The following is a 222075-nucleotide window of genomic DNA, read 5'->3' as shown; positions in this document are numbered from 1 at the left end:
CGGGAAAACGAAAAAACCCGGCTCGAAAGCCGGGTTTCTCTCTTCTGACCGAGGTCAGATGATCTTAGAAGTCGCGCTGCAGGCGGACGAAACCGAATACCTGATCTTCTTCGCCGTCAGCATCTTCGTACTGAACCGAAACGCGGGTCGCCAGACCTTCGGTGATCTTGTAGTCCAGCGTTACGCCAGCGCGCCATGCGTCGTCGTTGCTGAAGTCATCGAGCGAGCCGTGGCTCAGACCGTCGAAGTACTGAACGCCGGGGGTGATAGCGAGCTTGTCGGTAGCGTTGAAGCGGTACGACGCAGCAACGGTCCACTCAGACTTTTCCCAGTAAGCGTTCGGGTTGGAAGCCCAGATACCAGCGAGCTGGAAGACGCCCGGGCCGAGGTCAGCCGAGAGCAAGCCGCGGATCGCGCCTTCTTCGAGTTCGGAGTCATAGCCGCCGAGCAGGTCGAAGGAAACGCCGCCGACCGAAGCCGAAATGATACCGGAAACGCCGATGCCGTTCGGATGAGTGGTGGCGCCTTCGAGTTCGTCAACCGAGAGACCGGCCTGGAACGAACCGCCGTCATAGAGGTAAGCGATCGAGTTGAATTCGGTGACGTTGCCGAGCGTGTCGGTTTCGCCGTTCAGGCCCTTATCCCACCAGTTGTAGAAGAAACCAGCCTTCAGGCCGCCGAGCTGGATGTATGCTTCATCGACGTCGATGAGGCTGTCGCCGACGTCGGAGTCGTTGTCGGCGTTGAATTCAGCGGCAAAGAAGCCGGTGAGCGTGCCGTACTCGGTGTCGCTCTTGGCATCGAACGAGATGTAAGCGCGCGAGAAGGCATCCCAGTCGGACGTGCCGGCGTCGCCCCAGCCCTGACGACCGTTGACAGCGTCACGACCAAACGAGGTCTGGAAGCGGATGAAGCCACCGATCTTGAGGCAGGTTTCGGTGCCCGGGATGTAGAAGTAGCCGGTGCCGAAAGCGTCGCAAACGCGAACGTATTCCATGGGCTCCGGCTCGGCTGCGACGATTGCGTCGGCTGCCTGGGCGCCGGAGACTGCTGCGAGAGCAGCAGCGGAGCCGAGAAGAAGGCTCTTGATGTTCATTTCTGACCTCCAGTCAAAAGTTTCAAACGGGTCTGGGTATTTTGCTGAAGGACAGCTTTCCCTGCCCCATCCCCAACGTTCAAGAAGTCGGACGATCAACCGCCCTTGCTTCCGGAGTTGAAAATACAAGACCGGATCATCGGCGCAACGTCCAACTAGCGAGATCACGTGCTTTGCATCGCCCTTCGCCAAACGCTGTTGCTGAAACGACACAAAATCGCCGCAGACCCCTTAAGAAAATTAACAAAGCATTAAGAAAACCCTTTGCTGGCAGGGGTTTAGCATGCGGGGAACATGTACGGCCTGTTTCAGAAAGAGGCAGAAAGCTGCCCAAAATAGGGGAAAGCGCGGCCACAAACGCCGACTCCACCTCGGCGGCAAACAGCTAAAACAGCATTCTCTCCAGGAAACGAGAACAGGATGGACGGTTCGAGACCGAAAGAATCATCAGAATCAATGCCGAGATTCGCCAACGAAACGCATCCTTGATTCTGATCCAGCGTGAAACGCGGCCGCCACCGGCACGAAGAAGACGTCAACCGATGAACAAACCCACAGAGATCTCGACGGCAGTTGATGCAAGAGAGAGAGAGAGAGAGGGAGAGAGGGAGAGAGCGCGGGTCGATGATCAACGACCGACTTGCGGGCGACCGGCGAAAGCAAGAGCGATGTCTGCCGGAAGTCCCGTATCTTTTGCGAAACGATCCGCCGACACCCCGTTTGCGCGAAGCTGTTACGCAAGCGCTAGGCTCAGGCGGCCATTCATGTTTCTGGATCGCAGGAAAGGGATGGCGGAGAAGAAGGGATTCGAACCCTCGATACCGTTTCCGGTATACTCCCTTAGCAGGGGAGCGCCTTCGACCACTCGGCCACCTCTCCGTTAGCGCCTGACTAGTGTCAGTCAGCGGCCAATGCAAGATTTTTTTGTCGTTTTCCGGCAATTCCCCTCATTTTCCGCGCGGGCCTGCCCTGTAAGAAGCGAGCGTGTGGGTTTAGCGACAGGCCACCTCTCGAGCCAAGCAGGAAGCGCCGGAACGTTTCGGCGCCTGCCGGCGTCTGATTCTCGCTCGCGATGAGAATGAAACTCGAAGAGCCGCGCCTTTATCTCTTATGTCTCAAGACTTGCTTGCGAGGCGCTCGATCGCCTGTTGCGTGGCGGCACCGAAGTCGCCGTCAATCGGTCCGCCATAATAACCGCGATCCCGAAGCAGCACCTGCATTTCCTTGCGGAAGTCCGGCGTGAAATTGTTGGGCTGCGTCCGCAACTCCTCAAGCTTGGCCGGATCGCCGCCCTCGATGCTCGCCGCCGCCCAGCGAACCGCCTCCTTGGCATCCGCTTTGGTGCCGAGGCCGTAATCATAAAGCCGGCTCAGATTGCCCATGGCGTAGGCGCTGCCGGCATTCGCTGCCATCTCATACCAGGTGCGTGCCTGCACATAGTCCTGCGAGACACCGTTGCCGATATCGTAGAACCAGCCGAGCAATGCCATGGAATAGGAATCGCCCATATTGGCGGCCTTCTCATACCAGACCTTGGCTTCGCTGTAGTTCTGCTCGGTTCCCAACCCGTTCTGATAGGCCCAGCCGAGCGAGGACATCGCATTGGTGTCGCCGCTTTCGGCCGCCTTTTTGTACCAGGAGAGCGATTGCGCCAGGTCCTTCGGGAGGCCAAGTCCTTCGCGATAGAACCACCCCATCGTCGCCATGGCGTTGGCATAACCCTGGTTGGCCGCCAGTTCATACCATCTGGCTGCTTCGGCATAGTCCTGCGTGATGCCGCCATAGCCCTCACGGTAGAGCCAGCCGAGGGACGCCTGGCCGTAGGCGTTGCCGCCCCTGGCCGCCTGCTCGAACATCCGCTTGCCTTGGTCGACATCCACCGGACCATCGGTCCCATAGACTGAAAACCAAGCGAGATTCGTCAGCGCGTACAGGTTGCCGCCGTCGGCGGCCTTCCGGTAGTTGCGCCGCGCGTCGACATAGTTGCGGCCGGCATCCTGCGCCCGACCCAGCATGTTGACGAGCATCATATCGTCCGGATTCTCGTTGACGGCCTGGGCGCAGGCGGTCAAAGCCCGCTCGGAATCGAGCTTCAGGAAATTGACCCCCAGGAAGCCCGGCATCGATTGCGGTTCGCCCGCGAGCAGATAGCAATCGCGCGAGGCCTGCGTGTCCTTGCCGGTCGGCGAGACGTTGAGACCCTTTTGCGGTTCCAGCGCCGCGATCTGCTGCTCGGCCTCGGCCTTGTGCCTGCTATCCGGATAGCGCTCGATAAAGCGCGTCAATGCCGCAGCATCGGTCGACTGCTTCAATGCCTCCCAGGCAATCTCGTCGGGCGCCACACTCGACGTCTGCTCGGCCTCGGTCAGACGTTTCAGCTTCTTTTCGGCGAGCATCCTGTAGACGGGATCCGACCCATGCTTCGCCAGGAACGCCGCGATCAGATCCTTGTCGGCGAGGTCGCGAATGTTCTGCCAGTCGGCAGCGGCCTCCGATTGGCTGTTTGGCGAGAGTTGGCCGCCATTGTTGGTGATATTGATGTTCACCTCTTTGATATTGAGGAAGATCTGCGCCCCGCCGAGCGACCCGTAGACGAACGGCTCCTGGCCGCGATTGGTCACAGACACCACCTCGTCCCGCACCTTGCCAAGCGCAATGCGAACGTCGACGCCCGGCTCGGTCAGGTATTTGGCGAGTGCCGTGGCGAAGGGGCTGTTCTTGCCCTCCCCGTCGAGCGCGACCGTACCGGCCTTGGAGGCAAAGGCGACAAGCAGGTCGGCTGATTCCGGCTCGACACGCGCAAGCCCCCTGGAAACCGCTCTGGTCGAGATCGAACGCGTCATGCTTTGTTCAAAGGGATTGTTGCGGCACGCGTCGAGGATGACGAGCTTGAGCTTGGTCGCACCTTCGAGCGAACGCTGAACCCGGTCGAGCCCGATCGCCTCGTCTTCGACGTCCTTGTCCGTTTTCAGTTGCACGTCGACGGGAAGCAGAAAATTCTCGCCGTTCATCTCCATTCCGTGACCGGAATAATAGACGATCGCCACTTCGGCGCCGGTCGCGAGATCCTCGAAGTCTCGCAGCGCCTTGACCATGTCCTGGCGGCCGACGTCGTGCACCGTCGTGACCGAATCGAAGCCGGCGTCCTCGAAGGAGGCCTTCATCAGTTCCACGTCATTGGCGGGGTTGTTGAGCGGCGACGTCGCTTCATATTTCTCATTGCCGATCAACAGCGCGACGCGCTTGGCAGCCCATGCATCCGCAATCGGCACAAACAACGCGATACAAAGAATAGAAAGCGGCAGCCAGTGCCGCGAATGCCCCGTGAACATGCCATTCCCTCCGGCACCGACCATCGTCCTTCGCCTTGCCCGGCTTGAACGACCGACGATGCCCTCGCCCATCTGCCCGCGGAATCACCACAGCGGGCGCTCCGGTCATGCCTGACGGAAGTATTACGTATGAGATGGGGGCTTTCAATGTACGCAAGCGTCATAATTTGCTCGGTGAGGCGCGTGCGCACGGCGCAAGGTCGAAGCAAGCCGATGTGCTTAGCTGAGACACGAAAGCGGCACAGCCGTCGATTCCACAGACGGCGAAGCTGCGAGGGTTACGAAGGGCGGTCGGTCTCGGAGCTTGTCATGTCCATGAAGATGCATGTCGCAGAAGGAAAGCCCGGCCAGCTTGCAACGACGCATCAGCACTATTTCATCGAGCGGCCCTGCCGTATCCTCGTCATTGGCCAACACCTGAAAGCGAAGACCAAATTTCAATGCCTGCTGCGCCATATCTCGATTGCCGGCGCGATGCTCGACTTCAATGCTGCGATCCCGCTGCCGAAGCACTTCTTTCTGGAGATCGAAGGTTTCAAGGAGGAAATCGGTTGCTCGCAGGTTCATCGAGAAGGCACCGAACTCGGCGTGCGCTTCAACATGCTGCTGTCACCGGATTTCCTGAGACGCCTCATTCGAATCCAATTCTCCAGCGGCGCGCTCTGATTCTCAAGCGCAAACGCGCGACATTAGATTTTTAGTGATCGATTTCAGGGGATTGCAAGTTTCTCCTGCGAAAGTGATTCTATCATTGGCGGAGTTGGGCCACTGCGATGTGGGGCAAATGAATTGTCCTGGGTTGCCGAATGCGTTCGGGAAACGATCGCATGCGCAATCCGGCTCTGGCGGAGAATAGCGCATGTCGCACCAGACAATGTATTCCTGCGTCCCTTCGCCATTCTACGAGCGACGCTACGAACGTTTCTCCGTCGCCCACGCGGGTACGGTGACGTCGGTCCGGCCGGGACTCGGCGGCGTCTCGGTCAGGCCATGCCGAATGATCGACATATCGCGTGGCGGAGCCAGCTTTGCGGTCGATACCACCATCGGGCTGTCTCAACATTATTATCTGCACATTATCGGCACGCCGCTCAGGATCGGCTGCGCCGAGGTCTATCGCAACGGCGAGCGCATCGGTGTCCAATTCATTAAGCCGATCGAACAAACCTTGCTGCGCGAAATCATCCGGCAGGATTTCTTTACCGGACAGAACGGCAAGGCGGCCAAATCGCGCTGATTGCCGGGCTGCGACGGCGTACCGCAATGAACAGCGGAATTCCGGCAGCTTTTCTCGGCAAGGCGATTCCGAATTGCGGCAGCTTGCGCTAAGTTCCCCGGACTTTCTTCGAACGGGGCCCATTCTCCAGCATGTCCGCTTTCTCTCGCTTCACGCCGCTCATCCAATCCCTTCCGTCTACAATTCCGTTCGTCGGCCCGGAGGCAATCGAACGGCAACGTGGGAGAGCCATCGCAGCGCGCATCGGCGCCAACGAAAGCGGGTTCGGTCCGGCCCCAAGTGTCCTGGCGGCAATCAATGAAGCGGCCGGCGGAACGTGGAAATATGCCGACCCGGAAAACCACGACCTGAAACAGGCAATCTCTGCGCATCTCGGCACCACACCGGCCAATATCGCCATCGGTGAAGGCATCGACGGATTGCTCGGGCAGATCGTCCGCATGGTGATCGAACCGGGCATGCCCGTCGTCACATCGCTCGGCGCCTATCCCACCTTCAACTATCATGTCGCCGGCCATGGCGGTCGGCTGGTTACGGTACCCTATGCCGAAGACCGAGAAGACCTCGACGCTTTGCTTGCAGCGATGAAGCGGGAAAATGCGCCGCTCGTCTATTTCGCCAATCCCGACAATCCGATGGGAAGCTGGTGGCCGGCCGAGCGCATCGTCGAATTCGCCCGGGCTTTGCCGGAAACAACGCTCCTTATTTTGGATGAAGCCTATTGCGAGACGGCGCCGGCCGAATCCCTGCCGGCCATCGATGCCTTGATCGATTGCCCGAACGTCGTGCGCACGCGCACCTTCTCGAAAGCCTATGGGCTTGCAGGGTCGCGCGTCGGCTATGTCATCAGTACGCCGGGCACGGCGCAGGCCTTCGACAAGATCCGCAACCACTTCGGCATGAACCGGATCGGTGTCGCGGCAGCAATCGCCGCGCTTGCGGACCAGAACTATCTAAAGGAAGTAATTGCGAACATCGCAGCGTCACGCCAGCGCATTGCGGCCATTGCCGCCGACAACGGCCTCACGCCGCTTGCCTCCGCCACCAATTTCGTCGCGATCGACTGCGGCCGGGATGCCGTCCATGCCCGCGCGATCGTCGAAACAATGATGAATGATCATGGCATCTTCATCCGGATGCCGGGCGTGGCGCCCCTCAACCGCTGCATCCGTGTCAGCACCGGACCGGAAGCGGAGATGGGCCTTTTTGCGGCCGCCCTGCCCGAGGTTCTGAAAAAGCTGGCCTGATCCGGCTTTCAGATCCTGCTGTTGGGCGGCGCTCACGCTGAGTGCCGCCTTATCGGTTCAATGAACCGTCATCCATTCGCGAGCGGCGCGAAGGGCTGCGGCGAGATCTACCTTGCTCATCGTCATCGCTAGGTCGGCGCGCAGGTCGACGGCGCGGTCGCAGCCCTTGATCGCCGCGATGTTCAACCACTTGTGGGCGGCGACGAGATCGACCGGGCGTCCGTGGCCGGTCGCATAGGCCAAACCCATTTCACAGAAGATTTCCGCCTGGTTGTCACCACCCATCGCGGCATCCGAAGCAACCTGCATATCAAAGCGTGCCATTGTCTTGTCCCTGTCTTGCCTGGTTGGTTTTTCCGAAGCGGCCCGCCCGTTGGGGCGGGCCATGCTCCAGATCAGCACTTGTTTTGGTCCCTGTTCGACCTTGCCTCTTATTGGGCCTTTCCGGAGCGCACCGTCTTTTTGCGGCGTCGTCTTCGGTGGTTTGTCGGAGCGTTTTTGTCCGCTCGTCTTATGGCTCCAATATGCAGCAGGGCTTTCAATGCGCGCTTAAAATGCATGCTTAATTTGCGACAAACAAAGTTCAAACGCTTGGTAAACTTGAGTTTTTGTTAAACATCGGAAGGCCGGGAATCCCGCGCATTCGCCGCAAAATTTACGAAAAATTCAACTGCCGATTTCAACCAAACGCTAACCACGAAATGATCGACGGTGGCGGAGCCGACAGGAATTCCTCGTTTCGACCTGCGTGAAACGGCCAGGAAAAAGCGCCGAAAGCCGTCGCTGGGCTTGTTTACCTTTACGTGCGCGTAAGCTATCGTGCGCGCGGCGGTGAGGAGCCTGCCTTTGCACACGAGGACATCTCAAGAGCTGCCGGCGGAGCGGACCACGCCGGCAGCCTCGATCTGGAGGACTGGAATGTTACGAACCTTGCTCATGACCGCGACGCTCGCGCTTGGCATTACCGGGACGGCTGCGGCAGCAGAACCGATCGTCGGCAACTGGAAGACCGCGAGCGGAGCAACCGCGGAGATCGCCCCCTGCGGCGGCGCATTCTGCGTGACACTGAAGACCGGCAAGCATGCCGGCAAGCGCATCGGCAACCTCTCCGGCACCGACGGCAGCTATTCCGGCGAAATCACCGATCCGGATACCGACAAGACCTATAGCGGTTCGGGCTCCGTCAACGGCAATTCGCTGAAGATGAAAGGCTGCGTCCTGAAGGTGCTCTGCAAGTCACAGATCTGGACGCGCCTCTAGAGCGGTTCCGGCTTTGACTGAATCGGAGGGGATTCCGTTTCGGTCCATTTTGTGATTCAAGATGCTGGCTGGAGGGGAGGCCAGCATCTGATGACGCGACCTCTTTCGAATGATCTTCGTGAACGTGTTGTGTGCGCCATTGAGGCCGGCGAAAGCTGCCGATCGGTTGCGGCTCGTTTCGGCATTGCCGTATCGTCGGCGGTGAAGTGGTCTCAGCGCTACCGTTCGAGTGGGTCTGTGGCGCCCGGCAAGATGGGCGGCCACCGCAAGCATCTGCTGGAGCCGCACCGTGCGTTTATCGCGGAGAGGATCAACCAGATGCCGCATTTGTCGCTGCATAGGCTGCAGGAAGAGCTGGCGGCGCGTGGGGTGAAGGTGTCGCACGATACGGTCTGGCGGTTCCTGCGCCGCGAGGGGCTGCGGTTCAAAAAAAACGCTGTTCGCGCTTGAGCAGGCCCGTGCCGATATTGCCCGCCGGCGGCAACGCTGGCGCTCCTGGCAGTCCGGTCTCGATCCGAGACGGCTGGTGTTCATTGACGAAACCTGGATCAAGACCAACATGGCGCCGCTGCGGGGGTGGGGGCCGCGAGGCAAGCGCCTGCGCGGCTTTGCCCCGTACGGCCACTGGCGCACGCTGACCTTTCTCGGCGCTTTGCGCCACGACCGGCTAACCGCGCCTTGCGTCTTCGACGGACCGATCAACGGTCAGTGTTTCCGCGCTTATGTTGAGCAACTGCTCGTGCCCGTGCTCGAACCCGGCGACATCGTCATCATGGACAATCTCGGCTCCCACAAGTCGGCCGCCATCCGGCAGATGATCCAAGCCGCTGGCGCAAGGCTCTGGTATCTACCCCCATACTCGCCCGATCTTAATCCGATCGAGCAAGCCTTCGCCAAAATCAAACACTGGATGCGGGCGGCGCAGAAGCGAACCATCGAGGAGACATGGCAACACCTCGGCAGCCTCGTCTCCTCAGTTCAACCCGACGAATGCAGCAACTACTTCGCCAATGCCGGATATGCTTCCGTCAAAACCTGAAACGCTCTAAGCAACTTCGTTGCGCGACCCACGACCATCGAAGAATTGAAAGGGCGGCCACCGGCCGCCCTTTTTGCATATGCTTTCCATCGGCTTGGCCGCTCTGTTCCGCCAGGCTCGGCATTTCCCGGCTCGCGCGACAGCGGCCCAAATGCAACCGAAGATGAACGCCAGATGAACGGACATCTCAGCATCAATTCAGTTTGGGTGTGCGAAAACACACTCAATCGATTTGAACCTGCCTCCAAACAACGGACAGAACCATGGATATCCTTGCTCGGCGCCTCACCATCATCAGCCTTCTGATGGTCGTTTTCGCTGTAACTCTCGCCGCTGCCGTCAGCGCGGACACCGAACGCCGCCGCAGCAACACCTACCTCGGTTCGCTGACGGATTGCACCGCACACACGGCGCAATACTGCCAGGCCAAACTCTAACCCGGACGAGACGGGCTGCGCCCGGCTCCGTCGCCAAGTGAAACCGATCACCTCGTGATCTGATGGAGTGACGAACATGCTGGCCGCTCTTTCGACATCCGCGTTTCTCTCGCTGCGCGTGCTTGCGCTGGCCGGCCTGTTGATGGCACCGGTCGGGGCGCTTGCCTACTCCAAGGCCAACGGTGCCGGCATCGGCAAGCAGGGCGCCGGCCTCGTCCTCTTCGTAACCCTGCAGCGCCAGTCCATGACCTGAGGCGGGGTACCCCGGAACGGAACCGCATGAAAAGGGGCCTCGCGCCCCTTTATTCTTTCCGGCTTGCGTTTGGCGTCTCTTTCCTGTCCTCTCGCTCCGACTGAGCCGCGCATCTTGTGCGCCCTAGTCGCCGTAGCACTTTGAGTAGCTGCGTGTTTCCTTTGATCGGATACGACTGAAGGAAACAGGCAGCGGGATTTGCCACAACGAGCCGTTGTCAGCCTGATGCCCGCCTATCTTGTCTATACGCTTGCCGCCCTTGCCGAAATCGCCGGCTGTTTCGCCTTCTGGGCGTGGCTGAAGCTCGACAAGTCCATCTTCTGGCTCATACCCGGCATGGCGTCCCTGGCGCTTTTCGCCTGGCTTCTCACCCTAGTCGACAGTCCGGCGGCCGGGCGGGCCTTTGCCGCCTATGGCGGCGTCTATATCGCCGCCTCGCTGCTCTGGCTGTGGCTGGCGGAGGGCGTCAAACCGGACCGCTGGGATCTGACGGGCATGACGGTCGCGCTGCTCGGCAGCGCCATCATCCTTGCCAGCCCGCGTTGAGCCCATCGATACGCCAATCGCGACACAGTTGTGCGCGCCAATATCTTGTCGTTTGCTTGTCAGAAGCCGCAGCCTATAATGCGACATGAACAAGCGAATCTCTTCACACTCCGTCCTTTCCGTCGCAACGCCTCAGCCTTTCGAGCCGCAGTACTTCGACGATCCCGCCGCTGCCGTCGATTGCCTCGAGGCGCTTTACGAGCGTAATACCCGGTTCCTCTGCGAAGCTTTCGAGGGTCTGGGGAAAACCGATAAGCCCCTGACGCGCTATCGTGCCTGCTACCCTCAGGTCAGCATCGAGACGAGCAGCTTCGGCCACGTCGATTCCCGTCTGTCCTTTGGCTATGTCAGCGCCCCCGGCGTCTACACGACCACGATCACCCGGCCAAAGCTCTTCCGGCACTATCTGAAGGAACAGCTCGGTCACCTGATCCGGAACCACGGCCTCGGCATCACTGTTTCGGAATCGGCGACCCCGATCCCGCTGCACTTCGCCTTTGGCGAGGGCGCCTATGTGGAGGCATCGGCCGCAAACACCATCGACATTCCGCTGCGCGATCTGTTCGATGCACCTGACCTAACGACCACCGACGATGAGATCGCCAACGGCTCCTATGAGCCGGGTCCCGGAGAACCCTCTCCGCTCGCGCCCTTCACCGCCCAGCGCATCGACTATTCGCTGGCGCGCCTTAGCCATTACACCGCGACAAGCGCCACGCACTTCCAGAACTTCGTTCTCTTTACGAACTACCAGTTCTATGTCGACGAGTTCTGCGCCTGGGCCCGCCAGCAGATGGCCGAAGGCGGCAACGGCTACACGGCCTTCGTCGAACCCGGCAACATCATCACGCCGGCCGGCTCCGACAAGCCGGAGACCGATTACCCGCTCGCCCGGCTGCCGCAGATGCCTGCCTATCACCTGAAGAAGAAGGGGCACGGCGGCATCACCATGGTCAATATCGGCGTTGGCCCCTCCAATGCCAAGACGATCACCGACCACATCGCGGTGCTGCGGCCGCATGTCTGGCTGATGCTCGGCCATTGCGCCGGCCTTCGCAACAGCCAGCGCCTTGGCGACTATGTGCTTGCGCACGCCTATATGCGCGAGGACCACGTGCTCGACGACGACCTGCCGGTCTGGATCCCCCTGCCGGCACTCGCCGAAGTCCAGGTGGCGCTGCAGGATGCCGTTGCCGAGGTCACCGGCTACCGCGACTACGATCTCAAACAGATCATGCGCACCGGAACGGTCGCGACCATCGACAACCGCAACTGGGAACTTCGCGACCAGCGCGGCCCGGTCAAGCGTCTGTCGCAGGCACGCGCCATCGCGCTTGACATGGAATCGGCGACGATCGCCGCCAACGGCTTCCGCTTCCGCGTGCCCTATGGAACGCTGCTTTGCGTGTCGGACAAGCCGCTGCATGGCGAATTGAAGCTGCCGGGCATGGCGACCGCCTTCTACAAGACGCAGGTCAGCCAACACCTGAAGATCGGCATCCTCGCTCTACAGAAGCTTGCGTCCATGCCGCCGGAGAAACTGCATTCCCGCAAGCTCAGAAGCTTCTACGAAACCTCGTTCCAGTAATCATTGGGACTCCCGCAGCCACGGCGGGGGCCCAATTCACACTGTCACGGGATTGCTCAGCGTTTTCTCCCCAACGCCATCGACAGCATCGTGCCCGCCACTGCGGACACGATGATCAAAAGATGCGCGTTGACTCCGGCGGCCGCCAGCTGCTCCAGCCCGGCGCGATCGGCGCCAGCGCCGAAGGATACCGCGCCGGCCGCGATCGCCGCTGGATAGGTCCCGACGCCCGCGGGCGCATGCATCGGCAGCACCGAAGAGAGTTCGCCGCCGAGGGCACCGCCGAAACAGGCGGCCAACGGCGCGACGCCCATAAAGGCCAGCACCCAGGCAAGAACGATAACCTTGACCGCCCAGTTGAGAATGGTCATGCCCCAGGCGCGCAGAAACGCGACGATGTTGGCGGGAACACCCGCCTCCAATTCGTCGACGACGACATCGAGCTTTGTCGGCAGCAACCGGCGCGCCAGCGCAATCACTTGGTCCTTCAGAAGAAAGAAGAAAAGCGGCGAGACGAACGCAGCCAACCACAGGATCCACAGGACGGCTGACCCACGGTCGATGACGAGGCCAACGGCGGCAACGACGAGAAGGGCGTGCAGGTCGAGCAGGCGCATCACCAGGAGCGCCGAAGTGCCGCGTGCAAGTGGCACGGAAAACTCCGAGCGCATCAGGAGCGGAAAGCTCGTCTCGCCGGCGCGAAACGGCAGCATGATGTTCAGGAGGTTGTGAACCTGGGTGACGCGAAACAGCGGCAGGAAGCGCCCCGCCGTTTCGTTCGGGAAGTAATCGTGGATGCGATAGCAGCGAATAAAGTAGGTCGCGACGAGCAACACCAAAGCCGAGATTGCCGGGCCGAAACCGATCTCGGACCATTGCTTCAGCAGCACGCCCCATCCCCAGAACCATTCGACGAAGGCCGCGTAGGCCGCTATGGCACCTGCCGACAGCAATGTCATCCGGTTGCGGGCGAGCCAGGATCGCCCGTCGGACTGGCAATCCGAAGTCATCAGATCTCGATTTCCCGTGTTGAAACGCAAGAATGAACGTTGGTTATCACTGATAACTGTGCAAGAAAACGATTATGTAAGCGCAATCCCAATCTTGCGGCAATTACAAGCGCCGCATGCACGAGCTGTTCCTATGTACTCCATCGAACTATCCGTCGTCATTCCCGTGTTCAACGAGGAGGACAGCATCCAGCCGCTGATTACACGGGTCCGCGATGCGCTGGCGACGTTTCCATCTCCTTGGGAACTGATCCTCGTTGACGACGGCAGCACCGACCGAACGCTTGCAAATGCAAGAAAGGCCCTTTCCGATCCTGACCTCGATCTCAAGATCGTCGAATTGCAGAAGAACTTCGGGCAGACGGCGGCTATGCAGGCCGGGATCGATACTGCTGCCGGACGGTTGATCGCCACGCTCGACGGCGACCTGCAAAACGATCCGGCCGATATCCCTGAAATGGTCAAGGCAATCGAGGAGCGCGAGCTCGACCTGCTCGTCGGTTGGCGAAAGAACCGGCAGGATGGTCTCTTACTCCGGAAGATCCCCTCCTGGTGCGCCAACCGCCTGATCGGCAAGATCACCGGCGTCAGGTTGCATGATTATGGCTGCAGCCTGAAGGTATACCGGACCTCCGTCATCAAGCAGGTGAAGCTGATGGGGGAAATGCACCGCTTCATTCCCGCCTGGGTCGCCGGCGTGGTTCCGAGCAGCCGTATCGGCGAGATGCCTGTAACCCACCACGCACGGCAGCATGGCCAGTCGAAGTATGGGCTTTCCAGAACCTTCCGGGTGATCCTCGATCTGCTGTCGGTGCTCTTCTTCATGCGATACAAGGCGCGCCCGGGGCACTTCTTCGGCTCGATCGGGCTGGCCACAGGGGCGCTCAGTGCGCTGATCCTGGTCTATCTCGGTTTCGACAAGTTCATCCTTGGCAATGATATCGGAACGCGACCGATGCTGATCGTCGGCGTCATGCTGTTCCTCTCGTCCGTTCAGCTCATCACCACAGGCATTCTCGCTGAAATGATGGCGCGAACCTATTTCCGCGACGACGGCACCACCAACTACATCGTGCGGCAGGTTTTTGTCCGGGATCCGGCCGATGCTTGACGTCGTCAACCGTCGGCCAAACTTCGTCGTTGCGCTGATCGCCGGCTATTTCCTGTTCTGTATCGGTTTGCGCCTCGCCATATCCACATCACTCGAAATCGACGAGTCGGAACAAGCCTTCGTCTCACAGTTCCTGATGCTCGGCTATGGTTCGCAGCCCCCCTTCTACAATTGGCTGCAATACGGGCTCACCTCGGTTTTCGGGCCATCGCTTGCGACGATGACGGTACTCAAGAACGGGCTCCTGTTTCTCTGCTGTCTCTTCTACGGCCTTGCGGCGCGCGAGGTCCTCAACGAGCGGCGCCTGACCGCCATCGCCACGGTCGGCGTCCTGACCTTTCCGCCGATTTTCCTGCTCGCACAGCGCGACCTTTCGCATACGGTCGCAGCGCTGTTTGCCGTATCGCTGTTCCTCTACGGCTTTATCCGGACGATGACGCGGCCAAGTCTCTTCGCCTACGTCCTGACCGGCGCTGCTGTCGGCATCGGCGTCATCTCGAAGTACAACTTCGCGCTCGTCCCAGCCGCCGCGGTTCTTGCTATCCTGCCGGAGCCAAAGCTTCGCGCCCGGCTCTTCGACTGGCGCATCCTGGTTGCGGCCGCCGTCTGCGCGCTGATTGCGCTGCCGCACGGCTACTGGATCCTGGAAAATCTCGGCGCCGCCTCGCGAAATACCCTCAATGAGATGGGAACAGCCCAGCAAACGAGCCACCTGGCCAAGGCGCTCAAGGGGATTGTTGCCCTGGTTGCCGCAACACTTCGCGGCGCCGCCATTCCCTTGGTCGTCTTCGCCCTGGTGTTCCGCAAGGACCTGCCGGCAATCTGGCGAGCCGAGAGCCTGTGGACACGCGTCACCGGGCGCATGTTACTGCTCTGTCTCGGCGCGGTGCTGTTGATCATGCTGGCCGTCGGCGCCACCCACATGCGCGAGAAGTGGCTGGTTCTCTTTCTCGTCCTGCTGCCGCTTTACCTTGCTCTCAAGGTGGAGGCTTCCGGCGTCGACACCGCACGCAGCGTCCGCCCGTTCCTGGCGCTCGTCGCCTTCATCATTGTCACGACATTGGTGGTCGTCTCGGCGCGCGTGGTTGTTCGCCCCTGGTTCGGCAAATTGTCGAGGTTGAGCATTCCCTATAGTACCCTTGTCGAAACCGTGGCCCAGCAGGAGGGAGACGAGCCGGCGATGGTAATCGCCGCCGACAAGCTGCTTGGCGGCAATGTGCGCACGCGGCTGCATGGCGCCAAGGTTTTCGTCCCCGGCAACACCAGCAGCCCTCCGATCGAGCATCTGGCCGGGCCGCTTCTCGTGGTCTGGAGCGATAACGGCAAGCTCGATGCTCCACCACCTCAAGGACTCCTCGATTTCCTGAGGTCGTTCGGCGTACCGGAGGCGGCGATGAAGCCGCAGCAACTCGCCCTGCCCTATCTCAATGGCAACCTGCCGGATCGCTACGGCTTCGGCTACTTCTGGATCGCCGATCCGTCGCGGTCGGCGCCAACGAGCAGCTTGAGTTCACCGGGATGAATGCGAAGCGCGACGTCACGGCCCATCGGCAGGAGTTCTCCGTCGATGACGCAGTTGATCTTGCGCTCCACCCTCGGAAAATGCAGGTCGAGCGCATGACCGCTCATGGCGGTGATCAGCGGGCTATCGCGAAATTTGCCGCGCATGACATCGAAGGCGAGCTTGGCTACGCCCGGCGGACTCAAGGGCGGCGCCGTATAGAAGCCGAGGTGGCCGGCTGTGATGTCGTCGGCATACATCAGCGTATCGCGGCCGAACGGGTTGTTCGAGACTGAGACCGCCGAAACATGACGGCTCTCCTTGTGGCCGTCGACATCGAACTCGATCTCGAAATCAGGGGGATTGAGAATAACGCCGAACGCCGCGCGGGTGCTTGCGGCAATCTTGCCTGCCCTCGAACGAAAGCTGAAGGACTCGCGATAGCGCACCATGCGGGCATGGAGGCCCATGGAAAACTGGTGCACGAAGGCCCGACCATTCGCACTGCCGATGTCGCCGTCGATGATCACGCCGTTTGCCAGCACCTCCGGCACCTTCCAGATGTCGAGCGGCAGTTTCAGCGTACGGGCAAAAAGGTTCATCGTCCCGGCGGGAACGACACCAAGCGGCATGCTGTTCTTCCAGGCGACCCCGGCGGCCGCGGAAATCGTGCCGTCGCCACCACCGGCGAGGATCGCATCGAGATCGTCGCGGCGGCACGTGCGCTCCAGGGTCTCGCGCATCTCGCTTCCGGAAACCGCTGCGATCTCGACCTGATGCCCCGCATCGTGAAAAACTTCCTCGACCTTCCGGCCATAGGCCGTCATATCCGTCGTGCGGAAGGTTCCGCCATCACGATTGAAGATCGCCTTGATTTTCATGAATGGGTCACTGGCTCCGTTGCCGCGGCAATGCTGCTCATCGCGATCAGATAATCGCGTTCGCGGCCAATTCCAGAACCTTAGCGAAACTTAACGGGAATCGAGCGCGTGCCGATCCGCCCCGGAGATCCGCAACGGATCGCCGTTCAACGGGGCTCAGGTAACTTGAGCGGCCCACCCGTCTTGATCGACCGGATCGCGAAGTTCGAGCGTATGTCGGTCACGCCCGGCAAGGCCAGCAAAGTCTCGGTCAGGAGCTTCTCGTAAGCCGGGAGATCCTCGACGACGACCTCGGCGAGGAAGTCGGCATTGCCCGAGATCAGGAAGCAGGAAACCACCTCGGGAATGGCAAGCAGCGCCTCCTGCTGCAATTGAGCGTTTTCGCGGCTGTGGCGCCCGACCTTGATCTCCACGAAGACCGTGAGCCCGAGGCCGGCCTCCTTGCGGTCAATATCGGCCCGATAGCCACGCAGAATGCCGGATTTTTCCAGATTGCGGATGCGCCGCAGGCAAGGCGACGGCGAAAGATTGACCTTGTCGGCGATCTCGACGTTCGTCGCACGCGCATCCTCCTGAAGGATCTTGAGGATGGCGAGATCGAACTTATCAAGATTTGGCATGATCGAAAACTTCTGAGGTTATTATTGGCATATTGTTACCGACAGTAATCTATTTCGGGCATAAATCGCAAGGACATGCCCTGCCTCCAGGGCGTAATCTTCCTTCCAGATCCAAAAGCCCCTCAGATATCCAAATCGGGAAGGAAATTCAAATGGTTGCGCTCGCACTCGATCGCGGCAATACGACGCCTGTCGCCGCCGGCTATGCCGGTGCCCTGGTAACCGTCCTCATCTGGGCGAGCTGGATTCTCGCGACACGCCATTCGGCCGGGACCGCGCTTGGCACGATCGACCTCGGCCTGATCCGCTACGGCATCCCCGCACTTCTCCTCGCACCGGTCTGGCTGAAGACCGGACTCTTGCCGCGCAAGCTGCCGATCCTGCTTCTGGCAATGATGGTCGCGGGCTCCGGCGCCGTCTTCTTCCAGGTCTGCGCCTTCGCGATCCATTCGGTTCCCGCCTCCTCAGTCGGCATTCTTCTCGGCGGCTCGATGCCGCTTGCCACCGCCCTGATCGGCATCACGATCTTTGGTGAGCGGCCGGACCGGATGCGGATGGTCGGCTTCGCCGCGATCGTCGCCGGCGTCGCCATCCTGTTGACGCGCAGCCTTGCCGTCTCGGCCCCCACAAGCTGGATCGGCTACGCCCTGCTTCCGGCGGCGGCGACGCTCTGGGCGATTTACACCCACGCCTTCCGACGTTCGGGGCTCAGCCCACTGCAGGGAAGCGCCTTGATTGCCGTCTGGTCCTTCCTGATCCACCTGGGGCTTGCCGCCTGTTTCGGAAGCACGCTTGCCGACGTTCCGGTCAAGGAGATCGCCTTGCAGATCACCAGCCAGGGCATTCTGTCCGGCCTCGTCGCCATGGTCGCCTATGGTTTTGCGGTGAAGAGCCTCGGCGGCACGCAGGCTGCCGCCTTTACCGCGCTGACCCCGGTGCTCGCGATGATCGGCGGCGCCGTCCTGCTCGGCGAACAGATCGGTCCGTTCGAGATTCTGGCTGCGATCGCTACGGCTGCCGGCGTGGCGCTTTCAACCGGCATTCTTTCGGCCCGCAGTTGAGCCGGAAAGCCTCCCTGTACAACAAAGGCCTCGGCGCTTTTCCGCGCCGAGGCCTTCTCTTTTGTTGATATCGCTCGGGCTCAGCCGTGGATGATCTCCCGATGCTTCTGCAGGCGATGGCCATAGGCCTGGCTGACACGATCGAAGATGATGGCGATGCCGACGATGGCGAGGCCGTTGAAGATGCCGAGCGTGAAATACTGGTTGGCAATCGCCTTCAGCACCGGCTGGCCAAGCCCCTGAACGCCAATCATCGAGGCAATGACCACCATGGCGAGCGCCATCATGATCGTCTGGTTGATGCCCGCCATGATCGTCGGCAAGGCCAGCGGCATCTGCACGTTCTTGAGCTTCTGCCAACCGGAGGAGCCGAAGGCATCGGCTGCCTCCAGCACGTCCTTGTCGACCAAGCGAATACCGAGATTCGTCAGGCGGATCATCGGCGGGATGGCATAGATCACCACGGCAATCAGTCCCGGAACCTTGCCTATGCCGAGCAGCATGACGACGGGGATCAGATATACGAAACTCGGCATGGTCTGCATCACGTCGAGGATCGGGTTGACGATGTTCTGGAACCGGTCCGAACGGGACATGACAATGCCGATCGGAATGCCGATCGCGATCGACAGCACGGTACAGACGAAGATCATCGAGATCGTCTTCATCGTGTCGTCCCACATGTCGAAGTAGCCAATCAGCAGGAGCGTGCCGGCGCAGCCGGCGACGATCTTCCAATTGCGGCTCGCCACCCAGGCGACCAGCGCGATCAGCACCAGGATGATCGGCCAGGGCGTCTTCGTCATGAAGCGCTCCGATTGGATGAGGAAAAACTGCAGCGGCTCGAAGAAGCCTTCGATGGCATCGCCATAGGTGCGCGTGAAGGTCCGGAATCCCCCGTCGATAGCCTTCTTCAACGCCCGCAGGCTTTCGTCGTCCATATGCGGAAACTGGGTAAACCAGTCCATTCCAATTCCCCTTCACGTCTCGCCGGCCGCGATTGTTGTTTTGCTGTTGCCGGGGGTCAAACAAAGAGGCGGCGCAAGGATCGCGCCGCCCATGGCTTCAATCGCTCCAATCAGAGCGAGGCTTTGATCTTTTCGGCAACCTCCGGCGAGACCCACTGGGTCCAGATGTCCGGGCTTTCCTGGAGGAAGTGCTTGGCGCCTTCTTCGCCGCTGGCCTGATTGTCGGTCATCCAGGCCATCAGCTTGTTGACCGTATCGTTGGTCCAGGCACGCTTGTTGAGGTAGTCCATGGCCGGGCCGGCGCGATCGGCGAAAGCCTTGGTCACCAGCGTCTGGACCTTGTCCTTCGGCCAGTCGTTCTTCTTCGGATCCGGGCAGTCGGCAACGGTGTTGCAACGCTTCCATTCGGCCGCATCGCCCGGAACGCCATGCGCGAGCTTCACCATCTCGTATTTGCCGAGAAGTGCCGTCGGCGCCCAATAGTAGCCGACCCAGCCCTGCTTGCGCTCATAGGCCTTGGCGATCGAGCCATCGAGGCCGGCGGCCGATCCGGTGTCGACAAGCGTGAAGCCTGCGGCTTCAGCGCCATAGGCCTTATAGAGCTGCGTCGTCACCACCGTTCCGCCCCAGCCCTGCGGACCGTTGAAGATAGCGCCCTTGCTGGCGTCTTCCGGATCCGGGAACAGGTCCTTGTGCTTCAGCACGTCGTCGATCGTCTTGATATCGGGGTTGGCGTCAACAATGTATTTCGGGACCCACCAGCCCTGAACGGCGCCATCGGAAAGCGCGACGGCGGCACCAACGAGCTTGCCTTCCTTGAGGCCGCGATTGACGACATCCGGCAGCAGGTCGACCCAGCCTTCAGGCGCGACGTCGGGCTCACCCTTTTCGATCATCGAGGTAATCGTCGGCACCGTGTCGCCAACAACCAGGTCGGCGTTGCAGCCGTAGCCTTCCGTCAGGATGATCTTGTCGACGTTCGCCAGAACCTCGGCGCTCTGCCAGTTCATGTTGGCGATCGTCACGTCGCCGCACTCGGCGGCAGAGGCCGTACCAGCGAGGCCAAGGAGGCCCGCAGCCAGGCAGGTCGTTGCAAGAAGCTTCTTCATTTCCGTTCCCTTGTTTTGGCGGCGCATCCCATCGCACTGCCGATCTCACCGCGGGGATCGACAGCGTCACAAGGCTCGGTCCAACTCGAAACAACAGGGACCGAAAGCCTGCAGATTCGTCGGCGTCGAGCCGATGACACCATGAAAGCTAACGGGGTTTTCCGGCAAGGACTTTTCCATTTGCGTCAACGAGTGCCTTTCCCAATCCTTGAACAACTCTGAGGCGCGAGTCAGGACGATTAGCTGCGCTGGACGAAGGCATGAAATGAAAAAGCGCCGTGGCCATTGCCATCGGCGCCTTTTCCGAACGTCGGCTCGGTCGCAAATTGCGACCTTCTCTCGAACGTTACATGTTCGGATAGACCGGGCCTTCGCCGCCCTGCGGCGGCACCCAGTTGATGTTCTGGTTCGGATCCTTGATGTCGCAGGTCTTGCAGTGCACGCAGTTCTGCGCGTTGATGACGAAGGTCGGCTTGCCGTCCTTCTCCACCCATTCGTAAACCCCGGCCGGACAGTAGCGCGTCGACGGGCCGGCATAGATGTCGTACTCGGAGCGCTTCTGCAGCTCCATGTCCTTGACCTGCAGGTGGATCGGCTGATCTTCCTCGTGATTGGTGTTCGACAGGAACACCGAGGACAGCCGGTCGAAGGTCAGAACCCCATCGGGCTTCGGATAGTCGATCTTCTGGTGCTGCGACGCCGGCTCGAGCGACTGCGCATCGGTCTTGCCGTGCTTCAGCGTGCCGAACAGGGAAAGGCCGAAGAACTGGTTGGTCCACATGTCCAAGCCGCCGAGTGCCACGCCGATCGCCGTGCCGAACTTCGACCACAGCGGCTTGACGTTCCGGACCCGCTTCAGGTCCTGGCCGATGGCGCTGTCGCGCCAGCCGCGCTCAATCTCGATCGGCTCGTCATTGGCGCGACCGTTGGCGATGGCCGCCGCCAGCTTCTCGGCCGCGAGGATGCCCGACAGGACGGCATTGTGGCTGCCCTTGATGCGCGGCACATTGACGAAGCCGGCCGAACAGCCGATCAGCGCGCCGCCCGGGAAGGACAGCTTCGGCACCGATTGGTAGCCGCCCTCGGTGATCGCACGGGCGCCATAGGAGAGCCGCTTGCCGCCCTCGAAGGTGCCGCGGATCGCCGGATGGGTCTTGAAGCGCTGGAACTCCTCGAACGGGAAGAGATAGGGGTTCTTGTAGTTGAGGTGCACGACGAAGCCGACGGCCACCAGATTGTCTTCGAGATGATAGAGGAACGAACCGCCGCCGGTCTTCATGCCAAGCGGCCAGCCGAAGGAGTGCTGCACCAGTCCGGGCCGGTGGTTCTCCGGCTTGACCTGCCAGAGCTCCTTCAGCCCGATGCCGAATTTTTGGACGTCGCGACCTTCATCGAGCTTGAACTTGGCGATCAGCTGCTTGGCGAGCGAACCGCGCACGCCCTCGCCGATCAGCGTGTATTTGCCCAAGAGCGCCATGCCGCGGGCGAAGTTCGGTCCCGGCTCGCCGTTGCGCTCGATGCCCATGTCGCCGGTGGCGACACCAATGACCGCGCCTTCGTCGTTGTAGAGCACTTCGGTCGCGGCAAAGCCCGGATAGATCTCGACGCCGAGTTCCTCCGCCTTGGTGGCCAGCCAACGACAGACGAGCCCAAGCGATACGATGTAGTTGCCGTGATTGTTCATCAGCGGCGGCATCAGGAAATTCGGCAGGCGGACCGAGCCCGCCGGGCCCAGGAACAGGAAGTGGTCGTCCTTGACTTCGGTCTTGAACGGATGATCGGCGTCCTCGCGCCAATCCGGCAGCAGCCGGTCGATGCCGATCGGATCGACGACCGCACCCGACAGAATGTGCGCGCCGACCTCGGCGCCCTTCTCGAGCACGACGACCGAAAGCTCCGGATTGACCTGCTTCAGCCGGATCGCCGCCGCAAGACCGGCCGGCCCCGCGCCGACGATCACGACGTCGAACTCCATGCTCTCGCGCTCGGGCAGATCTTGCTCGGTCATACGGTCTCTCCAGTCTCACCGGTCTTCTGCCGGTTCAGTTCCCAGGATATATCATGTCGTCATGGCAAATGCAGTTTGGCTTGTCGAGCCGAGATGCGACAGACGATGCCCGCTTTTGCGCATGAGGTCATGAGTTTAGGGCAAATGTCTATATGACGTGCACGTAAACGTAAATACATCATTTTGTCGCGTGCCGACGCTATGAGCCATTCGGCCTTGCTTTTGCCGAAGAGCCATGCCACGAGGCCGCCACATCCTTCCGGCGGTTCGCGCCGGCCTATCCCATTCGCAAACGGCACTCGAGAAGGCGCCCCCCTGGCGCCCGGACGGCGTGCCTTTTGTTGCCTTCGGTGCCGGCCGCCTGACATGCGGAAATGGCCCGACAAAATTTCATGTTGCGTTGCGCGCCACCGGCTTGCTCCGGGCGGCGCAGCGACGCCAGACGCAAGGAGACCACCATATGGCCAAGGCACTGGGCTTCGACTTCGGCACCACCAATTCCGTGCTTGCGGTTGCCGCCGGCGACACCACCCACTCGATGCGGTTCGACAGTCTTGCCGGCACGACCGACGCCATGCGCACCGCACTTTCCTTCATGAAGGATACCAATCTTGGCGCCCAGGCGCTGAAGGTCGAGGCCGGCCAGGCGGCGATCCGCGCCTTCATCGACAATCCGGGCGACTGTCGTTTCCTGCAGTCGATCAAGACCTTTGCCGCAAGCCCCCTCTTCCAGGGCACGCAGGTCTTTGCCAAGCGTCACAGCTTCGAGGACCTGATGCGGGTGTTCCTGACCAAGCTGCGCGACTATGCCGGCGACGGCTGGACGGATCGGTATAGCCGCATCGTCGTCGGCCGCCCGGTGCACTTCGCCGGCTCCAGCCCCGATCCGGCGCTCGCCCTGGAACGTTACGGCGCGGCACTTTCCGCCTTCGGGTTTCCGGAGGTGCACTATGTCTACGAACCGGTGGCGGCCGCTTTCTACTTCGCCCAGAACCTGAAGCAGGATGCCACGGTCCTCGTCGCCGATTTCGGCGGCGGTACGACCGACTATTCGCTGATCCGATTCGAGACCAGGGCCGGCCGCCTGACGGCGACGCCCATCGGCCATTCGGGCGTGGGTGTCGCCGGAGACCATTTCGACTTCCGCATCATCGACAACGTCGTCTCGCCGCTCATCGGAAAGGGGAGTCTCTTCAAGAGCTTCGACAAGCTGCTTGAAGTGCCGTCGAATTATTATGCGAATTTCGGTCGCTGGAATCAGCTTTCGATCTTCAAGACATTGAAAGATTTCACCGATCTGAAGCAGCTGGTGCGCCAGAGCCTGGAGCCGGAAAAGCTCGAAGCCTTCGTCGATCTGATCGAGCATGACGAAGGCTACCCGCTCTATCAGGCGATCTCGGCGACGAAGATGCGGCTGTCGCAGGAAGACGAGACCGAGTTCTATTTCGCCCCGCTCGGCGAAATGTCGCGCCGAACGGTCCGCCGCAGCGATTTCGAGGGCTGGATTGCGCCGGAACTCGCCCGCATCGAAGGCGCACTCGACGACGTGCTGCAGTCGACCGCGACGGCGCCCGAGTCGATCGACAAGGTGTTTTTGACCGGCGGCACGTCTTTCGTTCCGGCCGTGCGCGGCATCTTCGAGCGGCGTTTCGACGCCGACCGCATCGAAAGCGGTGGCGAACTGCTGTCGATCGCCCACGGCCTTGCGCTGATCGGCGAGCACGAGGACATCGCCCACTGGACGGCGAATGCGGCTTGAGCCGGACGTCATCGATGACCTTGGATAGGGATGGCGAGAGCCGGAAAAGCGGTTCCGGTCCGGCGGCTTATGGGTTAGGTTGGCGGCCATGATTTCCGCCCACGACCTCTCTTCGGCTGAGCTTGCCGCCCTCCTCGCCTTCCATGCGGATGCGGGCGTCGAATGGCTGCTGGAAGAGGAGCCGATCGACCGCTTCGCCGAGTTCGAGGCCATGAAGGCGGCGCGCGGCAACGCGCGAGCCCCGGCAGCCAGCAGCCGTGCGGAGACACCCGCCGCGCAACCCGCGGCGCGCCAGACAGCCGCGGCTGCCCCGGCGCAACCTCGAGAAAGCCGCGCACCGGCTCCGGCCGCCAGCGCCCCTGCCGTTGCCATTCCCGATGCGCAGGCGATCGAAGAGGCGCGCTTTGCCGCCGAATCGGCGCGATCGCTCGCCGAGCTCAAGGTTGCGATGGATGGCTTTGCCGGCTGCAATCTCAGGAACAGCGCCCGCAATCTCGTCTTTGCCGAGGGCGACCCGGCAAGCGGCATCATGGTCGTCGGTCCGATGCCCTATGCCGACGACGATCGCGACGGCCAGCCCTTCGCCGGGCGCCTCGGCGAGATGCTGACCCGCATGCTCGCCGGCATCGGCCTCGCTCGCGAAAGCGTGCTGCTGAGCAATGTCGTGCCCTGGCGCCCGCCGGGCAACCGCGTGCCGACGGCGCGCGAAGCCGATATCTGCCGCCCCTTCATCGAACGGCAGATCGCCCTTGCCGAGCCCAGGCATCTGCTCCTGCTCGGCAATTTCACCGCCCGCTTCTTCTTCGGCGGCAACGATACGATCCATCAGCTTCGCGGCGAATGGCGAGAGCTTCCGATCGGCGGCATCACGGTGCCGACCCTTGCGACCCTGCACCCGCAGGATCTGGTGACCGCGCCGGTCAACAAGCGCTTCGCCTGGCAGGACCTGCTTGCCTTCAAGGCCCGGATTCACGGTTGATTCGCACCGAAACACCTTGCCGCATACGGCGCCAAGCCGCTGGCCGGCTTTATGAACAAAGAATGAAGAAAGCCATGCGGTTTGCGCATATCAGCGGCGCAGTATGACGCATTGCAAAACGCGATGTTGCGGTGCAATATGATGATACGGGAGGAATGGAATTAAGGAATTGAACCATGACTGCCCGCTTTCGTCCGATCCACAGCAGCTTTGAGACGCTCCGTCACACCGGTGCCGCTCAACGGACGCCGTTTAACCGTTTCGGCACGGCAGCCAACGAGCAGATGACCGCGATCGGCCTTGCCCGGACCACTCGTCCGGCGCAGATTTTCGCCGATTTCATCCAGCGCTGATCCCCACGCGATACGCTTGACCGCGTATCGCGTGCACAAGTCGGCATAACTGGCCGGCGACGATGAAAGGAACGAAACCATGACCAAGCCCATCGCGAGCCTCAAGGTCCTGTTCGATTCGATCTCCGACATTGGCACTGCCGTGCGCGCCTCGCGCGAATACACCCTTCTCAGCACCAAGAAGGATGCACGCCGCGCCCATCGCGTGGCCGTAAGCCCGTTGCTGCCGAACTAGAGCGCCGTGCGTTCAGACGAACGCGCCAAGGTCGCTCTAGCACTTTGTTTCTAGAGTATCTTTCCGCTTCAAGCGATTCCACATGAAATGCAGTATGCTCTCGTTGCTGCCGGCAAAGAGGCGTACCGCCTTTTTGCCATCGCCTGTCGCAATCGACGGCGCTTGAAAAACTGGATAGAGCCACACTCGTCCCGACCTACTGCATGCTCGTCCTTAAACCGACCTCGATTTAAGGACGAGCATGCAGCAAATCAAAGTGCTACAGCGACCTTTGCGCGTTTGATAATACGCGCGGCGCTGTAGGAGTGTCAGGCTCATCCGGCCCCTGCCAGACCGTTCCTCGCTCCACCTGCGCTTTGCTCGTCATCGGTTTCGATGGCGAAGTGCCACATTTTCAGGAGCGCCGATGCTGGCCAGCCTCGCTTCCGTCTTCAGCCTGATGATATCGACCATGCTCATGATGGTCGCCTTCGGCCTCCAGAGCTATGTCATCCCGGTGCGCTCCGTCGCTGAGAACTGGTCGACGCTGACGGTCTCGGTGATCGCCACCGGCTATACGGTCGGCTTTACGCTCTCCTGCGTCGTCACCCCGAAATTCGTGCTGCGGGTCGGTCACGTACGCGTTTTCACCGCGCTGATCACGCTGCTGTCGATCGCAATCCTGCTCTGCGGCCTCGTCGTCGACTGGCACGCCTGGATCCTGTTTCGGGCGATCGCCGGCTTCGCGATCTCGGGCAGCTATCTCGTGATCGAGAGCTGGCTCAATGAACGCGTCACCAACGAAAACCGCGGTCTGCTGTTTTCGCTCTACCTGATCACCACGATGGTCGGCACCATTGGCGGCCAATACATGGTGCCACTCGGCGACCCGACCAATACGTCGCTCTTCATGCTCTGCAGCGTGCTGTTCTCCCTGGCGCTGCTGCCGACGGCACTCTCCTCCTCGCCCATGCCGGCACCACCGGCGCAGGCGAAGTTCGATATCCCTGCGCTTTTCCGCCGTTCTCCGGTCGCTGTCGTCGGCGGTTTTCTTGCCGGCGCACTATCCGGCGCGTGGCTCAATCTCGGCGGCGTCTTCACGCAGAAGATCGGTCTTTCCACCGCCGAGGGTGCGACGCTGCTCGCCTCGCTCCTGACCGGCAGCGCGATCTCGCAGATCCCGATCGGCCGCCTCTCCGACAAGGTCGACCGGCGTATCGTCATGGTCGGCTGCGGCGTGGTCGGCGTCGCTTCCTGTCTGCTGATGTCGGCTGCGATCGGCAGCCAGCCGGCGGTCCTCTACGTCATCGCCGCGCTCGTCGGCTCGGTGCTGTTTCCGATCTACGCGCTGAATGTCGCGCATGCGAACGACCTCGCCAAGCCGAACGAATATGTCGAGACGTCTTCCGGCCTGATGATCACCTACGGCCTCGGCACGATCTCCGGCCCGCTGATGGTCGGCCCGGTCATGGACCGCTTTGGCCCGGCGGCGCTGTTCCTCGTTCTCGCCGTCTATTTCGCCCTTTATGGTGGCTATGCCGCCTGGCGTATCCTCCAGCGCGAACAGCACCAGGGCCTCGTTGCCAAGACCGATTTCCAGGCAACGAGCGTGATGCCCACGCCCGGACCCGACGTGACGAGCCCTGTCGCCCAGCAGATGGCGCAGGAACCGCTGATCGACGACGACACGGTTCCGGCCTGGGAGAAGCCGCGCTCGTAAGGGCCACCGACATGAACGCGCGCTTCGTCCTCAGCCTTGCGGCGTCATGTGCTTGCGGGCGCCCCGGCGCTCAAGGCCGAGCCGATGTTCGCGGAAGATGATGAAGATGCCGGCCCCGACGACGATGGCGGTGCCGATCAGCATGGTGGCCGTCGGAACATCGTCGAACAGGAAATAGCCGATGATCAGGCCGAGCACGATCGAGGTATATTCGAACGGCGCGATCGTCGACATGTCGGCATGGCGATAGCTCTCGGTCAGAAGGATCTGCGCCACACCGCCGCAGAAGCCGGCGACCATCAAGAGCAGAAAGGCTTCGCGCGAGATCGATGGCCAGCCGAAGGGCAGCGTCGCCAGTGAGAAGACCGAGGCCGACAGCGAAAAATAGAGCACGATCGTATGGGTGCGCTCGTTCTTGACGAGTTTGCGCACCAGCACCATCGCCACCGCGCCGAGGGCTGCCGAAATCAACACCGATGCGGCACCCAGCGCCTCCAGCGAACCGAAGCCGCCTTCACGGAAAAGGGTCAGCCGCGGCCAGGTGATGATCATCACGCCGACCAGCCCGATGACCACCGCCGACCAGCGGTAAAGTCGCACGGTCTCACCGAGAAAAAGCGCAGCGAAGGCAACGGCGATCAGCGGCATGGCGTAGCCGATGGCGATGGCTTCGGGCAGCGGCAGGTGCACGAGTCCATAGAAGCCGAAGCTCATCGCGAGAATGCCGACGAAGCCGCGCGCGATATGGCCGGTGAAATCCGCAGTCTTGAAGGCATCGCGCAACTGTCCGCGGAAGGCGAGATAACCGAGGATCGGCACCATGGCGAAGGCCGAGCGGTAAAAGGTGATCTGGCCGGTGGCGATCTCGCTTCCGGCCGCCTTGATCAGCGTCGACATGCAAACGAAAATGACGACGGAAAGGACCTTCAACAGGATCCCCTTCATCGGGCTTTCGGCTTCCGCATCCATTGAGGGCACTTTTCGAACAGCCTCCGCCGGCCAGAGCAGACACGAGGGCTGGTTTGGAGATTTTTCAGCGGAGAACCCCGCCGCAGGACTCCTGCACCTTAGCGACGCTCGGCAAGAAAGTCGGATCAAACTTCGTGATGAATGGCGTTTTTTCTTGATCGATTGACGTTTGGCAAAACGACGTCAGACCTTTTTTAGCCGCGGCGAAAAAAACCTTTCCAATTCATGTCTTGTTAGTCCCACTTCGATACACGTCAATCTGATAAGGGAGCGGGAAGACCATCGGAAACCATGCCTTTTCTGTCGAAAGTGCGGTCGCCGGCATCACAATCGTGTGGCATTATCCGACTTTTCGCCCCTTGGCCTTTTCACCATCACAGGCGCCCACTACAAATTCTCCAGTAGAACGGCGCAAGCGGGACTGACCATGCGGACAAATACTGGCCAGATCATTCATCTGGAAGACTATCGGCCGACCGACTTCGTTCTGGAGAGAGTGGATCTGACCTTCGAGCTCGACCCGAAGGAAACCAAGGTCGAAGCCCGATTGATCTTCCATCGTCGCGAAGGCGTCGACGCGTCGGCGCCTCTGCTGCTCGATGGCGACGAACTGAAGATGACCGGCCTGCTGCTGGACCAGGAAGAGCTCGCGACCTCCCTCTACGACGTTACCGACGATACGCTGACCATCCGCGGCCTGCCGGAAGCCGCCCCCTTCGAAATCACCATCACCACGCTGCTTTCGCCTGAGACGAACACGCAACTGATGGGGCTTTACCGCACCAACGGCGTCTACAGCACCCAGTGCGAGGCCGAAGGCTTCCGCCGCATCACCTATTTTCCCGATCGTCCCGACGTGCTTGCCGTCTACACGGTCAACATCATCGCCGACAAGGCGTCCGCTCCCCTCCTGCTGTCGAATGGCAATTATCTCGGCGGCGCCGACATGGGCGATGGCCGTCATTTCGCCGCCTGGTTCGATCCGCATCCGAAGCCGAGCTACCTCTTCGCCCTCGTCGCCGGTGATCTCGGCGTCGTCGAAGACAGGTTCACGACGATGTCCGGCCGCGAAGTCGCGCTGAAGATCTACGTCGAACACGGCAAGGAACCGCGCGCCTCCTACGCCATGGACGCGCTCAAGCGCTCGATGAAGTGGGATGAAGACGCCTTCGGCCGTGAATATGACCTCGACATCTTCATGATCGTCGCCGTCTCCGACTTCAACATGGGGGCGATGGAGAACAAGGGTCTCAACATCTTCAACGATAAATACGTGCTCGCCGACCCGGAAACGGCGACCGATGCGGACTATGCCAATATCGAGGCGATCATCGCGCACGAATACTTCCACAACTGGACCGGCAATCGCATCACCTGCCGTGACTGGTTCCAGCTCTGCCTGAAAGAAGGTCTGACGGTCTACCGCGACCACGAATTCTCTGCCGACATGCGCTCGCGCGCAGTCAAGAGAATTGCGGAAGTGCGGCACCTGAAGTCGGAGCAGTTCCCGGAGGATGCCGGCCCTCTCGCCCATCCGGTGCGACCGACGAAATACCGCGAAATCAACAACTTCTATACGACGACCGTCTACGAAAAGGGATCGGAAGTCACCCGCATGATCGCGACGATCCTCGGCCGCGATCTGTTCAAGAAGGGCATGGACCTCTATTTCGACCGGCATGACGGCCAGGCCGTGACGATCGAGGATTTCGTCGCCTGCTTCGAAGCGGCAAGTGGTCGCGACCTTCGCCAGTTCGCGCTCTGGTACCATCAGGCGGGAACACCGCTGGTCACCGCTTCGGGTGCCTATGACGCGGCCAAGCAGACTTTCACCCTGTCGCTCGAGCAGATCGTTCCGGCGACACCCGGACAGGGCGCCAAGGAAGCGATGCACATTCCGCTCAAGATGGGCCTGCTGCTCGAAGGCGGCAGCGAAGCCGACCTTTCCGCGGTCTCCGGCGCCGACATGACCGGCGACGTCCTGCATCTCACGGAGCGCAAGCAGACGGTCGTCTTCTCCGGCATTCCGTCACGCCCGGTGCCATCGTTCAACCGCGGTTTTTCTGCGCCGATCAACCTGCACATCGAGCAGAGCGCCGAGGATCTTGCGCTGATCGCGCATCACGAGAGCGACCTCTTCGCCCGCTGGCAGGCGCTCAACGCCATCGCACTCAGCAATCTGGTCGAGGCGACGGCGAATGTTCGCGCCGGAAAGCCGGCCACCTGCGACAAGGCGCTCATCGACGGCCTGATCCGCGCTGCCGCGGATGAAACGCTGGAGCCCGCTTTCCGCTCCCAGGCCCTGGCACTGCCGAGCGAATCCGACATCGCGCGCGAGATCGGCACCAACAACGATCCGGACGCAATCCACGCCGCACGTCAGCAAATCCTGACGGCCGTTGCCGCTGCCGGGCGCGAGACGTTCCTCAAGCTCGCCGACGACCTCGTCTCCACGGCCGCTTTCAGTCCGGACGCCGCAAGCGCCGGGCGCCGGGCGCTGCGCAACAGCGCCCTCACCTACCTCGTCCAGGGCGACGAAGGGCCGGAGCGCGCCGCCGAGGCCTTTTCCACCGCCAACAACATGACCGATCTCAGCCATGCGCTGGCGCTGCTTGCGCACCGCTTTCCGGATGCAGCCGAGACCGCGGAAGCGCTTGCGACCTTCCGCGAGCGTTTTGCCGACAACGCGCTGGTCATCGACAAGTGGTTCGCCGTTCAGGCGACGATCCCCGGTGCCGGAACACTCGATCGCGTCAAGGCGCTGATGGCTGAGCCGCTGTTCAATGGCAACAACCCGAACCGCGTGCGCTCGCTGGTGGGCACCTATGCCTTCGCCAACCCGACCGGCTTCAACCGCGCCGACGGCGAGGGCTACCGCTTTCTCGCGCACCAGATCCTCGACATCGACCCGCGCAACCCGCAGCTTGCGGCGCGTATCCTGACCTCGATGCGCTCCTGGCGCTCGCTCGAGGACAAGCGCGCTGGTCATGCCCGCAAGGCGCTGAAGGAGATTGCCGGAGCGCCGAAGCTTTCGGCCGATGTCGGCGATATCGTGGAGCGCATGCTCAAGGCCTGAAGCCTACTGCATGTTTCCTTAAATCGTCGCCGATTAAAGGACAAAAACATGCAGTACTTCCAAAGTGCTACAGCAACCTTTGCGCGTCTCATAAGACGCGCGGTGCTGTAGAACCCATTGATTTTTTCAGGGCCGGGCCGCGCAAGCGGCCCGGCCTATTATTTCCCAACGATAAGAAATGGTTAAGAAATCTTTACCAGCGCCTCTGGACAAGGCGAATCGCCCTGTGATTCATTGAGTCAGATTCGGGCGAGCGGCGCGCCGAATCATCAGAGGGTTTTGAGAATTGGGAAAGATGGCGGACGCGCGACAGGCGAGCGCAGCCGACGGGCGGTTGCGACTCAAGTTTCCGGGGCTTGCCGGCCGCCTGGAGCAAGAGTTTATCTCGCATGCGAAGATCTTTGCCGGACCGACCTCGCGGCGACTGGCAAGCGCAGAGCCGATTCTCAAGCGTTCCATCCCGATCCTGATCATCGCATTCCTGATCATCGTGGCGGTCTCGCGCATGTCCAGCATCATGGACGAGCATGCCCGCATGGAAGAAAGTTCGCGCCAGACGGTCGGCCTTGCGGCGGCAACCGCCATTGCGGCCTTCCAGACGGACGGCGCTGTCCTTTTTGACGAGAGTCGCCGCTCGGACGTGGAGCAGCGCTTCAGCCATTATCTGCCTACCGGCATGCTCGATCCCGGCACGTTCATCCTTGCGGTCCGCAAGGATGGCCGGATCTTCGCCGGCACCCAGGAGGGCGAGCCGCTCATCGGTCGGACGCTCGCGGCCGTCGCGCCCGACATCGCGACACTGCAGTATTTCGGCGAGCACTCCAGTGTCATGAAGACGCCGATCGTCGGCGTCGATCATATCGTGGCACTGGCGCAATTGCCTGACGCGGCCGGAGTGGTTCTGGCCGCAACGCCGGTGACGCAACTCGAAACCACCTGGCGCGATGAAGTCTCGCTCAACGTGACGCTCTTTGCCGGCATCTCCGCCATCCTGCTGATGGTGCTCTATGCCTATTACATCCAGGCCAAGCGGGCTCGCGACGCGGACTCGGTCTTTGCCGAATCCAACCTGCGCGTCGAGACGGCGCTGTCGCGCGGCCGCTGCGGCCTTTGGGATTTCGACCTCGCCAACCGTCGGCTGTTCTGGTCGCGCTCGATGTACGAAATGCTCGGCATGCCCGGAGAAAACAGCGTGCTCTCCTTCGGTGATGCCGCGCGGCTGATGCATCCTGATGATCGCGGCATCTATGGCGTGGCGCGGACGATAGCGCGTGGCGACGCGCGCCAGATCGACCAGGTTTTCCGCATGCGACATGCGGACGGCCACTATGTGTGGTTGCGCGCCCGCGCGGAAATCATCCGTACCGTTTCCGGGCGGGCGCATCTGATCGGCATCGCCATGGACGTGACCGAGCAGCACCGGCTTGCCCAACGTTACGCCGAGGCAGACCAACGGCTCGCCGACGCGATCGAATGTACGTCGGAGGCCTTCGTCCTCTGGGACAAGCATGACCGCCTCGTCATGTGCAACACCCACTTCCAGGAGGCCTACAAGCTTCCCGACCACGTGCTCGTTCCGGGCACCGAGCGCGTCGCCGTCCAGATGGCCGCGGCACGGCCGGTGGTCGAACGGCGCATCGCCGACCCCGATCGCAGCAACCAGTCGCAGACGAGCGAGGTCCAGCTTGCCGACGAACGCTGGCTGCAGATCAACGAGCGACGCACGCGCGACGGAGGCCTCGTCTCGGTCGGCACCGACATCACCCTCTTGAAGCGGCATCAGGTGCGCCTGCGCGAATCCGAACGGCGGCTGATGGCGACGATCGGCGATCTTTCGGCGTCGCGCATGACGCTGGAGCGGCAGAAGACCGAACTGTCGATCGCCAACGCCAACTACCAGGCGGAAAAGGAACGCGCCGAGGCGGCCAACCGAGCCAAGTCGGAATTCCTGGCGAACATGTCGCACGAACTGCGCACGCCGCTCAACGCCATCCTCGGCTTCTCGGAAATCCTGCAGAACCAGATGTTCGGGCCGCTCGGCTCGGAGAAATACAACGAATATTCGCGCGACATTCACGAGAGCGGCAAGCATCTCCTCAACGTCATCAACGACATTCTCGATATGTCGAAGATCGAGGCCGGGCACATGCGCATCAGCCGCGAGACGATCGATCTGGCGCCGCTGATCGAAGAGACGCTGCGCTTCACCACCATGCCGGCCGAACAGAAGAACATCCATGTGGTGCAGCAGATCTCTTCGGGTCTCACTATGATTGCCGACCGCCGCGCCATGAAGCAGATATTGCTCAACCTGCTTTCGAATGCGGTGAAGTTCACTAATGAGGGCGGGCGCATTTCGCTTCGTGCCCGCAAGGTGACCGGCGCCGTGACGCTGACGATCGCCGATTCCGGTATCGGCATACCGCGCGACGCGCTTCAGAAGATCGGCCAGCCCTTTGAGCAGGTGCAGAGCCAATATGCCAAGAGCAAGGGCGGCTCGGGCCTCGGGCTGGCGATTTCGCGCTCGCTCACCCGCTTGCACGGCGGCAGCATGAAGATTCACTCGACGGAAAACGTCGGTACGATCATCTCGGTCAGAATCCCTGACCGGGCCTGAGGCACTCCATCACGCCGAAACGACCGATTGGAAGACGCGCCGCGCGGACTTCGACAGCCGGCGGATATCTCCCTCCAGTGTCTTCAGGTCGGGATAGTCCCCTGCCCGGCAGACGAGATCGATCAGCCCGGCCGGCGCTTCCTTCGGGTCGAACTCCCCCTCGATGCACAGCCGCACGATCTGCGACAACTCGGTAAAGAGGTGCAGCGCCTCCAGGGCAACATCGAGATCGTTGGAGTTCATCAAGGAGTCGCCGAGCAGCTTCAGCGCATCGGCCGTATTCGTGCCTGATGTCAGCGGCTGAATGCCCTTCGCGGGCGCGACGAGCGCCAGGTACTGGCTGATGAACTCGATATCGACCAGACCGCCCGGGATCAGCTTGAAATCCCAGATGTCGCTCGGCGGCTTCTCGCTGTCGATCATCTCGCGCATGGAGATCACGTCGGCGCTGACCTTGGCGACGTCTCGCTTGCGGCCCAGAATTTCGGCGAAGATCGCATTGGCCTCGGCGATCAGCTTCTCGTCGCCACAGATGCAGCGCGCCCGGGTCAGGGCCAGATGCTCCCAGGTCCAGGCCTCTTCGCGCTGATACTTGGCGAAGGCGTTGATCCTCGTCGCAACCGGCCCCTTGTTGCCGGACGGACGAAGCCGCATGTCGACTTCGTAGAGAATGCCTTCGGCCGTCGGCGCGGAAAGTGCGGCGATCAGGCGCTGCGTTACCCGCGTGAAATAGCGGGTCGGATCAAGCGGCTTGGTGCCATCGGATTCGGTTGCCGCCTCGTCGTAATCATAGAGCAGGATCAGGTCGACGTCCGAGCCCGCAGTCAACTCGTGACTTCCGAGTTTACCCATGCCGACAACAGCTATGCGGCCGCCGGGGAAATCGCCGTGCACCGAGCGAACTTCGTCCTGCACCGCCTTTACCGCCGCGGCGATGATCAAATCGGCGAGATCGGTAAAGGCGCGGCCGGCCTGGGCGCCGGAGATGGCGCCGGTCAGGAGCCGGATCCCGATCAGGAAGCGCTGTTCGGCGGCGATGATGCGCAGACGATCGAGCACTTCCTCATAGTGTCGCGCACCGCCGACGAAATTGGCAATGCGCGGCGCGAGGTAGTCCCTGGTCGGCAGTTCGGCGAGCAGGCCCGGATCGAGCATACCGTCAAAGACATGCGGGCGCGCGGCAATGATTTCGGCAAGCCGCGGCGCCGACGACATGACGTTGACGATCAACGAGAGCAGGCCCGGATTGTTGCCGAGCAACGAAAAGAGCTGGATGCCCGCCGGCAGGCCGGAAATGAAATTGTCGAAGCGCAACAACGCTTCGTCGGCCCGGCGGCTCTCGCCGAAGACGCGCAGAAGCTCCGGCGTCAGCTCTGTCAGGCGCTCGCGCGCTTCGACTGATTGCGTCGCACGGTAACGGCCGTAGTGCCAGGTGCGGATCGTATGGGAAATGTCCGACGGCCGCTGGAAGCCGAGCTTCCTCAGCGTCTCCAGCGTATCCGGGTCGTCGCGCTGGCCGGTGAAGACGAGATTGCCGGTCTCGGTCGAGAGCTTCGCCTCCTGCTCGAAGAGCTGGGCGTAGCGGCGCTCGACCGTCTTCAACACGCGTGACAGCGCCTTCGAGAAGGCGGCCGTATCTTCGAAGCCAAGCATATAGGCGATGCGCTTCAGCTCCGCTTCGGTCTCGGGCAGGAGATGGGTCTGTTCGTCGCGTACCATCTGGATCCGGTGCTCGACATCGCGCAGGAACCAATAGGCCTCGACGAGTTCATCGGCCGTCTCCTCGTCGATCCAACCGGCCTTGACCAATGCGCGCAGCATCGGCTCCGTTGCGCGCTGGCGCAACTCTGGCATGCGGCCGCCGGCGATCAACTGCTGCGTCTGCACGAAGAATTCGATCTCGCGGATGCCGCCGCGGCCGAGCTTGATGTTGTGTCCCTTGACCGCGATTTCGCCATGCCCCTTGTGCGCATGGATCTGGCGCTTGATCGAATGAATGTCGGCGATCGCCGCGTAGTCGAGATATTTGCGGAAGACGAAGGGCACCAATTCCCGAAGGAACCGCTCGCCGGCTTCGATATCGCCGGCGACCGGCCGCGCCTTGATGAAGGCGGCCCGTTCCCAGTTCTGCCCCCTGCCCTCGTAATAGAGCATCGCCGCCTCGACCGGAATCGCGAGCGGCGTCGAGCCCGGGTCGGGGCGTAGCCGCAGGTCGGTGCGGAAGACATAGCCGTCGCCGCTGCGCTCCTGCAGGATGCGGATCAGGCGGCGCAGCAGCCGGCCGAAGGTCTCCGAGGCATCGTCGCGGTCGACGATGATGCCGGATTGCGGATCGTAAAAGACGACGAGATCGATATCCGAGGAATAGTTGAGCTCGAAGGCGCCGAGCTTGCCCATCCCAAGCACGACGACGCCGGAACCGATGCTGGGGTTGGCGACGTCCTTGACGACGAGCTTGCCGCCCTCGTGCGCACTCAGCAGCAAGTGATCGATCGTTGCGGAGACGGCAGCGCCAGCAAAATCGCTAAGCCAGCGCGTGGTCTCGCGGCCGTCGAAATGCCGGGAGAGATCGGCGAGCGCCACGGCGAAGGCGAGCTCGCGCTTGGCCCGCCTCAGCCGCGCCATGATCTCCGTGTCCGGCAGGGCCGCGCCGCCTTCGTTGGGCTTCCAGGCATCGCGGGCGCGGCGCACCCGTTCGGTCAGGAAGGCCGTCAGATCGGTGGAAAGGAGTTCTTCGAGAATGGCCGGGCGGCTGTCGCCCGTGTCGCGCAGGAAGGGTGACAGCGCGAAGGCTGCGACCACGAAGGTCTTGAACGGGCCGTCGGAAGCAAGCAGGCTTGCGATCCTGTCATGGCCCTTCGCCATGTCCTTCAGCACGGAGAGCGCCGCCTTGGCATCGGCCTGGCTCGCCGGACGGATCGGCGCTGTCTCGATCTCCCAGCACTGCTGCACCTGTTCCTGCATGCCCTCTCCCCTTGCCTACAGCCTGCACATCCCACGCAGCGGCAAGCCGTGCTCGTCTCCTGTTCTCAAGGAACCGGTCTATCAGTTTGTCGCCGCGGGGAAAACCATCTGCACCGTCAGGCCCTTGCCACCATCCCCCACCGCCGGATCGGTATCGGCGAGACGCAGCGAGCCGTGATGCATCTCCATGACCGCCTCGACCAAAGACAGTCCGAGACCCGTGCCCGGCTTGGACCGGCTCTCGTCCAGGCGAACGAAGCGCTTCACCACCTCGTCATGCATTGCAGTAGGTATGCCGGGGCCGTGATCGGCGACGGACAAGAGCACATGCCCTTCGCGCCTTGCCAGCGAGACCCTGATAAGCGGATTGTCGGCTCCATCGGCATATTTGATCGCGTTGTCGATAAGGTTGCCGAGCGCCTGGCTGACCAGTTCCCGGTTGCCGGTGATCGCGATGTTCTTGATGACCTCGGCTTCGAGCTTCAAGCCGACATCCTCCGCCACGGGCTCGTAGAGCTCGACGCAATCGGAAACGATCTCGGAAAGGTCGATCTCGCTCATCTCGGCGGCGGACGAGCCGGCCTCGACTCGCGAGATCATCAGGAGCGCATTGAAGGTCCGGATCAACTGGTCGGACTCACCGATAATCTCCTCGAGCGCGCCGCGCTGGCTCGTTCCCTTGCGGGCGAGCGCTGCTTCGGCCTTGTTGCGCAGCCGCGTCAGCGGCGTCTTCAGATCGTGGGCGATGTTGTCGGAGACCTGGCGCAGACCTTCGTTCAGCTTCTCGATACGACCGAGCATCGCGTTCAGCGATTCCGACAGCCGGTCGAACTCATCGCCGGAACCGCTCATCGGCAAGCGCTGCGAGAGATCGCCGGCCATGATCTTGGTGCTCGCCTCCGACATGCGGTCGATGCGCTTCAGGGCGTTGCGGCCAATGCCGAACCAGATGACGAGTGCGCCAAGCCCCATGACGCCGAGCGCCACCATCAGTGCCTGACGCACCAGGGCGCGAAACTTCTGCGGCTCCTGAAGGTCACGGCCGACGAGAATGCGCAGGCCATTGTCGAGCACCAGCACATGGGCGAGCGCCACATGGCTGTCCTTCTTCGTCTCGTCCGTATAGCGCTGATAGGCAAAGGGGCGTTCGGTCCAGCCCTCGCTGTCGAGCAGCCCGGGCTCGAGGCTCGCGACGTTACCCGCGAGAATTTCGCCGCTCGGCCCAGCGATCACATAGAGATTGGCGCCCGGCTGACGCGCGCGCCGTTCGAGCGAGCGCAATAGGCCATTCATGCCGGCACGCGTGTAGACCTGCTCGATCTGCGTCACCTCAGCGGTGATGGCGTCACGGGTCTGCTGCTGCAGCAACCGCTCCGACATGCCGGTGACATAGAAGACCAGAAAGGCTGCACAGAGCGAAAAGAGAATGAGATAAAGGGCGGAAAGCCGAACCGCGGTCGTTCTGAAGAGAACGCGAAGCTTGCTCATGCGGAGGCCCGGTCATCCTTGATCATGTAGCCGGCGCCGCGCACGGTGCGCAGCAGCGGCACGTCAAAGTCCTTCTCGATCTTCGAACGCAGCCGCGACACATGCACGTCGATGACGTTGGTCTGCGGGTCGAAGTGATAGTCCCAGACGTTTTCAAGCAACATGGTACGGGTGACGACCTGGCCGGCATTCTTCATGAGATATTCGAGCAAGCGGAACTCGCGCGGCTGCAGCGGGATCTCCTTGCCCTGTCGGCGCACCGAATGCGACAGGCGGTCGAGTTCGAGATCGCCGACGCGGTAGACCATATCCTGTTCCGGCGTGCCCTTGCGGCGGCCGAGCACCTCGACACGCGCCAGCAGTTCGTTGAAGGCATAGGGTTTCGGCAAATAGTCGTCGCCGCCGGCACGAAGGCCCGTGACACGGTCGTCGACCTGCCCGAGCGCGGAGAGGATCAAGACCGGCGTGTGGATGTCCTTGCGCCTGAGTTCAGTGATGACGGACAGGCCGTCGCGGCGCGGCAGCATGCGATCGACCACCAGAACGTCGTAGCTGTTCTCGCTGGCCATGAAGAGACCGCTCTCGCCGTCGCTGGCGTGGTCGGAAACGATACCCGCCTCACGGAAGGCCTTCGCCAGATAGGCTGCCGCCTCGAGATCGTCTTCAATGATAAGAATCTTCATACGCGCGACCATAGTCCCGGACCCCTGTCTGTCTCAACCGGTTTCGGCTTTCCGACAACCGGATTGGCGAGTGCCCTCGATCACGATGATATTGGCCGGATCGACCCAAACTCATGGTGATCGATTCTCGTCGGTGAAAGCGGGATGCGAGCGGAATACCGCACACACATTTGTACTTCCCGCTCGAAACGGCGAGCGCCGCGAAATCACTTGGAAATCGCGGCGCTCCGGTCATTCATTTGACTGCCGCGATCAGCCCTGATCGATCGGGAGGGCCACGAAGCGGCTGCCGTTTTCGGCCTCGATCTGGAAGAGCGCCTTGCTACGGCCGTCCTTCTTGGCAGCGTTGATGACCTTCAGGATATCGTCCGCGGACTTCACTTCCTGATTGTTGACGGAGACAATCTTCTCGCCCGTCTTCAGGCCACGATCGCTGGCATCGGAGTCCTCATCGACCGAAGCGATGGTGACGCCCTTGCCGTCGTCGGACGGGACGACGGTGACGCCAAGGTTAGCCAGCGCCTGCTCGCTCGAAGGCTGCGTTTCTTCGGACTGGCTGTCCTGGCTCTTGGCGGCCTCCTTGTCATCCTTCGGCAGCGTGCCGATCTCCAGCTTGACGCTTTCGGACTTGCCGTTGCGCCAGAGGCTCAGGTCAACGGTCGTGCCCGGGCGGATGGCAGCAACCTTGCGAGCGAGGTCGCGCGGATCCTTGATCGTGTCGCCGTTCAGCGCGGTCACCACGTCGCCCTTCTTGATGCCGGCCTTTTCACCCGGCGAACCGGCCTGCGGTTCGACGACCAGCGCGCCGCTTGCTTCCGCGAGGCCGAGCGATTCAGCGATGTCCTTGGTGACGGGCTGGATCTGTACGCCCAGCCAGCCGCGGGAAACCGAACCGTCCTTGATCAGGTCGGTAACCACATCCCTGGCAACGGCCGCGGGGATCGCAAAAGCGATGCCGACATTGCCGCCCGACGGCGAGAAGATCGCGGTGTTGATGCCGACCACTTCGCCGGAGAGGTTGAAGGTCGGACCACCCGAGTTGCCGCGGTTCACGGCAGCGTCGACCTGCAGGTAATCGTCATAGGGGCCGGAGCCGATATCACGGCCACGGGCGGAGATGATGCCCGAGGTCACGGTTCCGCCGAGACCGAACGGGTTACCGACAGCAACCACCCAGTCACCGACGCGGACCTTGCTGTCGTCGGCCCAGCCGACATAGGTGAACTTGCGCTTGTCATCGACCTTGAGCACGGCGAGATCGGTGCGGCTGTCCTTGCCGATCAGCTTAGCATCGAGTTCGGTGCCGTCGTTGAGGATGACGGTGAAGGCCGCGCCGTCGGAAACGACGTGGTTGTTGGTGACGAGGTAGCCGTCTTCGGAGATGAAGAAGCCCGAGCCCTGGGACGTCGGACGCAGGCGACCTTCGCCATGCGGGCCACGGCGACCCGGGCCGCCGCGCTCGCTATGGTCATCGCCGCGCGGGCCGAATTCCTTGAAGAAGCGCTTCAGCGGGTGATCGTCCGGCAGTTCGTCGAAGCCACGGCCGCCGAAGCCAAAGGTGAAGTCGCTGCCATCTTCGGTAACCGGATTGACGCGCGACTGGACGCGAACCGAAACGACGGCGGGCGAGACCGCGTCGACGACATTGGCGAAGCTCGGCACCGACGGCGCTTCCACCTTGACCGCTTCCGCAAAGGACTGGGAAACGCGCGCCGGCAGACCGGAGGTCAACATGACGGCGGCAAGGCCGGCAACCGTCGAGGCCTTCAGAACGGTCTTGAGGGAGGGACGCAGGGATTTGGTCGTATTCATCCGTTTTGCCTTTTCTCTTCCTTGATGCCGTCAAAGACGGCACCGAAACCTGGTTGCGATGCCCGCCCCGAGGAGGGGCAGATCCCGTTTGGCTGACTGCAGCGCCACGCGTCTTTGACGCGTAAAGTTCGCTGCAGCGTCCTGATGCCAGAGCATCTTGTCCGCTTTCCGTGAACCACCCGAAAGCAGGATGCCCTGGAGGAACAGCCGATGACGAAAGATGTAACGGATGGGACCTTACTGAGTTCTGTCCAGAAGATGAATTTTTGGTAATGTTGCGGGAAGCGATGATAAGGGCATGGATTGCCGACCGACGAGCGACAACACGCGCCGTCACCTTTGGTCCCCGTCGCGGACAATCTTCAGCGATTTCAAAACATTATGGTGCCAGGGCGGCAATTGTCATCGACCCGGCCGGAGCGAGCGTCAGGGGTGAAGCAGCTTCTTCAGCTTTTCCTTTTCATCCTCGGAGAGCGGCGTTCCCTTTGCTTGGGCGCCGCGACGGCGGGCCGCGACGACGAGGGTGATCGCCCCGACGAGAAGCAGGGTTGCAGGCATGCCCCACAGGACCAGCGTCTTCGTTTCGAAGCGCGGCTTCAGCAGCACGAATTCGCCGTAACGGGACACGACATAGTCGATCACCGCCTCGTCGCTGTCGCCATTGGCCAGGCGCTCGCGCACCAGAACCCTGAGGTCCTTGGCAAGTTCGGCATTGGAATCATCGATCGACTGGTTCTGGCAGACCATGCAGCGAAGCTCGGCCGAGATCGCCCGCGCCCGCGCTTCCAGCGCGGGGTCTGCCAACACCTCATCCGGATTGACCGCGAAGGCCGAGCCTATCGGCAGGATGACCAGCAGGAGTGCCAGCAGCAGACGCATCATTCGGCGGCTCCCACGGGCACCGCCTTCGGCCGTTTGGCCCGCGCCGGCGCCCCGACCCGCAGGCGGCGATCGCTCAAGGATACGAAACCGCCCGCCATCATGAACAGCGTTCCGCCCCAGATGCAGAGGATCATCGGCTTCCACCAGATGCGCACGACAATGCCGCCTTCGCCGATCTGGTCGCCGAGTGAAACGTAGAGCTGGCTGAGGCCGAAGGTGCGGATGCCGGCTTCCGTCGTCGGCATGCGGCGCACCTGGTAGAGGCGCTTCGACGACCAGACCTCGGAGACGGCAACGCCGCCGCGACTGATGGTGAAATGGCCGGATTCTTCCGTGTAGTTCGGGCCGCTGCCGTTGCGCATGCCGTCGAAGCGCAGGGTGTAGCCACCGGCTTCGACCGTCATGCCTGGCTTCATCTCGACGACGGTCTCGGTTTCGAAGGCCGTAACGGCGACGATACCGATCAGGGTGACGCCGAGACCGATATGGGCGAGCGCCGTGCCGAAGGCCGAGCGCGGCAGGCCGGTGAAGCGCCGCCAGGCGATATTACCCGCAACCTTGCCGAGGCCGGAACGCAAGGCGATATCCGTCACGGAACCGATGATCAGGTAGACCCCGAGAGCGATGCCGAAGAGCGCCAGCACCGGGCCGCCATTCATCGCGTAATAGTAGCCTGTGCCGAAGACGAGACCGATCGCGACCGCAGCGAAGAGCCGCTGGGAGACACCGACGATGTCACCGCGCTTCCAGGCAAGCAATGGACCGAACGGCACCGCGAAGAGCAGTGGCAGCATCAGGAGACCGAAGGTCATGTTGAAGAACGGCGGACCGACGGAGATCTTGTCGCCGGTGAGCGCCTCCAGCACCAGCGGATAGAGCGTGCCGGTCAGGACTGTCGCCGCCGCCGTCGTCAGGATGAGGTTGTTGAAGACCAAAGACCCCTCGCGTGAAATCGGCGCGAATATGCCGCCGGCTTTCAGGTGCGAGGCACGCAAGGCGAAGAGTGCGAAGGCGCCACCGATGAAGAAGACGAGGATGGCGAGAATGAAGATGCCGCGGGTCGGATCCGTGGCAAAGGCATGAACCGAGGTCAGCACGCCCGAACGGACGAGGAAGGTGCCGAGCAGCGACAGCGAGAAGGTCATGATCGCGAGCAGCACGGTCCAGATCTTCAGCGCCTCGCGCTTCTCCATGACCAGAGCCGAATGCAGAAGGGCGGTGCCCGCGAGCCAGGGCATGAAGGAGGCATTTTCCACCGGATCCCAGAACCACCAGCCGCCCCAACCGAGCTCGTAATAGGCCCAGTAGGATCCCATGGAAATGCCGGCCGTAAGGAAGGTCCAGGCGGCAAGCGTCCACGGGCGGACCCAACGCGCCCAGGCGGCATCGATCCGGCCCTCGATCAGTGCGGCGATCGCAAAGGAGAAGCAGACGGAGAAGCCGACATAACCGAGATAGAGCAACGGCGGATGAATGGCGAGACCGACGTCCTGCAGGATCGGGTTCAGGTCCTTGCCTTCACCTGGCGCCGGGACCAGCCGCGCGAACGGGTTGGACGTCAAGAGGATGAAGAGGGCAAAGGCCATGGCGATCCAGGCCTGCACGGCGAGCACGTTCGCCTTCAACGTTTCCGGCAGGTTGCGCCCGAAGGCTGCCACAAGCGCCGAGAAGAATGTCAGGATCAGCAGCCACAGCAGCATCGAGCCTTCGTGGTTCCCCCAGACGCCCGAGATCTTGTAGATCAGCGGCTTCAGCGAATGGGAGTTCTCCCAGACGTTGCGGACCGAAAAGTCCGAGGTCACATAGGCGAAGGTGAGCACCGTGAACGCGAAGGCGACCAGCAGAAAGCAGGCGACCGCCGCGCTCGACGCAAGCTCCATCAAGCCGCGATCATTCAGCCGCGCACCGAGGATCGGCAAAGCGGCCTGGATGACCGCCGTCGCCAATGCCAGGACCAGCGCGTAATGTCCGAGCTCGATGATCATTTAATGGTTTCCTTCCCGCTGAGCTCAACGCCCTGGGCTTTCAAGCGGTCGGCGACATCCTTGGGCATATAGGTCTCGTCATGCTTGGCGAGCACCGTATCCGCCACGAAGACGGAGCTCCCTTGAACGAAGGCTCCCTCCGTTACCACGCCCTGCCCCTCGCGGAACAGGTCGGGCAGGATGCCCGTGTAGGTTACCGGCACCCCGGCAAGCGTGTCGGTGACGGTGAAGGTGACGGTCTTGCCGTCGCCGCGCTTTACCGATCCCCCTTCGACCACGCCGCCGAGGCGGATGCGCGTACCCGGCGACAAGTTTGCCTTGGCGAGATCGCTCGGTACGTAGAAATAGGCGATCGTCTGGCTGAAGGCGAACATCACCAGAAAGGCTGCGAGAACCAGGAAGCCGACACCGCCGCCGATGATCGCCAGTCTTTTTTGTTTGCGCGTCATTGCGTCACTCCATCGGTCGCAATACCGAGTTCACGAGCAAGCGCCAGGAGCTGCTTGCCCCCGTCGCCATCGGCCGGGAAGGTCTTCAGGCCCTCCTTTAGCGCTGCCGCCGCCTTGTCTCGTTGATCAAGGACAACGTGGGAGCGGATCAGCCGCGCCCAGCCTTCGAGGTTGTCAGGGTTTTGCTTGAGGCGGCTTTCGAGGCTTTCGACCATGCCGCGGATCATTTCCTGCCGATCACCGCTGCTCATGTTCTCCGCGGCTGCGACATCCTCGGCGCTGGGATTGCCGGGTGCTGCAGCGCTGGCGGTGGCGGCGCCCGTCAACTCGGCCACATGTTGCTTGACCAGCGGCAGCCAGGGCGCATCGGCAGGCGATGTCGCGACCAGCCTGTTGAAGGCGGTCAGCGCCTCGTCTTTCTTGCCTTCCTGCTTGAGGCCGAGGGCAAGGTAGAATTCCGAGCGCGGGTCATTGGGATCGAGTGCCAGCGCCTGCTGGAGTGCCTCCTGGGCCTTCGTTGTCACGAGACCATCGGACTGCACGACGAGCGCCTCCGCGTATCCGCCGAGGCGCGCCGGCGTCGGCCCGAGCAAGCGGATCGCCCGGTCATAGGCGTCCACCGCTTCCTCGATACGGCCGTTGCGCATGTAGATCGGTGCGAGTAGGTCCCAGCCGGCGCCGTCGTTCGGGTTCACCGCCAGGTGGTTTTCAGCCTTGGCGATCAGGACATTGATGTCGCCATTGGGATCGGCAAGACGAGCGGCAAGCGGCTGCGCCGGCACGCCGGGGCTACCCGTGAGCAAGTAAAGGCAGAGGCCAACTGCGGGGAGACAGAGCAGCACAAAGGCCTGGGCCAGCCGATTGGCCCCGCGGCGCGGCGAAACGGCCGGCGTCACAACTCGGTCGCTCTCGCCGGCTGCCAGCAATCGGCGCGCTATCTCGGCCCGCGCAAGCTCGGCGTCATCGCTTGCGATCAGGCCGCTGTCCTGATCGCGCTTCAATTCGTCGAGCTGGTCGCGATAGACCTCGATGTCATGGCTGTGGGGAGACGAAGGCGCTTCCCCTGTCCGCATCAGCGGCAGGATCAGCACGACGGCAACGGCCGCCGTCAAAATGGCGACGAGGATCCAGAACAACATGCACGCTCAATACTATGAGGCCCATGCCATTCCAACTCGAAAACCCGCCATGACGGAGATTTGAGGCGTTTCGCCGCAACGGCCGATCAAGCCGCCTGGTAACGCTCGGACGCCTGAGAAGGCCCGCGCTCAGGTGAGCGGCGTCCAGCTGCCGTCGGGATTGCGGCAGGCTGCGCCGCGTGCCGTCTTCGTCTGGCTCTTGATCGTCACGGTATGGCTGTACTGGCGGCAGTTCTGCGATCCGACCTGATAGGGAGCGGCCGCAACGACGGAGCCGCTGACGCCGCGTCCGTCCCAGGTCACCGGCTGGCCGCCCGGCGCTGCCTCGAGCGCGCGATACTCCGCCTCGAGCGCGCGCTGGCGGTCGGACGAACCGATATCGAGATCGGAAAGGCGACCGATCACTCCGCCCTGAAGCGCGGCGATGTAGGTCGTCGAGGACATCCGAGTGGCGGTCGAACCAAGGCCGGCGACAGCACCCTTGCCGCCCGCGGTCGTGCCGCAACCGGCAAGAGCCACGGCCGACGCGATCACCGCGATCCTACCGCCAACGACAAAAGTCCGTGTCATTTCTGCCTGGTTCCTCATGATCCGCGACACTCAACCATTCCTATCCAAAGCCGTATTCGTGAACCCCGTGCATTCGGGTGAAATGACGACTTGTCCTTGATTTTCTTTTGGCATTCCCCGCTTGCCGAGGCAACGGCGCGCCCTGCCGGTGTGACATTTTCGAGCACGGGTGTGACACCTTGATCACGAAAGCCCGCACACTTTTCATCCCGCCCTAAGCCGCGGCCGGCAACAGGAGCTGCGCACGCAGTCCCCCTTCGTCCCGCCGCGACAGAGTGATACTGCCCTGGTATTCCCGCACGATCTCGCTGACGATCGAGAGCCCGAGCCCGGTCCCAGGCTTGCTTTCGTCAAGCCGCTTGCCGCGCTTCATCGCCAGCGCGATCTGGTCGGGATTGAGCCCCGGACCATCGTCATCGATGTCGAGCACGATCCACTGTCTCCCGGGCTCCTTCGCATGAAGCTCGCTCGGCGCCGGCCGCACGTTGAGCCACACTTCACCACGGGCGTGGCGGGCAGCGTTTTCAAGCAGGTTGCCGACGGTTTCCTCGACATCCTGCAATTCCATCGCGAGCACCAATGCCGGCGGATTGATCGACAGGTGAACCTGCTTTTCCGGGTTGAGCTTGCGCATCACCCGAACGAGACGTTCGAGCGCCGGCTGTGCCTCGGTCCGCGCCAGCACGGACTCCCGCTGCGCCGCGATCCGCGCGCGGCTGAGATAGGATTGTACCTGCGTCTGCATCGCATCCACCTGGTTCCGCACCAGTTCACCATGCGGCGCATCGAGCACGCGGGCTTCGTTGAGCAGAACGGCGATCGGCGTCTTCAGCGAATGCGCAAGGTTGCCGACCTGCATGCGGGCGCGCTCGACGATGCGGCGGTTGCTGTCGATGAGGGCGTTCACCTCGTTGGCCAACGGCTGGACCTCGCGCGGGAAGGCCCCGTCAAGCCTCTCGCTCTCACCGGTGCGGATCTTCTCCAACGAGCGGCGGACCTGATCGAGTGGGCGCAGGCCGAAGAGAATGGTGAGCGCGTTCACGCCAAGTCCGCCGAGACCGAAGATGGAGAGCGCGATGGTCAGGTTACGGGTGAAGCGATCGATGTCAGCCTCGAGCACATCACGGTTGCCGGCAACGCGAAAGCGCGCGGTGTGGCCCTGGATGTCGAGCACGACCTCGGTCTCGGAGACCTCGACCTCGTTACCGAACGGATCCTTGGTGGTATAGAAGCGGACGTAGCCGGTGTCGAACGGGACCTCATCGACGCTGGCGATCGGCAGCTTGCCGTTGCCGAGAGACGTCGAGATCAGGGGTGGCGTGTCGAATTCGCCGATCGGATCGACGATCCAGTACCAGCCGGTCTGCGGCTGCGAAAAGCGGAGATCGCCAAGCTGCGGACTGCCTGAAAGCACGGTCTTCTCGTTGACGGAAATCGAGTTGACGACGTTGAAAAGCTGCGCGCGCAGCAGGTCCTTGAAGCCGCGCTCGGAGCCCTGGCGGTAGAGTTCGGAAATGACCACACCGATCACGACCAGGGCGACGACCGCCCAGACGGTGGAAACCGCCAATACGCGGGCTGTGAGCGATCTAATTGCCATTGCCCGGAGCTTGCATTCGGTATCCGAGACCGCGCACCGTTTCGATCAGGTCGTTGCCGATCTTCTTGCGCAGCCGGCCGATGAACACTTCGATCGTATTGGAATCGCGATCGAAGTCCTGATCGTACATATGTTCGACCAGTTCCGTGCGCGAAACGACCTGACCCATGTGGTGCATGAGATAGGAGAGCAGCCGGAACTCGTGCGACGTCAGCTTGAGTGCCACGCCGTCCACGGTTGCCTTGGAACCCTTGGTATCGAGGCGCACCGGGCCGCAGACGATCTCCGAGCTTGCATGCCCGGCAGCACGGCGGATCAGGGCGCGGATGCGGGCGAGAACCTCTTCGACATGGAAGGGCTTCGCGACATAGTCGTCGGCGCCGGCATCGATGCCCGCGACCTTATCGCTCCAGCGATCGCGCGCCGTCAGGATCAGGACCGGCATGGTCTTGCCGTCGCCGCGCCACTTCTCCAGCACCGTGATGCCATCCATTTCCGGCAGGCCGATATCGAGGATCACGGCATCGTAGGGCTCGGCATCGCCGAGATAATGCCCCTCCTCGCCGTCATAGGCCTGGTCGACGACGTAGCCGGCCTCCTTCAGCACCTCGGCGAGCTGCCGGTTCAGGTTGGCGTCGTCCTCGACAATCAAAATGCGCATTCGTCTCTACTTCCTCTCGCGGCCATCCCGCTGCGTGCTTCGGTTCAATCCTAGCCGATTTAACGATAGAAACATGCAGGCTTTCAAAGCGCCACAGCGACCTTTTGCGCCTGACAAGACGCACGGCGCCACAGGGATGGCTTACATCGGCACCTTGACGGTCACCTTTTTCGGCCGCCCGCCATTACCGGGGACGAGCACCGTGATCACACACTGGCCATCGGACGTCGGCTGCGCCGACAGCAACTCGCCGCCGGTGTCGGCAACCACCTGTGCAGCGGCCGCACTGCAATCGCCGGACACGCGGACGACATTATCCGACGGCACGTTGATCGCAGGCAGGCTGAAGCCCGCGAGGCCTGCAGCAAGCGCGGCTATGATCACTGGTGAAGACATGAACGCACTTTCAACTTGGGAAGCATCATGGCAGAAGCAATAACCGAATGAGGCTGAATGGCAAATGAATGTCGGGTTTCCGACCCGCCGGGCGGCCATCGCGGAAGCCATCGACCTCACCGGAAATCCGACCCTAGATTGCAGCGATTCCGTTCCCGACGGAACCCGTTCAAGGCTGCAATTGCCCCTTCATGCGGCAGTTTCGCCTTGAGGGGCGCCGTGAGGAATGGTCTCATGCTCCCCGGCATTGCGCGCAGCAGGCGGAAATCAGCCTTTTGTTAAGCATGCTCCGCTAGGATCGAGAGGTCGGCAAGGCTCTCGCGTCGCGGCGCAAGGTATCCGCCATATCCTGGACGCTGAGATATCACATCCAGCAGGAAGCGATTCGCGATTCCTTTGAATCCCTTGGCGGAGACCGTTCAAAGGTTGAGTCACCATCCTGCAAGGTTGATTCAAGATGATCGCGTTTCGATTCCGGCAGCCGGACTAAACCACTGACACGCTTCGATTTCGTCGCCACGGCTTCCCCACCGAGGGCGTGAGCGTCCCTCGCGCTCAGCACCTGCACTGGCTGCTGAACGGCGCCGAAATTGGCGTGCGCGCGGAAGAAGAGATGTCCGCAAATTTACTTCAAAAGAACGCCTAATTTTGACGTATCGGCACCTGTGTGCATGCGCACCGACGAACGGCTGTGGATCAACCAAAAATTAATCGATTTAAATATTCTTTAATCGTTTAAATGATTTAAGCCACTGATTTACAAAGCCTTTACGATATGAAATTGTCCGCGCCGTCAAACGTCATGAAACCGTCATAGGCCCGGAGGATCGGATGCAGACGCTAGCGAACAACCAGCCCGCATCTCAGCAGTCCAAAGTACCGCAATCGCTGCTCGACCGTTTCGAAAACGAATGGCGCGCCATGCGCGCCGCCGGCGAAAGCGCCCCGAAGCCGATCCAACCGGCCGAGTAAGCCCGTCGGTGACGAGCTGGTTCTCGCCACCACCATCCCGAGCTATGCCAAACGCAACATGAAGTTGAGCCATGGGTGTCAGGATGGGCCGCTTCCTGCAACCCTTATGTTGCGTCGTTGCACAAACGGACAGGGCCGTGGCAGAAGCTGCGGCCCTTGAATATTTGTGGCGATTTTCAGCCTTTTGGCCATTCGGAAAAACCATGTTACTCTTTCCGTATGCTGACCGAAGAGATTGAAAAACTCGCGCTAAGCTTGCCGGGAACGGAGGAGAACGCGCATTTCGGCACACGGGATTTCCGCGTGGGCAAGCGCATTTTCATGACCTTGCCGGAAGCCGGTCGCGCGGTCTTCAAACTCACGCCCGACCAGCAACGCATGCTCCTGGAAATGGAGCCTGGGGTTTGTGCCGCCGTGCCCGGCGGCTGGGGAGATCGTGGCTGGACCTCATTCTACTTCGTCGAAGCGGACGAAGGCCTCGTCCGTCAGTCGATGGAAACGGCCTGGCGCAACGTAGCGCCGAAAACCCTCGTCAAGAAGAACGGCGGCAGCCACTAAGGCGCGTCGCGATCTTTCAGGTTCGCTCCTTGCGCTTCAAGTCTTTGATATTTCGCATATCGTTATCGCAAAACCGCTGGGCAGTTTTGCGATATGCTTTAGGCTAACTCCAGAGGAGTGCATTTCCGGCTCGTGCGGCACCGGCGCAAATCGATCCCGAACGCCGGCCAATCCCCTCTTATTCCACGCTTTCCTGCCCCACTTCCAACGGCCAGGTGACGAGATAATCTTCATAGTCTTCGATATCGACGTCGTCCTCGGCGACGGTGCGGCCGCGCACCGAAATGCCTGCAGCATGAACCGTTTCCGGATCGCCCGAAATCAGCGGGTGCCACCAATAGAGATCGCGCCCCTCGGCTACGAGGCGATAACCGCAGGTCGGCGGCAGCCAGGTGATCTCGCGCACGGCCTTGGGCGTCAGCTGGATGCAGTCAGGCACCGTCGCCTGCCGGTTTTCATAGTCCCTGCAACGACAGCTCTCGCCATCGAGAAGCGTGCAACGGATCGAGGTCCAGGCGATCTCGCCGGTATCCCAATCCTCCAGCTTGTTCAGACAACAGAGCCCGCAGCCGTCGCAGAGGCTTTCCCACTCCGTATTGGTCATGTCCTCAAGGCTCTTCGCCTTCCAGAAAGGCATTTCGCCCATCGTCATCACACTTTCGTCAAATAGCCCGCGATACAAAAATTTCGCAGAAAATTGCCGGTTTTTTAAGGCCGCCGGCGCGATATGCAAGTAGATTGGAATTTGACGCCGTGCAAATATTATGCGGCGCCGGCATGATGCCGCAGAGCCTTCAGGACGTTGAGACGTGCGGGAACCGAGGAAAGACGATAACCGGCCGAAAAAACGGCACATCTTTCTCAGGATCGACTCCTGGATCAATTCCACGGTCTGGAATGCCGGCTTCAAACTGGCGCAATGGTGGGAAGACACCACCATCTTCTTCCGCCGGTTCCGCGTCACGGGCTGGAAAAGGGTCGTCTTCGAGGTGCTCGGCGAAGGCATGACCTGGGGTACCGTCGGCTCGGTGCTGATGCTGGCCTTGGCGCTTCCGGCCTTCGAGGAGACCAAGGGCAACTGGCGCGCCCAGAGCGACTTCGCCGTCACCTTCCTCGACCGCTACGGCAATGAAATCGGCCACCGCGGCATCATCCACGAAGATTCCGTGCCGATCGACGAACTGCCCGATCATCTGATCAAGGCGGTGCTCGCGACCGAAGACCGTCGCTTCTTCGACCATTGGGGCATCGATTTCCTCGGCCTTACCCGAGCGATGACCGAGAATGCCCGCGCCGGCGGCGTCGTTCAGGGCGGCTCGACGCTGACGCAGCAGCTTGCCAAGAATCTCTTCCTGTCGAACGAGCGCACGATCGAGCGCAAGATCAAGGAAGCCTTCCTGGCGGTCTGGCTCGAATGCAACCTGTCGAAGAAGGAAATCCTCCGGCTCTACCTCGATCGCGCCTATATGGGCGGCGGCACCTTCGGGGCGGCTGCGGCCGCGCAGTTCTATTTCGGCAAGTCGATCACCGATGTGAGCCTTGCGGAGTCGGCGATGCTCGCCGGGCTCTTCAAGGCGCCGGCCCGCTACGCGCCGCACGTCAACCTGCCGGCCGCGCGCGGGCGCGCCAACGAGGTTCTGACCAACCTCGTCCAGGGCGGGCTGATGACCGAGGGCCAGGTGATCGCCGCACGCCTCAATCCCGCCAGCGTTATCGACCGCGCCCAGGTAAAGGCGCCCGACTTCTTCCTCGATTGGGCCTTTGACGAGGTCCAGCGTATCGCTCGGCCCTTCGCGCAGCATTCGCTGATCGTGCGCACCACGATCGACATGGGCCTGCAGAACGCCGCCGAGGACTCGGTGGAATCGAGCCTGCGCCAATATGGCGAGAGCTTCAATGTGAAGCAGGGCGCCATCGTCATGATCGAGAATGGCGGTGCGGTGCGGGCCATGGTCGGCGGCCGGGACTATGGCGAGAGCCAGTTCAACCGCGCGACCCGCGCTCTGCGGCAGCCAGGCTCCTCCTTCAAGGTCTACACCTACGCTGCGGCGATGGAGAAGGGCATGACGCCGGAAACGGTGGTCGTCGATGCGCCGATCACCTGGCGTGGCTGGTCGCCTCAGAATTACGGCCGGAGCTATGCCGGGCGCATCACGATCCTGACGGCGATCGCCAAGTCGATCAACACCATCCCCGTGCGCCTCGCCAAGGACAAGCTCGGCACCGATCTGATCGCTCAGACCGCCAAGGCGATGGGTATCGAGACGCCGATCCGCACCGACAAGACCATGCCGCTCGGAACATCGGAAGTCACCGTGCTCGATCAGGCGACGGCTTACGCGGTGTTTCCGGCGGGCGGTGTACAGTCGCGCCGTCACGGCATCAGCCAGATCCTCAACTATGACGGCGATATCCTCTACGACTTCGGTCGCGACGAACCGCCGGCGCGGCGCGTGCTTTCGGAAGCCGCGAATGCGTCGATGAATTCGATGCTGACGCAGATTCCGATCATCGGTACCGCGCGCAAGGCCGCCCTCGACAACGGTATCGTCGTCGGCGGCAAAACCGGCACGACGCAGGCGTATCGCGACGCCTGGTTCGTCGGCTTCACCGGCGACTACACGACCGCCGTCTGGTTCGGTAACGACGACTACACGTCGACCAACAACATGACCGGCGGCTCGCTGCCGGCGATGACGTTCAAACGGCTGATGGACTATGCCGAGCAAGGCATCGAGCACCGGGCGATCCCCGGTGTAGTCGCGCCGACGGCGCCAGCGAAGCAGCCGCAGGTCGCGACGGCGAAACCGGATGAGAACGCCCTGCCGCCACTCGTCCGTCCTCGCTCGCTGTCGGCCGAGGTTACCCGCCTGCTGCGCACGATCGGCGAGACCTTTGAAAAGGCACCGGCCCTGAAAGCGCCGGAGAGCGGCGGCAAGCTCGCCGCCCTCGGTACTGCCGAAGAAAAACGCTCCGGACAGACGGATCCCAATGCCGCCAGCAACTGAAATCTCCCGCTCAGACCTGCGGCAGCGATTTCGACAGGGAGCCGCACGCGCTGCGTCGGCGGCCGTTGCACCGGTCGCCGATTTCGGCGAGATATGGGGGCAGACCCATGTTGCCCCGCCGCAGAACGATTTCCGATAGAGCCGCCCTTGTTCCGAATCCCCTTCCTCGTCGCCCTCGCTCTTGCCATCGCCTTCGGCGGCGGCATTGCCTCGGCCGTATGGGCGCTGAAGGCGACCGTCGGCTTCGGTTCGATCGCGATCGGCCCGTGGGTCGCTTTCCCGGAGGCGCAGACGATCAATGCCGATCCCTATGCCAAGGCGCACCGGGCACGCGCCGGGGAACTTCTTTACGGCGGCGCCGAAGGACTGATGTTCAGCGCGCAGACCGACGACAAGGGCCAGAAGCTCCAGGCGTCCTGCTCCTATGACGTCACGGGGCTGACGCCACAGGCTCGCTTCTGGACGCTCTATGCGGCCAATGCCGACGGCCTGCCGTTGCGTCCCGGCTCCGACCTGCCCTCGGCCGTCAATTCCTGGACGGTGCTGCGCAGCGAAAACAGCAATTTCACCATCCATGTGTCGCCGAACGCCCAGCCGGACAATTGGCTGGCCTTGCGCCACTCAGGCACCTTCCGACTGGTTCTGACGCTGCTCGACACGCCGACGGCAGGTTCGTCGGGGCTGCTAGACCTTGCCATGCCGATCATCACCAAGACCGGGTGCGGCGATGCGTAAGGTTCTCTTCGCCACGGCCCTCGGCCTCGTCGGCGCCGCGCTGCTGCACATCATCATCATTCTGGCGCTGCCGCAGTTTACCGGCCGTGACGCCTATACCCGCGTGCTGGGACTGCTGGAGATGGACAGCTTCTTCGCGCTGACGAGCACGCCGGGGCCAACGGGCCTTGCCAATGACGACCCCTATCTCAGGACGGCCGTTTGCAGCTTCTCGATCTCGGACGGACCGGCGCGCTTCCTCGCCAGTGGCAATGTGCCATTCTGGTCGCTTGCGGTCTTCGACAGCAATTCGAACGAAGTCTTCAGCATGAACGACCACACGGCAGTGAACGGCAAGCTCGATCTTGTCGTCGCGACGCCGATTCAACTGGTGGAACTGCGCAAGTCGCCGCCGGAGGCGCTGGCACAATCGATCATGGTGGAGATGAAGGAACAGGACGGCTATGCCGTTCTGAGAGCGATGGCGCCGGTCGACAGTTTCGAGGAGCAAGTCCGCAACTTCCTTGCGGAATCAAGCTGCGAGCCATTTCGGCGCTAAGTGCGGCGAACGCGAGGCGGCCTACCGCTCAGTCGCAGATAGCGAAGAGCAAAGACTGCGTTCAGGCAAGAATTATGGTGAAGGGGCCTTGATGTTTCGGGCCAAGGACACGCGCCCGGCCAGCGCCGGTCGTCGGCGCACGAAATCGAACGCTACTGCTTCTTGATCCGGCGTCCATCCGGTGCCGTCGGCTGCGGGTCGCGGTCGAGGCGCTCATAGCGGATGCCGGTGAACAGGAGCACTTTGGCTCCGCTCGATATGGCCGGTGGTCTACGCGGCGGTACGCGAACCTTTCGGTCCTGAATTCTGATCACGTCTGCCATGCTCGTCTCCACAAAGTCTTGAGACGGATGAACTACCGTACAGATTTCACCCTGCCCTCTCGGGCCAGCGCATTTCTCCAGGCTTGCCTGGACAGGCGCGCTTTTCTCGTCTGCTCCTTCTTCCGGTCGCCCGGATGTTGCTCTTCTGGTTCATACGACGCAGCCCGATGATAACGGGTCCGCCCCGATTGAGCCATAGGCTGGTTAACAGAATGCTAATACACCGCTCCGGCACCAACCTAGATTCATTATCGCGCCGGATGAACCCTCGAGATGTATCCAAGGTAACAGTCCGGAGCGGCATCAAACCGCAGTCAGCGTCGCGATATCAGACCAAGCAGGAACGACACACCGGCAACTGCCACCAGCGTCGCCAAGGGCTCCTCGCGTACCCGCTCGCGAACGCGTTCCGCCATCAATTCCGCCTCCCCCTGAACAACCGCCCTCGTACCGCTACCGATGGCCGAGACAGCTTCGGTCAGTCGAGCGATTTCCGCCCGCAGTTCGGCGATCTGAACATCAACCTCGGCACGCGCTTGCACCTGCGAAACGTTTTCGCCGACTTTCTGCACGGCCTCCAGTTTCTTTTCCACCATTACAACGCTCCCTTGTCTGCGCGGTCTCAACGCTCCGGATGGCGTTTGGTTCCGCCTGAGACCACAGAAACCGAGCTGCCAAAAGCAAACGGGCGGCCCGCGCCGCCCGTTTTCCTATTCAACGGAATAGCGCCGAAGCACGGCGCTTCCCGTCAGTTCTCGCAGTCTGGGTCGTCGAACTGGCACCGAACCAACGGCGCCGGGCGGGCGCGTTCGTAGATACCGTCATCGTCCTGGCGAATGCGGACGCTGCGACGTTCCCATTCTCGGCGATCTTCACGTTCCGAACGCCACCACTCCTCTTCACGCTGACCGCTTTCCCAGTCGCGCTGCGCGCGGCGCCGATCGCGTTCCCAGTCATTGCGGTCGCGCTCGCGCTGCCGTTCCCAGTCGCGGCGATGCCGGCTGTCATCGACCCAATCCGGTCCCCGGCGCCACCGAGCGCGCTCACGATAGAAATCGCGGCCACGGTAGTTGCGGTCCCAATAGCTGTCGAACTGGAAGACAACCGTCGGAATGCCGAGCGGGCGATAATAGCGGGGCTCGACATACACGCGATTGCGGCGATAGTCAGCCTGGACGTAACGCCCGGCAACCCAGCCGCGCCCGCCATAGAACGAGACGTCGCACCACGGCAGATCCGCAAGGCATCCGTGAATTTCGACGGATTCGCCGACCGGGATCAGCGATACCGCCGGATAGCGGGTGCTCGGACCGGAGCGCATGTTGACATTGGCAGTGGCAAAGCCTTCCGCGGCTTCGGCGATCGCCGGGGCCGCCAGCAGCGCGCAGACCGCCGCTGCGCGCAGGATAAATTTCTTCACAGTTCCATATCTCCCATGGAGAGGCCCCTCTTCACTCGGCCTCCAGGCGTCGGCGGGCGTCCGGAGCCCTTGACCGTCGCCGCGATAACTCGTGACCGCATGTGGATTTTTTATGGCTAATGCCCCGAATGTCCCCGGAAAAGCGGGGTAATCGGGCAATCTGTCGGCCTTGCCGGGCGCCACGCAGGTGCCGCAAGCCTGAATAAAGCTCCAACATCCATAGTTAACAGTACGCTAACGCTTTTCTTCTAATTTTTGCGACGTGTGCCTTTCCGGATCACCGGAAACGGCGATCATGTTTTGCGTGCAGGGAATTACCGTGACGGATCGCTTTCGTGAGTTGGAAAGGCCACAGACCGGCCGCTTGAAGGACGTCGTCCTGATGGCGACGGTCACCGGTTTCGAAAGCCTGCGCATCCCCGGCAAGTCCGACATGAAGCAATTTGCCGAACTGTTCGAGCCGCTTTTCCTCGGTTCCAGCAACGAAGCCCGCCGTCAGGCGGCGGCAGCCCTTTCCCAGTGTCCACAGGTCCCGGAGCCGGTCGCCGCGCTGATCGGCGGCATGCCGATTTCCATTGCCGCGATTTTTCTGACGCGCTCGAAGGCGATTACCGACCGCACCCTCATCGCGGTCATCCGCGACCGCGGGCCGGAACACGCCGCAGCGATCGCGCGCCGCCCGAACCTCTCTCCCCTTGTCGTCGATGCCCTGGTCGAGCACCACAATCCGCCCGGGCTCGCCGCGCGCAGCAATGCAGCAAGGCAGGCGGTGGCCGAGCGAAGGAACCCGGAGGCCGAGGCTGGTTCGGTGCGCGCGGCCCGCGAAGAAGCGCTGCGACACGAGATCAAGACGCTGGCGCGAGCGGGGTCACGCAACACCGCCCCGACGACCTCAACCGATGCGATCAACGACGCACCTGCGGCGCTGCTCGTGCGCTTTGCCCGTAGCGGCGAGATCATCCTGTTCTCACGCGTCCTCGGCCAGGCACTCGGCACCAAGGACGCGCAGGTCGAACGCGTCCTGCTCGATATCTCCGGGCAGCGGCTGGCGACGAGCCTCGTCGCGCTCGATGTCGAGACGTCCGATGCCGGTTTTGTGCTCGAGACGCTATATCCGCATCTTCGCGAGCCCTTCGGCGAGACGACCCATGCCGAAGCGTTGATCGGCGCCATGAACCGCGCCGCCTGTCGCGAACAGCTCGATGCCTGGCTCGAGGCGGAGGCCGAAGAATCAACCGCAGCTGCAAGGCACGAAGCATACTTCGCTGAAACTCCCGCCAACAGTGCGCGCCAGATCGGCCCTCGTCGGATTGCGGCAGCGGCCGGCGGCAATGTGCAGCCACTGCGACTTTTCGGCCGGCGACGCGGCTAGGCCCAGAAATCTCTTATCTTGCGCGCTACCTTGATGCGGCATCCTCCGGCAAGTCCGCGCCGCATGCGGTAGCCGCTCTCAGTCCACTCAAACGGCGGCAACAACCCTTGTCCGAGTAAAACCGAAGCCGCCTGATCGGGCTGCCGCTCAGCTTCGAGAGTTCGCCTATCGAGTCGATTCGATCGTCCATGAGCGCGTTCCACGGCCTCACCAAGTGGAGAGGCAAGCATGTTCGCCTGATCGGCAAGACAGCGTCAGGGGCCGCTTGCGCCATCCTGCGGAACGACCTCGAACAGATCGCCATGGTCGTCCAGCTCGATTTCCACGATCCAGCAATCCGGATCGAACCGGATCTCGCTCGCAAGGGCCGCATCGACCCTTTCCGCGTCGCTGTCGCGCAACCTCACTTCAAACTTACGGCCAATATCGACTTCGTCGGCGAAGAAATTCTGCGGCGCCGGGGCAAAGAGCGTTTCGGTGCCGAGCCGCGTCCGCTGGCGGATGAAGATTGCGCCGGCCTCCTCCGCTCCCTTGCGCAGCACGGCCGCATAGCCGCCGAGCAAAAATGCGCGGCGCAAGAGGGACGAGACGAAGATGTGAGACTTCAAGCGCATGGAAGGCTGATACACGCGCCGGCTGGCAGAGGCAAATCGGCGGCGTGGTCAAACCCGATCATCGATCAGAGCGCGCCGATTTCCTTGAGCTTCTTCAAGACCTGCGCATTCGGCTCGCCGGTCTGCGGCAGGCGGTAGTGTTTTTCGAAGTGGCGGATCGCTGCCCGCGTCTGCTCTCCGGCGACGCCATCGACCGCAACATCCGCATAGGCGAGGTTGCTGAGCCCCTTCTGGATGTTCAGCACCAGTTCGCTCGAAACCGGGATTTCGGCACGCGGAATGAAATTACCTTCCTTCTCGGAGGAACGAATGGCGGCAGCGACCGGATCGATCTCCACGCCGTTGCCCTTTGCCTCGGCGAGAGGTCTTCCCGCCGGCGTGACCTGAGCAGCCTTGTCGCTCGGCGCGGCCCGTAGCGCCTGCAACAACCCGGTGCTGGCCAAGCCCGTCTCGGCGCGGCCCGCCTGCGCTTCGAAGCGCAGGATCGCAGCCGCCGTCCGCGGGCCGGTGCGCCCGTCCGGTACGCCGTCATAAAGGCCGATCCGGTTCAATTCCGTCTGGATGTCGGCGACGAGCTTCGAGGTCGCGCCCGCGGGCACGCTTGCCACGCGCTCGGGCGACGGCTTGTCCGCCGGAAGATCTGCGGAAGCAGCGGCAATCACGTCCTCGACATTGTCCGCCTTGGCCTCGCCCTCGCGCTCGATGACGAAGGTGGTCACGTTACGCTGCTCGACCTCCTCACCTTTGGCGATGGCGATCCGCTGCGCGGTTTCGGCACTGACGAGCGGCACGCGGGTACGCAGGAGCGGCGACGGGTGCACGCCGTGCTGATACCACATGGCATTGGCGGCAACGAAGGAAAACACGACCAGGAAGGCGGCCGAGCCGCCAGAGACAAGCGGATGACGCGCCATCAGGCGGCCGGCAAGTCCAACACCCTGTCCGGCAAGAGCCAGCCCGCGCACGGCCAGGCCGGGCGCACGCCGCGCGGCCTTCTTCCGTTCAGGCTGTTTTCGCTTGCGCGGCGCCATATCCCCGTTCCTCGTTCAAACCAACGTCTTCGGACCGCCCCCCTTCGGCAGCCGGTTTCGTTTCTCCATCGCGCAGGCGCGGCGGAAACTCCACCGTTACCGACGAACGCCGCTCCTGGTGCTCGGCAACGGCGATGCCGGAGCCGTCGCACGGTAGCGTCACGACGATGACAGTCCCCTCGCCCTCGCGGCTGCGAATCGTCAGATCGCCACCATGAAGCGCAACGAGGCCCTTGACCAGCGAAAGGCCGAGGCCGGTGCCCTCGTAGCGGCGCGTATAGTCGTTCTGGATCTGGACAAAAGGTTGACCGAGCAGCTCCAGCTTGTCGGCGGCGATACCGATGCCGGTGTCGCTGACCGAGAGCTTCAGTATCGCACCATCCACCTCGGCGTCGATCGTCACGACACCTCCATGGTCCGTGAACTTCACGGCGTTGCCGATCAGGTTGATGAGAACCTGCTGGAAGGCGCGCTGATCGGCATTGATTTCGCCGATGCCGCGGGTAACGCGGCTGACCAGCTTGACGCCCTTTTCGGCGGCCTGGTGCGATAGCATCGCCTCGCAGGCGGCAACCGCCTCGGCGACGCGGAAAGGCTCGGGCAGGAGTTCGTAGCGCCCCGCCTCGATCTTGCTCATGTCGAGCATGGTGTTGACGACGGAGAGCAGATGTTCGCCCGACTTATGGATGAGGCCTACGTATTCGCGCTGGCGATCGTTCTCGAGTTTGCCGAAATATTCGCCGGCCAACACGTCGGAAAAACCGAGGATGGCGTTGAGCGGCGTGCGCAGTTCGTGGCTGACAGCGGCGAGGAAACGGGTTTTGGCGTCGTTCGCAGATTCCGCTTCGGCCGTCCGGGCAGCGGCCTCGGCGCGCAGACCGGCCTCCTCGGAGACATCGCGCGACTGGGCAAGGATCCCCGTCAAGTTGCCATCGCGATCACGTAGCGGCGCCAGTTCACAGGACATGTAGACGAACTGTTCGCCTTCAATCGGCAATGTCCGCCGTTCGATACGGATATCGACCGTCGCCCGGTCGCCACCCTGGCGAAGGATGTCGATCGCGCTCAGGAAGGTGATGCGGTCGGAGACGTGAATCTGCTCGATGAAGCCGCGGCCTGCGGGGTCGCGCATCAACGTCAGGTGCTCGGCTGCATCGCGCCCATGCACGGAGAGAACATTGCCGCGCAGGTCATGTACGGTCACGATACCCGCAAAAAGGTCATAGGCGGCCGAGAGGTCCGGGAGCGCGGGATCGGACGGAGCCGGCGCTCCAGCGTCCGGCGCCCGGCCGCGGGCGATGGCAACGGCCGCCGCCAGCAGCGAGGCGGAAGCCCAAAGGGCGGTGCCGAGCGGCAGGGCCGAGGACACCGGCATGGCGAACGACAGGGCGAGCGGCACCACCGGCAGCGTCGTCAGCGAGACGGCCGCAACGGCACGCAGGCGTTTCGTATCGCGGCGTCCGGCGAGCGAGGAAGCTTCACGACGGGGCAGCCACAGGGCCGCGACCTCGTCCACGCGGGACGCCCATCTGCCAGCCATGTTACGCAATACGTTCACGCTTTACCCTGCTACATTTGTTGTTCTTGCGAGGCTGGCGCGACCGATTTCCCCTACCTGGGAACCGCGATTCAGACTGCCTCGTGACATGTCGGAATCTCGCATCCCCGGCTTAATGAAAGAATAAACGCGCCCGTGCCGGAACGGTGCGAAACGGCTGAAAAATCCCGTTTTGAAGCAAATCGAGCGACCTTCATTTCTTGTGGTTAACGGGGCGTAAGCAACGGATTTCTGTGCATTTTCTGGACACTGTTAACGATTGTGGCGCGCCTACCGGCACGCCATTCCCGACGCTTCCGGGCTTCGCGCCAAGGGGGCCGCCACGAACCTTAACGGCGAAAGCTAAAATGCGACACAAATGCGCGGCAAAGCACTCGAGGGCGGCATTTCATTAAAATTTGAAGCAAATGCCGCTCGATTTTGAAAAGCCGTCTTGTGATTCCCGTCCTAGTGTCGATCTCAACAAAGGGCCGACGCTGCATCGAAGGCAGCAGGTTCCCCGAGGAAACGACGGCAGCGCGAACGGGTATCAGGGGATACTCCAGCGCTGCGGGATGCCGAAGGCGCAAAAGCCGGCTAGAAGACTGGCGAGCTCAGGCAACTGAACGAAGGATGGGCAGAACATGTGGTTTCTCATCAAGGCGACATTCTGGTTTTCGCTGGTGCTGGTGCTGCTGCCATTCCTCGATCCGTCGAGTTCGCAGAAGCTGGAGCATGCCCCCAAGGTCGAGCTTGGCGACACCTTCGCCGCCGCCAATGAGGCTTTCCAATACATCAGCGCCATCTGCACCCAGAAGCCTGAGATCTGCGAGAAGGGTGCCGAGACCTTCGTCGCCCTCGGCCATCGGGCTCGCGAAGGTGCACGCATCGCCTATGAATTCCTGGATACCCAGTTTGCCGAAACCGATGCCCAGCCCGATGCCAAGGTGACGACCGGTACGGTCGCACCGGCGATGACCGGCACGGCCAAGCCGCAGACCGATCTGGCGGCTCCGGCCACCGAGGTCAGCACCATCGATGCAGAGCCTGTCTTCAAGCGCACGCCGGTTCCGGAAAAGCGCCTCGATCCCAAGGCCGCGGTCATCCAGTAATCACGCCAAGCCCTCGGTCGGGCCGGCGAGCCGCCCATCCACCCATTCGCAACTTAACTGCCTGACTTGCCGCCCTGTCGTGGCCGCCGCGAGGATCCATCCCCTCGCGGCGTTTTCTTTTTCGCTGGCGCAACCTTGGATCGCGCCCGAGCCAGCCACGCACAAGCCGTGGCTGCTTAGGTCCGCCGCACGGCAAGCGGAGGCACCCGATGCAGATCCATGGGCTTTTTTCGAATGCAGGCGTGAGGCGGCCGGCGACGCCCGGCACTTCGACCGCCGGCGAAGGCAAGAGCCCGGCATCGGCCGTATTGCTTCTCGGCACCGACGAAGGCGCGGACGACCGCGCCGCCGCAGCCAAGAAGAAGATCGACGAGATCAAGGAGCAGCTTCGCATGCTCCGCTTCTTTGCATCGGATCCCGAAACGCTTGCAAGGCTCGCCAAGCAACTCGGCGCGGCCGTCCAGCAGTTGGCCGGCGCAGGCGGTATCGAAGCGGCAGATGGCGTTGCATCCGCCGCAGCCGCGACTGCCCTGGCAGAGGCCGGCAATGCGCAGACGGAACGTGCTGCGACAGACGATGATGCAGTCGCGCCCTCCGGGCCGGCAAACTTCGCCGAGCGCGCCTATCGCGAATTCAGCGACGAAAATCGCGAGTCCGGCTCCACCATGAAAGTGGTCGCCGAACTCAAATCGGTTGCCGAACAGGTAAAGCAACTGTTGCGGAAAGCCGAGCAGGAATTGCGCAACGATAGATCTGTCCGTGACGCTGACGATGCGCGGGCGGCCGGCCATGTCTCGTCTGCCGCCATCGGCAAACTCGGCGGGATCGACGCAAGCGCCGGAAATACCTTCACCTTTCCGTCAAGCGTTTCGATCTGACGCGCCCGCGAAATGCCGCCGATGCCCAAGGCAACCGTTATTGACGGTTCTCAATGGCCATTCGATCCCCTATATGAGGGCTGAAAGCCTGCGCGCCCGACAGCAAAGGGCATGGCAGGGACGAACCTCGTTCGCGGCAAGGGCCGGCGGGGGTATACTATTCCGACAACTGGACCTGGATCATGACGACGCTTGAGCAGATCATCGACGATTTCGCCTTCCTCGACGAGTGGGAGGATCGCTATCGCTATGTGATCGAACTCGGCAAGGCGCTGCCGGAGATGCCTGAGGCCAAGCGGACCCAGGAAAACAAGGTTCAGGGCTGCGCCAGCCAGGTCTGGCTCGTCACCCAGACGACGGGCGATCCGGAGGACCCCGTGCTGACCTTCGAAGGTGAATCGGATGCGCATATCGTGCGCGGCCTTGTCGCGATCGCGCTCGCCATCTATTCCGGCAAACATGCCTCGGAGATCGCCGAGATCGATGCCATCGATACCTTCGGCAAGATCGGCCTGATCGAGCATCTCTCGACGCAGCGCGCCAACGGCCTGCGCTCGATGATCCGCCGCATCAAGAACGAAGCGGAGCTTCGGCTGGCGGCCTGACACCGTCAGGACCCGACAGCACAAAGCACAAGAGCCGGACGCTCAGGCCCGGCCCTTTGTGATCAAACCAAATGCCGTCAGGTACTCGCAGCAAACAGCCGCAACGCATCACCAGACGGTTGAAGCCTTACTTGCCGCGGCGCTTGCGGCGCTGGCCGAGGCCCATTTCCTTGGCGAGGCGCGAGCGTGCTTCCGCATAGGCGGGCGCAACCATCGGGTAGTCGGTCGGCAGGTCCCACTTCTCGCGGTATTCTTCCGGTGACAGATTGTGGTGGGTCATCAGGTGACGCTTCAGCGACTTGAAGGTGCCGCCGCATTCAAGGCAGGTGATCTGGTCGTCCTGGACGGACTTGCGAACCGACACGGCCGGCTTCGGCTTTTCAACCGGGATGACGACCGGTGCCGGCGCCGCGGTGTTGTTGAGGGCCGAGTGCACGTCTGCGATCAGCGTGGGAAGCTCGGCGACGGGAACCACATGATTGCTGACATAGGCGGCAACGATTTCCGCCGTCAGTTCAACCAGAAGTTCATGGCTCGCGCCAAGCGCTGTTTCAGTCATTTCTTTCTCCTATCGGACTTCAGCACAACCCGAAACGACGTCTCGGGGGAGGAACGCTTGCAAGAGCCGTCAGGAAGCCTTCGCTGCCTTGGGATGGACCATCAAACGCGGCAAAGACAAACGCCGGCCACGATATCAAGAGTTGGAATTTTGATTACGAAACCTGCTGCCGAGTCACCGGGACGACCGAACTCTCAAAGCAACAACCAAACATACACAACTCAAGCTGGAATTTCAGATCAAAGTATTTTCCGCGACGACACTTTACATTTACCCGATTAACATCGATGCGTGAAATGTCCAAACATAAATTTGCCGACACTTAGCAACTTTATCTCCAAATTGCTAAAATGGCCACACTGCATCGCAAAGTTCTGAAATACAAATTCAGAAATGTCATCGATCAGCGACGACGTGGCTCTTCCTTTTGCGGAAGCTGATCTACGACTGACAGTTTCGTAAGTTTGTAACCAGCCTGATGTGCGGCTTTTGCCAAGAGATGAGCCGAAATTGGTGCAGTCAGCACGAAGAAGAAGAAGCCTGCAAGCGCCCGAATCAGTATTGCCGCATCCAGAGAATGAACGCCTGCAGCCAGCAGCAACAGGCCGGAACCTATGGTGCCGGCCTTCGACGCTGCGTGCATACGGGTGTAAAGATCGGGAAAACGCAAGATGCCAATTGCCGCAAGCAGCGAAAAGATCGCGCCGACGATCAACAGAGCGGCAACCAACACGGCGATGGCCATCTCCAGCACCGGGTTCATCGGCGGCCTCCTTTGTGCCTGCGACGGACCGCGTTGGATCGCGGTGTGGAGACGCGCGTTGCTTCCGGCGCGCTTTCCGGCGAAAGCCCGCGAGCGAGGACGAAACGCGCAAAGGCGATCGTCGCCAGGAAGCCGACCAGGCCCAGGGCGATGGCAATGTCGATGTAAAGGTTAAAACCGGTGCGGATCGCGACGACGGCAATCAGGCCGATGGCGATCGCCACCAGCATGTCGAGACCGAGCACGCGGTCCGGCAGGGTCGGGCCGCGGACGATGCGCCAGACGGTAACCAGAAGGGCGGTAGACAGCGCGATGAGCGCGAAGCCCGTGGCGAAGGCTTCGATCTGGTCTGGCAGGCTCATTCGAACGCCTCCTTTATCCGCCGTTCGAAGCCGTTGGCGATGTCGCGCCGCAAGCCGCCCGGGTCGGCGCAATCGAGCGCATGGACGTAGAGCGTCCGGCGGTCGTCGGAGACGTCGACCGAAAGGGTTCCTGGCGTCAGGGTGATGAGATTGGCAAGCAGCGCGATCTCGAAATCGCTCTTGACCGTCAGCGGAAAGGCAAAGATGCCGGGCTTCAGCACCATCTTCGGCTGGATCACCATGAGGGCGACCTTGGTTGCCGAGATTGCCAACTCCTTGAAGAACAGAGCCGTCAGCAGAAACAGTTTGAGCGGCCGCACCGGATAGGTGACGGGCTGGAGCTCGCGCCGGATCAGCGACAGGGAAAGAGCTCCGACGGCGAAACCGAGGATCAGATTGGCCAGCGAGAAACTGGCGCTGATCGCCCCCCAGATCGCCGTGAACACCAGGTTGATGGTGAGGAACTTGGTCACGGGGCACCTCCCGGGAAAACCGAGTTCAGATAGGCCGAGGGTTCGGAGAGCCCCGCCGCCGCGCTTTGAATGGTCGCAAGCAGCGGCTCCGGATAGAGGCCGATCGCCAGGGCGAGGACAGTCAATGCAGTAAGCGGCAGGAGTGCCGCGGGCGAGATCGTCGCGGACGCCGTCGCTCCCTCCCCGGCGCCGGCATCGCGCCAATAGGCCAATAGGAAGAACCTCCCGGTGACAACGGTCGTCAGGAAACCGGTGAGAAGCAGGGCCCCTGCCAGCCACCAGGCGCCGATATCGAGCGCCGCTTTGACCAGCATCACCTTCGGCCAGAAGCCGGAGAACGGCGGCAGCCCGGAAACGGCGAAGGCCAGCATCAGCGTCAACGCCGCGAAACCGGCATGGCGACGATAAAGGCCTGCAAGCGACGAAAGCGAGAAGCTGCCGCCGAGCCTGGCCGCGATGCCGGATGCGAAATAAAGCGCAGTCATCACCAGCATCGAATGCAGCGCGTAGAAGATCGCCCCGCCGATACCGCCCGGCCCGCCGACGGCAATACCAGCGAGGATCGAGCCGATGCCGGCGACCACGAGATAGCCGAGCATGCGGCGGAAATCCGATTGCGCCAGCGCCCCGAAGGCGCCGACGAGCATGGTCAGCGCGCCGGCAAGCGCGACGACGAAACTCAGTTCCTCGCGCTGGATCGGCAGCAGCATGACGGTGACGCGGATCAGGGCGTAGATCCCGACCTTGGTCAGCAGGCCGGCGAAGAGCGCCGATACCACGACGCGCGGCGTGTGATAGGAAGCCGGCAGCCAGAAATTGACCGGAAAGGCTGCCGCCTTCATGCCGAAAGCGAGCACGAAGAGCGCCGTCAGCGTCATCAGCGGCGCAGTACCGGCAAGACCTTCGGCCTTGCGGGCGATATCGGCCATGTTGAGCGTGCCGAAGCTCGCATAGAGATAGCCTGTGGTGATCAGGAACAGCGTGGTCGCGATCAGATTGAGGAAGCCGTACTTCACTGCGCCGTCGATCTGCTCCCGCTCGGAGCCGAGCACGATCAGGCCGAAGGAGGAGATCAGCAGCACCTCGAACCAGACGTAGAGGTTGAAGATGTCGCCCGTCAGGAAGGCGCCGGAGACACCCGCCATCAGGAGCATCAGGAACGGATAGAAGCCGTAGCGCCGGCCGCTGTCATTGATATCGGCCAGCGAATAGACCCCGCCGGCAAGGGCCACCACCGAGGCCGCCAGCGCAAAGAGCGCGCCGGTGAGATCGACGGTGAAGGCGATGCCGAAGGGCGGCAGCCAGCGCCCCATGACCATCGTCAACGGACCGCTTGCGAGTACATGCCGAAGCAGGAGAACGTCGATGAGAACGAGGCCGGCAAGGCCGAGGACCGCAATATAGGGATGCCAGTCGATCTTTCGGCGCAGCATCACCAGCAGTGCGCCAATCGCCAGGCACCAGGCGACAGGCAGGATCACCAGCCATTCGGCAGAGGCGACCGGATCGAGAACGAGCGCGGCGGCGAGATCTGCGGGGGGAGAAGTCGAAGCGGCCATGGGTCGGTCAATATCCAAGCGGCGGAGCCGGCTCGTCCTTCGGCTCGGCGACGCGCATCTCGTCGGTATTGTCGGTTTGCAGCTCCTCGTAGGCGCGCCACGCCAGGACCAGCAGGAAAGCGAAGAAGGAGAAGGAGATGACGATTGCCGTCAGGATCAGCGCCTGCGGCAGAGCGTTTGCGGCCGGTCCCGTGAGCGTATCCTGGTGGCCGGGAATGACCGGCGGCACGCCGCGCGTCAGCCGCCCGCCGGTGAAGATCAGCAGGTTGACCGCGTTGCCGAGGATGGCGACACCAAGCAAGACGCGGATGATGGACTTCGACAGCAGCAGATAGACCGCCACCGTGAAGAAGATGCCGACGAGCAACGCGAACCAGGCTTCCATCACTCGCCTCCCCGCTCTTCGAGCGAAAGCGCAACCGAGCTGATCGCGCCAACGACGACGAGATAGACACCGCAGTCGAAGAGCATCACGGTCGACAGCGGGATCTCCACGCCGAGAACCGAGGGATAGATCCAGAGACCGGTCATGAACGGGACGCGTGCGGCAATCGAGATCAGGCCGGCGACCGCCGATGCGAAGAGCCCCGCGCCGGCGATTGCCATCGGGTGGAAATAGATCGCGCGGCGCACAGTCTCGACGCCGCAGGCGATGCCGTAGATCGCCAGCGCCGAAACCGCGATCAACCCGCCGATGAAACCGCCACCGGGTTCGTTATGGCCGCGCAGCAGCACGAAGATCGAAAACAGCACCATCAGGCTGGCAAGAAACGGCGCGACGGCCCGGAAGATCACCGACTTCATGCGCGCTCCTCCGCATCCGGATCGTTGTCGGCGATACGGCGAAGCGAACCGGCCCTCAAGCGGACCAGCGACAGGATGGCAAGACCGGTGACCATCAGCACCGCGATCTCACCCAGCGTGTCCGTGCCGCGGAAATCGACGATGATGACGTTCACCACATTGGCGCCGTGCGCGATCGACTTCGAATAGAGATTGAAGAAATCGGTCAGCGTGGCGTCGAAGGGAACACCCGTCGCCTTCAGCAACATCAGGCTGAATCCGACGCCGCAGGCGAGCGCGATGGCGAAATCCGGAACCTTCTGTGCGAGCGGCCGATGGTCGGACGGCGAGAGCCTGAGCCTTGTCATCACCAGCGCCAGCACGACGACTGACAGCGTCTCGATCATGAACTGCGTGAAGGCAAGGTCCGGCGCACCATAGAGCAGGAAGATGACGGCCACGGCAAAACCCTGGATGCCGAGCGAGACGATCGCCGTCAGCCGATCGGGTGCGAGCACGACGGCAACGAGACCGATGACCGCGATTGCCATGATCGCAAGCTCATGTAGCGGCACATCGGGTGCGAAGAACGGCGCGCGCGGCAGTTCGCCATAGATGAGCGGAACGAGCAGCAGCACGAAGGCAACCAGGATGAAGGTCACCGTCATGTAAACATCGAGTCGGCCGGATTGCAGCCGGCGCGTCAGGGCGCCGGAAAAACGAACGAGCCCGCGAATGAACTGGTCGAAACCACGGTCCGGTCCCCAGCCGATATCGGCAAGGATCGTGGCGATGAAGCCACGCAGGCGATCGAGCTTCAGGTAGAAGACGATTCCGATCAACGCAGTCGCGATCGACATGGCCAACGGCACCCCGACGTGCGGAACGACCGATATCGTGACCGTACGCGGTTCGCCTGATATCGCTGATGCCATCGGCGCCGATACGAGTTCGTGGGTCAGCCCCGAGAGCAACGCCGCCGAAAGCCCCTTGGCGGCGAGCAGCGCCGGTCCGAGCCAGAGCAGCAACGGCGCCTCGTGCGCGGCCGCCTTCGGCGTCTCGACCTTCGCACCGACGAATGGCTTGAGGGCTACGGCGAAGGCGGCCGCAAACATCAGCGCATTGCCGAAGATCGCGAGCGCAGCAAAGACCATCGAGCGGCGGTCGAAGCCGGAGAGTGCATAGTAGATTTCCTCCTTGGCGATGAAGCCAAAGAAGGGGAACAGCCCGCCCATCGAGAATGCCGCGGCAAGCGCAATGACGAAGGTGAGCGGCATGGCCGAGCGCAAGCCCCCGAGCCTCGTCACGTCGCGCGTGCCGGTCTCATGGTCGATGATGCCGGCAACCATGAAAAGCGCGCCCTTGAACAGGGAGTGTGCGACGAGATAGAGCGCCGCCGCCTCGATCGCATGCGGGGCGCCGAGACCGGTCAGCATGACGAGCAGGCCGAGCGACGCCATCGTCGTATAGGCGAGCATCAGCTTCAGGTCGGTCTGGCGGCAGGCCAGGGCTGCACCGATGACGAGCGTAGCGACGCCAAAGAGCGGCAGCAGGATCTGCCATTCAGGCGTGCCGCCGAAAACGGGATTGAGCCGCATCAACAGATAGACGCCAGCCTTCACCATGGTCGCCGAATGCAGATAGGCCGAGACGGGCGTCGGTGCTTCCATCGCGTTCGGCAGCCAGAAATGGAAGGGGAACTGCGCCGACTTCGTAAAGGCGCCGCCGAGAACGAGAAGGAGCGCCGCCAGATAGAACGGGCTTTCGCGCATCTCCGTGCCAAAGGCCATGAGCAGCGAAAGCTGGGTGACGCCGCTGACATTCCAGGTGATCAGAAGTCCTGCGAGCAGGAACAGCCCGCCTCCTCCGGTCACGACCAGCGCCTGAAGCGCCGCACGCCGGGCCGCTTCGCGCGAATGGTCGAAGCCGATCAGCAGGAACGACGTGATCGAGGTCAGTTCCCAGAAAACGAAGAGCATCAGGAAGCTGTCGGACACGACGAGCCCGAGCATCGATCCCATGAACATCAAGATGAACGAGAAGAACCGCCCTTGCTGCGGATGGCCTTTCAGGTAACCGCCGGAATAGAGCACGATCAGCATGCCGATGCCGGCGATCAACAGGGCGAACGTCAGCGACAGACCGTCGATCAGCCAGGAAAAGCTGACATTGAACGACGGGATCCAGGCATAGCCGCCGGTGACCACCTCGCCCTTGGCCACTTCCGGCCAGAAGCGGGTGAAATGCAGGACTATGGCCGCGGGGAAGAGTGCCAGGACCCAGGCCGCCTTGTGCCCGAGCAGGCGCGTGAGCAGCGGCGCGACCAAGGCCCCCACGAATGGGAGTGCGAGGGCCAGAAATGTCAGGGCCGCAACATCCATCGTCCTGGCCTGCTCCTTTATATTTTCACCAAACAATCAATCGAAGACCCGACATAAAAGAAGGGTTATGGCGCCTCAAGCCTTATCCAGATAAAATCGACGTTATGTGCCCTAAAGTCGCTTCGGAGATCGGAGACAGCAGTCCAAGCACTATCAGATTCGTTCGTTTCATGCGGCGGCCACCGACTACAATTAAAATGCTGTTAGCATAATATTCAGTTGTCGTCGCAGCAGGATCGAACGTCCTGGAATCGGGACAATAAGACGTGGTAGTTGTACGTAAAGGCTTCTTCAATTCAAAATAATACGAAGCCTCGATCGCCGGACCGGCGGAAACCAACGGCTGCTCGCAACGTCTGCCTTCGACGACATCCGCGAACTGCCAGGCTCCGCTTATCGAAGCGTCTTTCTGCGGCAAGCAGCATGAACTGAAGAACCAACGATCACGGGCGAGGCCTGCTTGGAACGATCTCGCATAGTCGTCATCGCCAGTATCCTGGCTGCACTCGGCGCGATCCTGCCGATGCTGGCGGCCTATTATCTGTCCTGGTCGATCGCGGTGCGCAGCGAGCAGACGCGGCTTTCGCGCCTTGCCAACTACGCCATCATGCGCGCCGATGCGGCGCTCGAGGAAGCCTTCCGGGCGCTGAAGGTCGCCGACCGGTTCGACATGCCGCCATGCATGTCGACGCACATCGCAGCGCTGCGCTCGCTCGTCGTCAACACGACCTCCATCGAAGATATCGGCTACTTCGAGAACGGGCTGCTGAGGTGCACGTCGTGGGGCTACCCTCCGCGCCGTCTCACCCGCTCCCCGTCCGCCGATTTTTTCGCCAGCAACGGCGTCGAAGTCATCCCGCGGATGTATCCGACGATCAGTACCGGCGCCCCCATGACGGCCTTCCGATATCGCTCCTATACCGCGCTGACCAATCCGGCTCGATTCGTCGACGTGATTGCGGAGCCCGGCACCCGGCTTGCGGTGGCCACGAAAAATGGTGTCCTGATCGGCACTCTGAATAATCCGGATGCGTCGCTTACGGCGCGGCTCGCCGAACTTCCCGGAACCGGCAGCGACGGCGACGACCTGTTCGCAACCTCACGGGGCGCAAACTGGATTGCCGTTGCGAGTGCCCCCGGTATCGCCATTCTAAACGACATGGACCGGGAGCGGCTGCTGCTCCTGCCAGTCGGGGCCCTGGTCGCAGCACTGATGGTCGGTCTCGTCGTCTGGCTGTCGCGGCGCCGCCTTTCGCCGCTCGGAGAACTCTCGATCGCGGTGCAGCGGCGCGAGTTCATCGTCCACTATCAGCCGCTGATCGAACTGAAGACCGGCATCTGCGTCGGCGCGGAAGCGCTCGTGCGCTGGCGGCGGCCCGATGGGCAAATGGTCCGCCCCGATCTCTTCATACCGTTGGCGGAGGAGAATGGCCTGATCGAAGAAATCACCGACCAAGTCATCCATGCCATGATCGCCGAACTGAGAACGATACTCCTTGCGGATCGCTCGCTGCATATTGCCGTCAACCTCGCCGCCGATGACATCAAATCAGGGCGCATCCTGCCGGTGATAGAGGCAGCACTGGAAAACACCGGCATCTTGACCCAGCAGATCTGGCTGGAAGCGACCGAGCGCGGCTTCATGGATGTGAAATCGGCTCGCGCGACGATCGAGGAAGCCCGCCGGCGCGGCCACTCGGTGGCGATCGACGACTTCGGCACCGGCTACTCGAGCCTGCAATATCTGCAGGAGCTGCCGCTCGATGCACTGAAGATCGACAAGTCCTTCATCGACACGATCGGGACGGATTCCGCCACCAGTTCGATCACGCCGCATATCATCGACATCGCCAAGTCGCTCGACCTCTACATCGTCGCCGAGGGCATCGAGCGGCAGGAGCAGGCCGATTATCTCATCGAGCGCGGCGTGCAATACGGCCAGGGCTGGCTGTTCTCCAAGGCATTGCCGGCAGCGGAATTCATCGCCTTCTACAACAACAGCAAACGTCGGCGTGGGGCCGGCCCGACGGTGATCCGCCGCGAGATCGCCTGACCTACGCCGCGTCGGCCGCAAGGCGAGACACGTCGATTGCGCGCTTCCGGCAGCATTCCTATATAGTCGCCGCAACGACAGGAGATCTTCCATGACGACTGTAAAGATGCCCAAGGTGGTGAAGACCGATGCGGAATGGCGGGCCATGCTCTCGCCGGAACAATACCGCATCACCCGGCAGCAGGGTACCGAGCGTCCGTTCACCGGCCCTTTTCTCAACAACAAGCGGACCGGCACCTATGAATGCGTCTGTTGCGGCCGGGCTCTCTTCCGCTCGGACACCAAGTTCGATTCCGGCTGCGGCTGGCCGAGCTATTTCGCAGCGATCGACGATCAGGCGATCCGGGAAATCGAGGACCGTTCGCACTTCATGGTGCGCACGGAGATCCGCTGCGCCGATTGTGACGCCCATCTTGGTCACGTATTCCCGGATGGCCCGCCGCCGACGGGACTTCGCTATTGCCTCAACGGCCATGCGATGACGTTTACCGAGGATTGACACCGGCGCGCGGAAGGAGTGGCATGGGGTCTGGTGTTCCATTAGGAACAGGCCCTGCGCCGGGGCCGCGCTATCTAGACTATCTGTCGAGCAAGCGAGAGGAGGTCCGCATGCTGCGCATACTGACAGCACTCACTCTCCTGCTCTCGTCGGCCGTGGCAGCGGCGGCCGCCGACGACTGGGTACCTTATGCCAATGCGCGTTTCGGCTACGTGCTCGACATACCGCCTGGCTTCGAGTTGCAGAGCCAGGGCGACAATGGCGACGGCGCCAGCTTCCATGCCAACGACAATGGCGCGACCCTTTCGGTCTTTGGCAGCACATTGCTTGATGGCGACTTCGAAACCGACGTCAACGACCGCATCGGCTACGAGCGCGAGAGCGACTGGCGGATCGCCTATTCGCGCGTGACGACCGCCTGGGCAAGCTTTTCGGGTGTCCGTGGCGAAGAGGTGTTTTATACGCGTGCCATCGCGCTCTGCGACGGCAGCGCCGCCTATTTCCGCCTGCAGTACCGCAAGAGCCGGCTCACCAGCTTCGACGGCGTGATCTCACGCATGGCGGAAGCGCTGAGGCCATCGGAAGGCTGTCAGCATCCGCCTGTCGCTGCCGCTGCGGGCGAAGCGCCAAACTGACCACGGTTCAGGATGCGGCGCTATAGCAGGTCAGCACGGCCGAATAATGCACGGCTGCACCGGTCACGACGAAGCCGTGCCAGATCGCGTTCTGGAAGCGCAGCTTTTCCCAGACATGGAAAATGACGCCGGCGGAATAGATGATTCCGCCGATCAGGATCAGCACCAGCGTCGTTGCCGTCAGCGCCGACAGGAGCGGCTCGGCGGCGAGCACGCCGCTCCAGCCCATGGCGAGATAAAGCAGGATCGCCAGCCGGTCGAACCGGCCGGGGAACAGACACTTGATCGCAACGCCGAGGGCGGCGATCGCCCAAATACCGATCAGCATCACGAACAGGAACGGGTCGTCCAGGCCGCGCTGCAGGAACGGCGTATAGGTCGCCGCGATCAAGATGAAGATCGAGGAATGGTCGAAGCGGCGCAGGAACCATTTGGTGCGCGAGATCGGGTAGAGATTGTAGAGAAACGAGATCGACAGCGTCGCAAGCAGCCCCGCCCCGTAGACGGCGGCGGCGGCAAGCTGGCCGCTGGTGCTCCAGAGCGTCGCGTAGAAGATCAGCGCGGTGACACCGACCAGCGCGGCGGCAAGGCCGATGCCGTGCACGATGCCGTCGGCAATCAGTTCCGAGCGATCATAGTTCCATTTGACGCCAGCAAATTCCACGCAATCCCTCTCCCCGGGGTCTCTGTCCTTCTTTCCGTCACGCGCCCGTTCTGTCGCGCCGCCATCGTCATCCTGCCACAGCCCCGAGCTGCCGCAAAGATAGGGTAGCGTGCCGAAAGCATCAACTTTTGCAACGCATTACAACAATCGCATGACATGTCTGCGAAGTGCATGGGACCTTGTTTGCGGGCCCGGTCACGACCACATGGGGCGCACAGGATGACGTGCCGATCAGGAGGAGAACCATGTCAGTCTTACGCACCCCGGAGCCGCAACTGGCGGCCGCGCTCAGCGACCTCTGCCTGCGGTCGAAGGCGGTGTGGGGATACGACGCCGCCTTTCTGGAGGCGTGCCGTCCGGCGTTGACGCTGACGGCCGAGGACTGGAAGGATTCCGATCTGCAAATCGCCGTCGATGGTGAACGGATCCTCGGTCTGGCGCAGGTTCGCTCCCATGGCCAGATCGCCGAACTCGACAAGCTCTTCATCGAGCCCGACGTCCGCGCCGCCGGCATTGGCCGGAGCCTCTTCGACTGGTGTGTCGAGGCGGCGATCAACCGTGGCGCCAAGGCGATGACGATCGACGCCGACCCGGGTGCTGCCGATTTCTATCGCCGCATGGGCGCAGTCGATGACGGCGTCATCGCGTCGACCGTCATCCCGGGACGCTTTCTGCCGAGACTGAAGCTGGAACTAAGATGACAATCGAAGGATCGCCGCTGGCGCGGCGATCGCTCGATGGATCATCTTGCACCGCGGGTAACTTCCGCCGCACATTCCTGACAGAGCGGCGCATGCGGAACGGCCTGCAGGCGCGCCGACGATATGGGCAGCCCGCAGCGGACGCAGGTGCCGAAGGTGCCGGCGGCGATCCGGTCGAGTGCCGCGTCGATGGCGCGGATCTCTTCCTGACCGGCAAGACCGAGGCCTTCGAGAACCTCGTCGCCTTCCCGCTCGGTCACGCGGTCCGGCACATCGGCGTTCATCGGCTCATCGAGATCGTGCTCGATCTTGACCAGCCGCCCCTGTAGCTCCTCCTTGCGGTGAGCGAGGCGGCTGCGAAAATCGTCAAGCGCAAACTTGTCCATCTGAAGACTCCTCGGCGATGGCGGCGCAAGATCGCGCCGCAGCCGCTCTTATTGTTGGCAGATTACCGGTCGACGAGTACGGCGCAGGGGCAATGGCTGACCACGCGGCTCGCGGTCGAGCCGATGAAGTAATCAATCAGCCCCGGCCGGTGGGAGGCGATGATCACCAGATCGGCATTCTCTTCGCTCGCGAAGGCATTGATGGTACCGGCAGCGCCGCCGGTGCGAATTTCGACACGCCCGTTGATCCCGTGCTTGGTCTTCATGGCCTCGAGTGTCTTCTTCGCCTGCTTACGGGATTCCTCGACCATCTCCAGCGGGAAATCGACGATCATGTAGCCCTGCGCATAGGCATTCAGATCCTCGACTACATTGAGCAGGACAATCTCGCCCCCTTCGTCGATCAGCTTCTCGGCGATGCCCAGCACAAATTCACCGTGCTCGAGCTGGTCCATGGCAATCGGGACGACGATCTTCTTGTACATGCTGTACTCCTTCTGTTGCCCTCACGGATCGCCGCGCCAGATGTGGCGGGCGAATCCCTCGTCTGGAGATTGCGCCTCGACCGCTTTCCCGGCTTTGATTGAAATCAAATCGAAAGCGCCGCGCTCGCGTGACCCTACACAAGTGGAGGTAGGGCGACGGCAACCACTGTCAACGCTCATCGAACACAACATCAAGCGACTGACGGGCTTCCGTGAACGGACGCGCCGGCCCATATTCCCAACAACAGTTTCAACGAAACTGGGCCGGCAGACCGGCTGCAGTTTCGACGCCCAAGGAGGCAGACTTGACGGATATCCCGAAGGACCACGCCATTGCCATGCCGGCGCATGTCGACCACGCACACCTGGTCGTCCAGGATCTGCCCGTCGTTTCGGCCTGGTACCAGAAGATCATCGGTTTGAAGCCGATCGAAACCGGCAAAAACGGCGAGACACTCGGCGTCGCCGGCCGTCCGCTTCTCAGCCTGACGACCGAAGGCAACGCCGCCAGGGCACCCCGCAATGCGCCGGGCCTCTTCCACAACGCCTTTCTGGTGCCGAGCCGGGAAGAACTCGCTCGCTGGCTGGCCCACGCCGCGCACAACAACATCCGGCTGCAAGGCGCCTCCGATCATCTGGTCAGCGAGGCCATCTATCTCGCCGATCCCGAAGGCAATGGCATCGAGGTTTATCGTGACCGGCCCCGCTCCGAATGGAGCTTCAAGCCCGACGGCACCGTCGGCATGGACACACTGCCGCTCAATCTCCAGGCGCTCTATGACGAAGCGCCCAAGGATGACTGGGACGGGATGGCCGATGGAACCGCGATCGGCCATATCCATCTGCAGGTCTCCGATATTCCTCAGGCCGATGCCTTCTTCCGCGACGTATTGGGTCTCGGGCTGATGGCCCGCTATCCGGGCGCCAGTTTCTTCGGCTCGGGCAAATATCACCACCACGTCGCCGCCAATATCTGGAATTCGCGTGGCGCGCCCAAGCGCGAAGGCCACATGACCGGGCTTTCGGACTACACGATCCAGTACAAGGACCCGGCGGAACTCGCGGCGGCGCTGGCCAAGCTCGATGCGCTGGAAATTCCGGTCAGCCGCGCCGGCGATGGCTACAGCCTCATCGACCCCTGGGGCATCGGCCTCAAGCTGGTCGCCTGACCCCTCTCTCCCGGGCCGCAGACGAATGGAGTTTGCGGTAACTCGTCGGCCGCAGCCGGCTCGGGCACTGCGGCCGTATTTTTTGCTGGGCCTGCAGCACCGCCTCGATGTCGTCGCAGATCCAGCGTGTCGGGGCCGCGACCTCCGACGTCAGCCATGTGTATTGTTCACGATCCCCTGCTCCGACGAAAACAAAGCAACGTCGCGCTTCATACAGGAGCAACTGAGCGGGATATCTTGTTTGCCAGCCACGCTCGCGATTTATCGCTCTTCCGCTTCATCCGATCGCGATACACGGAACTGCCCGTCCCGGCTTTCCGGGACGGTGCTTCGCTCAGCCGGGTAGACGGCAGACGACGCCGACCAGCCTGGCAACCAACGGTCGCACGAGCAGCACGCAGATGAAGGCGACGGGCATCGCCAGCCCGTAGGAACTGAGCACGCGGGCCGGATAGCCGGCATCAATTCCTGTATTTGCGCCAACGATGACGCAGCACATCAGAAACGCCATGATCGCCGACATGAAGAAGGCAAAGGCGACGGGCACCGCTCGTGGCGGCAGCTTGCGGCGACGCGCGATCCGCGGAGCCGATAGGGTATCTTCCATCAGAAGCTCTCCTGAGATGACCGAGAGGACCATCCCCTCGCTTCAGAGCGCACTATACGGATAGCGGCCCAGCGAAGTAGGCCATTGCAGGCTCCTTCAGAAATAGGCAAAACTATCGAATAGGTGCAAGCATTCGATGGGTAGACTTATGGACACGCTGCGCGGAGTGGAGAGTTTCGTCAGAAGCGTCGAGGAAGGCAGCATTGCCGCGGCCGCGCGAAAGCTCGGGATCACCCCCGCCTCGGCAAGCCAGAACATCGCGCGCCTGGAGCGAACGCTCGGCAGCCGGCTTTTGAGCCGCACCACACGCCAGCTCGGCCTGACCGAGAGCGGCCGGATCTATAGAGCGGCCGGATCTATTACGAGCGGGTGCGCGGCGTCGTTCATGAACTGGAGCTCGCCGCAGCCGCCGTCTCCGCGCTCAACGCCGAGCCGCGTGGCTCCCTCAAGATCGCCTCCTCCGTCGCCTTCGGTCGCCACGTGGTGGCGCCATTGGTGCCGTCCTTCGCCGCAAAGTATCCCGATGTTTCGATCGAACTCGTCGTCACCGACCGCGAGATCGACCATATCGGCGAAGGTATCGACATCAGCGTGCGTTTCGGCCTGCAATTGGAACCGGGCCTGATCGCGCGCAAGCTTGCGTCAGTGCCGATGATGATCTGCGCGGCGCCGTCCTATCTGGAGCGACGTGGCCTTCCGCAACGGCCGGAAGACCTCATCCACCACGATTGCCTCGTCTATCGCTATGCCGGGCATGGGCGTATCTTTCGCTGGGCATTCACCCGCGACGGCCTGCGCTTCGAGCCGGAACTGAAGGCGACGATCGTCAGCAACGACATCGATACGCTGGCGGAAATGGCGATCGCCGGCGCCGGCATTACCCGCCTCGGCGCCTTCATCGCCGCGCCGCTGATCGAGCGTGGCCTGGTCGTGCCGCTGTTCGGCGGCCTGCCACGCGAGGGGGTGGCCAACACCGACCACGAGCCCTTCGACTTCTACGCCTGCTTTGCCGACCGCCAGGCGGAAACCCCGAAGGTCCGGGCGTTCATCGAGCACGCCGCGCAATCGCTGAAAGGGCGTTGGTAGGTTTCACGCGCCGGCGGCAGCAGCGGGCGCGGCAGTCGGCGCCGCGGCTTCGGCAGGCAACTGCTCGGCCGCACGCCGCTGCTTCAGCCGGTAACCGACCTCGACGATGGCATGGATTGCCGGAATGAACTCCTGGCCGAGATCGCTGAGGCTATATTCCACGGAGGGCGGCGAGGTCGGGACAATCCGCCGGTCGATCGCCCCCTTCTCCTCAAGTTCCTTCAAGCGTGTGCTCAACACTTTTGCCGAAATGCCGGGAACGTCGATCCTGAGCTCGCTGAAGCGGCGCGGGCCTGCACTCAAGGACCAGAGGATGTTCGGCGTCCAGGCACCACCGAGCAGCACCATGCACTCGCCCACCGGGCAATTGGGCGGCAAGGCCGGGGCCCGATTTTTCCGAATTTTCAAGCTCATCGACAAAATTTACCAGTTACCGACGGGAAACCGGAAAAGGAGGTAACATAAGGTTATCTGATATACAAAGGTTATCGCTTCCGCTTAGGTTCCGCCGTCCCGACAAGGGGCAGTCATTTCAGGAAGGAACTTGCTCATGAAGCTCTATTACGCCCCCGGCGCCTGCTCGCTTTCCCCCCATATTAGCCTGCGCGAAGCCGGCGCCGACTTCGAGATCGTCAAGGTCGATACGAAGACGCATCTCACCGAAGCCGGAGCCGATTTCAAGGCAATCAACCCCAAGGGCTATGTACCGGCCCTGGTGCTGGAGAGCGGCGATGTCGTCACCGAGGGTGCAGCCGTGGTGCAATACATCGCCGATCGCTTTCCGGAGGCAAAGCTCGCGCCGGCTAACGGCACGCTGGAACGCACCCGCCTGCAGGAACAGTTGAACTTCATCTCGTCCGAACTGCACAAGGCCTTCGCGCCGCTGTTCAACGGTGCGGCAAGCCCTGAGGCAAAGGAGGCAGCAAAGGCGCAAGTGGCCAAACGCTTCGGCAATGTCGAAAGCCTGCTCGCCGACGGGCGCCGCTATCTGCTCGGCGCGGACTTTTCGGTCGCCGATGCCTATCTCTTCACCGTCGTCAACTGGAGCGGCGCGACCGGCATCTCACTCTCTCCCTGGCCGCATCTTGAAGCCTATGTGCAACGGATCGGCGAACGGCCGGCAGTGCGCGCGGCCATGCAGAGCGAGGGGCTGATCGCGGCATGAGCGGCCTGTCGACCGATCGAGAATTCGCCACCGTCGTCGAGGTGCTGCAACATTATTTCGACGGGCTCTACCGGAGCGATACCCGTATTCTCCGACAGGTCTTCCATCCGAAGGCGCTCTACGCCACGGCAACGGACGGCACCCTGCTCGAGCTTGACATGGACAGGTACTTTCCGATCGTCGACGGACGCCCGTCACCGGCCAGCCGTGGCGAGGAGCGCGCCGACCGTATCCTTTCGATCGAATTCGCAGGGCCGGTGACGGCGCTCGCGAAAGTGCAATGCGCCATCGGCGAAAAGGCTTTTACCGACCTGCTGTCTCTCGTCTACGTAGACGGGCGCTGGCAGATCATCGCCAAGGTCTTCCACTACGACATCAAACCCGCGCAATAAGGAGAAGGGCGCCCTGGTCAGGGCGTGTCCGACCTGCTTGCCGCTCAACAGGATCCCGCCCCCTTTGTCGTCAACGACGACAGGGGCTCGAAGAGGGGGTATCGGCGGGCAGCAGGTCAGAAATATCGGCGGCAGGTAAAGACGAAAACGTAAGCCTTCCCCCCGATCGCAAGGGGGAAGGCAGCCCCAGACAACGGCGAACACTCGGCTGCTGCTGCCTTTGCGCTTGATCGCTATCGCCAGGCTCTCTATCTCAATGTCTCCCGCCGCATCGATCCCGGAGACGCATCTTGTCCGTATTCAGCAACCTCCCCAAAGCTCCCGTCGCCGCGAAGAAGCCGGTGAGCGATACGCGCCACGGCATTACCCGCACGGACAATTACGCCTGGCTGCGCGCGGACAATTGGCAGGCGATGTTCCGGGATCCCTCGATCCTCGACCCGGAAATCCGCAAGCATCTCGAAGCCGAAAATGCCTACATGAACGCGGCCATGAACGACACGAAGCCGCTGCAAAAGACGCTGTTTGCCGAGATGCGCGGCCGGATCAAGGAAGACGACAGTTCGATACCGGTCAAGGACGGTCCGTATGCCTATGGCCACGCCTATGTCACCGGCGGCGAGCAGCCACGCTACTTCCGCATTCCCCGCGACGGCGACCACAAAGATGAGGCGATCCGCCAGCTCCTGCTCGACGGCGACAAGGAGGCGGAAGGCAAGGCCTATTTCCGCCTCGCCGGCCTCGACCATTCGACCGATCACAGCCTCGGCATCTGGGGCTACGACGACAAGGGCTCGGAATACTTCACGCTCAGGGTTCGCGATCTCGCCACCAGCCAGGATCTGGCCGACGTGATCGAGAATACCGGCGGCGGCGGCGTCTGGGCGCCCGATGGCAAGAGCTTCTTCTATACCGTGCTCGACGACAACCATCGCCCGTCGAAGATCTTCCACCACGTGCTCGGCACCAGCCAAGCGGACGACCGGCTGGTCTACGAAGAGGATGATCCCGGCTTCTTCATGTCGGTCGGCGGTTCGCTGCTCGACGATTTCATCTATATCGACATCCACGATCACGAGACCAGCGAATACCGGCTGCTCTCTACCAGTGACCTGACGGCAGAACCGAGGCTCGTTGCCGAACGCGTGACCGGGCTCGAATATTCGATGACCGAAGGCGGCGACGTCTTCTACATCCTGACCAATGCCGACGGTGCCAAGGACTTCAAGATCGTCGAGGCGCCGGTCAACGCGCCCGGCAAGGAAAACTGGCGCGAGGTCGTGCCGCACAAGCCGGGCACGCTCATCCTCAGTCACATGGCCTATGCCCGCCATCTCGTCTGGCTGCAGCGGCGCGAAGGCCTGCCGGAGATCGTCATCCGCGACCGGCAGACCGGTGAAGAGCATGCGATCGCCTTTGCGGAAGAGGCCTATTCGCTCGGCCTTTCCGGTGCCGCCGAATACGACACCAACGTCATCCGCTTCTCCTATTCGTCGATGACGACGCCGTCGCAGCTCTTCGACTACGACATGGCGACGCGCGAGCGCACGTTGCTGAAGACCCAGGAAGTGCCTTCCGGCCACAACCCGGACGACTATGTCACCCGGCGCGTCTTCGCTCCCTCCTGGGACGGTACCGAAGTGCCGGTGACGCTGCTCTACCGCAAGGACACGCCGCTCGACGGCTCGGCTCCATGCCTGCTCTATGGCTACGGCGCCTACGGCATCACCATTCCGGCCGGTTTCAACACCAATTGCCTGTCGCTTGCCGACCGCGGCTTCGTCTATGCCGTCGCCCATATCCGCGGCGGCAAGGATCGCGGCTTTGCCTGGTACGAAGACGGCAAGATGGCCAAGAAGACCAACACGTTCAAGGATTTCATCGCCGCCGCTGACTATCTGAATCAACAGAAGTTCACGTCCTACGCGAAGATCGTCGCCGAGGGCGGCTCGGCCGGCGGCATGCTGATGGGCGCGATCGCCAACATGACGCCGGAAAAGTTCGCCGGCATCATCGCCGCCGTGCCCTTCGTCGACGTGCTCAACACCATGCTCGACGACACCCTGCCGCTCACGCCGCCGGAGTGGCCGGAATGGGGCAATCCGATCGAAAGCCGTGAATTCTACGACATCATCGCCGGCTATTCGCCCTATGACAATGTCGACGCCAAGTCCTACCCGGCGATCCTCGCTCTCGGCGGCCTGACCGATCCGCGCGTCACCTATTGGGAGCCGGCGAAATGGGTTGCGCGGCTGCGCGAAAAGACCACCGGCAGCGAGCCGATTCTGCTGAAGACCAATATGGATGCAGGCCATGGCGGTGCCTCAGGGCGCTTCCAGCGGCTCGAAGAGATCGCCTTCGAATATGCCTTCGCCATCAAGGTCGCCGGCAAGATGTAAGCAGAGCGGGATGAGGAAAAGTGTTCCCGGCTTTCCGCCCGCATCCCGCTCTAACCCATCACGATCGATCACGTTTATGATTTTGGCTCGATCCGGTCCAAAATCGTCGTGATCCAGGAGGTCCCGCATGCCCGTTCATGTCGCCCTGCTCCGTGCCGTCAATGTCGGCGGCACGACATCGCTGGCGATGGCCGACCTCAAGGCGATCTGCGAGGGGCTCGGCTTTGCCGACGTCAAGACCTACATCCAGAGCGGCAACGTGCTGTTCCGCTCGGATCTGCCGGCAGCGAAAGCAGCAGCGATGCTGGACGACGCCCTTAAGCAAAAACTCGGGAAGGCGCCGGGCGTGATGATCCGGACCGGCGCACAATTGCAGGCGATCGCCGATCGCGCGCCGTTCCCGGACGCTCAACCCAACCTGCTGCACGTCGTCTTCCTTTCTGAGCCCGCACCGGCGGACGCACTCGACAAGCTCGTTGCCCCGGATGGCGAGGAAGCGCGGTTGGCTGGAAGCGAAATCTACATCCATTTTCCGAACGGTTCCGGCCGTTCGAAACTCAAGCTGCCGGCGGCGAAATCCGGCACCGCCCGCAACCTCAACACGGTGCGCAAGCTCGCTGCTCTGGCGCTCGAAATGGAAGATTAATCCGTTTTCTCTAGCCGAACTGAGGCGCATTTTCTGTTGTCGCAAGACCGCTTGGCCCTTTCGCGCGGCATGCCTCAGGCGGTCACCGGCTGGAAGAGCAGCCGGACAAAGGATCTGAGCACGAGCAACTGCTGCGGCAGGCTCTCCGGCTGCTTCAACGCCTTGGACAAAATGATGCCGCCTTCGAGCACCGTCGAAACCATGTCGGCGAGTTGATCGACATCCAGCGGTTCGCGCGGCCGATAAACCCGCATGATCTCCTCGAACATCGCGCCGAAGCGCCGGCGCCACATCAGCGCCGCCTGCCGATTGATCTCCTGGATCTCGCGATCGAAGGCGCGTTCCTGGGTACACATCACCGCGACCAGACAACCGGGGTGGCCGTTCGGCAGGTCGGACAGCGTCTCGGACAGCAGTTTCAAGCCGAGCAGGAGAGCCTGGAGCGGGTCGTCGGCCAATTGATGGGCCCGACCAAAGATCTCGTCGTAGATGCGCTCGTCGTTCTCGATGTAGCGTTCAAGCAGCGCCCGTGCGAGCTCGTTCTTGTCGCGGAAATGGTAGAAGAAACCGCTCTTGGTAATGCCGATCTCGGCGATCAGTTCGTCGATCGAGGTCGCGCCGAAACCCTTCGCCAACACCGCCGCCTCCGCGATGTCGAGGATCCTCGCACGCGTTTCCTCACCCTTTCGCATTAGCCGGTGCCCTACCATTGGTGCGGTTTCCGACAACGAAGGGGCCACCAGCCGGCGACGCCGTGACGGAACCAACGCAGTAAGTTACTGATTTCGCTACAATATGCAGGTATATTAGCAATAGTATACCTTAAGTCGTCTAGTTTAGAAGACGATAAAAAGGCAGTAATTTACTTGGTTCCGCGGGAAAGGAGGCGTCCCCGAGCCCATCAGCAAGACTGAACCGGTGGAGACCGACATGGCCAAATACCGACGGAGCCTGCCACTCTTGAAGGGTGGGCTGTTCCTGAGCGACGGCGGCATGGAGACGACGCTGATTTTCCACGAAGGCGTCCCGCTTCCGCATTTCGCAGCCTTCGTGTTGCTTTCAACCGCCGATGGGCGGCGGCGGCTGCTGAACTACTACGCACGTTACCTCGCTATCGCCCAGCAACATGGCACCGGCTTCGTGCTCGATACGCCCACCTGGCGCGCAAGCTCGGACTGGGGCGTCAAGCTCGGCTATAATGACGAGGCGCTGGCCGTCACAAACCAGAACGCCATCTACATCCTCTCGGAACTGCGCTCCGAATACGAGCGCCCACAGGCACCGATCGTGCTCAGCGGAGCGATCGGTCCGCGTGGCGACGGCTACCGCCTGGGCCGTATGAGTCCTGACGAGGCCGAAGACTATCATTCGCCGCAAATCTCGGCCTTTGCGGCCAGCGAGGCGGATATGGTCAGCGCCTATACGCTGACCAGCATCGACGAAGCGATCGGCATCGCCCGGGCCGCTCAAAGCCACGGCATGCCCTCAGCCATCTCCTTCACGGTGGAGACAAATGGTCGTCTGCCGGACGGCCGCACGCTTCAGGCTGCGGTCGAGACCGTCGACGCTGCGACCGGCGGCTATCCGCATTACTACATGATCAACTGCGCCCATCCGAGCCATTTCGAAACGGTTCTCGACGCTCAAGCCACCTGGACGCAACGCGTTGCCGGAATCCGGGCCAATGCCTCGATGATGAGCCACACCGAGCTCGACGACAGCGAAACGCTCGATGCCGGTGATCCCGTCGACCTCGGGCGGCGGTACAGAACACTGACGGCGCATTTGCCACGATTGCGCATCCTCGGTGGCTGCTGCGGCACCGATCATCGCCATATCGCGGCAATCTGCGAGGCCTGCCTTCCACCGACGGCGCTTAGCGCCTGAGGCACGGGGCCTCGCCCTCCCGGCCCTCTCGCGACTGATCGCGGGAGGGCGCCGCCGCTCTCGCGAAAGCCACGGTGCCGGAGCGATTTCCGCCCGCATCGCGCTCCAGCTTCCAAGAATCGATCACGATGATTTTTGCTCGAGTCGGCGCAAAATCATCGTGATCTCGTGTAGACTTGGGCGGAAAGGACGGCCCCGGGCAATCCCGGCAGACGCCGTTGACCGCTTGATCATGAACTATGCTCCCCCCTCACCGACCGGAAATGCCGAAGCCTTTGCCTTCGACAATAGCTATGCGCGGCTGCCGCAACAGTTCTTTGCACGCGTCGAGCCGACGCCCGTTGCGGAGCCGTGGCTGATCAAGCTCAACAAGCCGCTCGCCGAGGAGCTCGGGCTCGACGTCGCCGTGCTCGAGCGCGAAGGTGCCCAGATCTTCTCCGGAAACCGTGTGCCCGCTGGCGCCGAGCCGCTCGCCATGGCCTATGCCGGGCATCAGTTCGGCACCTTCGTGCCGCAGCTTGGCGACGGCCGGGCGATCCTGCTCGGCGAGGTGATCGACCGCAACGGAACGCGGCGCGACATCCAGTTGAAGGGACCGGGCCAAACGCCCTTTTCGCGGCGTGGCGACGGGCGCGCGGCGCTCGGGCCGGTGCTGCGCGAATACATCGTCAGCGAGGCGATGTTTGCCTTGGGTATCCCAACGACACGGGCGCTTGCGGCCGTGGTCACAGGCCAGCCCGTCTATCGCGAGCAGATCCTGCCTGGGGCCATCGTCACGCGCGTTGCAGCGAGCCACCTGCGCGTCGGCACTTTCCAGTTCTTCGCCGCGCGCGGCGACATGGCTTCCGTGAAAATCCTCGCCGATTACGCGATCGACCGGCACTATCCCGAGATCAAGAACCATGAGCGGCCCTATCTCGCCTTCTTCAAGGCGGTGGCGGCGCGCCAGGCGGAACTGATTGCCCGCTGGCTGCATGTCGGCTTCATCCATGGCGTGATGAACACCGACAACATGACGATATCCGGCGAGACGATCGATTTCGGCCCCTGTGCCTTCATGGATGCCTACGACCCCAAGAAGGTATTCTCCTCGATCGACCAGATCGGCCGTTATGCCTATGCGAGCCAGCCCGGCATCGGCCAATGGAACCTTGCGCGCCTCGCCGAGACGCTGGTGCCACTCTTCGACGATAATGCGGACAAGGCGGTGGAACTGGCCAATGATGCGCTCGGCGAATACGGCGCAATCTTCCAGCGGCATTGGTTGGATGGCATGCGGGCCAAGATCGGGCTGGTCACGAGCGAAGAAGGCGACCTTGATCTCGTGCAGGCACTGCTGACGGCCATGCACAAGGGCGAGGCCGATTTCACCCTGACCTTCCGACGGCTTTCCGACAGTGCCCGCGATCCGGCAGGCGATGCAACGCTTAGCGCTACTTTCGCCTCGGCCGAGACGATCCAGCCATGGCTTCAGAACTGGCGCCAGCGGCTTTCCCGCGAAATGGCGACGCCCGAAGCGCGCTCGAGCGCGATGAAGGCCGCAAATCCCGCCTACATCCCCCGCAATCACCGCATCGAACAGGCGATTGCAGCGGCAACCGATGACGGCGATTTCTCGCTGTTCGAGGCGCTCGTCGAGGTCACCGCAAAGCCCTACGAGGACCAGCCGCGCTTTGCTGCCTACCAGGAGCCGCCGAAGCCCGAAGAAGAAGTCCTACGAACCTTCTGCGGCACGTGACAGTCGTCTGACGCTGCGCCAGCTCGAAGCGATCCGGCCGGCTGCTTCTGGTCCTGATTCACCGAAACGTTCTATCTTCTTGTTTTTTCACGGCGCGATGACACGGCTCGCCAGCGGGTGGGGCCATGCCGGCATCGGCCTCGTGTTCAATCATCGCTTAAGCTTGAGCGCAACCCCATTGCACACCGCTAAATTTCCGCGTTGCGGAATTGTGGCTATTGAAAGGCATGTGCGGCGCGTTAGGTGCTAGCGGTAAGGGTGCCAGGCGCGCCTTTCCACACCCGGCTGCCGCGACTTCGCTTGCGACCGCCAACTCCGAAACAGACCTGTCTCACGCGGCCCCGAACGGGACCGGCGTTATGGAAAAAACCGTGCCGCGGCACCTTTCTTCAATGCGGGAGTTTCCATCATGCTCATCCTGACGGCCATCGTCTTCGCTCTCATTGGCCTCGTGCTCGGCGGTGGCGGAGCCAAGCTGCTGATGCTCGGCGGCAGCCCCTACTATCTCGTCGTCGGGATCGGTTTCCTGCTGACGGCCGTGCTCATGTTCATGCGCAAATCGGCGGCGATCTGGCTCTACGCGTTCATCGTCCTCGGATCGCTCGGGTGGGCGGTCTCCGAGGTCGGCTTCGACTGGTGGCAGCTCGGCCCGCGCGGCGGTGTCATCGTGCTTCTGGGGCTCTGGCTGCTGCTGCCGGCCGTCCGCCGGCCGCTTGGCTTCGAGAGCCCAACGGGCGAGCGCTACGCGGTGAGCGGCTGGCCGCTGGCGATCGCTGTGCTCATCGCGATCGGCGTGGCCGGGTATGCGCTGACGCAGGACCCGCACGACATTCGCGGAGATCTGCCAAGCGATGTCGTTGCCGCCAGTCCGCCGCTTGGAGGCTCGGTGCCTCCGGGCGAATGGCACCAGTACGGGCGTACGCCGTTCGGTCAAAGGTACTCGCCCCTCAACCAGATAACGCCGGACAACGTCGGCGCCCTCAGGGTGGCCTGGCAGTACCAGACCGGCGATGTCAAACGGCCCGACGACGTCGGGGAGACGACCTATCAGGTCACGCCGCTCAAGGTGAAAGACACGCTCTATGCCTGTACGCCGCACAATTGGGCGATCGCGCTCGATGCAGCGACCGGTGCGGAGAAATGGAAATATGATTCCAACTCGGGTATGAACCCCGACCGCCAGCATCAGACCTGCCGCGGTGTCACCTATTGGGCCGACCCGGCCGCAGCACCCGGCAGCCCCTGCGCCGAGCGGGTCTACCTGCCGACCTCCGATGCGCGCCTGATCGCGCTCGACGCGGCAACCGGCTCCGTCTGCACCAGCTTTGCCGACAACGGCGTGCTGCGTCTCGAAATGGGCATGAAGTACAATCCGGCCGGCTACTACTATTCGACCTCACCGCCGGTGGCAGTTGCCGGCAAGCTCATCATCGGCGGCGCCGTCAACGACAACTATTCGACCCAGGAACAATCCGGCGTGATCCGTGCCTTCGACATCAACACGGGCGCGCTGATCTGGAACTGGGACAGCGGCAATCCGGATGTGACGACGCCGCTTCCCGAGGGCCAGACCTACACGACCAACTCTCCGAATAGCTGGTCGGTGTTCAGCTATGACGAAGCGCTTGGCCTGGTCTTCATTCCCATGGGCAACCAGGTGCCGGACCAGCTCGGCATGGGGCGCAGCGAACACGTCGAGAAATATTCGTCCTCGATCGTTGCGCTCGACATCAACTCGGGCGCGGTGCGCTGGGTCCGCCAGACCGTGCATCACGACCTCTGGGACATGGACGTGCCGGCGCAGCCGGCTCTGCTCGACATCACCAAGGACGACGGCACCGTGGTGCCGGCGCTGGTCGGGCCGACGAAACAGGGCGATATCTACGTGCTCGACCGCAGGAGCGGCGAGCCGATCATCCCGGTCGAAGAGGTTCAGGCGCCGGGCGGAGCGATCCCCGAGGATTTCAGCGCAGCGACGCAGCCGGTCTCGGGCCTCACCTTCATGCCTGCGCCGCTGCAGGAGAAGGACATGTGGGGCATCACGCTGTTCGACCAGCTTGCCTGCCGCATCGCCTTCCGGTCGCTGAAATACGAGGGGCGCTACACGCCGCCGTCGATCGAAGGGACGCTCGTCTACCCCGGCAATTTCGGCACCTTCAATTGGGGCTCCGTCGCCGTCGATCCGGAGCGGCAGGTGATGTTCGGCATGCCGACCTACCTCGCCTTCACCTCGCGTCTCGTGCCTCGTGATCAGATTCCGCCAAGGGGGCAGGACGAGAAGGGGTCGGAACAAGGCCTCAACCGCAACGAAGGCGCACCCTATGGCGTCTTCATGGGTCCCTTCCTCGGCCCGCTCGGCATTCCCTGCCAGGCGCCGCCATGGGGCTATGTCGCCGGAGCGGACCTCAGAACCGGCAAGATCGCCTACAAGCACAAGAACGGCACCGTCGAAGACATGACGCCGCTGCCGTTGCCGTTCAAGGTGGGCGTGCCGGGCATCGGCGGACCGATGATCACCAAGGGAGGCGTCGCCTTCCTGGGTGCTGCGGTCGACGATTATCTGCGCGCCTATGACCTGACGACCGGCCGCCAGCTCTGGGAGGCACGCCTGCCCGCCGGCGGGCAATCGACACCGATGAGCTATGCGGTCGGCGACAAGCAATATGTGCTGATCGTCGCCGGAGGCCACGGTTCGGTCGGCACTAGGCCGGGCGATTACATCATCGCCTACACCCTGCCCTGACGCGCGAAAAGCATCCCTAATTCTCGCTAGAAGGTTGCAGGAGCAAGCTCCACGCAAGCCCGCAAAAGCAGCTTCCCCCGGACGACAGAATCCGGGGGATTCCCATGAAGATCGACAACAGCATCTCAAGCTATTACTTCTCCCAGCGCCGCCAGCAGATGGGTACGGTTTCGCCGATCGAAGAGACCGGCGCCGATGCGCGCCCGCGGCTTCCCCCGACAATCGCACCGCCGTCGACGTCGAACGCGCTCTCCAACGCCTTGTGGGCGACCGCAACCCGCGGCGAACCCGGCACGGCCTCGATCACGGACAAGGAAGGGGCCGCTCCCTCGGGCAATTCGGTCAGCGACGAGTTCCTGAAGCGGGCGAAGATGAGCCTGGAGGAGCAGATCCGCGCGCAAATCCTCGAATCGCTCGGTCTCAGCGAAGAAGACCTGAAGGCCATGGACGCCGACCAGCGCAAGGCGGTCGAGGACGAAATCCGCCAGGCCATCGAACGCGCGATGGGCGTCGAGAAGCAGCGTGACAACGCGGCCACCGACATCGCCGACAGCGGCAGTGACAACGCCTGACCGACTGCCGCAAGGTCTCGGACAGCAGCCTTCGCGCCGGTCCCTTCGCCCTTGGCTATACGATCGAGGGCAGCGGCATGCCGCTGCTCGTCATCGGCAGCGCCATCTACTATCCACGCACCTTCTCCGGGACGCTTCGCGAAAAGCTGCGGTTGATCTTCGTCGACCATCGCGGCTTTGCGCCGGTCCGCACCGAATACTCCGCTGGCGACATCGGCTTCGAGACGGTGCTCGCCGACATCGACCGGCTGCGCGCCCATCTCGGTCTCGAGCGTTTTGCGATCCTCGGCCACTCCGGTCACGGCTACATGGCGCTCGAATATGCCAAGCGGCAGGCGGAGCGCATCAGCCATCTCGTCATGGTCGGGACCGGACCGAGCCATTCGGCCCGCCACATGGCGCTCGCCGACCAGGTCTGGGAAGAGACCGCGTCGCTGGAGCGCAAGGCAATCTTCGAACGGGAAATGGCTAAGCTCGGTGCCGACATCGCCGCACGGCCGGAGGAGCGGTTCAAATCGTTGCTGATCCGGCTTGGCGCGAAGAGCTGGCACCAGGCCGACTTCGACGCCGAACCCCTCTGGCGCGACGTCACCGTCAACAACGCGGTCTTCGATCATCTGTGGGGCGAGGTCTTTCGCAACATCGATATCCGCAAGGGGTTGAACGCACTGATAGCGCCTGTGCTGCTTGCGCTTGGCCGATCGGACTATCTCGTCGCCCCCGCCTCTACCTGGGACGAGTACCGGGAAAGCTTCGCGGACCTGACGGTGCGAACCTTCGAGAAGAGCGGGCATACGCCGCAACTGGAGGAAAGCGATCTTTTCGACGAGGTCCTGCTCTCTTTCCTCGGAAACAAACCCGACTGCGGCTAAGCCAGGCCGGAATTGATGCAGAGCACAGTCTCCGCATTCGGAAGGGCCCAGGCGGGCCCTTCCCTCACTCCCGCCATTGACACGAGGCTGCACGCAATTATCTATTGCTCCAGAAGCTATAGGTTTGAGGCGAACATGTATTCCATCGGCGATCTCTCGCGGCGCACCGGCGTGAAAATTCCGACCATTCGCTATTACGAGCAGATGGGGCTGATCGCGGCGCCCGAGCGGTCCGAAGGCAACCAGCGGCGCTACGAGAAAAGCGAACTCGAGCGACTGGCCTTCATCCGCCATGCACGCGATCTAGGTCTGTCGATTGACTCGATCCGGGATCTGCTCGCCCTCAGCCAGCATCCGGAACGCCCGTGCGGCGAAGCCGACCGGATTGCCAGCGAACATCTGGCGACCGTTCGCGAGAAGATCGCCCGGCTGAAGAAGCTGGAGCACGAGCTGGAACGCATCGTCGCCTGCGACGGCAATCACACGGTAGGTGACTGCTATGTGATCCGGGCCTTGGCCGACCACTCGATGTGCGAGAGCGAGCACTGAGATGGCAGCGGATAATCGACTGCGCGAAAAATCCCCGTTGACAAAATCGCGAAAACGAACAATCTAGCGCCCATGATCAAGAACGCACCCATTTGCCGCGTGTATTTTTGGCTGTTCCGATAGGAGCGGCCTGCTGATCATATTCAACAAGGCCGCCATCAGGCGGCTTTTGTTTTTCCGGCTCCTGATGGCGAGAGAACCCGAGGAGCCGACATGCTACAGACCGCCATCCCCACCCTTCATCCTGTCCCGTCGACGCGGCCGCCGATGGTCACCATCCGCTGCGCCAAGCAGCGCGACCTGCCGGAACTGCGCGAGATGATCGCCGAACTGGCCGCCCACCATGGCGACGCCGCGCCGATCACGCCGGAACAGCTCGAGCGCGACCTCTTCGGCCGCACGCCCTGGATCACCGCGCTCGTTGCCGAGGCTGGCAACCGGCTGATCGGCTACGCGATTCTGGTGCCGATCTACCGGGCCGCTGAGGGCGCACGCGGCATGGAACTTCACCACCTCTTCGTTCGCCCTGAAAGCCGCGGCACCGGCATCGGCCGTCACCTCGTTGCCAAGGCGCGCGAGCAGGCGAAGATGGCCGGCTGCGACTTCCTTTCGGTCAGCGCCGCCACCGGCAATTTCCAGGCGCATCATTTCTACGAATCCGAACGCTTCGTGCCTCGTCCGGTGACCGGCATGCGCTATATGCAGAAGCTTGGATGAGGACGGAACGATGCGCCTTGCAATCGTGCTCTGTGAAGGCTTCGCCGATTGGGAATGTGCGCTGTTGATGGCGGCGGCGCGCACCCATCTCGGCATAGACATCGACGTTGCCACTGCCGACGGTGCCCGCGTGACGTCGATGGGTGGCCTCGACGTCTCGGCGCATCTGTCGATCGACTCGCTCGATCCTGCGGGTTTCGACGGGTTGGTGATCTGCGGCGGCTCGATCTGGGAGACCGGTGAGGCCCCTGATCTCTCAGCGACGATCCGCGCTTTCGATCGCGACAAGCGCGTGGTCGCGGCCATTTGCGGCGGCGTCAACGCGCTCGCCGCAAGCGGTCTTCTCAATGGCATCAACCACACCGGCAACAGCGCCGAAAGCCTGGCGGCGCTGCCCGGCTATCGCGGCGGGCCGCATTATCGCGATCAGTCGCAGGCGCTGCGCAGCGGCCATGTCGTCACCGCTGCAGGAACCGCACCGATCAGTTTTGCCGCCGAGATCCTGCGCGGCCTTGGTCTTGGCTCACCGGAACTCGACGGCTTTCTGGCCCTCTACGGACATGAGCATCGAGTAAACGAAAGTGCCAGCGTCGGCTGAGAAGCGTGACTGAGGACACGGGGTCGGAGCGGATGGACTGACGCTAGAGCCAGCTCGCGATCTGGTCGAGCGGCTTCTTCACCTTGCCGGCGACCGGAACGGTCGCATCCGGGGCGGGATAACCGACAACCAGGATCAGGAACGGCTTTTCACTTTCCGGCCGGCCGCAGATCTCGTTGAGGAAATTCATCGGCGCTGGCGTGTGGGTGAGGGTCGCGAGCCCGGAATGGTGCAGCGCCGTGATCAGGATGCCCGTGGCGATGCCGACGCTCTCATTGATGTAGTAGTTCTTTTTCAGGTCCCCCGGATTGGGGCCGCCGCGCTTTTGCGAGAAGATGACGATCAGGTAGCGAGCGGTTTCAAGGAAAGGCTTGTCCTCGTCCGTGCCCAGCGGCGCCAGGGCGTCGAGCCATTCCTGCGGCGCTTTATCCCGATAGAAGATGCGCTCCTCCTCTTCCGCCGCGCGGCGCACCTCGGCCTTGATTGCGGCACTCTCGATGACGGTGAAATGCCAGGGCTGATGATTGGCGCCACTCGGCGCCGTGCCCGGCGCCTTCAGGCAGGTCTCGATCACCTCCCGCGGCACCGCGCGATCGCTGAAATAGCGTGTGGTGCGCCGACGGTTGATCTCCTCATAGAAGTCGGCGGCGCGTGTCGCCATCTCCTCGGGGCTGCGTTCGATCCATTGGTCATAGGGCACGGTTTCGTGTGGGCGCATTCAATCTCCTCCTCGACGGTTCACGGAGTTGAGCGCGCCTTGCAGCCAAGATCAAGCGTCAGAGCGCCGGGACCGCCTTGAGATAGGCGGCAATCGCCTCCCGGTCGGCCGGCGTCAGTTTCGCCATGTTCTTCTGCACCTCGACCATCGAGCCTCCGACGGAATCGAATTCCGGGGTGAAACCGGTTTCCAGATAGGAGGCGATGTCCGAGGCACTCCAGCTACCAATGCTCTTGGAGCCGGGCGTGATGTCGGGGATTCGGCCCTTACCTTCCGGGTTCGGCGCACCCGCAAGCCACTGGTCAGGCTCGAAGCCGCCAAGCGCATTTCGGGGCGTGTGACATTCGCCGCAATGGCCCGGCCCCTCGACGAGATATTGGCCGCGCGTGAGCTTCGGATCGTTGCCGGCAACGCTGACACGCGGCTTGTCGGTGAGGAACAGCAGCTTCCAGGCACCGAGCGCCATCCGCATGTTGTAGGGGAACGGCAGTTCATGCGGCGGCGCCACGTCGGCGCTCTTCGGCAGGCTCTTCATGTAGCCCCAGAGATCGTTGACGTCCTTCGCCGTCATGCGCGCATAGGAGCCGTAGGGGAAGGCGGGATAGAGATGCTCGCCATCGCGTCCCACCCCGCGGGTCATCGCGTTGCCGAAATCGGCAAGCGTCCACCCGCCGATCCCGGCGGTCTCGTCAGGCGAGATGTTCGGTGCATGGAAGGTACCAAACGGGCTCTTCAGCGGTGCGCCGCCGGAGAGCACGAGGCGGGCGTCACCTTCGGCGCCCGGCTTGGCATGACAGCTCACGCAGCCGCCGGCCCAGAAGACCTGTTCGCCATTGGCGAGATCAGGCTCGCCGAGCCCCTCCCAATGAGAGGCACTCCACGGCGCCGGCTTCGTCAGCCACCAGAAGGCTGCCCCGCCGACAACACCCAGCACCACAAGACCCGAAATCAGCTTTCTCGTGCGACGACCCATTGTCACCCCTCGTGCAGCAAATCAAAGTTCTACAGCGACCTTTGCGCGTCTGATGAGACGCGCGGCGCTGTAGCCGCAAGCGGACTGGCCCCAAATACAGATCGAGGCACGCGGCTCGAAGTCGCGTGCCTCTCTTGTCAACATGATGCGGCGTCGCCGCCCATCAATTCTTCTTCAGGCGATAGGTCTCATGACAGCTGCCACAATCCTTGCCGATGCCGCCGAGGGCAGTACCGACGGCCGCCTGGTCAGCGGGAAGCTGTGCCAGAACCGTCGCAGCATCGGTGCCGAGCTTGGCGGCCTTGGCTTTGAAGTCGTCCATGTTTTCCCAGATCTTCGGGCTCGCCTCGGTCTCGTGGCCCGTCTCGGAACCGGCCGGGAAATGCTCGGGGAAGGTCTTCATCGTTTCGCTGATCGTCGTCAGCGACGCCTTGACGACCTCCGCGTCATAGGGCTTCTCGCCCTTGGCGATCCCGGCAAGTGCACCGGTTGCTGCACCCACCTTCTTCATCGCCTGCTGGCGAACCACCTGCGGCTCGTCGGCTGCCGTCACGGCAGTAACACCCAGGCCCGCAAGAGCGGCTGCCAACATCAGTGCGCGTATTTTCATCAGGATCTCCCGGTCAAATCAAATCGGTTTGGCAAATCTGCCTGGCTGGCCTTCATGTCCAATGCCGCGGCATGATGTCATCTTGAGTATTCTGCGGAAGTAACATTTTTTTGATGTGCTTGTTACGACAACAGAATTTCGAATGGCGGCCTTGTTTTCCGGGCTTTCGACCGATCAATCGAATAAACATGAATTTTGTATTCATATTTATACTTCGGCCGTTCCGCATGATGAACGTCAATTCGCCCAGCCCCGCCAGATGGTGAAGACCGCGACCAGAATGAGCATGGCGCCGGCGGCGCGACCGATCCACACCGTTGCGCCGGGGCTGCCGACCAGGAAATCGCGGCCGCGGCCGGCGGCGAGCGCCAAGCCGCCATATATCGCGAGTTGCGTCGTCGCGATCATTGCGGCCATGACCAGTGCCTGCGACCAGATCGGCCCAAACTGGGGTTTGAGGAACTGCGGATAGACCGCCAGCATGAAGAGATAGGCCTTCGGGTTCATCAGGCTCGTCAGCGCACCCTGCCGGAAGCTCGCCCAGCGGGAGAGCCTCCCCGAGCCTTCTATTCCGCCGATGGTGATCGAACTCCTGACGAGCGAAAAGCCGATCCAGGCGATGTAGGCCGCCCCCACGACGAGCAGCATGTTGAAGAGTCCGGGCACGAGGTGGAGGATGACGCTGACACCGAGCGCCGCATAGAGCGTGTGCAGCACGCCGCCGGCCATGATGCCGGCCGTCGCCGACAGGCCGGAGGCCCGCCCACCCGTCAGCGAGTTGGCCAGAACGAAGACCATATCCATGCCCGGCACGATGATGATGCCGAAAAGCAAGGTGAAGAAGAGCCAGAGATTTTCCGTGTAAGTCATGTCAGTTGTCCATCGCCCGATTTTTCATTTCTCTAGACGAATTGCTGTTTTTTCAACTCGTTGGCTGATGATATAAATCCGGGCAACTGACAAGGTATTGTCAGGAGCGTTGATGACGGGAGCGGTTTTCGATGCGCAAGGCGGCACGGCTTTTCGAGATCATCCAGATCCTGCGGCTTGCGCGAAAACCGGTGACCGGAGCGGCGATGGCCGAGACGCTGGAGGTGACGGTGCGCTCGATCTACCGTGATATCGCAGCACTCCAGGCGATGCGGGTGCCGATCGAGGGCGGGCGCGGCATCGGCTATATCCTCAGACCCGGCTTCGACCTGCCGCCGCTGATGTTCTCGATCGAGGAAACGGAAGCGATTGCCGTGGCGCTGGCGCTGCTGTCGCGGACCGGCGACGAGGAACTGAAGGCGGCGGCCGTCAGCGTCAACCAGAAGATCACCGCCGCAGTGCCCGAACCGCTGCGGCTCGCCTTCCGCTCGCAGGCGCTGCACGCCTGGGGAACGATTGCCCCCTCGCCCGCCGGCATCGATCTTGCCCTGGTGCGCCGGGCAATCCGCGACGAACAGAAGCTCGAACTCAACTATCGCGATGAACTCGGTCGAGCGACGGAGAGAACGATCCAGCCGGTGGCGCTGATCTACTATTCCGAAACCGCCAACATCGTTGCCTGGTGTGAGTTGCGGAAGGCGATCCGCAATTTCCGGGCGGACCGCGTCGAACATTGCGAAGCGGCGGGCGCCTATTTCCCGGGCGAGGGAAACCGCCTTCGGGAACTGTGGATCAGCGGCTGGCGTACGCCGCCGGCAGCCTGACGCCGCACGCGACAGCAGGGCTCAGCAAACGAAAAGACCCGGCGCAAGCGCCGGGTCCAAACGTCATCCACTGAAGACGGGCGGCTTACTTGGCAGCCGCTTCGTACATTTCGAGCACGTAGTCCCAGTTGATCAGGCTGTCGACGAAGGCTTCGAGGTACTTCGGACGGGCATTGCGGTAGTCGATGTAATAGGAGTGTTCCCAGACATCGACGCCGAGAATCGGCGAAGCACCGTGAACGAGCGGGTTTTCGCCGTTCGGGGTCTTGGAGATTTCAAGTTTGCCGTTCTTGACCGAGAGCCAGGCCCAGCCCGAGCCGAACTGGCCGGTGCCGGCGGCGATGAAATCGGCGCGGAACTTGTCGTAGCCGCCGAGATCGGACTTGATGGCCGCCTCGAGCTTGGCCGGCAGGCTGGTGCCGCCGCCGCCCTTCTTCATCCATTTCCAGAAGTGGATGTGGTTGTAGTGCTGGCCGGCATTGTTGAACAGCGGCTGGTTGGTGCCGTAGGACTTCTTGACGATTTCCTCGAGCGACAGGTCGGAGAGGCCGGCTTCTTCAGCGAGCTTGTTGCCGTTGGTCACGTAGGCAAGGTGGTGCTTGTCATGGTGATATTCGAGCGTCTCGCGCGACATGTAAGGCGCCAGCGCATCGTAGTCATAGGGAAGGTTCGGCAATTCGAAAGCCATGTGGGCATCTCCTCTTGGCATGGGATTTCGTAAGGGAAATCTGTGAGCGGGAACATAGGCACCAGCCCCCATGGAGGCAACCGATGCAATGCCATTTTTTCCTCAACCCACGGAATATACTTTCAACATCATTTTGAAAGCATGGCACTTTCGAGCACAATCGCGCCACGGTTTGCGTGCAGCTTTGTGTCTGATGCCGCGTCCTTTTCTTGGCGCGGAACGATCGGTTTTACGTACCTGCGCATGAGCGCGCTGTCGGATGACTGGATCGCGGCGGAATATTCGAACCTGAACGCGCCCGGAAGCTTCTACACGATCGGTGCAGAAATTTCGGCGTGAGCGAGGCCCTCCCATGCAACTTGCTGAATTGAAGCGCTTCGCGCCGGCCGCGAAGGATCTGCGTCTGCCGATACCCATCGGATAGTTCCTTGACACCGCCAACGTCGGCATTCCCCCGCTTATAGTTGGGGCAATGCGAGCAAACCGATCAGGTAAGTGATGGCGATAACGATTGCTGAAACCGCAAAGGCGAAGGGATTGAATGATCCGGTCGCGAAACGCCTTACAATGTGGGCCAAGATCAACGTGTTCTGGAAGGCGGCGACAGGAGTCGCCAGCATCGCCAAGCCCGTGCGGAAGTCAAACGGCAGATAGGAGAGCACCGCGTTGATCTGAGCCAAAACCGCGATCAACGCCAAGCGGGGTTCCAGGAAGGCTAGAACGATCGCCGTCGTCTCGAAGGCGTAAAAATACCTGTCGTGCATCTTCGGCAGTATCCATGGCATGAGTTGCAGCGTCACCGCGGCGGCGAGAACGACGAACTTGGGGGACCACTCGCGTTGCCGTGCCGCAAAGATCGAGAAAACAAGCCCAGCCGCCGCACCGAGCGCCAGACCGACAGCAACGCCCGGCCCATAGAATTGGTTCGGGACGAATAGCCATAGATTTGCCGCCGACATGGAAAGCGCACGGAAGAACTCCGCTTGGCGCAAATAGATCGCGACGACATCGAGCAAAGGCCGACCGAGTGCGAGCGTCGGCAGGGCTACGATCAGGTAGACGGCAGGTAGCGCAGCCAACCACGCCCAATGCAATCGCCGTTGCAGCACGAGGCTGAAGACCAGCGGGCCCATAAAGACCGCCTGGAGCTTTACGCTCACCGCCATTGCAAAGGCCAGCATGGCCCAGCGGAAGGATTGCCCGCAGATCAAGTAGACCGACAGGAGGACGAAGAACGTCCAGATCGCATCCGCCTGACCCCACATGGCGCCGTTGTATAGCGCATTGGGTGCGAGCCAGATGGCCGCGAAGGCCAATGCCGGGCGAAGAGGGGTGTGCGAGCACGCAGTGCCTACAAGGCGATAGCCGAGGATCGCGCAGCCTAACTCAAAAACGAAGGAGACCGCTTTGATGAGGACCAGGGGTGGCAGGATCCCGTCGAACCTGGTCGCGAGCAGAAGCAGATAGCTATAAAACGGAGCGTAATTGGTGAGCCCTTGACGCAGGCTATCGGCGCCGCCTGATCTAAGCAGAGATTCTCTGGATGGCCAACGGATGGAAGCGGGCTTCGTGGTTGAGGGCGGTTACGGCTCTGATGATGGCTTGTTCGAGGGCGTGTTCGGTGGCGAAGGTCTGATGAGCGAGATGATGGGCTTTGAGGTTTTTCCAGACGATCTCGATGTCATTGAGTTCGGGGGCGTATTTGGGCAACCACTCGATGGTGAGCCAATGGGCACGGGTCTCAAGCGCGGCGCGCGACGCTTTGCTGGTGTGGATTGGCCCGTTGTCGAGCACCAGGACGACCGGCCTGCCGGCCACGCCGGGCTTGGGGCCATAGCCTGCGTCGAGCGTCTCCAGGAGGGCGATGAAATCGGCGCTGCGCTTGGTTTTCGAGGTTTCGACGACGAGCCTGCGCGCGGCCCAGTCGAAAGCACCCATCATGGCGATCTTGCGCGCCTGGCCGGGCGCGGGAACCCGCAGATCGGCGCCGCGTCTGGCCCAGCAACGCGCCAGATAGGGATGGGTGAGCGCCTCGCTCTCGTCGCCGAAGAGGAGGACGATATCGCCCGCCTCGGCCTGTCGCTTGCGCAGTTGCAGTCGCAGGCCGGCGCACTCGACGGCCTGCGGGTCCTGGCGGTTCTTCAGCGAGTGCCGGGGCCGCCGGAAGCGAAAGCCCCTTTTTTGCGCAGCGTTTTCGAAAGCTGCGATCGGGAGATGCTGAGCCCTTCGCGCGCCTCGATCTCGGCGGCAAGGCGCGCCAGCGTCCAATTGTTGCGGTCGGCGACCGGCGCCGACAAGAGCGGCCCGGCAACCCGAAGCGCGGCCTCCGACTTCACCGGCGCCGGGCCGGCCGCGACGCGCTTCCTGAGGGCCGTCACCGACCCGGCCATGAAATCGCTGCGCCACAGCCGCACCGTATCCTCACGAACGCCGAAGGCTTGGGCGATCCGCGCGCTCGTCCAGCCGTCAAGTGTCAGCAGGATCGCCCGCGCCCGGTCCGCCTCGCCGCGATCCCGGCTCGCCGCCAGATGCTCCAACGCTGCACATTCCTCCTCCGTCGCCTTCACCAGAGATTTCCCCGCCATGCCACCGCTCCCGAATCAATCCCGGAAACGGAATCACAACGCCAATCTGTTGGCCAGATCACGCAAAGCTGCTTAGCCAATTCGTACCACGGCAAAAGGTAATTGAATGTGTCCGGGGTGGTGTGCTCCCGCACTTGCCACCGGATCCAAAGACCGACGATGGTCGCGGAGATGATGATGATTGTCTGCAGCAGCGCCTCGCGGGCGTGCACGCCGTCTGCTCGGGAAACTACTTCTGACAAATGTGGCCCCCACCGCGCCCACTTAATGCTTTCGATTGAACCATCGCTCGCGGTTCGCGGCAAGATCGTCCTTTCTGGTTAGTTAACGCGGTTCCTCCCATGCAGCTTGCTGAATTGAAGCGCTTCGCGCCGGCCGCGAAGGATCTGCGTCTGGCCTGATGCAGGCCTGGCCCTATGCCGAAGCCGCCGGGATCGTCACGCCGGCGTGGATCTGTCATTTCCTTGCGCAGTGCTTCGTCGAGAGCTCCGGCTTCACCGATGCCGAGGAGGATCTCTCCTATTCGGCAAAGCGCCTGACGCAGGTCTGGCCTAAACGGTTCCCGACGATTGAGAGCGCCCAGCCTTACGCGCACAATCCGGAGGCGCTGGCGAACAAGGTCTATGGCGGCCGGATGGGCAACACTGAATCCGGCGACGGCTGGAAGTACCGCGGGGCCTCAAGCAGCTCACCGGCAAGGACAACTATCGCGCCTGCGGCCGCGCGATTGGCATAGCACCAGAGGTAACGTCATGGGGAATGTGTTGAGCGTGGTGTTGTGTGCGCCTTGCGGCGACGTCGGGATGAACTTGTACTCCATGCGGAATGGTCCTCGTTTGAGACCGGCCGCATTCGGTCTTAGCGTTTCAATATGGTCCGCCCACCTCGGACACGGGGGATTTGGGGGCGCAGGGCCAGAGAGTCAAGCGCCCGCTGTATGAACAAAATTCTGCTGCCAACTGATCTTGCGCGCCGCGCCATTCGATTTTGCGCGCTACACTTTGCAATGTCCACAACCATGCATAAGGACTATCCCATGCCATCGCGCCTGATCCACGTCCTCGCCCTTTCCGCTGCCGCGGCGCTGCTGGCGTCGAATGCCGCAGCCTCCTCCGGCGACGCATGGGAGACCTTCCGGGCCGAAGTTTCGCAAAAATGCCTCGCCGCTGCCTCGTCGCTCGAAAAGGCAAGCGCGGTCGTCGATCCCTTCGGCTCGGAAAGCTTCGGCCTAGCGCTGGTGATCGGCACGCCCAAGGGATCCGACACGGCCGTGACCCGGATCTGCGTCTTCGACAAGCAAAAGAAGACGGTGGAAGTCGGTGGCGAACTGGCACCCGATACGGTGACCATCAAGGCACCGGAAAAGGCCAAGTGAGTAACGGGCGGCTGACACGCGACGATCACATCACGCTCTTCGCAGCCTGCCGCCCCTATGCTCGGGCACCCCTTATAGCTTGAGTTCCAACCGACCAGTTGGTAGAGCTTTCGCCATGGTGAGCGAGACCTACGAAAAGATCCTGGATGTCGCGGAACGCCTGATGGTGTCGAGGGGCTACAACGCATTCAGCTATGCCGACATTGCGCCCGAAGTGGGGGTCGGCAAAGCAACGATCCATCATCACTTCGCGACCAAGGCGGATCTGGCGGCGGCGGTGCTTGCACGGTATCGCAAGAACAATCGCCGCCACGTCGAAGGGCTGCTGGCGGCTGTCGCCGATCCGGTGGCGCGGCTCGACGCCTATATCGGCTTTTGGGAGGACTGCATTCGCCGGCAGGACATGCCGTTCTGCATCGGCGCATTGCTCGCCTCCGAGATCCCATCACTGCCGGAAATCGTCGTTCAGCAGGTGCGTGGCCATTTCGCCGATCTCACCGGCTGGCTCCGCGCGGTGATCGACGACGGCGTCGCCAAAGGCTTGCTTAGGGCTGAACATGGGTCGGCAGTGGCGGCCAATTCCTTGATTGCCTCCGTCCACGGCGCCATGCTGGCCGCGCGCGTCGCCGGTTCCGATCCAAGTGTATTTTCCGTTATCGCCCGTCGCGCAATGGATGAGCTTCTGACCACCAAGCCACGCTGATGACAGCTTCGCCGGCGTTGTTGCGACGTCACAAAGCCGCAACAATGCCTACGCAAACTCAGCAAGGACTGTTCCCACGGTAACGGCAGACAGTCTGTAGCGGCCATAAAGTTCAGCACGAACGAACCCGATGCGCCGGCGTAAAGCAAGCGCATCTCTTTTTTGCAGCGGAGCCGACCAACTAGTCGGTCGATAACATAGGAAGAAGTAAGATCATGGCAAATCCCCTATCCACCCTCGGCATCATACATACGGCAATCAGCCTGGCGCCCGTCGTCGCCGGGCTTTACGGCTTCGCCCGCTATGGCGCGATCGATCCTGCGACGCGCTCCGGCAAGATCTATCTCGCCACTCTCGTTCTCGCCGTGCTGACAACGGCGGGGCTGTCGAGCACCGGCGGCTTCAATGCAGGGCACGCGCTTGGCATCGTCACGCTCCTCGTGATCGCCGGAAGCCTTGCCGTTGCGCGCGTCGACGTCTTCGGCCGCCTCAAGCCCTATCTCACGACGCTCGGCCTCTCCTTCACTTACTTCCTGCTGATTGTGCCGGCGGTCGCAGAAACGCTGAAACGTCTGCCGGCCTCGCAGCCGCTCGCAAGTGGGCCCGAATCGCCGATCGTGCAAACGACGTTGCTCGTCTGGCTGCTGATCTTCCTGTCGGGTATTTCAGTCCAGGCCTATCTGATCCATAAGCGCGCCGCAGTCAGGGCGCGCGCTTCCCTCTCCCGCTGATGACGGAAAGCAAGCGACCGGCGTGCGGCCGCACCTCAAGGCACAGTATCCGAGCGCAGGAACCTCGCGCTCGGTGTCGGTGCCTTCGGATTGTTTCAGACGTCGCGGGCCGCGTGTGCCCAATCCATGTAGAGATCGCGCGCCTTGGCGGCGACCGGGCCGGCCTGCAGGTCGCGGCTCTCGAGGCGCGTCACCGGCAACACCTTGGAATAGTTGCCGGACGTGAAGATCTCGTCGGCCGCCTCGAAATCGGCCATGGTCAACGTCGCCTCGATCACGTCGAAACCGGCTTCCCGCAGCAGCGTCATGACGCGGAAGCGGGTGATGCCGGCGAGGAAGGTGCGGTTGGCGGCCGGCGTGAAGACGATGCCGTCCTTGACCAGGAAGACGTTGGAAGAGCCGGTCTCGGCGATGTTGCCGAGCATGTCGCGCACGAGCGCATTGTCGAAGCCGCGCGAACGGGCCTCGGTCAGGATGCGCGCATTGTTCGGGTAGAGGCAGCCGGCCTTGGCGTCGGTCGGCATCGATTCCAGCGTCGGCCGGCGGAAGGGCGAGAGCGTCAGCGACGAGCCGCCATGACCGTTGCCCATCGGCGCCTCGAACAGGCAAAGCGCGAAACGGGTCGATTCCGGATCGATGGCAACGACGCCGGCGGCGCCGTGTTCGGCCCAGTACATCGGCTTGACGTAAAGCGCGGTCTTGCCGTCGAATTTCTTGGCACCTTCCCAGGTCAGCGCCTCGATCTCTTCGGCTGCCATGGTCGGCTTCAGGCCAAGTGCGGTCGCCGAGCGATTGACGCGCTGGCAATGCAGGTCAAGGTCGGGCGCGACGCCGTCGAAGACGCGGGCGCCGTCGAAGACCGTCGAACCCAGCCACATCGCGTGCGAGGTCGGGCCGATCAGCGGCGGGTTGCCCGAGAGCCATTCACCATCGACATAGGTCCAGGTCACTGAGCGGGGGGATGTATCGACGGCCATCGGCGTCTCCTTCACTTTCCTTGTTCCGTTCGTTCGGCATAGATAGCCCAAAAAAGCAGCATCGGGGTGAATGGGTATATCAAAAAATGTCATGGCGGCCATTCTGGCACCGGGACGGCGTCTCGCTTAGTCTCTTGCGCAAAGGAAGGGAAAGCCATGCGCATCAAGCATCTTGAAGAGGAAGACGTGGACATCTTCCGCCGCATCAGGCTGGAGGCGCTCAACCGCGAGCCGCAGGCGTTCGCCTCGACAGCGGCCGACTGGGAGCGGCTTTCGGCTGAGGAATGGCGAGCGCGGCTGACCGCCAACGCCGTATTCGTGGCCTTCGACGGCGATGAGCCGGTCGGCATCATGGGGCTGATGCGCGAGCGCGCGAGCCGGCTGGCGCATCGAGGCACGATCATCATGGTCTATGTGTGCGACGAGGCCCGCGGGTCCGGCGTGGCGCGGCAGCTGCTTGCGCAACTGACCGACCATGCGCGCTCGGCAGGCATCCGGCTTCTAGAGCTCGTCGTGCGTGCCGACAATCCGACGGCAATCCGCTTCTATGAACGCGCGGGTTTCTACAAGATCGGGCACGTCCCCGGCGGCATGCTCGACGGCGACCGGGAGGTCGACGAATTTCTGATGGTGCGCCACATCGATGGTCGCGTCCCACCCATTGAGACATTGCAAGGAGTGCCCCGATGAAAGCCATGTATTACGACGCATTCGAGAAGACGCCGGAAATCCGGACGCTTCCCGATCCGACTCCGACGGAAAACGGCGTGGTCATCAAGGTCGAGGCGACAGGGCTTTGTCGGTCCGACTGGCACGGCTGGATGGGCCATGACGCCGATATCCGGCTGCCGCACGTGCCGGGCCACGAGCTGGCGGGCGTGGTCACCGCTGCCGGCCGCGGCGTGATGCGCTACAAGGTCGGCGACCGGGTCACCGTGCCCTTCGTTTCCGGCTGCGGCCGCTGCGGCGAGTGCCGCTCGGGCAATCAACAGGTCTGCGAGGCGCAATTCCAGCCGGGCTTCACCCATTGGGGTTCCTTCGCCGAATATGTCGCGCTCGACTTTGCCGACCAGAACCTCGTGCACCTGCCCGAAAGCATGGACTTCACCACGGCCGCGAGCCTCGGCTGCCGCTTCGCCACCTCGTTTCGTGCCGTCGCCGACCAGGCCAAGGTCAAGGGCGGCGAATGGGTGGCGGTGCATGGCTGCGGCGGTGTCGGTCTTTCGGCGATCATGATCGCGGCCGCCCTCGGCGCCCAGCCGATCGCGATCGACATCGCCGAGGACAAGCTCGCCTTCGCCAGAAAAATCGGCGCGGTCGCGACGATCAACGGCCGCGAGGTCGAGGACGTCGCGGCGGCCGTCAAGGACATCACCGGCGGCGGCGCGCACGTCTCCATCGACGCCCTCGGCAATCCCGTGACCTGCTTCAACTCGATCAAGAACCTGCGCCGACGCGGGCGCCACGTCCAGGTCGGCCTGATGCTCGGCGACCAGGCGACGCCGCAGATCCCGATGGCCCAGGTGATCGGCCACGAGCTGAAGATCTACGGCAGCCATGGCATGCAGGCCTGGCGCTACGACGCCATGCTGGCGATGATCGCCGACGGCAAGCTTAAGCCGCAACAACTGATCGGCCGGGAGATCTCGCTCGCCGAGGCGATCCCTGCGCTGACCGCCATGGATCGTGCAACCGACCTCGGCATCAGCGTCATCACGCGGTTTTGAGCCGGACATGGACAGCCGGATCGGAGCGGTCGACGGAAGAACGCCGAACGCACCCATTTCGACTCACCTGTTGCCTGGGCTAAACCTCGTTCCCGACAGGGGGCGAGGCAGATGACCATCGCGAGACGGCGAAGATTGATCAAGCGGCAGCGCACCGGCACGGCGCTGGCCATTGCAGCGACGATCTCGTTCCTCGCCGGCATGACCGACGCGATCGGTCTTCTGAGCATCGGCGATTTCGTCTCCTTCATGAGCGGCAACACGACCCGGGCGGCGATCGCGCTCGGTGAAGGCAATTTCACCGGTGCGCTGCTGCTCGTCGGCGCGCTCGGAGCGTTCATCATCGGTAACGCGTTTGGCGTGATCGTGGCCGCGCGCCTCGGCGTCGTCGGCGTTCTCTCGACGGTCAGTCTCGTGCTGATGCTCTGCGCCGGATTCGGACCCCTTATGCCGCGACCCTTCTACTTCTACGGTGTCGTGCTCTCCATGGGCCTGGTCAACGCGGCGGTCGAACATATCGAGGGCCTGCCGATCGGGCTTACCTATGTCACCGGGGCCCTTTCCCGCTTCGGGCGGGGTCTCGGACGCTGGCTGCTCGGCAACAAGAACCGTCAATGGTTCGTGCAGATCGTCCCTTGGCTGGGCATGTTCTCGGGCGCGGTTGCAGGCGCTCTGCTGGAGCATCACTTCAGCGCGGCCGCGCTCTGGGCGTCCTTTGCGCTCAGCACCGGGCTCGCGCTTGCCACCGTTCTCGTGCCGTCCCACTGGTCGCGGCGCTATTTCCATTCGGGCTGACGCCCTGCCCTCCGGCAGCTTTTCGCCTATCCCATGATTTTGCCCTTAAGCCTCGACCGATTTCAGGGCAAAATCCGCACGAAAGAATCACGAGCGAGGTCCTGTCATGGCGCTTGCGGCAGCCGTTACCGGGGATGAACTCTACCATCCCGTTCTCAACGCCAATCCGGCGCATCCGTCCGGCTGGCCGGTGCGGGCGATCGTCAGCTCGCAAACAGAAGCGCGGCACAACCGGGCGCTCTGGGCGCCGACGCACCTGATCTCGATCCGCGCCCCCGGCAGCCGCTTGCTCTCGATGATCGAGCTGCCGCCGGAGCGGCACCTGGAACTCTTTTTTGGCGACAGCACCGATCCGGACGAACCGGATGCGGCCCGTCCGGAGGCGATCGAGGCCGCCTTCGCCTTTGTTGATCGCCTGCCCGAAGACGCACATTTGCTCGTCCACTGCCTGAGGGGGATCGGCCGCGCGACCGCGCTCACCCTCGGCATCCTGGCGCGCTATATGCCGCCGGAAGACGCCGCCGCCGCGCTCCATGCGCTGCGGCCGGAGGCCAAGCCAAACCGGCACGTGGTCAACCTCTGCGACACGGCGCTCGGCCTCAAGGGCAAGCTCGCCAAGCAGGCGCTGCGCTTCCCGGCGAAAGTTTGGAAACCAGGCAAAAGCTGACGCCAGAATTTTGCAGCCGTCCCGCCAGCCGTTGTGCATTGCACAAAGATTTGACATGATCTCACGAAAGAACGGTGACAGTTGGCTGCCTGATCAGGCATGATGCTGTAAGCCTTTGTTTTCGGATGAGCTTTGACGCGGCGATTCGACCTTGTCCCGCCAGTACCGAAGACAAATGACGGGAGGAAAAGATGTCCCACGCGGCCTATGTGTTTGACGCCTACGGCACGCTCTTTGACGTGCATGCGGCTGTCAGGCGCCACGCTGAGGAAATCGGGCCGGACGGGCAAGCTTTTTCCGAACTCTGGCGCGCCAAACAGCTCGAATATTCCTGGGTGCGCTCGCTGATGGGCAGCTATCAGGATTTCTGGCAACTGACCGAACAGTCGCTCGACTACGCCTTCGCCCGGTTTCCGTCCGCCGACCCGAAACTTCGCAAACGGCTGCTCGACGCCTATTGGGCGCTGGACTGCTATCCGGAAGTGCCGGCGGTTCTGAAAGGGCTCAAGGAGCGCGGCGCGCGCATCGCCATCCTCTCCAACGGCTCGCCGGCCATGCTTGCATCCGCGGTCCGCAATGCGGCGCTCGACATCATCATCGACGATGTTTTTTCCGTCGACGCGGTGAAAGCCTTCAAGACCGCGCCTGCCGTCTACGACATCGTCACAACCGGGTACCGGCTTTACCCGCATGCCGTCTCCTTTCAGTCGTCGAACCGCTGGGACATTGCCGGGGCGACGAAATTCGGCTTCCGCACTGTGTGGATCAACCGCGCGGACATGCCGGACGAATATCGTGATCACGGGCCTGCGCTGATCCTGCCCTCGCTCGAAAGCCTGCAATTCGGTATCTGAAGGATCTCCCGATGGTCTGGTCGCCTGCGCAATATCTCAAGTTCGAAGATGAACGCACTCGGCCAGCCAGAAACCTTCTTGCCCAAGTGCCAGAGCTGCCAAAGGGCGTCGCCTTCGACCTCGGCTGCGGCCCGGGCAACTCCACCGAGCTTATCCGCGACCGGTTTCCCGAGGCCACCCTTTCGGGCCTCGATAGCGACGAGAACATGCTCGTTGCGGCGGCGAAGCGGCTGCCCGGCGTCACCTTCGAGAAGGCGGATCTCGCAAACTGGGTTCCGCCTGCCGGCGCTGCCCTGTTTTACGGCAACGCTGTCTTCCAATGGCTTCCGAACCACCTGACGATCTTCGAAAGACTGATGGCGGCGCTCGCATCGGGCGGCACGCTTGCGGTCCAGATGCCGGACAATCTTGGAGAGCCGAGCCATTTGCTGATGGAGGAGGCGGCTCGCAGTCCGGCGTTCTCAGACGTCTTTACCGGCAAGACCATCCGCCGCAATCCCATGCCGAGCCCGGCAACCTATGTCGAATGCCTGGCGCCACAGGCGGCCAGCATCGAGGTCTGGCACACGATCTACTACCACCGGCTCGCCAATGCCGAGGCGATCGTCGAATGGGTGAAAGGTACGGGCCTGCGCCCCTATCTCGACGCCGTGCCGGAAGACAAGCGTGACGCCTTCGTTGCCGACTACACGGACCGGATCCGCGCTGCCTATCCGGCGATGAGCGACGGCAAGGTCCTTCTGCGCTTCCCGAGACTTTTCATCGTCGCAGTGAAGGCGTAGCGCCGACCGGCGCTACATACGTTCGACCAGAAAATCGATGAAGGCGCGGATACGGGCGGCGAGATGCTCATGGCCGGCATAGACGGCGTAGACCGTCTCGATCTCGCCCGATTGATAATCTTCGAGCAACGGTACGAGCGTTCCGGCTTCGAAGTCCGGCTCGACGTGGAAGCGGCCGATACGGCCAATGCCGATGCCGGCGAGGCAAAGCTGGCGGACGATCGAACCGCTCGATACCTGCATGTTGCCGAAGACCGAACGCAGTTCCGCGGCCGGCTGCCCGGGCATGCGGAATGCCCATTCGTCGACGCTGCGACGGAAATTGAAGCGGATGCAATTGTGGCCGTCGAGTTCATCCGGCGTTTGCGGTGTCCCGTGCCTTTCCAGATAGGCGGGCGATGCGATCACCACCGGGCGACTTTCCATCAGCTTGCGTGCCTTCAGCGATGAATCACGCAAGGGACCGGTGCGGATCGCCACGTCTGCCCTCTCGCCGACCACGTCGATCATGCTGTCGGTCAAGGTCAGATCCAGCCGAACCTCCGGATAGCGGGCGAGGAACTCCGGCGCGAGCGGCATGATGTAGCGCTCGCCGAAGCCGACGGCCGCATTCACACGCAAAAGCCCCCGCGGCGTCATGCGGCCGCCGGCGGCGACGAGCTGTTCGGTTTCGACGATCTCGGTCAGAATTCGCTGCGCCCGCTGAAGATAGACCTCCCCCTCCGGCGTCAGTTGCAGGGTCCTGGTCGAGCGCACGAGAAGCCGTGTGCCGAGCCGGTCCTCGATCCGCGTCACCAGTTTGCTGACTGCAGATGGCGACAGCTTCAGGCGTCGCGCGGCGGCCGAGAAGCTGCGGGTCTCCGAAACGGCAACGAAGACCTCCATCTCACCCGCCCGATTGTCCATGGATCGTTGCCTTTGAAATCAATTCACAGTCCTTTGTACGATTATGCTTATTATCTTGCGGAGTGCAAAGGCTCATATTCCGCTTCGATTTCATCAACAATCAACGCGCCCGGCCGCTCCCAGCCGGGTGGGAAAGGTCTCGTCGTGCCCATTGCTATCCTTGCGCTGACGATCGCGGCCTATGCGATCGGAACAACGGAATTCGTGATCGTCGGCCTGCTGCCGACAGTCGCCACCGACCTCAATGTCACCCTGCCGCTCGCCGGCCTGATCGTCAGCGTCTATGCGCTTGGCGTCACCTTCGGCGCGCCGGTGCTGACGGCGCTCACTGGCCGGATCGAGCGCAAGCCGCTCCTGATCGGGCTGATGGCGCTGTTCATCGTCGGCAACGCCGCCGCCGCACTGTCGCCGAGCTATGAACCGTTGCTCGTCGCTCGCGTCATTTCCGCCTTTGCCCATGGCGTGTTCTTTTCGGTCGGCTCGACCATCGCCGCCGACCTCGTCCCGGAGGATCGCCGCGCTTCCGCAATTGCCATGATGTTCATGGGCCTCACGGTCGCGATCGTCACCGGCGTGCCGCTCGGTACCTGGATCGGCCAGACCTTCGGCTGGCGCGCCACCTTCTGGGCCGTGACCGGTCTCGGCGTCATCGCGCTCACCGCGATCGTTGCCCTGCTGCCGAACACGCTCTCCAAGGCGGCGCCGGCCAAGCTCATCGATCAGGTGCGTGTGCTCGGCTCCGGCCGCCTGCTGATCGTCTTTGCCATGACCGCGCTCGGCTACGGCGGCACATTCGTCGCCTTCACTTTCCTCGCGCCGATCCTGCAGGACATCACCGGCTTCTCCGAAGGCGCCGTCAGCCTGATCCTCGTGCTCTATGGAGTTGCCATCGCCATCGGCAACATTGCCGGCGGCAAGATCGCCAACCGCGATCCGGTGAAGGCGCTTGTCGGCCTGTTCCTGGCCCAGGCGGCCGTGCTGGTGTTCTTTACTTTCACCGCTCCCACGCCGGTGCTGACGCTGGTGACGCTTGCCGCGCTCGGCTTCCTGTCCTTCGCCAACGTGCCGGGCCTGCAGCTCTATGTGGTGCAGCTTGCCAAGCAGTACCGCCCGGGTGCCGTCGATGTCGCCTCGGCGCTCAACATCGCAGCCTTCAATCTCGGGATTGCCGTCGGCGCCTGGCTCGGTGGCGTGGTCGTCGCCTCGCCGCTTGGTCTCGGCATGACGCCGATCGTCGGTGCCGTGCTTGTTGCGGCCGCCCTGCTGCTCACGCTCTTGAGCGGCGCTCTTGATCGGCGGGCCGGCGCCGCCTACCAACCGGCTTGATCCGCCGCCGTCGAGGACCACCTATAGATCGTTCCTTTCTCGCCCGGCCATCCGGCCGGGCGCTCGCCAGGTACGGCAGGTCAAGTACAAGGAGTTACCCACCATGCATTCCGTCAATTCGAACGGCGCCAACATTCCAGCGCTCGGCTTCGGCACCTTCCGCATGCCTGGCGCCGACGTGCTGCGGGTGCTGCCGGAAGCGCTCAAGCTCGGCTTCCACCATGTCGACACGGCGCAGATCTACGGCAACGAGGCCGAGGTCGGCGAAGCCATCCATAACTCCGGCGTCTCGCGCGCCGACATCTTCCTCACCACCAAGGTTTGGGTCGACAAATATCCGTATCGCGACTTCCTCGCCTCGGTCGACGAGAGCCTGAAGAAGCTGAGGACCGACCATGTCGACCTCCTGCTCTTGCACTGGCCGGGCGGCAGCGACGTGCCGATGGCCGAGCGCATCGGCGCCCTCAACGACGTGCAGAGGGCCGGCAAGGTCCGCCACATCGGCGTCAGCAACTTCAACACGGCGCAGATGGAAGAGGCCGTGAAGCTCAGCGATGCGCCGATCGCCACCAACCAGGTCGAGTACCATCCCTATCTCGACCAGACCAAGGTGCTTCAGACCGCCCGAAAGCACGGCATGTCGATCACCGCCTATTACGCGATGGCCAACGGCAAGGTGCCGAGCGATCCGCTGCTCAACGAAATCGGCGCGCGCCACGGCAAGACGGCCGCGCAAGTTGCCCTGCGCTGGCTGGTGCAGCAGAAGGACGTGATCACGCTTTCGAAGACCGCGACGATCGATCGCCTGAAGGAAAACTTCGCGATCTTCGACTTCGCGCTCGGTGACGGCGAGATGGCGGAGATCCACGCCCTGGCCCGCCCGGATGGCCGCATCGTCAATCCGGACGGTCTCGCACCGGTCTGGGACAAGGCCGCCTGATCGACTCTCCTAGATTGGAGCGGGATGCGAGCGGAAAACCGCGCACACTTTTCCTATCCCGCTCTCTTGGATTGGAGCGGGATGCGAGCGGAAAACCGCGCACACTTTTCCTCATCCCGCTTCGACCATTTCGCCGCCGGCCAATTCCCAGCCGGTGGCGGATACGATATGGAGATCGCCCGCAGACACCGATCAGAGGGAGGGGGCGATGTCTTTGCAGGGCGTGCAGACGAGCGACTTCGCTCCGGATTGGCCGGCGATCGTCGCCGTCGTTCTGGGGGTTACCGCCTTCTCGGTGGCACAGGGGCTCACCTATCCGCTGATCTCGCTTTCGCTTGAAAGCCGCGGCGTTTCCGCCGGCATGATCGGCCTCAATGCCATGGGCTTTGCTGCCGGCCTCGGCGTGGCGACCCTGCTTCTCGGTCGGCTGACCCGGCTTGCCTCCGCCGACAGGCTGATCATTGCCAGCCTCTGCGGCTGCTCCATCTGCCTCGCAGCGCTTGCCTCAACCTCAGAACTCGCCATCTGGTTCGTCGCCCGCTTCGCGCTCGGCTTCTTCGTCAGCATGGTGTTCATGCTCGGCGAAGCCTGGTTGAACACGGCCTGTCCCGATCGGCTGCGCGGTCGCGTTTCCGGCCTCTACGGCGCCGGTATGTGCGGCGGCTTTGCCGCCGGTCCGCTGGCGATCCCTCTACTCGGCACCAGCGGCGGTCTCGGCTTTGCCCTGCTTGCGATCTATATCGCCCTCGTCGCCTTCGTCACCGGGCTTTTGACCATGGGCGCCCGCTCGCGGCCCGAGCCTTCCTCGACACGCGACCTCTTCGCCTTCTTCAAGAAGGCACCGATGCTGATCCTCATGGTTCTGATGTTCGGCTTTGCCGATATTGCGGCGATCTCAGCCATGCCGGTCTATTTCGTCAAGACCGGCCACAGCCAGGCCTTTGCCGCGCTCAGCGTGACGGCGCTTGCGATCCCAACCGCATTGGCACAGCCCTTCATCGGCGTGCTGCTCGACCGGCTGCCGCGCCGCCGGGTGGCGATTTCGGCCGCCGCCGTCGCTGCCACCGGCTACCTTCTCGTGCCGTTGCTCTCTTCCGACATCGCGCTGCTGTTGATTTTTGCCTTCATCGGCGCCGCCAGCTTTGCGCTCTACACGGCCGCGCTCACCATGCTTGGCGAGGAATATCGCGGCAGCATGCTGGTCGCTGGCAGTGCCGCCTTTTCGCTCGCCTATGCGGCAGGCTGCGCCGCAGGATCCGGCGCTACCGGCGCGTTGATGAATTTCATCCATCCTGTCGCGGGCCCCACCGGCGTCGGCACCGTGCTCGTGATCTTCGCCCTTGCCTTTTCGCTCGCTGGTCGCCGCTAGATGAGGAAAGGCGTATTCCGCTCCCACTGATGGGAATCAATCACGATGAATTGGCGTCGCCCGGACTCAAAATCATCGTGATCCAGGGGCGGCGCTCAGCCGTGCAAGCGCCTCTCCGAAAACGCGTGCGGCGGGCCCGAGCGGCTCGTCGATCCGATGGGTGAGATAGCACTCGGCGCCGACCTGGCTGTTGCGGCCGAGGGCCGTCGTCGGCATGCGCACGAGGCGGCCTTCCTCAAGATCCCGCTGAACCTGCCAGAGCGGCAGCCGGCCCCAGCCGAGACCGGCCCGGATCATCGCATATTTGGTATCCTGGCTGCTGACGCGGCAGGTCTGCGGCGACAGCACGCCAAAATCCCGCCCCGCCGTGCGCTGCGACGCATCGGACTGCACGATCTGCAGATGGTCGGCGAGTTCGGCGTTTTCGAGTGCGCCATCGTCGGCACTGAGCCCAAGAGGATGATGCGCAGCCACGACCGCAACGATTTGAACCGTCGAGAGCGCCCGACGGGCGATCGCCGGATCGCGGAAATCCTCGCCAACCATGATACCGAGGGTGAAGCGGCGTTCGACGAGACCATCCAGCGGCCCGCCCAGCGGCGAAACCGCGAGCCTGATGGAAACATTGGGGTAGATCGTCCGCATCTCGTTCAGCGCCAATCCGACCGTCTCGATGGGGAAGAGCGTGTCGACGATCAGCGAAAGCTCGAGCTCGATTCCCTCGCCAAGCCCGCGCGCGCGGGCCCGCATGGCGTCCACTCGCAGCAGGATGTCGCGGGCGTTGGCAAGCAGCGCCTGCCCTTCCGGTGTCAGCGCCGGCCGATGGCCCGAGCGGTCAAACAGGACGACACCGAGTTCCGTCTCGAGATTGGCGATGGCGTGGCTGACCGCCGACTGCACGCGCGAAAGCCTGGCGGCACCGGCACGGAAACTTCCGCTTTCGGCGACGGTAACGAAGGTCCGCATTTGATCGAGGGTCAGCGCATCCAGCATGATCGATTCCATAGATCAAGTTGATGAATTTTATCTCACCTCATCAGATCAAATAAAGCCACCATCTTTATCCGAACAGCAGCACTCCGTGGAAGGAAAGCCGGATGGCTAGGATACTCGTACTCTACCACTCGTCTTACGGTCACATCGAGACCATGGCGAAGGCCGTCGCCGAGGGCGCGCGGGCGGCCGGCGCCTCCGTTGCATTAAAGCGCGTGCCCGAAATCGTGCCGGAAGCCGTTGCCACCAAGGCGGGTTACAAGCGCAATCAGGACGCGCCGATCGCCACGGTCACGGAACTGCCGGACTATGACGCGATCATCATCGGCACGCCGACGCGCTTCGGCAACATGGCAGCGCAGATGAAGAACTTTCTCGATCAGGCGGGCGGCATCTGGGCGCGGGATGCCTTGGTCGGTCGCATCGGCAGCGTCTTCACCTCAACCGGCAGCCAGCATGGCGGCCAGGAATCGACGATCCTCGCCACCCATACCGTGCTTCTCCATCTCGGCATGGTGATTGCGGGCCTGCCCTACAGCTTCAAGGGTCAGATGCGCATGGACGAAATCACCGGCGGATCGCCCTATGGCGCCTCTACGCTTGCCGACGACGGCAACGGCGGCGACCGTCGGCCGAGCGCCAACGAGCTGGAAGGCGCACGTTTCCAGGGACGCCACGTCGCAGAACTGGCGGCAGCGCTGGTCGCCGGGCGTGCGCGCGTGGCGGAGCTCGCCTGATGACCACGGCCGCAATCTTCGTTCGGGAGAGAACCGATTGGGCGGGCGTGTTGACCGTCGTTGCGGCGGGCGTGGTCGCAGCAATGCAGGTCGGCAAGGGGCTGATTGCCGGCCCGCTGCTTCAGTCCGATCTCGGGCTCGACCTCTCCGCGCTCGGCTGGATCACCTCCGTCTTCGCTATCGTCGGTGTCGTCGGCGGCATGATTGCCGGCGCGATCGTCGCGACGGCGGGGGATCGGCGCCTGCTCGGCGTCGGGATGGCGATGTTGGCGCTCGGGTCCTTCGCCGGCGCGGCCAGCCACGCCTTCACGCTGCTCCTTCTGTCGCGCATCCTCGAAGGTTTCGGGTTCCTGCTCGTCGTCGTCGCCGGGCCTGCCATCCTCATGCGCCTTGTGAGCACCGATCGCCGTGATCTCGTCTTTTCGCTGTGGAGCTGCTTCATGCCCGCGGGGATGGCGACCGCCATGCTGATCGGACCGTTCTTTGCCGATTGGCGGTCGATCTGGTGGAGCAATGGCTTGATCACGCTCGCAAGCCTGTTTTCCGTCTTCCTGGCCGTTTCGCCGCCGCGAGAAACAGCCGGCACCGCCGCCAGCTTCCGGAATGATGCGGCCGAAACGCTGGCAAGCCGCGGCCCGGTGCTGCTCTTCGTGCTGTTTTCCCTCTTCAGCCTGATGAGCTTCACGCTTTCCAGTTTCCTGCCGATCCTGCTCGTCGAGCGCTTGAACGCCTCGCTTGCAACCGTCGGCGTCATCAGCGCCGTCATCACCCTGGTGAATGTCATCGGCAATCTCACTGCCGGTCACCTGCTTTCGCGCGGCTTTGCCCGTGGACGGCTGATCGCCACCGCTGCGGTGCTGATGGGCGCATCCGGACTGTGGATCTTTCTAGGTCAGTCCGGCGACGTTCTGACCGTTGGCCTCTGCCTTCTGTTTTCGGCGATCGGCGGCGTGATTCCCGCCACGCTGATTTCATCGGTGCCGATCCTTTCGCCTCGCCCGGCGCTTGCGCCGATGGCGATGGGGCTGCTGATGCAGGGCAGCAATCTCGGACAACTTGTCGGCCCCGTCGCGGTCGGAACGGCGATTGAATTTTACGGCTGGGCCTCAGGTGCAGCCTTCATCGGTGTCGGTGCCTTTTTCTGCATTCTTCTCTCCTCCACGCTCGAACGAACTCTGCAGAGCAAGGCACAGCGGAAATGATGACCGTCACCCGTTGAGACATCATCACACAGAAAACCCACCGGCCGGGACCGGTGGGGTGGCATTTCAGACGGATTGTCCGCGGCTCAGACGAACTGGCTGAGGCCCGGAACCGAGGCGACAACTTCGTCGACCACTTCGTCGCCGGCCTTTTCCTTGGCGAAAGCAATGGTTTCCTTGGCGAGCGAGGTGATTTCGCCCATGCCGAGGCCCTGGCTCATCAACTGCTGGCCGAGCGCCATGACGCCGCCGCCGCCGATGGCAGACATCAGCCCGCCAAGCAGGCCGCCGCCACCCGAACCTTCGCCATTGTATTGAGCGATCAGCTCGGATGCGCCCGGGATCTTCTCGATCATCCTGGCAACCGGGCCGTCGGCGGCTTCGCGCTGCAGAAAACCGAGGATCATGCCGACGGCCTTTTCGGCCGTTGCCGGCTCAATGCCAACGTTTTCCGCGACGCGCGTGACCAGTTCATTCATGGACTTAACTCCCTCATTGGATTTTTGACGTTGACGTCAAGGTAAATGATCGCTTCCAAAATGACAAGCGGCGACGGCTGCCGGCGCCGGACAAAGCCACGGTTTTCGGCCGGCATCTGCAGGCCTCTTTCAATGGCGCCCGGCCCACGAAAGGCCGATGGTTTCACGGCGCCGCAGGCTTGGCAAGGCGTCGAGCCGAGCGCCGTTCACGCATCCGCTTTCCCGCTCCTTGGGCAGGAACAGTCTTGTTGCCGGGCGTGGCTGCACCCCCTATAACAGGAGCAAGACACATAGCGATGACGGGCACCGGCAAAAACCGCGAACCGCCCGCTTTCATTGACGAAACGGAGATGAAGCCCACATGTTGGAAGAAGGCAAGCTCTTTATCGGCACCAGCCGCAAGCCTGATGATTCGATCAACAAGGGCGAGTATCTGGAACTCAAATTCGGCAACCGCCACGGCCTGATTACCGGCGCCACCGGCACCGGCAAGACAATCACCCTGCAGATCCTCGCCGAAGGCTTTTCCAACGCCGGCGTCCCGGTCTTCTGCGCCGACGTCAAGGGCGATCTCTCCGGCATCGGCGCCATCGGCGAGCCCAAGGACTTCATCCTGAAACGCGCCGAACAGATCGGGCTGCCGACGAACCCCTACGAGTTCCAGGAATTCCCCGTCATCTTCTGGGACCTTTACGGCGAGAAGGGCCATCGCGTCCGCACCACCATGTCGGAGATGGGACCGCTGCTGCTGTCGCGGCTGATGAATGCGACCGACGCGCAGGAAGGCGTGCTCAACATCGCCTTCAAGATCGCCGACGAGGGCGGCCTGCCGCTGCTCGACCTCAAGGACCTGCAGGCGCTGCTCAACTACATGGGCGACAATGCCAGCGCGCTTTCCAACCAGTTCGGCTTCATCTCCAAGGCCTCGGTCGGCTCGATCCAGCGCGAGCTACTGATCCTCGAGCAGCAGGGCGCAGAGCATTTCTTCGGCGAGCCGGCGCTGAAGATCACCGACATCATGCGCACGACCAATGACGGGCGTGGCGCGATCTCGGTGCTGGCGGCCGACAAGCTGATGATGAACCCGCGGCTTTACGCGACTTTCCTGCTTTGGCTGCTTTCGGAACTCTTCGAGGAACTGCCGGAAGTGGGCGACCCGGACAAGCCGAAGCTGGTCTTCTTCTTCGACGAGGCACATCTGCTCTTCAACGACGCGCCGAAGGCGCTGATCGAACGCGTCGAACAGGTCGTGCGCCTGATCCGCTCCAAGGGCGTCGGCGTCTACTTCGTCACCCAGAACCCGCTCGACGTGCCCGATACCGTTCTCGGCCAGCTCGGCAACCGCGTCCAGCATGCGTTGCGCGCCTATACGCCGCGCGACCAGAAGGCGGTGAAGACCGCCGCCGACACCTTCCGTCCGAACCCGGACTTCGATTGCGCCACCGTCATCACCAATCTCGGCACCGGCGAGGCGCTGGTGTCGACACTCGAAGGCAAGGGCGCACCGTCGATGGTCGAGCGCACGCTCGTGCGTCCGCCGCAGTCGCGCGTCGGTCCGCTGACCGAGGCCGAGCGGCAGAAGGTGATGGACGTCAGCCCCGTCCGTGGCCTCTACGACGAAGACTTCGACCGCGAGTCGGCCTACGAGATCCTGGCGGCACGCGCCAAGAAGGCAGCCGACGCGCAGGCAGAGGCGCAGGAACAGGCCGGGCAGCAGACGACGCAAGCCAATACCGGCGGCAGCCGCTGGACGCTGCCGGGCTTCGGCGACGACGAGCCTGAAGCGGCCGGCAAGCAGGCGCGTCCGCGCAGCTCCGGCTACCAGCGCGAGACGGTCGTCGAAGCCGCAATGAAATCGGTCGCCCGCACCGTCGCCACCCAGGTCGGCCGCGCCCTGGTGCGCGGCATCCTCGGCAGCCTCAGCCGGCGCTGACCATGACCGTGAGGGCAACGGCCCTCGACGACGCTGAGACGCGGCGGCCGCCGCCTCGTGCAGCGGCCGGACGGAGCATCATGCCCTGGGAACACAAAAGCCCGGCGGAAGAACCCGCCGGGCTTTTGGATTCCGATTGGAATTGAAAAATCAGGCAACCGTCAGCTTGACGTCGATATTGCCCTTGGTCGCGTGGCTATAGGGGCAAACGATATGCGCCTTCTGGACGAGGTCTTCGAGAACCGCCTTGTCGACGCCAGGCGACGAGATCTCAAGCGCGGCATCGATGCCGAAGCCTGTGCCATCATCGCGCGGGCCGATCCCGACGGTTCCCGTCACCTTCGTGTCTTCCGGAAGCTTTACCTTTTCCTTGCCGGCAACGAACTTCAGCGCGCCGAGGAAGCAGGCCGAGTATCCGGCGGCGAAAAGCTGTTCCGGGTTGGTGCCGCGGGCGCCGTCGCCGCCGAGTTCCTTCGGCACGGTGAGGGTGACATCCAGAACGCCATCGGCGCTCTTGGCCTGGCCAGCACGGCCACCGGTTGCGGATGCAGTGGTGCGATAGAGAATGGGCATTGGCGGGTCTCCTTTGCGTTTCCGAGTGGATGCGAATTAGATATCGCAAAATTCAATTGTGCGCAAATTAATTTTGCAAATTGCATTTTTGGCATGTTTTTGCGAAAATGCGATGATGACTGACAAGGCGACACATAACGACACCATCCCCGAGGAAGCGCTGGCGCTCGGCCAGCAACTCTGCTTCGCCGTCTATTCGGCGGCGCATGCCTTCAACCGCGCCTACAAGCCGCTGCTCGATCGTTTCGGCCTTACCTATCCACAATATCTCGTGCTGCTCGCGCTGTGGCAACAGGACGAGATGACCGTGAAGCGCATCGGCGAGGAGATCGGGCTCGATTCCGGAACGCTGTCCCCGCTTCTCAAACGCCTGGAGGTGGCCGGATATGTCGCGCGCCAGCGCGATCCGGGTGACGAGCGACAGGTGATCGTCCGCCTCACGGAAAAAGGCCGCGACCTCAAGAGCGAGGCCTTCGGCATTCTCATGGATATCGGCAAGGCTTCAGGCTGCAGCCTGGAGGAAGCGGGCGAAATCCGGGAAACGTTGCATCAGTTGACGCGGCAGCTCAATTCCGGTCACGACGCGGACTGACAGCAGCGGGAATAGCGGACGTCACCCACCGCATGAGCGATGGGACGCAGTGAGCGACGATGCCCGCGGTCTCAGATGACGAGGATCGGCGCCTTGCCGCGCACGCGATCGTAAAGGTCCATGACATCCTGGTTGAGCATGCGTACGCAGCCGGACGAAACGGCCTTGCCGATCGACTTCCATTCCGGCGTTCCGTGAACGCGATAAAGCGTGTCCTGACCATTCTGGAAGATGTAGAGCGCGCGCGCACCCAAGGGGTTGTTGAGACCCGGCGCCATGCCGCCGTTCTTGGCCGAATAGGGTTTCAGATGCGGCTGGCGGGCGACCATGCTGTCCGGCGGGGTCCAGCGCGGCCACTTCTGCTTCCACTGGATGACCCCGCGGCCCGACCAGGCGAACCCTTCGCGACCGAGGCCGACGCCATAACGCAGCGCCCTGCCGCCCGGCTGGATCAGATAGAGATAGCGGTCGCCGGTATCGACGACGATCGTTCCCGGCTGCTCGCCGAAGGGATCGCTGACCTCCTGGCGATAGAAACGCGCGTCGATTTGGCGGAAGGGAATGGCCGGCACCTGATAACCGCCGTCATTCACGGAGGCATAGATGTCGTCGACGTAGAGGTCCTGCGGCGGAAGGCCGGTCGGCAGCGGCCCTGGGCCATCCTGCCTCTCATAGATGCCTTCGGCGCGCGGATCGGTAAAGCGTCCCTCGATCGCGGGATTGCGGAACACCGGCGCCGTCTCATAGCGGAAGACATCCGTGTTCATCGAGGAGGTGCAGCCTGCAAGACCGGCGGAGGCAAGCGCCATTCCAGACGAGCGGAGAAACTGACGACGGGAGAAGAGGACTGAAGAGGACATCGAACTCTGGAGGGCTTGAGTGCGGCCTGAGGAGTGCTGCATGAAATTGCTTAACGAAACACTACGCACAGCCCCTCGAAATGGGGCGATGCTTGCATTTGCGGCTGGACCGAAGCTTGCGTCGCGGCGTGAAACGGAGAGAGCTCAAACGCTGTGAGCGCTGAAACGCGGCTGGCGCATCAGCATTTCAAAATCAGGCGCGGCGAGCGGCCGGCTGAAGAAATAGCCTTGGATCTCGTCGCAACCGCTCTGGCGCAGAAACTCGACCTGGGCCTGATTTTCCACACCTTCGGCGATGACGCGCAGGCCGAGGTTTTGGGCAAGCGAGATGATCGCCGCGGTGATTGCGTTGTCGTCGAGATCGACAGGAATGTCGGCGACGAAGGACCGATCGATCTTCAGACGACGCACCGGAAAGCGCTTCAAGGCGCTGAGGCTCGAATAGCCGGTACCGAAATCGTCGATTGCCAGGTGCACGCCGATCGCCTGCAGTTCGTGCATGGTGGCGATCGCGCCTGGCACGTCCTGCATGATCAGGCTTTCCGTAAGTTCAAGTTCGAGACAGCAGGGCTCAAGCCCGGTTTCGGCAAGAATCGCCGCCACGTGTCCGGCCCAGTTGCGCTCGCGGAACTGGCGCGCCGAAACGTTGACGCTGACGATTAGCGGTGGCAGCCCGGCGTCCTGCCAGCCCTTGGCCTGGCGGCAGGCGGCACGCAGCACCCAGTCGCCGATCGGCACGATCAGCCCGGTTTCTTCGGCGAGCGGAATGAACTCGGCCGGCGAGACCGTGCCCCGCTCGGGGTGACGCCAACGCAGCAGCGCTTCGGCTGCGAAAACGCGGCCATTCGCAAGGTTCATCTGCGGCTGGAACTGCAGGAAGAACTCGTCACGCGCCAGTGCCCTGCGCAGTTCCTCCTGCTGGCGCAGCTTTTCGTGCGCCTTGGCAGCCATTTCCTCCGTGAAGACCTGCAGATTGTTGCGGCCGAGTTCCTTGGCCCGATACATCGCCATGTCGGCATTGGCGAGCAGCTCGCCAACCGTCTTGCCCTGATTGGGAAAGCAGGCGACCCCCATGCTACAGGTGACCTGCAAGCTCCGGCCCTCGATCTCCATCGGGGCGGCGATGGCGCGGCGAATATCCTCAAGCCTCGCCAGTACGACGTCACGCTCGCAGGGAAGACCGTTCAAGAGCAGGATGAACTCGTCGCCGCCGACACGCACGACCATGTCGGACTTGCGCACCGACGAACGCATGCGCGATGCCGTGACCTTCAACAGTTCATCGCCGGCCGCATGGCCGAGCGTGTCGTTGACCAGTTTGAAATTGTCGAGGTCGAGGAAGGCGAGCACCGCCCACTGACGGGTGCCACGCAGGGCCTCCAGCGCCTCGGCGACCTGCTCCTCGAACAGCGCCCGGTTCGGCAGGCCCGTCAGCGCATCATGATGCGCCATGAAACTGATACGGTCCTCCGCCTGCTTGCGCTCGATGGCTATCCCCGCCAGATGCGCCGCCATCGCGATCAGTTCCCTCTGCCCATCGTCGGGAACGCCGACGGAGCCGGAATAGAGCGCGAAGGTACCAAGCACCTTGCGGTCGCGCGAATGGACCGGCGTCGACCAGCAGGAGCGGAAACCGTAGGGACGAACGAACTCGCGATAGTCGACCCAGAGAGGATCGGCGAATATATCCGAGACGATCACCTGCTCGCCGCGCCAGGCGGCGGTACCGCAGGAGCCCATGCGAGGACCGATCTCGATACCATGGATGGTCGCACAATAGGCCTCGTCGAGGCTTGGTGCTGCGCCGTGGGAGAGATAGCGGCCATCGGCAGACAACAACAACACCGACCCTTTGATCCCGGGCATCAGCGCCTCGATCAGCAGGATCATGTCCCGGAAGAACTCGTCGAGCGGCCGGCTGTTGGCGATCATCTCCAGGAGGCGGGCTTGCCCTTCGAGCAGGCGCTCGGCGGCCTTGCGGTCGGAGATGTCGCGCGACACGCCGACCACGCCGACGATCTTGCCGCGCTTGTTGCGCAGCGGCACCTTGGAGGTCATCAGCCAGCGGTCGCGGCCCTTGCTGACGATCGCCCGTTCCTCGATGCCGAATATCGGCTCGCCGGTCTCGATGACGCGGCGCTCGATGTCGGCGATCGCCTTGGCCATATGCGGCGGATGGAGGTCGAAGTCGGTCTTGCCGACGATGTCATTCAGCGCCTCCAGCCCGTTGTCGGCAATGGTGACCTGGTTGGCGATGAGGAAGCGCCCTTCGACATCCTTGGCATAGATGTAGTCCGGCACATGGTTGATCATCGTTTCCAACCAGTAGTGGCGGTCGGCGATGTCGGGTTCGGCGGGAAAGATGCGCGCAACTTCTTCGGCCAACCGGTGGCTGGCATCGATCAGGCGACGTGTATCCTCATTGCCGCCGCCGTTTAAGGCGGCGTATCGCGGATTGCGGGACGTGTTTTTCGCCAAGCAGCCCTCCCGACGCGTTTCGTCACGTCGCTGGTCGATCTTTCCCCACTTCACGTTAGACGAGCAAGAGTTAGCCCTTCCTAAATAACTTGTAGAAAAATCGTGTAGAGGTTGCAATCTCGAAGTCGCGCCAAGGGAAAGCGACCGCTGGACGTGCCATCGGCTGCTGGACCTGGCCGAGTTGACGAGAACGAGCGCGCAGGGCAAGCGCGCCGCCACATTCGTCAACCGGCCTCCCACAAGCCGTCCGCCAAGAGTGCCCCAAAATCGACCGCGACAGCCGGAGACCAACGGCGCGAAGATACGTCGACGATGGACCGCTTGGCCTATCAAAAGATTTCATGCGTGATATCAGCGGCATCGGCTTCCGCCCTCCGGTGCGCTTGCCTAAGACAGGAGCACGGCAACGACGGGAGGAGTTCGACATGCTGACGATCTACGGGGTCTATCGCTCGCGCGCATCGCGCAACTATTGGATGGCGCGGGAGCTCGGCATCGCCTTCAAGTCCGTGCCGGTCATCCAGGCGCGCCGGGTCGCCGATCCGCTTGCCGCCGACGCGCCCATCAACACCAAGTCGCCGGCCTTCCTCGCCGTCAACCCGATGGGGCTGATCCCGGCGATCGACGATGACGGCGTCGTGCTGACGGAATCGCTTGCCAACAATCTCTATCTCGCGCGCAAATATGGCGGCCCGCTGGCGCCGGCCGATATCCGTGAAGAAGGACTGATGGGCAACTGGACGATGTGGGCGGCGACCGAGGTGGAACCGCATGCCGTGCAAATCGTCCTGACCTACGACTACGGCAAGGAGGAAACTGACGAAGGCAAGGCAACGATCGCGAGATGCGCCAAGGCGCTCGACAAGGTGTTTGCCCGCATGGAGACCCACCTCGATGGACGCGACTACGTGGTCGGCGATCGCTTCACCGTGGCCGATCTTAATCTCGCAGAGGTCTTCCGCTACACCATGAGCCAGAAGCAGCTTTTCGCGAGATATCCGCGCGTGGCCGCCTGGCTTGCCCGTTGCCATGACCGGCCTGCATTCAAGGCGATGATGGACGTGCGCCTGGCGGAAGCGGAATAAGCCGCCGGGAACGGCTCGACGGCTCTCCGGGTATCGTCAAGTCATGGTCGCCGCGTCAAAGCGAACACGCGGCGCCCTGAGATCGAGCAGGCGCATGCCCTCTTCCACCTCGTCACGAACCCAGCGCTTGAAGGCGGCCGCGGCTTTGCTTTCCCGCCGCGATGGCGAGCTGACGAAATAGTGGCCGTAGCCCGTCTCGACACGAATGCCGAAGGGCACGACCAGACTGCCCTGGCTGATCGCGAAACCGGCCAGCGTCTGCCAGGCGAGCATGACCCCCTGCCCCGAGATCGCCGCGTCGAGCACCAGCGACGCCTCGTTGAACGTGTGGCGCACGCTCATTTCGGCGCCGGAGAGACCGACTTCGCGAAGCCACACCTCCCAGCTGAACATCGAGTGACCGTCGATCACGGCAGGGAGCTTTAGAATATCTGCAGGTATGCGCAGGTTCTCCGCCATGGACGGCGAACAGACGGGAAAGACCTCCTGCTGCAACAGCAGTTCGGATTTCACGCCGGGCCATTCGCCCGAGCCGACACGGATGCCGACATCCACATCGGACGTGTCGAGATTGACGAGCTTCGTCGTGGCATCGATGCGCAGGCGAATGTCGGGGTGGCGCTCGGCGAAACGGTTGAGCCGATAAACCAGCCAGCGGGCGGCAAAGACCGGCGCCACCGAGATCGTCAACACCGACTCGTCGCGCCGCCGCGCCGAAGCCACGGCCTCCGCCAGCTCCTGAAAGGCGTTGCTGAGGCGTGCGAGGAACCGCTGGCCAAAGTCGGTCGGGACGAGGCCCCGCGACGTTCGCTCGAACAGGACGCGGCCGAGCTGGGCCTCCGCCTTGGCGATCTGCTGGCTGACGGCGCCGGAGGTCACGCCGAGTTCCTCTGCCGCTGCGGCGAGCGAGCCCAGACGACCGGCAGCTTCGACGGCGCGCAGTCCGTTCAGATGGACGGTATTCAGATCTCTCATATAGTTTTTCTAAACTCGTTCGGTACCATTCTCAATTGAAAAGAGAGCGGGACAGGCAGATCATCCAACGATCGAAAGGATGGTCCGCCATGTTGAAGCTTCTCTCGATGTTGACCGCATTCGCCTCTTCGGAAAATCGGAAGCAGGATACGCCACTGGCCTGGACGCGGGACCCGCTGCAGCACCCGGATCTCGAGCGCATGGACGAACGCGAACTCGGTGATCTGCCCTTCCCCGGCTGGCCCTGGCCGCGCGCGGCCGAATGCGCCGGCGACTGCCTGCAGGCCGGGGCCCGGTGACGAACAAGAAGGGCCTTGTGATAGGCTGACGGGATGACCGAGGACCTCGACCGCAATTTCGCGCGCATCGTCAAGCTGGCGGAAGCCGCCGGCCTGCCGGAGGTTTCGGTCGGCACCTCCTACGGCACGCCGGCACTGCTGGTGAAGGACAAGAGCTTCGCGCGCATGAAGGATGGCGACACGCTCGTCGTCATGTGCGCGCTTGAGGAAAAGGAAATGCTGCTGGAACTCGATCCGCGGCTCTATTTCGAGACGAACCACTACAGGGGCTGGCCCGCCATGCTCGTCCGACTGTCGGAGATCGACGATGAGAGCCTGACCGGGCGGCTGCTTTCCGCCTGGCGGGAAAAGGCGCCGAAGAAGCTTTCTGCAAGCTTCGGCGGCTGAAATCGGCGCTTCTCCATGTGAGCAGACACCGGATGGCACCCTTCGGTGTCGAGCCTGCCAGCCGACCTTGTCGATCAGGCAGGCTTTGCCGTCGACATCCGAGGGAAAATCTCGATGCTGCAGGCGGCGCGATCGGATGATGCGGCCTTCCATTTCAGAGCCAGCGCCTATACCGGTGGAAACGATAGCCGCACAGGTGCTCTTCCATGATCGTTCGCGACCGCCCCAACCTTCTGAAACTGTTCTTCATCCTCAGGGGATCGGTCATTCAGCGGATATTTCCGCAGGTGTTGTTCGTCTTCGGACTTTCCGCCTTCGTCGTCTGGGCACACCGCTTCGATCCGCAAATCGTGCCGAGCGTCAACAGCGGCCCGTTCGCACTGCTCGGTATCGCGCTCTCCGTGTTCCTCGGCTTTCGCAACAATGCCTGCTACGACCGCTGGTGGGAGGCGCGAAAGGATTGGGGGCAACTGATCTTCACGTCACGCGATCTTGCCCGCCAGACGCTGATCCTGGACGGGGCGGACGAGACGTCGGGGAAAGCGGCGCGGCGGCGCCTGCTCAATCTGACGATCGCGTTTGCCCACGCCCTGGTCTGCCACCTGCGGCCGGGCCACCATGCCACTAGGACGCTCGCGCGGATGCCCGACGATCTGGTTCCCGGTTACACAGCGAGCCGCAATCCGCCGGACTTCCTCTTGCGCGAGATGGGCCGCGAGCTTGCCGGTCTGCGTGCTTCGGGCACGGTCAGCGACTTTCAGTGGGCGCTTATGGACGGTACGGTCGGCAAGATGTCGGCGACGCTCGCTGCGTGCGAAAGAATCCGCAACACGCCGGTGCCCTTCGGCTACACGCTGCTTCTGCACCGCACCGCCTATCTCTTCTGCTTCCTGCTGCCCTTCGGCTTTGCCGATGCGCTCGGCTGGGCGACGCCCTTCGTCACCGCGCTGGTTGCCTATACGTTCTTCGGCCTCGACGCGCTTGGCGACGAGCTGGAGGAGCCGTTCGGCGTCCTGCCGAACGACTTGCCGATCGTGGCACTCGCCGAAACGATCGAGATCAACCTGCGCGAGGCGCTCGGCGAAGCCGACCTTCCGCCCCTGCCGCAACCGAAGAACTACATGCTGATGTAACCAGAACCGCCCGTGGCCTAGAGTGCGTCGCAAAGCGGCCGCGCACCTTTGTGCGACCTGTCAGAGCTTGACCGCCGCCAAAACCCGGGCAACGGCCGGACGCGCCGTCATGCGATTGCGGTGATCCAGCACTTTCGGAAAAAGGGCGGGGTCGACGCCATCCGCTTCCAGCCAGCCAGCAATGGTGAAAAGGTAGGGATCGGCGATGGAGTAGGCCTCGCCCATGACAAAGGGCCCTTCGAACATTCTGTTCTCGATCAGTTCGAAGCAGGCCGTCATGTTGGATGCGACCTTGGCCTTCATCGCCTCGTGCGCGGCGGGATCGTCCGCCCAGCGCGCACCACGGCGACCATGGGCATGGGCCACATGCACCGTCGAGCACAGATAGTTCATGAACGACTGCAGCTGGGCAAAAGCAAACGCATCACCCCTTGGCGCCAGGTTCGCCACCGGATGCGTCTCAGCGATATAGGTGAGGATCGCCGGCGTTTCGGTGACGACGCCGCGGCCGGTCAAGAGCGCCGGCACCCGGCCCTTCGGGTTTACCGCGAGATAATCGGGCTTGGTCTGCTCGGCGGTCGAGAAATCGACGCGGCGCGCCGCGTAGTCAGCACCGGCCTCCTCCAGCGCGATATGCGAGGCCAACGAGCAGGTCCCCGGTGCGTAGAACAATTTCAACACTTTAACTCTCCTCTGCGGTCAGGTGGATCGGATGACTTAGGGTCGATCGAGCCGAGCAAACAGTATCAATACTCGCGAATTGAAGCGAATTCGGGCGAAGTCCAACGGGTTTTCTCCGCTCCTATCCCCGCGTGCGGCCCGCAGAAGAACGGATGTCGCCCGGATTGACAAGCGGGAACGGATTTCAATAGAACGTCACTGTTACGTTATAACATTATTCGGAGTTACTTATGAAGACGCTTTTTTCCACCTTCATCGCCGCCAGCCTGTTTGCCGCCGCTGCGACACCCGCCTTTTCCCATGGCGCGTGGATCGGCGAACGTTGGGGAACGCTCGCCGTCATCTACGGCCACGGCCCGGCGGACGAAGCCTATGATCCGGCCAAAGTGAAATCGGTCTTGGCGCTTGGCGAGGACGGCAAGGCGCTGCCGGTGACGATCGTGCCCGCCGACAACCACGCCTCGCTGAAATTCGACGGCGAACCCGCAATTGTCGCTCTTGAGTTCGACAACGGCTATTGGAGTGAAGGCGCTGACGGCAAATGGGTGAACAAGCCGAAGAACGAGGTTCCCGGCGCCAAGCAGGCGAGCCATTCCGTCAAATACAGCATCGCGCTGGTGCATGCGCGTGGCAATCTGCCGAACTTCCCGGCACAGCCGCTGCAGATTGTTCCTCTCGACAACCCCATCGGCCTGAAGCCCGGTGAAAGATTTCGCGTCCGCCTCCTGCTCGACGGCAGGCCGCTCGAAGGCAAGGAAATCACGCTGGACTACGCCGGACTGCCCGAGCTCGTCTCCGAAAAGACGGACGCGAATGGTGAGGCAGAAGTGACGCTGCGCAATGCCGGCGTCAACATCCTCGCCGTCAGCCACGCGATTCCGCTCGAAGGTGACGCCGCAGCCGACAAGAAGGGGCTGACGGCGACGCTGACCTTCGTCGCCGAGCCGCACGTCCACGAGTAGACCCGCCTCCCCGGTCATGCCGCGGCCCAACCAGAACATCCACCCTCTGCTTAAGGGCGGCGTGAAGGATTGAGCCGCGCATCGGTCCCGAGGCTGAGGCGCGGAGGCGTTCAGAAGCCACATACTCGGCCCGGCAGGTTATTCCCGCCGGGCCGTTTTCGGTCAGGCAACGAACGCCTCGCCGCAGCCGGGCACATCTTCCAGGCGATGGTAGACGGGTATGCCGCGCTCGCGGGCAATGCGCACATCGTTGTCGGCTCCCTTGCTGTCACCCGGCAAGCGCAACACGGCATCGCAAAGCGCCAGCAGGCGTCCGGCCACCGGGTGGAAGATTTCCTCGTAGAGCTCATCCCCGACCCGCTCGCCGCCCGCCGCATTCCACACCGGCAGCGCCACCCATTCACCGATCATCGGCACGTGCCCGGCTTTAAACAGCGCATAGGACGGCTCTTCCAGCCGCCTCAGGTTGGCGGCCATCTTGTCCGGATCGTCTCCCGTTCCCGAGCGATAGGGGCCCGCGATCAAAATCAGCATGATTTTCTCCACATTTTTGCACGAAATATCCAGATCATTCTGGATATTTCACGATATTTCGTGCAATATCGTGAAGAGTCAAGGAGGCATTCATGCTGACAACACAGAGACGGGCTTTGATTTCGGCACGCCTGACGCGCGACGGCGAGATCGTCGCCAAGCGTCTGGCGGACGAGTTGAACCTCTCCGAGGACACGATCCGGCGCGATCTCCGCGAGATGGCCGCGGAAGGTTTGTTGAAGCGCGTACATGGCGGCGCGCTGCCGCTGGCGCCGGCGCTACCGAACTTTGCGGCACGGCAGGAGATCGCCGGCGATGTCAAACGTCGGCTTGGGCGCAAGGCCGCGGCGATGATCGAGGCGGGCCAGACGATCTTTCTCGACGGCGGTACGAGCAATGCGGAAATCGCGCGGGCACTGCCACGGGAGATGCGGCTGACCGTGGTCACCCACGCCCCGACAATCGCCGCCGAGCTCGAACGCCACGAAGCCGAAGTGATCCTCGTCGGCGGTCGTCTCTACAAGCATTCGATGGTTGCTACGGGAGCGGCCGCCTTGGCCGCCATCGCCGACATTCGGGTCGACCTGTTCTTTCTCGGCGTCACCGCCATTCATCCCGTCCATGGCGTCTCGACCGGCGACTTTGAAGAGGCGGCCGTCAAGCGCGCGGTCCTAAAGCAGGCCGCAGATACCTATGTGCTCGCGACGGCTGAGAAATTCGGCGCGGTCTCGCCACACCGCGTGGCCGGGATCGCCGATCTGGCCGGCTTCATCGTGGCTGAGGAAATCGAGAAAGAGGTGTTCGCGCCCTATGACGACGCGAACATCGCGGTGATCAGAGCCTGATGTCGCCGACGGATTGACCCGACCGGGACGCTCGCAGACGCAGGAACCGAGGTCCTCGGCTCCACCATCTCAGGCGGCGAAAGCCTCAGTCACCCTGACATCGCCGACATGGATGCCGTTCCAGTTCCGCATCGAGTGATTGGCCTGCGCCATCAGGGCCTCATGCAGCTCCGGCTCATCGCGGAAGAAGCGGGCAAGCGTTGCCGCAACCATGGCCTCTGCCGCCCGCGTCGTGCCGTCCTCGCATTTCAAGGCAATCGCAATGCCCTTCTCCGGAATGGCGGCGCAGAAGACACCCTCGGCGCCGGTCTTGGCGAAGATGCGGCCGGGCGCCGTTTTCATGAGCCGCGTGCAAGCACGCTTGGTGCCTGCAACGAAAAAGGGCTCGGCCATGCAGGCGTCGATCAGCCGCTTGGAGGCGCGCGCACGCTCCGGCGCGAGACCGGCGCCGGTCGCCATTTTCGCGAAGCCGTGCGCCAAGCCCTTGAGCGGCACGGCATAGGTCGGGATCGAGCAGCCATCGACGCCGCAATTGTCCTTGGCGAGGATCGCACCCGTCAGGCTTTCCATCGTGCCGCGGATTTCCCGCTGCAGCGGGTGGTCGTAGCCGACATAGCCCTTTACTTCGGTGCCCGAATGGCAGCAGGCGCAGATGAAGCCCGCGTGTTTGCCGGAGCAATTGTTGTGAAGCGCGGTCGGCGCATCGAGGCTGCGGGCCTGGGCGATCAGCGTCTTCTGGTCGGACGACCAATGGGCACCGCATTCGAGCGCCGAGACATCACGGCCGGCGGCCGCGAGCATCTTGGCGGCAAGCTCCACATGCTCCGGCTCACCGGAATGCGACGAACAGGCAAGCGCCAGTTCCCTGTTGCCGAAGCCGTAGGTGTCAGCGGCGCCGCTTTCCATCAATGGCAGCGCCTGCATCGCCTTGCAGGCCGAGCGCGGGAAGACGGCGGTGTCGGTATCGCCGAGCGAAAAGACGGTACGGCCGTCGCCATCGACGGCGATCACGAGGCCGCGATGGCGGCTTTCGACGAGGCTTCCACGGGTGACTTCGACGAGAACGGGATTCGACATGCCTTGCCCTCAAATATCCGAAATTGCTGCGTGCATTTAACAGGATTCCAGCGACAGGAAACGGAGTTTTCATGAAATTCGCCCGCAGGCTCGCCGTCGTCTTTCTGGTCATCTACCTGTTGCCGGCGCTGGCCTCGGCCGGCTGGTGGTACATGCAGGATCGGCCGCAAAGCTGGCGCGATGCCGATTGGTCTTCGGCCGGAATCCTGCCAAAGGCCGTGGAAAGCGCCGATGCGGCCGTCTACGTCTTCTCGGCAACGACCGGCGGCATGAAGGGTGCTGTCGCCAGCCACGCGTGGATCGTGACCAAGGAACAGGGCGCCGCCTCCTACAATCGCTACGACAAGGTCGGTTGGGGCAAGCCGATCCGCCAGAACGCCTATCCGGCCGACGCCCGCTGGTATTCCAACGAACCGCGGCTGGTCGTCTCCGTGACCGGCACCGAAGCCAGCCGACTGATCCCGAAGATCGAGGCGGCCATCGCCGGCTATCCCTATGCCTCGCCCGGCGGCTACCGAATCTGGCCAGGCCCGAACTCCAACACCTTCGTCGCCCATGTGTTGCGTTCTGTGCCGGAACTCGGCGCGGTGCTGCCGCCCGACGCCGTCGGCAGGGATTATCTGCCCGAGGGCAAGCTGTTCCAGATCGATGCCGATGGCCGCGACATGCACGCAACGTTTTATGGTGTGGCCGGCATTTCGGCCGGGGCGCGCAGCGGCCTCGAGCTGCATTTCTTCGGCCTCGTCGCCGGCTTCGATTTTGCCAGGCCCGGCATCAAGATCCCGGCGCTTGGGCGTTTCGGGGTCTGATCTGCAAGCTTCGCCATACCTGGAGGCCCGGAAGCGGAATGCCGGAAATGGAAAAGGGCCGCCCGAGGCGACCCTTCCATGAGTTCTGGCCAAGTGAGTGGCCCGGGCCTTAGGCCCGAAGGAAGGCGGGGATCAGGCCGAGGGCTGCCTCGACGTGTTCACCTCTCCCATGCCCTTCACCAAGACCGAAATCTCATTAGACATTGGACCACCTTCCTTTCTGTTCGTTGCTGATCACTCGAAGGTAAGCGATCCGTCTCCAATTACAAGACCGACGATAGTCGGAGATCGTCGCAATCCTCGCGATCACAAGAACCTGATGATCGGCGCGATCACAGGGACCTGATGAACGTTCCGATCACAGGGGCCTGATGATCGTTCCGATCACAGGGACATGATGATCTTGCCGATATGGTCGCCGCCCTCCATCTGGCGGTGGCCGTCGGAAACCGCGCTGAAGGGCAGGACCGAATGGATGACCGGCGCAACCTTGCCCGCCTCCAGCAGCGGCCAGACCTTCTCCCTAAGGCCGTCGCGGATCGCCTGCTTCTCCGCCGCCGTGCGCGGGCGAAGGGCCGAGCCCATGACATGGAGCCGTTTCGTCAGGATCGGCGCGATGTTCGCCCCTTCGACCTTGGCGCCGCCGAGGAAGGCGATGATCGACAGGCGTCCGTCTTTCGCAAGCGATGCAATGTTACGATCGAAGTAGCGCCCGCCAACCATATCAAGAATGACGTCGACGCCGCGTCCGCCTGTTTCCTCGAGCGCGACGACCCTGAAGTCCTCGTCGCGATAGTTGATCGCGCGCTTGGCACCCAGCGCCTCGCAGGCCCGGCATTTCTCGGCGCTGCCGGCGGTGACGAGAACCTCGGCACCAAAGGCCTTGGCGAGTTGGATCGCCGTCGTGCCGATGCCGCTCGAGCCACCATGGACGAGGATTGTCTCGCCCGCCTTAAGGCCGGCCATGTCGAAGACATTGGCCCAGACGGTGAAGAATGTTTCCGGCAGGGCGGCCGCCTTCACCGCGTCATAGCCCCTCGGCCAGGCGAGCGCCTGGGTCGCGGGCACTGCCGCATATTCCGCATAGCCGCCGCCATTGGCGAGCGCGCAGACCTTGTCGCCGATCCGAAAGCCCTCGGCCCCCTCGCCCAACGCCACGATCTCGCCCGCCACTTCGAGCCCGAGGATCGGGCTTGCGCCCGGCGGCGGCGGATAGTCGCCCTTGCGTTGCAACACATCGGGACGGTTGATGCCGGCCGCTTCCACCCGAACGAGGATGTCGCCCCGCTTGACCTCAGGCAACGGCCCCTTCTTCAGGACCATGTTTTCCGGTCCGCCCGGGGCCGGAAGATCGACGAAATTCATTTCTGACGGAAGGGACATGGCATCACCTCATGCTCGCTGATGTGCCACATCTAGCGCCGGCAATGCGTCGCGGAAAGAACTTCCTTCGAATCGATAGAGCTGCCTTCAGCCGACAAAGGCGAGTATGTGTTCGGCCACAAGGACGGGGCTCTCCCAATGCGGGTTGTGGCCGTGTCCGTCCAGCGTGATCGAGCGGGCCGAGCCGAGGGTGGCGGCAAGCTGCTGGCGATGCCCGGCATCGAAAAGCGGATCCTCGCTGCCGGCGATCGCAAGCACCGGCATCCGCAGTTGGCGCGCACTGGTGCGCAGGTCCGTGGCTGCAAGGCCGTCTAGGATGGTGCGCCACATTCGGGTCGGTATGTCCGCGGCCTCATCGCGCATGTAACCCAGAAATTCGCCATCGACCGGACGGCTGCAGGCGTGCCAGCTGTCGAAGAACGCATGGTCCCGATGAAGCGGATCCTTCAGCGCGCGGATCGCCTGCGCGGTCGGATTGGTCGCGTCGAGCCCGGATTGCAGGGTGCCGGACAGCAGGACGAGCGCGCGGACCAGATCCGGCCGCAGGGCGGCAAAGGCGATTGCTGTCATCGCGCCCATGGAATGGCCGACGACAACGACGTCTCTCAGCGCCAGCCGGCCTGCCAGGCAATCGAGGTCCCGAGCGAAATCGGCAACAGTCGCCCCCTGCCCCGCGTGCGAGGCGCCGTGTCCGGCAAGATCGGGAATGATGAGGCGACGGCCGGGCAGATGAGGCACAATCAGCGAGAAACTGCGACTGCTGTCAGAATAGCCGTGCAGAAGCAACAGCACCGGACCTTCGCCCTGATCGACATAGGCGAACTGACGCCCGCCGGGCAGTTCGAGCCGCTTCTTCAGCGAAGCCCAGTGCTGTTGGTCGATGCCGGTCACAGCCCGAGCGCGGCCTTGACCGCGGCAGAACCCGGCTGCCCATCGAATGTCGTCACGCCGGCGAGCCAGGTGTCGAGCCGCTGCGGTTCCTCCTTGATCGCCTTTTGCCCGGCCTCATCCGGCGCCAGCCCATCGTTCATCAGGTAACCCATGTCGCGGTTCTCGAAATCGATGTCGAACACCAGATTGTTGAGGAGTTTCGCGACGTTCGGGCACTCCTGCAGGTAGCCTTTGCGCACCTGGGTCGAGACGGTCGCCGCGCCAAAATCCGGCCCGTAGAACTTGTCGCCGCCGGTCAGATACTTGATCGAGAGCGCCGTGTTCATCGGATGTGGCGCCCAGCCCTGAAACACGATGAAAGCTCTGTCGCGCACCCGGCGCGTAACCTCGGCCAGCATCCCTTGTTCGCTCAATTCGACCACTTCCCAGCCATCGAGACCGAGGCTCGGGTCCTTGATCGCATCGAGCATCAGCTGATTGGAGCCCGGCTCGATGCCGTACATCTTCTTCTCGAACCTGTCGGCGAAGGTCTTCAGGTCGGCGAAATCCTTGACGCCGGCCTCCCAGACATAATCGGGCACGGCGAAGGTATATTTCGCGCCCTTGAGGTTGGTGCGCACGGTCTCGACCGAACCGTCGTCCTTGTAGGGCTTGTAATAGCTCACCATCGCCGGATCCCAATAGCCGAGAAAGACGTCGAGATCGCCGCTACGCAAGCTGGTGTAGATGACATCGATGCCGAGCAGCTTGCTCTCCGGCTCATAACCAAGCGCCTTCAGCACCGTCAGCCCCACGCCCGTGGTGAAGGCCAGGTCGTTCCACCCGGGCTCTGCGAGCCGCACGCGCCGACAGGCTTCGGGGTCGCCGGCAAGGACGGGGCTGGCGGCGGCAATGAGCGCAACGGTGGACATCAAAAGTTTCATGCCTGGCATCGCACCCTCCGTTTTGTCCTTGAGGACTAAAAATTGACCCATGGGTCAACAATTGATCTTTCCGGAAAGTTTGTCAATGTGGGAATCGTTTGGAGAGGCCTATGCGACTGACAAAGATAAGCGAGATCAGGCGGCGCGAGCTGCGCCGGGCTGCCTTCGAGGTGCTGCAAAAAGAGGGCATGGCCGGCGCGACGCTGGAGAAGGTGGCAATGCATGCCGGCGCCTCCAAAGGCATCGTGCTGCATTATTTCGCCAACAAGCAGGAGCTCTTCGAACATGCGATGCGCGAGGCGAATGCCGCGCTGAAGGAAGCGGTAGTCGAACGGCTGAACCGGGCGCGCACGCCCCGCGAGCGGCTAGAGGCAATCATCGAGGCGAATTTCGAAGACCGCTTCTTCCAGCCCTCGGTCTGCCACGCCTGGCTTTCGCTCTGCGCGGAGGTGCCACGCGAGCCGCAGCTCGCCCGCATCCAGAAGGTCATTCACGCCCGTATGCGCTCGAACCTTCTCTCCGCCCTGGCGCATCTCCTGCCGCCAGACGAATGCGAGGCCGCGGCGCTCGGCATCACCTCGCTGATCGATGGGCTATGGCTGCGGCTCGGTTTGCAATCAGGCGGGCTGACGCGCGACGTAGCGCTCGCGCAGATGCGTGACTATCTCGCCCACCGCCTGCCCGCGTAGGCGACCTGAACGGTTCTTGGTTTGAGCTTCAACCGCCGATCGCGTCCATGACGAGCCCGGCGTCGCTGGTCTTGGCGCGGGACTTGATTTCGGCGATGCGGGCGCTGACGGCCTGGGCGTCGGAAAAGACGAAGCCTTCCGGCAGCCCGAGGACCGCGATCGAACAGCGCATCAGCGGAAATTCCTTCGGCGAGCCGTCGCGGCCATAGCCGCTGATGCGGCCTTCCGCCTGATGCTCCGGCGAATAGAGCTGGCGCACGTCGGAACGGAAGTCATCGAGCAGGCGGTTCAGCACCGCCTCCAGTTCCTCGACCGTACAGCCGCTGACGCCGACGAAGAAATCATCACCGCCGACATGGCCGAGGAATTTTTCCTCACCGATGAAGTGCCGGCGCAAGAGCGCGGCGAAGAGCGTGATCGCGAGATCACCTTTCTGGAACCCGTAGGTGTCGTTGAAGGGTTTGAAGTCGTCGAAGTCGCAATAGCAAAAGTAACGCGCCTGATCGCCGTCGAGGATCGCGTCCTGGACGTAGTCACGGATGGCGCGGTTGCCGGGAAGCCCCGTCAGCGGATTCTGCTCCTGCGCCATCTTCAACTGCTTTTCGTTGATGATCTTCAGAAGCGACGAAGCCGAGAGCGTGCCGGCATAGCGCATGTTCTCCGTCAGAATCAGGCAATCGCTGCCGTCCATGCCGGCAAAGATCTTCAGCATCTCGTCCGCGGGCGTATCGAGATCGGCGATCGGCGCCGGGCTGACGAAATGCGAGATCCGCCGCTGGTAGATCCTGTTCTTCAGGAGATCGCGGCCGAAGGGGTGATAGATCAGCTCCTTGACGTGATATTCGTGCAGGATGCCGCGCGGTTCGCCATTGGCGTTGAGCACCGGGAAGAAACCCTGGCGCGGGTTCCGCCGGAAGAGATCGAAGACGGAATCGAGCTCGTCGCTTTCGCGCACCGTCGGGAGCTGCTCGATCTGCTTGCGGATCAGGATGCCGTCCAGCGACGACGAGGACCGTCGGCCGCTCACGCTCTGATCGAGATGCGGATAGGCCGGCAGAAGCTCGCTGAGATGTGTCGTCGGCCGGGCGACGTAATAGCCCTGCACGAGATCGCAGCCGAGATCGCGGCAGGTGAGGAACTCCGCCTCCGTCTCGACGCCCTCGGCGATGACCCGCGTGCCGAGCACGTGGGCTGTGTTGACGGTATGGCGGACGAGATGGCGTTTGCGGGCATCCGCTTCGATGCCGGAGATGAAATGCCGGTCGATCTTTACATAGTCGACGGGCTGGTCGCAGAGCAGTTTCAACCCGTTGAAACCCGCGCCGAAATCGTCAATGGCGAGCTTGAAGCCGGCAAGCCTGAGGTCGCGCACGAGTGCGGAAAAATCCGGCATCTTGCCGCCGTCGAAACGCTCGGAAAGCTCGAAGCAGAGCGACGATGGGGCAATGTTGGCGCGCTTCAAGTGGTTGACGAGCCGCTCGACGATATCGCCCTCGCCGCCGACGAGGCGCGAGTCGAAATTCAGAAACAGGGTACGGGCGGAATGATCGGGCAGCGTCGCGAAGCCGGCGACGGCGCGGCTGTTGATCATGTGCTCCAATGCCAGAAGCTGCCCCGCCTCTTCCGCCTTGTCGAGCAGCTCCAATGGCGAGGCAAAGCCCAGCTTGTGGAAGCCGCGCATCAGGGATTCGTAACCGAAGACGGTGCCGGTCGCGGCTTCTGCGATCGGCTGGAAGGCGCTCTCGATCACCAGCTTGGCGAGCGTGACGATCTGGTCGTCGCCGAACCGGCGCAGCGAGAGGATTTCGGCGGGGGCGGCGGACATGCCGGGCTCCAGAGGCTTAAGAACGGACGATCGGACACCGGCAGCATGGCTCCAAAGAGTCAACGAAGTCTTTCCCCATTATGAAGCTTTGATGAAAGCTATGTGACAGCCGCAATCGCCCAAAACAAATCAAAGCACTCTAATGAAATCAGTAGTTTCATGAGTGATTTCTGCCATGGGTCAAAGTCCGTCCGGATATCGATCCTCGACCGGGATCGGGTCAGGCGAGAGCAAGCAGCGCCAGGTATCCGGTACCGATAACCAGGCAGAGGGGACCGTAAATACGACGGTCGAGCGTCGCGAAGGGTTCGGTGCCGTGGCGTCGGTGAAAGGCCGTCGTGAAAGCCAACACCCCGCGGACGACAAAAATGGCCGCAAGCACGGCTAGGCCGCTATAGGGCAACATCGGCGGCAACGCCCCCTTCAAAATGGGTGTGACGAACAACGGCACAAGCGCTGCGGCGAAAATGAGCGCGGCGACGACGAGCGTCAGCCAGACCGGCGGCATCACCGAGCGATGTTCTGTCCCGACCACTGTGCGCACCAGCGATGCCTCGTCGTGACAGGGCCAAAGCCCGCCCAGTGCCCAATAGGCGTGCAGCCCGGCGATACCGGCAAGAACGAGGAAAAGCAGGATCGCGATCGCCGTCAACATGGCTGGTACCTCGTTCGCCTGTTTGTGGAAGCCGCCTCAGGCGGCCATGCTCGATGGAGGCCTTCTGCCCGACCGCGCGCCGATCGCCGCGAGTGCGGCCATGGCGGCGAAGGCCACCCATTGCGGCGTGGTCCAGAGAGAGCCGAGATAAGCCAAACCATAGCCGATGAAGAGGGCCGCGTAGGCGAGATACTGCGCGATCACCGCACCTGCCAGGGATACGCGATAACGCCCGTTCGCGGCGGCAAACAGTAGCGCCAGACTGTTGATCAGGAGGATGGCGCTCGTCGTGTGCCAGAGAAGCGAGACATAGGTCTGCAGTAGCGGCGATGGGCTGCTTGCAAGCAAGGGCACATGCACCTCGGGCCCGCCGGCGAAGAGATGGATACCCGTAGTCACCAGGGACAGAACGCCCGCCACCAGAAGCCATCCGTTCATGAGTTCATCTCCACTCGTCACCATACGGCAGCGTATGTACGCCGCCAGGTTGCGTTGGTCAATACGGCGGCGTATGGAAAGCCATGGCGACAAAAGACACCCTCACGAGCGATGACTGGATCAAGGCCGCGTTCCGCGCGCTGACGGCGGGCGGCGTGCAGGCGATCCGCGCCGAGGCGATTGCCCGTGACCTGAAGGTCAGCAAGGGTTCTTTCTATTGGCATTTCAAGGACGTGGCGGACTTGAAGGCAAAGATGCTTGCCCATTGGGCGCGCGAAGCGACCGACGCCATCATCGCCGAGGTCGAAGCCTCCCAACTGCCGGCGTTAGACCGTTTGCGGCTCCTGGTGCTCGCCGCGACGGATGACCGCACCCTCCCCTATGGCGGGCTGCTTGCCGACAGCGCCGTGCGCGAATGGGCGCGCTTCGACGCCGTCGCCGCAATGACCCTCAAGTCAGTCGACGAACGCCGCCTTGGCTACATCGCCGACCTGCTCGGCCTTTCTGGATTTTCAGCAAAGGCCGGCCGCAGTGGCGCGAGCGCGCTCTACGGCGCGCTGATCGGCCTTGAGGCGCTCGCCGCAAACGGCCTGGCCGATCTGCGCGCCGATCTGCTCCGGCTGATCGAGGCGCTGCTCGACAACCGCGCCACGCCCTAGACTCAGCCCTTCGCCAGCACGCCGAAAGCGATCAGCGACAGACCCTGCATGACGAGGTCGACGGCCAGGAACAGGCCGAGGATCCAGAGGCTGTTGACCGGCCAGCCGGCAGCGATGATCAGGCCGGCCGCAAGTGTGACCAGACCGCCGAGTGCCACCCAGCCCCAGCCCTGCACCGGCCGGAGCTTGAGACCGACCCAAACGCGGAAGCAGCCGGCGACGATCAGCGCGATTGCCATCACGAAGGTCAGGAAGGACGAGGCGAGCAGGGGATTGATGAAGGCGAAGAGGCCGGCGATCGTATAGCAGGCGCCGCTGAGGCTCCAGTAGAGCACGCTGTCCCAGCCCTTGACCTGGAAGGCATGGGCGAGATTGAAAAGCCCGCCGACCAGCATGATGATCCCGACATAGTAGACCGAAGCGACAGTGGCCATCAGCAGATTGCCGAAGGCGAGACCACCGCACATGATCAACAGCACGCCGAGTGCTACGAACCATCCCCATTTGCCGGCAATCGCTGTCTTGTCGGCCTGATCGAATGCATGGGACATTTCAACCTCCAGTTCTTATGAGCGCAGGATCGCTACCGGGAGGATTGAGCCGGATTTCTTCGGAAAAGGAAAGCAAAAACACCGAAGATTTTTATTGATTGATGAGTCAATCAAAAATAAACTGACGGACGTCAAGGAGAGAAGGATGCCGAAGGTCGGAATGGAGCCGGTGCGCCGCAAGGCGCTGGTGGACGCAGCACTTCGCGTGATCGGCGACCAGGGCACGCTGACGGTGACCATGTCCGAGATCGCCCGCCATGCCGGCGTCTCCCCTGCCCTCGCCCACCACTATTTCGGCAGCAAGGAACAATTGCTGATCGAGACGATCCGAAGCCTCCTAAGGCAGTTGCGCGACGACACGGTGACGGCGCTTCGCACGGTGGCGGGCCCGCGCGAAAGGCTGAGCGCCCTCATCCGCGTCTCCTTCCAGGCAAGCCAGTTCGCCCCCGACACCATCGCCGCATGGCTCGCCTTCTATTCGGAGGCGCAAAGGTCGGAGGAGGTGCGGCGACTGCTCGTCGTCTATGCCCGGCGCCTGCGCTCCAATCTGATGGCGAGCCTCAAGGCGCTTTGTGCCGATGATGACGCGGAACGCATCGCCGAGGGCGCTGCTGCGATGATCGACGGACTTTATATCCGCCAGAGTCTGCGCTCTGCGCCGATCAGCATCGAAGCCTCGATCGCGCTTACCGAAGACTACGTCACCTCGCACATCGATCGGCTCAATCGCCGGGGGCTCGCTCAACAAGGACCCAATCACCAGGGAACGGCCGCATGACCGCAAGACCGAACATCCTGATCATCATGGCCGACCAGTTGAACGGAAAATTCTTTCCGGATGGACCGGCCGCGTTCCTGCATGCGCCGAACCTGAAGGCGCTCGCCGCCCGATCGGCCCGCTTCCGCAACAACTACACCTCGTCGCCGCTTTGTGCGCCTGCCCGCGCTTCCTTCATGGCCGGGCAATTGCCGAGCCGCACCCGCGTCTATGACAATGCCGCCGAGTACCAGTCCTCGATCCCGACCTATGCGCATCACCTGCGCCGCGCCGGCTACTACACGGCGCTTTCCGGCAAGATGCACTTCGTCGGCCCGGACCAGTTGCACGGCTTCGAGGAACGGCTGACGACCGACATCTACCCGGCCGATTTCGGCTGGACGCCGGACTATCGCAAGCCGGGCGAGCGCATTGACTGGTGGTACCACAATCTCGGCTCGGTCACCGGCGCCGGCGTAGCCGAGATCACCAATCAGATGGAGTATGACGACGAGGTCGCCTTCCTCGCCAACCAGAAGCTCTACCAGCTCTCGCGCGAGAACGACGATGCGGACCGCCGCCCCTGGTGCCTGACCGTCTCCTTCACCCACCCGCACGATCCGTATGTCGCGCGGAAGAAGTTCTGGGACCTCTACGAGGACTGCGAACATCTGCTGCCCGAGGTCGGCATGCTGCCGGAGCACCAGCAGGATCCGCATTCCAGGCGCATCATGCATTCCTGCGACTACGGCAATTTCGACCTGACGGAAGACGATATCCGCCGTTCGCGCAGGGCCTACTTCGCCAACATCTCCTATCTCGACGAGAAGGTCGGCGAACTCTTGGACACGCTGACGCGCACCCGCATGCTTGACGACACGCTGATCCTTTTCTGCTCGGATCACGGCGACATGCTCGGCGAGCGCGGCCTGTGGTTCAAGATGAACTTCTTCGAGGGCTCGGCCCGCGTGCCGCTGATGGTCGCCGGTCCGGGCGTCGCCCCGGGCCTGCACCTGGCGCCTACCTCAAATCTCGACGTAACGCCGACGCTTGCCGATCTCGCCGGCATTTCGCTGGATGAGGTCAAGCCCTGGACCGACGGCATCAGCCTCGTGCCCATGATCAACGGCGAGGAACGCTCGGAACCGGTGTTGATGGAATATGCAGCGGAAGCGTCCTATGCGCCGCTCGTCGCCATCCGCGAAGGCAAGTGGAAATACGTCCACTGCGCGCTCGATACCGATCAGCTCTACGATCTCGATGCGGATCCGCTGGAACTCAAGAATCTCGCCGCCAATCCGGAAACGCCGGTGCAGGCGGCGACGCTGCAGGCGTTCCGAGACATGTGCGCCGCCCATTGGGACATGGACGCCTTCGATGCGGCCGTGCGCGAAAGCCAGGCACGACGCTGGGTCGTCTACGAGGCGCTCCGCAACGGCGCCTATTACCCCTGGGATCACCAGCCGCTGCAGAAGGCATCCGAGCGCTATATGCGCAACCATATGAACCTCGACAATCTCGAGGAATCCAAACGCTATCCGCGAGGAGAATGAGATGAAAGCCCAACCGCAAGCCTCGCATTTCATCGACGGCGAATATGTCGAGGACATCGCCGGCACCGTCATCGAGAGCATCTATCCGGCGACCGGCGAAGTGATCGCGCGCCTCCATGCGGCAACGCCCGCGATCGTCGAGAAGGCGATCGCCGCGGCCAAGCGCGCCCAGCCGGAATGGGCGGCGATGAGCCCGACGGCCCGCGGCCGGATCCTCAAGCGCGCGGCCGAGATCATGCGCGAGCGCAACCGCGAGCTCTCCGAGCTTGAGACGTTAGACACCGGCAAGCCGATCCAGGAGACGATCGTCGCCGATCCGACATCGGGCGCCGACAGCTTCGAATTCTTCGGCGGTGTCATCGCCACCGCGCTCAACGGTGATTATATCCCGCTCGGCGGCGACTTTGCCTATACCAAGCGCGTGCCGCTCGGCGTCTGCGTCGGCATCGGCGCCTGGAACTATCCGCAGCAGATCGCCTGCTGGAAGGGCGCACCGGCGCTTGCCGCCGGCAATGCCATGGTCTTCAAGCCTTCGGAGAACACCCCGCTCGGCGCCCTGAAGATCGCTGAAATCCTGATCGAAGCGGGCCTGCCGAAGGGCCTCTACAACGTCATCCAGGGCGACCGCACGACCGGTCCGCTGCTCGTCAACCATCCTGACGTCGCCAAGGTGTCGCTGACTGGGTCGGTGCCGACGGGCAAGAAAGTGGCGGGTGCGGCCGCCGCCGAACTCAAACACGTCACCATGGAACTCGGCGGCAAGTCGCCGCTGATCGTCTTCGACGATGCCGATCTCGAAAGTGCCATCGGCGGCGCCATGCTCGGCAATTTCTATTCGACCGGACAGGTCTGCTCCAACGGCACCCGCGTCTTCGTCCAGAAGGGCATCAAGGAGCAGTTCCTGACGCGGCTCAAAGCCCGCACCGAGGCGATCGTCATCGGCGACCCGATGGATGAGGCGACGCAGCTCGGGCCGATGGTTTCCATGCCGCAGCGCGACAAGGTCTTTTCCTATATCGAGAAGGGCAAGGCCGAAGGCGCGCGGCTCGTGACTGGCGGCGGCATTCCGAATGCCGTCAACGCAGACGGCACCTATATCCAGCCGACGGTCTTTGCCGATGTCACCGACGACATGACGATCGCCCGCGAGGAGATCTTCGGGCCCGTGATGTGCGTGCTCGACTTCGACGACGAGGCCGAGGTGATCGCGCGAGCCAATGCGACCGAATTCGGCCTTTCGGCAGGCGTCTTCACCGCCGATATCACCCGCGCGCACCGCGTCGTCGATCAGCTCGAGGCCGGCACGCTGTGGATCAACACCTACAATCTCTGCCCGGTGGAGATCCCCTTCGGCGGTTCGAAGCAGTCCGGCTTCGGCCGTGAGAATTCGGTCGCCGCGCTCAACCACTACAGCGAGCTGAAGACCGTCTATGTCGGCATGGGGCCGGTGCAGTCGCCGTATTGAGATTGGGGTTTGCCCTCACCCTAGCCTTCTCCCCGCAGGCGGGGAGAAGGTGCCGGCAGGCAGATGAGGGGCACATCCCATCACCCGCGCGGATGATGGGCATGCCGAGGGGCATTCAGCTAGAAGAAAGACCACGCTTATGCAGGCAGATTACATAATCATCGGCTCCGGCTCCGCCGGCTCCGCGCTCGCCTATCGCCTTTCCGAAGACGGCAAGAATACCGTCATGGTGCTGGAATATGGCGGCTCGGACGTCGGTCCCTTCATCCAGATGCCGGCGGCGCTTGCCTGGCCGATGAGCATGAAGCGCTACAATTGGGGCTATCTCTCCGAGCCCGAGCCGAACCTCAACAACCGGCGCATCACTGCGCCGCGCGGCAAGGTGATCGGCGGCTCGTCCTCGATCAACGGTCTCGTCTATGTGCGCGGCCACGCGGAAGACTTCAACCGCTGGGAGGAGCTCGGCGCGCGCGGCTGGGCCTATGCGGACGTGCTGCCCTACTTCAAGCGCATGGAGCATTCACATGGTGGCGAAGCCGGCTGGCGCGGCACCGACGGGCCGCTGCACGTCAAGCGCGGGCCGGTTCACAACCCGCTGTTCCACGCCTTCATCAAGGCCGGAGAGCAGGCGGGCTTCGAGCTCACCGACGATTATAACGGCTCGAAGCAGGAAGGTTTCGGGCTGATGGAGCAGACCGTCTGGCAGGGCCGGCGCTGGTCGGCGGCAAACGCCTATCTGAAGCCGGCGATGAAGCGGCAGAACGTCTCGCTGGTGCGCTGCTTCGCTCGCCGGATCATCCTTGAGAACGGCCGGGCGACCGGCGTCGAGATCGAACGCGGCGGCAAGATCGAGGTCGTGAAGGCGAACCGCGAAGTCGTCGTCTCGGCGTCCTCGTTCAACTCGCCGAAACTGCTGATGCTCTCGGGCATCGGCCCGGCCGAGCACCTCAAGGACATGGGCATCGAGGTGAAGGTCGACCGGCCGGGCGTCGGGCAGAACCTGCAGGACCATATGGAATTCTATTTCCAGCAGGTCTCGACCAAGCCGGTGTCGCTCTATTCCTGGCTGCCCTGGTTCTGGCAGGGCGTCGCCGGTGCGCAGTGGCTGTTCTTCAAGAAGGGCCTTGGCATTTCCAACCAGTTCGAGGCCTGCGCCTTCCTGCGCTCCGCCCCCGGGGTCAAGCAGCCAGACATTCAGTACCACTTCCTGCCGGTGGCGATCAGCTATGATGGCAAGGCCGCCGCCAATACGCACGGCTTCCAGGTGCATGTGGGCTACAACCTCTCGAAGTCGCGCGGCAACGTCTCGCTGCGCTCCTCCGACCCGATGGCCGATCCGGTCATCCGCTTCAACTATATGAGCCACCCGGAGGACTGGGAGAAGTTCCGCCACTGCGTGCGCCTGACCCGCGAGATCTTCAGCCAGAAGGCCTTCGACCACTATCGCGGTCCGGAGATCCAGCCGGGCGAGAACGTGCAGTCGGACGAAGAGATCGACGCGTTCCTGCGCGAGCACCTGGAAAGCGCCTATCACCCCTGCGGCACTTGCCGGATGGGTGCGAAGGACGATCCGATGGCAGTCGTCGATCCGGAAACCCGCGTCATCGGCGTCGATGGCCTGCGCGTCGCCGACAGCTCGATCTTCCCGCACGTGACCTATGGCAATCTCAACAGCCCTTCGATCATGACCGGCGAAAAGGCGGCCGACCACATTCTCGGAAAGCAGCCGCTCGCCCGCTCCAACCAGGAGCCGTGGATCAACCCGCGTTGGCAGGTGAGCGATCGCTAGGTCACTTCGCCGGCTCGCCGAGTTGAGGTGATCCAGCTTATCGAGGAGGCGCAATTCCGGACGCCTTGTCACTGGAATTGCTTCGGACGGCTATCCGACGAAGCCGATCCAGCGGCCGGCGAGCAACGCACCGAGCCATAGGGTGAAGGAGGCCTGCGCCCGCACACGCAGGCGCAGCGCGATTATTCCGCCTGCATGGCGGCAGACCGGCCAAGGCTTATGCGAACCGAAAGCGCGTTTAACGCACCGAGCGCCAGCGCCTATCGCGGCACTGGGCAGCCGCAGCAGGACGGCTGGGCCGAATTCTGACGGTCGGTGCAGAGAAGGCACGAACCGCCTGGGGCGCGCCTTCTCTCGTTACACGACTCCATGGCCGCAATTAAAGTATAAAATCTAGTAATTTACTAGTCTATATTCGGTTTTTCGCTGCCTTTCGTTCTGAGAGGCAGATTTGCTCCAAACAAAGAGCATTAGAAACCGCTATTTCTGTCCATTGCCGCATTGGGCTGCGATATTCCGACCAAGTTGGAACAGGACGCAGCCATGACCACGTCATCCCTCGAAACCACCGCCAAGGCACTGAACGAGACGCTCGAAGGCCTGGATCTCGCCGGGCGGCTGGCGCTTGTCGCAAGCCTTGACGGGCGTGCGGTCTTCACGACTTCGCTCGGCATTGAGGATCAGGTGATCACCGCGGTCATCGGCAACGAAAAGCTTTCCGTCGATGTCGCAACGCTGGAGACCGGTCGCCTGTTTAACGAGACGGTCGCCCTCATCGACAAGACCGAAGAAACTTACGGCATCCTGATCAAGCGCTATCATCCGGAGCAGGCCGACATCGACGCCTATGCGGCGCGGTACGGCCTCAACGGCTTCTATGAGAGCGTCGAAGCCCGGCATGCCTGTTGTGACGTGCGCAAGCTGAAGCCGCTTGCGCGCGCGCTCGAAGGGGCAACCTTCTGGATCACCGGCCTGCGCCGCGGACAGTCCGGCAATCGCGCCTCGACCCCGTTTGCCGAGGCCGATCTCGACCGTGGCCTCATCAAGGTCAACCCGCTGGCAGACTGGGACATCGAGACCATTCGCGCATACGTCGCCGCCAATGCCGTTCCGGTGAACCCGTTGCACGCGCGCGGCTATCCGTCGATCGGCTGCGAGCCCTGCACCCGCGCCATCAAACCCGGCGAGCCGGAGCGCGCTGGTCGCTGGTGGTGGGAGAACGACGAGAAGCGCGAATGTGGTCTGCACGTTCCGGAAGCCGCCGCAAGTTCCATCATCCCGAATTCGAGCAGCGCCGCCTGAGGCTGGCGCGCTCTTCTGAAGACAAATCCTCCCGGAGACTGAAATGCCCCATATCCATCCGGAAACGGAACTGCATAACCCGCAGAGCACCAAGCCGCCGCTCGACCCGCATCTGAAGGCGCTGGAAAACGAGGCGATCCACATCTTCCGCGAAGTGGCGGCCGAGTTCGAGCGCCCGGTGATGCTCTATTCGATCGGCAAGGATTCCTCGGTGCTCTTGCATCTGGCGCGCAAGGCCTTTTACCCCGGCCGCGTGCCCTTCCCGCTGTTGCACGTCAACACCGGCTGGAAGTTCGCCGAGATGATCGCGTTCCGCGATGAGATCGTCGAGCGCTACGATCTCGACCTGATCGAGCATATCAACCCACGGGGTGCTGCCGAGAACGTCACGCCGTTCAGCCACGGTTCGGCGCTCTATACCGACATAATGAAGACCGAAGCGCTGCGCCAGGCGCTCGACGCCGGCCAGTTCGATGCGGCCTTCGGCGGCGCGCGGCGCGACGAGGAGGCGAGCCGCGCCAAGGAGCGCATCTATTCGTTCCGCACGCCTGACCATCGCTGGGATCCACGCAACCAGCGCCCGGAACTCTGGAACGTCTACAACGGCATGATCCGCAAGGGTGAAAGCGTGCGCGCCTTCCCGCTGTCCAACTGGACGGAAGTCGACATCTGGCGCTACATCCATGCCGAGGACATTCCGATCGTACCGCTTTATTTCGCCGAGAAGCGCCCCATCGTCGAACGCGACGGCATGATGATCCTTGCCGAGGATCCGCGCCTCGAACTGCTGCCGGGCGAGACCAAGCGCGAAGAAGTGATCCGCTTCCGCACGCTCGGTTGCTTCCCGCTGACCGGCGCAATCCGCTCGAACGCCACGACGCTCGACGACATCATCTCCGAACTCGAAACCGCGACCGTTTCCGAACGCCAGGGCCGCGCCATCGACCGCGACCAGTCCGGCTCGATGGAAAAGAAGAAACGCGAAGGATATTTCTGATGACTGCACCCGCAACCGCGAATGCCGTTCAGGACGTTGCTGCCGGCGAAGTCCTCGCCTTCCCGGCGCAGGAATTGGCGCGCGCCACCCGTGACAGCCGCCCGCTTCGCCTGATCACCTGCGGCTCGGTCGACGACGGCAAGTCGACCCTGATCGGCCGCCTGCTCTGGGACACCAAGGCGGTCAAGGAAGACCAGGCGGCGACGCTGCAGCGCGATTCCAACGGCAAGCAGAACGATCTCGGCCTGCCCGACTTCGCGCTGCTGCTCGACGGCCTGCAGGCCGAGCGCGAACAGGGCATCACCATTGATGTCGCCTATCGCTATTTCTCGACCGACAAGCGCTCCTTCATCGTCGCCGACACGCCCGGCCACGAGCAATATACCCGCAACATGGCAACCGGCGCCTCGACCGCCGACCTCGCCGTTCTGCTCGTAGACGCCCGTGTCGGCCTGCTCGAGCAGACCCGCCGGCATGCGACGATCGCGACGCTGATGGGCATCAAGCAGTTCGTACTGGCGGTCAACAAGATCGACCTGACCGACTACGACCGCGCCCGCTTCGAGCAGATCAGCCACGAATTCAAGGAATTGGCGCTGTCGCTCGGCGTGCGCCAGGTCACGGCCATTCCGGTCTCGGCACTGAAGGGCGAAAACGTCGTCTATGACGGCAGCGCCTCCATGCCGTGGTACGAAGGCCCGACGCTGATCGAGGTGCTGGAACTGGCAACGACACGCTCGGCCCAGACCGTCGGTTTCCGCCTGCCGGTACAGCGCGTTTCACGCCCAGGCGAAAGCTTCCGCGGCTATCAGGGCACGGTTGCCGGCGGTTCGGTGAAGCCCGGCGACAGCGTCGTCATCCTGCCCTCCGGGATGGTCGCCAACGTGACCAAGATCGTCACCTTCGACCTCGTGCGTAACGCCGCCGTTGCCGGTGACGCGATCACGCTCGTGCTCGACCGGCAGGTCGACGTGTCGCGCGGCGACATGATCGTGGCGATCGACAGCCAGCCGCTGACCGGCCTTGCCTTCGACGCACAGCTCGTTGCCCTGCAGCCGGAAGGCATCCAGCCGGGCAAGCGCTACTGGCTGAAGAGCGGCAGCCGCCGCCAGCGCGTCCAGGTCCAGCCCATCAGCCAGCTCGACCTCAAGACCGGCAAGTGGAACCATGCGGAGCAACTGCCGATGAACGCCATCGGCAAGGTGCATCTCGCCTTCGACGAGCAGGCGATCTTCGACACCTACGAGCAGAACCGCACCACCGGCGCCTTCATCCTGATCGACCCGGACACCAACAACACGGTGGCCGGTGGCATGATCACGGCTAAGCGTTCGGCGCTCGGCGGCATTCACACGGAAGACGCCCGCGTCATCCTCTCGCTGCCGGCCGACCTCGCCGATCAGTTGATGGCGACCGAACTGTTCTCAGGCCGCCGTGAGGAGGCCGAAGTCCGACGCGTAAGCGCCGGCAAGGCAATCGAGATCATCGACAACATCGACGGCTGACCGACAGCCGCAACAGATAGAAAAAGGGGCCCGGTCGAGGCCCTTTTTTTGTTGCAGGAACGGCGACCGCTCCCGGACGCCTTGGCCTTTGCAACCTGATCTTCCGCCCTATCTCCATGCTGCATGGGAGAAGCACCATGAAGACGGAACATCAAGGCGAAGATGCGCGGCTGAAAGGCTTTCGCGGGCGCATGATATCGATCCAGGCATTTGCGCGGAAATATCGGCTCGATGCGGAGGAGGCCGACCGACTGGAGGACCAGTTCGGTCCGGCCGCTGGCGAAATCGACCTATTGCAGGCGGCCCGGCGCAACGGCATGCCGGAGGAGTGATGCCCTGCCGGCATTCATCATCAAAGCTGCTGCTCGATCGCCGGAAGGACCATCGTCAACGGCGCAGGCTCGACGTGCTGCCAAAGTTGATAGCCGACGACGCTGCCAAGGATGGCAGTCCATATGGCGATCTCGCGAAAGGTGAAGATCGGTTCCTTCAACATCTGAGCCTCTCGGGCAAGAACAAGTGTTGAGGGGAATATCGCCCTGATTGTTCACGTTGATAAGACGCCATTCCGTGAACAGGTCGTTTCAAAGTGAACAATAAAACGGCGCGCATCGCTCGCGTAAGAGGGAATCGCCCGGGTGGAGGGCCGGCTGACACGGGCCCCCGACCCGCTTGTCTGCAGCAGGCTGCCGTGACGCCCTGGAGCCCACACCGTCCCAAAACGGGACAGGGCAGGCAATCGCTTCACCCTGACCCGAAATCGCACAGATCGCACCTTTTCATCCGTCTGCGCATTCGTAAGTTGGCGCGTCGATCATGAGGATCGATAGGACTGTTTCACCGTTTCTGGACGTCGTGGGACAGTCCGCCTGACCGTGAGCCGGCAGCGGGGATGCGCCCGGCACGCACAGTTTCCCGGGCCTCCCTCCGCACAGCGGTCCATGTATCTGACACGGCGGTACCGATGGACAGAACCGACCTCTCCGGCGTATCTGGACGACTCTCGCGCAACGATGCGCCGAATCAGGGAGACGAGAAGGTGAGCACGGACAAGCAACCGGAAACCACCGTGAAGGTCGAGAAACGTATCGACGGCAAATGGTGCTTCGTCATCACGTATCGCGGCGTCACCTATCCCGCCCAGGGCAATTTCACGTCGATGCTGCAAGCGCAGGCCGCTGCGCAATCTGCGCTAAAGGCGATCGAGAGGTAGCTCTGACACGCGGACGTAGCGGTTCCCATATCGATGATGGAAACGCTCTCCTGCCCCTACCTGTGCGCCGCGCCCGCCTGGTCCTTACTCGACTGCGGCGCGGATGATGTTGCAGAGCCCCTCCTGCACCACCTGTTTGGTGGCCACCTGCCCCACCTGAATATCGAACATCGCATCAACCCTCGTGCCTGAACCACGCTTGCGGGCAACGACGCGCAGCGTCTGCAGCCGTCCGGAGCCGGCGGTATCCTGATAGGCCTCGATGGTGCCCAGCGACTTGTTGACCTCGATCCCCGAAAACCCTTCCGCGGCGACCCCCCGTGCCATCCGCTGCAACGCGGTCTCGGGCTTCAGCTTCGGAAACTCCTGCCAGGTCTTGTAATAGACCGGCGTCACCAGCGGCACGCCCGAGGCCTTGAAATTCTTCTCGCAACTCTGCGCAACTGCCACCGAATGGCCGGCCATAAGCAAAATCGCCGCAATGGATAGGTGCTTGATCGACATTCCCGTTCCTCGTCATTGATCGAATGACGGGAACCTAGAACCTTCGCTTGCGTGCAGACAGGTCGACCCAGGCGCCAATACACGGCTATTCGACAAACGGCTTGGAAGAAGCGACGAACGGCCGAGGCTGGCGGGTGAGAGGGTAAGGATCGACGCCGAACGAGGGGCAAAGATCAAGCGCAATCGGTCCGCCGCCAGGGGCGGAGTACATCAAAGCAAATGTCTAAGGGATTGATTTGGCTGGTCGGAGTGGCAAGATTCGAACTTGCGACCCCCACGTCCCGAACGTGGTGCGCTACCAGACTGCGCTACACTCCGTGACCAGCGGCGCCTCTATAGAACAGGCATTTTGATTTCACAAGCGCCTATCTCGAAAAACCTTGCACCTTTTTCAAAAAATTTGTGACGGTGGAAAACTCGTGCGGAAATTGCCGTTTACCGAGGGCCAGCGGTGCCTGAAGACCTGCCCGATAGGGACTTTGTGCAACGCTTCATATTTTCCTGAAATGCAAGGCGCGGCACGGATTTCCTTTCGCCTGGTTTGGCGCTAGAGGCACAACGGAAAGCGTGGAAACCCAGGGGATACGGGCTTCCGCGCCATGCCTATTTCAGAACGAGAGCCAAAGGGACAGAAACATGAACTTCCGCATGATGACGGTGGCGGGCCTTGCGCTCGTGCTTGCCGGCTGCACGACGACAACGACTGGGATCAGCAAGAACGCGGTCGAGGCCCGTTGGCTGGGTCAACCTGCCGGCGGCTTCTTCGCTCAATATGGTCCGCCGATCTCCGACGTCGAAAGCGGCAGCTCCACCGTCTACAGCTGGAAGGGCGGCTACAAGACCCGCAAGGTTCCGGCGCAGTACGAGACCACCAAGGACGGCAAGCGCGGCAAGCGCATCGCCTCGGCCCGCACGGAGTATCTGAGCTGCTCGGTCCAGCTCACCGTCTCGTCCGACTATGTCATCCGCTCGATCCGCATTGCCGGCGACCACAAGCGTGCCGATGGCCCGAGCTGGTGCGAAGAGTTCCTGGGCGCCCCGGCCCAGACCAAGCCGGCGGCAACCGCAGGCTAAGCTCCAGGAAACAAAAAACCCGCCGGTGAAAATCGGCGGGTTTCTTCTAGAAGAGTCTGGTCGAACTCAGCTGGTGCTGTTGTCCTCGACGGGCGCGTCGGGACCGTTCTTCTTGATTGAGTCGATGGCGTTCTGCGCGCTGGCCTTGGTCTTGTAGCCTTCGGTCGAGAACATCACTTCGCTGTTGTACTTGAAGCGAACCCGGTATTCACCAGCCTTGTCTTTGTAGATTTCGAATTTGTGAGCCATCTTCTCCCTCATACAAGTAGGAATCACCGCGGTTAGCGTGTCAGTTGCAGCGTCACTTGACAAGAGAACAAGTAGAGTCGGCGCGCGCTGGGCCGCTTCGGATCGGATGATTGGAAGAACGTCGCTGCAGTGCCTGGAGCCCCCAGCCACCTTGAGCAGATGGATAGCGGCGGTTAGAGATGTCTGTCCCGGTGCCGCGTGAACTGGCCAAGGCGATAGGCGAGACGCCCCTGCAGAGTCTCTCGGCGCCGGCAGCCATACAGAAGCGACCAAGCAAAAGCACGCTGTCGTCGCTGAATTTCTCGAGATTATCGAAGCTGCGCCGACTGGCGTGCACCGCCTCCCCAGGAACTGCTTTTGGTATTGCTGCCCCCGCTGCGTCTTGCCGGTCGTTTTCTGCGGGGTACCAGACGGCTTTTCACGCTCCATAAACAGGCACGCCGTGATCCGATCTATATCGAGCGCCGAATCACGATCGTTCCCTTGAACAAAACTCTCTCCCTGAATTCTTGAAGTATTACTGCGAAAAATAGCCAATTGCGTTTGTGAATATGACTGATAATATATGCACGTTATTCTAACTTAAGTATAATTAGGTGGATCATGTCGAAAGATAATACAAAAGCATTAGAAAATGCCCCCGAAGAACTGACATCAGAAGCTGAAGCCCGCCGAAACTTTCTTATGAAGGCCGGGCGTTTTGCCGCTGTAACCCCTCCAACGATAACCCTACTGCTTGGCACAAGCTTAAATTCGCGTGCCATTGCCAAGTCCAGCGGGGTAGGCCCGCGTGGTCATGGAGGGGGAGGCCAGAGCAATGGTCAGCCCAGCCTTCCAATTCCCTTGAACACTTCGCCTCCCGTTTCCAGATCGATCAACAGGCCGGCTTGGACAGAAAGGGAAGATCGCTATTCTCGAAGAAAACAGCGACAGCAGGTCATCCCATAGCCGCTGGTAAAGACGGCCCTAAACAAGAAATCGCCCGGCGCGGGGTCTCGTAGATGTCCCCCGACCTCTCCCGCCTTGTGGCCGCAGAGGCGAACCGTCGAGGAAAAGGACCGAGCGCGCGCTGAGGCGCGAGCCTTCATGGAAATCGCCAACGGCATAAGCCGTCTTAGTCTACGAATGCAGAAGGCCCGCCAATCACGGCGGGCCTTTTCATTTCGCCGGACGAGCTGGTCAGTGACCGTCCGGGTTAATTTCGTAGGCTAAGGCAAACGGGCCTTGGGAGTTAGCGCTCCCGGCTAGCAGTGGCGAGTATATGGGTAGTCCTGTGGACGATCAAGCGCCAGACGCACCGAGAAGATCGAGGTTTCTACGGCAGGACCGAAGCCACAACGGGCTTCTTAACCCCTCTCAAAAACACGGCTACTTCAATCCTCTCAGCAGGATTGCCGCTCTTCGTCCACCCCTCAAAGAAATTAAGATCGTAGCTCTTCACGTCACCGGATAGCAACTTGAACGACGGAGACCACGGCGTTGAATCATCAAACAATGCCTCATTCGTTACATCGCGGCGAAGCAGCATTCGCGGCTTGAGCGTTCGAAGGCGAAGTTTTGAGACAAGTGCGGGCTCATCGCCATGATTCGAAACTGATACAGTGATTATCCGGTCTGTAGCCGCTCGGTTCTTTCGATTGTTGCGAGGCGAGATTATCTCAATGAATAGCTTGGGACCGCGCCGCAAGTAGCGCCAGACACCTCCCACGAAGAGCAGAACCGCAACAATGGTTCCGATTACCGTGGCGAAGTTGGCGGCTTGGTCTGTCCACATATTTGCTCCGTTTTTTGTCTACAAACCAGCGTCTATTCGGAGTGCTTGGTTGTTTAGCGTCCGTCTTGTCATAGCTTTCACGAATGCGCAGGGCTTGCGAATGTCATCCTAGACGATGGACCGCTCCGCCCATCTCGATAAGATAGCCGAAACGAACACCGTCTCGTCTTTGCTTCTCGGGGATCTCACCCACCCCGATGTTGAATTGCCCAAATGGCGCAATGTGATGACCGGCGAGGAACACCATCAACAACTCGGTCCCGGCTAGAGCCTGTTCGTTAAAGTAATGCATGAATTGATCAATTGGCGTCGGATCGAAAGGCGTCTCATCATGTATTACTGCTATGGATGGCTCATCCAACTGCCGGGAGGCGGTTATTTTATAGTCGTGTAATTCGATGCGTTGTTTTGGTTTTGGGTGTTCGATGCAGTGCCTGTTGTTCCTGACCATCTTGCCAAGGTTGGCAAGTTCTCCGGCAAATCCGGTGAAATCTTTATCGTGCGGCAGCGTGCTTGCGAGGTGATTAGCAAGCCCATCCAGCCACTTACCAGCCTTGCGAAGATTTGCCTCGCCGTAAAAGACGCAGCTGAGGTTGAAAATGCCCTGCATCGCGTGATCAAGTTTCTGGATGAAGTTCTTCGTTTGCGCATGCAGGGCGGGAAACGACGGCAGTGCGACAGCACCCGCGTTGGGCTTGATTTGGTTGCCTCTGGCTTTCGTTAGGAAGGCGTCCACCTCACGAGAAATGTCGAAGGCTGCCGCGAGATCCCGCAGAATTTCAAAAACGCAATTGAGTGCCGCTTCGTGGTCGATCGTTTCTAAGAGGCGATCTTTCTTAAAAAGCTCGGTGCCAGTCAGAAGCGTTCTAATAACGATCTCATCGGCCGCTCCCACATCGAAGACCTTCTGCACCGTGTTCGGAATGTCTTCTCTGGTCCTGGTCGGATCAATGTCGTCGGCCATGGCAACTTTGTAGATCGCCTTGTCTTTGATCACGAAAAGGCCACCGCCGATGGTCGCCATTGACTTGACCGCACCGTCGCTTTCGTCGCCGATGGTAAAGCTACCAGCAGAGTCTCTTATACGATCAATCCGACGCTTTTCCGAACCGCTCTTGTCCATCGCCCCGCAACCAACCGTTCAGCACTGGCCGTCGAATGTCGTTCAAGGCGAGTCACGGCGCAATGAAAATCTAGCCGCGCCAAATGATACGTGTGGATGATGCGCAAAGCTGTAACACTTAGCGTTTTCTAACGTTGCCTAATCGGCTGTTTTTATTGATAAAAATTAGATTGGCTGGGGCGCCAGGATTCGAACCTGGGAATGCCGGTACCAAAAACCGGTGCCTTACCGCTTGGCGACGCCCCAACGGATTGACGGGACGATACGTCCGCCAAATCGAGCGCCTGATTATCAAAGCTCGCCGCCGGTCACAATCACTAAGTTGGCACTAAGTTGAATTTTCGGCGGATTTGTTGCGCCTTGTGCAAAAGGCCGTCCGGCTCCCTCACATGGCTCGTGCATGCACCCTTCCCTTCGCCGACCGCACCTCCTATTGTCCCGGCGAATGGAGAATGCCATGAGCCAGTTTCGCGCCCGTCCCCCTGCCGTTCCGAGCGTGCTCGTCGATGACGCGGTTGTCAGGATCACCCGCTGGGATTTCGAGCCCGGCGCCGATACGGGCCATCATGTGCACGGCCTCGGCTATGTCGTCGTGCCGATGACCGATTGCCAGTTCCTGCTCGAAGAAGAAACGGGCAGCCGCCGCGTCGATATCGCCAAGGGGGCCGCCTATCGCCGCGAGGCGGGCGTGGCGCACAATGTCGTCAATGCCGGCAGCGAGCCGATGTCGTTCATCGAGATCGAGTACAAGTGAAAGCCAGGAAGAGACGCATGCAGGGGCCCGACTTCGATCTCGATTTCCAACCGGCCCATGGCGAGGCCGTGACGGTGGCGGACGACGTGCAGCGCATCACCGTCAACAATCCCGGCCCCTTCACCTTCCACGGCACCAACAGCTACATCGTCGGCAAGCGCTCCGTTGCCGTCATCGACCCCGGCCCGGACGACGAGGCACATTTTCAGGCGCTGATGGCGGCCCTTGCCGGCCGCGAGGTCACTCACATCGCCGTCAGCCATACGCATCGCGACCACTCGCCGCTCGCGCGCCGGCTGAAGGCAGCAACCGGCGCGCTGATCGTGGGCGAAGGCCCGCACCGCTCCGCCCGCCCCCTGCATATGGGTGAAACCAATCCCTTTGCCGAAAGCTCGGACATGGAGTTCGCCCCCGATCTCGTGCTTGCCGATGGCGGGCGCATCGAGGGCGATGGCTGGAGCCTGACGGGGCTGACCACTCCGGGCCATACGACCAACCACATGGCCTTCGCGCTCGATGGCACCGGCATTCTCTTTTCCGCAGACCACGTGATGGCCTGGGCGACGACGATCGTCGCACCACCGGATGGAGCCATGGCGGACTACATGGCCTCGCTCGAAAAGCTGCTTTACCGCGACGACCATCTCTATCTGCCCGGCCATGGCGGGCCGGTGACCGAGCCGGCTTCCTTCCTTCGGGGCTTGCGCGCCCACCGCAAGATGCGCGAGCGCGCCGTGCTCGAACGCATCCGTGCCGGCGACAATCGGATTCCAGATATGGTCAAGGTCATCTATGCCTCCACCGATGTCCGGCTGCATGGGGCCGCCGCGCTCTCGGTCCTTGCGCATCTCGAAGACCTGATCGAGCAAGGACGGGTGGAGACCGATGGGCCGCCCTCGCTCCTCGGCACTTACCGGCTGGCGCCCGGCGGAGCCGGCTGATCATGCGGCGGCAGGCCTACAGCTATCGCAGCGATGCCTCTGTGCCCGCCTTTGCCGATGACAAGCCGGTGATCGTCTTCGACGGTGAATGCATCCTCTGTTCCGGCTGGGTGCGTTTCCTGCTTCGCCATGACCGGCGCGCGCAGTACCGCTATCTAACGGCGCAGTCACCGATTGGCCAGGCGCTCTATCGGCACTACGGGCTCGATGCCAGCAGCTTCGAGAGCAACCTCCTGATCGAGGACGGCGTCGCCCGATTCAAATCCGACGGATCGATCCGAACGCTTGCACGGCTGGGTCTGCCATGGTCGCTGGTGAACGTCTGCCGTATTCTGCCCGCTGCCCTTCGCGACCCGCTTTATGATCTCGTTGCGAAAAATCGCTATCGCATCGCCGGGCGCCGTCAGAGCTGCATGGTGCCGACGCTCGAGGAGCGTGGGCGCTTCATCGCATAAACGCGGAAATCATGGGCCAATGGCAGAGCCGCTGCCAGCAGATCCTCGGGCGCGATTGGGATCCCACCGCCGCATTCGGTGGTCGCGGCGCCGTCCTAAACAACTGACGCTACCCGGCGGCTCGACGCCGATCAGTCGCCGGCGATGCCGAGCAGCTCGGCATCGAGCGCCCGCAGGAACTGATCGGCGAAGGCTGCCCCCATGCCGAGGTCATGCGGACCGTAGCGGGAGGCGACGCGCAGGTCGACGAAGGTCGTCTCGGCCTCTTCGCGCAGCCGGATCAACACATCGAAGCGAAAGCCGGCAATCAGCGTGCGCCATTCGCCCTGGAGCACGACATCGCTGGCGCGGCGTCCCGCGATCGCGCCTTCGAGCGACAGCTCCGGCCGCGCCGCCGGCACCGGGACGTTTTCCGGCTCGACGGTCGTCTCCGCTCCGGCATTCGGCCGGACGGTCAGGTCCTCGAGATCGGCGCGGGCGTTTTCGACGCCAAGCTCCTCGGTGATGCCGACGCGGTTCTGTTCGATGACCGTGCGCACGCCCTGGTAAACGCGGTCGAGCGCGCCATCATAGCGCCGGCCGGTGAGGCCCGGATAGGCAAGGATCTGCGCTTCCCGGTCCTCGGGCGTCACGGCGTCCTTGCGTTTCAGCCAGCTCTCTTCGGTCTGCGGCACCTTGAGCCATGGCGGCGGCGTCACCGTATCGGTGCTGACATCGTAGATCGCCGGGCGGGTCAGATATTGCACGGCGCCGAAACCGATGAAACCGAGTGCCGGCGCGGCATAGACGAGGGCTGCAGCGGACGCGAGACCACCGATCGCAGCCACCTGCCAGAGGCGGGCAAGGCCGACGACGGCAAGCAATACGCCAAGCAGCGCAAAAACGCCGGACAGGCCGACGAGGGCCAGGAAATGCGGTGTCGTCAATGGCCCGAAGCGGTGTGCGAGCAGCGAGAGCGCGAAGAGCACGAAGGAGACACGGGCGAAACGACGCGCCCAGTGGGCGGCATAGGAATAGGGACGCTCGTATCGGATCATCATGTAGTTGAATCAATCCCCTGCCGCGAAACAGACCGCATTCTTAGACCATGCCCCGTGCCGTGAAAACAGGCAATGCGCCAGTCGACGGCCGTGCCGCGGGCCGCACCTCGGGCCTCGCCGCAAAATCGCCATTCTCGTTAACCACCTATCAACACATGGGAATGTGCCCGCGCGCGCCCAGGAATGGGCCGGCACGCGGAGTTTCAATCGGAGGCAACGGCCGCGCACGGCAGAGAGAGTGCGCGGCGATCGACGGAGAACCGACATGGGCGCATCGCAAGCAGCCGTGGCTATTGCCACCCCCGCCCCTCTTCCTTCGGGTGACGGCGGCATTCCGATGGGGCTCCTCGAATTGGAACTCTCCCTCGACGGTTTTTCCGGAAACAGAGACGATTTCCCTGGTTTCGTCCGGACTGTTGCCGACAATGCCGGCGGCGAGTTTCTGTTTGCATTGCCTGCCTCGGAGCTGATCGATGACTGCCTGAGTATCGCCGTGCTTCGGCTCGGCGAGGCGGACGCCGAAACCTCGATCCTGTTTGCCTGCCTTGATGAACAGGGCACGGCCATACGCATCGAACATCCGAGCGATGGCACGCGCGACCTGGAGCGCTTCGCCGAGTCCTTCGTCGGCGTGCTCGAGCGCATGTGATCGCCGCACGGCGGCGCCCTCCACCGGATTTGATGCGAGCGGTTGCACGCCAACGCGGCGAAGCGTTTCGTCGAGAGCTTTCCGTCAGCGCCCTCGCTGGTGCTGCACCTCCATCACTGCCGGCAGACCTGCCGAGAAACCCACCGTCAGCACCACGTCCGTCGGTCGCATGGCACCGTCTGCATACAACCGAAACTCGCCGCAGATTTGCCGCGGTTCGCTTCGATTTTCGGTGCAACACCCTATATTAATTACGATTCGAGAATGAATCCGGCCTCGGCGCGCCGGCACTCTGGAGGCACGAAGATCATGACGACCCGATTGACGATCCTTGTCGCGGCTGCCTTGCTGCTGACAGCGTGCCAGACGATGACACCGGAAGAGCGGCGCATCGCCGACGGTAATACCTGCGCCTCCTACGGCTTCCGCCGCGGCACCGACGCCTTTGCCACCTGCCTGCAACGCATCGAACTCGACCGACGCGCTGAGACTCGCTCCTTCCGCTACGAGAACGACATGATGATGTGGGGCTGGGACCGCCCCGTCGTCATCATGCGCTGACGGAACCTCGTTCAAGCGGAGCAAAGCAGGCGCCGTCATGCCGACACCGGTTCGCGGGCGTCTACCCCTGCGTGGTCCCTTAACCGTTGCCGGTAAAGGACAACATGCTGCGGTGGCCGAGCGCGTCCGACGAGACGCGCGGCGCCGCTGTCTACCCCTTGCCGTTGATCGCCGCCTGGGCCGCAGCAAGGCGGGCGATCGGCACGCGGAAGGGCGAGCACGAGACATAGTCGAGACCAGCGTCCTCGCAGAAGCGGATCGAGGCCGGGTCGCCGCCATGTTCGCCGCAGATGCCGAGCTTGAGGCCGTTCTTGGTGCGCCGTCCACGTTCGGCGGCGATCTGGATCAGCTCGCCGACGCCGTCGAAATCGAGCGAGACGAATGGATCCTGCTCGATGATGCCCTTCTGCTGGTAGGTCGACAGGAACTGCGAGGCGTCGTCGCGCGAGATGCCGAAGGTCGTCTGCGTCAGGTCGTTGGTACCGAAAGAGAAGAAGTCGGCCGCTTCGGCGATCACGCCGGCGCGTAATGCTGCGCGCGGCAGTTCGATCATGGTGCCGACGAGATAGTCTATGTCGATCCCGGCCTCGCCGATCACTTCCTTGGCGACCGCATCGATGCGTTCCTTGACGTAGTCGAGCTCTGCCTTGAGGCCGACCAGCGGCACCATGATTTCGGGGACGACGGCGGCGCCGGTCTCGCGCGCCGCCTCGACGGCAGCCTCGAAGATCGCGCGCGCCTGCATCTCGGCGATCTCCGGATAGGAAATCGCCAGACGGCACCCGCGGTGACCGAGCATCGGGTTGAATTCATGCAGTTCGTCGACGCGCTGGCGAAGTTCCGACGGGTCGAGCGAAAGGGCGCCAGCGACGTCGGAAATTTCCCCGTCGGTCTTCGGCAGGAACTCGTGCAGCGGCGGGTCGAGCAGACGGATCGTCACCGGCAGGCCGTGCATGATCGAGAACAGCTCGGCGAAATCCGAGCGCTGCATCGGCAGGAGCTTGGCAAGTGCCAGGCGCCGACCAGCCTCGTCGTCGGCGAGGATCATCTCGCGCATGACGTTGATACGGTCGTCCTCGAAGAACATGTGCTCGGTGCGGCAGAGGCCGATGCCTTCGGCGCCGAAGGAGCGCGCGGCGCGCGCATCCGCTGGCGTTTCGGCATTGGTTCTGACGGTCATGCGGCGGCTGGCATCCGCCCAGGCCATGATCTTGCCGAAATCACCGGAAAGCTCGGGTTGCAGCATGGCGATCGACCCCTTCAGCACCTGACCGGACGAACCGTCGATCGTGATGATGTCGCCCTTGCGGAGTGTCACGCTTCCGGCCGTCAGCAGCTCGTTGCGAAGATCGACGCGGATGCTGCCGGCGCCGGAAACACAAGGCGTGCCCATGCCGCGCGCGACCACGGCCGCGTGGCTGGTCATGCCGCCGCGCGTCGTCAGGATGCCTTCGGCCGCATGCATGCCGTGAATGTCTTCCGGGCTGGTTTCGACACGCACGAGGATGACCTTGCGGCCCTCCTTGTCGGCCTGAACCGCTTCTTCGGAGGTAAAGACGATCTCGCCGGTGGCGGCGCCCGGCGAAGCCGGCAGGCCGGAGCCGATGATGTCGCGACGCGCATGCGGGTCGATCGTCGGGTGCAGCAGTTGGTCGAGCGAAGCGGGGTCGATGCGGGCGACGGCCTCCTGCTCGGAGATCAGTCCCGCCTCCGCCATGTCGACGGCGATCTTCAGCGCCGCCTTGGCGGTGCGCTTGCCCGAGCGGGTCTGCAGCATCCAGAGCGTGCCGCGTTCGATGGTGAACTCGAGATCCTGCATGTCGCGGTAGTGCCGCTCGAGCGTATCGCAGATCGAACGGAACTCGGCAAAGGCCTCGGGCATCAGCTTTTCGAGCGACGGCTTGTCGGAACCGGAGGCGATCCGGGCCGCCTCGGTGATGTTCTGCGGCGTGCGGATGCCGGCGACGACGTCCTCGCCCTGGGCGTTGACGAGGAACTCGCCGTAGAGTTCGCTTTCGCCGGTCGAGGGATTGCGGGTGAAGGCGACACCGGTTGCCGAGGAATTGCCGAGATTGCCGAAGACCATGGCCTGGACGTTGACCGCTGTTCCCCAGGCAGCGGGTATGCCGTGCAGGTGGCGATAGGTAATCGCGCGGGGGTTCATCCAGCTCGAAAAGACAGCGCCGATCGCACCCCAGAGCTGAACTTCCGGATCCTGCGGGAAGGGCTCGCCCAGCGCCTCTTCGATCGCCTCCTTGTAGCGGGCGATGACGTGTTGCCATTCGACGGCGGAGAGCTCCGTGTCCTGCTCGTGGCCGAGGCGCGCCTTTTCATCTTCCAGGATCTCCTCGAAGACATCGTGGTCGACGCCCATGACGACATCGCCATACATCTGGATGAAGCGGCGGTAGCTGTCCCAGGCAAAGCGCGCATCGCCGGCGTCATGGCCAAGCGCATGCACCGACTGGTCGTTGAGGCCGAGGTTGAGAACGGTATCCATCATGCCCGGCATCGAGGCCCGGGCGCCGGAGCGGACCGAAAGCAACAAGGGGTGGGTCGTGTCGCCGAAGACCCGTCCGGTCACCTCTTCCATCCGGCTGATGCCCTCGCGCACTTGGTCGCGCAGGCCTTCCGGCATCTGCCTGCCATTGTCGAAGAAGCTGTTGCAGGCATCGGTGACGATCGTCAGGCCGGGCGGCACCGGCAGGCCGAGGTTGCACATTTCGGCAAGGTTTGCGCCCTTGCCACCCAACCGCTCGCGGTCACCTGCACGTCCCTCGGCCTTGCCCCCACCGAAGGTGTATACCCATTTCGTCATACCTGCTCTCCACCCAGAAACAGTCTTTTATGACGATTTACAGTATATGTTTCAGGCTGAAAATGCATCCGGTGAAGAATTATGCTGCACCGCATCATTTTGTGTAACAATGCAACATATTGGCGGTCTACAGCGCCGTGCGTCTTATCAGACGCGCAAAGGTCGCTGTAGCACTTTGATTTACTGGGTGTCTTGGTCCTTAAATCGATTCCGATTTGCGGAATCATGCAGCAATGCCCGCCAGAGGCCTAGCCGCCCACATTGCCGGCTCCATCACGAAAACTGCCGCAACCTCACGCGATGGGGCGCATTCAAGAATAACCCGTCATGGCAATCCGCTTCAGTCAGCCGGACCTTAATCGATCAGGTCGGGGAAACTCTGATCAGACCACTTCGCGCAGCCGTTCCGCCGTCTGCAGATCGACGGAGACGAGCTGGGACACGCCCTGCTCGGCCATGGTCACACCGAAGAGGCAATTCATCCGGGCCATGGTGATCGGATTGTGGGTGATGATGATGAAGCGGGTCTCGGTCGAGGCCGCCATCTCGTCCATCAGGTTGCAGTAGCGCTCGACATTGTGGTCGTCGAGCGGCGCGTCCACTTCGTCGAGTACGCAGATCGGCGCCGGGTTGGTGAGGAACACCGCAAAGATCAGCGCCATCGCCGTCAGCGCCTGCTCGCCGCCCGAAAGCAGGGTCATCGTCTGCGGCTTCTTACCCGGTGGACGGGCGAGGATTTCCAAGCCCGCTTCCAGCGGATCATCGCTCTCGATCAATTGCAGTTCGGCGGTGCCGCCGCCGAAGAGATGGGTGAACAGCCGCTGGAACTGCACGTTCACCACGTCGAAGGCGGCGATCAGGCGTTCGCGGCCCTCGCGGTTGAGGTTCTGGATGGCGCTCCTGAGCTTGCGGATCGCCTCGATGACGTCGTCGCGCTCACGGAGGATGAGAGCGAGCTTTTCGGAAAGCTCCTTCTGCTCCTCTTCGGCGCGCAGGTTGACAGCGCCGAGCCGTTCGCGTTCGATCTTCAGCCGTTCGAGTTCACGCTCGATGTTGCGGATGTCCGGCAGCGCTTCGTCGACCGCGAGCCCGGTCAGGCGCATCACCTCATGCGGCGCACAGGAGAGCGCCTCCTGGATGCGCGCTTCGATCTCGACACGGCGTTCGCGGGCCGAGACCAACCGCTCCTCGGCGCGGCCACGCTTCTCGCGCAATTCCGCAAGCTCGGAAAGCGCGGTTGCCGCCTGCCGATCCGCCTCGCGCTGGTGATTTTCCGCCTCGGCGAGGAGGTCGGCCGCCTCGCGTCGGGCCGCTTCAGCCTTCTGCAATTCGCTCATCAACGAGCGGCGCTTGTCATCGAACTCGTCAGGGGCGTCGATCAACTCTTCCACTTCATCGCGGGCTTCCGCTTCGCGGTCGCGCAACGTCGCGATGTGTTCCTCGGCGCTTGCGGCGCGCGCCTTCCAGGTCTTGCGCTCGTTGGCTATCGCGGCGATGCGTCGCTGGCGCGCCTCGTTCTCGCGCGCCAGGCCGTCATGGGCGGCACGGGCTTCGGCGACGGCGGCGCGATCGGCGGCGACGTCGGCCGTCTGCGTGCGCAGTTTCAATTCCAGTTCCGAGAGATCGGGCGCATCCGCCAACGCGTCGTTCGCCGTTTCGATCTGCTCGGCCACTTCCTCGACCTGGGCCTCGATCTGGCTGCGTGTTTCCGCCAATACCGCGCGCCGACGGCCAAGATCGCCCGAGGCGCGCTCGGCAGCCGCAAGCGCGTCACGGGCTTCGGCGAGCTGCCGCGTGATCATGCGCTGAGTATCACGCGAGAGCCGCAGTCTTTCGTCTTCGGCACGAATGCGCGTGCCGGCGGCCGCAAGTTCGGCCTCGGCCCGACGCAGTGCCTCTGCGGCACTTTCAGCCTCCATGTCGAGTTCGGCGAGGCGGTTCTTCTGCGCCAGCCGCAGGGCGGCGGCACTCGGCGCCTCGGAACCGGTCACATGCCCGTCCCAGCGCCAGACGGAGCCTTGCTTGGTGACGAGGCTCTGACCGGACTTCAACAATGGCAGCAGCCGCTCCGCTTCCGCCTCGCTTGCGACGATGCCGATCTGTTTCAGCGCACGCGTCAGCGCTTCCGGCGCCTTCACATGCGCGATCAGCGGGCTTGCGCCTTCGGGCAAATCGGCGTCGCCGGCATGATCGCCCGGCGCGCGCCAGTGGGCTGGCGCGTGCCTGTCGAGCGGCGAATCGAGATCGTCGCCAAGCGCGGCACCCAATGCGGTCTCAAAGCCGCGGTCGACCTCCATCTCCTCGACGACAGCTGGATAGGCGCCGCCGGCCACAGCTTCCAGCATGCGGCGAATCGTGCGCGCTTCGGTTTCTATGCCGTTGAGAGCGGCACGTGCGCGATCGACCGGCGGACGCGCCTCAACCTCCGCGCGTCGCGCGTCAGCCAGAGCCTCCTCGATCGCAAGCACATTGGCTTCCGCTTCTTCGAGCGCGGCCTCTGCGACCTCGACCTGCCCCTGCTTCTCGTGCGGATCGGGAAGTGCAGCCATCTGCCTGTCGAGTTCGTCGAGATCGCGCGACTGCTCGGCCAACTGCCGGGCAAGCCGAGCCTGTCGCTCCGAGAGATCGCGCAGCGTCCGCTCAAGCTGGTTGCGACCGGCCTGGGCCTCGGCGCGTTCAGCGGTCAATCGCGCCAACAACGCTTCGCTGCCGGCGAGCCTTTCATTCGCTTCCTCCAGCCGCTCACGCGCTTGCGTCGCGCGATCGTCGGCCTCGGCAAGCAAATCGCCAAGTTCGGCCTCCTCCTCGTCGAGCCGCGTCAGAATGCCGGCATTGTCGACGACGAGCCTCTCTTCGCGGGCGATGTCTTCGGCAAGCTGCGCCAGACGGCGCTGCAATTCATCGCGCCGCCTGAGGATCCTGCCGGCATCCTCTTCGAGCTGCGCGCGGGCGATCTGCAGGCGTTGAAGTGCTGCCGCGAACCGCGCCTCGTTCTCGCGCAGTTCCGGCAACTTCAGGCTGGCAATCGCCTGTTCCTTGGCCGCCTGCATCTGCAACTGCGCCTTTTCGGCGACCAGTGCGGTGATCTGGTTGAGCTGGCTCGTCGCTTCGGCCTCGGCCTCCTTGGCCTGCACCCAGCGGATATGGAACAGGATTGCCTCATGCTTGCGGATATCGGCCGACAGCATCTTGAAGCGATTGGCCTGGCGCGACTGGCGCTTGAGGCTCTCGATCTGGCTTTCGAGCTGCGACGTGACGTCGTCGAGGCGCTCGAGATTGGTCTCCGCTGCCCTGAGGCGCAATTCCGCCTCGTGCCGGCGCGAATGCAGGCCGGAAATGCCGGCTGCCTCTTCCAGAAGCTGGCGGCGGGCCTGCGGCTTGGCGGCGATCAGTTCACCGATACGCCCCTGCCCGACCATCGACGGCGAACGGGCGCCGGTCGAGGCATCGGCGAAGAGCAGCTGCACGTCCTTGGCGCGCGCCTCCTTGCCGTTGATGCGATAGACCGAACCCTGCTCGCGCTCGATGCGGCGCGTCACCTGGATCTCGTCGCTATCATTGAAGGCCGCGGGCGCCGTGCGATCGCTGTTGTCGAGATAGAGGCCGACTTCCGCGGTGTTGCGCGCTGGACGGTTGCCGGATCCGGAAAAGATCACGTCGTCCATGCCGGAGGCGCGCATGTTCTTGTAGGAGTTCTCCCCCATCACCCAGCGCAGCGCTTCGACGAGATTGGACTTGCCGCAGCCATTCGGCCCGACGACGCCGGTCAGGCCCCGCTCGATGATGAATTCGGTCGGTTCGACGAAGGATTTGAAGCCAAGCAGGCGGAGCTTGTTGAACTTCATGCGGTGGACGCTGGGGCCAGATACCCCCCTCTACAGGGCCGCGAAACGAAAAAAACGGGCGCACGGCTGCTGCCGTCGCCCGTTTTCAGGAAAAGCGAAGGATCAGAGCTTGCTGTCGATGAGGGCCGACATAACGTCAACCGACATGTCCCCCGAATAGTGCTCACCATTGACGAAGAAGGTCGGCGTCGCCTTTACGCCAAAATCCTTTGCGCCCCGCTGCATGACAGAGTTCACATCATCCAGAAGTTTTTGGTTCGTCAAGCAGGCCTCGAAGCTCTCCTGTGTAAAACCGGCGAGTTTGGACATCTGCAGCAGCGCGTCACGGCCGTTCTGGGCCGCGGCCCACTGCTGCTGCTGCTTGAAGAGCATGGAGATCATCGGGAAATACTGGCCTTCCGGCGCACAACGCGCCAGCATGAAGGCAGCCGCCGCACGCGGATCGAACGGGAATTCGCGTACGATAAAGCGGACCTTGCCGCTGTCGATGTACTTCGTCTTGATCGCTTCGAACGTCTCGTTGTGGAAGGCCGCGCAATGCGGGCAGGTCATCGACATGTATTCGACGATCGTCACCGGCGCGTTAGCTTCGCCCAGCGCCATTTCCGGCAAAGCGCCCGGCTCGAGCAGCTTGGCCTGATCGACCGAACCTTCCGAGGAAGGAAGCTCGACCTTCGCGGGGGCGGCGGTCGACTGAGCGACTTCGGTGCCTGCCGCCGGCTTGGCTTCGGTGCTGGCCGCCGGCTTGGCTTCGGTGCTGGCCGGGGTCGCAGTCGTCGATCCGGTCGTGGTGGCGTCCGTTGCGGGCTTTGCCGCCGTCTCGGTCGGCGCGGTCGTCGAGGCCGTTTCCTTCTTTTCGTCGCTGCAGGCAGCAAGCACCAGGGCGACGGTTGCGATGGCGGCACCGCTGAGCAGGCGTTTCGTAAGGTTCATTGCGGAAGCGGACATGAATTTGACCCGTGTTCGGAGGGATTTATGCTGCGGATTCGATATCTTGCTGCGCGCAGGGCGGCAAGTGGCCGGGCGTCAACAGAATTCAAAGAATTGTGACCGGCTGATGGCCCTATCGCCGTCGCGGCGCCAGCACGGCCGTCCCAAGCCGCCGCAAGGCTGCCTTCAGTTCTTCGCTCTCGATGCCCTCGACCATCGCCTCCAGCCGGCGCGCGGGCTCGCCCGAAAGCGGCTTCGGCTTGCCGCGGTGTTTGAGCTGCGGCGAGACGGGCTTCTGAACGATGCGCAGTTGCCCGATGGCATAGAATCCGAAGAAGCCGTTGATGCGCTGGATCAGTTCTCCCTGGGCATGGGTCAGGAAGAGCGCACGCGCGCCTTCGCAGGCAACTGTCAGCACGCCCGGCTGGTAACCGCCCTCACCCGAGATTTCCGAGGCACGACGCGGCCAGGCGATCTTCTCCGGCCGCGTGCAATCGGCGAAGTCCTCGCCGGCGATTTCGTCCCAGGAGCCGAGCAGCATGGTGTTGATGCCTGCGCGCTTGGCAAGCACGGGGTCGATCAGGCCGTTGGCGACCTCGCTGATCTGGACGACACCCTTGCGGGGCTTCTGCTCACTCACGAAAGCGACTTTCTGTATGCAATGTCGATTGAGCCTTGATGCCGCGGCTCCGCTTCGCCAAGTATAGGCCGGAAAAAGAGCTCCCGGCAAATCATGCACGATCCGATACCGGCGGCCGACGCCGCACCCCTTCTTTTGGAATGGTACGACAGGCACCACCGCGACCTGCCCTGGCGGGTCTCGCCGCCTATGGCCAAGCGAGGGGTCGTCGCCGATCCCTATCACATCTGGCTGTCGGAGGTCATGCTGCAGCAGACGACCGTCCAGGCGGTAAAAGCCTATTTCGAGAAATTCCTGTCGCTGTGGCCGACCGTCGAGGACCTGGCGCGCGCCGACAATGAGGACGTGATGAAGGCCTGGGCCGGGCTTGGATACTATGCCCGCGCCCGTAACCTGAAGAAATGTGCCGAAGCCGTCGCGAACGACCACGGCGGCCGCTTTCCCGACACGGAGGAAGGACTGAAATCCCTTCCCGGCATCGGCGATTACACAGCCGCTGCAATCGCCGCGATCGCCTTCAACCGAAAGAGTGCGGTGCTCGACGGCAATGTCGAGCGGGTGATCTCGCGGCTCTATGCAATCGAAATGCCCCTGCCGGCAGCGAAGCCCGAGATGCGCGCCCGCGTCGCCGCCCTTACGCCCGATGACCGTCCGGGCGATTTCGCCCAGGCGATGATGGATCTCGGCGCGACGATCTGCACCCCGAAGCGGCCCGCCTGCTCGCTCTGTCCCTTCCGTTCGCACTGTCGGGCCCTCTCTGTTGCCGATCCCGAGACCTTTCCGCGCAAGGCGCAGAAGAAGGACAAACCGCTCCGGCGCGGCGCAGCCTTCGTCGCGATCGATGCCGACAATGCCGTCTATCTGCGCAAGCGGGTCGAGAGCGGCCTGCTCGGCGGCATGACCGAGGTGCCCGGCACCGGCTGGACGGCGCGACAGGACGGCGACACCTCGCTCGCCTCCCAACCCTTCGCCGCGCACTGGGAAGACTGCGGGACCATCAGCCACGTCTTCACACATTTCGAGTTGCGTCTCTCCGTCTACCGCGCCAATGTCGCGCGCGCCGGAACGGACGGCGACGGCTGGTGGGAACCGGTTCATTCGCTGAAGGCCCAGGCGCTGCCGACGGTCATGAAAAAGGCGATCGCCCAGGCGATCCCGCATGCCTTCAAGGCGGACCGCTAGAACGGGATATAGAGAAGGCGGGGTCCTCGCCCGCATCCCGGCCTAACTTCTGATCTAAAAGACCAAGTAAGGAATACGTCCATGAGCAGCATCGAGATCCGCCACATCGTCTTCGACATCGGCAAGGTGCTGATTCATTATGATCCCAATCTGCCGTTCAGCCGCATCATCCCCGACGAGGCGGAGCGGGAATGGTTCTTCGCCAATGTCTGCACCCATGACTGGAATATCGAGCAGGATCGCGGCCGCTCCTGGGAGGAGGCCGAAGCGCTTTTGATCAAGGATTTTCCCGATCGCGAAGTGCAGATCCGCGCCTTCCGCAAATATTGGCAGGAGATGGTGCCGCACGCCTATGTCGAGACGGTTTCGCTGCTGGAACGGCTGATCGCCGAGGGGCGCGACGTGACGATGCTGACCAACTTCGCCTCCGACACGTTCCGCGAGGCCCAGACCCTCTATCCCTTCCTGACCCTGCCGCGCGGCGTTACCGTTTCGGGCGACGTCAAGCTCATCAAGCCCGATATCGCCATCTACGAAACGCATGCGCGGACCTTCGGGCTGACCCCGTCAGCGACCCTCTTCATCGATGACAGCGTCGCAAATGTCGAAGCCGCGCGGCTCGCCGGCTGGCACGCGGTGCACTTCGTCGACCCCGAGAAATTGAAGGCCGACCTCGCTTCATACGGCATCCATCCCTGACGCAAGCCGTTTCGCCCGGTCGATGGAACGGCGGCCAAGCTACGGCGCGCCTTCAGCTTTCGGGCGAAACGACGCGCCACGCCAGCCAGCCGGCAAGCGCTGCGGCCGCCAGCCAGATGCACAGGATCGCGACCAGGCCGCCGCGGCTGGATGGGCGCTCCTCCAATGCCGTCGCCCGGTCCCGAAATTCGTGCATGAGCGCCGGCGGCACGAGGCGCACCGCCAGCAGGATGCCGAGCGGAACGATGAGCAAATCATCAAGGTAGCCGAGCACCGGTATGAAATCGGGAATCAGGTCGACCGGCGACAGCGCGTAGGCGGCGACGGCGCCGGCAACGAACTTCGCCGAAAGCGGCGTTCGAGGGTCGCGCGCGGCGAACCAGAGCGCGACGACGTCGCGTTTGATTTGACGCGCCCACTGCTTCGCGCGCTGGAGTCGATCGGGCGAGGTCATGCGGATGGCAACCCTTGTTCGGGTGAAGACTGGTTTCTCCGAACCCTATTTCCGGACGCAAGGATTGGCAATCAGGCGAAGCTTCCCAGCCTCTCGCGTCAACCGTTCCGGCCCGAAAACATACAAATGCCCGGAATCCCCTTTGAGGATTCCGGGCATTTAAAGCTCTCCTTCCGGGACTGAAGGTACAAAAACCGGTCGGAGCGCCTTTCGAAGGATCTGGCCGAACTGGTTGATCAGTTCAGTTTTGCCAGATCATTTCGAATGACGGTTCTGAGTTCGTCGATGGGCTTCAGGGTGTTCCCCTCTTCGAAGTGCCAGAATGTCCATCCATTGCATGCATCAAGCCCCTGGACCTTGGCGCCCAGGCGATGAATTGAGCCGGCCTCACCGCCGGAAGCGACCGTGCCGTCGGCGCGGACAATGGCGCTGTAGCGGCGCTTTGCGTCCGTGAGCACCGTGCCGGGCTTGATCAGCCCGCTTTCGATCAGCGTATTGAAGGCGACACGCGGCTCAGCCTTCTTGCCGGTCATGACCGACAGCATGGCCTTGCCGAGCGGTTCGACGGCATCGATGCGCGCCGATGCCGCGTCGATGTAATCCTGCTCGCGCTCGATGCCGACGAAGTGACGACCGAGACGCTTGGCGACGGCACCCGTCGTGCCGGAACCGAAGAAGGGATCGAGCACGACGTCGCCCGGCTTGGTCGAGGCCATGAGGATGCGGGCAAGCAGCGCTTCCGGCTTCTGGGTCGGATGCACCTTCTTGCCGTCCTCGTCCTTCAGCCGCTCGTGGCCGGAGCAGATCGGGAACAGCCAGTCGGAACGCATCTGCACGTCGTCATTGGCGGCCTTCATCGCATCGTAATTGAAGGTGTAGCCCTTGGCATTGGCGTTCGGCGTCGCCCAGATCAGCGTTTCATGGGCGTTCTGGAAACGGCGGCCCTTGAAGTTCGGCATCGGGTTGGTCTTGCGCCAGATGATGTCGTTGAGAATCCAGAAGTGCAGATCCTGCAGGATGGCGCCGACGCGGAAGATATTGTGGTAGGAACCGATGACCCAGAGAGTCCCGGTCGGCTTCAGCACGCGGCGGCAGGCGAGCAGCCATGCGCGGGTGAAGGCGTCATAGGCCTCGAAGGAGGCGAACTGGTCCCATTCGTCGTCGACGGCATCGACCACCGACTGATCGGGACGGGTCAGCATGCCACCGAGCTGGAGGTTGTAGGGAGGGTCGGCGAAAACGACGTCGACCGAATTGTCGGGAAGCGCATTGAGCGCCGCAACGCAGTCACCCTTGATGATGCTGTCGAGCCAACCCAGCGGGCGGGTGGAGCGGGAGACTTCGGCAAGCGAAACAACTGAAGACATGGACAACTCGCAAATACGCTTACTCGGAACGGACTATGGAGCTTATGGTTACCGAAGATGGTTACCAAAGCCTGAAGGCCGTTCCGAAAAAGTGCGTAGTCACGCCATGTTAGTGAGAACTTTTGCCGCGACGATTCATTTGGAGTCGTGAAAGGCGCGGCTGTCGGCCGGCGCTTCACGGCGCTCGTTCAACCCGTAATCGCGGATGACGGAAGCGATGCGCAGGCGATAGTCGGCAAAGACGCCGTGACGTCCCGCATCCTGGGCGGCGCGGTGTTCGGCGCCGTTCCGCCAGGCCTTCACCGCCTCCTCGTCGCGCCAGAAGGACAGGGACAGCACCTTGTCGGGATCAGCCAGGCTCTGGAACCGCTCGATCGAGATGAAACCATCGATGTCGTCAAGCAGAGGGCGCAGGTCGGTGGCAATGCCGAGATAGGTGTCGCGCTGCCCCGCGGCCGGCAGGACTTCGAAGATGACGGCAATCATGATTCACTTTCCTCCGATGGCCGCGGAAACGTTCTTCAGGAAAATGCGGTCTTCCTTCAGGATAAACCGTTCGCGGCGGGCGAAGGCATAATTTTCCCTGCCGAGCGGATCGGCTGCAAGTCTTGCCCGATAGGCCTCGTAGGCCGCAAGGCTCTCGACATTGTAGACGCCGTAGGCCGTCGTCGCCGACCCCTCATGCGGCCCGAAATAGCCGATGAGATCCGCACCGCAGCGCGGGATCGCCTCGCCCCAGTTGCGCGAATAGGTGGCGAACTCCTCCTTCTTGAAGGGATCGATTTCGTAGCGGATGAAGCAGGTGATCATCGTCGTCTCCTTGTGGCCTGGCCTGTTACCCGGCCTTCGATGGGACGACTATGCACGCTTGTCCGACATGGATGCTTCGACTACGATCGAAGTATGAAGGAAGGTCCTGACATCGCTCTTATCGGCTCCCTTATCGGCGACCCCGCACGCGCCAACATGCTGACGGCGCTGATGGGCGGTCGGGCGCTTACCGCGACCGAACTTGCCACCCATGCCGGGATCACGCTTCAGACCGCAAGCTCCCATCTTTCCAAACTCGAGACCGGTGGCCTGCTCAGCCAGCGCAAACAGGGGCGGCACCGCTACTTCCAGTTGGCCGAGGATGAAGTCGGCCTGATGCTCGAGAACCTTATGGGCTTCGCGGCAAGCCGCGGCATGAACCGCCACCGCCCCGGCCCGAAGGATCCGGCGCTGCGAAAAGCGCGCGTCTGCTACAACCACCTCGCCGGCGACTATGGCGTGCGCATGTATGACAGCCTGATCGCCGAGAAGCAGATCGAGATCAACGGCGACTACCTCGCATTGACGCCGGCTGGCCAAGGCCGGATCGAGGCATTGGGCATCGACTATTCGGCACTGAAGAAATCGCGCCGCCCGATCTGCCGCACCTGCCTGGACTGGAGCGAGCGTCGCTCGCATCTTGCCGGCTCGCTCGGCGAGGCGCTGCTGACGCTTTTCATCGACAAGGGCTGGGCGAAGCGCGAAGCAAACAGCCGCGCCGTCCGCTTTACCGCAAGCGGCGAGAAGGCGTTTTCGGAGCTGTTTCCGCAATAGGCGGCCGTAGCGCGGACGCGATCTCAGCCAACGATCGAGAAGGCTTCGCGGGTTTCGCCCGCAGCGGTCCTGACCGGCGTCTTGCCGATCCATCCCACGTGCCGCTCGAGGATCTTTGCCGCTTCGTCGCCACGGCCTTCGCGCAAGGCGGCAAGGATGGCGCGATGGTCATGATCCGTGCGCGCTTCCCAGCTCGTGCGCCAGGCGGAGAAGAGAAAACGGGCGCTCGCCGCATGCAGATCGTCGATGGCCGCGAGCAGCCGCGGCATGCCGCAGGGCTGCAGGATCAATCGGTGAAAGGCGCGGTTCGCCGCTTCCCAGGAGCGCACGTCCCGCGAGGTATCGGCGGCAACCGTCGCCGCTTCCGCCCGGTCAAGGATCGCCGGCGTCAGATGCGGGATGGCGTGGCGAAGGGCCAGAACCTCGAGAACCGCACGCATTTCGGCAACTTCCCTCACCTCCTTGAGATCGAAGGAGGCGACGCGAACGCCGCGGCGCGGTTCGCTGACGGCAAGCCCCTGGGCCTCCAGCCGCCGAAAGGCTTCGCGAACGGGAACATGGCTTGCGCCGAATTCCTCGGCGATATGATCCTGCCGCAAGCGCTCGCCAGGCATCAGGATGCCGGAGATGATCCTCTCGGCGAGAGCCCTGCTGATGCGACTTGCAAGCGTATCGTCCTGTTGCTTTTCCATCGTCTACAGATAGAGCCGCGAAACAATGCTGTCGAGCAAGCGGAGCAACGGTTTCGATGATTTCCAAAGGTTGAGCTTTCGGCCGCCTTCGTATAAAGCTCTGGCGTACGAAAGCCCCGCGCCGCGCAAGCTATCCTCCCCCTGCCTGTGGCGCCTTCTCCTCCCAGGGAACTGTTCCAAATGACCGGTATCGATCTCATCATTTTTGATTGCGACGGCGTTCTCGTCGATTCCGAAATCATCGCCTCGGAAGTGGAAGCCGCGCTGCTTACCGAAGCGGGCTACCCGATCAGCGTCGAAGAGATGGCCGAGCGCTTTGCCGGCATGACCTGGCACAACACGCTGCTGCAGATCGAGAAGGAAGCGAGCATCCCGCTTTCCGCATCGCTGATCGGCAAGGTGGACACCATTCTCGACGAGCGTCTGGAACGCGACGTCAAGATCATCGATGGCGTCAAGCCGATGCTGCTGCAGCTCACGCTGCCCCATTGCATCTGCTCGAATTCCACCTCGGCGCGGCTGGCGATGATGCTCGGCAAGGTCGGCATCAAGGACCACTTCGGCCCGCACATCTACTCAGCGCGCGACCTCGGACCCGATCGGGTCAAGCCGAAGCCGGATATCTTCCTGCACGGTGCCAAGCAGATGGGCGTCGACCCGTCGCGGGTGCTGGTCATCGAGGATTCGGTGCATGGCATCCACGGCGCCCGCGCCGCTGGCATGCGCGTCGTCGGCTTCACCGGCGGCTCCCACACCTTTCCGTCGCACGCCGACAAGCTGACGGAAGCGGGCGCCGAAACCGTGATCTCGCGGATGACGGCCCTTCCCGGCGTGATCGCAGCGCTTTCCGAATGGTCGGAGTCCATGACGGCCTAACGCCGAAAAGGCCACGTCCGGCCGCCACCCCTTTCGCCCCGGCTTTCGGCCGGAGCGGAAAAAAAGCCTTCGGCCACCACGGCAGGCGTCCGATTAGGCGCCGAGGGACACGATGACACATTGAAGTGGCGCCGCGTCCCTCCGAAAATCTCTATGGCGACCCACCTCCTGTCAGAGGCGCAACGGTCGCTGTAGCACCCTGAAATGCTGCATGTTTTCGTCCATTGACCGGTTACGGTTCAAGGACACGTACAGTAGGTTTTCGAAGCCGCGCACGAAGGCCATATCAAGCAAGCCCCATCAGGGGTATTTCTAGGAGGAAACACTATGCGTCTTTCAATGTTGACCGGCCTGACCCTGGCGGCCAGCGTCGCCTTCGGCCCGCTCGCCTTCGCCGATATCACCGTTGGCGTCATCACGCCGCTCACCGGCCCGGTCGCGGCCTATGGCGAGCAAGTGAAGAACGGGGCGGAAACGGCCGCCGAAGAGATCAACAAGGCTGGCGGCATCAACGGCGAAAAGATCGTTCTGAAGCTGCTCGACGACGCCGGTGACCCGAAGCAGGCCGTTTCGGTTGCCAACCAGGCGGCCGGCGAAGGCATCCACTACGTCGTCGGCCCGGTGCTCTCGGGCACCTCCATGGCGGCTTCCGACGTTCTCGCCGAAAACGGCATCCTGATGGTGACGCCGACGGCAACGACGCCCGACCTCACCACCCGTGGTCTCTGGAACGTGCTGCGCACCTGCGGCCGCGACGACCAGCAGGCCGAAGTCGCCGCTGCCTATGTGGTCAAGAACCTCAAGGACAAGAAGGTCGCCGTCCTGCACGACAAGGCTCCTTACGGCAAGGGCCTCGCTGACGGCTTCAAGAAGGCGATCAATGCAGGCGGCATCACCGAAGTCGTCTATGAAGGCCTGAATCCGGGCGACAAGGACTTCAGCGCCATCGTCACCCGCCTGAAGTCCGAGAACGTCGATGTCGTCTACTTCGGCGGTTACCATCCGGAAGGCGGCCTGCTCGCACGCCAGATGCACGACCAGGGCGTGAAGGCACAGATCTTCGGCGGTGACGGCCTGTCGAACACCGAGTTCTGGGCGATCGGCGGCGAAGCCGCGTCCGGCACGATCTACACCAACGCCAGTGACGCGACCCGCAATCCGGCATCGGCGCCGGCCGTCGAAGCGCTGAAGGCGAAGAACATTCCGGCCGAGGCCTTCACCCTCAACGCCTATGCCGCCGTGCAGGTGCTGAAGGCCGGCATCGAAAAGGCCGGCTCCGCCGAAGACGCGACTGCGGTTGCCACTGCGATCAAGTCCGGTGAAGCGATCGACACCGTGCTCGGCAAGCTGACCTATGGCGAAGCCGGCGACCTGACCTCGCAGGCTTTCTCGCTCTACAAGTGGGAAGGCGGCAAGAGCGTTCCGGCTGAGTAAGCTAGATGCGCGATGAGGAAAAGTGCGTGCGGTTTTCCGCGCGCTTCCCGCTCCAACGTTGAGAATCGATCACGTTGATGATTTTGGGTCGATCCGACCCAAAATCGAGATCTGAACGTGATGGAAATGAGAACGCCGGGGCAAGCCCCGGCGTTTTTTTTGTGCGGTGTGCGCCGCTGCTTACTTCTTCTTGCCCTTGGCCGGCGGCCCCTCGTCGAAGCCGACATAGACGGTGACGTTGGATCCGGCGCCGGCCGGCAGCGTCACGTTCGCCTTGGTGAAGACGAATTGTGCCGAGCCGGTCGAGGGAATTTCGACCGCTTGCTGCGTCAGCTCGGAGTAAAGCGTCTTGTCTTCGTCGGTCGCAGCGACACGGATCGGCATGGTGATCTTGCCGGGGCCACCCGCCGGGCCGCTGACGACGCGTCCCTGCGCCACCACGGTCATCGTCAATGCGCCTTCGCTCTGCACGCACTGGCGCGTGGTGTCGGCGAGCGAGGCCTGGTAGACGACCTTCGTCGGGTCGTTTTTGGCACCCTTGGCGTAGCTGGTGAACACCGACGTGCCATCCCGCAGGACGACCTGCGGGCACGCGGCCTGGACGACGGCTGGCGTCGGAGCGGTGGCGCTGCCGCCCGCATCGATCGCTCCGCCGGATTGCGTCTTGTTACAGCCGGCGAGAATCGCGAGAAAAGATATTGCGAGAACAGGCCGGGATACTTTGCCAAACACGTTGAACAACCTCTGCTGGACCGGTTGAAACTCCTTGACCGAAATCTCGGCCGGAAGACCTTTCATGGCCTTCGGGCATCGTCTATAGCAGCGACAAACTGAAAAATCGATCGGGTCGGCGTGTCCCTTCCGAATTTTCCGAAGCCTGATCTACAGTCGGAAATTGCGTCGGTGACAAGAATAGATGCAGACTTTGTCAAGGACTGACGCAATAAGACGGGCATGCCGCGGCGCCGTTTTCCTAGGGTCGCGGCAATCCTGGACGTGGGACGAAGGACAATCATGGTGAAGTATATCTCGACGCGCGGCGAAGCCGCTCCTCTCGGCTTCTGCGACGCGCTGCTTGCCGGTCTGGCGCGCGACGGCGGTCTCTATCTCCCCAAGGAATGGCCAAAGTTTTCCAAGAAGGAAATCCGGGGCTTGCGCGGCAAATCCTATCAGGAAATCGCGTTCACCGTGCTCGAACCCTTCACCAATGGCGAGATCCCCGCGGCCAAATTCCGCGAAATGATCGACGAAGCCTACGCCACCTTCCGCCATCCGGCGGTGGCACCGCTGGTGCAGACCGGACCGAACGCCTTCGTCATGGAACTCTTCCACGGCTCGACACTCGCCTTCAAGGACGTGGCGATGCAACTGCTTGCGCGGCTGATGGACTATGTGCTGGCCGAGCGCGGCGAGCGCGCCACGATCGTCGGCGCGACCTCGGGCGACACCGGGGGCGCCGCGATCGACGCCTTCGCCGGCCGAGAACGCACCGACATCTTCATCCTCTTCCCGCACGGCAAGGTTTCACCGGTGCAGCAGCGACAGATGACGACGTCGAAGGCATCGAACGTTCACGCCATCGCCGTCAAAGGCAACTTCGACGACTGCCAGAACCTCGTCAAAGGCATGTTCAACGACGCCGCCTTCCGTGACCGCGTCAAGCTTTCGGGCGTCAACTCGATCAACTGGGCGCGCATCATGGCCCAGATCGTCTACTACTTCACCACGGCGGTCGCACTCGGCGGGCCGGACCGCAAGATCTCCTTCACGGTCCCGACCGGCAATTTCGGCGACATCTTCGCCGGGTACGTCGCCAAGCGCATGGGCCTGCCGATCGACAAGCTGGTGATCGCCACCAACGAAAACGACATCCTTGCCCGCACGCTGAAGACGGGGCGCTACGAGATGCGCGACGTCAAGGCGACGACCGCGCCGTCGATGGATATCCAGATCTCGTCGAACTTCGAGCGGCTGCTGTTCGAGGCGAACGATCGCGACCCGGGCGAAGTGCGCTCGGCCATGGACGGCCTCAAGCAGTCCGGTTCCTTCACCATACGCGAAAAGGCGCTGAAGGCCATCCGCAAGGAGTTCCGCGCCGGCCGCGCCTCGGAGAAGGAGGTGGCCAAGACGATCGCCAAGACGCTGGAAAAAACCGGCTATCTGCTCGATCCGCACAGCGCCGTCGGCGTCTTTGTCGCCGCCAAGCACGAGAAGCCGTCCGCCCCCATGGTGACGCTCGCCACCGCCCATCCGGCGAAATTCCCGGACGCGGTAAAATCGGCCAGTGGTATTGACCCGGCGCTTCCGACGTGGCTTGCTGACCTGATGTACAGGGAGGAGCGTTTCGATATCCTGGATCCGGACCTGAAGAGCGTCGAGACCTTTATCGGCGAGCGCACCCGTCTCCGGGGGTAAGAACGAGAAGAAACGTATGATGAAAGTTGAGTGCACCCGGCTCCCTTCCGGGTTGACGGTGGTAACCGAGCAGATGCCGCATCTCGAAAGCGTGGCGCTCGGGGTGTGGATCAAATCCGGTTCGCGCAATGAAACCTTGGGCGAACATGGCATAGCCCACCTGCTGGAGCACATGGCTTTCAAGGGCACCGCGCGACGCACCGCCCGACAGATTGCCGAAGAAATCGAAAATGTCGGCGGCGAAGTCAATGCCGCCACGTCGACCGAGACGACCTCCTACTATGCACGCGTCCTCAAGGATCACGTGCCGCTGGCGGTCGACATTCTCGCCGACATCCTCACCGAATCCACCTTCGACGACGAGGAATTGCGGCGCGAGAAGCAGGTGATCCTGCAGGAGATCGGCGCCGCCGACGACACGCCCGACGACGTCGTCTTCGACCGTTTCGCCGAAACCGCCTATCGCAACCAGACCGTCGGACGGCCGATCCTCGGCACCCCCGATACGGTCATGTCGTTTTCTGCCGATCAGATCCGCCAGTATCTCGGCCGCAACTACACCACCGACCGCATGTTCGTGGTCGCGGCCGGTGCCGTCGAGCACGAGGCCTTCGTGCGCCAGGTGGAGGAGCGTTTCTCGGCGCTTCCGCGCACGCCGATCGCGACGCCGGTGCTCGAAGTCGCCCGCTATACGGGCGGCGACAGCCGCGAGACGCGCGACCTGATGGACGCGCAGGTCCTGCTCGGCTTCGAGGGCAAGGCCTACCACGCCCGCGACTTCTACTGTTCGCAGATCCTCGCCAACATCCTCGGCGGCGGCATGTCCTCACGCCTCTTCCAGGAAGTGCGTGAGCATCGCGGCCTCTGTTATTCGGTCTACGCCTTCCATTGGGGCTTTTCCGATACCGGCATCTTCGGGGTGCATGCGGCCACCGGCGGCGAAAACCTGCCGGAACTGATGCCCGTCATCGTCGACGAACTGCGCAAATCCTCGATGAACATCGAGCAGCAGGAAATCGAGCGGGCCCGCGCCCAGATCCGAGCACAGTTGCTGATGGGCCAGGAAAGCCCGGCGGCCCGGGCCGGCCAGATTGCCCGCCAGATGATGCTCTATGGCCGCCCGATCCCGAACGAAGAACTGATGGAGCGCCTCTCCGGCATCACCATCGAGCGTCTGACCGACCTTGCCGGCCGGCTGTTCTTCGACACGACGCCGACGCTTTCGGCCATCGGCCCGCTGGAGCAGCTTGCCCCGATGGGCGATATCCTGTCGTCCTTGACCGGCAAGGCCGCCGTTCCGCACGCCGTCGCCAGCTAAACAGGCCCTGCTGCATGTCGTCGTGCTCAAATCGACCTCGACTTGAGGACGAAGACATGCAGTAAATCAAAGTGCTACAGCGACCTTTGCGTGTCTGATAAGACGCGCGGCGCTCTAGGTCATTTCAAGGATCGAAACCGTGAAATGATCTTGCTTTTTCACGTCTGGGCGATTCCTGGCGAAGGCGTTCGCCACTTTTCCTGGAATCGCTCTCGGCCACCGAGGACGCAAGCACCGTGTCGGAAATGGTGAAGTCTTTGCGTCTTTTCGCAAAATCGGATTCGATTTGCGCGCAAAGTTGTGCAACGTTTCGGTTTGTGACAGCGCAAAGGCGCGCTGCCGGGCGGACGATAAGCATCCCCGCACGCAAACTGGACGGCCTCGGAGGCAGCTATGACACGATCGGTTTTTCGGTTCCTGTCGCGGCAGCCGGAGACGATCGAAATCGCCGATCAGAACTACCTGCTGCGGCTCCCGCGCTATGCCGATTATCGCCAGTGGTATCAGCTGAGAAGCGAGAGCCGCGGCTTCCTCGAACCTTGGGAGCCAACCTGGCGTCCCGACGAGATGACCGAGAGCGCCTTTCGCAGCCGGGTCATCCGCAACGAGCAGGAATATTCCTCCGGCCAGGCCGTGCCGCTCTTTCTTTTCCACAAGCCAGACGAGATGTTGCTCGGGGGGCTGACCATCGGGCACATCCGCCGCGGCGCCGGGCAAAACTGCATGATCGGCTATTGGATGGGCGAACGCCACGCCGGCAAGGGCCATATGTACGCGGCCCTGAGGCTCGCTATTCCCTACATCTTTTCGACCCTTGAGTTGCACCGTATTGAAGCAGCCTGTATTCCGGACAACTCAAGAAGCATCCGGCTCCTTGAAAAGGCCGGTTTTGAGCGTGAAGGCTACTTAAGACAGTACTTGAGAATCAATGGCCATTGGCGGGACCACGTGCTCTTTTCTCTCCTGTCCGACGATGCCCTACCGAACAGGAATATGCCCCTTTGATGCCTCTAACCCGCTCGCCCTTCGCCTGGTCAGCTTCGAAGCTGGCAGCGTTTCTGATTACGCTCACGACGTTTTTCTGCGCGCTCGGCGGTGCGGCCCAGGCTCTGGAGCCGGTGAAGATCTCGCGCGAGGACACCGCGCTCGACCTCACGGCGACGACAGAAATCTACAGCGGCCGCAATGAAGCCTTCCAGGTCTCGACGGCGCCCGGAACCGACGGCATCGTGCGCCGCATCGAGGTGCGCTCCAGCAGCGAGGACCATCAGGGCGACTGGGCCGTGTTCGCGCTCGCTAACGTTTCGGCCGAACCGCTCGACCGCGTGATCGTCGCACCGCATTTCCGACTGGTGAATTCCAAGCTCTTCTGGCCGGATCTCGGCTCCAAACGCATCCTTTCGATCACCCCCAGCGAAGGTTTTGCGCTCAGCCGCGAACCGAGCGACGAGGCGGACGTCTTCCGCATCACGCTGGCGCCGGGCGTCATCATCACCTTCGTCGCGGAACTGGCGACGCCGGAGCTGCCGCAGATCTACCTGTGGGAACCGGATTCCTACAAGGATACGGTCAACGCCTTCACGCTCTATCGCGGCATCGTGCTCGGCATTGCCGGCCTGCTCGCGGTGTTCCTGACGATCCTCTTCGTCGTCAAGGGAACCTCTATGCTGCCGGCAACGGCGGCACTCGCCTGGGCGGTTCTCGCCTATATCTGCGTCGATTTCGGCTTCCTCTCGAAGCTCATCAGCGTCACGGCCGGCGACGAGCGAATATGGCGAGCGGGCACCGAGGTCTTCCTGGCGGCGGGCCTCGTGATCTTCCTGTTCACCTATCTCAATCTCAACCGCTGGCATCAGCATCTCGGTTACGCCACGCTCGCCTGGATTCTGGGTCTCGGCCTGCTCTTCGGCGTCGCCGTCTATGATCCGGCAATCGCGTCCGGCATCGCCCGCCTCTCCTTCGCTTTGACCGGAACGGTCGGGATCGTGCTGATCGCCTATCTCGGCTTCAACCGCTACGACCGTGCAATCCTTCTGGTGCCTGCCTGGCTGCTCATCCTCGTCTGGCTCTTCGGCGCGTGGCTGACTGTCACCGGCCAGCTTGCCAACGACATCGTGCAGCCGGCGCTCGGCGGCGGTCTCGTGCTCATCGTGCTGTTGATCGGCTTCACCGTCATGCAGCATGCGGTTGCCGGCAGCGGCTACCAGCAGGGCCTGTTCTCCGATCTCGAGCGCCAGTCGCTGGCGCTTACCGGCTCCGGCGACACTGTCTGGGACTGGGACGTCGCCCGCGATCGGGTGGTGACCATGCCCGATATTTCGACCCAGCTCGGACTGTCGCTCGGCAGCATGCACGGCCCCTTGCGCAACTGGTTGCCGCGCCTGCACCCTGACGACCGCGACCGCTTCCGGGCGACCCTCGACGTGCTTCTGGAGCGCCGCCGCGGCAAGCTCAACCACGAATTTCGCGTGCGTGCCGAGGACGGCCATTACCACTGGCTCGCCATCCGCGCCCGGCCGGTGCTCGGCGCCAACGGCGAAATCATCCGCTGTGTCGGCACGATCATCGACATTACCGAGCAGCGCAATTCCGTCGAGCGGCTGCTGCACAATGCGCTGCTCGACAATCTGACCGGTCTTCCGAACCGTCAGGTGTTCCTCGACCGGCTGCAGGCGATCCTGCTGATGGCTGACGGCAGCAATTCGGTTCGCCCGACGGTGCTGGCAATCGACATAGACCGCTACAAGCAGGTCAATGACCTCCTGGGCATCGCCGCGGGCGACAACATCCTGATCGCCTTGACCCGGCGCTTGCGCCGGCTCCTGCGCCCGCAGGACACGCTTGCCCGCCTCGGCGGCGACCAGTTCGGGCTGATCCTGATGTCCGAGCGCGACCCCGCCAAGGTCGCGGATTTCGCCGACGCGGTGAGCAAGGCGATCATGGTGCCGCTCAACTACGGCAACCGCGAAATCAACCTGACGGCATCGATCGGCCTCGTTTCCTGGCTCGACCAGGAGCAAAGCGCTGCGGGCCTGCTCGACGACGCCGAGCTCGCCATGTTCCGGGCGAAGAAGGAAGGCGGCAACCGTGTCGAACCCTTCCGCCCCGCCTTCCGCACATCCGGGTCGGACCGGCTCCAGCTCGAAGCCGACCTCAAGCGGGCGATCGAACGCAAGGAGCTCTCGCTGGTCTACCAGCCGATCGTTCGATTGAACGACGCGGAGATCGCCGGCTTCGAGGCGCTGATGCGCTGGGATCATCCGAAGCGCGGCAATATCTCGCCGACCGAGTTCATTCCGATTGCCGAAAATTCGGACCTCATCAGCCAGCTCGGAATGTTCGCTTTCGACAAGGCGACGAGCGATCTGACGGAATGGCAGCTCCAGACCGGCGACCTGCCGATCTTCGTCTCGATCAACCTTTCGAGCGCGCAGCTTCTCAACAACGAGCTCTATGACGATGTCCGCGCCATCCTCACCAAGAACCGCTGCGATCCGGGCAAGGTGAAGATGGAACTGACGGAATCACTCGTGATGGAAAACCCAGAGCAGGCCCGCCTCGTCCTTGAAAAGCTGAAGGAAGCAGGCCTGAAGCTGGCGCTTGACGACTTCGGTACCGGCCATTCGTCGCTCTCCTACCTCACGCGTTTCCCCTTCGACACGATCAAGATCGACAAGGCACTGGTGCGTGACCCGAGCGACAAGCGCGGCATTCTCCTGCGCTCGGTGATCACCATGGCGCGTGAACTCGATATGCAGGTGGTGGCCGAGGGTATCGAGTCCGAGGACGATGCAATCCAGCTCTCGCAGATGGGCTGCGACTACGGCCAGAGCTTCCTCTTCGGACCGCCGATTGGCTCGGAATCGATCCAGCGGCTGCTGAAAGAACGCTTTCCGCTGATGAAGCGGGCGTGATTTCGGCAAGGCGACGCCGCTCGGCGAGAAACACACCATCGTCCAAAGCCCGTCAGGCAACAGTCCGACGGGCTTTGCTTTTCAGCATGGATGTCCTGAAGAAAGCGGGCTCATCCGACAAATCAGGCGTGGCCCGCATCCGCGGAGAGCATCGCGGCCGACACGCCCATCAGGGCCAGCGCCCGGTCGTATTTGTCGTCCAGAGCCTTGTCGAAGATCAGTTCTTCACGCGCCGGGCATGTGAGCCAGCCGTTCTGGGTGATTTCCGCTTCGAGTTGCCCCGGTCCCCACCCGGCATAGCCGAGCATCATCGTCGCCTTGACCGGCCCCTCCCCGCGCGAAATGGCGCGGACGATATCGAGTGTCGCGGTCAGGCAGATGTCGTCGCTGACGGGGATGCTGGAATCGCTCAGATAGTCGTCGGAATGCAGCACGAAACCGCGCCCGGTCTCGACCGGCCCGCCGGCCTGAATCTGGAAATCCCGTGTCATCTGCGGAAGGCGGATCGCCTCTTCCTCGTCGAGAATATCGAGATGGAGCAGCACGTCCGGAAAGGTCAGTTGCTGAGGCCGATTGAGCACGAAGCCCATCGCGCCGTCGTCCGAATGGGCGCAGATGAAGATGACCGTGCGGGCGAAATTCGCATCAAACATCCCCGGCATGGCGATCAGGAACTGACCGTCAAGGAAACCTCGCTCCCGTCTCTTCTGCGCCATCGGAGTCGACATCATGGGAACAGCCTACCAATTCGCCGCGAAATGAAAAGCGCCTCAGCGTCGCGGTCCGGAAATATTGCACGCACGACGTTCACTTCGCCGTGTCCGATCAAGCGATTATGATCGTCGCTCTCTTTCGAGCGTCTGGAGCCTCGCCGGCAAAAGCGATATTGCTTCCGGCATGATCCAGCGCTCCACATACCAGAACATGGCCCAGTTCATTGGCGCGGCAAGCCTCATCGCCGCTTTTTTTCTTCCGCTGGCGACACAGGCGGCCACCAGCGAGTGGGTCACCTCCCCGGGCGGCATGGTCCGCCTGGTCGCGGCCCAGCCCAAGCAGGACGGCACGATCCCGGCAACGCTTGAGGTCAAGCTCAATGCGGGCTGGAAGACCTATTGGCGGGAACCTGGCGCAAGCGGCATCCCTCCGCAGGTGACGATCGACCCGACGAGCGGCGTCGTGCTCGAGAAGATCGGCTTCCCGGTGCCTAAGACCTTCGACGACGGCGTGGTGCGCTATGTCGGTTACGACAAGCCGGTTGCATTCCCGCTGACGCTGAGGCGCGTCCAAGGCACGGGCGATGTCAACATTCGCGCCTCGGTGTTTCTCGGCATCTGCGAGGATATCTGTATCCCCGTCCAGGGCGAGTTGACGCTGGCACTGAATGAGGGCGATCTGGACAATCCGCTCGACGGCGCGCGCATCGATGACGCGATCGCCGCATTGCCGGAAGCACCTTCCAGGGATTTTGCCGTCACGGCGAGCCATTACGACGCGGACAAGGCCGTGCTGCACCTTTCCTTTCACTTGCCCGACGGCAAGGACCATCCTGAACTGTTCCTGGCCGGCCCATCCGGTGTTTCCTTCGGCAAGCCCGAGATCACGACGAAGGGCGAGACCGGCCTCGGCGCGACCGTGCCGGTCCGGCTCCCCGGCAAGGACAAGGAACTCAAGGGCAAGCCGATCGTTGTCACCATACGCGCGAAGGGCCGCAGCATGGAGACGACCCTTGCCTTTGATTAGGCCGCATCTATAGTCCCGCAGGTTCTCCGACACGAGCGGAGAAGCGAAGACGCAAGCAACGCAAGGAGAGTGCCGTGACCATTGCCGTCGGAGACAAACTACCAGCCGCAACCTTCAAGGAAAAAACCGCCGATGGTCCGGTGGAGGTCACCACCGATCAGCTCTTCGCGGGCAAGCGCGTCGTGCTCTTCGCCGTTCCGGGTGCCTTCACGCCCACCTGCTCCCTCAACCATCTGCCCGGCTACCTCGAGAACCGCGACGCGATCCTTGCCCGCGGCATCGACGATATCGCCGTGGTTTCCGTCAACGACCTGCATGTGATGGGCGCCTGGGCAACCGCGTCTGGCGGGATGGGCAAGATCCACTTCCTCTCCGACTGGAACGCCGCCTTCACCAAGGCGCTCGGCATGGACATCGACCTGTCGGCCGGCACGCTCGGCGTCCGCTCGAAGCGCTATTCGATGCTGGTGGAAGATGGCGTGGTGAAGTCGCTCAATCTCGAAGAAAGCCCGGGCCAGGCGACCGTTTCCGGCGCTGCCGCGATGCTCGAACAGCTCTGAGCGCAGAAGTAGGTGCAAATGGAAACGGGCCTCTACGGCCCGTCAGACCGCTGACAAACCCGTCGATATTTTCGGCGGGTTTTGTTTTTGTTTGTGGGGGGCATCGAGCGAAGGTGGCCGGTCGGGTTCGAAGGGCACGAGCGCGGCGGCTTGGTTCACGCCAGCGCTGGTTTCGGCGCTTTGGTCAGCGCCAAGGCGATCTTCTTGATGTTCTGGGCGGCTGCGGCCAGCAGGCATTGGCATGTGACTTTGACGAGGCCGCGGAAGCGGGCATAGCGGTGGCCATGCAGTTGCTTGGCGTCGGCGAAGGAGCGCTCCACCGTCTCCTTGCGCCGCTTGTAGACCGCCTTGCCCCAAGGGGTCAGCCGGTGGGCGTCGGTGCGCTCGCGCGCGTCGGCCCAGACATGGCGGGTGACGGTGCGCACGGCCTTGACGTTGCCGGTGCAGGAGGCCAGCAGCGGGCAGTCGCAGCAGGTTGTGGGATCGGAGGTATAGTGGCGGTAGCCGTTGCGGTCGGTGGTGGCGTAGGTCAGAAGCTGACCCTCGGGGCAGCGGTAGCCATCCTGCCCGTGGTCGTAGACGAACTTCGACTTGCGCATCATGCCGGGCCTGGGCGGCGTCGGGTTGCGGTAGCCGGTGACGCCGTGGATGGCGCGGTCTTCCAGCCCCCTGGCGATACCGGCGGTGGCATAGCCGGCATCGAGCCCGACCGCCCCAACCGCGAAGCCGAAGCGGTCGCGTTGGCGGTCCAATCGGTTGAGATAGACGATCGAGTCGTGCACGTTGGCCGGTGTGGCAAAGGTGTCGGTGATGATCGCGTGGCGGCCGTCCACCGTGCGGTGATCGAGATAGAAGAAGCCCTTCGGCTTGCCCTCGCGCACCATGTAGCCACTGTCGGGATCGGTGCGCGACACCTTGGTCTCCTTCACCTCGGGTTCGCGCTCTTTCTCCTTCAACGGCTTCTGGCCGTGCAAGGCGCGTTCCGCATCGATCGCCCGGTCGAGATCGGCCCAGTAGTCGGAGCGCGACTTCTCGATCATCTGCAAATCGTATTTACCCTTGTTGGCATTGGCCTTCAGATGGGTCGAGTCGGTATAGAGCACCGTACCATCGACCAGCCCATGGGCGATCGCTTGGCTGACGATGTGGTCGAAGATGTCTTGCGCCACCGACGTATCATTGAAACGCCGCCGCCGGTTCTGCGACAGCGTCGAGGCGTCGAACACCCCAGCGGTCAGCTTCAGCCGCAGGAACCAGCGATAGGCGACATTGACCTCGATCTCGCGCACCAGCTGGCGCTCGGAGCGGATGCCGAACAGGTAGCCGATGAACAGCGCCTTGAACATCAAGGTCGGATCAAGCGGCGGACGACCGTTGTCGGCGCAATAAAGCCCGGCAACCCGATCATGGATGAAGGAAAAGTCGATCACCGCATCGATCCGACGCAGCAGGTGATCCTTCGGGACCAGCTGCTCCAGCGTCACCATCTCAAGCGCGGTCTGTTCGGGGCCGGGTTTCTTCAACATGACCCAAGGAATCAAAAAACCCCGGCAAACGCCAGGGGTTTGTCAGCAGTCTGACGGGCCTCTACGGCCCGTTTTTCATTTCACGAGGAGAGAGTCCGAACGGCGCGGCTTCTTGTAGGGCTCCATGCCCTTGCGGGCGAGCTCGTCGGCGCGCTCGTTTTCAGGATGACCGGCATGGCCCTTGACCCAGTGCCAGGTCACCTTGTGGCGGCGATTGGCTTCATCCAGCCGCTGCCAGAGCTCGCCGTTTTTCACCGGCTTCTTGTCCGCGGTCTTCCAGCCGTTCTTCTTCCAGCCGTGGATCCACTTGGAAATGCCGTCCATCACATATTTGCTGTCGGTATGGAGATCGACCTCGCAGGCGCTCTTCAGCGCATCGAGCGCCGAGATCGCCGCCAACAGTTCCATGCGGTTGTTGGTGGTCTCGGCCTCGCCGCCGGAGAGTTCTTTTTCCACCTCGCCGTAGCGCAGCACCGCGCCCCAACCGCCCGGCCCCGGATTGCCGGAGCAGGCACCGTCCGTGAAGATGTCGACATGCTTCATGCCAGGCCCTCTTCGCGTTTCAGGCCGTATTCCGCGCTCGAAGCGATGGCGCGGTGAAAGCGGATCTTCGTCAGGTATTCGAGCGGGTCTTTCTTGACCACGAGCGCTCCGGCAGGCGTCATCAGCCAATCGTAGAGCCGCGTCAGGAAGAAGCGCAGTGCCGAGCCGCGGCAGAGCAGCGGCAGCGCGTCGACCTCGGCGGGCGTCAGCTTGCGCACGCTCTCGTAGCCCGAAAGCATCGCCATGCCCTTGGTGATGTTGTAGGAGCCGTTCTTTTCGAAGCACCAGGAATTGAGGCAGACGGCGACGTCATAGGCGAGGTAGTCGTTGCAGGCGAAATAGAAATCGATCAGGCCGGACAGCCGGTCTCCGAGGAAGAAGACGTTGTCCGGGAAGAGATCGGCGTGGATGACGCCTTCCGGCAGGGATTTCGGCCAGTGGCTCTCGAGGTATTCGAGCTCCGCCGATATCTCGTTCTTGAGACCCGCCTGCACCTCGTCCGCACGCGCCTCGGAATTGACCCAGAGCGGCCGCCAGCCGGTGACGGAAAGCGCATTGGTGCGCTTCAGCGCGAAGCCTTCGCCGGCAAGATGCATGGCGGCAAGCGCCCTGCCGACTTCGTGGCAGTGCTTTGCCTCGGGCTTTCTCAGCCACATGCCCTCGAGGAAGGAGATGACGGCGGCCGGACGACCGGAGAGCTCACCGAGCAGCTTGCCGTCAGCCCGCGGCAGCGGCAGCGGGCAGGACAGGCCGCGCTCTGCCAGATGATGCATCAACCCGAGGAAGAACGGCAGATCGTCGGCGTTCACGCGCTTTTCGTAAAGCGTGAGAATGTAGGAGCCCTTGGTCGTGTGCAGCAGAAAATTGGAATTCTCGACGCCTTCGGCAATCCCCTTATAGGAGGTTAGCTGGCCGACGTCATAGGCGGTGAGAAAGCGGGAGAGATCGTCTTCCGTGATATCGGTGTAAACTGCCAAGGTCTTCCACTCTCAAGAAAATGCGGCAAGAAGTGCGGGTTATTCGCCGTTGACGAAGGCCATGTCGGCGGCGGTCAGCGGCACGTGGCGGATCTCGCGGTTGACGAGGAAATTCTCGTTCTCCTCGACCGTATCGGCCAGTTCCACCCTCGCGTCGTAGCGCTCGCGGAATGCCTCGATGATCTCGTTGACGATCACTTCGGGCGCCGAGGCGCCAGCCGAGAGGCCCACCGTCGAGATATCGCCCATCTCGGCCCAGTCGATTTCCGACGCGCGCTGGACCAGCACGGATTTCTTCGCGCCCGCCCTCAGCGCCACTTCGACGAGCCGCTTGGAATTGGAAGAGTTGGGCGCGCCGACGATGAGGAACAGATCACAGCCGGGGGCTGCCTGTTTCACCGCCTCCTGGCGGTTGGTGGTGGCGTAGCAGATCGAGTCGGCGGCTGGCGCCGTCAGGTTCGGGAAGCGCTCGTGCAGCCGCTTGATGACGCCGGCCGTGTCGTCGACCGACAGCGTCGTTTGGGTGACGAAGCCGAGATTGTCCGGATCCGGCGGCTGGTAGACGTCGGCATCCTCGACCGTCTCGACCAGCGACACTGCGCCTTCAGGCAATTGCCCCATGGTGCCGATCACCTCCGGGTGGCCGGCATGGCCGATCAGCACGACGTGGCGGCCGAGACGGTGATGGCGCATCGCCTGCTTGTGGACCTTGGAGACCAGCGGGCAGGTGGCGTCGAGATAGAAGAGATTGCGGGCATCCGCATCCGCGGGCACTGATTTCGGCACGCCATGCGCAGAAAAGACGACCGGCTGCTTGCGGTGCTCCGGCGGGATCTCGTCGAGTTCTTCGACGAAGATCGCGCCCTTGGCCTCGAGGCCTTCGACGACATAGCGGTTGTGCACGATCTCGTGGCGGACATAGACGGGCGCGCCGAACTCCTTCAGCGCCAGGACGACGATCTGGATTGCCCGGTCGACGCCGGCGCAGAAGCCGCGCGGCCCGCAAAGGCGAATGGTGATCGGGGATTTTACTGCCGCTGATGATGCCATGGATCAGGATGCCATTAGAACGAAAAGGAGCGCTGCGATCGCCGGGCCGCCCTGGATCAGGAGGATGCGCGGCTTGACCGACCACGCGCCATATATAGCGGCAACGATCACGCACACAAGGAAGAACACCTTCAGCTCGAAGGCAAAGGCCAGTTGCGATTGCATCAACGACCAGAACAGGCCGGCCGCAAGAAAACCATTGTAGAGCCCCTGGTTCGCGGCCAGGACCCGCGTTGTCTCGGCCTGCGCGGGTGTCATGCGGAAGACGGCCCTCCCCCGAGGCCCGGTCCACAGAAACATCTCGAGCACGAGAAAGCCGACATGCAGCAATCCCGTCAAGGCAATCAGAGAGCTTGCGATGATCGCCATCAATTGTTCCCCGCCGTCGATCCGGTCAACAGGGTTAGCACGGCGACGGTTGCGGGGCTATCGCCCGCGGCGTACCAGGTAGAAACCGCTGACGAGCACCAGCGCTGCCGCCAATCCATACCAGGTCAGCGCGTATTGGAGATGGTTGTTGGGCAGATCGAACTGGGTAACGCCGCCGATCGGCAGGCCACCGGGATTGGGTGTCGCATCGGCATCGACGAATAGCGGCAGCACCTTGTCCGCGGGAAGCCCGACGGACGACGCCATCGTGTCGAGGTCCTTCCAGTAGAAGATGTTCTTGGCGAGGTCGTTTTCCGGAACGAGCGACGACGGCTTCTGGTCAAGCTTCGGTCGTGCGAGGCCATGAATGCCCACGAAGGCCGGAAGCTCGCCGGCAAGGCGGGTCGACGAATCCTTCTGTTCGAAGGGAACGAAACCACGATTGACGAAGAGGAAGCGGCCATCGTCCAATGTCAGCGGCGTGAAGACATAATAGCCGGTGCGGCCATTGTAGGTCGCGAAGAAGTGCCGCTCCTTGGTGTGATCGAAGGTGCCCGTAACCGTCACGGTGCGGTAGTCGATATCGCCCCCCTCTGCGAGCATCTTCTCGATTTCGCCGAGCGATACCGGAGGTGCCGACCGGCGCTCCTGGATCGCCGCCAGCAGGCCTTCCTTCCAGTGCAGCCGCTGCATCTGCCAGGTGCCGAGCGAGATAAGAATGGCGAAGGCGGCGGCGAGCAAAACGAATGCGCCGAGGCGTCCGAAAAGGCCCCGCTTCCTTCTGCTGTCGAGCTCAACCACGGTCGATCTCGCCAGAGCGCGCATTGTTGCGGTATTGCAGATTGATCAAGACACCCTTCAGCATGCGTGTCAGCCCAAGGCTGAGGATGGTCGCAAGCGGGATCCACAACAGGAAATGCAGCCAGAGCGGCGGGCTGAAGTTGACCTCCGCCCAAAGCGCCGCGCCGACGACGACGAAGCCGACGATCAGGATGACGAAGACCACAGGGCCATCGCCGGAATCGGCGAAGCGATAGTCGAGGTCACAGCTCGTGCAGGCCGGCTTGACCTTGAGGAAACCGTCGAAGAGCTTGCCCTGGCCGCAACGCGGACAAAGCCCCTTGATGCCGGTCATTACCGGATCCACCGGCGGGAAATGTGCTTTGTCTTCGCTCACGGCTTGATCTCGATCGGTGTGTTGTTGGGCGCATCGCGCAGATATCATTCATTTCGGCATTGGTAACGGCAATGCAGCCGTCCGTCCAATCGAACTGCTGCGTCAAAACGCCAACCAGCCGAAATAATTGGGCTGGCCGTGGATCATGATCACGCCGCCCGGATCGGCTCCGCTTGGGGCAGCAGCACTGACACCGGCCGGAGCAATCCGCATTTCGCATCGCCCGTCGCGTTTCGACCCCACAAGCCAACAAAAGAACAAGGCGGCTGCATGGCTGCAACCGCCTTGTTCGCAACAGTCAGATACTCGCGGAATTAGCCGTGAGCGATCGGCGCACCCCAGCTACCCCAGATGTAGATGGAGAAGAAGAGGAACAGCCAGACGACGTCAACGAAATGCCAGTACCAGGCCGCCGCTTCGAAGCCGAAGTGCTGCTTCGGGGTGAAGTCGCCACGGAGCGCACGGAACAGGCAGACGAGCAGGAAGATCGTGCCGACCAGAACGTGGAAGCCGTGGAAGCCGGTCGCCATGAAGAAGGTCGCGCCGTAGATCGAGTCCTTGAAGGCAAACGGAGCGTGGGCATATTCGTAGCCCTGGACGAAGGAGAACAGCACGCCGAGCATGACCGTCAGCGTCAGGCCGGAGACCAGGCCCTTGCGGTCATTGTGCAGCAGAGCATGATGCGCCCAGGTGACCGTCGTGCCCGAAAGCAGCAGGATGACGGTGTTGTAAAGCGGCAGATGCCAAGGGTCGAGCACTTCGATGCCCTTCGGCGGCCAGACGCCGCCGGTGAAGGTGGCGCGGGTGGCCTGGATGGCTTCGCCCGGGAACAGGCTGGCATCAAAGAAGGCCCAGAACCAGGCCACGAAGAACATCACTTCCGAAGCGATGAACATGAGCATGCCGTAGCGCAGGTGCAGCGACACGACACGGGTGTGGTGACCCTCATGCGCTTCCTTTACCGTGTCCGACCACCAGCCGAACATGGTGTAAAGAACGATGATCAGACCGGCGAGCAGGATCCAGACGTTGGCGAGCTCGAAACCGAAAATCTTCAGCGAGCTGCCCGCGAGGTAGCGCATGTAGCAAATGCCGCCGAACGCCATGACGAAGGCGCCGATCGAGGCAAGCAACGGCCAGGGGCTCGGGTCGATGATGTGGTAGTCGTGATTCTTCTGATGCGCACCGGCCATGTCAGTAATCCCCGATAAGTCTCTCTCTTGTCGCCTCTCCGGCATAGCCGAAAAGGACCTCCAGTCAAAGTTTGTTCTCTTCCGTCTTCACCTGCGCCACCGGTTTCGACGGTTCGCGCGGGTAGAAGGTGTAGGAAAGCGTCAACGTCTTGATGTCCTTGGTCTCCACCGCCTTGACGATGTCCGGATCGACGAAGAATACCACCGGCATCTCCATCTCCTCTCCCGGCTGCAGCGTCGTCTCGGTGAAGCAGAAGCACTGTACCTTGTTGAAATAGGCACCGGCCTGCATCGGCGTGACGTTGAATGTCGCCTGGCCTGTCGTCGGCTTCGACGACAGGTTCTTCGCCCGGTACATCACCTGCACCGTTTCACCGATGCGGATATCGATGTCGCGCTGGACCGGCTTGAACTCCCAGGGCAGACCGCCCGAGGTGTTCGCGTCGAAAGTGACCTTCACCTTCTCGTCCAGGATCACATCGGAAGCCTGCTCGACACGCTGCGTCGTACCGTTATAGCCGGTGACGCGGCAGAACATGTCGTAGAGCGGCACGGCTGCATAGGCCATGCCGACCATGCCGGCGACGAAGGCGAGGCAGGTACCGACGACGACGCGGTTCGAGCGCTGCCTGGGCGTGGATTCCGGTGAATTCGTCATACCCGCCTGCCTCAGTTGACCATGCCGTTGCCGAACTTGATCAGCGTGACGATGTAGAAGAGGACGACGAGCCCGGCGAGAACGAAGCCGAGCGCAATATTGCGGCCGCGGCGCGACTTCTTCTGGGCTTCAGTGAGCTTGACGGTTTCCATCAGGCAATACTCCCGGCATTCAGCCAGATATTGACGATCAGGTGATCCGCCATCAGGGCGGAAAAGATCACGAACAGATACATGATCGAGAAGGCGAACAGCTTCTTGGCCGGCAGCATGCGCTCATCCGCTTCCGGCATGCGCAGCACGCCGATCGAATACCAGATGAAGCCGAGGCCGAGTGCCGTTGCCACGAGGCCGTAACCGATGCTCGCGAAGCCGAGCAGGGTGGGACAGATCCCGATGAGCGCGGTCAGCACGGCATAGATGACGATCTGCTTCTTGGTCGTCGCTTGACCGCAGACATTCGGCATCATCGGCACGCCGACGGCGCCGTAGTCGCCCATCTTGAAGAGGGCAAGCGCCCAGAAATGCGCCGGCGTCCACAGGAAGGTGATCAGGAAGAGAACGATGCTCTCGATCGACACGGCGCCGGTGACGCAAGCCCAGCCGATCATCGGCGGGAAAGCACCGGCGGCACCGCCGATGACGATGTTCTGCGGCGTCGAGCGCTTCAGCCACATCGTGTAGATGACCACGTAGAAGAAGATCGTGAAGGCGAGCAACCCGGCTGCGAGCCAATTGACGGCGAGCCCAAGGATGATCACGGAAAAGGCGGAGAGCGTCAGACCGAAAGCCAGCGCTTCCCGCGGCAGGATCTTGCCTGCCGGGATCGGGCGCTTGGCGGTACGGCTCATGACCGCATCGATATCGGCATCATACCACATGTTCAGCGCACCGGACGCACCTGCGCCGACGGCGATGCAGAGAATGGCGATAAAACCGATGAAGGGATTGATATGGCCCGGCGCGAGTACCAAGCCGGCGAGCGCCGTGAAGACGACGAGGGACATGACACGCGGCTTCAGAAGCTCGAAATAATCGCGCGCAGAGGCTTCGGACAGACGCGGTGCGCCTTCCATGCCGACTGCTTCGTGATTGTCGATGACCGTCATGTCCTGTCCCTGCATTGGTCCCGGCCGCAAGGGCCGCGTATCGCCGGTTTCCCGGCGGGGTGAAGCCGCCGGAACCGGCGGCTTCTGTTCGTTGCCCGTCACTTGATGCGCGGGAGCTGCTCCCACTGGTGGAACGGCGGCGGCGAAGAAAGCTGCCATTCCAGAGTGTTCGCACCCTCGCCCCACGGGTTGTCGCCAGCGACGCGCTTCTTGGCGAAGGCTTCCAGGACGCCGAAGAGGAAGATCAGCACGCCGACGGCTGCGACATAGGAGCCGTAGGACGAAACCATGTTCCATCCGGCAAACGCATCCGGGTAGTCGATGTAGCGGCGCGGCATGCCGGCGAGGCCCAGGAAGTGCTGCGGGAAGAAGATCAGGTTCACGCCGATGAACATGACCCAGAAGTGAAGCTTGCCGATGAACTCGGAGTACATGTAGCCCGACATCTTCGGGAACCAGTAGTACCAGGCAGCGAAGATCGCGAAGACGGCGCCGAGCGACAGAACGTAGTGGAAGTGAGCAACCACGTAGTAGGTGTCGTGCAGCGAGCGGTCGAGGCCGGCATTGGCGAGCTGAACGCCCGTGACGCCACCGACGGTGAACAGGAAGATGAAGCCGATCGCCCAGACCATCGGGGTCGTGAAGCGGATCGAACCGCCCCACATCGTCGCGATCCACGAGAAGATCTTAACGCCGGTCGGAACAGCGATCACCATCGTCGCGAAGACGAAGTAGCGCTGCGTGTCGAGCGACATGCCGACGGTGTACATGTGGTGCGCCCACACGATGAAGCCGACGGCGCCGATCGCGACCATGGCGTAGGCCATGCCGAGGTAGCCGAAGATCGGCTTGCGCGAGAAGGTGGAGACGATGTGGCTGATGATGCCGAAGCCCGGCAGGATCAGGATGTACACTTCCGGGTGACCGAAGAACCAGAACAGGTGCTGGAACAGGATCGGGTCGCCGCCGCCCTCAGGCGCGAAGAAGGCCGTGCCGAAGTTGCGGTCGGTGAGCAGCATGGTGATGCCGCCTGCCAGAACCGGCAGCGAGAGCAGCAGCAGGAAGGCGGTGATCAGGACCGACCAGGCAAACAGCGGCATCTTGTGCAGCGTCATGCCCGGAGCGCGCATGTTCAGGATCGTGGTGATGAAGTTGATCGCACCGAGGATCGAGGATGCACCGGCGATGTGCAGGCCGAGGATCACGAAATCCATGGCCGGCCCGGGCATGCCCGCTGTCGAGAATGGCGGATAGATCGTCCACCCGCCGCCGGCGCCGTAGGCACCGGCCGGTCCCTCGACGAACATCGACAGGAGCACGAGCAGGAAGGCCGGAACGATCAGCCAGAAGGAGATGTTGTTCATGCGCGGGAACGCCATGTCCGGCGCACCGATCATGATCGGCACCATCCAGTTGGCGAAACCGCCGATCAGCGCCGGCATGACCATGAAGAAGATCATGATGAGCGCGTGCGCGGTCGTGAACACGTTGAACATGTGCTTGCCGCCGTCGATGGCAGCATCGCCCTCGAAGCCGTAGACCATCTGCGCCAGACCGTGGAAGATCTGGATGCCAGGCCCCTGCAGTTCGGCGCGCATGAACACCGAAAGCGTGCCACCGATGATGCCCGCGATGATCGCGAAGATCAGGTACAGCGTGCCGATGTCCTTGTGGTTGGTCGACAGGAACCAGCGCTGGAAGAAGCTCAGCGGCTTGTGCGCATGGTCTGCGTGGCCATGATCGGAGTGATCATGGCGTTGATCGTGATGAACGGCTGTTCCAGCCATGGGTCAGGCTCCCCTTCCGATTACTGTGCGGCGTTAGCGGCGACGTCGACGGTCTTGGCCGCTTCGATGGACGCCATGAGCGCCTTGTTCGCATCGCCGATATTCGTGGCGGCGGCTGCGAGCCAGGTGTCGTATTTTTCCTGCGAAACCACGCGGATGGCGATCGGCATGTAGGCGTGATCCTTGCCGCAGAGCTCGGAACACTGGCCGTAATAGAGACCTTCGCGGTCAGCCTTGAACCAGGTTTCGTTCAGGCGACCGGGAACGGCATCGATCTTCACGCCGAAGGCAGGCATTGCGAAGGCATGGATCACGTCGGCGGCGGTGACGAGGACACGAACCGTCTTGCCGACCGGGATGACAACTTCGTTGTCGACGGCGAGCAGGCGCGGATATTCCTTCTTGTCTTCCTTGCCGAGTGCGGCGCGGTCTTCTTCCTTCATCAGCAGGCTGTCGAAGGAAAGCGGGCTTTCGCCGACCTCATATTCATAGGACCAGTACCACTGGTTGCCGGTCGCCTTGACCGTCAGATCCGGATTGGCCGGCGGCGTGAGCTGCGCGGTCAGGAGCTGGAAGGACGGAATGGCGAGGAAAAGAAGCACGATAACCGGACCGACGGTCCAGACGACTTCGATCGCGGTGTTGTGGCTGGTCTTCGAGGGAACCGGGTTGGCGCCTTCACGGAACTTGACCACGACGATGATCAACAGGAGGAGAACGAAGAGGGTGATCGGAATGATGAACCACAGGGTGTAATGCTCAAACCACGTGATTTCTTCCATGATGCCCGTAGCGGCCGGCTGAAGATTCGTCTGCCATTCGACAGGCTTGTCAGCAAAGGCGCTAGAAGCAAAAAGCAGACAGGCAAGCGCTGCCAGAACTGCATAAGCCTTGTTTTTCACAATGTGTCTCCCCAATGCGCTTGATCAGGATCAAACCGGAACGCAGAATCCCTGCGATACTGCTGCGCTTCAAACCACAGTTTGTCCGATGCCGCAACATCTGACCAATCAACCCCATGCGGCATTTTTGCACAAACGCATCTTTTCACACAGGCACCCCTTAGAAGCCGTCACGAATCGACTTATATGACGTCTTCCGCGCCTGCAGCGGCGCGATTGCACGCGGTTGGCGCGGCAACACACAGGATAGGGGCGTTTACCCGCCCAATTTCCGCCATATGGCGCTGGAATGTGCCCCGCAGGGCTTTTCATTTATTCCCGCGCGCTTCAAGAATAGCCTGATGATTCGACGTTTTGAGGTTTACATGGGCCTGCCCCTCTTTTCGCGACTGTCGGCCTTTGCCGCCTTCGGCCTTGCCGTTCTCGCACTCCCTGCTCAGAGCCTGGCCCAGCAGCCCGCCGGGACCCCCGGCACAGTCAAGTCCAATCACGGCGCATGGTCGATCGTTTGCGATCAGCCGGCCGGCGCATCCACCGACCAGTGTGCACTGATGCAGAACGTCATTGCCGAAGACCGGCCGGAAGTCGGCCTGTCGGTCGTCGTCCTGAAGACGGCGGACCGCAAGGCGAAGATCCTGCGCGTGCTCGCCCCGCTCGGCGTTCTGCTGCCGAACGGCCTCGGCCTCAATGTTGACGGCAAGGATATCGGCCGCGCCTACTTCGTGCGCTGCTTCTCCGATGGCTGCTATGCCGAAGTCGTGCTCGAAGATGAATTGCTGAAGACCTTCCGTTCCGGCGCTACCGCCACTTTCATCGTCTTCCAGTCGCCAGAGGAAGGCATCGGCATCCCGGTCGATCTCAAGGGCTTCGGCGAAGGCTACGACGCCCTGCCCTGAGCGGGCCCCGCAACTCTCACGAAGAATACAGAACGCCGCGCTTCGAGCGCGGTTTTTTGTTGGCATCGGTACAAACGACAAAGCCCGGATCGAGGATCCGGGCTTTGTCGTATTCAGAAGCGTCGTGCTTCAGATGATGTCGGTTCCGACAATCTTGATGCCGAAGCCTTCGAGGCCGACATAGTGGCGCTCGCGCGAGGCAAGAAGGCGGATCGAGCTGATGCCAAGATCCTTGAGGATCTGCGCGCCGAGGCCGATTTCCAGCCATTCGTTCTCGCGCGCCTGCGCCTCGTCATGCGCTTCGCGATCGTGTTTGCCCTTGCGGGCCGTCTTCGACACGCCGACGCCGACCGATCCTTCGCGCAGATAGACGATGACACCCCTGCCCTCTTCGGCGATGCGCTTCATGATGCGGTCGATCTGGCATTCCTTGCCGAAGACATCGGCGCCGACATTTTCGAGATGCAGCCGGACCGGGATGTCGACGCCGTCGCGGATATCGCCGAAGACGACGGCGAGATGCTGCATCGGGTCCCAGGGCAGCGAATAGGAATGCCCCTTGGCCGGACCGTAAGGCGTTTCGATGTCGAAGGAGCTGCCCTGCTCGATCAGTGTTTCCTTGCGCTGGCGATAGGCGATGAGGTCTGCGACCGAAACCTGCTTCAGGCCGTTGGTTTCGGCAAAGCTCGCGACCTGCGGCCCGCGCATCACGGTGCCGTCGTCGTTGACGAGTTCGCAGATCACGCCGATCGGCGGCAGGCTTGCGAGCTTGCAGAGATCGACGGCAGCTTCCGTGTGACCGGAACGCATGAGAACGCCGCCCTCACGCGCGACCAGCGGGAAGATGTGTCCGGGGCGAACGAAGTCCGTCGGCCCGACATTGGGATTGGCGAGATTGCGCACCGTCAGCGTGCGGTCGTCGGCGGAAATGCCGGTCGTCGTGCCATGTTTGAAATCGACCGAAACGGTGAAGGCCGTCGTGTGGGCGGAATCATTTTCAGCGACCATGGCATTGAGGTTGAGGCGTTTCGCCTCCTCGCGCGGCATCGGAGTGCAGACGATGCCCGAGGTATGGCGCACGATGAAGGCCATCTTCTCCGGCGTGCAATGCACTGCGGCGACGATCAGGTCGCCCTCGTTCTCGCGGCCGTCGTCATCGGTCACGACGACGATTTCGCCGGCCTCGAAGGCGCGGATGGCGTCGACGACGCGCTTCTGATCATAGGACATGGTGCTCTTCCCAACTTGCTTGGCCGAATTGCTGAGGCCGAATTCCTCACAGCGTCGCGCGTCTACTAGACGCACAAAGGTCGCTGCAACACTTTAAGTTGCTGCATAATTTTGTCCTTAAATCGTTTCCGATTTAAGGAATTGTGCAGTGACGGCCGGTCTGGCCGCGGTCACGCAGATAGTGATCGGCGATCGTGCAGGCAAGCATCGCCTCGCCGATCGGCACGGCGCGAATGCCGACGCAAGGGTCATGGCGGCCCTTGGTGCGGACATCGACTTCGTTGCCATCGCTGTCGACCGAACGGCGCTCGGTGAGGATCGACGAGGTCGGCTTGATGGCAAAACGCGCGATCACCGGTTCGCCGGTTGCGATACCGCCGAGAATACCGCCGGCATGGTTGGAGAGGAAGACCGGCTTGCCATCGGCGCCGATGCGCATCTCGTCGGCGTTCTCCTCGCCGGTGATCTCGGCGGCACCGAAGCCGTTGCCGATCTCGACGCCCTTGACGGCGTTGATCGACATCAGGTTGGAGGCAATGTCCTGATCGAGCTTGGCATAGATCGGCGCGCCGATGCCGGCGGGCACGCCCTCGGCGACCACTTCCACCACGGCGCCGATCGAGGAGCCGGCCTTGCGGATTCCGTCGAGATACTCTTCCCACACCGGCACGATCTCCGGGTCCGGGGCAAAGAAGGGATTGTTGTTGACCTCGGCCCAGTCCCAGTTGGCCCGGTTGATCTTGTGCTTGCCGATCTGCACGAGCGCGCCGCGCACGACCAGACCCGGAACGACCTTGCGGGCGATGCCACCGGCAGCAACGCGCGCCGCGGTTTCGCGCGCCGACGAACGGCCGCCGCCGCGATAGTCGCGAATGCCGTATTTCAGGTCGTAGGTGTAGTCGGCGTGGCCCGGGCGGTAACGCTTGGCGATCTCGGAATAGTCCTTCGAACGCTGGTCGGTGTTTTCGATCAGCATGGAGATCGGCGTACCGGTCGAGATCATCGTCTCGCCGTCCTCGTCGAACATCATGCCTGACAGTACCTTGACGAGATCGTCCTCGCGGCGCTGCGTCACGAAGCGCGACTGACCGGGCTTGCGTTTGTCGAGCCAGGCCTGGAGCTCGGCAAGCGTGAAGCGGATGCCGGGCGGGCAGCCGTCCACCACGCAGCCAAGCGCCGGCCCGTGGCTTTCGCCCCAGGTGGTGACGCGGAAGAGATGACCGAAAGTATTATGCGACATGAAGACTACCGGACCTTAAGCAAGCAACGGCCGTACGTTTCGTACGCGGATGCCCTCTCTTAGTGGAAAGCCGGGGACGGGGAAAGACTTTTGCGTCTGCTGCCGTCGCCTTCGTCACGAAGCCAGGCGCAAGCCACGCTCGGTGGCAAAGGCGAGGAACTTCTCCGAACTCAACGGCCTGGCGAAGGCATAGCCCTGCAGAACGTCGCAGCCGAGGATGCCGAGCATTTCGGCGTGCGCCATGGTCTCCACGCCCTCGGCCACGGTCTCGATGTTGAGCGAGCGGGCAATGTCGATGATCGAACGGACCAGCGCCTGCTCCCTGCGGGCGCTTAAGACCGGAACGACGAGCTGCCGATCGATCTTCAGCCGCTTCGGCTTGATCTTCAGCAGGCTGACGATCGAGGTGTGGCCGGTACCGAAGTCGTCGAGTTCGATATCGATGCCAAGCTTCTTGATGCCTTCGATATTGGTGGCAACGATGTCGTCGCTCTCGTCGAGGAAGATTGATTCCACCAGTTCGAAGCAGATCTTGCCGGGCGCGATGCTCAGGCCCTCGAGAGAGGACAGGAGGTCGTCATCCTGAAGCCGCTTGGCCGAGACATTGACCGAGATCTTCGGCACCCGCACACCGGCAGCGGCCCACCGCATCTGGTCGGCCAGCGACTTTTCGAGCACGAGGCGGTCCAGCGCCGCCGTGACGTTCAACTCCTCGGCAATGCCAAGAAAACGATCCGGCGTCAGGATGCCCTCACGCGGATGGTTCCAGCGCACCAGCGCCTCCACCCCGCAAAGCGCGAGCGTGGTTGCGTCGAACTGCGGCTGGTACCAGGGCTCGAACTCGTCGCGCTCGATGCCTTCGAGGATTTCGTCCGCGATCCGCTTGGCGGTCACCACTTCCGCCTGCAGCACTTCGGTGAAGAACTGATAGCGGTTACGGCCCGCCTCCTTGGCGCGGTAGAGGGCGATGTCGGCATTGACGAGCAGCTTGCGCGCATCGATCTCCGCGCCGCGGCCGACCGCAACACCGATGCTGACGCCGAAGCGGCAGGGAAAACCGTTGTAATCGACCGGCTGGCGCATCGCGGCAATGATCCGGTCGCAGCGCGCCGCCAATACCGCCTCGCCCGGCGCGCCGATGGCGGCGACCACGAACTCGTCACCGCCGATGCGGGCGATGATGTCGCCGGGCGACGTGTTTGCCCGGAGGATTTCGGAGGCGTGGATCAGCATGGCGTCGCCGGCGGCATGGCCAAGCGTGTCATTGATCTGCTTGAAACGGTCGAGATCGATATGAAGGATAGCGATATCCTCACGATCACCGGCCCTTGCCAGGCGCTCCAGCGTCTTGTCGAGCATGCGGCGGTTTCCGAGGCCGGTCAGGGGATCGTGAAGGGCGTTGTGCTCGATCCGCACCCGTGCCTGTTCCAGCTCGGCGTTCTTCGCATCCGCCATCGCCTTGGCCGCGCGCAACTGTTCGGTCATCAGCACGTCTTCGGTGACATCGAGCGCCATGCCGACAAACTTGCGCGCGCCATCCGGCGCCACATGCAGCTTGCCGACCGACCGGATGTGGCGAACGCCGCCGGCCGGCAGAACCACGCGCGCCTGATGCACATAGGTCTCGTCCGCCGCAATGGCGCGGTTGACCGCGTCCAGCGCCGACGCCCGATCTTCGGGATGAAGCGCGGTGAGCCACGTCTCCTCATTGGTGATCCCATCGGTATAGACGAGACCGCAGAGCTGGTGCATGCGGTCGTCCCAATAGGTCAGTCCGCTATCGAGATCGGCCTCCCACATGCCGCATCGATAGGAATCGAGCGCCAGGTCGAGGCGGCGCGAGAGCAGTTCAAGGTCCTGCTCGCGCTCGTAAAGACCCTTCAGCGCCTGCTCGAGTTCGAGATTCTGCTGATCGACCTGGGCCTTGGCCGCAGTCAGCCGCTCGGTCTTCATGACGTCGTCCGTGACATCCCAGCTAATGCCGGTGACCTTTGCACGGCCGTCGGCACCGCGATGGCCGGAGCCAACGTTGCGGATATGGCGCACCGCACCGTCAGGTAGGACGACCCGGTATTGCGAGCGGTATTCCAATCCGTCGTCCAGGCTGCGGAACAGCGCGTTGGCGGCGATGCAGATATCCTCCGGGTGCACCGTTGCACGCCATTCCTCATAGGTCGGTTCCTCCAGATGAACCTCGAGCCCATGCAGATGGAACATGCGATCGTCCCAGGAGCGCTGCTGCGTTTCGACGTCGATCTCCCAGATACCGATTTTGGAAGCGTCAAGCGCGAGGTTCAGCCGGTGAGACAGCGTCATCAGCTCCCCTTCCCGCGCCTTCAATTTGGCAATGTTACGCTGCCGCTCGTTGACGAGTCCGCCGGTCAAAAGGATCGGGATCACCACGATGGCGACCGCGGCGGCGATCGCCAGGCGAATGCTCTCTATGTTTTCGGGAAGCTGATCCCAGCCCCCGATCGGCATGGCCGCGAGCTCCCAGGCGCCGCCGGCCAGATCGAGCCGGCGGGTCACCGGCGCCTTGCGGAAAAGCGCATCGTCGCCGAAGAACGCATCCTGGATCCGCTCCTGCTCGGAGATATCCCTGATCGCGAGGTGAACGTCGATGTGCCGATGATCCTTCATCAGTTCCGGTGCTTCGCTGCCGGCCTCCAGGAGGCGCGCCGCGTGATAGAGCGCCTTCTCGTCGATGATGGCCTCGACATAGCCCCAGCGCTCCATGCGCCCCTGGATCTTGGAAAAGACCGGCAGGAAAAGTTCGAAACCGTTGCGTCCGCTCGGCAGGCGAATGGGGCCGATCATCACCGGCCTCACCGTCGACGACGCCCGCTCGATGGCGTGTCTCGTCGCGCCGAACCTGTTGAAATCGGTGCCAACGAACCACTGCTGGCTCTCACGGGGAAAGGCGATCCACACCACGGCGCCGGGCGCGGCCGAAGCGCGCACCATCTGCGGGTTCTGCAGCAGGAGCTTCGTTGCCATGACGGTAAAATCGTCAGGCGTCATCGCCGGGTGCACGCCGATGCTGTTGGCGAACCCGTTCAGCGCCGCAATGTTGGTGTTTATCGCCGATTGCAACCGATTGGCGATGAGGTTCAGTTCATTCTCGACGTCGATCCGGAGATCATTCTGGAAATTTTCGCGATTTTGCCGCTCGTAGACGTAGCCGCCGGCAAAGACGACGAGGCCGGCGATCACCGCTGGTATCAGCGATGGTTTCGCAAATCTGGCGGCCGCCCGAACGCGCTGGCGCAGAACGTCGATGATCTTCAATCTCTTCCCCTCGATCCCCAACCAAAGGTAGCGAGCGAGTCTTAAGATTGGCTTTCGTCACAAATCCTTGGAAAACCCCATGATTCATGGGGAAATCGGCGCTCCGCCTCCCCGGCTTCGGCGCCCACCCGCTTGAAAAAAGCGGTGTCGCCGTCCAGTCTTCCGGCGTCGTACGGCCCGTCAAAAAACCGGGGCCTGACGGCCAAAAGCCAAGCTACAAGGCAATTTTTGCCACAATCGAGGGCCAAGGGTGATGACAGGGATGTTCGCAGAATCGTTGAAGAGGGCAAGAAAGATGCGTTTTGTCATTGCCGCGCTCATGGCCACCGCCGGCTTGCTTTCGCCTTTATCCGCTCTTGCGGAAAGCGCCGACGTGGAAGCTACCATTACGGGTGTCGATACCGAGCGCCTCAGCCTCCAGCTCGATGACGGCAAGAGCTACCAGGCGCCTGAAGAGTTCAATTTCGAGGGCCTGAAGGCAGGCGTGAAGGTTCTGGTCTTCTACACGGAAGTCGATGGCAAACGGGTCATCAACGATCTCGAAATCGTACAGTAAAGCAGCGATCCGCCCTTCTCTCCGGGGGCGGCTCCTTCATTTCAGCGGTCAGATCCAGCCAATGGTCCCGCCGGAAATACGCAGAAGGCGATCCTGCGGGATCGCCGCAGACGCGGCCTCCTCGGCCTCCATTTCTCCAAAGAGCTTGAAAAGCGATCGGATGACACCGCCATGGCTGACGCACACGGTCGGCTTGGTCACATCCTTGAGCCAGGCGGCAACACGCCAGGACAGAATCTCATAACTCTCGGCATCGGGTCCCGGCGGGATGAAGTCCCATTTCACCGCGCGCCGTTCGGCGATTCTTTGCGGCGCCGAACGCTTGAGTTCTGGAAGCGTGTGCCCTTCCCAGTCGCCGAAGGAAACTTCCTTCAGCCGTTCGTCCGTCCGGTAGACGGTGGGATCGAGCCCCATCGCCAGCCTCACGCGCTCCATGGTCTCGCGCGTGCGGCCAAGCGGGCTCGCAACGAAGTCGAAATGCGCGGCGTCGGTGCCGAGGATAGCGGCAAGTGCTGCGCCATTGCCGGTCGCCTGCTGGCGACCGAAATCATTGAGCGGGATGTCCTTCTGCCCCTGGAGCCGGCTTTCGGCATTCCAGTCGGTCTGTCCGTGACGGATCATATAGATCAGCACAACATGTCTCCGGGCAGCAGGCCGTCGACCGAACCCGTGGAGGTTCGGTCAGTCCTTGATCACGGAGATATCGGGCGCGTCCACGGCCTTCATGCCGACGACATGGTAACCGCTGTCGGCATGGTGGACTTCACCGGTAACCGAACGCGACAGGTCGGAGAGCATGTAAAGGCCGACATCACCGACTTCTTCGATCGTTACGGTCCGGCGCAGCGGCGCGTTGTACTCGTTCCACTTGAGGATATAGCGGAAGTCGCCGATGCCGGAGGCAGCCAGCGTCTTGATCGGACCGGCCGAAATCGCGTTGACGCGGATGTTCTTCGGGCCGAGGTCGACCGCGAGGTACTTCACGCTGGCTTCGAGCGCAGCCTTGGCGACACCCATGACGTTGTAGTTCGGCATGACCTTTTCGGCGCCGTAGTAGGTCAGGGTCAGCATCGAGCCGCCATCGGTCATCAGCTTTTCAGCGCGGCGGGCGACCGAGGTGAACGAGTAGACCGAGATCTGCATCGTCTTGGCGAAGTTCTCGGGCGACGTATCGACGTAGCGGCCGGTCAGTTCGTCCTTGTCGGAGAAACCGATCGCGTGAACGACGAAATCGATCTTGCCCCAATGCTTTTCGAGCGTGTCGAAGACGGCGTCGATGCTGGCCTCCTCGCTGACGTCGCAATGGCCGGCCATGAAGCCGTCGATCTCGGCGAGCAGCGGCTCGACGCGCTTCTTGAGCGCGTCGCCCTGATAGGTCAACGCAACTTCACCACCCTGCGCGTGGATGGCCTTGGCAATGCCCCATGCGATGGAACGGTTGTTTGCAACGCCCATGATGACGCCGCGTTTGCCCTTCATCAGACCGGATGCCTGAGCCATGGTAAGTCCCCAATACTATTTCCAGCAACTGCCGGCGCCGTTGCCGATTCACAAATGTCGCAGACGCACCGCCGGAACGGGTGCGGCAAAATGTCGAGAATTGCCTATGGCATAGCCGCCGGAGTGGTTCAAGCGCGGCCGACATCAGGAACTGTTAGTCCCCGTAATATTGGTTCAAAGTGTCAGAGAACTGTCACAAACGGACCGTCACAGATAGAGTCCGTCGCGCTGCGACTTCATCAGATCGGTCACCTTCTCATCCGGCGTTTCATTCAGAACCAGGCGCAGCTCGACCAGGAGGTCGCCGTGGGTGCCGTAGCTTCCAGGCAGGCCGTGGCCCGTGAGACGGATGGTCTTGTCCGACCCGGACCAGGCGGGCACGACGACGGTCACCGGCCCGACTGGCGTTTCGATGCGCTCCTCGCAGCCGAGGACGGCGCCCTGAAGATCGATCGACAAGGTCGTCAGCAGATCAAGACCGCGGGTGCGGAAAGCGCCACCCTGATCGACCCGAAGCGTAACGACCACGTCGCCACGACTCATGCCGGTGACGCGATAGCCCTGTTCAGCAAGGCGAATGGTTTGGCCGTCGACGGCACCCGGGGGAATTTGAACCTTCAGGCTCTCGCCATCCGGAAGTTCGACTGTCAGGCGCTGGCGATTGATCAGATCCTCGATGCTGACGGCCAGATCAACGGCCAGATCGGGCACCTTCTCGGCGGTCTTCGCGGCCCGACCGCGGATGCGCCGGACGATGGCTGCGACGAGTTCGGCTGCGGGCGCTGCGGCGCGCTGCATGAACGGCGATTCCGCCTTGGCGGCGGCTTCTTGCGGCACCTCGCCCGCGGTTTGAGGCTTTGCCTCGGTTGTCTGAGCAGGCCGCTCCGGTTCCTTCGCCGCTGCCGGCTTCGGTGCTGGCTTGGGCGACGGGTTCGACGTGGGGTTCGATGACGGCCGGGCCGACTTGGCCCGCGCTTCCGCACCAAAAATCTGCGAGATGGCGTCCTCGGCGGTCTCCGCGTCGACAGGCGCCTCCTCCTGCACATTACCGCGCATCTTTGCCTTCATCGCCTCCATGCGACGTAGCTCGGCCTCGCGGCGCGCATAATCGTAGCGGCTCCTGAGCTTCGGATCGCGCAGAAGTTCGTAGGCCTTGCCTGCCTCGGCAAAGCGCTCGGCCGCGGTGGGATCGTCCTGATTATGGTCCGGATGCACGGCCTTTGCCAGCGAACGCCAGGCCGCCTTGATTTCGTCCTGGCCGGCATTGCGCCGGACACCGAGGATCACATAGGGATCACGCATGGCTTCTACCATCTTCTCTGATCGGCGGCCTCTCCCTGACGCCCGCCTCATGCCCCGATTGAAGGCGTCGTTGCCGCCCGTCCACTGAGCACCGATGATCCGGAGAACTTGCTAAATAGTGGTTAGCCGCAGCGGCGCCGCACGCTCTGGAATGAGCACCAAGGATGATCGTTCGCACCTTTAGAGAATTGTGGTTAATCGCCGATTTCCGAGCCTTGACTCAATCGCGCGGACCGAAGCTCGTCAGATACCAGGCGCCATCGCCGCCCTGGCACGTGCTGCCGTCGAACTTTGCGATACCCTCATAGGAATGGCGCGTCGTGGTGAAACGGCGGCAGAGCATGCCGCTCGCGCGGTCTTCCTGAATGCTGCTGATGACACCGGCACTGCCCGAAGTCGCATTGGCCCAGGGGATCGGGTTGATCATGCCGCCGCCTAGTTCCGCCGAAGTCACGGCATTGCGAACCATCACGGCGTCGGAGAGGCCATCGGACGTCTTGGCAACGGGAACGGTACCGGTGGAGACCGTGCGGTCGACGCTGCTGCCGAAGAGGTCGAGTCCCGCGCCCATGCAGCCGGAAAGCGCCAGGACCGGCAGGCAAATTGCCGCGCTACGCAGCAAGGCGAAGGAATACCCCTTCTTGGCGTCGATCCACTTTGCTATGTCTTGCACGGCAATCCTGTCAGACTCGCTGGAGCCGCACGTTTCTCGACAAGGTCAACATACAGGCTCCGACATTTTCGATGCGGAAATACCGGTCGGGCTCATCCCGAAGCATTTCCGCGCCAGACATCACGGCATTGGAACGCAATATGGCGGCGAATGAGTTAACAAGCGGTGACTTCACCGAATCAAATGAACCCTTTTCCCTGTTTGGCACATGGCTGAAGGACGCGGAAGGCAGCGAAATCAACGACCCGAATGCGGTCGCTCTCGCCACCGTCGACAGCGACGGATTGCCGAATGTCCGCATGGTCCTTCTGAAGGGCTTCGACGCGCGCGGCTTCGTTTTCTACACGAATTTCGAGAGCCAGAAGGGCCAGGAAATCCTTGGCGCGCGCAAGGCGGCCATGTGCTTCCACTGGAAATCCCTGAGGCGGCAGGTGCGCGTGCGCGGTCCGGTCGAGATCGTCACCGACGAAGAGGCGGACGAATATTTCAAGAGCCGGCCGCGCGGCAGCCGCATCGGCGCCTGGGCATCGAAACAATCACGCCCGCTTGAAGGCCGCTTCGCGCTGGAAAAGGCCGTCGCCGAATACACCGCCCGCTACGCGCTCGGCGAAATTCCGCGCCCGAGCTACTGGTCCGGTTTCCGGATCCGCCCGACGTCGATCGAATTCTGGCACGATCGTCCGTTCCGGCTGCATGATCGGTTGGAATTCCGCCGGGCAACACCCGAGGGCGGTTGGGAAAAGGTACGGATGTATCCGTGATTGGCCGCCGTTCAAGCGTCCGCTGCTGCATGTTTCCTTTGATCGTAGCCCATTGAAGGACGAAAAATGCAGCACTTCGAAATGCTGCAGCGACCATTGTGCGTCTAAGGCGCGCGGCGCTGCAGGCGGAAAGGGATGCCCGAGGCCAGTGCCGAGACGTAACGGGCCCGCTGGAAATGACCATTCAGCGAAATGCGCGGCAGCGCGTGAAGCCGGGAGTGGGCCCGTGCGGCTAACGTACCGGGTTGGGTCGTGACCGCGAGAGTGAAACCGAGATCGGCGACGATCCGATGGTCGCGCGGCGAGACCGCCGGTGCGTCGCCATAGGGATAAGCGAAAGTTAGGGGCCGGCGACCGGTGATAGCCTCGACACGCTCCGCCGACTCGCGGATCTCTCGTCTGGCATCCGCATCGCTCAGGCGTGCAACGGAGCGATGGCTGATCGTGTGGGCGCCGAGGCTTGCCAGCGGGCTTTCGATCAGCCGCCGCAACCCCGTCTCATCCAAAGTCAGCCGTTCGGTGATCGCCAGCGGATCGATGCCGTGTTCGATCGCTGCGGCGTTCAGCAATGCAATGGCCGTCGCCTCATCGCGGCCATGGACGAACGCCGCGACACGATGGAAAGCCGCCTGCCTTTCCGCTGTCGCGCGCGTCTGCAGTGTCTCGGCACCGCCGCCGAAGTCGAAGCGCAGCGTCTCGTTCGTCGAGAGCAGGTCGGCGAGCGTTTCCCACCAGAGCGTATGGGTGCGGTCGATGAAGCCGCCGGTGACGAAGACGGTGAAGGGCATCTGGTGGCGCTCGAACACGGGCAACGCATGCTCGAGATTGTTCCGGTAGCCGTCATCGAGCGTGAAACAGGCGATCGGCCCGCCCCCAGTGGCCAGCGCATCCGGCAACTGTTCGAGCGCGACGAAACGATTGCCGTCGCGCTTCAGCGTCGTCAGCGTCGCGTCGAGGAATTCCGGCGTGATCTCCAGATGGCCATTGGGATCGAAGGCACGCACAAGCTTCGGCCGGACATGGTGCAGCGTGAAGATCGCGCCCTGCCCGCGCGCGCTAGCCATCAGCCCGGCGCGGCTCAGTCCGCCGGCGACCTCCAGCCCGCCGGCGATCGCGGCGCGGCGAACAATCGTCCTGATCGTGTTCTTGATGGTCGGCCCCATGTTTCCCCGTGCGGCGCCAGAGCGTCGTTCGTGCCGCGCTCTGCAGGCTCCAAGGTTAACGAGGAGGGCGTTAAACCTTGTTGAACGAGAGAACATTTATCGCCCATTTACCACAACCTCGAAAACAGGGTAGAACTGTAACATTCAGCCCTAAAGTTGCAGCAAAGACACGGATCTTGTCACAAAACGAAACAGCATCGCGCCTGTGACCGATGGCGCTTTTTCGACGGGGATAGACATGAAAGCTCTGCGCTGCCTCCTGCTGGCAACCTTCGCATTCGCACTTGGGTCGGCGACAGCGGTCGCCGGGACCGCCTCGCTGGTGCTCGACGCGCGCACGGGCAAGGTTCTGTCGGCAGAAAATCCTGACGTCCTCAACCACCCGGCGTCGCTGACCAAGATGATGACGGTCTACATGGCCTTCGAGGCGCTCAAGCGAGGAGAACTCTCCTGGGACAGCAAGATCAAGGTCTCGAAGGCAGCGGCGGCCAAGCCGCCGATGCGCCTCGGCCTCAAGCCCGGCATGACCATCACGGTTCGCGAGGCGGTACTCGGCATGATCGTGCGCTCGGGCAACGATGCGGCAGCGGCCATGGCTGAGAAGCTTGGCGGCACGGAAGCCAACTTCGCGCGGATGATGACCGCCAAGGCGCGGCAGCTCGGCATGGGCAAGACGGTCTTCGTCAACGCCTCGGGCCTGCCGGCGAGCAAGCAGGTGACGACGGCACGGGAAATGTCGACGCTGGCGGTCGCGCTGATGCGCGACTTCCCGAAAGAGTATCAGCTCTTTGCGACCGAGAGCTTCAATTTCCGCGGCCGCAAGGTTCGCGGCCACAATAACCTGATGTATCGCTACGATGGCATGGACGGCATCAAGACCGGCTATACCAACGCTTCGGGCTTCAACATCGTCAGCGCCGTCAAGGACGGCAATCGCCGGGTGGTCGGCGTCGTGCTTGGCGGCAGAACGGCACGCAGCCGCGATGCCAAGATGGCGGCGCTTCTCGATCGCCATGTCGGCAAGGCGGCAAAGGGCGGACGGCAGCTCGTGGCGTCGACGCGCGGTGGCAAACCGGCCGAAAGTGCAGTGGAAGTGGCATCCGTAGCAACGGCCGAAGCTCCGATGCCCTACGCCGCGCCGCAGCGCGCCAAGCAGGATTCCGTTGCGGCGCTGATCGCAGCGACATCCGCGACGGCGATCCCCGCGGAACGGCCGACCGAGGTCACCGAGATCGAAAATACCGCGGCGACGCCCGTACCCGGCGGCTGGCAGATCCAGATTTCGGCGGCACCTTCGGCTGAGGCGGCGCGCATGCTGCTTGCCCAGGCGCGCTCCGAAGCGGGCGCTCCGCTCGCCGGAGCCACGCCCTATACCGAAGCTGTCGGCAAGGGCGCAAATGCGGTCTATCGCGCCCGCTTCGTCGGCTTTTCGAGCCGGGACGCTGCAGCGGCCGCCTGCAACGCGCTCAAGCAGCGCTCTTATGATTGCATGATGCTGCCGTCACGCGGCTGACGGCGGCGGCTCGACCACGCCGCTTTTCAATTGCGGTTTTGCGGACGCAATTGGCAAGCCACCAGTCGCATTGCTGCTCCGTGTCCAAGGAGCAGTCCTTCCTCGCCAGCATCCCCTTCGAACCGTCGTTCGTGGCCAGGCGTTGCGGTCTTCGGCGACAGAAAGGACAGCACGAAGACCGCCATCGCTCTCCTTATGCCTGCGTGCCGCCTACTGTGATCTGGTCCATGCGCAGGTGCGGCTGGCCGACGCCGACGGGCACCCATTGGCCGGCCTTGCCGCAATTACCGATGCCGGTGTCGAGTTTGGTATCGTTGCCGACCATGGTCACCCGCTTCATCGCGTCCGGACCGTTGCCGATCAGCATGGCGCCCTTCACCGGCGCGCCGATCTTGCCGTTCTCGATCAGGTAGGCCTCGGTGCAGCCGAAGACGAACTTGCCGGAGGTGATGTCCACCTGGCCACCGCCGAAGGAAACGGCATAGATCCCCTTCTTGACCGAGGCGATGATTTCCTCGGGCGTGCGGTCGCCGGAGAGCATGTAGGTGTTGGTCATGCGCGGCATCGGCACATGGGCGTAGCCCTGGCGGCGGCCGTTGCCGGTGGGCTGCATGCCCAACAGCCGGGCATTTTGGCGGTCCTGCATATAGCCGACGAGCTTGCCGTCCTCGATCAGCACGTTGTAGCCGGACGGCGTACCTTCGTCGTCGATGGAAATGGAGCCACGACGCGCCTCGATGGTGCCGTCGTCGACGACGGTCACGCCCTTGGCCGCAACCTGTTCACCCATAAGGCCGGCAAAGGCCGAGGTCTTCTTGCGGTTGAAATCACCTTCGAGGCCATGGCCGACCGCTTCGTGCAGCATGACGCCCGGCCAGCCGGATGCCAGCACCACGTCCATGGTGCCGGCCGGCGCGTCGATCGCCTCGAGATTGACCAATGCCTGGCGCAGCGCCTCATCGGCGCCCGTCTTCCAGTTTTCCTCCGTGACGAAATCGCCGAAGCCGCGGCGTCCGCCGGTGCCGTAGGAGCCGCTCTCCTGCCGGTCGCCGTCGCCGGCGACGACGGAAATATTGATGCGCGTCATCGGCCTGACGTCGTGGACGCGATGGCCATCGGCCCGGAGGATATCGACGACCTGCCAGCTCGCCGCGATCGAGGCGGTGACCTGGCGGACCTTCGGATCCTTGGCGCGCAGATAGGCGTCGATCTCCTGCAACAGCGCAACCTTCGCCTCGAAGCTCGGCTCGCCGATCGGGTTTTCATCGCCATAGAGCTTCTTGTTGGTACGTTGCGGCGCGGCGGCATAGGAGCCGGCGTAACCGCGCGTTACCTGCGCCACCGCATCGGAGGCTCGACGGAGGGCAGACAGGGAAAGCTCGCCGGAATGGGCGTAGCCCACCGCCTCGCCGGCGACGGCGCGCAGGCCGAAGCCCTGGTCGGTGTTGAAGCTTCCGCCCTTGAGGCGACCGTTGTCGAAGGACAGCACCTCGGCCTGGGCATGTTCGAGGAACAGTTCGCCGTCGTCGGCAGCGGCGAGCGTCTCCGAGAGAACCTTGCGGATCGTCGCCTCGTCGGCATCGAAGAGGCTCATCAGATCGGTGTTCATGTGCTGCGCTCCCGCATCAAGATATCTATGGCCCCCATTTAGGAAGGCCGCGGGTTCAAGCCAAGGAAAATCTCACCTAGAGCGGGATGAGGAGTGTGTGCGGTTTTCCTCATGCCACTCTAACCTATGAGAGACGATCACGATGATTTTTGGTCGATGAGACCAAAAATCATCGTGATCTAAAGCGCCGCGTTCCAGCCTTCGAGGCGCTCGACTCGATCGACGCCAGCAAAACGGGCGACACGGTCGAGCTCCGCATCGATGCGTTCCAGGCGGCCCGCCGACGCCCGGACGCCCTTCTCGAGCCAGAGCTTGCGGACGTCGAGGCTGCCGCGCTTGCGGTCCGCCTTCATGTCGATGCGGCCGATCATCCGATCGCCTTCGATCAAGGGAAAGACGTAGTAGCCATATTCGCGCTTGGCCTCGGGTACGAAGATCTCGATGCGATAGAAGAAGCCGAACAGGCGCTCCGTGCGGCTGCGGTCGCGCAGCAGCGGGTCGAAGGGGCTGAGCACCCGGACACGGCCCGGCGGTTCAGGAATATCACCTAGCGTTTCCGGAAAACCGGTGAAAGCAAAGGCGGCGCGCGGACGCCCACCATCGATCGCCTCGATCGCGACTTCATCGAGCTCGTCGCGATGCTCGGCAACCCAGGCCTTGGCTTCATCGGGAGACACCAGATCCCAGAAGGCGGCGATCTCGCCGTGGGTGGCAAAGCCCAGGCGCTCGAGCGCGCTGCGGCAGGCCCAGTCGATAAACTCCTGATGGCTGACGTCGCCATCCTGATGATGCGGCGGGATCACCCGCTCGGTCAGATCATAGACCTTCTGGAAATTCTCGCGCCTTGCGATCGCCAGCTTGCCCGTGCGCCAGAGCACTTCAAGCGCCGTCTTCGAGGGATGCCAGTTCCACCAGCCGCCGGACTCGTGTTCGGCTTCCTTGAGGTCGCGGGCGAGCACCGGGCCGCCCTCGGCGATGCGCTGATAGGTCTCGTCGCAGCCCTTTTCGAAGCCTTCGCCGCGCCATTTCCGCCAGCGCTCGACAATCGTCTCGCCCTCCCATTTGAAGCGATGCTTCCAGTAGCGGAAGAAGCTGCTCGGAATGATCGAGGCGTCGTGGGTCCAGTGTTCGAACAGATCGCGATCATCTTCCAGCAGCGCGGTCAGATGCTCGCGCCGATAGGTCTGGTTGCGGGCAAACAGGATCTGATGATGGGCGCGCTCGACCGTGGCGATGCTGTCCACCTGCACGAAACCGATGTCGTGGATGAGTTTGAGCAGCCCCTCCTTGCTGAGCGCACGGTTCGGCGCACCGGAAAGGCCCTGCTTGGCGAGGAAGATGCGACGGGCGTCGCTGTTGGAAAGGCGAATCGTCATGGCGACAAGAATAGGCTTTTATTCCCATAATTCAAATTGGAACAGGCTGAGGAAACGTGCGCCGTATTCCTTCCGCATCCCGCTCCTGCTCCAGACACCGCATTGCCCTTGTTGTCGGACTTGGCCTATAGAGCAACCCGAAAACGGCGCGAGCCGAAGACAGCGAGGACGGAATGGACATCCGCTTTACCGATTGCGCGGTCCGCTTCGGCGAGCGGGTGGCGTTGCACCCCCTGACCCTCACGCTCGGCGAGAGACGCGTCGGCATCATCGGCCTCAACGGTTCCGGCAAGACCACGTTCGCCCGGCTGATCAATGGCCTGGTCAAGCCTTCCTCGGGACGAGTCACGGTCAACGGGCTGAATACCGTCGAAGATGATCGCGCCGTGCTTTCCGAAGCCGGCTTTATCTTCCAGAACCCGCAGCACCAGCTCATCATGCCCATCGTAGCCGAGGATATTGCCTTCGGCTTGAAGAACCGCGGCCTTTCGCGCGAGGAAATCGATCGCCGCATGCAAGGCGCGCTGTCGCGCTTCGGCATCGAACATCTGGCACGACGGCGCGTGCATGAGCTTTCGGGTGGCGAGACCCAGCTCGTCGCCATGGCGAGCGTCGTCGTCACCGACCCGAAGATCCTCATCCTCGACGAGCCGACGAACCAGCTCGACCTCAGGAACCGGCGCCGGGTGGCCGCGGCAATCGATGAATTGCCGGAAGATACGGTGGTGATCACCCACGATCTCGCGCTCGTCGAGAAAGTTGACCGGCTGCTGCTCTTCCACGAGGGTCGGCTTGCCGCCGACGGCAACCCACACGAAACGATCCGCCACTACCACGAGATCGCCGGATGCTGACGAGCCTGCACATCGAGGGCGATAGCCTGCTGCACCGCCTGCCGGTGAGGTTGAAGCTCATTGCGCTCCTGATACTCAGCATCGTGCTTTTCCTCAGCGCGTCTCTTGCGCTTCAGGCAATCGCCTTCGCCATTGCCGCCGGCCTCTATCTGTCGGTCGGGCTCTCCTGGAAGGAGGCGTTCAAACGCGTCGGCTTCGTCTTCCTGACGATCTTCTTCCTGGCTGCCGTCAACCTCTTTCTCCTGCCGGTTGCCGAGGTCGCGGCTTTGACATTGCGCCTGATGGCGCTGGTGCTGTTCGCCGCCGCAGTCACGGCAACGACGACGATCAGCGCCTTCATGGACGAAGTCACCATCCTGCTGACGCCGCTCGAACGGCTGGGCTTGGTGCGGGCGGCGGATATCAGCCTGGCGCTGGGGCTCGTGCTGCGCTTCGTCCCGGATATCTTTGCGCGCTACGAGGCGATCCGCGAGGCCCATCGCGCCCGCGGTCTGCCCGTCAGGCCGTTGACGATCATCGGCCCGCTCATCATCCTGACGCTTAAGGATGCCGATACGATTGCCGCGGCAATTGACGCGCGCGGCTTTCGCCGTCAATAAATTCGCACCCACTAATACACAAGGGAACCGGACCCGCATGAATACCAGAGACCTCGTCCTCATCGCCCTCTTCGCCGCGATCGTCGTCGTGCTCGGCCTCATCCCGCCGATTACACTCGGCTTCATTCCCGTGCCGATCACCGCACAGTCGATGGGCGTCATGCTCGCCGGCTGCATTCTCGGCGCCAAGCGCGGGGCGCTTGCCTTCCTGCTGTTCCTGCTTCTGGTCGTCATCGGCCTGCCGGTACTTTCGGGTGGGCGCGGTGGCCTCGCGGTGATCGCCGGACCATCCGGCGGCTTCATCATCGGCTGGGTCGTCGCTGCTTTCGTCACCGGCCTCATTGCCGAGCGCATGGTGCGCGAGGGCCAGGCGGAGATGCGCCAGTTCATCGGCTTCTTCCTCGCCTCCGTTCTCGGCGGCATCGTCGTGCTCTATGCGATCGGCATGCCCTGGGTTTCGGCGGCTACCGGCACGCCGCTCCTGGCGGTCGCCACCGGTTCGCTCGCCTTCATTCCAGGTGACCTCTTGAAGGCTGCGATCGCGACGCTTGCCGCGCGCGCGGTCTATGCCGGCTATCCGCTGCTGCCGGTTCGCACCTGAGCCGATGCCGTTTGCCGCCGCGGTCAATCGCCACGCGGATGAACATCCGTACACCCCGGCCTTCCAAATCGAGGGCCGGGTCTTCACTTTTGGCGAGTTGCAACGCCTGGCCGGACAGCTTGTTGCAACATTCGACGAACTAACCGGAAGCACCTTGCATAGCAGCGTACTTGGCAACCGCTCGCGCCTGATCGCGCTGGAAGCCGGCAATCACCCGCTTTTCGCTGCCGCCTTTCTCGCCGCCACCAGTGCCGGCCACTGTGTCGCGCTGATCGATCCGCATCTGCCGGCCTCAACCCGAGAGGCCATGCGCGATCGCCTGTCTCCCGATCTCGTCATCAGCGCCAATGGCGCCGACCTGTCTCTGCAGGCTCCGGCAAGCGGCGAGACGCGATCCTTCCGCGAGACCGATGGCAAAGAGCGAGCGCCGCTTGCAGCCGGCGCCGATACCGAGCCATTTCTGATCGTCTTCACATCCGGAACGACGGGCACGCCGAAAGCGATCATCCGCGATCGCGGTTCATGGCGGCGGAGCCTCGCGACCGGTGAACGTTTCTTCGGAATAGACAGCGAGACCCGCACATTCGCCCCCGGCCCGCTGGCACACGGGCTGACGCTCTATGCGCTGGCCGAAACGCTCGTCGCCGGCGCCGAATTCATCGGCACCGCCCATTTCGACGCGGTGCGATCGCAGCGCCTCATCGAAGCGGGAGCGGTGAAGCGTCTCGTACTCGTGCCGACGATGCTGCGGCGGCTTTGCGCCGCCACCGGCGGCAACCGATACCCGTCCGTCACACAGATTACGGTCGCCGGTTCAAAGCTGACGACCAGCGATCGCGCCGATGCCGCCATTGCCTTTCGGGAGGCTGCCGTCATCGAATATTATGGCGCCTCGGAACTGGGTTTTATCAGCGTCGCCTCGCAGAACGACACCGCTTCGGCCACCGCCGTCGGCCGCGCCTTTCCCGGCGTCACGCTCAGCATTCGCAGTGACACGGGGAACGAAGTGCCTACAGGCGAAACGGGGACGATCTTCGTCGACAGTACGCTCGTCTCCGACGGCTATCTCGGCGACGCCGACGGTGCCGGTTTTCGCCGCCTTGGTCGGCTTGCGACGGTCGGCGACCTCGGCTTTCTCGACGAAGACGGCACGCTTCATCTGCTCGGCCGCGCCGGCGGCATGGTGCTTTCAGGCGGCAACAACATCTATCCGCAAGAGGTGGAAGCGACGCTGACCGCCCATCCCGGCGTACACGCCGCCCTCGTCCTCGGACTGGATCATCCGGATCTCGGCAGCGAACTCGTTGCCGTCATCGAGCCGGAAGGCAGCGCGTTTGACCGGGAAGCGCTTGAACGCCATCTTGCCGCCCACCTGCCCCGCTATAAACATCCGCGTCGCCTCTGGCTCTGCCGGAAGATGCCGATGACGCGCTCGGGCAAGGTGGCGGCTGGCCTACTCAGACAATGGATCGCGGACGAAAACGATGGCCTCGAACACATCGACTGATCCATCGCGCGTGCCGGTGATAATCGCGGCACTCAGAACGCCGATCGGCCGCGTCAATGGTACGCTTCGCGACGTCGAGCCATCGCGGCTGGCGGCGGCGCTGATTACCCGCCTCGTTGCGGATGTCGGGCTGGCAGCGACCGATATCGATGACGTCATTCTCGGCAACGCCGCCAACAGCGCCGGCAATCTCGCGCGGCTTGCAGCGCTCGAAGCAGGCCTGCCGGTTTCGACCCCGGGCGTCACCGTCGATCGCCAATGCGGATCAGGGCTGGAGGCGATCACGCTTGCGGCGCGCATGATCCAGGCCGGCGCGGGTCGATTTTATCTCGCCGGCGGCACCGAGAGCGCCAGCCGCGCGCATATCCGTCTGCGGCCGCCGCTGGAGCGTGGCGGCGAACTTGCTCCGGTCAAGCGCGCCCGCATGGCGCCGGACGAGATCGGCGATCCGGACATGGGCGTCGCCGCCGAGAATGTTGCTGTAGCCTGCGGCATTTCTCGGGAACGGCAGGACAGCTTTGCGCTTCAAAGCCATCGCCGCGCCGTGGAAGCCGAACTTGCCGGTCGCTTCCTCCGCGAAATCGTGCCTATCGAGACGGCGGCTGGTGTCGTGTCACGGGACGAATGCCCGCGCCCCAATGCGTCGATGGAAACGTTGCAGCGGCTGAAGCCGGTCTTCGTCGAGGGCGGCACGGTGACGGCCGGAAATGCCTGCCCGATCAACGACGGCGCCGCCGTGGCGCTGGTGACGAGCCTTGCCGAAGCGCAGCGGCTGGGCGCGCCCTTCGCGCTCGAATTCGTTGATGCGGCGACGGCAGGCGTCGATCCCAACCTGCTCGGTCTCGGCCCGGTTCTCGCAATGCAGAAGCTCAAGATGCGACAGCCTGCGCTCGAGCCGGCAAAAGTCGATTTCATCGAATTCAACGAGGCCTTCGCTTCGCAGGTGCTCGGCAGCCTCGACCAACTCGACATTCCGGCGGAGAGGATCAACCTCGATGGCGGCGCCATCGCGCTCGGCCATCCCTATGGCGCCTCGGGCGCGATCCTCACCGTTCGACTCTTCTCGCAGATGTTGACGGCGCCATCGGGTGCGGAGGGGCTGGCGATGATGGGCGTTGGCGGCGGGATGGGTATCGTCGCGCTGTTTCGCGCGGTTTGAATGCACGCGATTGCGGGCGACCATTGCCTCGCACTTTTCGCGGAATGGCGGTCGCTAGACAGAAAAGGCTGCCAGCCATTCCCGCGTCGCGGTCGGCAGCGGCAGCGGCGTGTGCCGTTGCGGATCCACCGCGACCCAGACGACCTCGACTTCCGCCACGAGCTGACCGCGTGCTTCGACCTTGACGGCAAAGCTGATCGAGCTGCCGCCGATCTTCGCCACGTTGACCGTGAAGCGCGCCGGCTCGTCGTAGCGCAGGCCGCGGTGATAGACGCAAGCAGAGCGGCGCACGAGATAGCTCGGTTCGTTCACCACATGCGGGCGATGGCGCCACAAACTGGACAGAGCGGCTTCGGCGTGGGCGTAGTAGGCGGCATTGTGCATATGGCCGTGCATGTCTATATCGCGAAACGGAATACGAATTTCCGTGACGTTCTCCAGTTCCCTGCCGTCCATGCGAGGCTCCCTGACGATGCGCTCCACCCTCGTTAGACAGTTCGGCGACCCCCGGCAAGTAATTGCGCTTGTCGATGCTGAACGTATGGCCCCCGCCGCCGGTGAAGTCGAGGTGGCACTTTCGCTTGCCGCCATCAACCCGTCAGACCTCATCCCGGTGACCGGCGCCTATAGCGCTCGCACCAGCCTGCCCTTCGTGCCGGGCTTCGAAGGCTTCGGCACGGTGACGCGCGTCGGCGCGGGCGTCACGTCGCTGAAACCCGGCGACCACGTGGTTCCGATCGGCGCCAGCGGTCTTTGGCAGGAGTATCTGATCAGGCCGGCCGAATGGTGCTTCGCCCTGCCCGACGACATCAGCGAGACCGACGCGGCGACCTGCTACGTCAACCCGCTGACGGCGCTGCAATTGATCGCGGCGCTGCGCGGACATTTCGGCTCACTTGACCGACGCCGCATCGGCGTCACAGCCGCCGGATCCGCAATTGGCGGCATGCTGATGAAGCTGCTTGCCGGCGAAGGGGCGGAGGCCACCGGCATCGCCCGCAGCCAGCGCAGCGCCGAGCGGCTCGCGCGTGAAATTCCCGGCCAGATCGCGCTTGGAGACGAACAGCGCCTGCCGGATCTCCGCTTCGACGCGATCATCGATGCCGTCGGCGGTCCTTTTGCCGGCGACCTTATCCTGCGAACGCTCGAACCCGGCGGCGCCTTCATCCAGTATGGCGCGCTGAGCAACGTCCCGGTCCCGCAGGCGGCGATCCAGGCCCGGCCGGACATCCGCTTCTCCTTCCTGTGGCTGCGCACCTGGGTGCATTCGGCCGGGCGTGCGGCGATCGAAGCCGCTTTTGCGAAGAGTTTCGAAGGCTTGCGGAGCGGCCTCTTCAGGAGCCGCATCGCCGAGATCTATCCGCTGAGCAGGCTCGATGCGGCACTGGCCCATCAGGCGGATTCCGGCCGCGACGGGAAGCTGCTGCTTGATCCGCGCTGTTGAAAATTCCGCCTTTCCGCCGCCTTGCCATGGACCTTGACACGTTACAGCACTAGTTTCCCGGCATGACCACGTTCCTCTACGAAAACCCAGTCTTCCTGGAACACGAGGTTCCGGAGGGACATCCCGAGCGGCCGGACCGGCTGAAGGCGCTGAACATTGCGCTCGAACATCCGAACTTCGCCGATCTCAAGCGGATCGAGGCGAAGAAGGCGAGCGAAGACCTCGTCCTGCTCGCCCACCCGGAAGAGCACCTGACCGCCATCCGGCGCGCCATTCCGGAGGAAGGCCTCAATCATTTCGAGGCGGACACCTATGCGAGCCCCTCAAGCCTCGACGCGGCGCTGACCGGCATCGGCGGCGCGGTGGCGGCGGTTGACGCCGTCTTTACCGGCGAGACCGACAACGCCTTCGTGGCAGCGCGACCACCGGGACACCACGCCGAGAAGAACAAGGCGATGGGCTTCTGTCTTTTCAACACGGTGGCGATCGCCGCCCGATATGCCCAAAAGGTTCACGGCGCCGAGCGCGTCGCGATCGTCGACTGGGACGTGCACCACGGCAACGGCACCCAGAACATCTTCTGGAACGATCCGTCGGTGCTCTTCTGCTCGACGCATCAGATGCCGCTTTATCCCGGCACCGGCGCCAAGGACGAGACAGGCGTCAAAGGCAACATCGTCAACGCGCCACTCTCGCCGAACAACGGCAGCGAGCACTTCCGCGAGGCGTTCCGCACCCGCGTGCTTTCGGCACTCACCAATTTCCGGCCGGACTTCATCCTGATCTCGGCCGGCTTCGATGCGCATCACCGCGATCCGCTGGCGCAGATCAACCTCGTCGCCGAGGATTTCGACTGGGCCACCGGACGGCTGCACGAGATCGCCGATCGCAGCGCCGGCAACCGCATGGTCAGCCTGCTCGAAGGCGGCTATGACCTTCAGGGCCTGGCCGAATCGGCCGGCCTGCACATTCTGAGACTGATGAGAGGGTAACCATGAACACCACCACGCAACCGGACGTTTCCGCCCTCTCCTTCGAGCAGGCCGTCGAGGAACTGGAGCGGATCGTCTCGGCGCTGGAACGCGGCGACGTGGCGCTCGACAAGTCGATCGAGATCTACGAGCGCGGCGAGGCGCTGAAGAAGCATTGCGAGGCGCTCTTGAAGGCCGCTGAAGACCGCATCGAAAAAATCCGGCTCGACCGCGCCGGCAAGCCGCAGGGCGTGGAGCCGCTCGACGCCGACTAAGCCATCAATCTGCCTGGAGCGTCCTTCACGCGCTCATCTGAATGCATGGCGCTCCAGCAGGATTGACCGCCCCGCGGAAACGCTGCGTATCGGCCTGGTCTCTAGCCGCCTCAGAGTGCAGGCGTTAGTTATTGAGGCGACAGCAAAAAACGGGAGCACGCGCATGTCCTTCTTTCCAGGCCCCGATCCATTGGCCGGCGACAAGCCCGCCTGCGACGCTATCGAACACCTGATCGTTCCGCGCACCAGCGATATCGGCGG

At 62.6% G+C, this 222075-nt stretch carries 222 protein-coding genes, 3 tRNA genes and 3 pseudogenes (1 of these 228 only partly in view); 114 read left to right on the top strand and 114 right to left on the bottom strand.

Going from position 1 to position 222075, the window contains the following annotated elements; genetic code table 11:
* Positions 1 to 64: 64 nt before the first annotated feature.
* The 3 genes from AC1Z3V_RS22605 to AC1Z3V_RS22595 all read right to left on the bottom strand — a co-directional run bounded on the left by AC1Z3V_RS22605 (position 65) and on the right by AC1Z3V_RS22595 (position 4428).
* Positions 65 to 1096: a porin gene (locus tag AC1Z3V_RS22605; protein ID WP_483501836.1), complete on the bottom strand. Its 1032-nt coding sequence runs from the start codon at positions 1094 to 1096 to the stop codon at positions 65 to 67.
* Positions 1097 to 1885: 789 nt separating this feature from the next.
* A tRNA-Ser gene (locus tag AC1Z3V_RS22600) sits at positions 1886 to 1975 on the bottom strand.
* Between the two features lie 236 nt (positions 1976 to 2211).
* Positions 2212 to 4428, bottom strand: a complete 2217-nt coding sequence (locus tag AC1Z3V_RS22595; RefSeq protein ID WP_483501835.1) for a caspase family protein — start codon at positions 4426 to 4428, stop codon at positions 2212 to 2214.
* Positions 4429 to 4737: 309 nt separating this feature from the next.
* Here AC1Z3V_RS22595 and AC1Z3V_RS22590 point away from each other — a divergent pair, with 309 nt between their 5' ends.
* The 3 genes from AC1Z3V_RS22590 (at position 4738) to AC1Z3V_RS22580 (ending at position 6912) form a co-directional block, all read left to right on the top strand.
* Positions 4738 to 5094 carry a hypothetical protein gene (locus AC1Z3V_RS22590; protein ID WP_483501833.1) on the top strand — a complete coding sequence of 119 codons (357 nt, stop codon included), beginning with the start codon at positions 4738 to 4740 and terminating at the stop codon, positions 5092 to 5094.
* A 193-nt stretch (positions 5095 to 5287) separates the two neighbouring features.
* Positions 5288 to 5665 carry a PilZ domain-containing protein gene (locus AC1Z3V_RS22585; protein WP_429808195.1) on the top strand — a complete coding sequence of 126 codons (378 nt, stop codon included), beginning with the start codon at positions 5288 to 5290 and terminating at the stop codon, positions 5663 to 5665.
* A gap of 131 nt (positions 5666 to 5796) precedes the next feature.
* A complete protein-coding gene (locus AC1Z3V_RS22580) occupies positions 5797 to 6912 on the top strand; it encodes a pyridoxal phosphate-dependent aminotransferase (protein WP_483501831.1) in 1116 nt (371 codons plus the stop codon).
* Positions 6913 to 6969: 57 nt separating this feature from the next.
* Here AC1Z3V_RS22580 and AC1Z3V_RS22575 read toward each other — a convergent pair whose 3' ends face one another.
* Positions 6970 to 7236: a sel1 repeat family protein gene (locus tag AC1Z3V_RS22575; RefSeq protein WP_429808190.1), complete on the bottom strand. Its 267-nt coding sequence runs from the start codon at positions 7234 to 7236 to the stop codon at positions 6970 to 6972.
* Between the two features lie 594 nt (positions 7237 to 7830).
* On the opposite strand from AC1Z3V_RS22575, the gene AC1Z3V_RS22570 reads away from it, so the two are divergent.
* From AC1Z3V_RS22570 to AC1Z3V_RS22545, 6 genes are all read left to right on the top strand, one after another.
* Positions 7831 to 8172, top strand: coding sequence for a DUF2147 domain-containing protein (locus tag AC1Z3V_RS22570; RefSeq protein ID WP_483501829.1), 342 nt, complete (start codon positions 7831 to 7833; stop codon positions 8170 to 8172).
* Between the two features lie 90 nt (positions 8173 to 8262).
* Positions 8263 to 9211 (top strand): IS630 family transposase gene (locus AC1Z3V_RS22565; RefSeq protein ID WP_483501827.1). Its coding sequence is split into 2 segments (ribosomal slippage): positions 8263 to 8598 and positions 8600 to 9211, totalling 948 coding nucleotides; the frame shifts between segments, so codons are not numbered across the junction.
* Between the two features lie 263 nt (positions 9212 to 9474).
* Entirely contained in the window at positions 9475 to 9648 is a 174-nt protein-coding gene (locus AC1Z3V_RS22560) for a hypothetical protein (RefSeq protein WP_034804185.1), read from the top strand.
* Positions 9649 to 9724: 76 nt separating this feature from the next.
* Complete coding sequence (locus tag AC1Z3V_RS22555) at positions 9725 to 9901, top strand: hypothetical protein (RefSeq protein ID WP_162261310.1); 177 nt, start codon at positions 9725 to 9727, stop codon at positions 9899 to 9901.
* A 225-nt stretch (positions 9902 to 10126) separates the two neighbouring features.
* Positions 10127 to 10447: a YnfA family protein gene (locus AC1Z3V_RS22550; protein WP_483501825.1), complete on the top strand. Its 321-nt coding sequence runs from the start codon at positions 10127 to 10129 to the stop codon at positions 10445 to 10447.
* Between the two features lie 85 nt (positions 10448 to 10532).
* Positions 10533 to 12035, top strand: coding sequence for an AMP nucleosidase (locus tag AC1Z3V_RS22545; protein ID WP_483501824.1), 1503 nt, complete (start codon positions 10533 to 10535; stop codon positions 12033 to 12035).
* Between the two features lie 56 nt (positions 12036 to 12091).
* On the opposite strand, the gene AC1Z3V_RS22540 is transcribed toward AC1Z3V_RS22545, so the two are convergent.
* On the bottom strand, positions 12092 to 13045 hold the full coding sequence (locus AC1Z3V_RS22540) for a lysylphosphatidylglycerol synthase domain-containing protein (RefSeq protein ID WP_483501823.1): 954 nt from the start codon (positions 13043 to 13045) through the stop codon (positions 12092 to 12094).
* Positions 13046 to 13178: 133 nt separating this feature from the next.
* Between AC1Z3V_RS22540 and AC1Z3V_RS22535 the strand changes: the two genes are divergently transcribed.
* Entirely contained in the window at positions 13179 to 14156 is a 978-nt protein-coding gene (locus AC1Z3V_RS22535; protein WP_483501822.1) for a glycosyltransferase family 2 protein, read from the top strand.
* Positions 14149 to 15678, top strand: a complete 1530-nt coding sequence (locus AC1Z3V_RS22530) for an ArnT family glycosyltransferase (RefSeq protein WP_483501821.1) — start codon at positions 14149 to 14151, stop codon at positions 15676 to 15678. Before AC1Z3V_RS22535 ends, AC1Z3V_RS22530 begins: the two co-directional genes overlap by 8 nt.
* Here the strand turns inward: AC1Z3V_RS22530 and AC1Z3V_RS22525 are convergent.
* Together AC1Z3V_RS22525 and AC1Z3V_RS22520 are read right to left on the bottom strand one after the other, a co-directional pair.
* Positions 15615 to 16538, bottom strand: coding sequence for a diacylglycerol/lipid kinase family protein (locus tag AC1Z3V_RS22525; RefSeq protein ID WP_483501819.1), 924 nt, complete (start codon positions 16536 to 16538; stop codon positions 15615 to 15617). The genes AC1Z3V_RS22530 and AC1Z3V_RS22525 overlap by 64 nt on opposite strands.
* Positions 16539 to 16684: 146 nt before the next feature.
* The gene (locus AC1Z3V_RS22520; RefSeq protein ID WP_429808172.1) at positions 16685 to 17158 is read right to left on the bottom strand and encodes an Lrp/AsnC family transcriptional regulator; all 474 of its coding nucleotides are present in this window, start codon (positions 17156 to 17158) and stop codon (positions 16685 to 16687) included.
* Positions 17159 to 17310: 152 nt separating this feature from the next.
* Here AC1Z3V_RS22520 and AC1Z3V_RS22515 point away from each other — a divergent pair, with 152 nt between their 5' ends.
* Positions 17311 to 18219, top strand: a complete 909-nt coding sequence (locus AC1Z3V_RS22515) for a DMT family transporter (RefSeq protein ID WP_483501817.1) — start codon at positions 17311 to 17313, stop codon at positions 18217 to 18219.
* Between the two features lie 80 nt (positions 18220 to 18299).
* Here the strand turns inward: AC1Z3V_RS22515 and AC1Z3V_RS22510 are convergent, their stop codons facing one another.
* The 3 genes from AC1Z3V_RS22510 to AC1Z3V_RS22500 all read right to left on the bottom strand — a co-directional run bounded on the left by AC1Z3V_RS22510 (position 18300) and on the right by AC1Z3V_RS22500 (position 22304).
* Positions 18300 to 19187, bottom strand: a complete 888-nt coding sequence (locus AC1Z3V_RS22510) for an ABC transporter permease (protein ID WP_483501816.1) — start codon at positions 19185 to 19187, stop codon at positions 18300 to 18302.
* A 110-nt stretch (positions 19188 to 19297) separates the two neighbouring features.
* Entirely contained in the window at positions 19298 to 20296 is a 999-nt protein-coding gene (locus AC1Z3V_RS22505; protein ID WP_483501814.1) for an ABC transporter substrate-binding protein, read from the bottom strand.
* 346 nt (positions 20297 to 20642) lie between these two features.
* On the bottom strand, positions 20643 to 22304 hold the full coding sequence (locus tag AC1Z3V_RS22500) for an electron transfer flavoprotein-ubiquinone oxidoreductase (protein ID WP_483501813.1): 1662 nt from the start codon (positions 22302 to 22304) through the stop codon (positions 20643 to 20645).
* Between the two features lie 460 nt (positions 22305 to 22764).
* Here AC1Z3V_RS22500 and AC1Z3V_RS22495 point away from each other — a divergent pair, with 460 nt between their 5' ends.
* The 5 genes from AC1Z3V_RS22495 to AC1Z3V_RS22475 all read left to right on the top strand — a co-directional run bounded on the left by AC1Z3V_RS22495 (position 22765) and on the right by AC1Z3V_RS22475 (position 27329).
* On the top strand, positions 22765 to 24063 hold the full coding sequence (locus AC1Z3V_RS22495; RefSeq protein WP_483501812.1) for an Hsp70 family protein: 1299 nt from the start codon (positions 22765 to 22767) through the stop codon (positions 24061 to 24063).
* An 88-nt stretch (positions 24064 to 24151) separates the two neighbouring features.
* Positions 24152 to 25042: a uracil-DNA glycosylase gene (locus AC1Z3V_RS22490; RefSeq protein WP_483501810.1), complete on the top strand. Its 891-nt coding sequence runs from the start codon at positions 24152 to 24154 to the stop codon at positions 25040 to 25042.
* 176 nt (positions 25043 to 25218) lie between these two features.
* Entirely contained in the window at positions 25219 to 25395 is a 177-nt protein-coding gene (locus tag AC1Z3V_RS22485) for a hypothetical protein (RefSeq protein ID WP_156134297.1), read from the top strand.
* A gap of 79 nt (positions 25396 to 25474) precedes the next feature.
* Positions 25475 to 25630, top strand: coding sequence for a hypothetical protein (locus tag AC1Z3V_RS22480; protein WP_429808155.1), 156 nt, complete (start codon positions 25475 to 25477; stop codon positions 25628 to 25630).
* Between the two features lie 406 nt (positions 25631 to 26036).
* Complete coding sequence (locus AC1Z3V_RS22475) at positions 26037 to 27329, top strand: MFS transporter (protein WP_483501809.1); 1293 nt, start codon at positions 26037 to 26039, stop codon at positions 27327 to 27329.
* Positions 27330 to 27359: 30 nt separating this feature from the next.
* Here the strand turns inward: AC1Z3V_RS22475 and AC1Z3V_RS22470 are convergent, their stop codons facing one another.
* Positions 27360 to 28298: a DMT family transporter gene (locus AC1Z3V_RS22470; protein WP_483501807.1), complete on the bottom strand. Its 939-nt coding sequence runs from the start codon at positions 28296 to 28298 to the stop codon at positions 27360 to 27362.
* 427 nt (positions 28299 to 28725) lie between these two features.
* Between AC1Z3V_RS22470 and pepN the strand changes: the two genes are divergently transcribed.
* Together pepN and AC1Z3V_RS22460 are read left to right on the top strand one after the other, a co-directional pair.
* On the top strand, positions 28726 to 31374 hold the full coding sequence (gene pepN, locus AC1Z3V_RS22465) for an aminopeptidase N (RefSeq protein ID WP_483501805.1): 2649 nt from the start codon (positions 28726 to 28728) through the stop codon (positions 31372 to 31374).
* A 286-nt stretch (positions 31375 to 31660) separates the two neighbouring features.
* A complete protein-coding gene (locus tag AC1Z3V_RS22460; protein ID WP_483501803.1) occupies positions 31661 to 33991 on the top strand; it encodes a PAS domain-containing sensor histidine kinase in 2331 nt (776 codons plus the stop codon).
* A 9-nt stretch (positions 33992 to 34000) separates the two neighbouring features.
* On the opposite strand, the gene AC1Z3V_RS22455 is transcribed toward AC1Z3V_RS22460, so the two are convergent.
* The 12 genes from AC1Z3V_RS22455 to AC1Z3V_RS22400 all read right to left on the bottom strand — a co-directional run bounded on the left by AC1Z3V_RS22455 (position 34001) and on the right by AC1Z3V_RS22400 (position 48620).
* Positions 34001 to 36955: a bifunctional [glutamine synthetase] adenylyltransferase/[glutamine synthetase]-adenylyl-L-tyrosine phosphorylase gene (locus AC1Z3V_RS22455; protein ID WP_483501801.1), complete on the bottom strand. Its 2955-nt coding sequence runs from the start codon at positions 36953 to 36955 to the stop codon at positions 34001 to 34003.
* Between the two features lie 81 nt (positions 36956 to 37036).
* Positions 37037 to 38443 (bottom strand): sensor histidine kinase, encoded by a 1407-nt coding sequence (locus AC1Z3V_RS22450; RefSeq protein ID WP_483501800.1) that lies wholly within the window; start codon positions 38441 to 38443, stop codon positions 37037 to 37039.
* On the bottom strand, positions 38440 to 39138 hold the full coding sequence (locus AC1Z3V_RS22445) for a response regulator transcription factor (RefSeq protein WP_429808134.1): 699 nt from the start codon (positions 39136 to 39138) through the stop codon (positions 38440 to 38442). Before AC1Z3V_RS22445 ends, AC1Z3V_RS22450 begins: the two co-directional genes overlap by 4 nt.
* A gap of 240 nt (positions 39139 to 39378) precedes the next feature.
* Positions 39379 to 40938 (bottom strand): Do family serine endopeptidase, encoded by a 1560-nt coding sequence (locus AC1Z3V_RS22440; protein WP_483501797.1) that lies wholly within the window; start codon positions 40936 to 40938, stop codon positions 39379 to 39381.
* 426 nt (positions 40939 to 41364) lie between these two features.
* On the bottom strand, positions 41365 to 41820 hold the full coding sequence (locus AC1Z3V_RS22435) for a cytochrome c-type biogenesis protein (protein WP_483501796.1): 456 nt from the start codon (positions 41818 to 41820) through the stop codon (positions 41365 to 41367).
* Positions 41817 to 43805, bottom strand: a complete 1989-nt coding sequence (locus AC1Z3V_RS22430; protein ID WP_483501795.1) for a heme lyase CcmF/NrfE family subunit — start codon at positions 43803 to 43805, stop codon at positions 41817 to 41819. Before AC1Z3V_RS22430 ends, AC1Z3V_RS22435 begins: the two co-directional genes overlap by 4 nt.
* Positions 43802 to 44254 carry a cytochrome c maturation protein CcmE gene (gene ccmE / locus AC1Z3V_RS22425; RefSeq protein ID WP_483501793.1) on the bottom strand — a complete coding sequence of 151 codons (453 nt, stop codon included), beginning with the start codon at positions 44252 to 44254 and terminating at the stop codon, positions 43802 to 43804. The genes AC1Z3V_RS22430 and ccmE overlap by 4 nt, the downstream gene beginning before the upstream one ends.
* Positions 44251 to 45393 carry a c-type cytochrome biogenesis protein CcmI gene (gene ccmI, locus AC1Z3V_RS22420; RefSeq protein ID WP_483501791.1) on the bottom strand — a complete coding sequence of 381 codons (1143 nt, stop codon included), beginning with the start codon at positions 45391 to 45393 and terminating at the stop codon, positions 44251 to 44253. Before ccmI ends, ccmE begins: the two co-directional genes overlap by 4 nt.
* Positions 45394 to 45522: 129 nt before the next feature.
* The gene (locus tag AC1Z3V_RS22415) at positions 45523 to 45981 is read right to left on the bottom strand and encodes a hypothetical protein (protein WP_483504133.1); all 459 of its coding nucleotides are present in this window, start codon (positions 45979 to 45981) and stop codon (positions 45523 to 45525) included.
* 196 nt (positions 45982 to 46177) lie between these two features.
* Positions 46178 to 47563 (bottom strand): ATP-binding protein, encoded by a 1386-nt coding sequence (locus tag AC1Z3V_RS22410; protein ID WP_429808116.1) that lies wholly within the window; start codon positions 47561 to 47563, stop codon positions 46178 to 46180.
* Positions 47553 to 48224, bottom strand: a complete 672-nt coding sequence (feuP, locus tag AC1Z3V_RS22405; RefSeq protein ID WP_034789361.1) for a two-component system response regulator FeuP — start codon at positions 48222 to 48224, stop codon at positions 47553 to 47555. The genes AC1Z3V_RS22410 and feuP overlap by 11 nt, the downstream gene beginning before the upstream one ends.
* Before the next feature lie 141 nt (positions 48225 to 48365).
* The gene (locus AC1Z3V_RS22400) at positions 48366 to 48620 is read right to left on the bottom strand and encodes a hypothetical protein (protein WP_429808113.1); all 255 of its coding nucleotides are present in this window, start codon (positions 48618 to 48620) and stop codon (positions 48366 to 48368) included.
* 831 nt (positions 48621 to 49451) lie between these two features.
* On the opposite strand from AC1Z3V_RS22400, the gene AC1Z3V_RS22395 reads away from it, so the two are divergent.
* Both AC1Z3V_RS22395 and AC1Z3V_RS22390 read left to right on the top strand, forming a co-directional pair.
* Positions 49452 to 49592, top strand: coding sequence for a hypothetical protein (locus tag AC1Z3V_RS22395; RefSeq protein WP_429808110.1), 141 nt, complete (start codon positions 49452 to 49454; stop codon positions 49590 to 49592).
* 219 nt (positions 49593 to 49811) lie between these two features.
* On the top strand, positions 49812 to 50150 hold the full coding sequence (locus tag AC1Z3V_RS22390) for an MmcQ/YjbR family DNA-binding protein (RefSeq protein WP_429808931.1): 339 nt from the start codon (positions 49812 to 49814) through the stop codon (positions 50148 to 50150).
* Between the two features lie 178 nt (positions 50151 to 50328).
* Here AC1Z3V_RS22390 and AC1Z3V_RS22385 read toward each other — a convergent pair whose 3' ends face one another.
* Complete coding sequence (locus AC1Z3V_RS22385; protein WP_429808929.1) at positions 50329 to 50796, bottom strand: YcgN family cysteine cluster protein; 468 nt, start codon at positions 50794 to 50796, stop codon at positions 50329 to 50331.
* A gap of 163 nt (positions 50797 to 50959) precedes the next feature.
* On the opposite strand from AC1Z3V_RS22385, the gene AC1Z3V_RS22380 reads away from it, so the two are divergent.
* From AC1Z3V_RS22380 to AC1Z3V_RS22370, 3 genes are all read left to right on the top strand, one after another.
* Positions 50960 to 53158 (top strand): transglycosylase domain-containing protein, encoded by a 2199-nt coding sequence (locus AC1Z3V_RS22380; protein ID WP_483501790.1) that lies wholly within the window; start codon positions 50960 to 50962, stop codon positions 53156 to 53158.
* Positions 53159 to 53305: 147 nt separating this feature from the next.
* A complete protein-coding gene (locus AC1Z3V_RS22375) occupies positions 53306 to 53893 on the top strand; it encodes a DUF1214 domain-containing protein (RefSeq protein ID WP_483501788.1) in 588 nt (195 codons plus the stop codon).
* Entirely contained in the window at positions 53886 to 54431 is a 546-nt protein-coding gene (locus AC1Z3V_RS22370) for a DUF1254 domain-containing protein (protein ID WP_483501787.1), read from the top strand. Before AC1Z3V_RS22375 ends, AC1Z3V_RS22370 begins: the two co-directional genes overlap by 8 nt.
* Positions 54432 to 54583: 152 nt before the next feature.
* On the opposite strand, the gene AC1Z3V_RS22365 is transcribed toward AC1Z3V_RS22370, so the two are convergent.
* From AC1Z3V_RS22365 to AC1Z3V_RS22355, 3 genes are all read right to left on the bottom strand, one after another.
* Positions 54584 to 54754, bottom strand: coding sequence for a hypothetical protein (locus tag AC1Z3V_RS22365; protein ID WP_173515953.1), 171 nt, complete (start codon positions 54752 to 54754; stop codon positions 54584 to 54586).
* Positions 54755 to 55068: 314 nt separating this feature from the next.
* Positions 55069 to 55350, bottom strand: a complete 282-nt coding sequence (locus AC1Z3V_RS22360; protein WP_429808100.1) for a hypothetical protein — start codon at positions 55348 to 55350, stop codon at positions 55069 to 55071.
* Positions 55351 to 55502: 152 nt separating this feature from the next.
* Positions 55503 to 56174: an SH3 domain-containing protein gene (locus tag AC1Z3V_RS22355; RefSeq protein ID WP_483501785.1), complete on the bottom strand. Its 672-nt coding sequence runs from the start codon at positions 56172 to 56174 to the stop codon at positions 55503 to 55505.
* Between the two features lie 295 nt (positions 56175 to 56469).
* On the opposite strand from AC1Z3V_RS22355, the gene AC1Z3V_RS22350 reads away from it, so the two are divergent.
* On the top strand, positions 56470 to 57546 hold the full coding sequence (locus AC1Z3V_RS22350) for a DUF2336 domain-containing protein (protein ID WP_483501783.1): 1077 nt from the start codon (positions 56470 to 56472) through the stop codon (positions 57544 to 57546).
* Between the two features lie 254 nt (positions 57547 to 57800).
* Here the strand turns inward: AC1Z3V_RS22350 and AC1Z3V_RS22345 are convergent, their stop codons facing one another.
* The 3 genes from AC1Z3V_RS22345 to AC1Z3V_RS22335 all read right to left on the bottom strand — a co-directional run bounded on the left by AC1Z3V_RS22345 (position 57801) and on the right by AC1Z3V_RS22335 (position 60731).
* Positions 57801 to 58160 carry a DUF1491 family protein gene (locus AC1Z3V_RS22345; protein WP_483501782.1) on the bottom strand — a complete coding sequence of 120 codons (360 nt, stop codon included), beginning with the start codon at positions 58158 to 58160 and terminating at the stop codon, positions 57801 to 57803.
* Positions 58161 to 58225: 65 nt separating this feature from the next.
* The gene (locus tag AC1Z3V_RS22340; RefSeq protein WP_483501781.1) at positions 58226 to 59191 is read right to left on the bottom strand and encodes a peptidoglycan-binding domain-containing protein; all 966 of its coding nucleotides are present in this window, start codon (positions 59189 to 59191) and stop codon (positions 58226 to 58228) included.
* Positions 59163 to 60731 carry a sensor histidine kinase gene (locus AC1Z3V_RS22335; protein WP_483504132.1) on the bottom strand — a complete coding sequence of 523 codons (1569 nt, stop codon included), beginning with the start codon at positions 60729 to 60731 and terminating at the stop codon, positions 59163 to 59165. The genes AC1Z3V_RS22340 and AC1Z3V_RS22335 overlap by 29 nt, the downstream gene beginning before the upstream one ends.
* Before the next feature lie 641 nt (positions 60732 to 61372).
* On the opposite strand from AC1Z3V_RS22335, the gene AC1Z3V_RS22330 reads away from it, so the two are divergent.
* The 3 genes from AC1Z3V_RS22330 to AC1Z3V_RS22320 all read left to right on the top strand — a co-directional run bounded on the left by AC1Z3V_RS22330 (position 61373) and on the right by AC1Z3V_RS22320 (position 63323).
* Positions 61373 to 61840 (top strand): DUF5330 domain-containing protein, encoded by a 468-nt coding sequence (locus AC1Z3V_RS22330; protein WP_483501779.1) that lies wholly within the window; start codon positions 61373 to 61375, stop codon positions 61838 to 61840.
* A 209-nt stretch (positions 61841 to 62049) separates the two neighbouring features.
* The gene (locus AC1Z3V_RS22325; protein WP_483501777.1) at positions 62050 to 62718 is read left to right on the top strand and encodes a hypothetical protein; all 669 of its coding nucleotides are present in this window, start codon (positions 62050 to 62052) and stop codon (positions 62716 to 62718) included.
* A gap of 182 nt (positions 62719 to 62900) precedes the next feature.
* Positions 62901 to 63323, top strand: coding sequence for a SufE family protein (locus AC1Z3V_RS22320; protein ID WP_429808084.1), 423 nt, complete (start codon positions 62901 to 62903; stop codon positions 63321 to 63323).
* Positions 63324 to 63450: 127 nt separating this feature from the next.
* On the opposite strand, the gene mucR is transcribed toward AC1Z3V_RS22320, so the two are convergent.
* The 8 genes from mucR to AC1Z3V_RS22280 all read right to left on the bottom strand — a co-directional run bounded on the left by mucR (position 63451) and on the right by AC1Z3V_RS22280 (position 70203).
* Positions 63451 to 63882 carry an exopolysaccharide biosynthesis transcriptional regulator MucR gene (mucR, locus tag AC1Z3V_RS22315; RefSeq protein WP_043620098.1) on the bottom strand — a complete coding sequence of 144 codons (432 nt, stop codon included), beginning with the start codon at positions 63880 to 63882 and terminating at the stop codon, positions 63451 to 63453.
* 403 nt (positions 63883 to 64285) lie between these two features.
* Positions 64286 to 64645 carry a monovalent cation/H(+) antiporter subunit G gene (mnhG, locus tag AC1Z3V_RS22310; protein WP_483501774.1) on the bottom strand — a complete coding sequence of 120 codons (360 nt, stop codon included), beginning with the start codon at positions 64643 to 64645 and terminating at the stop codon, positions 64286 to 64288.
* Positions 64642 to 65007: a cation:proton antiporter gene (locus AC1Z3V_RS22305; protein ID WP_483501773.1), complete on the bottom strand. Its 366-nt coding sequence runs from the start codon at positions 65005 to 65007 to the stop codon at positions 64642 to 64644. Before AC1Z3V_RS22305 ends, mnhG begins: the two co-directional genes overlap by 4 nt.
* Entirely contained in the window at positions 65004 to 65480 is a 477-nt protein-coding gene (locus tag AC1Z3V_RS22300; protein ID WP_429808079.1) for a Na+/H+ antiporter subunit E, read from the bottom strand. Before AC1Z3V_RS22300 ends, AC1Z3V_RS22305 begins: the two co-directional genes overlap by 4 nt.
* Positions 65477 to 67039, bottom strand: a complete 1563-nt coding sequence (locus AC1Z3V_RS22295) for a Na+/H+ antiporter subunit D (RefSeq protein ID WP_483501772.1) — start codon at positions 67037 to 67039, stop codon at positions 65477 to 65479. The genes AC1Z3V_RS22300 and AC1Z3V_RS22295 overlap by 4 nt, the downstream gene beginning before the upstream one ends.
* Positions 67040 to 67046: 7 nt before the next feature.
* Complete coding sequence (locus tag AC1Z3V_RS22290) at positions 67047 to 67424, bottom strand: Na+/H+ antiporter subunit C (RefSeq protein WP_173515941.1); 378 nt, start codon at positions 67422 to 67424, stop codon at positions 67047 to 67049.
* A complete protein-coding gene (locus tag AC1Z3V_RS22285) occupies positions 67424 to 67843 on the bottom strand; it encodes a Na(+)/H(+) antiporter subunit B (RefSeq protein ID WP_173515940.1) in 420 nt (139 codons plus the stop codon). The genes AC1Z3V_RS22290 and AC1Z3V_RS22285 overlap by 1 nt, the downstream gene beginning before the upstream one ends.
* Entirely contained in the window at positions 67840 to 70203 is a 2364-nt protein-coding gene (locus tag AC1Z3V_RS22280; RefSeq protein WP_483501770.1) for a putative monovalent cation/H+ antiporter subunit A, read from the bottom strand. The genes AC1Z3V_RS22285 and AC1Z3V_RS22280 overlap by 4 nt, the downstream gene beginning before the upstream one ends.
* A 460-nt stretch (positions 70204 to 70663) precedes the next feature.
* On the opposite strand from AC1Z3V_RS22280, the gene AC1Z3V_RS22275 reads away from it, so the two are divergent.
* The 3 genes from AC1Z3V_RS22275 (at position 70664) to AC1Z3V_RS22265 (ending at position 73390) form a co-directional block, all read left to right on the top strand.
* Complete coding sequence (locus AC1Z3V_RS22275) at positions 70664 to 72256, top strand: EAL domain-containing protein (RefSeq protein WP_483501768.1); 1593 nt, start codon at positions 70664 to 70666, stop codon at positions 72254 to 72256.
* 91 nt (positions 72257 to 72347) lie between these two features.
* Positions 72348 to 72755 (top strand): peptide-methionine (R)-S-oxide reductase MsrB, encoded by a 408-nt coding sequence (gene msrB, locus AC1Z3V_RS22270; protein WP_483501766.1) that lies wholly within the window; start codon positions 72348 to 72350, stop codon positions 72753 to 72755.
* A gap of 110 nt (positions 72756 to 72865) precedes the next feature.
* Complete coding sequence (locus AC1Z3V_RS22265; RefSeq protein ID WP_483501764.1) at positions 72866 to 73390, top strand: hypothetical protein; 525 nt, start codon at positions 72866 to 72868, stop codon at positions 73388 to 73390.
* A 7-nt stretch (positions 73391 to 73397) separates the two neighbouring features.
* On the opposite strand, the gene trhA is transcribed toward AC1Z3V_RS22265, so the two are convergent.
* The gene (gene trhA / locus AC1Z3V_RS22260) at positions 73398 to 74054 is read right to left on the bottom strand and encodes a PAQR family membrane homeostasis protein TrhA (RefSeq protein WP_483501763.1); all 657 of its coding nucleotides are present in this window, start codon (positions 74052 to 74054) and stop codon (positions 73398 to 73400) included.
* A 245-nt stretch (positions 74055 to 74299) separates the two neighbouring features.
* On the opposite strand from trhA, the gene AC1Z3V_RS22255 reads away from it, so the two are divergent.
* Positions 74300 to 74755 (top strand): GNAT family N-acetyltransferase, encoded by a 456-nt coding sequence (locus AC1Z3V_RS22255; RefSeq protein WP_483501761.1) that lies wholly within the window; start codon positions 74300 to 74302, stop codon positions 74753 to 74755.
* 41 nt (positions 74756 to 74796) lie between these two features.
* On the opposite strand, the gene AC1Z3V_RS22250 is transcribed toward AC1Z3V_RS22255, so the two are convergent.
* Both AC1Z3V_RS22250 and AC1Z3V_RS22245 read right to left on the bottom strand, forming a co-directional pair.
* On the bottom strand, positions 74797 to 75141 hold the full coding sequence (locus AC1Z3V_RS22250; protein ID WP_429808060.1) for a TraR/DksA family transcriptional regulator: 345 nt from the start codon (positions 75139 to 75141) through the stop codon (positions 74797 to 74799).
* Between the two features lie 62 nt (positions 75142 to 75203).
* A complete protein-coding gene (locus tag AC1Z3V_RS22245; protein WP_483501760.1) occupies positions 75204 to 75626 on the bottom strand; it encodes a universal stress protein in 423 nt (140 codons plus the stop codon).
* A gap of 338 nt (positions 75627 to 75964) precedes the next feature.
* Between AC1Z3V_RS22245 and AC1Z3V_RS22240 the strand changes: the two genes are divergently transcribed.
* A complete protein-coding gene (locus tag AC1Z3V_RS22240; RefSeq protein ID WP_483504131.1) occupies positions 75965 to 76795 on the top strand; it encodes a VOC family protein in 831 nt (276 codons plus the stop codon).
* Positions 76796 to 77129: 334 nt separating this feature from the next.
* Here the strand turns inward: AC1Z3V_RS22240 and AC1Z3V_RS22235 are convergent, their stop codons facing one another.
* Positions 77130 to 77402 (bottom strand): DUF2798 domain-containing protein, encoded by a 273-nt coding sequence (locus AC1Z3V_RS22235; RefSeq protein ID WP_429808055.1) that lies wholly within the window; start codon positions 77400 to 77402, stop codon positions 77130 to 77132.
* Positions 77403 to 77538: 136 nt separating this feature from the next.
* Here AC1Z3V_RS22235 and AC1Z3V_RS22230 point away from each other — a divergent pair.
* Positions 77539 to 77679, top strand: a pseudogene (locus AC1Z3V_RS22230) (helix-turn-helix domain-containing protein); the annotation flags it as partial.
* 92 nt (positions 77680 to 77771) lie between these two features.
* Positions 77772 to 78488 carry a substrate binding domain-containing protein gene (locus AC1Z3V_RS22225; RefSeq protein WP_483501758.1) on the top strand — a complete coding sequence of 239 codons (717 nt, stop codon included), beginning with the start codon at positions 77772 to 77774 and terminating at the stop codon, positions 78486 to 78488.
* Between the two features lie 3 nt (positions 78489 to 78491).
* On the opposite strand, the gene AC1Z3V_RS22220 is transcribed toward AC1Z3V_RS22225, so the two are convergent.
* Positions 78492 to 78836 (bottom strand): winged helix-turn-helix transcriptional regulator, encoded by a 345-nt coding sequence (locus AC1Z3V_RS22220; protein WP_483501756.1) that lies wholly within the window; start codon positions 78834 to 78836, stop codon positions 78492 to 78494.
* 202 nt (positions 78837 to 79038) lie between these two features.
* Between AC1Z3V_RS22220 and gstA the strand changes: the two genes are divergently transcribed.
* From gstA to AC1Z3V_RS22200, 4 genes are all read left to right on the top strand, one after another.
* The gene (gene gstA, locus AC1Z3V_RS22215) at positions 79039 to 79653 is read left to right on the top strand and encodes a glutathione transferase GstA (protein ID WP_483501755.1); all 615 of its coding nucleotides are present in this window, start codon (positions 79039 to 79041) and stop codon (positions 79651 to 79653) included.
* Positions 79650 to 80045 (top strand): nuclear transport factor 2 family protein, encoded by a 396-nt coding sequence (locus AC1Z3V_RS22210; RefSeq protein WP_483501753.1) that lies wholly within the window; start codon positions 79650 to 79652, stop codon positions 80043 to 80045. The genes gstA and AC1Z3V_RS22210 overlap by 4 nt, the downstream gene beginning before the upstream one ends.
* Before the next feature lie 290 nt (positions 80046 to 80335).
* Positions 80336 to 82444, top strand: coding sequence for a S9 family peptidase (locus AC1Z3V_RS22205; protein ID WP_483501751.1), 2109 nt, complete (start codon positions 80336 to 80338; stop codon positions 82442 to 82444).
* Positions 82445 to 82571: 127 nt separating this feature from the next.
* Entirely contained in the window at positions 82572 to 83090 is a 519-nt protein-coding gene (locus tag AC1Z3V_RS22200) for a DUF1697 domain-containing protein (protein WP_483501749.1), read from the top strand.
* A gap of 74 nt (positions 83091 to 83164) precedes the next feature.
* On the opposite strand, the gene AC1Z3V_RS22195 is transcribed toward AC1Z3V_RS22200, so the two are convergent.
* Positions 83165 to 83782 carry a TetR/AcrR family transcriptional regulator gene (locus AC1Z3V_RS22195; RefSeq protein ID WP_429808038.1) on the bottom strand — a complete coding sequence of 206 codons (618 nt, stop codon included), beginning with the start codon at positions 83780 to 83782 and terminating at the stop codon, positions 83165 to 83167.
* 238 nt (positions 83783 to 84020) lie between these two features.
* On the opposite strand from AC1Z3V_RS22195, the gene AC1Z3V_RS22190 reads away from it, so the two are divergent.
* The 8 genes from AC1Z3V_RS22190 (at position 84021) to AC1Z3V_RS22155 (ending at position 92766) form a co-directional block, all read left to right on the top strand.
* Positions 84021 to 84977, top strand: a complete 957-nt coding sequence (locus AC1Z3V_RS22190; RefSeq protein WP_483501747.1) for a homocysteine S-methyltransferase family protein — start codon at positions 84021 to 84023, stop codon at positions 84975 to 84977.
* A gap of 232 nt (positions 84978 to 85209) precedes the next feature.
* Positions 85210 to 86715, top strand: a complete 1506-nt coding sequence (locus AC1Z3V_RS22185; RefSeq protein ID WP_483501745.1) for a protein adenylyltransferase SelO — start codon at positions 85210 to 85212, stop codon at positions 86713 to 86715.
* Positions 86716 to 87124: 409 nt separating this feature from the next.
* Positions 87125 to 89458, top strand: coding sequence for a glucose/quinate/shikimate family membrane-bound PQQ-dependent dehydrogenase (locus tag AC1Z3V_RS22180; protein WP_483501744.1), 2334 nt, complete (start codon positions 87125 to 87127; stop codon positions 89456 to 89458).
* 104 nt (positions 89459 to 89562) lie between these two features.
* A complete protein-coding gene (locus AC1Z3V_RS22175) occupies positions 89563 to 90030 on the top strand; it encodes a hypothetical protein (protein WP_483501743.1) in 468 nt (155 codons plus the stop codon).
* 77 nt (positions 90031 to 90107) lie between these two features.
* Positions 90108 to 90902: an alpha/beta fold hydrolase gene (locus AC1Z3V_RS22170; protein WP_483501741.1), complete on the top strand. Its 795-nt coding sequence runs from the start codon at positions 90108 to 90110 to the stop codon at positions 90900 to 90902.
* A 135-nt stretch (positions 90903 to 91037) separates the two neighbouring features.
* Positions 91038 to 91451: a MerR family transcriptional regulator gene (locus AC1Z3V_RS22165; protein ID WP_429808019.1), complete on the top strand. Its 414-nt coding sequence runs from the start codon at positions 91038 to 91040 to the stop codon at positions 91449 to 91451.
* Between the two features lie 213 nt (positions 91452 to 91664).
* Positions 91665 to 92168 carry a GNAT family N-acetyltransferase gene (locus AC1Z3V_RS22160; RefSeq protein WP_057250477.1) on the top strand — a complete coding sequence of 168 codons (504 nt, stop codon included), beginning with the start codon at positions 91665 to 91667 and terminating at the stop codon, positions 92166 to 92168.
* A 10-nt stretch (positions 92169 to 92178) separates the two neighbouring features.
* The gene (locus tag AC1Z3V_RS22155; RefSeq protein ID WP_483501740.1) at positions 92179 to 92766 is read left to right on the top strand and encodes a DJ-1/PfpI family protein; all 588 of its coding nucleotides are present in this window, start codon (positions 92179 to 92181) and stop codon (positions 92764 to 92766) included.
* Positions 92767 to 92809: 43 nt separating this feature from the next.
* On the opposite strand, the gene AC1Z3V_RS22150 is transcribed toward AC1Z3V_RS22155, so the two are convergent.
* The 4 genes from AC1Z3V_RS22150 to AC1Z3V_RS22135 all read right to left on the bottom strand — a co-directional run bounded on the left by AC1Z3V_RS22150 (position 92810) and on the right by AC1Z3V_RS22135 (position 95937).
* Complete coding sequence (locus AC1Z3V_RS22150; RefSeq protein ID WP_483501738.1) at positions 92810 to 93484, bottom strand: nitroreductase family protein; 675 nt, start codon at positions 93482 to 93484, stop codon at positions 92810 to 92812.
* A gap of 58 nt (positions 93485 to 93542) precedes the next feature.
* Positions 93543 to 94457, bottom strand: coding sequence for a c-type cytochrome (locus tag AC1Z3V_RS22145; protein ID WP_483501737.1), 915 nt, complete (start codon positions 94455 to 94457; stop codon positions 93543 to 93545).
* 163 nt (positions 94458 to 94620) lie between these two features.
* A complete protein-coding gene (locus AC1Z3V_RS22140; protein WP_483501735.1) occupies positions 94621 to 95067 on the bottom strand; it encodes a c-type cytochrome in 447 nt (148 codons plus the stop codon).
* 237 nt (positions 95068 to 95304) lie between these two features.
* On the bottom strand, positions 95305 to 95937 hold the full coding sequence (locus AC1Z3V_RS22135; RefSeq protein ID WP_483501733.1) for a LysE family translocator: 633 nt from the start codon (positions 95935 to 95937) through the stop codon (positions 95305 to 95307).
* A 131-nt stretch (positions 95938 to 96068) separates the two neighbouring features.
* On the opposite strand from AC1Z3V_RS22135, the gene AC1Z3V_RS22130 reads away from it, so the two are divergent.
* Positions 96069 to 96761: a helix-turn-helix transcriptional regulator gene (locus AC1Z3V_RS22130; protein WP_483501731.1), complete on the top strand. Its 693-nt coding sequence runs from the start codon at positions 96069 to 96071 to the stop codon at positions 96759 to 96761.
* A gap of 85 nt (positions 96762 to 96846) precedes the next feature.
* On the opposite strand, the gene AC1Z3V_RS22125 is transcribed toward AC1Z3V_RS22130, so the two are convergent.
* A complete protein-coding gene (locus AC1Z3V_RS22125; protein ID WP_173515913.1) occupies positions 96847 to 97449 on the bottom strand; it encodes a superoxide dismutase in 603 nt (200 codons plus the stop codon).
* Between the two features lie 141 nt (positions 97450 to 97590).
* On the opposite strand from AC1Z3V_RS22125, the gene AC1Z3V_RS22120 reads away from it, so the two are divergent.
* Positions 97591 to 97788 carry a hypothetical protein gene (locus AC1Z3V_RS22120; protein ID WP_483501729.1) on the top strand — a complete coding sequence of 66 codons (198 nt, stop codon included), beginning with the start codon at positions 97591 to 97593 and terminating at the stop codon, positions 97786 to 97788.
* Between the two features lie 119 nt (positions 97789 to 97907).
* Here AC1Z3V_RS22120 and AC1Z3V_RS22115 read toward each other — a convergent pair whose 3' ends face one another.
* From AC1Z3V_RS22115 to AC1Z3V_RS22105, 3 genes are all read right to left on the bottom strand, one after another.
* Entirely contained in the window at positions 97908 to 98765 is an 858-nt protein-coding gene (locus AC1Z3V_RS22115) for a hypothetical protein (protein ID WP_483501728.1), read from the bottom strand.
* 208 nt (positions 98766 to 98973) lie between these two features.
* Complete coding sequence (locus tag AC1Z3V_RS22110) at positions 98974 to 99594, bottom strand: IS630 family transposase (RefSeq protein WP_483499611.1); 621 nt, start codon at positions 99592 to 99594, stop codon at positions 98974 to 98976.
* The gene (locus AC1Z3V_RS22105) at positions 99591 to 100034 is read right to left on the bottom strand and encodes a helix-turn-helix domain-containing protein (protein WP_483496724.1); all 444 of its coding nucleotides are present in this window, start codon (positions 100032 to 100034) and stop codon (positions 99591 to 99593) included. Before AC1Z3V_RS22105 ends, AC1Z3V_RS22110 begins: the two co-directional genes overlap by 4 nt.
* Positions 100035 to 100434: 400 nt before the next feature.
* Here AC1Z3V_RS22105 and AC1Z3V_RS22100 point away from each other — a divergent pair, with 400 nt between their 5' ends.
* From AC1Z3V_RS22100 to AC1Z3V_RS22085, 4 genes are all read left to right on the top strand, one after another.
* Positions 100435 to 100770, top strand: a complete 336-nt coding sequence (locus AC1Z3V_RS22100) for a hypothetical protein (RefSeq protein WP_483501727.1) — start codon at positions 100435 to 100437, stop codon at positions 100768 to 100770.
* A gap of 300 nt (positions 100771 to 101070) precedes the next feature.
* Entirely contained in the window at positions 101071 to 101409 is a 339-nt protein-coding gene (locus AC1Z3V_RS22095) for a hypothetical protein (protein ID WP_483501725.1), read from the top strand.
* 115 nt (positions 101410 to 101524) lie between these two features.
* Positions 101525 to 102112 carry a TetR/AcrR family transcriptional regulator gene (locus AC1Z3V_RS22090; protein ID WP_483501724.1) on the top strand — a complete coding sequence of 196 codons (588 nt, stop codon included), beginning with the start codon at positions 101525 to 101527 and terminating at the stop codon, positions 102110 to 102112.
* 215 nt (positions 102113 to 102327) lie between these two features.
* Entirely contained in the window at positions 102328 to 102843 is a 516-nt protein-coding gene (locus AC1Z3V_RS22085; RefSeq protein ID WP_483501723.1) for a hypothetical protein, read from the top strand.
* A gap of 95 nt (positions 102844 to 102938) precedes the next feature.
* On the opposite strand, the gene AC1Z3V_RS22080 is transcribed toward AC1Z3V_RS22085, so the two are convergent.
* Entirely contained in the window at positions 102939 to 103820 is an 882-nt protein-coding gene (locus AC1Z3V_RS22080) for a branched-chain amino acid aminotransferase (RefSeq protein WP_483501721.1), read from the bottom strand.
* A gap of 156 nt (positions 103821 to 103976) precedes the next feature.
* Between AC1Z3V_RS22080 and AC1Z3V_RS22075 the strand changes: the two genes are divergently transcribed.
* The 6 genes from AC1Z3V_RS22075 to tam all read left to right on the top strand — a co-directional run bounded on the left by AC1Z3V_RS22075 (position 103977) and on the right by tam (position 108645).
* On the top strand, positions 103977 to 104510 hold the full coding sequence (locus AC1Z3V_RS22075; protein ID WP_483501719.1) for an N-acetyltransferase family protein: 534 nt from the start codon (positions 103977 to 103979) through the stop codon (positions 104508 to 104510).
* On the top strand, positions 104507 to 105547 hold the full coding sequence (locus tag AC1Z3V_RS22070; protein WP_483501717.1) for a zinc-dependent alcohol dehydrogenase family protein: 1041 nt from the start codon (positions 104507 to 104509) through the stop codon (positions 105545 to 105547). The genes AC1Z3V_RS22075 and AC1Z3V_RS22070 overlap by 4 nt, the downstream gene beginning before the upstream one ends.
* Before the next feature lie 111 nt (positions 105548 to 105658).
* Complete coding sequence (locus AC1Z3V_RS22065; protein WP_483501715.1) at positions 105659 to 106342, top strand: YoaK family protein; 684 nt, start codon at positions 105659 to 105661, stop codon at positions 106340 to 106342.
* Between the two features lie 106 nt (positions 106343 to 106448).
* Positions 106449 to 107009: a phosphatase gene (locus AC1Z3V_RS22060; protein WP_483501714.1), complete on the top strand. Its 561-nt coding sequence runs from the start codon at positions 106449 to 106451 to the stop codon at positions 107007 to 107009.
* Between the two features lie 191 nt (positions 107010 to 107200).
* Complete coding sequence (locus AC1Z3V_RS22055) at positions 107201 to 107863, top strand: haloacid dehalogenase type II (protein ID WP_173515905.1); 663 nt, start codon at positions 107201 to 107203, stop codon at positions 107861 to 107863.
* Between the two features lie 11 nt (positions 107864 to 107874).
* Positions 107875 to 108645 carry a trans-aconitate 2-methyltransferase gene (tam, locus tag AC1Z3V_RS22050; protein ID WP_483501712.1) on the top strand — a complete coding sequence of 257 codons (771 nt, stop codon included), beginning with the start codon at positions 107875 to 107877 and terminating at the stop codon, positions 108643 to 108645.
* Between the two features lie 12 nt (positions 108646 to 108657).
* Here tam and AC1Z3V_RS22045 read toward each other — a convergent pair whose 3' ends face one another.
* Entirely contained in the window at positions 108658 to 109551 is an 894-nt protein-coding gene (locus tag AC1Z3V_RS22045; RefSeq protein ID WP_483501711.1) for a LysR family transcriptional regulator, read from the bottom strand.
* Between the two features lie 144 nt (positions 109552 to 109695).
* Here AC1Z3V_RS22045 and AC1Z3V_RS22040 point away from each other — a divergent pair, with 144 nt between their 5' ends.
* From AC1Z3V_RS22040 to AC1Z3V_RS22030, 3 genes are all read left to right on the top strand, one after another.
* Positions 109696 to 110877 (top strand): MFS transporter, encoded by a 1182-nt coding sequence (locus tag AC1Z3V_RS22040; RefSeq protein ID WP_483501710.1) that lies wholly within the window; start codon positions 109696 to 109698, stop codon positions 110875 to 110877.
* Between the two features lie 103 nt (positions 110878 to 110980).
* Positions 110981 to 111817: an aldo/keto reductase gene (locus AC1Z3V_RS22035; protein ID WP_483501709.1), complete on the top strand. Its 837-nt coding sequence runs from the start codon at positions 110981 to 110983 to the stop codon at positions 111815 to 111817.
* Between the two features lie 208 nt (positions 111818 to 112025).
* Entirely contained in the window at positions 112026 to 113186 is a 1161-nt protein-coding gene (locus AC1Z3V_RS22030) for an MFS transporter (RefSeq protein WP_483501708.1), read from the top strand.
* A 72-nt stretch (positions 113187 to 113258) separates the two neighbouring features.
* Here the strand turns inward: AC1Z3V_RS22030 and AC1Z3V_RS22025 are convergent, their stop codons facing one another.
* Complete coding sequence (locus tag AC1Z3V_RS22025; protein WP_483501706.1) at positions 113259 to 114179, bottom strand: LysR family transcriptional regulator; 921 nt, start codon at positions 114177 to 114179, stop codon at positions 113259 to 113261.
* Between the two features lie 104 nt (positions 114180 to 114283).
* On the opposite strand from AC1Z3V_RS22025, the gene wrbA reads away from it, so the two are divergent.
* Together wrbA and AC1Z3V_RS22015 are read left to right on the top strand one after the other, a co-directional pair.
* On the top strand, positions 114284 to 114916 hold the full coding sequence (wrbA, locus tag AC1Z3V_RS22020) for an NAD(P)H:quinone oxidoreductase (protein ID WP_483501704.1): 633 nt from the start codon (positions 114284 to 114286) through the stop codon (positions 114914 to 114916).
* The gene (locus tag AC1Z3V_RS22015) at positions 114916 to 116118 is read left to right on the top strand and encodes an MFS transporter (RefSeq protein ID WP_483501703.1); all 1203 of its coding nucleotides are present in this window, start codon (positions 114916 to 114918) and stop codon (positions 116116 to 116118) included. Before wrbA ends, AC1Z3V_RS22015 begins: the two co-directional genes overlap by 1 nt.
* Before the next feature lie 86 nt (positions 116119 to 116204).
* On the opposite strand, the pseudogene AC1Z3V_RS22010 reads toward AC1Z3V_RS22015, so the two are convergent.
* Positions 116205 to 116612, bottom strand: a pseudogene (locus AC1Z3V_RS22010) (hypothetical protein); the annotation flags it as partial.
* A 346-nt stretch (positions 116613 to 116958) separates the two neighbouring features.
* Here AC1Z3V_RS22010 and AC1Z3V_RS22005 point away from each other — a divergent pair.
* Positions 116959 to 118530: a helicase HerA-like C-terminal domain-containing protein gene (locus AC1Z3V_RS22005; RefSeq protein WP_483501701.1), complete on the top strand. Its 1572-nt coding sequence runs from the start codon at positions 116959 to 116961 to the stop codon at positions 118528 to 118530.
* Positions 118531 to 118680: 150 nt separating this feature from the next.
* On the opposite strand, the gene AC1Z3V_RS22000 is transcribed toward AC1Z3V_RS22005, so the two are convergent.
* On the bottom strand, positions 118681 to 119103 hold the full coding sequence (locus tag AC1Z3V_RS22000; RefSeq protein ID WP_173515898.1) for an organic hydroperoxide resistance protein: 423 nt from the start codon (positions 119101 to 119103) through the stop codon (positions 118681 to 118683).
* A 115-nt stretch (positions 119104 to 119218) separates the two neighbouring features.
* Between AC1Z3V_RS22000 and AC1Z3V_RS21995 the strand changes: the two genes are divergently transcribed.
* Complete coding sequence (locus AC1Z3V_RS21995) at positions 119219 to 119695, top strand: MarR family winged helix-turn-helix transcriptional regulator (protein WP_483504130.1); 477 nt, start codon at positions 119219 to 119221, stop codon at positions 119693 to 119695.
* 71 nt (positions 119696 to 119766) lie between these two features.
* Here AC1Z3V_RS21995 and AC1Z3V_RS21990 read toward each other — a convergent pair whose 3' ends face one another.
* Both AC1Z3V_RS21990 and AC1Z3V_RS21985 read right to left on the bottom strand, forming a co-directional pair.
* Complete coding sequence (locus tag AC1Z3V_RS21990) at positions 119767 to 120555, bottom strand: L,D-transpeptidase family protein (protein ID WP_483501699.1); 789 nt, start codon at positions 120553 to 120555, stop codon at positions 119767 to 119769.
* Between the two features lie 144 nt (positions 120556 to 120699).
* Positions 120700 to 123033, bottom strand: a complete 2334-nt coding sequence (locus tag AC1Z3V_RS21985) for a putative bifunctional diguanylate cyclase/phosphodiesterase (RefSeq protein WP_483501697.1) — start codon at positions 123031 to 123033, stop codon at positions 120700 to 120702.
* Between the two features lie 425 nt (positions 123034 to 123458).
* Between AC1Z3V_RS21985 and AC1Z3V_RS21980 the strand changes: the two genes are divergently transcribed.
* Positions 123459 to 124118, top strand: coding sequence for a glutathione S-transferase family protein (locus AC1Z3V_RS21980; protein ID WP_483501696.1), 660 nt, complete (start codon positions 123459 to 123461; stop codon positions 124116 to 124118).
* A gap of 36 nt (positions 124119 to 124154) precedes the next feature.
* Here AC1Z3V_RS21980 and AC1Z3V_RS21975 read toward each other — a convergent pair whose 3' ends face one another.
* Complete coding sequence (locus AC1Z3V_RS21975; protein WP_483501695.1) at positions 124155 to 125093, bottom strand: LysR substrate-binding domain-containing protein; 939 nt, start codon at positions 125091 to 125093, stop codon at positions 124155 to 124157.
* Between the two features lie 89 nt (positions 125094 to 125182).
* On the opposite strand from AC1Z3V_RS21975, the gene AC1Z3V_RS21970 reads away from it, so the two are divergent.
* The 3 genes from AC1Z3V_RS21970 (at position 125183) to AC1Z3V_RS21960 (ending at position 126912) form a co-directional block, all read left to right on the top strand.
* On the top strand, positions 125183 to 125392 hold the full coding sequence (locus AC1Z3V_RS21970) for a hypothetical protein (protein ID WP_483501694.1): 210 nt from the start codon (positions 125183 to 125185) through the stop codon (positions 125390 to 125392).
* A gap of 33 nt (positions 125393 to 125425) precedes the next feature.
* Positions 125426 to 125779 carry an MmcQ/YjbR family DNA-binding protein gene (locus tag AC1Z3V_RS21965; protein ID WP_483501692.1) on the top strand — a complete coding sequence of 118 codons (354 nt, stop codon included), beginning with the start codon at positions 125426 to 125428 and terminating at the stop codon, positions 125777 to 125779.
* Positions 125780 to 125985: 206 nt separating this feature from the next.
* Positions 125986 to 126912 carry a bestrophin family protein gene (locus tag AC1Z3V_RS21960; RefSeq protein WP_483501690.1) on the top strand — a complete coding sequence of 309 codons (927 nt, stop codon included), beginning with the start codon at positions 125986 to 125988 and terminating at the stop codon, positions 126910 to 126912.
* A 60-nt stretch (positions 126913 to 126972) separates the two neighbouring features.
* Here the strand turns inward: AC1Z3V_RS21960 and AC1Z3V_RS21955 are convergent, their stop codons facing one another.
* Complete coding sequence (locus tag AC1Z3V_RS21955) at positions 126973 to 127593, bottom strand: glutathione S-transferase family protein (RefSeq protein ID WP_483501688.1); 621 nt, start codon at positions 127591 to 127593, stop codon at positions 126973 to 126975.
* A gap of 230 nt (positions 127594 to 127823) precedes the next feature.
* Here AC1Z3V_RS21955 and AC1Z3V_RS21950 point away from each other — a divergent pair, with 230 nt between their 5' ends.
* Positions 127824 to 128555, top strand: a complete 732-nt coding sequence (locus AC1Z3V_RS21950) for a DUF4198 domain-containing protein (protein WP_483501687.1) — start codon at positions 127824 to 127826, stop codon at positions 128553 to 128555.
* Between the two features lie 162 nt (positions 128556 to 128717).
* Here AC1Z3V_RS21950 and AC1Z3V_RS21945 read toward each other — a convergent pair whose 3' ends face one another.
* Positions 128718 to 129089, bottom strand: coding sequence for a DUF4406 domain-containing protein (locus AC1Z3V_RS21945; RefSeq protein ID WP_429807918.1), 372 nt, complete (start codon positions 129087 to 129089; stop codon positions 128718 to 128720).
* 92 nt (positions 129090 to 129181) lie between these two features.
* Here AC1Z3V_RS21945 and AC1Z3V_RS21940 point away from each other — a divergent pair, with 92 nt between their 5' ends.
* Positions 129182 to 129934, top strand: coding sequence for a DeoR/GlpR family DNA-binding transcription regulator (locus AC1Z3V_RS21940; RefSeq protein WP_483501686.1), 753 nt, complete (start codon positions 129182 to 129184; stop codon positions 129932 to 129934).
* A 69-nt stretch (positions 129935 to 130003) separates the two neighbouring features.
* Here AC1Z3V_RS21940 and AC1Z3V_RS21935 read toward each other — a convergent pair whose 3' ends face one another.
* On the bottom strand, positions 130004 to 131011 hold the full coding sequence (locus tag AC1Z3V_RS21935) for an asparaginase (protein ID WP_483501684.1): 1008 nt from the start codon (positions 131009 to 131011) through the stop codon (positions 130004 to 130006).
* A gap of 71 nt (positions 131012 to 131082) precedes the next feature.
* On the opposite strand from AC1Z3V_RS21935, the gene AC1Z3V_RS21930 reads away from it, so the two are divergent.
* Positions 131083 to 131820, top strand: coding sequence for a DUF3750 domain-containing protein (locus tag AC1Z3V_RS21930; RefSeq protein WP_483501683.1), 738 nt, complete (start codon positions 131083 to 131085; stop codon positions 131818 to 131820).
* 384 nt (positions 131821 to 132204) lie between these two features.
* On the opposite strand, the gene AC1Z3V_RS21925 is transcribed toward AC1Z3V_RS21930, so the two are convergent.
* The 3 genes from AC1Z3V_RS21925 to choX all read right to left on the bottom strand — a co-directional run bounded on the left by AC1Z3V_RS21925 (position 132205) and on the right by choX (position 135005).
* Positions 132205 to 133203, bottom strand: a complete 999-nt coding sequence (locus AC1Z3V_RS21925; protein ID WP_483501681.1) for an NAD(P)H-quinone oxidoreductase — start codon at positions 133201 to 133203, stop codon at positions 132205 to 132207.
* Between the two features lie 87 nt (positions 133204 to 133290).
* A complete protein-coding gene (locus AC1Z3V_RS21920) occupies positions 133291 to 134094 on the bottom strand; it encodes an alpha/beta fold hydrolase (protein ID WP_483501680.1) in 804 nt (267 codons plus the stop codon).
* Positions 134091 to 135005: a choline ABC transporter substrate-binding protein gene (gene choX, locus AC1Z3V_RS21915; protein WP_483501678.1), complete on the bottom strand. Its 915-nt coding sequence runs from the start codon at positions 135003 to 135005 to the stop codon at positions 134091 to 134093. The genes AC1Z3V_RS21920 and choX overlap by 4 nt, the downstream gene beginning before the upstream one ends.
* Before the next feature lie 122 nt (positions 135006 to 135127).
* Here choX and betI (AC1Z3V_RS21910) point away from each other — a divergent pair, with 122 nt between their 5' ends.
* Positions 135128 to 135706, top strand: coding sequence for a choline-binding transcriptional repressor BetI (gene betI, locus AC1Z3V_RS21910; RefSeq protein ID WP_483501676.1), 579 nt, complete (start codon positions 135128 to 135130; stop codon positions 135704 to 135706).
* A gap of 28 nt (positions 135707 to 135734) precedes the next feature.
* Here betI (AC1Z3V_RS21910) and AC1Z3V_RS21905 read toward each other — a convergent pair whose 3' ends face one another.
* The 3 genes from AC1Z3V_RS21905 to AC1Z3V_RS21895 form a co-directional block, all read right to left on the bottom strand.
* Complete coding sequence (locus AC1Z3V_RS21905) at positions 135735 to 137531, bottom strand: EAL domain-containing protein (RefSeq protein WP_483501675.1); 1797 nt, start codon at positions 137529 to 137531, stop codon at positions 135735 to 135737.
* A gap of 220 nt (positions 137532 to 137751) precedes the next feature.
* Positions 137752 to 138186, bottom strand: coding sequence for a DUF3995 domain-containing protein (locus AC1Z3V_RS21900; protein ID WP_483501673.1), 435 nt, complete (start codon positions 138184 to 138186; stop codon positions 137752 to 137754).
* Between the two features lie 36 nt (positions 138187 to 138222).
* Entirely contained in the window at positions 138223 to 138624 is a 402-nt protein-coding gene (locus AC1Z3V_RS21895) for a hypothetical protein (RefSeq protein WP_483501672.1), read from the bottom strand.
* 83 nt (positions 138625 to 138707) lie between these two features.
* Between AC1Z3V_RS21895 and AC1Z3V_RS21890 the strand changes: the two genes are divergently transcribed.
* Positions 138708 to 139283: a TetR/AcrR family transcriptional regulator gene (locus AC1Z3V_RS21890; protein WP_483501670.1), complete on the top strand. Its 576-nt coding sequence runs from the start codon at positions 138708 to 138710 to the stop codon at positions 139281 to 139283.
* A gap of 2 nt (positions 139284 to 139285) precedes the next feature.
* On the opposite strand, the gene AC1Z3V_RS21885 is transcribed toward AC1Z3V_RS21890, so the two are convergent.
* A complete protein-coding gene (locus tag AC1Z3V_RS21885; RefSeq protein ID WP_429807890.1) occupies positions 139286 to 139834 on the bottom strand; it encodes an HdeD family acid-resistance protein in 549 nt (182 codons plus the stop codon).
* Positions 139835 to 139979: 145 nt separating this feature from the next.
* Here AC1Z3V_RS21885 and betI (AC1Z3V_RS21880) point away from each other — a divergent pair, with 145 nt between their 5' ends.
* From betI (AC1Z3V_RS21880) to AC1Z3V_RS21845, 8 genes are all read left to right on the top strand, one after another.
* Positions 139980 to 140612, top strand: a complete 633-nt coding sequence (gene betI / locus AC1Z3V_RS21880) for a transcriptional regulator BetI (RefSeq protein WP_483501669.1) — start codon at positions 139980 to 139982, stop codon at positions 140610 to 140612.
* Positions 140609 to 142144: a choline-sulfatase gene (betC, locus tag AC1Z3V_RS21875; protein ID WP_483501668.1), complete on the top strand. Its 1536-nt coding sequence runs from the start codon at positions 140609 to 140611 to the stop codon at positions 142142 to 142144. The genes betI (AC1Z3V_RS21880) and betC overlap by 4 nt, the downstream gene beginning before the upstream one ends.
* Before the next feature lies 1 nt (position 142145).
* The gene (betB, locus tag AC1Z3V_RS21870) at positions 142146 to 143609 is read left to right on the top strand and encodes a betaine-aldehyde dehydrogenase (RefSeq protein ID WP_483501667.1); all 1464 of its coding nucleotides are present in this window, start codon (positions 142146 to 142148) and stop codon (positions 143607 to 143609) included.
* Between the two features lie 139 nt (positions 143610 to 143748).
* Complete coding sequence (gene betA / locus AC1Z3V_RS21865) at positions 143749 to 145398, top strand: choline dehydrogenase (RefSeq protein ID WP_483501665.1); 1650 nt, start codon at positions 143749 to 143751, stop codon at positions 145396 to 145398.
* 543 nt (positions 145399 to 145941) lie between these two features.
* Positions 145942 to 146700 (top strand): phosphoadenylyl-sulfate reductase, encoded by a 759-nt coding sequence (locus tag AC1Z3V_RS21860; RefSeq protein ID WP_483501663.1) that lies wholly within the window; start codon positions 145942 to 145944, stop codon positions 146698 to 146700.
* 43 nt (positions 146701 to 146743) lie between these two features.
* Complete coding sequence (cysD, locus tag AC1Z3V_RS21855) at positions 146744 to 147697, top strand: sulfate adenylyltransferase subunit CysD (RefSeq protein ID WP_483501661.1); 954 nt, start codon at positions 146744 to 146746, stop codon at positions 147695 to 147697.
* Complete coding sequence (gene cysN / locus AC1Z3V_RS21850; RefSeq protein WP_483501659.1) at positions 147697 to 149202, top strand: sulfate adenylyltransferase subunit CysN; 1506 nt, start codon at positions 147697 to 147699, stop codon at positions 149200 to 149202. The genes cysD and cysN overlap by 1 nt, the downstream gene beginning before the upstream one ends.
* 137 nt (positions 149203 to 149339) lie before the next feature.
* Positions 149340 to 149534, top strand: a complete 195-nt coding sequence (locus tag AC1Z3V_RS21845; protein ID WP_483501657.1) for a hypothetical protein — start codon at positions 149340 to 149342, stop codon at positions 149532 to 149534.
* Positions 149535 to 149554: 20 nt separating this feature from the next.
* On the opposite strand, the gene AC1Z3V_RS21840 is transcribed toward AC1Z3V_RS21845, so the two are convergent.
* Positions 149555 to 149698, bottom strand: a complete 144-nt coding sequence (locus tag AC1Z3V_RS21840) for a hypothetical protein (protein ID WP_483501656.1) — start codon at positions 149696 to 149698, stop codon at positions 149555 to 149557.
* A 468-nt stretch (positions 149699 to 150166) separates the two neighbouring features.
* Between AC1Z3V_RS21840 and AC1Z3V_RS21835 the strand changes: the two genes are divergently transcribed.
* On the top strand, positions 150167 to 150415 hold the full coding sequence (locus tag AC1Z3V_RS21835) for a hypothetical protein (RefSeq protein WP_483501654.1): 249 nt from the start codon (positions 150167 to 150169) through the stop codon (positions 150413 to 150415).
* Positions 150416 to 150499: 84 nt separating this feature from the next.
* On the opposite strand, the gene AC1Z3V_RS21830 is transcribed toward AC1Z3V_RS21835, so the two are convergent.
* Entirely contained in the window at positions 150500 to 150913 is a 414-nt protein-coding gene (locus AC1Z3V_RS21830) for a hypothetical protein (RefSeq protein WP_429808915.1), read from the bottom strand.
* Positions 150914 to 151160: 247 nt separating this feature from the next.
* Positions 151161 to 151237 (bottom strand) — tRNA-Pro (locus AC1Z3V_RS21825).
* A gap of 318 nt (positions 151238 to 151555) precedes the next feature.
* Here AC1Z3V_RS21825 and AC1Z3V_RS21820 point away from each other — a divergent pair.
* Positions 151556 to 151993, top strand: a complete 438-nt coding sequence (locus AC1Z3V_RS21820; RefSeq protein WP_429807861.1) for a hypothetical protein — start codon at positions 151556 to 151558, stop codon at positions 151991 to 151993.
* Between the two features lie 66 nt (positions 151994 to 152059).
* Here the strand turns inward: AC1Z3V_RS21820 and AC1Z3V_RS21815 are convergent, their stop codons facing one another.
* The 4 genes from AC1Z3V_RS21815 to AC1Z3V_RS21800 all read right to left on the bottom strand — a co-directional run bounded on the left by AC1Z3V_RS21815 (position 152060) and on the right by AC1Z3V_RS21800 (position 155385).
* Positions 152060 to 152242, bottom strand: a complete 183-nt coding sequence (locus AC1Z3V_RS21815; RefSeq protein ID WP_173515864.1) for a YegP family protein — start codon at positions 152240 to 152242, stop codon at positions 152060 to 152062.
* Between the two features lie 1315 nt (positions 152243 to 153557).
* Positions 153558 to 154016 (bottom strand): hypothetical protein, encoded by a 459-nt coding sequence (locus tag AC1Z3V_RS21810; protein ID WP_483501652.1) that lies wholly within the window; start codon positions 154014 to 154016, stop codon positions 153558 to 153560.
* 103 nt (positions 154017 to 154119) lie between these two features.
* Positions 154120 to 155139 carry a hypothetical protein gene (locus AC1Z3V_RS21805; protein ID WP_483501650.1) on the bottom strand — a complete coding sequence of 340 codons (1020 nt, stop codon included), beginning with the start codon at positions 155137 to 155139 and terminating at the stop codon, positions 154120 to 154122.
* A gap of 171 nt (positions 155140 to 155310) precedes the next feature.
* Positions 155311 to 155385: transfer RNA gene (locus AC1Z3V_RS21800), tRNA-Gln, on the bottom strand.
* A 211-nt stretch (positions 155386 to 155596) separates the two neighbouring features.
* Between AC1Z3V_RS21800 and AC1Z3V_RS21795 the strand changes: the two genes are divergently transcribed.
* The 3 genes from AC1Z3V_RS21795 to AC1Z3V_RS21785 are packed head-to-tail and all read left to right on the top strand — an operon-like array spanning position 155597 to position 157289.
* A complete protein-coding gene (locus AC1Z3V_RS21795; protein ID WP_483501649.1) occupies positions 155597 to 155893 on the top strand; it encodes a cupin domain-containing protein in 297 nt (98 codons plus the stop codon).
* Between the two features lie 17 nt (positions 155894 to 155910).
* Entirely contained in the window at positions 155911 to 156834 is a 924-nt protein-coding gene (locus AC1Z3V_RS21790; RefSeq protein ID WP_483501648.1) for an MBL fold metallo-hydrolase, read from the top strand.
* Positions 156835 to 156836: 2 nt separating this feature from the next.
* Positions 156837 to 157289: a thiol-disulfide oxidoreductase DCC family protein gene (locus AC1Z3V_RS21785; protein WP_483501646.1), complete on the top strand. Its 453-nt coding sequence runs from the start codon at positions 156837 to 156839 to the stop codon at positions 157287 to 157289.
* 131 nt (positions 157290 to 157420) lie between these two features.
* Here AC1Z3V_RS21785 and AC1Z3V_RS21780 read toward each other — a convergent pair whose 3' ends face one another.
* Positions 157421 to 158329, bottom strand: a complete 909-nt coding sequence (locus tag AC1Z3V_RS21780) for a DUF1499 domain-containing protein (RefSeq protein WP_483501645.1) — start codon at positions 158327 to 158329, stop codon at positions 157421 to 157423.
* Between the two features lie 265 nt (positions 158330 to 158594).
* On the opposite strand from AC1Z3V_RS21780, the gene AC1Z3V_RS21775 reads away from it, so the two are divergent.
* Positions 158595 to 158978, top strand: a complete 384-nt coding sequence (locus tag AC1Z3V_RS21775; RefSeq protein ID WP_483501644.1) for a hypothetical protein — start codon at positions 158595 to 158597, stop codon at positions 158976 to 158978.
* Positions 158979 to 159287: 309 nt separating this feature from the next.
* A complete protein-coding gene (locus AC1Z3V_RS21770) occupies positions 159288 to 159539 on the top strand; it encodes a hypothetical protein (protein WP_483501642.1) in 252 nt (83 codons plus the stop codon).
* A 151-nt stretch (positions 159540 to 159690) separates the two neighbouring features.
* Here AC1Z3V_RS21770 and ppdK read toward each other — a convergent pair whose 3' ends face one another.
* The 4 genes from ppdK to AC1Z3V_RS21750 all read right to left on the bottom strand — a co-directional run bounded on the left by ppdK (position 159691) and on the right by AC1Z3V_RS21750 (position 167772).
* Positions 159691 to 162357, bottom strand: a complete 2667-nt coding sequence (ppdK, locus tag AC1Z3V_RS21765) for a pyruvate, phosphate dikinase (RefSeq protein ID WP_429807843.1) — start codon at positions 162355 to 162357, stop codon at positions 159691 to 159693.
* A gap of 383 nt (positions 162358 to 162740) precedes the next feature.
* Entirely contained in the window at positions 162741 to 166202 is a 3462-nt protein-coding gene (smc, locus tag AC1Z3V_RS21760; RefSeq protein WP_483501640.1) for a chromosome segregation protein SMC, read from the bottom strand.
* A 102-nt stretch (positions 166203 to 166304) separates the two neighbouring features.
* Positions 166305 to 167150 carry a DsbA family protein gene (locus tag AC1Z3V_RS21755; RefSeq protein ID WP_483501639.1) on the bottom strand — a complete coding sequence of 282 codons (846 nt, stop codon included), beginning with the start codon at positions 167148 to 167150 and terminating at the stop codon, positions 166305 to 166307.
* A gap of 115 nt (positions 167151 to 167265) precedes the next feature.
* A complete protein-coding gene (locus AC1Z3V_RS21750; RefSeq protein ID WP_173515854.1) occupies positions 167266 to 167772 on the bottom strand; it encodes a DUF721 domain-containing protein in 507 nt (168 codons plus the stop codon).
* A gap of 93 nt (positions 167773 to 167865) precedes the next feature.
* On the opposite strand from AC1Z3V_RS21750, the gene mutY reads away from it, so the two are divergent.
* Together mutY and AC1Z3V_RS21740 are read left to right on the top strand one after the other, a co-directional pair.
* Positions 167866 to 168954 carry an A/G-specific adenine glycosylase gene (gene mutY / locus AC1Z3V_RS21745; RefSeq protein ID WP_483501637.1) on the top strand — a complete coding sequence of 363 codons (1089 nt, stop codon included), beginning with the start codon at positions 167866 to 167868 and terminating at the stop codon, positions 168952 to 168954.
* 81 nt (positions 168955 to 169035) lie between these two features.
* Positions 169036 to 169653, top strand: coding sequence for an HAD family hydrolase (locus tag AC1Z3V_RS21740; protein ID WP_429807828.1), 618 nt, complete (start codon positions 169036 to 169038; stop codon positions 169651 to 169653).
* A 52-nt stretch (positions 169654 to 169705) separates the two neighbouring features.
* On the opposite strand, the gene AC1Z3V_RS21735 is transcribed toward AC1Z3V_RS21740, so the two are convergent.
* From AC1Z3V_RS21735 to AC1Z3V_RS21720, 4 genes are all read right to left on the bottom strand, one after another.
* Positions 169706 to 170107 (bottom strand): YkvA family protein, encoded by a 402-nt coding sequence (locus tag AC1Z3V_RS21735; RefSeq protein ID WP_429807825.1) that lies wholly within the window; start codon positions 170105 to 170107, stop codon positions 169706 to 169708.
* Positions 170108 to 170343: 236 nt separating this feature from the next.
* Positions 170344 to 171474 (bottom strand): site-specific DNA-methyltransferase, encoded by a 1131-nt coding sequence (locus AC1Z3V_RS21730; protein ID WP_429807822.1) that lies wholly within the window; start codon positions 171472 to 171474, stop codon positions 170344 to 170346.
* A 135-nt stretch (positions 171475 to 171609) separates the two neighbouring features.
* On the bottom strand, positions 171610 to 171960 hold the full coding sequence (locus AC1Z3V_RS21725) for an antibiotic biosynthesis monooxygenase family protein (RefSeq protein ID WP_483501635.1): 351 nt from the start codon (positions 171958 to 171960) through the stop codon (positions 171610 to 171612).
* Positions 171961 to 171963: 3 nt separating this feature from the next.
* A complete protein-coding gene (locus tag AC1Z3V_RS21720; protein ID WP_429807816.1) occupies positions 171964 to 172284 on the bottom strand; it encodes an NIPSNAP family protein in 321 nt (106 codons plus the stop codon).
* 93 nt (positions 172285 to 172377) lie between these two features.
* Between AC1Z3V_RS21720 and AC1Z3V_RS21715 the strand changes: the two genes are divergently transcribed.
* Positions 172378 to 173058 (top strand): ArsR/SmtB family transcription factor, encoded by a 681-nt coding sequence (locus tag AC1Z3V_RS21715; RefSeq protein WP_483501634.1) that lies wholly within the window; start codon positions 172378 to 172380, stop codon positions 173056 to 173058.
* A gap of 23 nt (positions 173059 to 173081) precedes the next feature.
* On the opposite strand, the gene AC1Z3V_RS21710 is transcribed toward AC1Z3V_RS21715, so the two are convergent.
* On the bottom strand, positions 173082 to 173750 hold the full coding sequence (locus tag AC1Z3V_RS21710) for a GntR family transcriptional regulator (RefSeq protein ID WP_057250651.1): 669 nt from the start codon (positions 173748 to 173750) through the stop codon (positions 173082 to 173084).
* A 180-nt stretch (positions 173751 to 173930) separates the two neighbouring features.
* Between AC1Z3V_RS21710 and AC1Z3V_RS21705 the strand changes: the two genes are divergently transcribed.
* Both AC1Z3V_RS21705 and AC1Z3V_RS21700 read left to right on the top strand, forming a co-directional pair.
* Entirely contained in the window at positions 173931 to 174626 is a 696-nt protein-coding gene (locus AC1Z3V_RS21705) for an HAD family hydrolase (RefSeq protein WP_429807810.1), read from the top strand.
* Positions 174627 to 174953: 327 nt separating this feature from the next.
* Entirely contained in the window at positions 174954 to 176060 is a 1107-nt protein-coding gene (locus AC1Z3V_RS21700) for an ABC transporter substrate-binding protein (protein ID WP_483501631.1), read from the top strand.
* Between the two features lie 180 nt (positions 176061 to 176240).
* Here AC1Z3V_RS21700 and AC1Z3V_RS21695 read toward each other — a convergent pair whose 3' ends face one another.
* A complete protein-coding gene (locus tag AC1Z3V_RS21695) occupies positions 176241 to 176792 on the bottom strand; it encodes a hypothetical protein (RefSeq protein WP_429808912.1) in 552 nt (183 codons plus the stop codon).
* A 282-nt stretch (positions 176793 to 177074) separates the two neighbouring features.
* Here AC1Z3V_RS21695 and thrC point away from each other — a divergent pair, with 282 nt between their 5' ends.
* The 4 genes from thrC (at position 177075) to AC1Z3V_RS21675 (ending at position 183707) form a co-directional block, all read left to right on the top strand.
* On the top strand, positions 177075 to 178475 hold the full coding sequence (gene thrC / locus AC1Z3V_RS21690; RefSeq protein WP_483501630.1) for a threonine synthase: 1401 nt from the start codon (positions 177075 to 177077) through the stop codon (positions 178473 to 178475).
* Positions 178476 to 178491: 16 nt separating this feature from the next.
* A complete protein-coding gene (locus AC1Z3V_RS21685) occupies positions 178492 to 179793 on the top strand; it encodes a M16 family metallopeptidase (RefSeq protein WP_429807802.1) in 1302 nt (433 codons plus the stop codon).
* 393 nt (positions 179794 to 180186) lie between these two features.
* Positions 180187 to 180798 (top strand): GNAT family N-acetyltransferase, encoded by a 612-nt coding sequence (locus AC1Z3V_RS21680; RefSeq protein ID WP_483501629.1) that lies wholly within the window; start codon positions 180187 to 180189, stop codon positions 180796 to 180798.
* A complete protein-coding gene (locus AC1Z3V_RS21675; RefSeq protein WP_483501628.1) occupies positions 180798 to 183707 on the top strand; it encodes an EAL domain-containing protein in 2910 nt (969 codons plus the stop codon). Before AC1Z3V_RS21680 ends, AC1Z3V_RS21675 begins: the two co-directional genes overlap by 1 nt.
* 122 nt (positions 183708 to 183829) lie before the next feature.
* Here the strand turns inward: AC1Z3V_RS21675 and AC1Z3V_RS21670 are convergent, their stop codons facing one another.
* On the bottom strand, positions 183830 to 184435 hold the full coding sequence (locus AC1Z3V_RS21670; RefSeq protein ID WP_429808907.1) for a YqgE/AlgH family protein: 606 nt from the start codon (positions 184433 to 184435) through the stop codon (positions 183830 to 183832).
* 169 nt (positions 184436 to 184604) lie between these two features.
* On the opposite strand from AC1Z3V_RS21670, the gene AC1Z3V_RS21665 reads away from it, so the two are divergent.
* On the top strand, positions 184605 to 185447 hold the full coding sequence (locus AC1Z3V_RS21665) for a protein-disulfide reductase DsbD domain-containing protein (protein ID WP_483501627.1): 843 nt from the start codon (positions 184605 to 184607) through the stop codon (positions 185445 to 185447).
* A 74-nt stretch (positions 185448 to 185521) separates the two neighbouring features.
* On the top strand, positions 185522 to 186007 hold the full coding sequence (locus AC1Z3V_RS21660) for a peroxiredoxin (RefSeq protein ID WP_057250664.1): 486 nt from the start codon (positions 185522 to 185524) through the stop codon (positions 186005 to 186007).
* 155 nt (positions 186008 to 186162) lie between these two features.
* Here the strand turns inward: AC1Z3V_RS21660 and AC1Z3V_RS21655 are convergent, their stop codons facing one another.
* From AC1Z3V_RS21655 to coxB, 14 genes and pseudogenes are all read right to left on the bottom strand, one after another.
* A complete protein-coding gene (locus AC1Z3V_RS21655; protein WP_483501625.1) occupies positions 186163 to 187533 on the bottom strand; it encodes an IS1182 family transposase in 1371 nt (456 codons plus the stop codon).
* 75 nt (positions 187534 to 187608) lie between these two features.
* Positions 187609 to 188076: a ribonuclease HI gene (gene rnhA / locus AC1Z3V_RS21650; protein WP_429807793.1), complete on the bottom strand. Its 468-nt coding sequence runs from the start codon at positions 188074 to 188076 to the stop codon at positions 187609 to 187611.
* On the bottom strand, positions 188073 to 189053 hold the full coding sequence (locus tag AC1Z3V_RS21645; protein ID WP_429807790.1) for a homoserine kinase: 981 nt from the start codon (positions 189051 to 189053) through the stop codon (positions 188073 to 188075). The genes rnhA and AC1Z3V_RS21645 overlap by 4 nt, the downstream gene beginning before the upstream one ends.
* A 39-nt stretch (positions 189054 to 189092) precedes the next feature.
* Complete coding sequence (gene ispH, locus AC1Z3V_RS21640) at positions 189093 to 190103, bottom strand: 4-hydroxy-3-methylbut-2-enyl diphosphate reductase (RefSeq protein ID WP_429807787.1); 1011 nt, start codon at positions 190101 to 190103, stop codon at positions 189093 to 189095.
* A gap of 3 nt (positions 190104 to 190106) precedes the next feature.
* Positions 190107 to 190472 carry a DUF1304 domain-containing protein gene (locus tag AC1Z3V_RS21635; protein ID WP_483501622.1) on the bottom strand — a complete coding sequence of 122 codons (366 nt, stop codon included), beginning with the start codon at positions 190470 to 190472 and terminating at the stop codon, positions 190107 to 190109.
* Between the two features lie 57 nt (positions 190473 to 190529).
* Positions 190530 to 191297 carry an SURF1 family protein gene (locus tag AC1Z3V_RS21630; RefSeq protein WP_483501621.1) on the bottom strand — a complete coding sequence of 256 codons (768 nt, stop codon included), beginning with the start codon at positions 191295 to 191297 and terminating at the stop codon, positions 190530 to 190532.
* On the bottom strand, positions 191266 to 191649 hold the full coding sequence (locus AC1Z3V_RS21625; protein WP_483501620.1) for a DUF983 domain-containing protein: 384 nt from the start codon (positions 191647 to 191649) through the stop codon (positions 191266 to 191268). The genes AC1Z3V_RS21630 and AC1Z3V_RS21625 overlap by 32 nt, the downstream gene beginning before the upstream one ends.
* Positions 191646 to 191820: pseudogene (locus AC1Z3V_RS21620) on the bottom strand (L,D-transpeptidase family protein); the annotation flags it as partial. The gene AC1Z3V_RS21625 and the pseudogene AC1Z3V_RS21620, both read right to left, overlap by 4 nt.
* Before the next feature lie 143 nt (positions 191821 to 191963).
* Positions 191964 to 192842: a cytochrome c oxidase subunit 3 gene (locus AC1Z3V_RS21615; RefSeq protein WP_483501618.1), complete on the bottom strand. Its 879-nt coding sequence runs from the start codon at positions 192840 to 192842 to the stop codon at positions 191964 to 191966.
* Positions 192843 to 192906: 64 nt separating this feature from the next.
* Positions 192907 to 193500, bottom strand: coding sequence for a cytochrome c oxidase assembly protein (locus tag AC1Z3V_RS21610; protein WP_483501616.1), 594 nt, complete (start codon positions 193498 to 193500; stop codon positions 192907 to 192909).
* Between the two features lie 11 nt (positions 193501 to 193511).
* Positions 193512 to 193652 carry a hypothetical protein gene (locus AC1Z3V_RS21605; RefSeq protein WP_113537983.1) on the bottom strand — a complete coding sequence of 47 codons (141 nt, stop codon included), beginning with the start codon at positions 193650 to 193652 and terminating at the stop codon, positions 193512 to 193514.
* Positions 193652 to 194608, bottom strand: a complete 957-nt coding sequence (locus AC1Z3V_RS21600) for a heme o synthase (protein ID WP_429807770.1) — start codon at positions 194606 to 194608, stop codon at positions 193652 to 193654. Before AC1Z3V_RS21600 ends, AC1Z3V_RS21605 begins: the two co-directional genes overlap by 1 nt.
* A gap of 98 nt (positions 194609 to 194706) precedes the next feature.
* Positions 194707 to 196395 (bottom strand): cytochrome c oxidase subunit I, encoded by a 1689-nt coding sequence (gene ctaD, locus AC1Z3V_RS21595; RefSeq protein WP_483501613.1) that lies wholly within the window; start codon positions 196393 to 196395, stop codon positions 194707 to 194709.
* Between the two features lie 20 nt (positions 196396 to 196415).
* The gene (coxB, locus tag AC1Z3V_RS21590) at positions 196416 to 197297 is read right to left on the bottom strand and encodes a cytochrome c oxidase subunit II (protein WP_483501612.1); all 882 of its coding nucleotides are present in this window, start codon (positions 197295 to 197297) and stop codon (positions 196416 to 196418) included.
* A 284-nt stretch (positions 197298 to 197581) separates the two neighbouring features.
* Here coxB and AC1Z3V_RS21585 point away from each other — a divergent pair, with 284 nt between their 5' ends.
* Positions 197582 to 198193 (top strand): invasion associated locus B family protein, encoded by a 612-nt coding sequence (locus AC1Z3V_RS21585; protein ID WP_483504129.1) that lies wholly within the window; start codon positions 197582 to 197584, stop codon positions 198191 to 198193.
* A gap of 129 nt (positions 198194 to 198322) precedes the next feature.
* On the opposite strand, the gene ribB is transcribed toward AC1Z3V_RS21585, so the two are convergent.
* The 3 genes from ribB to AC1Z3V_RS21570 all read right to left on the bottom strand — a co-directional run bounded on the left by ribB (position 198323) and on the right by AC1Z3V_RS21570 (position 203951).
* Positions 198323 to 199423: a 3,4-dihydroxy-2-butanone-4-phosphate synthase gene (gene ribB / locus AC1Z3V_RS21580; RefSeq protein ID WP_483501610.1), complete on the bottom strand. Its 1101-nt coding sequence runs from the start codon at positions 199421 to 199423 to the stop codon at positions 198323 to 198325.
* 133 nt (positions 199424 to 199556) lie between these two features.
* A complete protein-coding gene (aroC, locus tag AC1Z3V_RS21575; protein WP_483501609.1) occupies positions 199557 to 200663 on the bottom strand; it encodes a chorismate synthase in 1107 nt (368 codons plus the stop codon).
* A 114-nt stretch (positions 200664 to 200777) separates the two neighbouring features.
* Positions 200778 to 203951 (bottom strand): bifunctional diguanylate cyclase/phosphodiesterase, encoded by a 3174-nt coding sequence (locus AC1Z3V_RS21570; protein ID WP_483501607.1) that lies wholly within the window; start codon positions 203949 to 203951, stop codon positions 200778 to 200780.
* Positions 203952 to 204246: 295 nt separating this feature from the next.
* Here AC1Z3V_RS21570 and AC1Z3V_RS21565 point away from each other — a divergent pair, with 295 nt between their 5' ends.
* A complete protein-coding gene (locus AC1Z3V_RS21565; RefSeq protein WP_113538088.1) occupies positions 204247 to 204507 on the top strand; it encodes a DUF1344 domain-containing protein in 261 nt (86 codons plus the stop codon).
* 48 nt (positions 204508 to 204555) lie between these two features.
* Here AC1Z3V_RS21565 and AC1Z3V_RS21560 read toward each other — a convergent pair whose 3' ends face one another.
* The 4 genes from AC1Z3V_RS21560 to AC1Z3V_RS21545 form a co-directional block, all read right to left on the bottom strand.
* The gene (locus tag AC1Z3V_RS21560; protein ID WP_429807752.1) at positions 204556 to 205140 is read right to left on the bottom strand and encodes a histidine phosphatase family protein; all 585 of its coding nucleotides are present in this window, start codon (positions 205138 to 205140) and stop codon (positions 204556 to 204558) included.
* 48 nt (positions 205141 to 205188) lie between these two features.
* Positions 205189 to 206007, bottom strand: a complete 819-nt coding sequence (gene fabI / locus AC1Z3V_RS21555; protein ID WP_483501604.1) for an enoyl-ACP reductase FabI — start codon at positions 206005 to 206007, stop codon at positions 205189 to 205191.
* 207 nt (positions 206008 to 206214) lie between these two features.
* Positions 206215 to 207321: a DnaJ C-terminal domain-containing protein gene (locus AC1Z3V_RS21550; RefSeq protein WP_483501603.1), complete on the bottom strand. Its 1107-nt coding sequence runs from the start codon at positions 207319 to 207321 to the stop codon at positions 206215 to 206217.
* A 208-nt stretch (positions 207322 to 207529) separates the two neighbouring features.
* Entirely contained in the window at positions 207530 to 207982 is a 453-nt protein-coding gene (locus AC1Z3V_RS21545) for an RT0821/Lpp0805 family surface protein (protein WP_173515824.1), read from the bottom strand.
* A 71-nt stretch (positions 207983 to 208053) separates the two neighbouring features.
* Between AC1Z3V_RS21545 and pdxH the strand changes: the two genes are divergently transcribed.
* Positions 208054 to 208743, top strand: a complete 690-nt coding sequence (gene pdxH / locus AC1Z3V_RS21540) for a pyridoxamine 5'-phosphate oxidase (RefSeq protein WP_483501601.1) — start codon at positions 208054 to 208056, stop codon at positions 208741 to 208743.
* Between the two features lie 104 nt (positions 208744 to 208847).
* On the opposite strand, the gene AC1Z3V_RS21535 is transcribed toward pdxH, so the two are convergent.
* Positions 208848 to 209906: a polysaccharide deacetylase family protein gene (locus AC1Z3V_RS21535; protein WP_483501599.1), complete on the bottom strand. Its 1059-nt coding sequence runs from the start codon at positions 209904 to 209906 to the stop codon at positions 208848 to 208850.
* 238 nt (positions 209907 to 210144) lie between these two features.
* Here AC1Z3V_RS21535 and AC1Z3V_RS21530 point away from each other — a divergent pair, with 238 nt between their 5' ends.
* A complete protein-coding gene (locus AC1Z3V_RS21530; RefSeq protein WP_483501598.1) occupies positions 210145 to 211419 on the top strand; it encodes a serine hydrolase in 1275 nt (424 codons plus the stop codon).
* Between the two features lie 193 nt (positions 211420 to 211612).
* Here AC1Z3V_RS21530 and tldD read toward each other — a convergent pair whose 3' ends face one another.
* Both tldD and AC1Z3V_RS21520 read right to left on the bottom strand, forming a co-directional pair.
* Complete coding sequence (gene tldD / locus AC1Z3V_RS21525; RefSeq protein ID WP_483501597.1) at positions 211613 to 213028, bottom strand: metalloprotease TldD; 1416 nt, start codon at positions 213026 to 213028, stop codon at positions 211613 to 211615.
* A 179-nt stretch (positions 213029 to 213207) separates the two neighbouring features.
* Complete coding sequence (locus tag AC1Z3V_RS21520) at positions 213208 to 214404, bottom strand: winged helix-turn-helix domain-containing protein (protein WP_483501596.1); 1197 nt, start codon at positions 214402 to 214404, stop codon at positions 213208 to 213210.
* A gap of 173 nt (positions 214405 to 214577) precedes the next feature.
* On the opposite strand from AC1Z3V_RS21520, the gene AC1Z3V_RS21515 reads away from it, so the two are divergent.
* The 5 genes from AC1Z3V_RS21515 to AC1Z3V_RS21495 are packed head-to-tail and all read left to right on the top strand — an operon-like array spanning position 214578 to position 219124.
* A complete protein-coding gene (locus tag AC1Z3V_RS21515) occupies positions 214578 to 215258 on the top strand; it encodes an energy-coupling factor ABC transporter ATP-binding protein (protein WP_483501594.1) in 681 nt (226 codons plus the stop codon).
* Positions 215252 to 215857 (top strand): energy-coupling factor transporter transmembrane component T family protein, encoded by a 606-nt coding sequence (locus AC1Z3V_RS21510; protein WP_483501593.1) that lies wholly within the window; start codon positions 215252 to 215254, stop codon positions 215855 to 215857. Before AC1Z3V_RS21515 ends, AC1Z3V_RS21510 begins: the two co-directional genes overlap by 7 nt.
* 37 nt (positions 215858 to 215894) lie before the next feature.
* A complete protein-coding gene (locus tag AC1Z3V_RS21505; RefSeq protein ID WP_483501592.1) occupies positions 215895 to 216458 on the top strand; it encodes a biotin transporter BioY in 564 nt (187 codons plus the stop codon).
* 4 nt (positions 216459 to 216462) lie between these two features.
* Entirely contained in the window at positions 216463 to 217965 is a 1503-nt protein-coding gene (locus AC1Z3V_RS21500) for a class I adenylate-forming enzyme family protein (protein WP_483501590.1), read from the top strand.
* Complete coding sequence (locus AC1Z3V_RS21495) at positions 217943 to 219124, top strand: thiolase family protein (protein WP_483501588.1); 1182 nt, start codon at positions 217943 to 217945, stop codon at positions 219122 to 219124. Before AC1Z3V_RS21500 ends, AC1Z3V_RS21495 begins: the two co-directional genes overlap by 23 nt.
* 54 nt (positions 219125 to 219178) lie before the next feature.
* Here AC1Z3V_RS21495 and AC1Z3V_RS21490 read toward each other — a convergent pair whose 3' ends face one another.
* On the bottom strand, positions 219179 to 219580 hold the full coding sequence (locus tag AC1Z3V_RS21490; protein WP_483501586.1) for an acyl-CoA thioesterase: 402 nt from the start codon (positions 219578 to 219580) through the stop codon (positions 219179 to 219181).
* Between the two features lie 16 nt (positions 219581 to 219596).
* On the opposite strand from AC1Z3V_RS21490, the gene AC1Z3V_RS21485 reads away from it, so the two are divergent.
* The 4 genes from AC1Z3V_RS21485 to AC1Z3V_RS21470 form a co-directional block, all read left to right on the top strand.
* Positions 219597 to 220568 (top strand): zinc-dependent alcohol dehydrogenase family protein, encoded by a 972-nt coding sequence (locus AC1Z3V_RS21485; RefSeq protein ID WP_483501585.1) that lies wholly within the window; start codon positions 219597 to 219599, stop codon positions 220566 to 220568.
* Between the two features lie 62 nt (positions 220569 to 220630).
* Positions 220631 to 221560, top strand: a complete 930-nt coding sequence (locus AC1Z3V_RS21480; RefSeq protein WP_483501583.1) for a histone deacetylase family protein — start codon at positions 220631 to 220633, stop codon at positions 221558 to 221560.
* A gap of 2 nt (positions 221561 to 221562) precedes the next feature.
* Positions 221563 to 221814 carry an exodeoxyribonuclease VII small subunit gene (locus AC1Z3V_RS21475; RefSeq protein ID WP_043619815.1) on the top strand — a complete coding sequence of 84 codons (252 nt, stop codon included), beginning with the start codon at positions 221563 to 221565 and terminating at the stop codon, positions 221812 to 221814.
* Positions 221815 to 221977: 163 nt separating this feature from the next.
* Positions 221978 to 222075, top strand: the 5' end (the start) of a protein-coding gene (locus AC1Z3V_RS21470; protein WP_429807706.1) for a pirin family protein. It continues 826 nt past the right edge of the window; 98 of the gene's 924 nt are visible here — the first part of the coding sequence; the start codon lies at positions 221978 to 221980; its stop codon lies off the right edge, out of view.

It is taken from the genome of Ensifer sp. 38_S197 (assembly GCF_056924495.1).
Note: the sequence above shows the minus strand (reverse complement) of the source record. Positions and strands in the feature narration are given on the sequence as shown.

Coding starts and splice junctions, on each gene's coding strand:
- AC1Z3V_RS21815 (WP_173515864.1), bottom strand. CDS start 152,242: ATGGCTCACAAATTCGAAATCTACAAAGACAAGGCTGGTGAATACCGG.
- AC1Z3V_RS22475 (WP_483501809.1), top strand. CDS start 26,037: ATGCTGGCCAGCCTCGCTTCCGTCTTCAGCCTGATGATATCGACCATG.
- AC1Z3V_RS21795 (WP_483501649.1), top strand. CDS start 155,597: ATGAGCCAGTTTCGCGCCCGTCCCCCTGCCGTTCCGAGCGTGCTCGTC.
- AC1Z3V_RS21510 (WP_483501593.1), top strand. CDS start 215,252: ATGCTGACGAGCCTGCACATCGAGGGCGATAGCCTGCTGCACCGCCTG.
- choX (WP_483501678.1), bottom strand. CDS start 135,005: ATGTCCACCGTTGCGCTCATTGCCGCCGCCAGCCCCGTCCTTGCCGGC.
- AC1Z3V_RS22180 (WP_483501744.1), top strand. CDS start 87,125: ATGCTCATCCTGACGGCCATCGTCTTCGCTCTCATTGGCCTCGTGCTC.
- AC1Z3V_RS22305 (WP_483501773.1), bottom strand. CDS start 65,007: ATGAGCCTGCCAGACCAGATCGAAGCCTTCGCCACGGGCTTCGCGCTC.
- AC1Z3V_RS22240 (WP_483504131.1), top strand. CDS start 75,965: ATGCCGGCGCATGTCGACCACGCACACCTGGTCGTCCAGGATCTGCCC.
- AC1Z3V_RS22065 (WP_483501715.1), top strand. CDS start 105,659: ATGACCATCGCGAGACGGCGAAGATTGATCAAGCGGCAGCGCACCGGC.
- AC1Z3V_RS22350 (WP_483501783.1), top strand. CDS start 56,470: ATGTTTTGCGTGCAGGGAATTACCGTGACGGATCGCTTTCGTGAGTTG.
- AC1Z3V_RS22390 (WP_429808931.1), top strand. CDS start 49,812: ATGCTGACCGAAGAGATTGAAAAACTCGCGCTAAGCTTGCCGGGAACG.
- AC1Z3V_RS21700 (WP_483501631.1), top strand. CDS start 174,954: ATGCGTCTTTCAATGTTGACCGGCCTGACCCTGGCGGCCAGCGTCGCC.
- AC1Z3V_RS21500 (WP_483501590.1), top strand. CDS start 216,463: ATGCCGTTTGCCGCCGCGGTCAATCGCCACGCGGATGAACATCCGTAC.
- AC1Z3V_RS21520 (WP_483501596.1), bottom strand. CDS start 214,404: ATGACGATTCGCCTTTCCAACAGCGACGCCCGTCGCATCTTCCTCGCC.
- AC1Z3V_RS22505 (WP_483501814.1), bottom strand. CDS start 20,296: ATGAAGAAGCTTCTTGCAACGACCTGCCTGGCTGCGGGCCTCCTTGGC.
- AC1Z3V_RS21730 (WP_429807822.1), bottom strand. CDS start 171,474: ATGTCTTCAGTTGTTTCGCTTGCCGAAGTCTCCCGCTCCACCCGCCCG.
- AC1Z3V_RS21630 (WP_483501621.1), bottom strand. CDS start 191,297: ATGCGCGCTCTGGCGAGATCGACCGTGGTTGAGCTCGACAGCAGAAGG.
- AC1Z3V_RS22450 (WP_483501800.1), bottom strand. CDS start 38,443: ATGAGCAAGCTTCGCGTTCTCTTCAGAACGACCGCGGTTCGGCTTTCC.
- AC1Z3V_RS21515 (WP_483501594.1), top strand. CDS start 214,578: ATGGACATCCGCTTTACCGATTGCGCGGTCCGCTTCGGCGAGCGGGTG.
- AC1Z3V_RS21975 (WP_483501695.1), bottom strand. CDS start 125,093: ATGAGAGATCTGAATACCGTCCATCTGAACGGACTGCGCGCCGTCGAA.
- AC1Z3V_RS21655 (WP_483501625.1), bottom strand. CDS start 187,533: ATGTTGAAGAAACCCGGCCCCGAACAGACCGCGCTTGAGATGGTGACG.
- AC1Z3V_RS21770 (WP_483501642.1), top strand. CDS start 159,288: ATGACGACCCGATTGACGATCCTTGTCGCGGCTGCCTTGCTGCTGACA.
- AC1Z3V_RS21940 (WP_483501686.1), top strand. CDS start 129,182: ATGCTGACAACACAGAGACGGGCTTTGATTTCGGCACGCCTGACGCGC.
- AC1Z3V_RS21480 (WP_483501583.1), top strand. CDS start 220,631: ATGACCACGTTCCTCTACGAAAACCCAGTCTTCCTGGAACACGAGGTT.
- AC1Z3V_RS21485 (WP_483501585.1), top strand. CDS start 219,597: ATGCGCTCCACCCTCGTTAGACAGTTCGGCGACCCCCGGCAAGTAATT.
- AC1Z3V_RS22290 (WP_173515941.1), bottom strand. CDS start 67,424: ATGGAAGCCTGGTTCGCGTTGCTCGTCGGCATCTTCTTCACGGTGGCG.
- AC1Z3V_RS21785 (WP_483501646.1), top strand. CDS start 156,837: ATGCGGCGGCAGGCCTACAGCTATCGCAGCGATGCCTCTGTGCCCGCC.
- AC1Z3V_RS21670 (WP_429808907.1), bottom strand. CDS start 184,435: ATGTCGACTCCGATGGCGCAGAAGAGACGGGAGCGAGGTTTCCTTGAC.
- pepN (WP_483501805.1), top strand. CDS start 28,726: ATGCGGACAAATACTGGCCAGATCATTCATCTGGAAGACTATCGGCCG.
- AC1Z3V_RS22015 (WP_483501703.1), top strand. CDS start 114,916: ATGACCACGGCCGCAATCTTCGTTCGGGAGAGAACCGATTGGGCGGGC.
- AC1Z3V_RS21755 (WP_483501639.1), bottom strand. CDS start 167,150: ATGTCCGCTTCCGCAATGAACCTTACGAAACGCCTGCTCAGCGGTGCC.
- ispH (WP_429807787.1), bottom strand. CDS start 190,103: ATGGCATCATCAGCGGCAGTAAAATCCCCGATCACCATTCGCCTTTGC.
- AC1Z3V_RS22525 (WP_483501819.1), bottom strand. CDS start 16,538: ATGAAAATCAAGGCGATCTTCAATCGTGATGGCGGAACCTTCCGCACG.
- AC1Z3V_RS22090 (WP_483501724.1), top strand. CDS start 101,525: ATGGTGAGCGAGACCTACGAAAAGATCCTGGATGTCGCGGAACGCCTG.
- AC1Z3V_RS22185 (WP_483501745.1), top strand. CDS start 85,210: ATGAACTATGCTCCCCCCTCACCGACCGGAAATGCCGAAGCCTTTGCC.
- AC1Z3V_RS22280 (WP_483501770.1), bottom strand. CDS start 70,203: ATGGATGTTGCGGCCCTGACATTTCTGGCCCTCGCACTCCCATTCGTG.
- AC1Z3V_RS21550 (WP_483501603.1), bottom strand. CDS start 207,321: ATGGTAGAAGCCATGCGTGATCCCTATGTGATCCTCGGTGTCCGGCGC.
- AC1Z3V_RS22435 (WP_483501796.1), bottom strand. CDS start 41,820: ATGATGCGTCTGCTGCTGGCACTCCTGCTGGTCATCCTGCCGATAGGC.
- AC1Z3V_RS22545 (WP_483501824.1), top strand. CDS start 10,533: ATGAACAAGCGAATCTCTTCACACTCCGTCCTTTCCGTCGCAACGCCT.
- AC1Z3V_RS22385 (WP_429808929.1), bottom strand. CDS start 50,796: ATGGGCGAAATGCCTTTCTGGAAGGCGAAGAGCCTTGAGGACATGACC.
- AC1Z3V_RS22500 (WP_483501813.1), bottom strand. CDS start 22,304: ATGACCGAGCAAGATCTGCCCGAGCGCGAGAGCATGGAGTTCGACGTC.
- AC1Z3V_RS22285 (WP_173515940.1), bottom strand. CDS start 67,843: ATGAAGTCGGTGATCTTCCGGGCCGTCGCGCCGTTTCTTGCCAGCCTG.
- AC1Z3V_RS22440 (WP_483501797.1), bottom strand. CDS start 40,938: ATGAATACGACCAAATCCCTGCGTCCCTCCCTCAAGACCGTTCTGAAG.
- AC1Z3V_RS21945 (WP_429807918.1), bottom strand. CDS start 129,089: ATGCTGATTTTGATCGCGGGCCCCTATCGCTCGGGAACGGGAGACGAT.
- AC1Z3V_RS22530 (WP_483501821.1), top strand. CDS start 14,149: ATGCTTGACGTCGTCAACCGTCGGCCAAACTTCGTCGTTGCGCTGATC.
- AC1Z3V_RS22560 (WP_034804185.1), top strand. CDS start 9,475: ATGGATATCCTTGCTCGGCGCCTCACCATCATCAGCCTTCTGATGGTC.
- tam (WP_483501712.1), top strand. CDS start 107,875: ATGGTCTGGTCGCCTGCGCAATATCTCAAGTTCGAAGATGAACGCACT.
- AC1Z3V_RS21840 (WP_483501656.1), bottom strand. CDS start 149,698: ATGTTGAAGGAACCGATCTTCACCTTTCGCGAGATCGCCATATGGACT.
- rnhA (WP_429807793.1), bottom strand. CDS start 188,076: ATGAAGCATGTCGACATCTTCACGGACGGTGCCTGCTCCGGCAATCCG.
- AC1Z3V_RS22335 (WP_483504132.1), bottom strand. CDS start 60,731: ATGGCTGGCAGATGGGCGTCCCGCGTGGACGAGGTCGCGGCCCTGTGG.
- AC1Z3V_RS21835 (WP_483501654.1), top strand. CDS start 150,167: ATGGACAGAACCGACCTCTCCGGCGTATCTGGACGACTCTCGCGCAAC.
- AC1Z3V_RS22150 (WP_483501738.1), bottom strand. CDS start 93,484: ATGCGCCCACACGAAACCGTGCCCTATGACCAATGGATCGAACGCAGC.
- AC1Z3V_RS21705 (WP_429807810.1), top strand. CDS start 173,931: ATGACCGGTATCGATCTCATCATTTTTGATTGCGACGGCGTTCTCGTC.
- AC1Z3V_RS22135 (WP_483501733.1), bottom strand. CDS start 95,937: ATGACTTACACGGAAAATCTCTGGCTCTTCTTCACCTTGCTTTTCGGC.
- AC1Z3V_RS21820 (WP_429807861.1), top strand. CDS start 151,556: ATGAACTTCCGCATGATGACGGTGGCGGGCCTTGCGCTCGTGCTTGCC.
- AC1Z3V_RS22005 (WP_483501701.1), top strand. CDS start 116,959: ATGTTGGAAGAAGGCAAGCTCTTTATCGGCACCAGCCGCAAGCCTGAT.
- AC1Z3V_RS22265 (WP_483501764.1), top strand. CDS start 72,866: ATGCTGCGCATACTGACAGCACTCACTCTCCTGCTCTCGTCGGCCGTG.
- AC1Z3V_RS21970 (WP_483501694.1), top strand. CDS start 125,183: ATGTTGAAGCTTCTCTCGATGTTGACCGCATTCGCCTCTTCGGAAAAT.
- AC1Z3V_RS21605 (WP_113537983.1), bottom strand. CDS start 193,652: ATGGAAACCGTCAAGCTCACTGAAGCCCAGAAGAAGTCGCGCCGCGGC.
- AC1Z3V_RS22025 (WP_483501706.1), bottom strand. CDS start 114,179: ATGCTGGATGCGCTGACCCTCGATCAAATGCGGACCTTCGTTACCGTC.
- AC1Z3V_RS21635 (WP_483501622.1), bottom strand. CDS start 190,472: ATGGCGATCATCGCAAGCTCTCTGATTGCCTTGACGGGATTGCTGCAT.
- AC1Z3V_RS22445 (WP_429808134.1), bottom strand. CDS start 39,138: ATGGTCGCGCGTATGAAGATTCTTATCATTGAAGACGATCTCGAGGCG.
- AC1Z3V_RS22075 (WP_483501719.1), top strand. CDS start 103,977: ATGCGCATCAAGCATCTTGAAGAGGAAGACGTGGACATCTTCCGCCGC.
- AC1Z3V_RS22590 (WP_483501833.1), top strand. CDS start 4,738: ATGTCCATGAAGATGCATGTCGCAGAAGGAAAGCCCGGCCAGCTTGCA.
- AC1Z3V_RS21960 (WP_483501690.1), top strand. CDS start 125,986: ATGATCGTTCGCGACCGCCCCAACCTTCTGAAACTGTTCTTCATCCTC.
- ctaD (WP_483501613.1), bottom strand. CDS start 196,395: ATGGCTGGAACAGCCGTTCATCACGATCAACGCCATGATCACTCCGAT.
- AC1Z3V_RS22490 (WP_483501810.1), top strand. CDS start 24,152: ATGATTTCCGCCCACGACCTCTCTTCGGCTGAGCTTGCCGCCCTCCTC.
- AC1Z3V_RS22200 (WP_483501749.1), top strand. CDS start 82,572: ATGCCCGTTCATGTCGCCCTGCTCCGTGCCGTCAATGTCGGCGGCACG.
- AC1Z3V_RS21990 (WP_483501699.1), bottom strand. CDS start 120,555: ATGTCCTCTTCAGTCCTCTTCTCCCGTCGTCAGTTTCTCCGCTCGTCT.
- AC1Z3V_RS22060 (WP_483501714.1), top strand. CDS start 106,449: ATGGCGCTTGCGGCAGCCGTTACCGGGGATGAACTCTACCATCCCGTT.
- AC1Z3V_RS22145 (WP_483501737.1), bottom strand. CDS start 94,457: ATGGGTCGTCGCACGAGAAAGCTGATTTCGGGTCTTGTGGTGCTGGGT.
- AC1Z3V_RS22170 (WP_483501741.1), top strand. CDS start 90,108: ATGCCGCTGCTCGTCATCGGCAGCGCCATCTACTATCCACGCACCTTC.
- AC1Z3V_RS22360 (WP_429808100.1), bottom strand. CDS start 55,350: ATGGTGGAAAAGAAACTGGAGGCCGTGCAGAAAGTCGGCGAAAACGTT.
- AC1Z3V_RS22255 (WP_483501761.1), top strand. CDS start 74,300: ATGTCAGTCTTACGCACCCCGGAGCCGCAACTGGCGGCCGCGCTCAGC.
- AC1Z3V_RS21725 (WP_483501635.1), bottom strand. CDS start 171,960: ATGATTGCCGTCATCTTCGAAGTCCTGCCGGCCGCGGGGCAGCGCGAC.
- feuP (WP_034789361.1), bottom strand. CDS start 48,224: ATGCGCATTTTGATTGTCGAGGACGACGCCAACCTGAACCGGCAGCTC.
- AC1Z3V_RS22585 (WP_429808195.1), top strand. CDS start 5,288: ATGTCGCACCAGACAATGTATTCCTGCGTCCCTTCGCCATTCTACGAG.
- AC1Z3V_RS22105 (WP_483496724.1), bottom strand. CDS start 100,034: ATGGCGGGGAAATCTCTGGTGAAGGCGACGGAGGAGGAATGTGCAGCG.
- AC1Z3V_RS22055 (WP_173515905.1), top strand. CDS start 107,201: ATGTCCCACGCGGCCTATGTGTTTGACGCCTACGGCACGCTCTTTGAC.
- AC1Z3V_RS21845 (WP_483501657.1), top strand. CDS start 149,340: ATGAAGACGGAACATCAAGGCGAAGATGCGCGGCTGAAAGGCTTTCGC.
- AC1Z3V_RS21720 (WP_429807816.1), bottom strand. CDS start 172,284: ATGATCACCTGCTTCATCCGCTACGAAATCGATCCCTTCAAGAAGGAG.
- AC1Z3V_RS21685 (WP_429807802.1), top strand. CDS start 178,492: ATGATGAAAGTTGAGTGCACCCGGCTCCCTTCCGGGTTGACGGTGGTA.
- betI (WP_483501676.1), top strand. CDS start 135,128: ATGCGACTGACAAAGATAAGCGAGATCAGGCGGCGCGAGCTGCGCCGG.
- AC1Z3V_RS21780 (WP_483501645.1), bottom strand. CDS start 158,329: ATGATGATCCGATACGAGCGTCCCTATTCCTATGCCGCCCACTGGGCG.
- AC1Z3V_RS22570 (WP_483501829.1), top strand. CDS start 7,831: ATGTTACGAACCTTGCTCATGACCGCGACGCTCGCGCTTGGCATTACC.
- tldD (WP_483501597.1), bottom strand. CDS start 213,028: ATGAACACCGATCTGATGAGCCTCTTCGATGCCGACGAGGCGACGATC.
- smc (WP_483501640.1), bottom strand. CDS start 166,202: ATGAAGTTCAACAAGCTCCGCCTGCTTGGCTTCAAATCCTTCGTCGAA.
- mnhG (WP_483501774.1), bottom strand. CDS start 64,645: ATGAACCCGGTGCTGGAGATGGCCATCGCCGTGTTGGTTGCCGCTCTG.
- AC1Z3V_RS21895 (WP_483501672.1), bottom strand. CDS start 138,624: ATGAACGGATGGCTTCTGGTGGCGGGCGTTCTGTCCCTGGTGACTACG.
- AC1Z3V_RS22345 (WP_483501782.1), bottom strand. CDS start 58,160: ATGCGCTTGAAGTCTCACATCTTCGTCTCGTCCCTCTTGCGCCGCGCA.
- AC1Z3V_RS22140 (WP_483501735.1), bottom strand. CDS start 95,067: ATGAAAATACGCGCACTGATGTTGGCAGCCGCTCTTGCGGGCCTGGGT.
- AC1Z3V_RS22190 (WP_483501747.1), top strand. CDS start 84,021: ATGGCCAAATACCGACGGAGCCTGCCACTCTTGAAGGGTGGGCTGTTC.
- AC1Z3V_RS21565 (WP_113538088.1), top strand. CDS start 204,247: ATGCGTTTTGTCATTGCCGCGCTCATGGCCACCGCCGGCTTGCTTTCG.
- AC1Z3V_RS22155 (WP_483501740.1), top strand. CDS start 92,179: ATGCGCCTTGCAATCGTGCTCTGTGAAGGCTTCGCCGATTGGGAATGT.
- AC1Z3V_RS21805 (WP_483501650.1), bottom strand. CDS start 155,139: ATGGACAAGAGCGGTTCGGAAAAGCGTCGGATTGATCGTATAAGAGAC.
- AC1Z3V_RS21490 (WP_483501586.1), bottom strand. CDS start 219,580: ATGGACGGCAGGGAACTGGAGAACGTCACGGAAATTCGTATTCCGTTT.
- AC1Z3V_RS22210 (WP_483501753.1), top strand. CDS start 79,650: ATGAGCGGCCTGTCGACCGATCGAGAATTCGCCACCGTCGTCGAGGTG.
- AC1Z3V_RS22295 (WP_483501772.1), bottom strand. CDS start 67,039: ATGGCCGCTTCGACTTCTCCCCCCGCAGATCTCGCCGCCGCGCTCGTT.
- AC1Z3V_RS22080 (WP_483501721.1), bottom strand. CDS start 103,820: ATGGCCGTCGATACATCCCCCCGCTCAGTGACCTGGACCTATGTCGAT.
- AC1Z3V_RS22410 (WP_429808116.1), bottom strand. CDS start 47,563: ATGGCAATTAGATCGCTCACAGCCCGCGTATTGGCGGTTTCCACCGTC.
- aroC (WP_483501609.1), bottom strand. CDS start 200,663: ATGTCGCATAATACTTTCGGTCATCTCTTCCGCGTCACCACCTGGGGC.
- AC1Z3V_RS22325 (WP_483501777.1), top strand. CDS start 62,050: ATGCAGATCCATGGGCTTTTTTCGAATGCAGGCGTGAGGCGGCCGGCG.
- AC1Z3V_RS22120 (WP_483501729.1), top strand. CDS start 97,591: ATGGCACTTTCGAGCACAATCGCGCCACGGTTTGCGTGCAGCTTTGTG.
- AC1Z3V_RS21680 (WP_483501629.1), top strand. CDS start 180,187: ATGACACGATCGGTTTTTCGGTTCCTGTCGCGGCAGCCGGAGACGATC.
- AC1Z3V_RS22485 (WP_156134297.1), top strand. CDS start 25,219: ATGACTGCCCGCTTTCGTCCGATCCACAGCAGCTTTGAGACGCTCCGT.
- AC1Z3V_RS22495 (WP_483501812.1), top strand. CDS start 22,765: ATGGCCAAGGCACTGGGCTTCGACTTCGGCACCACCAATTCCGTGCTT.
- AC1Z3V_RS21905 (WP_483501675.1), bottom strand. CDS start 137,531: ATGTCCGCCGCCCCCGCCGAAATCCTCTCGCTGCGCCGGTTCGGCGAC.
- AC1Z3V_RS22455 (WP_483501801.1), bottom strand. CDS start 36,955: ATGCAGGAACAGGTGCAGCAGTGCTGGGAGATCGAGACAGCGCCGATC.
- AC1Z3V_RS22470 (WP_483501807.1), bottom strand. CDS start 28,298: ATGGATGCGGAAGCCGAAAGCCCGATGAAGGGGATCCTGTTGAAGGTC.
- AC1Z3V_RS21950 (WP_483501687.1), top strand. CDS start 127,824: ATGAAGACGCTTTTTTCCACCTTCATCGCCGCCAGCCTGTTTGCCGCC.
- AC1Z3V_RS21890 (WP_483501670.1), top strand. CDS start 138,708: ATGGCGACAAAAGACACCCTCACGAGCGATGACTGGATCAAGGCCGCG.
- AC1Z3V_RS21740 (WP_429807828.1), top strand. CDS start 169,036: ATGAGCAGCATCGAGATCCGCCACATCGTCTTCGACATCGGCAAGGTG.
- AC1Z3V_RS21665 (WP_483501627.1), top strand. CDS start 184,605: ATGATCCAGCGCTCCACATACCAGAACATGGCCCAGTTCATTGGCGCG.
- AC1Z3V_RS21615 (WP_483501618.1), bottom strand. CDS start 192,842: ATGGCCGGTGCGCATCAGAAGAATCACGACTACCACATCATCGACCCG.
- AC1Z3V_RS22595 (WP_483501835.1), bottom strand. CDS start 4,428: ATGTTCACGGGGCATTCGCGGCACTGGCTGCCGCTTTCTATTCTTTGT.
- gstA (WP_483501755.1), top strand. CDS start 79,039: ATGAAGCTCTATTACGCCCCCGGCGCCTGCTCGCTTTCCCCCCATATT.
- AC1Z3V_RS22520 (WP_429808172.1), bottom strand. CDS start 17,158: ATGCCAAATCTTGATAAGTTCGATCTCGCCATCCTCAAGATCCTTCAG.
- AC1Z3V_RS22515 (WP_483501817.1), top strand. CDS start 17,311: ATGGTTGCGCTCGCACTCGATCGCGGCAATACGACGCCTGTCGCCGCC.
- AC1Z3V_RS22245 (WP_483501760.1), bottom strand. CDS start 75,626: ATGTACAAGAAGATCGTCGTCCCGATTGCCATGGACCAGCTCGAGCAC.
- AC1Z3V_RS22555 (WP_162261310.1), top strand. CDS start 9,725: ATGCTGGCCGCTCTTTCGACATCCGCGTTTCTCTCGCTGCGCGTGCTT.
- betB (WP_483501667.1), top strand. CDS start 142,146: ATGAAAGCCCAACCGCAAGCCTCGCATTTCATCGACGGCGAATATGTC.
- betC (WP_483501668.1), top strand. CDS start 140,609: ATGACCGCAAGACCGAACATCCTGATCATCATGGCCGACCAGTTGAAC.
- AC1Z3V_RS22370 (WP_483501787.1), top strand. CDS start 53,886: ATGCGTAAGGTTCTCTTCGCCACGGCCCTCGGCCTCGTCGGCGCCGCG.
- pdxH (WP_483501601.1), top strand. CDS start 208,054: ATGCGGAAATACCGGTCGGGCTCATCCCGAAGCATTTCCGCGCCAGAC.
- AC1Z3V_RS22175 (WP_483501743.1), top strand. CDS start 89,563: ATGAAGATCGACAACAGCATCTCAAGCTATTACTTCTCCCAGCGCCGC.
- AC1Z3V_RS21475 (WP_043619815.1), top strand. CDS start 221,563: ATGAACACCACCACGCAACCGGACGTTTCCGCCCTCTCCTTCGAGCAG.
- AC1Z3V_RS21775 (WP_483501644.1), top strand. CDS start 158,595: ATGGGCGCATCGCAAGCAGCCGTGGCTATTGCCACCCCCGCCCCTCTT.
- AC1Z3V_RS22030 (WP_483501708.1), top strand. CDS start 112,026: ATGTCTTTGCAGGGCGTGCAGACGAGCGACTTCGCTCCGGATTGGCCG.
- AC1Z3V_RS22085 (WP_483501723.1), top strand. CDS start 102,328: ATGGCAAATCCCCTATCCACCCTCGGCATCATACATACGGCAATCAGC.
- AC1Z3V_RS22400 (WP_429808113.1), bottom strand. CDS start 48,620: ATGTCTTCACCAGTGATCATAGCCGCGCTTGCTGCAGGCCTCGCGGGC.
- AC1Z3V_RS22330 (WP_483501779.1), top strand. CDS start 61,373: ATGTGGTTTCTCATCAAGGCGACATTCTGGTTTTCGCTGGTGCTGGTG.
- AC1Z3V_RS22165 (WP_429808019.1), top strand. CDS start 91,038: ATGTATTCCATCGGCGATCTCTCGCGGCGCACCGGCGTGAAAATTCCG.
- AC1Z3V_RS22540 (WP_483501823.1), bottom strand. CDS start 13,045: ATGACTTCGGATTGCCAGTCCGACGGGCGATCCTGGCTCGCCCGCAAC.
- AC1Z3V_RS21930 (WP_483501683.1), top strand. CDS start 131,083: ATGAAATTCGCCCGCAGGCTCGCCGTCGTCTTTCTGGTCATCTACCTG.
- AC1Z3V_RS21735 (WP_429807825.1), bottom strand. CDS start 170,107: ATGACCTCGCCCGATCGACTCCAGCGCGCGAAGCAGTGGGCGCGTCAA.
- AC1Z3V_RS21885 (WP_429807890.1), bottom strand. CDS start 139,834: ATGTCCCATGCATTCGATCAGGCCGACAAGACAGCGATTGCCGGCAAA.
- AC1Z3V_RS21925 (WP_483501681.1), bottom strand. CDS start 133,203: ATGTCCCTTCCGTCAGAAATGAATTTCGTCGATCTTCCGGCCCCGGGC.
- AC1Z3V_RS22395 (WP_429808110.1), top strand. CDS start 49,452: ATGCAGACGCTAGCGAACAACCAGCCCGCATCTCAGCAGTCCAAAGTA.
- fabI (WP_483501604.1), bottom strand. CDS start 206,007: ATGGCTCAGGCATCCGGTCTGATGAAGGGCAAACGCGGCGTCATCATG.
- AC1Z3V_RS22070 (WP_483501717.1), top strand. CDS start 104,507: ATGAAAGCCATGTATTACGACGCATTCGAGAAGACGCCGGAAATCCGG.
- AC1Z3V_RS22430 (WP_483501795.1), bottom strand. CDS start 43,805: ATGATCATCGAGCTCGGACATTACGCGCTGGTCCTGGCATTGGCGACG.
- betI (WP_483501669.1), top strand. CDS start 139,980: ATGCCGAAGGTCGGAATGGAGCCGGTGCGCCGCAAGGCGCTGGTGGAC.
- AC1Z3V_RS22095 (WP_483501725.1), top strand. CDS start 101,071: ATGCCATCGCGCCTGATCCACGTCCTCGCCCTTTCCGCTGCCGCGGCG.
- AC1Z3V_RS21505 (WP_483501592.1), top strand. CDS start 215,895: ATGAATACCAGAGACCTCGTCCTCATCGCCCTCTTCGCCGCGATCGTC.
- AC1Z3V_RS21675 (WP_483501628.1), top strand. CDS start 180,798: ATGCCTCTAACCCGCTCGCCCTTCGCCTGGTCAGCTTCGAAGCTGGCA.
- ccmI (WP_483501791.1), bottom strand. CDS start 45,393: ATGTTGTTCTGGATCCTCGTCGCCATTTTGACGGCGGCCGTTGCCGTC.
- AC1Z3V_RS22320 (WP_429808084.1), top strand. CDS start 62,901: ATGACGACGCTTGAGCAGATCATCGACGATTTCGCCTTCCTCGACGAG.
- ribB (WP_483501610.1), bottom strand. CDS start 199,423: ATGTCCTATGATCAGAAGCGCGTCGTCGACGCCATCCGCGCCTTCGAG.
- AC1Z3V_RS22415 (WP_483504133.1), bottom strand. CDS start 45,981: ATGAGGAACCAGGCAGAAATGACACGGACTTTTGTCGTTGGCGGTAGG.
- AC1Z3V_RS22045 (WP_483501711.1), bottom strand. CDS start 109,551: ATGGACAATCGGGCGGGTGAGATGGAGGTCTTCGTTGCCGTTTCGGAG.
- AC1Z3V_RS21810 (WP_483501652.1), bottom strand. CDS start 154,016: ATGTGGACAGACCAAGCCGCCAACTTCGCCACGGTAATCGGAACCATT.
- AC1Z3V_RS21965 (WP_483501692.1), top strand. CDS start 125,426: ATGACCGAGGACCTCGACCGCAATTTCGCGCGCATCGTCAAGCTGGCG.
- AC1Z3V_RS22130 (WP_483501731.1), top strand. CDS start 96,069: ATGCGCAAGGCGGCACGGCTTTTCGAGATCATCCAGATCCTGCGGCTT.
- AC1Z3V_RS21710 (WP_057250651.1), bottom strand. CDS start 173,750: ATGGAAAAGCAACAGGACGATACGCTTGCAAGTCGCATCAGCAGGGCT.
- AC1Z3V_RS22000 (WP_173515898.1), bottom strand. CDS start 119,103: ATGCCCATTCTCTATCGCACCACTGCATCCGCAACCGGTGGCCGTGCT.
- AC1Z3V_RS21860 (WP_483501663.1), top strand. CDS start 145,942: ATGACCACGTCATCCCTCGAAACCACCGCCAAGGCACTGAACGAGACG.
- mucR (WP_043620098.1), bottom strand. CDS start 63,882: ATGACTGAAACAGCGCTTGGCGCGAGCCATGAACTTCTGGTTGAACTG.
- AC1Z3V_RS22510 (WP_483501816.1), bottom strand. CDS start 19,187: ATGGACTGGTTTACCCAGTTTCCGCATATGGACGACGAAAGCCTGCGG.
- AC1Z3V_RS21530 (WP_483501598.1), top strand. CDS start 210,145: ATGAAAGCTCTGCGCTGCCTCCTGCTGGCAACCTTCGCATTCGCACTT.
- cysN (WP_483501659.1), top strand. CDS start 147,697: ATGACTGCACCCGCAACCGCGAATGCCGTTCAGGACGTTGCTGCCGGC.
- ppdK (WP_429807843.1), bottom strand. CDS start 162,357: ATGACGAAATGGGTATACACCTTCGGTGGGGGCAAGGCCGAGGGACGT.
- AC1Z3V_RS22100 (WP_483501727.1), top strand. CDS start 100,435: ATGCAGGCCTGGCCCTATGCCGAAGCCGCCGGGATCGTCACGCCGGCG.
- AC1Z3V_RS21495 (WP_483501588.1), top strand. CDS start 217,943: ATGGCCTCGAACACATCGACTGATCCATCGCGCGTGCCGGTGATAATC.
- AC1Z3V_RS22580 (WP_483501831.1), top strand. CDS start 5,797: ATGTCCGCTTTCTCTCGCTTCACGCCGCTCATCCAATCCCTTCCGTCT.
- thrC (WP_483501630.1), top strand. CDS start 177,075: ATGGTGAAGTATATCTCGACGCGCGGCGAAGCCGCTCCTCTCGGCTTC.
- AC1Z3V_RS21790 (WP_483501648.1), top strand. CDS start 155,911: ATGCAGGGGCCCGACTTCGATCTCGATTTCCAACCGGCCCATGGCGAG.
- AC1Z3V_RS21600 (WP_429807770.1), bottom strand. CDS start 194,608: ATGACGGTCATCGACAATCACGAAGCAGTCGGCATGGAAGGCGCACCG.
- AC1Z3V_RS22250 (WP_429808060.1), bottom strand. CDS start 75,141: ATGGACAAGTTTGCGCTTGACGATTTTCGCAGCCGCCTCGCTCACCGC.
- AC1Z3V_RS22195 (WP_429808038.1), bottom strand. CDS start 83,782: ATGCGAAAGGGTGAGGAAACGCGTGCGAGGATCCTCGACATCGCGGAG.
- AC1Z3V_RS22125 (WP_173515913.1), bottom strand. CDS start 97,449: ATGGCTTTCGAATTGCCGAACCTTCCCTATGACTACGATGCGCTGGCG.
- wrbA (WP_483501704.1), top strand. CDS start 114,284: ATGGCTAGGATACTCGTACTCTACCACTCGTCTTACGGTCACATCGAG.
- AC1Z3V_RS22220 (WP_483501756.1), bottom strand. CDS start 78,836: ATGGTGCTGCTCGGTGGTGCCTGGACGCCGAACATCCTCTGGTCCTTG.
- AC1Z3V_RS22235 (WP_429808055.1), bottom strand. CDS start 77,402: ATGGAAGATACCCTATCGGCTCCGCGGATCGCGCGTCGCCGCAAGCTG.
- AC1Z3V_RS22550 (WP_483501825.1), top strand. CDS start 10,127: ATGCCCGCCTATCTTGTCTATACGCTTGCCGCCCTTGCCGAAATCGCC.
- AC1Z3V_RS21995 (WP_483504130.1), top strand. CDS start 119,219: ATGACTGACAAGGCGACACATAACGACACCATCCCCGAGGAAGCGCTG.
- AC1Z3V_RS22035 (WP_483501709.1), top strand. CDS start 110,981: ATGCATTCCGTCAATTCGAACGGCGCCAACATTCCAGCGCTCGGCTTC.
- AC1Z3V_RS21900 (WP_483501673.1), bottom strand. CDS start 138,186: ATGTTGACGGCGATCGCGATCCTGCTTTTCCTCGTTCTTGCCGGTATC.
- betA (WP_483501665.1), top strand. CDS start 143,749: ATGCAGGCAGATTACATAATCATCGGCTCCGGCTCCGCCGGCTCCGCG.
- cysD (WP_483501661.1), top strand. CDS start 146,744: ATGCCCCATATCCATCCGGAAACGGAACTGCATAACCCGCAGAGCACC.
- AC1Z3V_RS21535 (WP_483501599.1), bottom strand. CDS start 209,906: ATGGGGCCGACCATCAAGAACACGATCAGGACGATTGTTCGCCGCGCC.
- AC1Z3V_RS22605 (WP_483501836.1), bottom strand. CDS start 1,096: ATGAACATCAAGAGCCTTCTTCTCGGCTCCGCTGCTGCTCTCGCAGCA.
- msrB (WP_483501766.1), top strand. CDS start 72,348: ATGACGACTGTAAAGATGCCCAAGGTGGTGAAGACCGATGCGGAATGG.
- AC1Z3V_RS21610 (WP_483501616.1), bottom strand. CDS start 193,500: ATGACGAATTCACCGGAATCCACGCCCAGGCAGCGCTCGAACCGCGTC.
- AC1Z3V_RS21715 (WP_483501634.1), top strand. CDS start 172,378: ATGAAGGAAGGTCCTGACATCGCTCTTATCGGCTCCCTTATCGGCGAC.
- AC1Z3V_RS21980 (WP_483501696.1), top strand. CDS start 123,459: ATGCTGACGATCTACGGGGTCTATCGCTCGCGCGCATCGCGCAACTAT.
- AC1Z3V_RS22365 (WP_173515953.1), bottom strand. CDS start 54,754: ATGGCAGACGTGATCAGAATTCAGGACCGAAAGGTTCGCGTACCGCCG.
- AC1Z3V_RS22575 (WP_429808190.1), bottom strand. CDS start 7,236: ATGGCACGCTTTGATATGCAGGTTGCTTCGGATGCCGCGATGGGTGGT.
- AC1Z3V_RS22340 (WP_483501781.1), bottom strand. CDS start 59,191: ATGGCGCCGCGCAAGCGAAAACAGCCTGAACGGAAGAAGGCCGCGCGG.
- AC1Z3V_RS22535 (WP_483501822.1), top strand. CDS start 13,179: ATGTACTCCATCGAACTATCCGTCGTCATTCCCGTGTTCAACGAGGAG.
- ccmE (WP_483501793.1), bottom strand. CDS start 44,254: ATGACGCGCAAACAAAAAAGACTGGCGATCATCGGCGGCGGTGTCGGC.
- AC1Z3V_RS21935 (WP_483501684.1), bottom strand. CDS start 131,011: ATGTCGAATCCCGTTCTCGTCGAAGTCACCCGTGGAAGCCTCGTCGAA.
- mutY (WP_483501637.1), top strand. CDS start 167,866: ATGCACGATCCGATACCGGCGGCCGACGCCGCACCCCTTCTTTTGGAA.
- AC1Z3V_RS22160 (WP_057250477.1), top strand. CDS start 91,665: ATGCTACAGACCGCCATCCCCACCCTTCATCCTGTCCCGTCGACGCGG.
- AC1Z3V_RS22480 (WP_429808155.1), top strand. CDS start 25,475: ATGACCAAGCCCATCGCGAGCCTCAAGGTCCTGTTCGATTCGATCTCC.